The 227,545-nt window shown below is 64.1% G+C and carries 208 protein-coding genes, 2 tRNA genes and 2 pseudogenes (1 of these 212 cut by a window edge); 106 read left to right on the top strand and 106 right to left on the bottom strand.

Annotation, left to right across the window (positions count from 1 at the left end; all coding sequences use genetic code 11):
* A protein-coding gene (locus MRY80_RS01140; protein WP_293287056.1) for an aldehyde dehydrogenase family protein crosses the window boundary here: on the top strand, positions 1-1,412 show its 3' portion. 22 nt of this gene lie to the left of the window's left edge; only the last 1,412 of its 1,434 coding nucleotides appear in the window; its start codon lies off the left edge, out of view; the stop codon is at positions 1,410-1,412.
* A gap of 63 nt (positions 1,413-1,475) precedes the next feature.
* Here MRY80_RS01140 and MRY80_RS01135 read toward each other — a convergent pair whose 3' ends face one another.
* From MRY80_RS01135 to MRY80_RS01120, 4 genes are read right to left on the bottom strand one after another with little or no spacing between them, the layout of a single operon-like run.
* Positions 1,476-2,753: an O-antigen ligase family protein gene (locus MRY80_RS01135; protein ID WP_293287054.1), complete on the bottom strand. Its 1,278-nt coding sequence runs from the start codon at positions 2,751-2,753 to the stop codon at positions 1,476-1,478.
* A gap of 2 nt (positions 2,754-2,755) precedes the next feature.
* Positions 2,756-3,835, bottom strand: coding sequence for a hypothetical protein (locus tag MRY80_RS01130; RefSeq protein ID WP_293287052.1), 1,080 nt, complete (start codon positions 3,833-3,835; stop codon positions 2,756-2,758).
* 43 nt (positions 3,836-3,878) lie between these two features.
* A complete protein-coding gene (locus tag MRY80_RS01125; protein ID WP_293287050.1) occupies positions 3,879-6,221 on the bottom strand; it encodes a polysaccharide biosynthesis tyrosine autokinase in 2,343 nt (780 codons plus the stop codon).
* A 57-nt stretch (positions 6,222-6,278) separates the two neighbouring features.
* A complete protein-coding gene (locus MRY80_RS01120; RefSeq protein WP_293287048.1) occupies positions 6,279-7,010 on the bottom strand; it encodes a polysaccharide biosynthesis/export family protein in 732 nt (243 codons plus the stop codon).
* Between the two features lie 343 nt (positions 7,011-7,353).
* On the opposite strand from MRY80_RS01120, the gene MRY80_RS01115 reads away from it, so the two are divergent.
* Positions 7,354-7,428, top strand: a tRNA-Gln gene (locus MRY80_RS01115).
* A 218-nt stretch (positions 7,429-7,646) separates the two neighbouring features.
* Complete coding sequence (locus tag MRY80_RS01110; protein WP_293287046.1) at positions 7,647-8,750, top strand: nucleotidyltransferase family protein; 1,104 nt, start codon at positions 7,647-7,649, stop codon at positions 8,748-8,750.
* Here MRY80_RS01110 and MRY80_RS01105 read toward each other — a convergent pair.
* The 8 genes from MRY80_RS01105 to MRY80_RS01070 all read right to left on the bottom strand — a co-directional run bounded on the left by MRY80_RS01105 (position 8,737) and on the right by MRY80_RS01070 (position 15,651).
* The gene (locus tag MRY80_RS01105) at positions 8,737-9,825 is read right to left on the bottom strand and encodes a glycosyltransferase (protein ID WP_293287223.1); all 1,089 of its coding nucleotides are present in this window, start codon (positions 9,823-9,825) and stop codon (positions 8,737-8,739) included. The two genes, MRY80_RS01110 and MRY80_RS01105, sit on opposite strands and share 14 nt — an antisense overlap.
* A gap of 52 nt (positions 9,826-9,877) precedes the next feature.
* Complete coding sequence (locus MRY80_RS01100; protein ID WP_293287044.1) at positions 9,878-10,051, bottom strand: hypothetical protein; 174 nt, start codon at positions 10,049-10,051, stop codon at positions 9,878-9,880.
* Positions 10,052-10,095: 44 nt separating this feature from the next.
* Positions 10,096-10,920 (bottom strand): hypothetical protein, encoded by an 825-nt coding sequence (locus MRY80_RS01095; protein ID WP_293287042.1) that lies wholly within the window; start codon positions 10,918-10,920, stop codon positions 10,096-10,098.
* Complete coding sequence (locus MRY80_RS01090) at positions 10,908-11,189, bottom strand: PqqD family protein (RefSeq protein WP_293287040.1); 282 nt, start codon at positions 11,187-11,189, stop codon at positions 10,908-10,910. Before MRY80_RS01090 ends, MRY80_RS01095 begins: the two co-directional genes overlap by 13 nt.
* A gap of 18 nt (positions 11,190-11,207) precedes the next feature.
* A complete protein-coding gene (locus MRY80_RS01085) occupies positions 11,208-12,446 on the bottom strand; it encodes a glycosyltransferase (RefSeq protein WP_293287038.1) in 1,239 nt (412 codons plus the stop codon).
* A gap of 19 nt (positions 12,447-12,465) precedes the next feature.
* The gene (locus MRY80_RS01080; protein WP_293287036.1) at positions 12,466-13,977 is read right to left on the bottom strand and encodes a hypothetical protein; all 1,512 of its coding nucleotides are present in this window, start codon (positions 13,975-13,977) and stop codon (positions 12,466-12,468) included.
* Positions 13,974-14,750 (bottom strand): hypothetical protein, encoded by a 777-nt coding sequence (locus MRY80_RS01075; RefSeq protein WP_293287034.1) that lies wholly within the window; start codon positions 14,748-14,750, stop codon positions 13,974-13,976. Before MRY80_RS01075 ends, MRY80_RS01080 begins: the two co-directional genes overlap by 4 nt.
* Positions 14,751-14,880: 130 nt before the next feature.
* Complete coding sequence (locus MRY80_RS01070; protein WP_293287032.1) at positions 14,881-15,651, bottom strand: glycosyl transferase family 90; 771 nt, start codon at positions 15,649-15,651, stop codon at positions 14,881-14,883.
* Positions 15,652-15,720: 69 nt separating this feature from the next.
* Between MRY80_RS01070 and MRY80_RS01065 the strand changes: the two genes are divergently transcribed.
* The 3 genes from MRY80_RS01065 (at position 15,721) to MRY80_RS01055 (ending at position 17,760) form a co-directional block, all read left to right on the top strand.
* Positions 15,721-15,927 (top strand): hypothetical protein, encoded by a 207-nt coding sequence (locus MRY80_RS01065; RefSeq protein ID WP_293287030.1) that lies wholly within the window; start codon positions 15,721-15,723, stop codon positions 15,925-15,927.
* A gap of 88 nt (positions 15,928-16,015) precedes the next feature.
* The gene (locus MRY80_RS01060; RefSeq protein ID WP_293287028.1) at positions 16,016-16,801 is read left to right on the top strand and encodes a glycosyltransferase; all 786 of its coding nucleotides are present in this window, start codon (positions 16,016-16,018) and stop codon (positions 16,799-16,801) included.
* Positions 16,801-17,760: a glycosyltransferase family 10 fucosyltransferase gene (locus MRY80_RS01055; protein ID WP_293287026.1), complete on the top strand. Its 960-nt coding sequence runs from the start codon at positions 16,801-16,803 to the stop codon at positions 17,758-17,760. The genes MRY80_RS01060 and MRY80_RS01055 overlap by 1 nt, the downstream gene beginning before the upstream one ends.
* A gap of 7 nt (positions 17,761-17,767) precedes the next feature.
* Here the strand turns inward: MRY80_RS01055 and MRY80_RS01050 are convergent, their stop codons facing one another.
* The gene (locus tag MRY80_RS01050) at positions 17,768-18,157 is read right to left on the bottom strand and encodes a hypothetical protein (RefSeq protein WP_293287025.1); all 390 of its coding nucleotides are present in this window, start codon (positions 18,155-18,157) and stop codon (positions 17,768-17,770) included.
* A gap of 63 nt (positions 18,158-18,220) precedes the next feature.
* Entirely contained in the window at positions 18,221-18,742 is a 522-nt protein-coding gene (locus tag MRY80_RS01045) for a glycosyltransferase family A protein (RefSeq protein WP_293287023.1), read from the bottom strand.
* A 6-nt stretch (positions 18,743-18,748) separates the two neighbouring features.
* On the opposite strand from MRY80_RS01045, the gene MRY80_RS01040 reads away from it, so the two are divergent.
* From MRY80_RS01040 to MRY80_RS01030, 3 genes are all read left to right on the top strand, one after another.
* Positions 18,749-19,720, top strand: a complete 972-nt coding sequence (locus tag MRY80_RS01040) for a hypothetical protein (protein WP_293287021.1) — start codon at positions 18,749-18,751, stop codon at positions 19,718-19,720.
* Positions 19,721-19,852: 132 nt separating this feature from the next.
* Positions 19,853-20,689: an ABC transporter permease gene (locus MRY80_RS01035; protein ID WP_293287019.1), complete on the top strand. Its 837-nt coding sequence runs from the start codon at positions 19,853-19,855 to the stop codon at positions 20,687-20,689.
* Positions 20,679-22,103, top strand: coding sequence for an ABC transporter ATP-binding protein (locus tag MRY80_RS01030; RefSeq protein WP_293287017.1), 1,425 nt, complete (start codon positions 20,679-20,681; stop codon positions 22,101-22,103). Before MRY80_RS01035 ends, MRY80_RS01030 begins: the two co-directional genes overlap by 11 nt.
* On the opposite strand, the gene MRY80_RS01025 is transcribed toward MRY80_RS01030, so the two are convergent.
* The 5 genes from MRY80_RS01025 to MRY80_RS01005 form a co-directional block, all read right to left on the bottom strand.
* The gene (locus MRY80_RS01025) at positions 22,060-23,784 is read right to left on the bottom strand and encodes a capsular polysaccharide synthesis protein (protein ID WP_293287015.1); all 1,725 of its coding nucleotides are present in this window, start codon (positions 23,782-23,784) and stop codon (positions 22,060-22,062) included. The two genes, MRY80_RS01030 and MRY80_RS01025, sit on opposite strands and share 44 nt — an antisense overlap.
* Positions 23,785-23,937: 153 nt before the next feature.
* Positions 23,938-25,410, bottom strand: a complete 1,473-nt coding sequence (locus tag MRY80_RS01020; protein WP_293287013.1) for a DUF2793 domain-containing protein — start codon at positions 25,408-25,410, stop codon at positions 23,938-23,940.
* Between the two features lie 205 nt (positions 25,411-25,615).
* The gene (locus tag MRY80_RS01015; RefSeq protein ID WP_293287011.1) at positions 25,616-26,506 is read right to left on the bottom strand and encodes a hypothetical protein; all 891 of its coding nucleotides are present in this window, start codon (positions 26,504-26,506) and stop codon (positions 25,616-25,618) included.
* A gap of 31 nt (positions 26,507-26,537) precedes the next feature.
* Positions 26,538-27,320, bottom strand: a complete 783-nt coding sequence (locus MRY80_RS01010; protein ID WP_293287009.1) for a class I SAM-dependent methyltransferase — start codon at positions 27,318-27,320, stop codon at positions 26,538-26,540.
* Between the two features lie 37 nt (positions 27,321-27,357).
* Positions 27,358-32,310 (bottom strand): glycoside hydrolase family 99-like domain-containing protein, encoded by a 4,953-nt coding sequence (locus MRY80_RS01005; protein WP_293287007.1) that lies wholly within the window; start codon positions 32,308-32,310, stop codon positions 27,358-27,360.
* Positions 32,311-32,971: 661 nt separating this feature from the next.
* Between MRY80_RS01005 and MRY80_RS01000 the strand changes: the two genes are divergently transcribed.
* Together MRY80_RS01000 and MRY80_RS00995 are read left to right on the top strand one after the other, a co-directional pair.
* Positions 32,972-38,053: a calcium-binding protein gene (locus MRY80_RS01000; protein ID WP_293287005.1), complete on the top strand. Its 5,082-nt coding sequence runs from the start codon at positions 32,972-32,974 to the stop codon at positions 38,051-38,053.
* A gap of 240 nt (positions 38,054-38,293) precedes the next feature.
* Positions 38,294-38,932: a class I SAM-dependent methyltransferase gene (locus MRY80_RS00995; protein ID WP_293287003.1), complete on the top strand. Its 639-nt coding sequence runs from the start codon at positions 38,294-38,296 to the stop codon at positions 38,930-38,932.
* 518 nt (positions 38,933-39,450) lie between these two features.
* Here the strand turns inward: MRY80_RS00995 and MRY80_RS00990 are convergent.
* Together MRY80_RS00990 and MRY80_RS00985 are read right to left on the bottom strand one after the other, a co-directional pair.
* On the bottom strand, positions 39,451-42,030 hold the full coding sequence (locus MRY80_RS00990) for a M10 family metallopeptidase (RefSeq protein WP_293287001.1): 2,580 nt from the start codon (positions 42,028-42,030) through the stop codon (positions 39,451-39,453).
* Positions 42,031-42,147: 117 nt separating this feature from the next.
* Positions 42,148-42,597, bottom strand: a complete 450-nt coding sequence (locus MRY80_RS00985) for a hypothetical protein (protein WP_293286999.1) — start codon at positions 42,595-42,597, stop codon at positions 42,148-42,150.
* 154 nt (positions 42,598-42,751) lie between these two features.
* On the opposite strand from MRY80_RS00985, the gene MRY80_RS00980 reads away from it, so the two are divergent.
* Positions 42,752-44,800, top strand: a complete 2,049-nt coding sequence (locus tag MRY80_RS00980) for a nucleoside-diphosphate sugar epimerase/dehydratase (protein ID WP_293286997.1) — start codon at positions 42,752-42,754, stop codon at positions 44,798-44,800.
* 71 nt (positions 44,801-44,871) lie between these two features.
* Here MRY80_RS00980 and MRY80_RS00975 read toward each other — a convergent pair whose 3' ends face one another.
* The 4 genes from MRY80_RS00975 to cysQ all read right to left on the bottom strand — a co-directional run bounded on the left by MRY80_RS00975 (position 44,872) and on the right by cysQ (position 48,913).
* Positions 44,872-45,063, bottom strand: a complete 192-nt coding sequence (locus tag MRY80_RS00975) for a hypothetical protein (RefSeq protein ID WP_293286995.1) — start codon at positions 45,061-45,063, stop codon at positions 44,872-44,874.
* Between the two features lie 208 nt (positions 45,064-45,271).
* On the bottom strand, positions 45,272-47,179 hold the full coding sequence (cysN, locus tag MRY80_RS00970) for a sulfate adenylyltransferase subunit CysN (RefSeq protein ID WP_293286993.1): 1,908 nt from the start codon (positions 47,177-47,179) through the stop codon (positions 45,272-45,274).
* Entirely contained in the window at positions 47,179-48,081 is a 903-nt protein-coding gene (gene cysD, locus MRY80_RS00965; RefSeq protein ID WP_293286991.1) for a sulfate adenylyltransferase subunit CysD, read from the bottom strand. Before cysD ends, cysN begins: the two co-directional genes overlap by 1 nt.
* Before the next feature lie 46 nt (positions 48,082-48,127).
* Positions 48,128-48,913: a 3'(2'),5'-bisphosphate nucleotidase CysQ gene (gene cysQ, locus MRY80_RS00960; protein WP_293286989.1), complete on the bottom strand. Its 786-nt coding sequence runs from the start codon at positions 48,911-48,913 to the stop codon at positions 48,128-48,130.
* A gap of 215 nt (positions 48,914-49,128) precedes the next feature.
* Between cysQ and galU the strand changes: the two genes are divergently transcribed.
* The 3 genes from galU (at position 49,129) to dxs (ending at position 53,472) form a co-directional block, all read left to right on the top strand.
* Positions 49,129-50,001 (top strand): UTP--glucose-1-phosphate uridylyltransferase GalU, encoded by an 873-nt coding sequence (galU, locus tag MRY80_RS00955; protein WP_293286987.1) that lies wholly within the window; start codon positions 49,129-49,131, stop codon positions 49,999-50,001.
* A 105-nt stretch (positions 50,002-50,106) separates the two neighbouring features.
* Positions 50,107-51,429 carry a homoserine dehydrogenase gene (locus tag MRY80_RS00950; RefSeq protein WP_293286985.1) on the top strand — a complete coding sequence of 441 codons (1,323 nt, stop codon included), beginning with the start codon at positions 50,107-50,109 and terminating at the stop codon, positions 51,427-51,429.
* Between the two features lie 108 nt (positions 51,430-51,537).
* Positions 51,538-53,472: a 1-deoxy-D-xylulose-5-phosphate synthase gene (gene dxs, locus MRY80_RS00945; RefSeq protein WP_293287221.1), complete on the top strand. Its 1,935-nt coding sequence runs from the start codon at positions 51,538-51,540 to the stop codon at positions 53,470-53,472.
* A 6-nt stretch (positions 53,473-53,478) separates the two neighbouring features.
* Here the strand turns inward: dxs and MRY80_RS00940 are convergent, their stop codons facing one another.
* The 6 genes from MRY80_RS00940 to MRY80_RS00915 form a co-directional block, all read right to left on the bottom strand.
* Complete coding sequence (locus MRY80_RS00940) at positions 53,479-57,231, bottom strand: translocation/assembly module TamB domain-containing protein (protein ID WP_293286983.1); 3,753 nt, start codon at positions 57,229-57,231, stop codon at positions 53,479-53,481.
* Complete coding sequence (locus MRY80_RS00935; protein ID WP_293286981.1) at positions 57,231-59,174, bottom strand: autotransporter assembly complex family protein; 1,944 nt, start codon at positions 59,172-59,174, stop codon at positions 57,231-57,233. Before MRY80_RS00935 ends, MRY80_RS00940 begins: the two co-directional genes overlap by 1 nt.
* Positions 59,175-59,386: 212 nt before the next feature.
* On the bottom strand, positions 59,387-59,854 hold the full coding sequence (locus MRY80_RS00930) for a PAS domain-containing protein (RefSeq protein ID WP_293286979.1): 468 nt from the start codon (positions 59,852-59,854) through the stop codon (positions 59,387-59,389).
* Positions 59,855-59,859: 5 nt separating this feature from the next.
* Entirely contained in the window at positions 59,860-60,600 is a 741-nt protein-coding gene (locus MRY80_RS00925; RefSeq protein WP_293286978.1) for a LuxR family transcriptional regulator, read from the bottom strand.
* 186 nt (positions 60,601-60,786) lie between these two features.
* On the bottom strand, positions 60,787-61,092 hold the full coding sequence (locus tag MRY80_RS00920) for a PilZ domain-containing protein (protein WP_293286976.1): 306 nt from the start codon (positions 61,090-61,092) through the stop codon (positions 60,787-60,789).
* Positions 61,093-61,490: 398 nt separating this feature from the next.
* Positions 61,491-61,567, bottom strand: a tRNA-Pro gene (locus MRY80_RS00915).
* 186 nt (positions 61,568-61,753) lie between these two features.
* On the opposite strand from MRY80_RS00915, the gene MRY80_RS00910 reads away from it, so the two are divergent.
* Positions 61,754-63,268: a phosphomannomutase/phosphoglucomutase gene (locus MRY80_RS00910; RefSeq protein ID WP_293286974.1), complete on the top strand. Its 1,515-nt coding sequence runs from the start codon at positions 61,754-61,756 to the stop codon at positions 63,266-63,268.
* On the opposite strand, the gene MRY80_RS00905 is transcribed toward MRY80_RS00910, so the two are convergent.
* Positions 63,265-64,008, bottom strand: coding sequence for a DUF3750 domain-containing protein (locus tag MRY80_RS00905; protein WP_293286972.1), 744 nt, complete (start codon positions 64,006-64,008; stop codon positions 63,265-63,267). The two genes, MRY80_RS00910 and MRY80_RS00905, sit on opposite strands and share 4 nt — an antisense overlap.
* A gap of 115 nt (positions 64,009-64,123) precedes the next feature.
* Here MRY80_RS00905 and MRY80_RS00900 point away from each other — a divergent pair, with 115 nt between their 5' ends.
* Positions 64,124-65,134 carry an asparaginase gene (locus MRY80_RS00900; RefSeq protein ID WP_293286971.1) on the top strand — a complete coding sequence of 337 codons (1,011 nt, stop codon included), beginning with the start codon at positions 64,124-64,126 and terminating at the stop codon, positions 65,132-65,134.
* A 21-nt stretch (positions 65,135-65,155) separates the two neighbouring features.
* Here the strand turns inward: MRY80_RS00900 and MRY80_RS00895 are convergent, their stop codons facing one another.
* Both MRY80_RS00895 and MRY80_RS00890 read right to left on the bottom strand, forming a co-directional pair.
* Positions 65,156-66,520, bottom strand: a complete 1,365-nt coding sequence (locus tag MRY80_RS00895; RefSeq protein WP_293286970.1) for a TIGR03808 family TAT-translocated repetitive protein — start codon at positions 66,518-66,520, stop codon at positions 65,156-65,158.
* 98 nt (positions 66,521-66,618) lie between these two features.
* The gene (locus tag MRY80_RS00890; protein WP_293287219.1) at positions 66,619-66,978 is read right to left on the bottom strand and encodes a DUF2267 domain-containing protein; all 360 of its coding nucleotides are present in this window, start codon (positions 66,976-66,978) and stop codon (positions 66,619-66,621) included.
* Positions 66,979-67,100: 122 nt separating this feature from the next.
* Here MRY80_RS00890 and MRY80_RS00885 point away from each other — a divergent pair, with 122 nt between their 5' ends.
* A complete protein-coding gene (locus tag MRY80_RS00885) occupies positions 67,101-68,702 on the top strand; it encodes a helicase HerA-like C-terminal domain-containing protein (protein WP_293286968.1) in 1,602 nt (533 codons plus the stop codon).
* Between the two features lie 39 nt (positions 68,703-68,741).
* On the opposite strand, the gene MRY80_RS00880 is transcribed toward MRY80_RS00885, so the two are convergent.
* Together MRY80_RS00880 and MRY80_RS00875 are read right to left on the bottom strand one after the other, a co-directional pair.
* Entirely contained in the window at positions 68,742-69,449 is a 708-nt protein-coding gene (locus tag MRY80_RS00880; protein ID WP_293286966.1) for a L,D-transpeptidase, read from the bottom strand.
* Positions 69,450-69,629: 180 nt separating this feature from the next.
* Positions 69,630-70,280, bottom strand: a complete 651-nt coding sequence (locus tag MRY80_RS00875; RefSeq protein ID WP_293286965.1) for a haloacid dehalogenase type II — start codon at positions 70,278-70,280, stop codon at positions 69,630-69,632.
* A 141-nt stretch (positions 70,281-70,421) separates the two neighbouring features.
* Between MRY80_RS00875 and MRY80_RS00870 the strand changes: the two genes are divergently transcribed.
* The 4 genes from MRY80_RS00870 to MRY80_RS00855 all read left to right on the top strand — a co-directional run bounded on the left by MRY80_RS00870 (position 70,422) and on the right by MRY80_RS00855 (position 73,561).
* Complete coding sequence (locus tag MRY80_RS00870) at positions 70,422-71,288, top strand: branched-chain amino acid aminotransferase (protein WP_293286963.1); 867 nt, start codon at positions 70,422-70,424, stop codon at positions 71,286-71,288.
* Positions 71,289-71,416: 128 nt separating this feature from the next.
* Positions 71,417-72,019, top strand: coding sequence for a superoxide dismutase (locus MRY80_RS00865; RefSeq protein ID WP_293286961.1), 603 nt, complete (start codon positions 71,417-71,419; stop codon positions 72,017-72,019).
* 172 nt (positions 72,020-72,191) lie between these two features.
* On the top strand, positions 72,192-72,638 hold the full coding sequence (locus MRY80_RS00860; RefSeq protein WP_293286960.1) for a cytochrome c: 447 nt from the start codon (positions 72,192-72,194) through the stop codon (positions 72,636-72,638).
* An 8-nt stretch (positions 72,639-72,646) separates the two neighbouring features.
* A complete protein-coding gene (locus MRY80_RS00855; protein ID WP_293286958.1) occupies positions 72,647-73,561 on the top strand; it encodes a cytochrome c in 915 nt (304 codons plus the stop codon).
* Between the two features lie 34 nt (positions 73,562-73,595).
* Here MRY80_RS00855 and MRY80_RS00850 read toward each other — a convergent pair whose 3' ends face one another.
* Genes MRY80_RS00850 through MRY80_RS00835 form a run of 4 tightly spaced genes read right to left on the bottom strand, consistent with a single transcriptional unit; the run spans position 73,596 to position 77,686 of the window.
* Positions 73,596-75,176, bottom strand: coding sequence for an ABC transporter permease subunit (locus tag MRY80_RS00850; RefSeq protein ID WP_293286957.1), 1,581 nt, complete (start codon positions 75,174-75,176; stop codon positions 73,596-73,598).
* Positions 75,166-75,936, bottom strand: coding sequence for an ABC transporter ATP-binding protein (locus tag MRY80_RS00845; protein ID WP_293286956.1), 771 nt, complete (start codon positions 75,934-75,936; stop codon positions 75,166-75,168). The genes MRY80_RS00850 and MRY80_RS00845 overlap by 11 nt, the downstream gene beginning before the upstream one ends.
* The gene (locus tag MRY80_RS00840; RefSeq protein ID WP_293286954.1) at positions 75,936-76,895 is read right to left on the bottom strand and encodes an ABC transporter substrate-binding protein; all 960 of its coding nucleotides are present in this window, start codon (positions 76,893-76,895) and stop codon (positions 75,936-75,938) included. Before MRY80_RS00840 ends, MRY80_RS00845 begins: the two co-directional genes overlap by 1 nt.
* Before the next feature lie 53 nt (positions 76,896-76,948).
* On the bottom strand, positions 76,949-77,686 hold the full coding sequence (locus MRY80_RS00835) for a 5-formyltetrahydrofolate cyclo-ligase (protein ID WP_293286952.1): 738 nt from the start codon (positions 77,684-77,686) through the stop codon (positions 76,949-76,951).
* 102 nt (positions 77,687-77,788) lie between these two features.
* On the opposite strand from MRY80_RS00835, the gene MRY80_RS00830 reads away from it, so the two are divergent.
* A complete protein-coding gene (locus tag MRY80_RS00830) occupies positions 77,789-78,637 on the top strand; it encodes a MurR/RpiR family transcriptional regulator (RefSeq protein ID WP_293286950.1) in 849 nt (282 codons plus the stop codon).
* A gap of 98 nt (positions 78,638-78,735) precedes the next feature.
* Positions 78,736-79,713 (top strand): aldo/keto reductase, encoded by a 978-nt coding sequence (locus MRY80_RS00825; protein WP_293286948.1) that lies wholly within the window; start codon positions 78,736-78,738, stop codon positions 79,711-79,713.
* Positions 79,714-79,720: 7 nt separating this feature from the next.
* On the opposite strand, the gene MRY80_RS00820 is transcribed toward MRY80_RS00825, so the two are convergent.
* The 8 genes from MRY80_RS00820 to MRY80_RS00785 form a co-directional block, all read right to left on the bottom strand.
* Positions 79,721-80,227 carry a hypothetical protein gene (locus MRY80_RS00820; protein WP_293286946.1) on the bottom strand — a complete coding sequence of 169 codons (507 nt, stop codon included), beginning with the start codon at positions 80,225-80,227 and terminating at the stop codon, positions 79,721-79,723.
* Positions 80,224-80,841, bottom strand: coding sequence for a hypothetical protein (locus tag MRY80_RS00815; RefSeq protein WP_293286944.1), 618 nt, complete (start codon positions 80,839-80,841; stop codon positions 80,224-80,226). The genes MRY80_RS00820 and MRY80_RS00815 overlap by 4 nt, the downstream gene beginning before the upstream one ends.
* The gene (locus tag MRY80_RS00810; RefSeq protein ID WP_293286942.1) at positions 80,838-81,461 is read right to left on the bottom strand and encodes a hypothetical protein; all 624 of its coding nucleotides are present in this window, start codon (positions 81,459-81,461) and stop codon (positions 80,838-80,840) included. The genes MRY80_RS00815 and MRY80_RS00810 overlap by 4 nt, the downstream gene beginning before the upstream one ends.
* Positions 81,458-82,222 (bottom strand): ABC transporter ATP-binding protein, encoded by a 765-nt coding sequence (locus MRY80_RS00805; protein ID WP_293286940.1) that lies wholly within the window; start codon positions 82,220-82,222, stop codon positions 81,458-81,460. The genes MRY80_RS00810 and MRY80_RS00805 overlap by 4 nt, the downstream gene beginning before the upstream one ends.
* On the bottom strand, positions 82,219-83,277 hold the full coding sequence (locus MRY80_RS00800) for an iron ABC transporter permease (protein WP_293286938.1): 1,059 nt from the start codon (positions 83,275-83,277) through the stop codon (positions 82,219-82,221). The genes MRY80_RS00805 and MRY80_RS00800 overlap by 4 nt, the downstream gene beginning before the upstream one ends.
* Positions 83,278-83,283: 6 nt before the next feature.
* Positions 83,284-84,378: an ABC transporter substrate-binding protein gene (locus tag MRY80_RS00795; protein WP_293286936.1), complete on the bottom strand. Its 1,095-nt coding sequence runs from the start codon at positions 84,376-84,378 to the stop codon at positions 83,284-83,286.
* 183 nt (positions 84,379-84,561) lie between these two features.
* Positions 84,562-85,647 (bottom strand): class I SAM-dependent methyltransferase, encoded by a 1,086-nt coding sequence (locus tag MRY80_RS00790; protein ID WP_293286934.1) that lies wholly within the window; start codon positions 85,645-85,647, stop codon positions 84,562-84,564.
* Between the two features lie 36 nt (positions 85,648-85,683).
* On the bottom strand, positions 85,684-86,892 hold the full coding sequence (locus tag MRY80_RS00785) for an NAD(P)/FAD-dependent oxidoreductase (RefSeq protein ID WP_293286932.1): 1,209 nt from the start codon (positions 86,890-86,892) through the stop codon (positions 85,684-85,686).
* Between the two features lie 124 nt (positions 86,893-87,016).
* On the opposite strand from MRY80_RS00785, the gene MRY80_RS00780 reads away from it, so the two are divergent.
* The gene (locus MRY80_RS00780) at positions 87,017-88,075 is read left to right on the top strand and encodes a helix-turn-helix domain-containing protein (protein ID WP_293286930.1); all 1,059 of its coding nucleotides are present in this window, start codon (positions 87,017-87,019) and stop codon (positions 88,073-88,075) included.
* Here the strand turns inward: MRY80_RS00780 and MRY80_RS00775 are convergent.
* The gene (locus MRY80_RS00775) at positions 88,061-90,181 is read right to left on the bottom strand and encodes a S9 family peptidase (RefSeq protein ID WP_293286928.1); all 2,121 of its coding nucleotides are present in this window, start codon (positions 90,179-90,181) and stop codon (positions 88,061-88,063) included. The genes MRY80_RS00780 and MRY80_RS00775 overlap by 15 nt on opposite strands.
* Before the next feature lie 256 nt (positions 90,182-90,437).
* Between MRY80_RS00775 and MRY80_RS00770 the strand changes: the two genes are divergently transcribed.
* The 11 genes from MRY80_RS00770 (at position 90,438) to MRY80_RS00720 (ending at position 99,696) form a co-directional block, all read left to right on the top strand.
* A complete protein-coding gene (locus MRY80_RS00770; RefSeq protein WP_293286926.1) occupies positions 90,438-91,073 on the top strand; it encodes a glutathione S-transferase family protein in 636 nt (211 codons plus the stop codon).
* Between the two features lie 146 nt (positions 91,074-91,219).
* Positions 91,220-91,585 (top strand): SH3 domain-containing protein, encoded by a 366-nt coding sequence (locus MRY80_RS00765; RefSeq protein WP_293286924.1) that lies wholly within the window; start codon positions 91,220-91,222, stop codon positions 91,583-91,585.
* 149 nt (positions 91,586-91,734) lie between these two features.
* The gene (locus MRY80_RS00760; protein WP_293287217.1) at positions 91,735-92,844 is read left to right on the top strand and encodes a cytochrome c peroxidase; all 1,110 of its coding nucleotides are present in this window, start codon (positions 91,735-91,737) and stop codon (positions 92,842-92,844) included.
* Between the two features lie 259 nt (positions 92,845-93,103).
* Positions 93,104-95,461, top strand: coding sequence for a putative monovalent cation/H+ antiporter subunit A (locus tag MRY80_RS00755; protein ID WP_293286922.1), 2,358 nt, complete (start codon positions 93,104-93,106; stop codon positions 95,459-95,461).
* A gap of 1 nt (position 95,462) precedes the next feature.
* Positions 95,463-95,882 carry a Na+/H+ antiporter subunit B gene (locus MRY80_RS00750; RefSeq protein WP_293286920.1) on the top strand — a complete coding sequence of 140 codons (420 nt, stop codon included), beginning with the start codon at positions 95,463-95,465 and terminating at the stop codon, positions 95,880-95,882.
* Positions 95,882-96,259, top strand: a complete 378-nt coding sequence (locus MRY80_RS00745; RefSeq protein ID WP_293286918.1) for a Na+/H+ antiporter subunit C — start codon at positions 95,882-95,884, stop codon at positions 96,257-96,259. The genes MRY80_RS00750 and MRY80_RS00745 overlap by 1 nt, the downstream gene beginning before the upstream one ends.
* A 19-nt stretch (positions 96,260-96,278) precedes the next feature.
* Positions 96,279-97,859: a Na+/H+ antiporter subunit D gene (locus MRY80_RS00740; RefSeq protein WP_293286916.1), complete on the top strand. Its 1,581-nt coding sequence runs from the start codon at positions 96,279-96,281 to the stop codon at positions 97,857-97,859.
* On the top strand, positions 97,856-98,329 hold the full coding sequence (locus MRY80_RS00735) for a Na+/H+ antiporter subunit E (RefSeq protein ID WP_293286914.1): 474 nt from the start codon (positions 97,856-97,858) through the stop codon (positions 98,327-98,329). The genes MRY80_RS00740 and MRY80_RS00735 overlap by 4 nt, the downstream gene beginning before the upstream one ends.
* Positions 98,329-98,730, top strand: coding sequence for a cation:proton antiporter (locus MRY80_RS00730; protein WP_293286912.1), 402 nt, complete (start codon positions 98,329-98,331; stop codon positions 98,728-98,730). Before MRY80_RS00735 ends, MRY80_RS00730 begins: the two co-directional genes overlap by 1 nt.
* 12 nt (positions 98,731-98,742) lie before the next feature.
* The gene (mnhG, locus tag MRY80_RS00725) at positions 98,743-99,084 is read left to right on the top strand and encodes a monovalent cation/H(+) antiporter subunit G (protein WP_293286910.1); all 342 of its coding nucleotides are present in this window, start codon (positions 98,743-98,745) and stop codon (positions 99,082-99,084) included.
* A gap of 198 nt (positions 99,085-99,282) precedes the next feature.
* Entirely contained in the window at positions 99,283-99,696 is a 414-nt protein-coding gene (locus tag MRY80_RS00720; protein ID WP_293286908.1) for a MucR family transcriptional regulator, read from the top strand.
* Between the two features lie 39 nt (positions 99,697-99,735).
* Here MRY80_RS00720 and MRY80_RS00715 read toward each other — a convergent pair whose 3' ends face one another.
* Complete coding sequence (locus MRY80_RS00715; protein WP_293286906.1) at positions 99,736-100,050, bottom strand: hypothetical protein; 315 nt, start codon at positions 100,048-100,050, stop codon at positions 99,736-99,738.
* A 196-nt stretch (positions 100,051-100,246) separates the two neighbouring features.
* Between MRY80_RS00715 and MRY80_RS00710 the strand changes: the two genes are divergently transcribed.
* Both MRY80_RS00710 and MRY80_RS00705 read left to right on the top strand, forming a co-directional pair.
* Positions 100,247-100,708: a helix-turn-helix domain-containing protein gene (locus MRY80_RS00710; protein WP_293286904.1), complete on the top strand. Its 462-nt coding sequence runs from the start codon at positions 100,247-100,249 to the stop codon at positions 100,706-100,708.
* A complete protein-coding gene (locus tag MRY80_RS00705) occupies positions 100,701-101,519 on the top strand; it encodes a DUF6456 domain-containing protein (RefSeq protein ID WP_293286902.1) in 819 nt (272 codons plus the stop codon). The genes MRY80_RS00710 and MRY80_RS00705 overlap by 8 nt, the downstream gene beginning before the upstream one ends.
* A 2-nt stretch (positions 101,520-101,521) precedes the next feature.
* On the opposite strand, the gene MRY80_RS00700 is transcribed toward MRY80_RS00705, so the two are convergent.
* Together MRY80_RS00700 and MRY80_RS00695 are read right to left on the bottom strand one after the other, a co-directional pair.
* Positions 101,522-101,947, bottom strand: coding sequence for a SufE family protein (locus MRY80_RS00700; RefSeq protein ID WP_293286900.1), 426 nt, complete (start codon positions 101,945-101,947; stop codon positions 101,522-101,524).
* Between the two features lie 63 nt (positions 101,948-102,010).
* Positions 102,011-102,382 carry a DUF5330 domain-containing protein gene (locus MRY80_RS00695; protein WP_293286898.1) on the bottom strand — a complete coding sequence of 124 codons (372 nt, stop codon included), beginning with the start codon at positions 102,380-102,382 and terminating at the stop codon, positions 102,011-102,013.
* A gap of 73 nt (positions 102,383-102,455) precedes the next feature.
* Here MRY80_RS00695 and MRY80_RS00690 point away from each other — a divergent pair, with 73 nt between their 5' ends.
* The 3 genes from MRY80_RS00690 to MRY80_RS00680 are packed head-to-tail and all read left to right on the top strand — an operon-like array spanning position 102,456 to position 105,556.
* Positions 102,456-104,312: a HAMP domain-containing sensor histidine kinase gene (locus tag MRY80_RS00690; RefSeq protein WP_293286896.1), complete on the top strand. Its 1,857-nt coding sequence runs from the start codon at positions 102,456-102,458 to the stop codon at positions 104,310-104,312.
* Positions 104,313-104,316: 4 nt separating this feature from the next.
* Entirely contained in the window at positions 104,317-105,180 is an 864-nt protein-coding gene (locus MRY80_RS00685; RefSeq protein WP_293286894.1) for a peptidoglycan-binding protein, read from the top strand.
* A 16-nt stretch (positions 105,181-105,196) separates the two neighbouring features.
* Positions 105,197-105,556 (top strand): DUF1491 family protein, encoded by a 360-nt coding sequence (locus tag MRY80_RS00680; RefSeq protein ID WP_293286892.1) that lies wholly within the window; start codon positions 105,197-105,199, stop codon positions 105,554-105,556.
* A 5-nt stretch (positions 105,557-105,561) separates the two neighbouring features.
* On the opposite strand, the gene MRY80_RS00675 is transcribed toward MRY80_RS00680, so the two are convergent.
* Positions 105,562-106,491, bottom strand: a complete 930-nt coding sequence (locus MRY80_RS00675; RefSeq protein WP_293286890.1) for a DUF2336 domain-containing protein — start codon at positions 106,489-106,491, stop codon at positions 105,562-105,564.
* A 116-nt stretch (positions 106,492-106,607) separates the two neighbouring features.
* Between MRY80_RS00675 and MRY80_RS00670 the strand changes: the two genes are divergently transcribed.
* Positions 106,608-106,793 carry a hypothetical protein gene (locus MRY80_RS00670; protein WP_293286888.1) on the top strand — a complete coding sequence of 62 codons (186 nt, stop codon included), beginning with the start codon at positions 106,608-106,610 and terminating at the stop codon, positions 106,791-106,793.
* A 53-nt stretch (positions 106,794-106,846) separates the two neighbouring features.
* Here MRY80_RS00670 and MRY80_RS00665 read toward each other — a convergent pair whose 3' ends face one another.
* The 6 genes from MRY80_RS00665 to MRY80_RS00640 all read right to left on the bottom strand — a co-directional run bounded on the left by MRY80_RS00665 (position 106,847) and on the right by MRY80_RS00640 (position 112,709).
* Complete coding sequence (locus MRY80_RS00665) at positions 106,847-107,395, bottom strand: hypothetical protein (RefSeq protein ID WP_293286886.1); 549 nt, start codon at positions 107,393-107,395, stop codon at positions 106,847-106,849.
* Positions 107,388-107,975, bottom strand: coding sequence for a DUF1214 domain-containing protein (locus tag MRY80_RS00660; RefSeq protein WP_293286884.1), 588 nt, complete (start codon positions 107,973-107,975; stop codon positions 107,388-107,390). The genes MRY80_RS00665 and MRY80_RS00660 overlap by 8 nt, the downstream gene beginning before the upstream one ends.
* 57 nt (positions 107,976-108,032) lie before the next feature.
* Entirely contained in the window at positions 108,033-110,210 is a 2,178-nt protein-coding gene (locus MRY80_RS00655; RefSeq protein ID WP_293286882.1) for a PBP1A family penicillin-binding protein, read from the bottom strand.
* Between the two features lie 128 nt (positions 110,211-110,338).
* Positions 110,339-110,719: a DUF983 domain-containing protein gene (locus tag MRY80_RS00650; protein WP_293286881.1), complete on the bottom strand. Its 381-nt coding sequence runs from the start codon at positions 110,717-110,719 to the stop codon at positions 110,339-110,341.
* A gap of 90 nt (positions 110,720-110,809) precedes the next feature.
* Positions 110,810-111,508, bottom strand: coding sequence for a cell wall hydrolase (locus MRY80_RS00645; protein ID WP_293286879.1), 699 nt, complete (start codon positions 111,506-111,508; stop codon positions 110,810-110,812).
* Positions 111,509-111,692: 184 nt separating this feature from the next.
* Entirely contained in the window at positions 111,693-112,709 is a 1,017-nt protein-coding gene (locus tag MRY80_RS00640; protein WP_293286877.1) for a DMT family transporter, read from the bottom strand.
* Positions 112,710-112,901: 192 nt separating this feature from the next.
* Here MRY80_RS00640 and MRY80_RS00635 point away from each other — a divergent pair, with 192 nt between their 5' ends.
* Positions 112,902-114,695: a hypothetical protein gene (locus MRY80_RS00635; protein WP_293286875.1), complete on the top strand. Its 1,794-nt coding sequence runs from the start codon at positions 112,902-112,904 to the stop codon at positions 114,693-114,695.
* A gap of 191 nt (positions 114,696-114,886) precedes the next feature.
* On the opposite strand, the pseudogene MRY80_RS00630 reads toward MRY80_RS00635, so the two are convergent.
* A pseudogene (locus MRY80_RS00630) lies at positions 114,887-115,602 on the bottom strand (IS5 family transposase).
* A gap of 428 nt (positions 115,603-116,030) precedes the next feature.
* Between MRY80_RS00630 and MRY80_RS00625 the strand changes: the two are divergent.
* Positions 116,031-116,834, top strand: coding sequence for a hypothetical protein (locus MRY80_RS00625; protein WP_293286873.1), 804 nt, complete (start codon positions 116,031-116,033; stop codon positions 116,832-116,834).
* A 448-nt stretch (positions 116,835-117,282) separates the two neighbouring features.
* Here MRY80_RS00625 and MRY80_RS00620 read toward each other — a convergent pair whose 3' ends face one another.
* Entirely contained in the window at positions 117,283-117,636 is a 354-nt protein-coding gene (locus MRY80_RS00620) for a hypothetical protein (RefSeq protein WP_293286871.1), read from the bottom strand.
* A 338-nt stretch (positions 117,637-117,974) separates the two neighbouring features.
* Between MRY80_RS00620 and MRY80_RS00615 the strand changes: the two genes are divergently transcribed.
* Positions 117,975-118,763: a PCRF domain-containing protein gene (locus tag MRY80_RS00615; RefSeq protein ID WP_293286869.1), complete on the top strand. Its 789-nt coding sequence runs from the start codon at positions 117,975-117,977 to the stop codon at positions 118,761-118,763.
* Positions 118,764-118,975: 212 nt separating this feature from the next.
* Positions 118,976-119,377: a hypothetical protein gene (locus MRY80_RS00610; protein WP_293286867.1), complete on the top strand. Its 402-nt coding sequence runs from the start codon at positions 118,976-118,978 to the stop codon at positions 119,375-119,377.
* A gap of 1 nt (position 119,378) precedes the next feature.
* On the opposite strand, the gene MRY80_RS00605 is transcribed toward MRY80_RS00610, so the two are convergent.
* Entirely contained in the window at positions 119,379-120,500 is a 1,122-nt protein-coding gene (locus MRY80_RS00605) for a TauD/TfdA family dioxygenase (RefSeq protein WP_293286865.1), read from the bottom strand.
* Positions 120,501-120,875: 375 nt separating this feature from the next.
* On the opposite strand from MRY80_RS00605, the gene MRY80_RS00600 reads away from it, so the two are divergent.
* The 3 genes from MRY80_RS00600 (at position 120,876) to MRY80_RS00590 (ending at position 123,928) form a co-directional block, all read left to right on the top strand.
* On the top strand, positions 120,876-121,745 hold the full coding sequence (locus MRY80_RS00600) for a hypothetical protein (protein WP_293286863.1): 870 nt from the start codon (positions 120,876-120,878) through the stop codon (positions 121,743-121,745).
* 469 nt (positions 121,746-122,214) lie between these two features.
* Positions 122,215-122,670, top strand: coding sequence for a hypothetical protein (locus MRY80_RS00595; RefSeq protein WP_293286861.1), 456 nt, complete (start codon positions 122,215-122,217; stop codon positions 122,668-122,670).
* Between the two features lie 16 nt (positions 122,671-122,686).
* Positions 122,687-123,928, top strand: coding sequence for a terminase family protein (locus tag MRY80_RS00590; protein ID WP_293287215.1), 1,242 nt, complete (start codon positions 122,687-122,689; stop codon positions 123,926-123,928).
* Between the two features lie 47 nt (positions 123,929-123,975).
* Here MRY80_RS00590 and MRY80_RS00585 read toward each other — a convergent pair whose 3' ends face one another.
* Both MRY80_RS00585 and MRY80_RS00580 read right to left on the bottom strand, forming a co-directional pair.
* Positions 123,976-124,854 (bottom strand): hypothetical protein, encoded by an 879-nt coding sequence (locus tag MRY80_RS00585; RefSeq protein ID WP_293286859.1) that lies wholly within the window; start codon positions 124,852-124,854, stop codon positions 123,976-123,978.
* Between the two features lie 334 nt (positions 124,855-125,188).
* Positions 125,189-126,076, bottom strand: a complete 888-nt coding sequence (locus tag MRY80_RS00580; protein ID WP_293286857.1) for an SDR family oxidoreductase — start codon at positions 126,074-126,076, stop codon at positions 125,189-125,191.
* Positions 126,077-126,229: 153 nt separating this feature from the next.
* Between MRY80_RS00580 and MRY80_RS00575 the strand changes: the two genes are divergently transcribed.
* The 5 genes from MRY80_RS00575 to MRY80_RS00555 all read left to right on the top strand — a co-directional run bounded on the left by MRY80_RS00575 (position 126,230) and on the right by MRY80_RS00555 (position 130,224).
* Entirely contained in the window at positions 126,230-126,601 is a 372-nt protein-coding gene (locus MRY80_RS00575) for a helix-turn-helix domain-containing protein (protein ID WP_293287213.1), read from the top strand.
* 79 nt (positions 126,602-126,680) lie between these two features.
* Entirely contained in the window at positions 126,681-127,853 is a 1,173-nt protein-coding gene (locus tag MRY80_RS00570; protein ID WP_293286855.1) for a phage portal protein, read from the top strand.
* Between the two features lie 112 nt (positions 127,854-127,965).
* Entirely contained in the window at positions 127,966-128,313 is a 348-nt protein-coding gene (locus MRY80_RS00565) for a DUF6107 family protein (RefSeq protein ID WP_293286853.1), read from the top strand.
* Positions 128,303-128,980, top strand: a complete 678-nt coding sequence (locus MRY80_RS00560) for an HK97 family phage prohead protease (protein WP_293286851.1) — start codon at positions 128,303-128,305, stop codon at positions 128,978-128,980. The genes MRY80_RS00565 and MRY80_RS00560 overlap by 11 nt, the downstream gene beginning before the upstream one ends.
* On the top strand, positions 128,977-130,224 hold the full coding sequence (locus MRY80_RS00555) for a phage major capsid protein (RefSeq protein ID WP_293286849.1): 1,248 nt from the start codon (positions 128,977-128,979) through the stop codon (positions 130,222-130,224). Before MRY80_RS00560 ends, MRY80_RS00555 begins: the two co-directional genes overlap by 4 nt.
* Positions 130,225-130,279: 55 nt before the next feature.
* Here MRY80_RS00555 and MRY80_RS00550 read toward each other — a convergent pair whose 3' ends face one another.
* Together MRY80_RS00550 and MRY80_RS00545 are read right to left on the bottom strand one after the other, a co-directional pair.
* A complete protein-coding gene (locus MRY80_RS00550) occupies positions 130,280-130,588 on the bottom strand; it encodes a BrnA antitoxin family protein (protein WP_293286847.1) in 309 nt (102 codons plus the stop codon).
* Entirely contained in the window at positions 130,588-130,830 is a 243-nt protein-coding gene (locus MRY80_RS00545; RefSeq protein ID WP_293286845.1) for a BrnT family toxin, read from the bottom strand. Before MRY80_RS00545 ends, MRY80_RS00550 begins: the two co-directional genes overlap by 1 nt.
* A 46-nt stretch (positions 130,831-130,876) precedes the next feature.
* On the opposite strand from MRY80_RS00545, the gene MRY80_RS00540 reads away from it, so the two are divergent.
* From MRY80_RS00540 to MRY80_RS00510, 7 genes are read left to right on the top strand one after another with little or no spacing between them, the layout of a single operon-like run.
* Positions 130,877-131,446 (top strand): head-tail connector protein, encoded by a 570-nt coding sequence (locus MRY80_RS00540; RefSeq protein ID WP_293286843.1) that lies wholly within the window; start codon positions 130,877-130,879, stop codon positions 131,444-131,446.
* Between the two features lie 2 nt (positions 131,447-131,448).
* Positions 131,449-131,787, top strand: coding sequence for a phage head closure protein (locus MRY80_RS00535; RefSeq protein WP_293286841.1), 339 nt, complete (start codon positions 131,449-131,451; stop codon positions 131,785-131,787).
* Entirely contained in the window at positions 131,784-131,930 is a 147-nt protein-coding gene (locus tag MRY80_RS00530) for a hypothetical protein (RefSeq protein ID WP_293286839.1), read from the top strand. Before MRY80_RS00535 ends, MRY80_RS00530 begins: the two co-directional genes overlap by 4 nt.
* Positions 131,914-132,327, top strand: coding sequence for a DUF3168 domain-containing protein (locus tag MRY80_RS00525; RefSeq protein WP_293286837.1), 414 nt, complete (start codon positions 131,914-131,916; stop codon positions 132,325-132,327). The genes MRY80_RS00530 and MRY80_RS00525 overlap by 17 nt, the downstream gene beginning before the upstream one ends.
* Positions 132,328-132,361: 34 nt before the next feature.
* Positions 132,362-132,775 carry a phage major tail protein, TP901-1 family gene (locus tag MRY80_RS00520; protein WP_293286835.1) on the top strand — a complete coding sequence of 138 codons (414 nt, stop codon included), beginning with the start codon at positions 132,362-132,364 and terminating at the stop codon, positions 132,773-132,775.
* Entirely contained in the window at positions 132,772-133,092 is a 321-nt protein-coding gene (locus MRY80_RS00515) for a gene transfer agent family protein (protein ID WP_293287210.1), read from the top strand. The genes MRY80_RS00520 and MRY80_RS00515 overlap by 4 nt, the downstream gene beginning before the upstream one ends.
* Positions 133,085-133,324: a rcc01693 family protein gene (locus MRY80_RS00510; protein WP_293286833.1), complete on the top strand. Its 240-nt coding sequence runs from the start codon at positions 133,085-133,087 to the stop codon at positions 133,322-133,324. The genes MRY80_RS00515 and MRY80_RS00510 overlap by 8 nt, the downstream gene beginning before the upstream one ends.
* Here MRY80_RS00510 and MRY80_RS00505 read toward each other — a convergent pair.
* Positions 133,284-133,697: a PACE efflux transporter gene (locus MRY80_RS00505; RefSeq protein WP_293286831.1), complete on the bottom strand. Its 414-nt coding sequence runs from the start codon at positions 133,695-133,697 to the stop codon at positions 133,284-133,286. The genes MRY80_RS00510 and MRY80_RS00505 overlap by 41 nt on opposite strands.
* A gap of 79 nt (positions 133,698-133,776) precedes the next feature.
* The gene (locus tag MRY80_RS00500) at positions 133,777-134,244 is read right to left on the bottom strand and encodes an NUDIX domain-containing protein (protein WP_346433370.1); all 468 of its coding nucleotides are present in this window, start codon (positions 134,242-134,244) and stop codon (positions 133,777-133,779) included.
* A 211-nt stretch (positions 134,245-134,455) separates the two neighbouring features.
* Here MRY80_RS00500 and MRY80_RS00495 point away from each other — a divergent pair, with 211 nt between their 5' ends.
* The 17 genes from MRY80_RS00495 to MRY80_RS00415 all read left to right on the top strand — a co-directional run bounded on the left by MRY80_RS00495 (position 134,456) and on the right by MRY80_RS00415 (position 150,189).
* Positions 134,456-135,031 (top strand): phage tail tape measure protein, encoded by a 576-nt coding sequence (locus MRY80_RS00495; RefSeq protein ID WP_293286829.1) that lies wholly within the window; start codon positions 134,456-134,458, stop codon positions 135,029-135,031.
* A gap of 10 nt (positions 135,032-135,041) precedes the next feature.
* Complete coding sequence (locus MRY80_RS00490; RefSeq protein ID WP_293286827.1) at positions 135,042-135,653, top strand: DUF2460 domain-containing protein; 612 nt, start codon at positions 135,042-135,044, stop codon at positions 135,651-135,653.
* A complete protein-coding gene (locus MRY80_RS00485) occupies positions 135,650-136,543 on the top strand; it encodes a DUF2163 domain-containing protein (RefSeq protein ID WP_293286825.1) in 894 nt (297 codons plus the stop codon). Before MRY80_RS00490 ends, MRY80_RS00485 begins: the two co-directional genes overlap by 4 nt.
* Complete coding sequence (locus MRY80_RS00480) at positions 136,533-136,970, top strand: NlpC/P60 family protein (RefSeq protein ID WP_293286823.1); 438 nt, start codon at positions 136,533-136,535, stop codon at positions 136,968-136,970. Before MRY80_RS00485 ends, MRY80_RS00480 begins: the two co-directional genes overlap by 11 nt.
* 12 nt (positions 136,971-136,982) lie before the next feature.
* The gene (locus MRY80_RS00475) at positions 136,983-140,816 is read left to right on the top strand and encodes a glycoside hydrolase/phage tail family protein (protein WP_293286822.1); all 3,834 of its coding nucleotides are present in this window, start codon (positions 136,983-136,985) and stop codon (positions 140,814-140,816) included.
* A 17-nt stretch (positions 140,817-140,833) separates the two neighbouring features.
* Positions 140,834-141,040 (top strand): hypothetical protein, encoded by a 207-nt coding sequence (locus tag MRY80_RS00470; protein ID WP_293286820.1) that lies wholly within the window; start codon positions 140,834-140,836, stop codon positions 141,038-141,040.
* A 153-nt stretch (positions 141,041-141,193) separates the two neighbouring features.
* A complete protein-coding gene (locus MRY80_RS00465; protein WP_293286818.1) occupies positions 141,194-141,442 on the top strand; it encodes a DUF1902 domain-containing protein in 249 nt (82 codons plus the stop codon).
* Between the two features lie 2 nt (positions 141,443-141,444).
* Complete coding sequence (locus MRY80_RS00460; protein WP_293286816.1) at positions 141,445-141,642, top strand: type II toxin-antitoxin system HicA family toxin; 198 nt, start codon at positions 141,445-141,447, stop codon at positions 141,640-141,642.
* Between the two features lie 139 nt (positions 141,643-141,781).
* Positions 141,782-142,006, top strand: a complete 225-nt coding sequence (locus tag MRY80_RS00455) for a hypothetical protein (protein ID WP_293286814.1) — start codon at positions 141,782-141,784, stop codon at positions 142,004-142,006.
* A gap of 112 nt (positions 142,007-142,118) precedes the next feature.
* Positions 142,119-142,793 carry a response regulator transcription factor gene (locus MRY80_RS00450; RefSeq protein ID WP_293286812.1) on the top strand — a complete coding sequence of 225 codons (675 nt, stop codon included), beginning with the start codon at positions 142,119-142,121 and terminating at the stop codon, positions 142,791-142,793.
* A gap of 4 nt (positions 142,794-142,797) precedes the next feature.
* Positions 142,798-144,174 (top strand): ATP-binding protein, encoded by a 1,377-nt coding sequence (locus MRY80_RS00445; protein ID WP_293286810.1) that lies wholly within the window; start codon positions 142,798-142,800, stop codon positions 144,172-144,174.
* A gap of 105 nt (positions 144,175-144,279) precedes the next feature.
* Complete coding sequence (locus MRY80_RS00440) at positions 144,280-144,729, top strand: hypothetical protein (protein ID WP_293286808.1); 450 nt, start codon at positions 144,280-144,282, stop codon at positions 144,727-144,729.
* A gap of 92 nt (positions 144,730-144,821) precedes the next feature.
* The gene (gene ccmI, locus MRY80_RS00435; RefSeq protein ID WP_293286806.1) at positions 144,822-146,006 is read left to right on the top strand and encodes a c-type cytochrome biogenesis protein CcmI; all 1,185 of its coding nucleotides are present in this window, start codon (positions 144,822-144,824) and stop codon (positions 146,004-146,006) included.
* Positions 146,003-146,455, top strand: a complete 453-nt coding sequence (gene ccmE / locus MRY80_RS00430) for a cytochrome c maturation protein CcmE (RefSeq protein WP_293286804.1) — start codon at positions 146,003-146,005, stop codon at positions 146,453-146,455. The genes ccmI and ccmE overlap by 4 nt, the downstream gene beginning before the upstream one ends.
* The gene (locus tag MRY80_RS00425) at positions 146,452-148,440 is read left to right on the top strand and encodes a heme lyase CcmF/NrfE family subunit (RefSeq protein WP_293286802.1); all 1,989 of its coding nucleotides are present in this window, start codon (positions 146,452-146,454) and stop codon (positions 148,438-148,440) included. Before ccmE ends, MRY80_RS00425 begins: the two co-directional genes overlap by 4 nt.
* Positions 148,441-148,453: 13 nt before the next feature.
* The gene (locus MRY80_RS00420) at positions 148,454-148,924 is read left to right on the top strand and encodes a cytochrome c-type biogenesis protein (protein WP_293286800.1); all 471 of its coding nucleotides are present in this window, start codon (positions 148,454-148,456) and stop codon (positions 148,922-148,924) included.
* 32 nt (positions 148,925-148,956) lie between these two features.
* A complete protein-coding gene (locus MRY80_RS00415; RefSeq protein ID WP_293286798.1) occupies positions 148,957-150,189 on the top strand; it encodes a bifunctional alpha/beta hydrolase/OsmC family protein in 1,233 nt (410 codons plus the stop codon).
* A gap of 6 nt (positions 150,190-150,195) precedes the next feature.
* Here the strand turns inward: MRY80_RS00415 and MRY80_RS00410 are convergent, their stop codons facing one another.
* Positions 150,196-151,767 (bottom strand): hypothetical protein, encoded by a 1,572-nt coding sequence (locus MRY80_RS00410; RefSeq protein WP_293286796.1) that lies wholly within the window; start codon positions 151,765-151,767, stop codon positions 150,196-150,198.
* Between the two features lie 175 nt (positions 151,768-151,942).
* Between MRY80_RS00410 and MRY80_RS00405 the strand changes: the two genes are divergently transcribed.
* The 5 genes from MRY80_RS00405 to MRY80_RS00385 all read left to right on the top strand — a co-directional run bounded on the left by MRY80_RS00405 (position 151,943) and on the right by MRY80_RS00385 (position 159,640).
* Positions 151,943-153,472, top strand: a complete 1,530-nt coding sequence (locus tag MRY80_RS00405; RefSeq protein ID WP_293286794.1) for a Do family serine endopeptidase — start codon at positions 151,943-151,945, stop codon at positions 153,470-153,472.
* Positions 153,473-153,625: 153 nt separating this feature from the next.
* Positions 153,626-154,297, top strand: coding sequence for a response regulator transcription factor (locus MRY80_RS00400; protein ID WP_293286792.1), 672 nt, complete (start codon positions 153,626-153,628; stop codon positions 154,295-154,297).
* A 13-nt stretch (positions 154,298-154,310) separates the two neighbouring features.
* The gene (locus MRY80_RS00395; RefSeq protein WP_293286790.1) at positions 154,311-155,720 is read left to right on the top strand and encodes an ATP-binding protein; all 1,410 of its coding nucleotides are present in this window, start codon (positions 154,311-154,313) and stop codon (positions 155,718-155,720) included.
* Between the two features lie 82 nt (positions 155,721-155,802).
* Complete coding sequence (locus tag MRY80_RS00390; protein WP_293286788.1) at positions 155,803-158,763, top strand: bifunctional [glutamine synthetase] adenylyltransferase/[glutamine synthetase]-adenylyl-L-tyrosine phosphorylase; 2,961 nt, start codon at positions 155,803-155,805, stop codon at positions 158,761-158,763.
* 61 nt (positions 158,764-158,824) lie between these two features.
* Positions 158,825-159,640 carry an EF-hand domain-containing protein gene (locus MRY80_RS00385; protein ID WP_293286786.1) on the top strand — a complete coding sequence of 272 codons (816 nt, stop codon included), beginning with the start codon at positions 158,825-158,827 and terminating at the stop codon, positions 159,638-159,640.
* A 41-nt stretch (positions 159,641-159,681) separates the two neighbouring features.
* Here the strand turns inward: MRY80_RS00385 and MRY80_RS00380 are convergent, their stop codons facing one another.
* The 6 genes from MRY80_RS00380 to pepN all read right to left on the bottom strand — a co-directional run bounded on the left by MRY80_RS00380 (position 159,682) and on the right by pepN (position 167,275).
* Positions 159,682-161,991 carry an ATP-binding protein gene (locus MRY80_RS00380; protein WP_293286784.1) on the bottom strand — a complete coding sequence of 770 codons (2,310 nt, stop codon included), beginning with the start codon at positions 161,989-161,991 and terminating at the stop codon, positions 159,682-159,684.
* Between the two features lie 264 nt (positions 161,992-162,255).
* A complete protein-coding gene (locus MRY80_RS00375) occupies positions 162,256-162,573 on the bottom strand; it encodes a YciI family protein (RefSeq protein WP_293286782.1) in 318 nt (105 codons plus the stop codon).
* A gap of 3 nt (positions 162,574-162,576) precedes the next feature.
* A complete protein-coding gene (locus MRY80_RS00370) occupies positions 162,577-163,419 on the bottom strand; it encodes a class III extradiol dioxygenase family protein (RefSeq protein ID WP_293286780.1) in 843 nt (280 codons plus the stop codon).
* Complete coding sequence (locus MRY80_RS00365; RefSeq protein WP_293286778.1) at positions 163,419-163,763, bottom strand: extradiol ring-cleavage dioxygenase; 345 nt, start codon at positions 163,761-163,763, stop codon at positions 163,419-163,421. The genes MRY80_RS00370 and MRY80_RS00365 overlap by 1 nt, the downstream gene beginning before the upstream one ends.
* Complete coding sequence (locus MRY80_RS00360; RefSeq protein WP_293286777.1) at positions 163,756-164,466, bottom strand: alpha/beta hydrolase; 711 nt, start codon at positions 164,464-164,466, stop codon at positions 163,756-163,758. Before MRY80_RS00360 ends, MRY80_RS00365 begins: the two co-directional genes overlap by 8 nt.
* 163 nt (positions 164,467-164,629) lie before the next feature.
* On the bottom strand, positions 164,630-167,275 hold the full coding sequence (gene pepN, locus MRY80_RS00355) for an aminopeptidase N (protein ID WP_293286776.1): 2,646 nt from the start codon (positions 167,273-167,275) through the stop codon (positions 164,630-164,632).
* A 173-nt stretch (positions 167,276-167,448) separates the two neighbouring features.
* On the opposite strand from pepN, the gene MRY80_RS00350 reads away from it, so the two are divergent.
* Positions 167,449-169,755: a xanthine dehydrogenase family protein molybdopterin-binding subunit gene (locus MRY80_RS00350; RefSeq protein ID WP_293286775.1), complete on the top strand. Its 2,307-nt coding sequence runs from the start codon at positions 167,449-167,451 to the stop codon at positions 169,753-169,755.
* 25 nt (positions 169,756-169,780) lie between these two features.
* Positions 169,781-170,224 (top strand): D-aminoacyl-tRNA deacylase, encoded by a 444-nt coding sequence (gene dtd, locus MRY80_RS00345; protein ID WP_293286774.1) that lies wholly within the window; start codon positions 169,781-169,783, stop codon positions 170,222-170,224.
* Between the two features lie 27 nt (positions 170,225-170,251).
* On the opposite strand, the gene MRY80_RS00340 is transcribed toward dtd, so the two are convergent.
* Positions 170,252-171,046, bottom strand: coding sequence for a TIGR01458 family HAD-type hydrolase (locus tag MRY80_RS00340; protein ID WP_293286773.1), 795 nt, complete (start codon positions 171,044-171,046; stop codon positions 170,252-170,254).
* Between the two features lie 72 nt (positions 171,047-171,118).
* Entirely contained in the window at positions 171,119-171,877 is a 759-nt protein-coding gene (locus MRY80_RS00335; protein ID WP_293286771.1) for an arylmalonate decarboxylase, read from the bottom strand.
* Between the two features lie 158 nt (positions 171,878-172,035).
* Here MRY80_RS00335 and MRY80_RS00330 point away from each other — a divergent pair, with 158 nt between their 5' ends.
* The 3 genes from MRY80_RS00330 (at position 172,036) to MRY80_RS00320 (ending at position 175,577) form a co-directional block, all read left to right on the top strand.
* Positions 172,036-173,142 (top strand): CaiB/BaiF CoA-transferase family protein, encoded by a 1,107-nt coding sequence (locus MRY80_RS00330; RefSeq protein ID WP_293286769.1) that lies wholly within the window; start codon positions 172,036-172,038, stop codon positions 173,140-173,142.
* A 61-nt stretch (positions 173,143-173,203) separates the two neighbouring features.
* Positions 173,204-174,550: a mechanosensitive ion channel family protein gene (locus tag MRY80_RS00325; RefSeq protein ID WP_293286767.1), complete on the top strand. Its 1,347-nt coding sequence runs from the start codon at positions 173,204-173,206 to the stop codon at positions 174,548-174,550.
* 67 nt (positions 174,551-174,617) lie between these two features.
* On the top strand, positions 174,618-175,577 hold the full coding sequence (locus tag MRY80_RS00320; protein ID WP_293286765.1) for a DMT family transporter: 960 nt from the start codon (positions 174,618-174,620) through the stop codon (positions 175,575-175,577).
* A gap of 3 nt (positions 175,578-175,580) precedes the next feature.
* Here the strand turns inward: MRY80_RS00320 and MRY80_RS00315 are convergent, their stop codons facing one another.
* Positions 175,581-176,828 (bottom strand): MFS transporter, encoded by a 1,248-nt coding sequence (locus MRY80_RS00315; protein WP_293286763.1) that lies wholly within the window; start codon positions 176,826-176,828, stop codon positions 175,581-175,583.
* Between the two features lie 94 nt (positions 176,829-176,922).
* On the bottom strand, positions 176,923-177,723 hold the full coding sequence (locus MRY80_RS00310) for a uracil-DNA glycosylase (protein ID WP_293286761.1): 801 nt from the start codon (positions 177,721-177,723) through the stop codon (positions 176,923-176,925).
* Positions 177,724-177,980: 257 nt separating this feature from the next.
* Here MRY80_RS00310 and MRY80_RS00305 point away from each other — a divergent pair, with 257 nt between their 5' ends.
* The gene (locus tag MRY80_RS00305; RefSeq protein WP_293287206.1) at positions 177,981-179,675 is read left to right on the top strand and encodes an electron transfer flavoprotein-ubiquinone oxidoreductase; all 1,695 of its coding nucleotides are present in this window, start codon (positions 177,981-177,983) and stop codon (positions 179,673-179,675) included.
* Between the two features lie 18 nt (positions 179,676-179,693).
* Here MRY80_RS00305 and MRY80_RS00300 read toward each other — a convergent pair whose 3' ends face one another.
* Together MRY80_RS00300 and MRY80_RS00295 are read right to left on the bottom strand one after the other, a co-directional pair.
* A complete protein-coding gene (locus MRY80_RS00300; protein ID WP_293286760.1) occupies positions 179,694-180,635 on the bottom strand; it encodes an endonuclease/exonuclease/phosphatase family protein in 942 nt (313 codons plus the stop codon).
* Positions 180,636-180,708: 73 nt separating this feature from the next.
* Positions 180,709-181,611 carry an NAD(P)-dependent oxidoreductase gene (locus tag MRY80_RS00295; protein ID WP_293286758.1) on the bottom strand — a complete coding sequence of 301 codons (903 nt, stop codon included), beginning with the start codon at positions 181,609-181,611 and terminating at the stop codon, positions 180,709-180,711.
* Positions 181,612-181,735: 124 nt separating this feature from the next.
* Between MRY80_RS00295 and MRY80_RS00290 the strand changes: the two genes are divergently transcribed.
* On the top strand, positions 181,736-182,683 hold the full coding sequence (locus tag MRY80_RS00290; protein WP_293286756.1) for a cation diffusion facilitator family transporter: 948 nt from the start codon (positions 181,736-181,738) through the stop codon (positions 182,681-182,683).
* 18 nt (positions 182,684-182,701) lie between these two features.
* On the opposite strand, the gene MRY80_RS00285 is transcribed toward MRY80_RS00290, so the two are convergent.
* The gene (locus MRY80_RS00285; RefSeq protein WP_293286754.1) at positions 182,702-183,538 is read right to left on the bottom strand and encodes a polyphosphate kinase; all 837 of its coding nucleotides are present in this window, start codon (positions 183,536-183,538) and stop codon (positions 182,702-182,704) included.
* A 155-nt stretch (positions 183,539-183,693) separates the two neighbouring features.
* On the opposite strand from MRY80_RS00285, the gene MRY80_RS00280 reads away from it, so the two are divergent.
* Positions 183,694-184,179, top strand: coding sequence for a CreA family protein (locus MRY80_RS00280; RefSeq protein WP_293286752.1), 486 nt, complete (start codon positions 183,694-183,696; stop codon positions 184,177-184,179).
* A 73-nt stretch (positions 184,180-184,252) separates the two neighbouring features.
* Here the strand turns inward: MRY80_RS00280 and MRY80_RS00275 are convergent, their stop codons facing one another.
* Both MRY80_RS00275 and MRY80_RS00270 read right to left on the bottom strand, forming a co-directional pair.
* Positions 184,253-187,462, bottom strand: a complete 3,210-nt coding sequence (locus MRY80_RS00275) for an efflux RND transporter permease subunit (protein ID WP_293286750.1) — start codon at positions 187,460-187,462, stop codon at positions 184,253-184,255.
* Complete coding sequence (locus tag MRY80_RS00270) at positions 187,455-188,438, bottom strand: efflux RND transporter periplasmic adaptor subunit (RefSeq protein WP_293286748.1); 984 nt, start codon at positions 188,436-188,438, stop codon at positions 187,455-187,457. Before MRY80_RS00270 ends, MRY80_RS00275 begins: the two co-directional genes overlap by 8 nt.
* Positions 188,439-188,831: 393 nt before the next feature.
* On the opposite strand from MRY80_RS00270, the gene MRY80_RS00265 reads away from it, so the two are divergent.
* The gene (locus MRY80_RS00265) at positions 188,832-191,681 is read left to right on the top strand and encodes a hypothetical protein (protein WP_293286747.1); all 2,850 of its coding nucleotides are present in this window, start codon (positions 188,832-188,834) and stop codon (positions 191,679-191,681) included.
* Between the two features lie 64 nt (positions 191,682-191,745).
* Here MRY80_RS00265 and MRY80_RS00260 read toward each other — a convergent pair whose 3' ends face one another.
* Both MRY80_RS00260 and MRY80_RS00255 read right to left on the bottom strand, forming a co-directional pair.
* The gene (locus MRY80_RS00260) at positions 191,746-192,666 is read right to left on the bottom strand and encodes a hypothetical protein (protein WP_293286746.1); all 921 of its coding nucleotides are present in this window, start codon (positions 192,664-192,666) and stop codon (positions 191,746-191,748) included.
* The gene (locus MRY80_RS00255) at positions 192,663-196,283 is read right to left on the bottom strand and encodes a hypothetical protein (RefSeq protein WP_293286744.1); all 3,621 of its coding nucleotides are present in this window, start codon (positions 196,281-196,283) and stop codon (positions 192,663-192,665) included. Before MRY80_RS00255 ends, MRY80_RS00260 begins: the two co-directional genes overlap by 4 nt.
* A 457-nt stretch (positions 196,284-196,740) precedes the next feature.
* Between MRY80_RS00255 and MRY80_RS00250 the strand changes: the two genes are divergently transcribed.
* Complete coding sequence (locus MRY80_RS00250; protein WP_293286742.1) at positions 196,741-197,445, top strand: outer membrane beta-barrel protein; 705 nt, start codon at positions 196,741-196,743, stop codon at positions 197,443-197,445.
* A 118-nt stretch (positions 197,446-197,563) separates the two neighbouring features.
* On the opposite strand, the gene MRY80_RS00245 is transcribed toward MRY80_RS00250, so the two are convergent.
* The 3 genes from MRY80_RS00245 to MRY80_RS00235 form a co-directional block, all read right to left on the bottom strand.
* On the bottom strand, positions 197,564-199,423 hold the full coding sequence (locus MRY80_RS00245; RefSeq protein ID WP_293286740.1) for an alpha/beta fold hydrolase: 1,860 nt from the start codon (positions 199,421-199,423) through the stop codon (positions 197,564-197,566).
* 181 nt (positions 199,424-199,604) lie between these two features.
* Positions 199,605-200,846, bottom strand: a complete 1,242-nt coding sequence (locus MRY80_RS00240; protein ID WP_293286738.1) for a saccharopine dehydrogenase family protein — start codon at positions 200,844-200,846, stop codon at positions 199,605-199,607.
* A gap of 62 nt (positions 200,847-200,908) precedes the next feature.
* Positions 200,909-202,006 (bottom strand): carboxynorspermidine decarboxylase, encoded by a 1,098-nt coding sequence (locus tag MRY80_RS00235; protein ID WP_293286736.1) that lies wholly within the window; start codon positions 202,004-202,006, stop codon positions 200,909-200,911.
* Between the two features lie 318 nt (positions 202,007-202,324).
* Between MRY80_RS00235 and MRY80_RS00230 the strand changes: the two genes are divergently transcribed.
* Complete coding sequence (locus tag MRY80_RS00230; protein WP_293286734.1) at positions 202,325-205,012, top strand: cation-transporting P-type ATPase; 2,688 nt, start codon at positions 202,325-202,327, stop codon at positions 205,010-205,012.
* 33 nt (positions 205,013-205,045) lie between these two features.
* Here MRY80_RS00230 and MRY80_RS00225 read toward each other — a convergent pair whose 3' ends face one another.
* Positions 205,046-206,299 carry an MFS transporter gene (locus tag MRY80_RS00225; protein ID WP_293286732.1) on the bottom strand — a complete coding sequence of 418 codons (1,254 nt, stop codon included), beginning with the start codon at positions 206,297-206,299 and terminating at the stop codon, positions 205,046-205,048.
* 273 nt (positions 206,300-206,572) lie between these two features.
* On the opposite strand from MRY80_RS00225, the gene MRY80_RS00220 reads away from it, so the two are divergent.
* Positions 206,573-206,794, top strand: coding sequence for a hypothetical protein (locus tag MRY80_RS00220; RefSeq protein WP_293286730.1), 222 nt, complete (start codon positions 206,573-206,575; stop codon positions 206,792-206,794).
* Between the two features lie 4 nt (positions 206,795-206,798).
* Here the strand turns inward: MRY80_RS00220 and MRY80_RS00215 are convergent, their stop codons facing one another.
* Together MRY80_RS00215 and MRY80_RS00210 are read right to left on the bottom strand one after the other, a co-directional pair.
* Positions 206,799-208,772 carry a BTAD domain-containing putative transcriptional regulator gene (locus MRY80_RS00215; protein ID WP_293286728.1) on the bottom strand — a complete coding sequence of 658 codons (1,974 nt, stop codon included), beginning with the start codon at positions 208,770-208,772 and terminating at the stop codon, positions 206,799-206,801.
* Positions 208,773-208,863: 91 nt separating this feature from the next.
* Positions 208,864-209,712, bottom strand: coding sequence for a helix-turn-helix transcriptional regulator (locus MRY80_RS00210; RefSeq protein WP_293286726.1), 849 nt, complete (start codon positions 209,710-209,712; stop codon positions 208,864-208,866).
* Positions 209,713-209,783: 71 nt separating this feature from the next.
* On the opposite strand from MRY80_RS00210, the gene MRY80_RS00205 reads away from it, so the two are divergent.
* Positions 209,784-211,175, top strand: coding sequence for an SLC13 family permease (locus MRY80_RS00205; RefSeq protein ID WP_293286724.1), 1,392 nt, complete (start codon positions 209,784-209,786; stop codon positions 211,173-211,175).
* 20 nt (positions 211,176-211,195) lie between these two features.
* Here the strand turns inward: MRY80_RS00205 and MRY80_RS00200 are convergent, their stop codons facing one another.
* Positions 211,196-212,716 (bottom strand): AMP nucleosidase, encoded by a 1,521-nt coding sequence (locus tag MRY80_RS00200; RefSeq protein ID WP_293286722.1) that lies wholly within the window; start codon positions 212,714-212,716, stop codon positions 211,196-211,198.
* Between the two features lie 196 nt (positions 212,717-212,912).
* Positions 212,913-213,080, bottom strand: coding sequence for a hypothetical protein (locus MRY80_RS00195; protein ID WP_293286720.1), 168 nt, complete (start codon positions 213,078-213,080; stop codon positions 212,913-212,915).
* A 256-nt stretch (positions 213,081-213,336) separates the two neighbouring features.
* Here MRY80_RS00195 and MRY80_RS00190 point away from each other — a divergent pair, with 256 nt between their 5' ends.
* Positions 213,337-215,736 carry an autotransporter domain-containing protein gene (locus tag MRY80_RS00190; RefSeq protein ID WP_293286718.1) on the top strand — a complete coding sequence of 800 codons (2,400 nt, stop codon included), beginning with the start codon at positions 213,337-213,339 and terminating at the stop codon, positions 215,734-215,736.
* An 86-nt stretch (positions 215,737-215,822) separates the two neighbouring features.
* On the opposite strand, the gene MRY80_RS00185 is transcribed toward MRY80_RS00190, so the two are convergent.
* On the bottom strand, positions 215,823-216,167 hold the full coding sequence (locus tag MRY80_RS00185; RefSeq protein ID WP_293286716.1) for a DUF2147 domain-containing protein: 345 nt from the start codon (positions 216,165-216,167) through the stop codon (positions 215,823-215,825).
* Positions 216,168-216,563: 396 nt separating this feature from the next.
* On the opposite strand from MRY80_RS00185, the gene MRY80_RS00180 reads away from it, so the two are divergent.
* Complete coding sequence (locus MRY80_RS00180) at positions 216,564-216,830, top strand: sel1 repeat family protein (RefSeq protein ID WP_293286714.1); 267 nt, start codon at positions 216,564-216,566, stop codon at positions 216,828-216,830.
* Between the two features lie 145 nt (positions 216,831-216,975).
* On the opposite strand, the gene MRY80_RS00175 is transcribed toward MRY80_RS00180, so the two are convergent.
* From MRY80_RS00175 to MRY80_RS00125, 11 genes are all read right to left on the bottom strand, one after another.
* Positions 216,976-217,593, bottom strand: a complete 618-nt coding sequence (locus MRY80_RS00175; protein ID WP_293286712.1) for a YitT family protein — start codon at positions 217,591-217,593, stop codon at positions 216,976-216,978.
* Between the two features lie 89 nt (positions 217,594-217,682).
* Positions 217,683-218,783 (bottom strand): pyridoxal phosphate-dependent aminotransferase, encoded by a 1,101-nt coding sequence (locus MRY80_RS00170; RefSeq protein ID WP_293286710.1) that lies wholly within the window; start codon positions 218,781-218,783, stop codon positions 217,683-217,685.
* A 71-nt stretch (positions 218,784-218,854) separates the two neighbouring features.
* Positions 218,855-219,595, bottom strand: coding sequence for a sulfite exporter TauE/SafE family protein (locus MRY80_RS00165; protein WP_293286708.1), 741 nt, complete (start codon positions 219,593-219,595; stop codon positions 218,855-218,857).
* Positions 219,596-220,031: 436 nt separating this feature from the next.
* On the bottom strand, positions 220,032-221,057 hold the full coding sequence (locus tag MRY80_RS00160; protein WP_293286706.1) for a site-specific integrase: 1,026 nt from the start codon (positions 221,055-221,057) through the stop codon (positions 220,032-220,034).
* Between the two features lie 184 nt (positions 221,058-221,241).
* Positions 221,242-221,412, bottom strand: a complete 171-nt coding sequence (locus MRY80_RS00155; protein ID WP_293286704.1) for a hypothetical protein — start codon at positions 221,410-221,412, stop codon at positions 221,242-221,244.
* A complete protein-coding gene (locus tag MRY80_RS00150) occupies positions 221,409-221,588 on the bottom strand; it encodes a hypothetical protein (RefSeq protein WP_293286702.1) in 180 nt (59 codons plus the stop codon). The genes MRY80_RS00155 and MRY80_RS00150 overlap by 4 nt, the downstream gene beginning before the upstream one ends.
* Positions 221,585-221,872 carry a hypothetical protein gene (locus MRY80_RS00145; protein ID WP_293286700.1) on the bottom strand — a complete coding sequence of 96 codons (288 nt, stop codon included), beginning with the start codon at positions 221,870-221,872 and terminating at the stop codon, positions 221,585-221,587. Before MRY80_RS00145 ends, MRY80_RS00150 begins: the two co-directional genes overlap by 4 nt.
* A complete protein-coding gene (locus tag MRY80_RS00140; protein ID WP_293286698.1) occupies positions 221,869-222,240 on the bottom strand; it encodes a hypothetical protein in 372 nt (123 codons plus the stop codon). Before MRY80_RS00140 ends, MRY80_RS00145 begins: the two co-directional genes overlap by 4 nt.
* A gap of 189 nt (positions 222,241-222,429) precedes the next feature.
* A complete protein-coding gene (locus MRY80_RS00135; protein ID WP_293286696.1) occupies positions 222,430-222,792 on the bottom strand; it encodes a hypothetical protein in 363 nt (120 codons plus the stop codon).
* Positions 222,789-223,049 (bottom strand): hypothetical protein, encoded by a 261-nt coding sequence (locus MRY80_RS00130; protein WP_293286694.1) that lies wholly within the window; start codon positions 223,047-223,049, stop codon positions 222,789-222,791. The genes MRY80_RS00135 and MRY80_RS00130 overlap by 4 nt, the downstream gene beginning before the upstream one ends.
* Before the next feature lie 88 nt (positions 223,050-223,137).
* Positions 223,138-223,776 (bottom strand): S24 family peptidase, encoded by a 639-nt coding sequence (locus MRY80_RS00125; protein WP_293286692.1) that lies wholly within the window; start codon positions 223,774-223,776, stop codon positions 223,138-223,140.
* A gap of 84 nt (positions 223,777-223,860) precedes the next feature.
* On the opposite strand from MRY80_RS00125, the gene MRY80_RS00120 reads away from it, so the two are divergent.
* The 8 genes and pseudogenes from MRY80_RS00120 to MRY80_RS00085 form a co-directional block, all read left to right on the top strand.
* Complete coding sequence (locus tag MRY80_RS00120; protein WP_293286690.1) at positions 223,861-224,061, top strand: hypothetical protein; 201 nt, start codon at positions 223,861-223,863, stop codon at positions 224,059-224,061.
* Between the two features lie 156 nt (positions 224,062-224,217).
* On the top strand, positions 224,218-224,562 hold the full coding sequence (locus tag MRY80_RS00115) for a hypothetical protein (protein ID WP_293286688.1): 345 nt from the start codon (positions 224,218-224,220) through the stop codon (positions 224,560-224,562).
* A complete protein-coding gene (locus MRY80_RS00110) occupies positions 224,559-225,092 on the top strand; it encodes a RusA family crossover junction endodeoxyribonuclease (RefSeq protein WP_293286686.1) in 534 nt (177 codons plus the stop codon). Before MRY80_RS00115 ends, MRY80_RS00110 begins: the two co-directional genes overlap by 4 nt.
* On the top strand, positions 225,073-225,885 hold the full coding sequence (locus MRY80_RS00105) for an ATP-binding protein (RefSeq protein ID WP_293286684.1): 813 nt from the start codon (positions 225,073-225,075) through the stop codon (positions 225,883-225,885). Before MRY80_RS00110 ends, MRY80_RS00105 begins: the two co-directional genes overlap by 20 nt.
* Entirely contained in the window at positions 225,885-226,145 is a 261-nt protein-coding gene (locus MRY80_RS00100) for a DUF2312 domain-containing protein (RefSeq protein ID WP_293286682.1), read from the top strand. The genes MRY80_RS00105 and MRY80_RS00100 overlap by 1 nt, the downstream gene beginning before the upstream one ends.
* Positions 226,145-226,657: a DUF669 domain-containing protein gene (locus tag MRY80_RS00095; protein ID WP_293286680.1), complete on the top strand. Its 513-nt coding sequence runs from the start codon at positions 226,145-226,147 to the stop codon at positions 226,655-226,657. Before MRY80_RS00100 ends, MRY80_RS00095 begins: the two co-directional genes overlap by 1 nt.
* A gap of 92 nt (positions 226,658-226,749) precedes the next feature.
* On the top strand, positions 226,750-227,052 hold the full coding sequence (locus MRY80_RS00090) for a hypothetical protein (protein ID WP_293286678.1): 303 nt from the start codon (positions 226,750-226,752) through the stop codon (positions 227,050-227,052).
* Positions 227,053-227,055: 3 nt separating this feature from the next.
* Positions 227,056-227,545, top strand: a pseudogene (locus MRY80_RS00085) (hypothetical protein); the annotation flags it as partial.

The raw sequence follows: 227,545 nt of genomic DNA, 5'->3' as shown, positions 1-227,545 counted from the left end.
ATGTGGATGGCGGCTGGATGCCGGCAGAATCCGGGTTCAGCCATGGCCTGGTCGATCCATCGTCCGAGCAGCCAAGCGGATCGGTCGTTCTCGCGAGCGCCGAAGAGGTAGACGCGGCGGTTGCCGCCGCGCGCAGGGCGTTTCCGGCGTGGGCGATGGGCGACCCGGCTCAGCGCATCGCGCTGATCGAGCGCATCAGGGATCTGTATCAGGAGCGGCTGGAAGACATGGCGCAAGCCATTTCCGCCGAAATGGGCGCGCCGATCGATCTGGCGAGAACGCGCCAGGCTCCCGCAGCCTTGCGGCACATGTCGGTCTTTCTCGACGTCATGGCGCACTTCGATTTCACCCGGCCGCTGGGACCGCACGCGCCGGACGATCGTATCCTGATGGAACCCATCGGCGTTGTCGGCCTGATCACGCCCTGGAACTGGCCGATGAGCCAGGTCGCGCTCAAGGTCATTCCAGCGCTGCTCGCCGGATGCACGATGGTTCTCAAGCCCTCCGAATTCTCGCCGCTCTCGTCGGCGCTGCTGGCGCAGATCATTCACGACGCCGGCGCCCCTCCCGGCGTTTTCAACCTGATCCAGGGGGACGGTCAGACCGCTGGTGCGCGCCTGGTCGAGCATCCGGATGTGGCGATGATCAGCTTCACGGGATCGACTCGCGCCGGCGCCAGCGTGCTGCGGGGAGCGGCCGACACCTTCAAGCGCGTCGCCCTTGAACTTGGTGGCAAAGGAGCGAACGTCGTCTTCGCCGACGCCGATGAAGGCGCGGTCGAGCGCGGCGTGCGCCAGTGCTTCATCAACAGCGGCCAGAATTGCAACGCACCGTCGCGCATGCTGGTGGAGCGTTCCGTCTATGACAAGGCTGTCGAGAAGGCGCGCAGCGTGGCCTCCGCCATCGAAGTCGGCCCCTCGCGCGAGACCGGAGACCATATCGGTCCGGTGATCTCGCAACGCCAGTATGATCATGTGCAGTCGCTGATCGAGGCAGGCATGCGGGAGGGCGCGCGTCTCGTCGCCGGCGGGGCAGGGCGTCCCGCGGGTTTCAATCGTGGCTATTTCGTCCAGCCGACGGTGTTCGCTGATGTCGCCAATGACATGACGATCGCGCGCGATGAGGTGTTCGGGCCGGTCCTGTCCATCATCCCCTTCGATAACGAGGAGCAGGCGATCGCGATCGCGAACGACACGCCTTACGGCCTGACCAATTACGTGCAGAGCACCGATGGCGAGCGGCGCAACCGCATGGCGCGGCGCCTTCAGTCGGGCATGGTGGAGATGAACGGACAGCCGCGCGGCGCGGGATCCCCCTTCGGCGGCGTCGGCCATTCGGGCGGCGCCAGAGAAGGCGGCGCGTGGGGGCTTGAGGAATTCATGGTCGTCAAGTCCGCGTCCGGATGGGGATGACGTCTTCCTGCCGTGGCGTCGAAGGTCATCGTCGGGGCGGCTCGCAATATGAGCCGGCTCGTTTCACCCTGCTTCCGGAACCGGTGTGTGCTCGATGACCGTCGAACGGCTGCGACGACGGCGCGATGACCGCTTCGGCGATCTCTTCTTGGGCTGCGCTTCTGCGCGTGTGAGGATCAGAGCCGAGAAGAACGCGAATGTCGTCGCCATTGCCAGTGTGCGAAGCGGATAGTCCACGAGCGAATGCAGGCCCAGCGCGAGAAGTGCCAGGAACGCAGTCTCCGATTGCTCTGATCGAAACAGACCGCGCGCGACGAGCACGACATAGGCTGCAATGAGAACGATGCCGGCGAGGCCCAGTTCGAGAATGATCTCCAGATAGTCGTTATGCGCGTGGTTGGCATAGGTCCGAATGACGTTCTCCAATGTCTCATAGGTTGGATAGACAAAGGTGAATGTGCCGAGACCTGAGCCGAACAGCCAGTGACCGGCGATCGCCTTGGACGTGGTTGAGAACATGATCCAGCGCGCGTCGCTTTCGATGGAACTGCCCGATCCGAACAGGACGATGGTCGCGATGACCATAAGCACGCCGACGACCGTCGCGAGGAGCCGAGCCAATTTGCGGTTCCTCACCGGCATGAACCAGAGCAGGGAAATGACGGCGATGGCTGTCGATATCCCCATCCCGGCGCGCGAACCGACGGCAAACAGGATGCCGACCAGCAGTATGCTCACACAGAGGAACATCAAGACGCTCTCCCGGCGGACGATCAGGCTGTAGGCGAGAAGCGGGATCATCGCGAAGAAAAGGCTCGAGAAATGGTTCTCATTGGCGAAGAGACCCGTCGTCATCGCAAACGGAAGGATGCCGGCGATGGTTGCGGAACGCCCGTAGGACAGTTGCACGATCGCAATCGTGGCGTTGATGAAGAGGCCAATATAGAAATACGGGATGCAGCGCTCCCGCTCGCGGTCTCCCATCCCGGACACATAGAGAAAGAAGCCCAGTGTCGCGAAAGTGAAGAGACCGGCTTCCAGCGCCTTTTGCGGGGCAGGCGACCAGAATCCCATTGCTCCCTCTCCCAGCAGGGGAATCGACCGCCAGGCCGGCAGGAACTGGAGGAACACGACGCCGATGACGAGCAGCACAAGAAGCTGGGCCGCGCCGTCGAGCCGGGAACCTCTGAGATTGGCCAGGCCGAGGAACAGCGCCGGCATCATCGCCAGTTCGATGAGGTGATCGGTCCACAATCCTTGGGCGGTGCCGCCGCCCAGCACCAGCGCGAGCACGATCATGAGACCGGCATAGCGGGGCGAGGGGGTGATGGCGGCAGACACGCTCAGCTTCTCCGGGAGATCCAAACGGAATCGAGCATCAGCGTTCCGCGATACCGGTTCTGCCAGCTCATCGGAAGCTTCTCGTTGAAAAAAAAGATTTCCTGCAACGGGCAGCCTGTCGGCGGAACATCGAAAGCGAGCGTGTCACGCCTTTCGAACGTTCCGGCGGCCAGGGGGGCGGCGGCGATCGTCGCATTGCCCTGCACGCACCGCAGCGCGATCTGGATCGGCTTCGGCATGACGAGGTCGCGCCCGGAATAGGCAAGCGTCAGTTCATAGGCGCCCGGTATCAGGCGGATCACCTGACGTATGTTGTTGAACTGGATGGGGTTGTCGAGAAACCGGACCGAAAGCGAAGCGACATCGCCCTGGCCTTTTCGCTCGAGACTGACGCCGGACTGCCTGCGCACCTGCCAATCGAATGGCGAGGCAGAGAAGTCTCGCGCGAAATCCCCATTGTAGACAAAGCCGGGGGAAGCCCCCTCGGGACGTGTCATTTGGAACAGCAGGTAGGCTTGCGCATATTGCTTGTCGCGCAGGAACGCCCTCGAGACCTGCCCGATCGCGCCTTCCAATCCTTCCGGATCGCGCGCCTGCCAGTCCACGACGAGTTGATAGGCAAGCGGAACCCACTCGGTCCGTCGAGTCAGGCTGTTTATCAGCAGCGTGCGCGCAGGCGGGTAGTCGCCGAAGCGCTGCATGATCGTCGCATAGGCATCCGCGTCCGAGAGCACATAGGGCAGGACAGGTTCGATCGCGTTCCATTTGTCCGGCCAGCGCCGCGACAGGAGCTCCAGCTTCAGCGCCGCATCTTCGTACCGCGTCTCATTGACGTCGATGGCCAACTGCCGAATGAGCGCCTGGATTTCCGTCGGCAGAAGCGACAGCGAATACCGATAGAAGCGAGACGCTCCTTCGACATCATCGCCGAGCTCGGTTTCGATGCCCATCAAACTGTAGAAACGTGCATCGATCGGCGAAAGGGCGAGGCCGGTCTCGACCAAGGGCCTGACGCCGTCGCCTTCGAGGTCCGCGAGTGCGATCGCAATCCGTTCGTCGGAGCGCAGCGGGTTCAGTCGCAATGACAGTAATGGGTTCGTCGGCGAAAGGAGGTTCGCTGCGCCGTTAATCAAAACGGCGCTTGAAACGACCAACGAGACCAGACCCGCCGCGAGCCAGCTTGCCGGCGATATCGCCCTTGGCGCCTCGTGTTGCATGGTCCTCGATCTCTACCGATGCGTTGTCGTAATTGTAATAGTTGTAATATGTGTAGCGATAAGCATAGCTGTAGTCGAACTTGTCGATAGCGAATTTCGTCAACGCAGCGCCGACAACATTACCCGATGCATTCCGCAGTCGATCCAAGGCGTGCTTGGCGGCCTTGCGGGTCACCTGTTTGGAAGACACGACGAGCAGCGTCGCATCCGCCAATCGGCTCAGCACCGGGGCATCCGCGAGACCGAGCACCGGTGGAGAATCGACGATGACGATGTCATAGGCCTTGGACATGTGTCCCAGCGCCGCCGCCATCTTCTGCGACATCAACAGTTCGACAGGGTTCGGCGGAATGGTACCGGCCGGCAGGAGCGTAATCCGTGGATCGGCGGTCTTGTGCAGGATCGAACTGACGTCGCCCTTACGCAGGACGTTCGACAGAACATTGCTGAGACCGGCCGAATTCTCGGTCTGGAAGAGACGGTGCATGCGGGGGTTGCGCATGTCGGCATCGACCACCAGCACCTTCTTGCCGAGCGCTGAGAAGTCATGCGCAAGCCTGAAGGCGGTCGTGCTCTTGCCCTCCGACTGATCCGGCGAGGTCACCAGCAAGGTATGCATGGAGTCGCCGACGCCGGTGAACTGCAGAGATGTGCGCAGCGACCGGTAGGCTTCGGAAAGACCTGACTTCGGATCCTTCATCTCGACTTGGATCTCGTCCTCCGTCTTGCGTGGAAGAATTCCGAGCACCGGGATCTTCAGTTCGTTTTCAACCTGGTCCGGGACGGTGAACGTGTTGCGCATCAGTTCTAGCAAATAAACGAGCCCGGCGGCCAGAGCGAGGAACAGGGCAAGCGTCAGCGCCACATTCCGCTTCAGGCTCGGCGAGTAAGGAATCCCAGGGACCGTTGCGAGATCGATGATCGAGGCGTTGTTGGTCTTCAGATCGGAACCGACGCCGACTTCGTTCAGTTTGGAAATCAAGCTGTCATATTGCGACCGGTTGGATTCAACCTCCCGGCGCAGGATCGTGTACTGAATGTTCTTGTCCTGAAATTCCGACTGTTCGGCTTCGAGCTTCGTGATCTCGTTGCGAAGCCCGGACACTCGTTCCTCAGCCTGTGCGAGCCGGATTTCCGCCGCACGTGCGATCGCTCCGATTTCCGCGTCGATCTGATTCTGGAGTTCCGTGATCTGGGACTGAATGCGCTGCATTTCCGGAAACCCCGGCTTCAACGTCGTCAGCTTCTCCTGATAACTGGCCCTCAGTTCCGCGATCTTCTGTTTTGTGCTCTGGATCGAGTCGCTCTCGAAAACCTCGGGAAGGGTTGCTGCATTTCCCTCTTTGACCTGGTCAACATACGCCTCTGATTTCAGTCGGTCCTGCAGAGCCTCGGCCAGGGCAGCGTTGAGCTTCGAGATGTTCTCCGAGATCAGCGAGGCGTCATTGCCGGTCAGCGTGATCCCGGCATCCTTGGCATAGGCAACAAGCGCGCGCTCCGATTCCTGCAGCTTCTCTTTTGTCTCACGCACCTGCTGTTCGATGAATTGGCGGGCGAGGTCAGAAGTCTCGCTTGTCTTGTCGACATTCTGGTCGATAAAGCTGCGAACGACCTGACGAGACACCTCCGCTGCATATTTCGGGTCGGCGTGGCTGTAGGTTACCGAGAGGATCGAGGTGTTGCGGAGCAACGAGACGGACAATCCGCCTCGCACCCTTGCCACAGCCATCGCCTCGCGCGTCTCCGCACTCAGATCTTCAAGGTCCGCCGATGGAGACCGGTCAAGAATCCGATTGAAAAGATTGGTCAGCGAGAAGCTCGGTGTCGGCGCCAGAAATTTCTCGTCTTCGGTCAGATTGAGCGCGAAGACGACACGCCGGGCGAGGTCTCGGCTGAGCATCTTCTCGCGGGCGGTCTCGAATGCACGCAGATCCGATGCTTGGGCGACGAGCTCGAGATCCTGAATCACCTTGGCACTTGGGGTGATCACCTCGACCTTCGTCGTTGCCTGATAAAGTGGTGTCTGGAGATAGGTGGCGAAGACGCCGATGGCCAAGCCCGCGAGAGCGAAGGCCGCAATCAGCCACCGATACTGGACGACAAACCAGATCAGCTTGAGCGGATCGAGGCTGTCTTCTTCCTCTTCGGCAAAATGCCCGTATCCGACTGGCGGCTCCTGATAATACGCCACGCCCCGCTGCGTCGGAGCGGGCAGGTCATAGGCGCGCCTGTCTGGTTCGAACTTGTTCACAGCACTCTGTCTTTGTTCTGAGCCGGTCGATGTCGTTACTGGTCAGCGACCGACAAATTAAAGCGGAAGAACAGCGAGTGACGACGCGCTCGTCGCAACTCCCAAGGCCTGACGCAGGTTCTGCATAGCAACTTTCGACCCGGATCGGAACGACACAATCACGTCACCACCGAAAATGCGCGGGTCTCGTGCCTTGCCGCTCCGGATGTTCTTCACGTTGTAGTTGGCCACAAGTTTGCGTCCGCCGACGTCGCGGAAAACATAGAGCTTCTGGTCATCCGCGGTTTCGGTGAAACCGCCAGCCTTTGCGACGACCTCCAAAAGGGTGGACGTGCTGGATGCGGTGTAGACGCCTGGTTTGCGCACGGCCCCGTCGACCGTGATCTGCTGGCCGGCGGACTCCTCGACGAAGACCGAGACCTCTGGGTTCTGTAGATACTTTGCGCCGTAGGCCTGCTCGATCCCTGTTTCCAGCTCCTGAATGGTTTTGCCGCCGGCTTCCACCATTCCGATCAGTGCCAGGTTGATGCGGCCCTGCGGGTCGATTCGGACCTGTCTGTCCAATTCGTCGACCTGAAACACATCGACCTTGATGAGGTCGTTCGCCGCGAGCCGCTGTTCGAGCCCGTTGTTGGTGTTGGCCGGAGCGGGCAGCACCGGGACGAGTCTTAATTCGCCTGATGACCCGTTCCCTGCATATGAATTGGCTGCGTCTTCCAATGACGCACCAGTGCTGCTGCAGGCACACAGGACAAGCGTCGCGAGCCCGGCAATCACCAGCCGCAGCATTTGCCCTCCGTTCGCAGAATCAATGGCCTTCAGCAAACCGTTCCCCAATACAGGTCTGTGCTTTTCGCAGTCTCTACCATCGCACCATAGGCGAGATAAACACCCAAATTTCAGGCAAATACGGCAGGGACGTGGCCGGTCGCCGGTCTTGGAACGGTCAAGAGATGGAGTGCCACGGTCAGCCCGTCGGAAAATTGGCTTGTGCGGTGTGACCGTCGCGAGTTGGTCACGCCGAAGGCGTTCCCAATATGCCAGTGTCACCTGCAAGGACGGTTGACAGCCGGTTCCGCTCGAATATACCGGCGGAACATGTTTGCGGGGCAACGCTGCGCGAACATCACGTTGGGGCGTAGCCAAGCGGTAAGGCAGCGGTTTTTGGTACCGCCATGCGCTGGTTCGAATCCAGCCGCCCCAGCCACGATCACTTTGCGTTCGCGCCTCCGCATGATCCGGTGCCGCCGGCCGAATGGTTCAAATGCCTGACCTCCCCGCTTTGACGATCAATGTAGACCGATATTCGGCCCGACACCCACGGCGGAAGAGTTGTTCGGGCCAAAGCCAACCTTGGTCCGGGGGTGAGACATCAATGCAGCACGACGTGATCGCTTGTGACGTCTCCGCTCGGGCACTCTGTTCATGACGCCTGATCCCGTTCGACCATGGTTGCTGGGCGAATGTCTGTCCCTGGATCTTCGCCCAGATCAGCTCGCGCCTCTGCGCGCGCGGTTGTTTGTTCCTGGTGTGCTGCGGGATCTGACGGCTTTTGCCGGGGAGGACATGCTGCTCTCCGTCCTGGCGGAGCGGCTTCTGGAGAACGTGCTGGTGCCGCCGTCTAGCCCGGGGCGTCCGGGCCCGGCCGACACGCTGCAGCAATATCTTTCTTCGCACCACGCCCGGCGGGAGGAGATGGCGCAACTCCTCCGCGAGATCGTGTCGGTCCTGAACGGGCAGGGGATCGAGCCGATCCTGCTGAAGGGGGCTCAGTCCTTGTGGACGGGCCAACCGGCCTGGCGCTACATGCGTGATATCGATCTGCTGGTGCCCTCCGATGCCGCGCATGCGGCCCAGAAGGCATTGGTTGCGGAGGGGTATCATCCAGACCCGGATTTGCCGCACCGTCCGCACCGTCATCATCTGACGCCGCTTTACAATGCCAGGCTGAGCGGCTGGATGGAAATCCACAGGCGCGGTGGCAACCGCTATGCGGAGCGCCTGCTGCCGACCGAAGAACTGGCCCGCGCCACGACTGTGTCGTCCGATGGGGGGCTGTCGGTTGGCCTGCTCGACCCGGCCACCCATCTGCTCCACGCCCTCATCCATCACCATATCGGCCACAGCGCCTTCGCGCGGGGCACCATCAGTCTCAAGGGACTTCACGAATTCGCCTGGGCCGCCGGCGAACTGACTGAGGAACAGCGGCACAGGCTTGTCGCGCGCGCGTCGGCTCATCCGTGGCTCGCCGCGGTGCTCGATCTCTGGGTCGCGGCAGCGGCGCTGTTCTACTCCATGCCTGTTAATGCGCCGTTCGCGGTCAGGAAGGATGCTGCGGAGCAGGCGCGGACCGTCCTGTCCGTCCGCAGCGAGGCAATCTGGAAATATCCGGGATATGGAGAAGAGATACGCCTGGCCTGGGCAGGCGACCGACTGCGCCGGATCGACGGGGGTGGCAACTTGGTTCGCCGCCAGGTGCTTCGCGCCAGGGTGATCGCTTCGATGCTTCCGAAGATCAGGCGCTTCTGACGGCGCGGGCGGCGGCAAGAGCCGCCTTCACGCGATGCTGGTCGGGGTCGCTGGAGCGTTCCGCAGCCGCCAGATAGGCGTCCCGCGCCTCTGCGAAGCGACCGAGGCGAAACTGGGCGAGGCCGATCAGGTCGTTGGCCCATTCGCCGAAGATGCGCAGGTCATAGGCCGCATCCGGATCATGAAAGGTCTCGGGATCGTCGAGTGGCAGGTCTGCTAGCAGCGGCAGTGCTTCGGCATGGCGTCCGAGATCGATCAGTGACCGAGCCTTGAGAAGACGAAGCGCAGGGTCGCCCGGGCGGATTGCGAGGCCCTCGTCAAGAACGCTCAGCGCCTTGTCGGCCTTGCCGGTCTGTTGGTACACGCGCGCCAGTGCGTGAACGGCGAGGACGGCCTCGATGAGCGCATGATGCGTTTCGGTTCGCCTGGCGGTCTCGACCCCTTCGCGCAGCTTCGCCTCGGCTTGATCCGTGTTTCCGATCGCCGCCAGCGTCTCGCCGAGATGCCACCAGTAATAGACCCGGTCGGGATCGTCCTCGACGGCGCGTGCCAGCAGGGGCAGGTTGCGCTCGTGCTTGTGCGATTGGTCGCCTTCATAGCCCAGATGCTGGAGTTCCGCCTCGGTCTCGCCTATGGAAAGACCGTCGCTTTCGCAAACCCGGATGACGCTGGGCAGGATGCGCTCGTGGATGCGCATTTCGAAGCGAATCCTCGGATCGGCGCGGAACAGGCGCAATTCGCTATAGGGCGAATAGCCGACCCGCGGCCTGAATTTCATCCGGAAGGCGGCATGCCCTGATGCGGAGGCGATATCCTGCAGCGAGGAACCGGGCAGGGGAACGAGCCGTTCGTCGGCGTCGATGTAGAGAACCCAATCGCCACTGACTGCGTCGAGACCGCGATTGCGCGCCTCGGAAAAGTCGCCGGTCCATGCGTGATGCATGAGCCGGGCGCCGTGGGATTGTGCGATCTCGCATGTTGCGTCCGTCGAACCCGTATCGACGATCACAACCTCATCCACCTGCCCTTTCAGCGATTCGAGGCAGCCACCAAGCATGGCGGCCTCGTTTCGCACGATAAGGGCGGCGGAAATCTTCAAATGTCAGGCGTAGAAACCGAAAACGGCGTCAGGACGTCGTGCCGTTGGGAGCAGCCATGGCCTGATCGACAGCCAGACGTCCGTCCATCGGGAACGAGGTCACCATCGGAGCGGCAAATGCGCCGATCAGAAGTCCCTTCACGACCTTACGACGCGAAGCCGGAACCTTGAGAAGGAGTTTGTCAAGGCGCTCATCACTCATTGCATACCGTCCGTTTCTTCAGTGTTGATACTGGTTGGGGTAACTCAATTGGCCACAGCTCGCAAGTGTTTGAGGGCCTGATCCAGATTTCCCGACTGCAGATTCCAGTTTTTCGCGTCGATACAGAGTTTTCGCAGTCGGGCGACGGCCTTGCCTCGGCCTTCGGATGGCAGGAATGCGGTTTCCATCAGGCGCGCAAAGGCTTCATCCCTTGATAGAGGAGAGAGAATCGATGAGCCGCCGAAATTCGGCGTAACGAAGACGACATGGTCGATCGGGGCTTCCGCGATCTCCCAGGATGCGCCGTGCATCGACGGCGGGCAGGCGAACACTCGATTGCCCGTCCATTCGGCCATGGAGGGAGAGGCGAGGATCGCGTCGCGCAACGCGGGAACAAGGTCGACCGAGGTCTCCTTGACGTGAAGCCGGCGCGGTCTCGTGATAGCGCTGTCAGCCGTCAGCACGATGTGCTCGTCGCCCTCCACCGTGATTCCCCGTTCGATCAGGCTGAGAATCAACGTGGTCTTGCCGAACCCCTTGTCGCCGAGGAAGACGAATCGCCGGCCTTCGATCACGGCCAGACCCGCATGCATGAGGGGCAAACCTCGCGTGTCATCCAGAAGCCAGGCGGCCAGCAGGCGGAACACGCCGCCCACAACCTCTTCGATCGATCCTTCGATGAGCTTGAAACCGGGTAGGTCGACCCGGAAGAAGGGGCCTGTCGCCTCGACCGTCAGATCGATTGGTTGCAAGTCGCGCCCGGGCATCACCGGGTCCGCGCCGACATAAGCGAGGTCGACTGCGGCTTCCTCGCTATTTGTATGCAGTCTGAGTTCGCGCGTCAGCGTGCGGACGATTATCCTGTGCACGGCTGGATGAGGCCCTCGGCGATCAAGTTCGAGGCCGAGGCAGAGAGTTCCTCCATCGGCGCGGCGTCGAGTTCATACGCGGATTGGAGTATGTCGGCGATGTCCTGCAACGAATGCTCGCCATTGCAGAGTTCGAGCATGACGGCAGCCGTCGTGTTGAGGAAATGGACGCGATCCGGATCGGACTGATAGATCACGTAGCCGTCGGGGGCCTCGTTGATCTCCAGATTGGGGGTCTGCACGTAGCGCGCCGACATATCAAGATTCAAGACGCGTCTCCTCGATGCTCAAACCGGAACGCCAAGCTGACTAGCAAAATAGCTTTTGAGTGTCGATATCATCGCCTGGCGCGAATGCGTGGCCTCAACGCGGCGTCTCGCGGCGGCCGCCATCTGCGCGGTCTGGCCGGGATTGTTCCAGATCGCTTGGCATGCCTCGGCGATCGCCTCGGCGGTGTCGGCGATGCGGATGTCCTCGCCGTCGACGAAACCCGAATTCTCGGCGCCCGCAGAGGTGGCGACGATCGGTACCAGATGCGCGGCGGCCTCCAGCAGCTTGATTCTTGATCCGCCGCCCGCGCGAAGCGGAACCAAGGCAATGCTGGCGCGGGCATAGAGGTGAGCGAGATCGCCCTCTGGAGCGAGCAATTCGACGCCCGACTGTTCTGCCAGCGTGCGGAGCCGCTTCGGCGGGTTCCGCCCGACGATCGTCATGGACACCGTGTCTCCGCAGAGATCACGGGTCCGTGACAGCACCGCCTCAAGCAGCCAAAACGCGGCGTCCAGATTGGGAAAATACCCGAAGCCGCCGACGAAGAGCAGGGTGCGTTCTACAGGATCGCGCCTAACTTCGGGCGGCACCGACACGGTGTTGACAGCGACTGTCGGTCGAATGCCGTGGCGGTTGGCAGTCGTGCCGCTTTCGCCTTCGGATGCGATCTGGGCGATGTCCGCCGCGGGTAGCCACTGGGCGGTCACCCGCTCGTAAGCCTGCGCTTCGGCTTCAAGCCATCGCGCGGTGTAGGCGTCGCCGCGAAGCGAGTGCAGGCTGGCGATCCGGCGATGCGTCTCGGCGTCGTCTTCGTCCAGATCGACAGAGATTGTCGGCCTCTCTCCTTTCGGCCATGCATCGATGACGGGAAGGAGATAGGAGCGCGCTACGTGGATCAGGTCGTAGCTTCGCTCGGCAGCGAACTGACGGATGTCCTGCATGACGGGAACCGACAGGCCGGCCGTGGTCGACGGTTTGCCGTAATCCCGGAACGCCGCAAGGCGTGCCTCCGGATCGGGCAGGTTTCGAAGCAGGGCGAAATGCGTTTCGAGGCGCCCCGCGACGTCGATGATTCGCGGTTCGATGCCGAGACGGCGGCAAAGCGTGCTCTCGCCGGTTCCTGACCCGAATACCGGCACCGCCAGCAAGTCGGTTTCGCCGAGTTCGCTCAGCGCTTCGAGGAACGTCCCCATACGCATGGCAAGGCCGTTGCCCGCGTCATCCGGCAGCATGGGGGCTATGAAGAGCGTCTTCATCCGACAGTTGCCATCCGGCTCAGGGCCGGACGTAGTGCCGACGGTCGAACAGGATCTCGGCATGCCTGTCCAGCGGCGTGCGGCGCGGCCGCTCGTCGACGACGCGCTTCAACTCGACCGCAAGCCTCTGCAGCCCCTGCTGGGTGGGTTCACTGAGATCAGTCGCACGCTCGGCGTAGGCCGCCAGATCCTCGATGACGATCGGGTCGGCCTTGCAGAGGACCGTGAGGGTAACGCGCAACTCCTCTTCCGCTTCCGGCGTCAATTCATCACCGACAACCACCGCCGCCACGACCGCCCGCAAGAAACCCGTCGTGTGGCGTCGAATCTCGCCGCCGGCGTCAGGAGTCATCGGTGAAAAGCACAAAGCCGACGCCGCGTCGTCTGTCTCCACCCACTGGCCGTCCTCCCGAAGGCGCAATTCGTGCCTGACGCGGTGGCGATCCATGATCCGCAACATGGGATCGCCTGCCTCCGTCTCCGCGACGTACCAGTTCTCGTGGTCGTGGTCGCGACCCGTGCCGATCTGCCAGTAGGCGAGCAATTCGATCGTCCGGTCTTCCTCTCCCGAGCGCGAAACAATGAACGACTGCCCTGCGAGGTTCTCTTCAATCCTGATCGCCGACGGCGATCGTGTTGGCGGTTCGAAGTAGCGCCCGTTCCAGATCCGTCGCAACTCGCCGAGGCTCTCGCTGCATTCCGCTTCATACGCGAAGGCCTGCGAGGACGGCTGCTTGTCGTCATATTGAAACTTGCCGTTCGACCGGTGCTGGAAGAGGGCTTCGCCGTCGAAGTCACGCTGGTAGCTGACATACCGGTCGGTGAACGGGCGGTGCGGTATGAGCAGATACGGAGACCTGGTCTTGAGCCACGCCGCGAGAAACGTGTCCTTGTCGCCGTAGACGAGGCGATAGAAGCGCTGTGCATCCTCATTCAATTCAAGTGTGGCTTTGAGAGCAGTACGGTGCCTGCTTTTGTCGATGACGATCTGGCCCGTCTCGAAAGATGTTCGCCGGGCAGCAGGCAGACCGAGTTCCTGCCAGATGGGGTTGTGCTCGGACAGATCGATGACGTCGGGCCAAAAGATTGCCCCGTACTCGGCGAACGCGGGATGATCGAAAAGGAATGTCGGGTCGCGGGCAGGGATGTTGTCGGCATCCAGCATCAGCACCTCGCGGAAGCCGGATGTCATCAGCGCGTACGGCTTCAATTGCCACCCGTCGGAAATCCGCGCCGGAAATCGAGAGAGGAGCGAAAACGCATCGACAACCTGGGCGCATTCGTCCTCAAGCATGCCGCGCATGCCGCTCGACATCTCCTCACGGCCGAGATGCCAGACTTCGATGGGCAGCTCGCATCTGAGAACCTTGCGCAGGTGCCGGACCAGCACCCAGGCATTGGTGAATATCTGCAGTCCGCCCGCGCAGATCACGATTCCGCGTCCCGAGCCTGGAAGGTCTTCCTTGTCCCGCCAGTTGCGATCGGTCCGGCTGCGGTCGTCAGGTCTTTCGGTCATTGCGTCAGTTGTCATTCGTGATGCAGCACTTCGTAGTCGGGCAGACCCCAGCACTGGGCGCCCATGTCGTGCGCCATGATGCCGAAACCCTCCGTCTCGACCTCGCCCTTGCCCCAGACCGGGTGGCTGTCGCGGATCTTCGGGCTCTCGCATCCGTAGCGAAACGGGGGGAAAATCAGGCCATCCCTGTGCAGATCGGCACGCACCAGAAGCACGGTACCGCCGACGGCGTCGAGCCGCACCGGCGTGTCGGCGCCGCGCAGGTCGTTCATGACGAGCTTGCCCTTGTCGCGCCAGGCGTTCAGGTCGAAGGTCGCACCCCCATATTGCTTGACGCAGTGTGCATGGAGAATGTCCCGTTCCGCCGAAAGCAGCGCTTCAATGAGGTCCTTGGGGTATTCGATCACGTCAACGTCCAGCCAAAGCACCCATTCCGCATCGCCGAGCGCATGCATCAGAAGGTGATTGCGGCTGCGCGCGAGCACTGCACGGCGCTGCAATTGATAGGCCGGGGCCCAGCGGACGACGCCATTCGGCATCTTGAAGCCGAAATCCCGTTTGCGAAGCGTGACCCGGTCGAACCGTCGCTCAAGGCGCGGTTTCAGTCTTTCGATCTCCTGAAACGTGTCATCGACGCTGTCGCCCTCCAGCATGCCAAGCGACAGGCGCTCGCGCGGATATGACAGCCCTTCGAGACCGCTCAGGTAGGTCTCCAAAAAGGGCGTGGCGTCCTTCACTGGCGTCAGTATCACCACCGAGGGAAGGCTCGCGTCAGGGCCGGTATTCAATGCGCGGTCTCCAGGCTCTCGTGATGCCATTGGTTGCAGTGAGGTGTTGCCTCCCGGAACGGTGCTTTTTGCCAGATAGCAATGTCAACCGACGCAGTCCGGGGTGCAGACGTCGGGGCGTCTCGCATCTTCACGCTCCAACTCCCTTTCCCGCCGAATGACGCTCGAGCGTTCTGACCGCCCCTTTCATTTCCGAGGCGAACTCCCGCTGCAAGGCGAAGGCCCGCCCGGCCTCCGCAATCTCCTCGCAACGCGAATCATGGGCGCGACACCAGTCGATTTTCTCGTGAAGGTCGGAGAAGTCGGCATTGACGGGAACGAAATGGCGCCAGGGCTCCAGAGCATTGTAGTACCATTGCCGATAGCCGTGGGGTGACGCGATCTTGATGACGCAACATCCGGCGAGCAACCGGGTAAAGAGGTTGGACCAGGCGTTCGTGTTGCCGTCGATGTCGATCGCGAATTTGCGCGCGAGCCAGGTCATGGGATCGATGTGGTTTCCGAGGACGCCTGCGTGATCGAGCCGCGATCGGTCGCCTTCGAGGTCGTCGCTTTGCGCGATGCCGACGATCCTGGCATCGACCCCGGGCGATCCGCGCAGCATCAGGCACATGCGTGTGCGCGGCAGCAGACTGGCATCCGCAGGGTTCATCTCCGCATTCGATATCGTCCCGACCCCCGTCGTGGATCCGCGCCAGACGATCGTTTCCTTGCGTGCCTGCCAGCCGGTGACCCACGACGCGGAAGCGGCACGCAATGAGGCATAGCCCTGAGACGCGTGGAAAATCGCGTCGGGAACGAGGATGGCGTCGGGATTCGACGACGAGAAGCTGATGATGCCGCCGCCGCTTTCCTCGCCGTCGGAAATATCCCCGATCGCTTCGTGGAGGCTCGAACCCATGAAGGGCTCGATAATGGCCCCTGCGCGATGTCGAAGCGTGTCTGCCAGTCCCGGCTTGGAAAACATGGCTTGATAATTGACGCCGATGTCGAGCCGTCCCCCGCTCTTGCCCAAGACCAGTCGGTGGCGCGGCCCGCCCCCGGAATCGGCGATCCGAAGGCTGTCAATCCGAACACCGGCCTTGCGGAGCTGGCGGGTCAGGCGGCGTTGGAGGCGGTGGCGACGGATGAGGGGGTTCAGCATTCAGCGGGGTTCGTGATCTGCGGAGACGAATGAAGGCATGTGCGGCCGTGAATGGATACCGAACTTGCGGTTGCTTGCAACAACCGGCATCAAGTTGGTTCCGTTGAGGGAGTGGATTTTCGTGTTTCGGGATCGAAGGGACATCATAGCGATCCCGACATTCAACCGTGTGCGTCATCTGCTGGCGTTCTCGAAGAGCCTGCGCGAGCTGAGTGGTGTTAATCGCTACCGGATCTTCATTCGCGATGACGCCAGCTGCGAATTCGACGCCCGCGAGATCGCGTCCCTGTTTCCTCAAGCCGACAGCGTCGTGCGGAATGACCGCAACCTCGGCCCCGACGCCAGCCAGGTGCGGCTGTTTCGCGACTGCATTGAAGCCGGTGCGCGACGGATCATCATCCTCGACAGCGACATGCTTCTCTCGCCGTCATTCCTGGAATTCACCGAACGGGTGTTCGATCGCACGGATGGTTTTCTCGGCCTTTACAATTCCACCATGCACGCGGTGAAGCGCGAGATGGACGGTGAATTGGTCGAGAAATCGAGCGCTGGCGGCACCGCGACATGTTGGGATGCGGGCCTGCTGGACCGAGCGCTTGCGCAATCGAGCGATGAAGGCGCGTCGGGTTGGGATGCGCCGGCAGTCGCCGCACTGGTCGCGATGGGGAAGCGCGTGCTCGTCTCGCGGCGCTCCTATGCCCAGCATCTGGGGTTCATGGGCACCAACAACGGCGTCTTCGGCCATATCGACTATGGCCGCGACTTCGTCATCGAAACTGAAGACCAGGCGCGGTTCATGGCGGAGACACTGAACGACATGATGTCGCGCCAGTCGCAATTCCTGTGGCCGGAGCGAGGGCCGCGGATCACGCGCTTGCGCAAGCTCCTGAAATGGGGCGAACAGTGATGCGAGCACTAGGCCCCGGTGCGCGCAGCGGAGACAGCCGAGAGAGGCCGGTCATCCTCTTCTACAACGACTTCTTCGGCCGCCCACCCGACACCCGGTCGCTTGCCCGTTGCGACGGTTGCATCTTCACGACGGATCGGCGGGCCTATTCCAAGGCGGCTGCAGTGGTCTTTCACGTGCCGTCGATGCGCAAGCTGCCCCGCCTCCGCAAGCGCCGCGGCCAGTTATGGGTCGCCTGGTCCATGGAAAGCGATGTCAACTACCCGCTGCTTCGCGACCGGGACTTCATGGGCGCCTTCGATCTGACCATGACTTATCGCCGCTCGTCCGACGTGTGGTGTTCGTATCTGCCGTGGGCCTCGGCGTTCGAGGATGCCGTGTCGGCCCCTCTGCCGGACAAGACCGCGGACGCGCCGGTCGTCATGCTGCAGTCCGCTTCAATCGATCGCAGCGGGCGCATTCCTCTCGCGCGCGAACTGATGAACCGGATACCGGTCCATTCCTATGGCCGGTTCATGAACAACAGGCAGTTTCCCCTCGAAGACCGCGGCAGTGAGACGAAACGCGCGCTGATCGGCAGCTACAAGTTCTGCATCGCCTTCGAGAATTCGATCGCCGTCGATTACGTCACCGAGAAGCTCTTCGACCCGCTTCTGGCAGGGTCCGTGCCCGTCTATCTCGGCGCCCCTAATGCCGACAGTTTCGCACCCGCCAGCGATTCATTCATCAACGCGTCGAAATTCGCCGGCCCGGCCGAACTGGCGGAATATCTCACTTGGCTCGACAGCGACGACGAGGCCTATCGGCAGTATTTCCGATGGCGGGAAAGGGGATTGTCGCCGCAATTCAGGCAGCTCTTGTCCGACGCCGAAAAGGAACCGTTCTGGCACCTTTGCGAAATCGTGGCCGCACGATCCGCTGAGCAGGTGCGGCGCTGGCAATGGCCCTGGCGCTCCTGACCCGACCTCATATTCTCTTGCGAAGCATAGTTCCGAGCTTCCCGGCGGTGTCCGCGAGCAGCAATTGATTGTACCGTCTCAACCGTCGGTTCAATTGCCTAGAGCGCTGCGCGCATTCGGTCGCGATTGCTGGCTCGCCGCGCCGTTTCGCGGTTCCCTCGATCTTGCCGAGCCAGCGCCTCGTGGCCTTGATACGGCCGGCGCTCTCCATGTCGATGTCGGAAGCATAGTCGCAATGAAGTGCCGTCTCCGCCGGTGAGGGCTCCATGCCGAGACGCTGCAGCGCGCGACGGCGAACGCTGTTGGCGACCTCGCGTTGCAGATCGCCGTGCACCGCGCTGACCTGTGCGCCGTGAACGCGGTAGAAGAGGAGGAAATCCGGCACATTCGCGAACACGGTCTTCGTGCAGGCGCGCTCCCAGAGATCGTAGTCTTCCGCATGTGAGGCATCTGGCGAATATCAGAGGCCGGCCGCATCCAGGTGCTGCATGTTGAACATGACCGTGGGGTGCGCAAAGGGGCTGTCGAACAGTGTCTTGGCGCGCAATGGAGCGTGATCCAGCGGCAGCGTGACATTCGTCGGTGGTGAGCCTGCTTGCATGATCCGGTACCAGGAACCGCAAATGCCCACCTCGGGATGATCTTCCATGAACGCCAGTTGTCGCGACAGGCGGTGCGGAGCCGCCATGTCGTCGGCGTCCATGCGGGCGACGAACCTGGTTTCCGCATGGTCGAGACCCCAGTTCAGCCGGGCGCCGAGCCCGAGATGACGCCCGTCCTGAACGATCTTCACGCGTTCGTCGGCCAGTTCTTCGGCGATCGACAGGCTCGCGTCGGATGAACCATCATCGACGACAAGGAAGGTGAAGTCGGCTTCGCTTTGGTTTAGGATGCTGTTGATCGCGCTGGCCAGGAAGGTCTCGGCGTTGCGCATCGGCATGAGGACAGTGACACGTCCGGGACTTCGACGGCTCAACCACACACTCCCATGCTCGACAGTCGATCAGATTGGTCCAACATTTACTTCGACCCCGCGGAGATCGCCAGCCGGGCGCATTTCGCCACCGAGCACGGTCCCGTCGAGACCTGGTTTCGCCAGACACCCGGCCGCGACGGCGTGTTCGGCCGCACCGCCTTTTCTGCCGAGCCCTCGGGGTGGGGCTCTGAATGGCTCGTCGTCTGCGATGAGCCGCCGGCCGGCCTGCGCAGCGTTGTGCCGGTCGAACGGCGTATCCTGTTCCTGGGCGAACCGCCCTCAATCAAGACATATCCGACGAACTATCTCGACCAGTTCGGCACAGTCGTCGGTCCGATCGCGCTTCCGCGATATGCCGGACACCATATCCGCAGCCACTCTTCGCTTCCCTGGCATTACGGCAAGTCGCGGCCCTTCTCATGGCGCGAGCTGGCTGCCGACAAGAAGAAATCGCAACTGATTTCGGTGGTTTGCTCGGCCAAGACCTTCACCATGCAGCAAATGCTGCGCATTCGGTTCGTCGAAGCGCTGAAGACGCGGTTCGGCGCGCAGATCGACCATTTCGGAAACGGGTTCAGCGCGATCGAGGAGAAGGCCGACGGCCTCGCACCTTACCGTTTCACGGTCGTTCTGGAAAACAACACGATCGACGGGTTCTGGACGGAGAAACTCGGCGACGCCTATCTCGGCGACTGCTTTCCGATCTATGCCGGCGGCAAGGTCCCGGCCGAGGATTTCGACGCGCGCGCGCGCCTCGACATCGATCTCTTCAGGGTCGATGAGGCCTTGCAGGCGATCGAGCATCTGATCGAGACCGCGGATTTCGACGATCTGCACGACGGCATTCGCGCGCAGCGCCGACGCGTGATGACGGAGCACAACCTGTTTGCCGTCGCCGACCGCCTGATCAGCGCCAGCGACGCCTCTGGAGGCGCTTTGCCGCGCGCGGTGGAGATTCGAACCAGCGCCATGTTCAGCGGCTGAAGATCACGCGGACCGGGACAGGCGGTTTGCCTCTCCGCGTTCCACGTGACGGCTTGAAACGGCCCCTGCATCGGTCCAGAAGCATTCAAGGCCAGGTTCGCGGCACGTTGGCGCGAGCGGAAATGGGGGGTGATGAGCCAGAAGAGTCCGGCACGTTCGGCGCAAGGCAGGTTTCCGACGGGGCTCGGATCGGGTCGCCTGTGGCTGACCTATTCGCTCGTGCGCCGCGAGATCGCGGGCCGCTATCGCGGCTCGGCGCTTGGCATGCTGTGGTCGATGCTGACGCCCCTCTTCATGCTCGCCGTCTACACCTTCGTCTTCGGCATGGTGTTCCAGTCGCGCTGGGGCGATGAGGGCGAGGATGCCTCTATGGGCGCGTTCGCGATCACGCTGTTTGCGGGCCTGATCGTGTTCCAGTCGTTTTCGGAGGTGATCAATCAGGCGCCCGGCCTCGTCATCGCCAACAAGAACTACGTCAAGAAGGTCGTCTTTCCGCTCGAAATCTTCCCGCCAGTCCTTCTCGGGTCCGCCCTGTTTCACATGCTGGTCAGCCTGCTGGTGCTGTTCGCCTTCATGCTGCCTGTCCAGGGCGGCATTCACTTCACGGCGCTGCTGCTGCCGCTGGTGATCGTGCCTTACGGCTTCGTCTTGCTGGGGATCGCCTGGATCCTGTCGAGCCTCGGTACGTATCTGCGCGATATCAGCCAGGTGACAGGGCCGCTGTCGACGGCCATGCTGTTTCTCTCGCCGGTGTTCTTCCCGGTCGCGGTTCTGCCGGAATGGCTCCGTCCCTTCGTCTATCTGAACCCCATCGCGGTGCCGGTGGAACAACTGCGCAAGGTCGCCTTGTTCGGGGAACTGCCGGATTTTGCGACGCTCGCACTTTACGCGATCGTCGGTTTGCTGGTAGCCGCCCTGGGATATCTGTTTTTCCAGAAGACGCGGAAGGGCTTCGCCGATGTCGTCTGACATCGCAATTCGTGTCAGGGACGTTTCGAAACACTACCTGATGTTCGATCGCCCCGAGGACCGCCTCAAGCAGATGGTGGTGCCGCGTTTCGAACGTCTGATCGGGCGCGCGCCGCGTCGCTACTACAGGGATTTCGCCGCGCTCAACGGCGTCTCGCTCGACATCGCGCGCGGCGAGACGGTCGGGATCATCGGGCGCAACGGCTCCGGCAAGTCGACCCTGCTGCAGATCGTCTGCGGCACGCTGCAGCCGTCCTCCGGCTCGGTCGAGGTGGACGGGCGCGTGGCGGCATTGCTTGAGCTTGGCGCCGGGTTCAACCCGGAATTCACCGGTCGCGAGAATGTCCGTCTCAATGCCGCGATCCTCGGCCTGACGCGTGCGGAGGTCGAGGCCCGCTTCGACGACATCGCCCGTTTCGCCGATATCGGCGAGTTCATCGACCAGCCGGTCAAGACCTACTCCTCCGGCATGTACGTCCGGTTGGCCTTTGCCGTGGCGGTCAATGCCGATCCGGAGATCCTCGTCGTCGATGAAGCGCTGGCGGTCGGCGACGAGGCGTTTCGGCGTAAGTGTTTCGTACGCATTGAGGACATCAAGGACATGGGCGGAACGATCCTCTTCGTCTCTCACGCCGCGGAGATGGTCCTGCAATTGTGCGACCGCGCCGTTCTGTTCGATCGCGGCGAGAAGATCCTGGAGGGCAGGCCGAAAGCGGTGGTCGGTCAGTATCAGCGATTGATCAATGCGAGCGAACATTCAGCTCGCGCCATTCGTGCTCAAATTGCCGCGATGTCGGATAACATGCCGCCTTCGGAAGACACCCATGCCAAGGCCGTGCCGGTGACCTTACAGGCAAGTACCTCAGACGAACTGTTGGATGGCCCGCGGGATGCCGATGATGGTGCAGATCTGTTTGAACCCGGGATGATCTCGAAATCGATGGTGGCGCGTGAAGAACGCGGCGCTCGTATCCGCAATCCGCGCATAGCGACGTTGAACGGAGACCAGGTCAACGTTCTCCGGATGGGAAGACGGTATGCTTTCGAATTCCATGTCGAATTCCAGACAGAGGCATCTCAGATCGATTTCGAGATGCTGTTCAAGAATGTCAGCGGAATCGTCGTTGCCGGGAATTCAACTGAGCGTGCGGCAACCAGAATGATGGAACAAGTTCCGATGGGATCTTCGGTGCTTGTCCGAACCGAATTCGACTGTAGCCTCACTCCGGGCTTTTATCTTGCGAGCTGCGGCGTGTATGGGCGCATTGGCTCCGACAAGGGGTGGCTTCACAAATTGGTGGAGTGCATAGCCTTTCGCGTCGCGCCGGAACCTGGTTCGACTGCAATTGGCCTTTCGAACATTCAAGCGCTCACGTTTTGCGATATTGAGCAAGAAGATCATCGAAAGCGCTGAGCGTCTCATTGGCCTCTGCCTTGATGCTGTCCGCGCACTCCAGGAGAGCGTCGCGCCATGAATCACGCGCTCCAACAATGGTCATGGCTGCATTTGCGATCTTTTCTGCATCCAAAGGCACACTGTAGACATGTGGCCAGTCGCGGTCGCCCAGCAGCGAAATCAACTTCGCGCCACCATATATCTGATCAAGTGCGATGAACGGTACGGCGTTGCGCATCGCCATCATGGCGCCATGAAATCTGGAGGTCAGAACAAGATCACAGTCCGCATAGATGCTGTCATATTGGGCTGGGCATAGGTCGCTCTCCGAAAGCCGATGCTCGATTTCGACGACATCGACCCCGTATGCCATGCGCAGTTTGGCGAGAGCCGTATCGATGCATTTGCGAACCTGATCTGTGTCGCAGAGTTCAGCGCCGAATTCCGATTGAGGCCGGCTGAGCGAAACGCCCACGCGCAATGTGCCGCGATCCCCTGATGGCCCGTCGACGGGTTCACTCGGCGCGATGACCGCAACATCTTCGTAACGTGTGGAACGCCCTTCTCGCGCAAGAACGACATCGAACGGATCCACGAAGCTCTCGTGATCCGGTGGGAAGAGTGACACGCCAACCCCGACCTTGAGGGCATTTGGAAAGCGGCGAATGACCTCTGTGACGATCGGGTGGCCATCTATTATCGGTCCGCAGACAAACAGGAGGATATCCACGGACGATGGATCGATTTCGTGCCAGCCGACATGTTCGCCGAGGATGCCGGCGGGGCTGGTCGCGCTTGAATGTTTGAACTTGACTCCTTGAGCGCGAAGCCGGGCCGCAACACTTTGGACCGCGAGAAGATCGCCGATTGTCCCGTGTTTCTCCAAGGTTCCGAACCAAGTGAGCAATATGTTCGGCGGGGTCGTCGCGGGTCCTTCTTCGTCCTTTTTCGTCAGGCCTTTCATCGTTTCGAGCCTGTCGATCTCATCGCACAAATATCGGTAGATGGAATTCCCCGGTACGCCCTGATGATTCATTTTGTGCGTCAGTTTCAGGAGCGGGGTCTGAGCGGTTTCGACGATCAGCCTTGCAGTTGAATTCACCGGCGCTCGCAGGGCTTCGTTGGACTGAGGAACGGCATGCGGGCCGCGAGCGGACAATGTTGGCACCTTGTCCCATATCGCTTTGAAATGCGTATCGGCCTGGTACGTCTCTGCGAAAAGCCGATGAAACCAAAAATAGTGATCCGGTTCCTTTCGATCTGCCCAATATATGCGGGTCGCATCGCGCCATTTCCTTGTGATGTAGGAGCCGGTGTTTGCTGCAAGGAACCAACTTGACAGCATTCGATCGGGGACTGGCCTGTCAAAGGCAAAAAAGCCCTCGCACGAGGCTTCGTCTATCCAGCCTTCCAACGGTCGAACGCAGTATGTGGTGCTATCGACCCACACGCCGCCATAGCGTGCCAGCAGTTCGATTCGGATGATGTCGCTGACCGCTTCCAACGGCGCGTTGCTGTCCAGCAGGTTCTCCAACGGCTGGGCCTGGTTTGGCAGCAATTCCGGCAAATCGTCACGCGTGAGCCGACGAACGCACCACCCGGGATTCTTGATCTCCCACGAGCGAGCACATTGCTTGACCAGCTCAGGCGCGTTCTCCCACCCTTGAAACCAGAGGGTCCAGATAATCCGGGGTGTCACTTGCTACGGCCCTCTCAAGTCATGACGATCGATCGCCTCCGGAACCAACGGAGATATCGGCAATACATACGCCGGGAAGTCAAACCAAGGCCATTGTTGAATGTCCACCTTGTGAGGATATCCGACACTGTTCGCCGCGGAAGGCCGTTCGTTTCATTCGCTATCAAGATACTCCTGCAAGGCCGCGACCTCCGCGCGCGTTTTCTTCAGAGCGGCCCAAAGCACCGCGATCAGCTGGTCGGGCCGAGTCCATTGGCGGCTGTCGGGATCGCCTTTGTCTTCCAGCCCCCAGGCGCCGAAATCGACGCCGGCGGCGTCCATGGCCGCCTTCAGGTCCTGCGCGATGAAGCCCGCGTGAACGCGCGTGCCGGGCTGCGCGACGACCTCCGTCTGCGGGACGACTTCCCCGCCCTCGACCTCCTGCGTCTCTTCGGCACTCGGCACCACGACATTGCCGCCGACGATCCAGGTGAAGAGCTTCGGATCGACGGCATCGACCATGGCGCCGGCGAAGTCCAGTCCGCCGGTGACGGTCTTGTCGCGGGCGTCTGACGTCTGGATGGTGCCGTTCGCCGCCCAGACGGCCGAGACGCGGTGCGACGCGTCGCCGATCGTGTAGCTGTTGTCCGTTTCCGGCCGGTAATGCCCGCCGGCTTCCCACCGCCATCGTGCCACCCGACCTGTGGAGCCGCTCTGCGTGGTGAGCACGTTGACATAGGCCGGATAGGAGGTGTCGGCGATCCAAGCGGCATCGGCCAGGCCCTGGATGCCGCAGGGGTGAAGGCCGACGCCGCCGCCGCCGCGCGACCCGAACAGCAGATAGCCCAGTCGCGCATCGGCCAGCGTCGGCGTTTCCTTGATGTAACCCACCATGCCCGCCCCGCCGAGATTGGCGATGGACGCGTTGTCCGAGACGAAGGCCGCCAGCAGTCCGGTTGTGCGCTCGACCGAAACGCCCGCGATCGGGCTCGCGGTGCCGAACCCGGCAAAGCCGTTCGCAGGGTCGATGACCATGGCTTCGCGCCAGCTCGCACCGTCGGTGGAGACCTTGGCATGCAGCTTGTCGTCACCCGCGAGCCCGAATTCCGCCCGTCCGCTCCATCCGGTCTGAAACACGATCGAGGCGGTATCGGCTTCGGCGTTCTTGTTGATCACATGCTGCGCCGACCCGCTGCCGGGCGTCACGTCGTCATGGCTGTGGAGCACGGCGTCGGCCTTGACGGCGAGCCGGTTGGTCTCGTCGGCAACGGTGTTGACCCCCAGCAGCGCCACGGGATTGACGAGCCCTGCCACCAGATTGCTCCATTCCGTTCCCGTCCAGACCAGCAGCGCGGCGTCGGAGATGCTCCATGCGCACCAGCCGCTCTGCGGGACATGAAAGGTCCAGGCACCGTCCTGGAACGCGGCAATCTCGGTCTCGTGCCCCGCCCAATCGCCAGTCGCAGCGGCGCCGACGATGTGGCGCTCGCCTTCTGCCGGCTCCGCGGGCGGCACACCGCTATCGCTGCCGACGACCGCAAGCTGAACCAGGGCGTCGATCCTCAGGAGGGCTTCATTGTGCGTCACATGCTTCTGCGCCTGCGACGGCAGGATGAAGGGCATGTCGAGATTGCTGCTGCGTTCCATGGACGTCTCCGCGTTTGTCGCGAAAGCATTCCATGGGGTTCAAGTTGGTGGATTGAACGCTTTCCCGAAAGCGCCCGAGGCGTTTCAACTTCTCACGATAAGGACCTGAAAAATCGCCTGTTCTAACCGCGGCGGAAGCGCGGTTCTCACGCGAGTGCGCCATTGTTGCCCACCATATTCAGGGCGAGCGGTTGTCGCTGCGGAATCAGCCTTGCTCGGCGCGGGAGAGAAACGCCTCGATGAAGGTCGCCTGATCGGACTGGGACAGATACTTCGCCGCAAACCGCTGGTTGGCCTCGAGATAAGCGGCGAGGACTTCACCCCTCAATGAGGCATCAAGCAGCGTTTCCTGCGCAATTGGCCGAAATTTGCTCGACAGCGAAACCAGTTCCGCGATCAGTTTGCGGCGGGTGTCGGCCTCGATGCCTGTTTCGTCCATGAGCTCAATCAGGCCGTGAAACTCGGGGATGAGCGACTCGTTCTTCCGCGCGCCGGCGACCACGTCCAGATCGCTGGCGCCGATGACGGAAAACAGGTCCCGTGTGATGTCCTTCTTCACCGCCGGGCTGTCATAGACCCTCACGATAATGCTGCCCTTGCCGAACGCCTCCTCCCAGGGATTGAGGCGATCCTGAAAGCTGAACGCGGCATGCCCCTTGCGGATGAGATCCGTGATCGAGCCCTTGAAACCGCCGAAGTCGCGCGGCCATTTCAGCATTTCCAGATAGGTGCTTTCGATCAGGTCGAACTGGTTCCTGATATAGAAGACCACCTTGATCTCGTGATGCGAGAGCAGCTCCCGCAGCTTGTGGACATAGGGCTTTCGAAGAAAGCAGAATTGCTCTGAACTGAAGATGGCGGTCTCGCAGTCACTTCCGTCGAGTTCCGCGATGAGTTTGCGATAGAGGCCCTGAAGCGCCTCCGACATTTCCGGCAATTGATAGGTGGCCAGGCGGTGGTGGTCGCCATGCTCGCTGCGCCCCGACCGGGGAACTAGAATCGACCGGCGCGCCAAGTCGGCCTCATACGTCAGCAACTGATGCTGGATCGTCGTCGTGCCGGTCTTGCCGATGCCGATATGGAAGAAGAGTTTCATGGACGAGGCTGCGGTTGAAGGTGTGAAACGGCTATTCGGTTCGGCGCACGATCCACGTATCCTGGTGCTTCCACCAGAATTTTGGTCTGATCGCGCTCAGTTCGGCGCCGGGCAGTTGCTCGATGTGGAACCGCACGAATGTCTCTGAAACCACGGTCTGCCCGTATTCCGCGGTATCCAGGTCCTTCTGCTCGCTGTCGGCCCTGAACCAGAAGCCGTCATCAGGAATGGCCGGATTTCCCAGGAACACGCGTGCGCTCTCCAGGCCCTGCGTGGTGAAAACGAGAATGCCCCCCGGCTTGACCCGGGCGAGCAGGGCGCGAAGCCAGCGCAACCAGGTCGTCCTCGGCATGTGCGAGAAGAAGGAGAGGGCGAAGACGACCTCGAATTGCTCGTCGATCTCAAGCGTTTCGGGACTGTGGCTCGACAGGATGGATCGACACCCAAGCTCGTTGCCAAGAAACTCGATTGCCTCGTCGTGGATGTCGCAGCACGCCAGGTTCACCTGCGGAAAGATGTTTGCCATGTGCCGGGAGACGCATCCGTAGCCGCATGCGAATTCCAGAAGAGAGAACTCCTGATCGGGGTCGAGACCTTCGCCCGCGATGATGTTCCTCAGGCTCGTGGCTGACTCCCGGCCATTGTAGAAATAATACCGGTAGGCGAGAGCGGGCGAAGAGAACGCGGCGTTTTCCAGCAGGAACGTCAGAATGAAATCCTGCTGATGCAGTGCCGGGGAGACGTCCAGTTGACCGGCGAATTTCCTGGCCGCCTCGTCGTCGCGATTCGATGAAGGATCCTGATCGTCGTTCATGGATGGCGGCCTCGTCAGGTTTCTTCAGGAATTGATATCAGGGATTTGCCGCTTCGCGCGACGTCTCTTTCAGGCCGAACTGCGCCCGCAACTGGTCAAGATAGGACAGTGCCGGCTCGCGATAGAAGCAGGCATCGACATAGAGGTCCAAGACCAGTTGCTGCATTCGTTCAATTTCTCGCAGGTCGTCGTTCCCGAACCTCGACAGGGTCACGCTTTCGCTGTGGCGCCGGTGCAGGTTCAGCGGCTTGGGTGAGTAAGCGCAGCTTCCGCGCTGCAGCAGGCGGACATAGGTGCACCAGTCTCCCGCCACGCGATAGCGCATGATGTCTCCCAGATGCGCTCGCATGGTCTCGACAAGGTCCCGCCGCCGGAACACGACGGCGCTGACATTGGGGATCGTGTTCTTCACGCTCAGGCCATGGACGATCTCCTCGACGCCGCCGCGCCGATAGGCTGATAGCCACTGCGTCGGGGAAACGTCGCTCACATAGTCGAGGTAGTCGTCGCAGAGAATCTTGCCGTCGGGCGCCATCTGTTTCGATTGACAATAGCTTAGCACGACATCTTCATCGTCTCTTCCGAAGCCCTGCATGACCTCCTGGAGGAAGCCGGGCTCGGCGATGTCGTCGGCCTCCGCGATCCAGACGAAATCGCCGGTCGCCAGTTCGGCTCCCTTCAGCCACTGCCGAAACACCGAGCCGGAATTCGTCACGTTCCTGACGATGCGAACGGGGATGTCGATCCGGGCCAATTGCGCCTCGATCACCTCCGAACTGGCATCGGTGGAGGCGTCGTCCAGGATGATGAGCTCGTGGAGCGGGAAGGACTGGTTCAGGATCGAATTTATCCGCTCGGGCAGGAACTGCGCGTAGTTGAAGTTGGGCAGCACCACCGAGATCGATTTCGGCGCCATCCCGCCAAGAGCCAGTAGGTCGGCTGCATAGGCCTGGAACGACGTCTCCGGCCGCAGCCAGAAGTCGCGCGCCCGCTGACGGCGACGTTCCGGCGTCTCGCCCTGCAGGGCGGTCTCGACGGTGGCTGTCAATGCATCCAGATCGAACGGGGCGACCAGATATCCGTCGGACTTGGCGATCAGATCGCTGGTGCCGGTGACGCCCTCGAAGCCGACGACGGGAAGGCCGACATCGAGCGCCTCCAGGACGGTGGACGGGTAGGGGTCTTCCCGGGAGGTCAGGACGAAGACGTTCGCGGCTGCGTAATAGGCGTCGGTGTCTTCGATGATGCCCGGCAGGAGCAGCGCGCCGCGTTCTTCCAGCGCGCCAATCTTCTCCGCGTGCTCGCTGATGAGGGTCGTGTCGTGATGACCCAACCAGACGCATGTGCTGTCGCTGCGCGCCGCGAGCCTTTCGGCGAGCGCGATGAAGATGTCGAACCCCTTCCTGTGGTCCGCATACCCGACGCCAAGGACGAGCTTCTTGTTCGAAGGAAGGTCGAGTTCGCTTCTCAGGGCTTCCCGCGCCGCCGCGTCACCGGGCAGGTTTCTGAACCTGTTCCTCTTGTAGGACCCTTGGGGCCGTATGATCGTCCGCTCGCTGTCCAGCTCCGCAAATTGCGAGAACCCCTCGACCACGACCTCGGCGGGAAAGACGACATGGTTGGACGATTCCGCAGACTTGCGCGCGGCGTCCTCAATGCCGAAATTCCTGATCAGGTCTGGCAGTTCGTGGATCAGGCTGACGATCCGAAGGCCGTCGCGCGCCAGCGTCTCCGCGAAGGGGCCGGAAACCGTCGTGTTGCAGATCGCAAGGCCTGCGCCTTTCTCCCGAAGGCTCCGGCACAGGCTTCTCGCTGCATCGCCGGCGGGGTCTCGGCCAGCCAGGCTGTGTACCGTCGCATATTCGGAAAAGCGCGGCGCCAAGGGGCCGTCACCCAGCAGGACGAGATCGACGCTCAGGTCGAATGTCTGCGAGAAGACGCGGCAGAGATTGAGCGCGAGCATCTGTGCGCCATGCGGATGGGCGTCGTGCGAGACGACGATCACCCGGCCGCGACGGTCGGGCTTCGACGCGTTCTCCAGCGCTTCGCGCGTCGCCTGGAGATAGGCATAGCCATGCCGGGCGTCCGGTTCCAGATAGGCGCCCTCGGCCCATTCGTTCCAGGCGTTGACGAAGACGAGCCGGTCGCTCGGATCGTTCGAGTGGCCGACCGTGTCGTTGATCGCGTTTTCGAGCCAGTGGCGATACGCGTCCGGCGTGTTGTTGACGAAGGCGGTGCCGCCATGCTTGCGCCGCGCGGTGTTGTCCCATCCCGGGCACACGGACCGAAACAGCGGATAATCGCGATCCACGTAGCGCTCACTGCGCATGGGGAAGATGTTCCAGTCGTAGACGACCGTCTTGAAGTCGCCGTCAAGTGGCGTAACGTCTTTCGTGACGTCCGGCGGGCTGGAGTTGTTCGGCGGAAACTCGATTGCCGCATCGAACCCGTACTCTGCCGGATGCTGACGTTCGAAGGACTGCGTGTAGGCGAGAAAGATCTCGCCGACGCCGTTCTCCCGGCACCACTCCCGCCACCGCCGCGCCGTGTCCTTCACGGAGGGCAACTCGCTCGGCCTGTAGACGAGAAGCAACGGCTTGCCGTCGATACGGATGTAGCGAGGATCTTTCAGGTAGGGCGCGACCTCCCGAATGAAGGCCAGGTCGTCCTCATCCGAATGGTCTTGCGCGATCAGGATTTCGCGGTCGAGTCCGTCCCAGCGCCGTGTCCAGTTCTCGTTCGCCCAGCACAGGCAGAACGGGAGATCGAGGCTCGTGTCGGCGAGCCAGTTCTCAAGCGGCTTTTCCAGGAGGCGCTTGCCGCCGAACCAGTAGAAATAGAAGCAGAACCCCTCGATGCCGTAGAGCTGGGCCAGTTCGATCTGGCGTCGCTGAACCTCGGTATCCCGCAAGTCATAATAGCCGAGTTCACCCGGCACTTTCGGCTGTTCATGACCCTCGAAGGTGGGCTCGGCCGACCTGACATTCGTCCACTCGGTGAAGCCTTCGCCCCACCACTCGTCGTTCTCCGGGATCGGATGGAACTGTGGGAGATAGAAGGCGATGACCTTGGCCGGTTTGGAGGCGAGCGGCGCTGCCTCCAGCAATGGCACGTATGCAGGCTTCTCGGCGGTCACGCCGGCATCCGACTGAAGCACGACAGCGGACGAGGCGCCCGATTGTCCCTTGCGTTGATACCATGCGCGCAACTCTTCGCGGTTTCTCTCTGCCGCCGTGAAACGCGTTCGGATGCCCTTCAATCCTTCGCGCCGCAGCAGGCCGATCACCTTTTTCGTGGTGGGAAAGACACCGCCGCCGAAAGTGACGATGGCGGGAAAGGCGGAGACCAGGCTGGTCGCCCCTTTTGTCCCGGTCTTGACCGCCCTCAGCGGCGCGGAAAGTTTCCATGACGTCGAGGAGCGATACTCCTCGTGCGTATGCGCGAGTTCGGCTTGCAGCCGGGCGGCCGCGGATTGCGCCGTATCCAGCTTCGACTTCAGCCCGTTCGCATCGTCCTGCAGGCGCTGCACCTGCCCTGTCAGTTCCTCGCGAAGCCGACGCGTTTGCGCCAGGAGGTCGGCGCGCAGCTGCCGTTCCTGCGCGAGCGTCTCGTGGTCCAGTCGTCGCGCCTCATCGAAACGCGCCTGGTCCTCCGCGCGCTCTCGCTGCAGCTGCTCAAGATCGAGTTGTCGCTGCTCCTCCAGTCGAACGAGGTCCTGTTGCCTCTGCTCGAGCGCCTCCGAGAGGCTTGCGATCTCGCTCAGCCTTGCTTCCAACGTCGCGGACATTTCGATGGCGCGTCTTTGCGTCGCGTCGCGGACGGAGCGCAGTTCCACGATTTCGGTTCGATGGCCGTCGAGCGTTTGCCGCATGGCCCGGATCTGGTCGATGACGCCTTCACCTGGACCGACCGCCTCAAGGAGCGACTGCCGTGCATCCGACAAAATGGCCGCGTTGTCCCTGGCATCCGTCAAGAGCGTGGCATGCTCGGCGCGCTCTTTCGCGATCAGCTTGTAAAGGTCGCGCTCTCGTTTCTTGAAGTGGCCCAGATCGCGTTCGACGCTCTTCAATGCGGCGTCGCGGCGTTCGAGGTTTTCCTCGCCCTTGGCCATGAGGCGGTTGAACACCGGCAGCGACCGGCGCAATTCGGAGCGGACCCGTTCGAGCACCACGGGCGCGGTATTCGAACTCGGATTGGCGGCCAGCGTGGTCAGGGCGTCATGGGCATCGGTCACCCAGCCGTTCAGAAGCGCGTCGGCCGCGATCTCGTCTCGGTTGTGGGCATGGTGGCGCAGGCGTTGCGAGAGGAACGCATCGATGGTCTCTGCGGCTTCGTCGACTGGCACGGGAAAGTCGATCCCGGTCCGCTCCACGATCGTCGCAATCGTCTTGCGCCAGTCGTTCATCAGTTCCTCGTAACTGACGATCGGGCGGTCGCGTCCGGCGGTGTCGAAATAGGCCCCGAGGACATGGGTCAGCCACATCAGCGCGGCGTCGGCATCCGACAAGTCCGGCGACCATGCGCCGGTGCGTATCTGCAGCGATGCGGACACGTCCAGCGGGTTTCGAAACGGAATGACCGGAACGACCCTGATGCCGGCATCCTCGACAGCGCGGATGAAAAAGTCGGCGAAGCGGCAGATGCGGGGGTCCTTGACCACGAAGAGCGGCTTGTCGGCGTAGTCGGCCTCGATGGTCGTGCGAATTTCGGCGGCGATTTCCGCGCGTCGCGCCTCCGGCAGGTCCGACATGTCGATCGGCCGCCAGTCGTGCCAGCTCGATCCCAATTCGGCGAGCAGGCGATCATTGAGGGCGACCAGCCTCTCAGGCTCCCAATGGCCCGCCTCGTTGGTCTGGTTGGCCGGCAGGATTTCCTGCGGCAACGCTGCGCCGAGCAAAGCCAGGACGCGGGTGAGCGCGCTGGTGCCCGACCGGTGCATGCCAAGCACCAGGATGCATGTGCGGGTCGCTTGCTCTGTTTGGTCGGGCATCTCGGACGTCGGCCTCTACAGTCCCGAGCCCGCCGGAAAATGGATCACGATTGCGGAACTCTGAAGAGCGACATGCCGGACCGTGCGGCGGCTGCCGGCTTCGTCCGCCGCAACGGGCAGCGCGCCGTATCGACAAGTGCCGAAAGTGCCGATTGGCGTCATTCGTTTCAAATCCCCAGTCAACTTTGAGCGGATGAGCAGCCCGGAGCCCTTTTGGCATATCGGCCTTCGGGGACGCCAGTCGAAATTCCTGCGCGGTCTCGGCGAGGAAGGCTCCTCAATTTGAGCGCCCGTGCTGCAAAAGGGAAGTTGCGTTCCGTGTTCTAATATACATCATGGGGGTCAGAGTTTGATGTCGCAATATGGAATAATAGTATCATCATGATAAACACATTATCGGAAATTGACTCGAATAAACATTTTAATATGAATATTGCTTCAATATTGAGAGTAGTCATTTTAGCGTGATGCTATTTTTTGATTTAGAAAAATTAGAAAGAAAACTCTTATCTGAATTAATAATTCATGGCGCACCAAGGGAAAGACATCCGTAGACCAAATGGGTCATGCGCTCTGATTCACTGTTTCTTAACCTCGCGTCGATCCGTCGGGCTGGTCCAAGCGGGCCCGAAAACATCTGCACATGAAGGATGGGGCAACCATGACGACTTACACTTTCGAAGGTTTCAAGCTCGGTCGTGACATCAACGACAACTTCACGTCGTTCGATTCCGCGACCCTCGTGCTCAGCGTCAGTGACGACGTGACGGGCTTCACCTACAGCATTGCCGAGCTCGTTCCGGATGATCTTCCCGAGGTCGATCTCGACGTGGACGTGAACGACGCAACCCTGAACGGGAGCGTGTTCGACACGAATGATCCGGATCTGATCAGCTATCTCGGCGTCATCAACTGGGGCAGCGGAAACGTTTCCTACATTCTCACGGTCGAGGACGTCACGACGAACGATCTCTACGTCCTTGAACTCGGTGGCGATGACATTCCCAACCCGTCGAGCCTTTCCGATGTGAATTCGTTCTTTTCGACCGTCACCGGGCTCGGTCCGGCGAATACCGGAACGGGATTTGGCCCTGGAGAGTTCATCGCCTTTGCGAGCTTGCCGAACGGGTCGGCCAGCAATGTGGACGTCGTCGAGGACACGGATGACGGCAACGACATCAGCGTCGGTGACGGTGACGACACCGTCAACGGAAATGGCGGCGATGATTCGATCGACGGCGGGAGCGGCAACGACACGCTCAACGGCGGTGATGGCTATGACTACATCGTCGGCGGCCCTGGCGACGATACGATCGATGGCGGCGCCGACAACGACACCGCTTCCTATGCGAATGCCGCAAGTGGAGTGAACGTCAATCTGTCCACCGGTACCGCCAGCGACGGTGACGGTGGAACGGATACGCTCACCTCGATCGAGCACGTGCGGGGTTCGGCCTTCGCCGACACGATCACGGGCGATTCAGGCAACAATCGTATCGCCGGCCTGGAAGGCGATGACACGCTGGTCGGAGGCGACGGGCGCGACACGCTTCGCTACAGCCGCGACGCCAATTACGGCGGGACGGCCGGCGTCGTCGTCAACCTTGCCACGGGCACTGCAACGGATGGCTTCGGTGACACGGACACGATCTCCGGCTTTGAGGAGGTGATCGGAACCGACAGTGCCGACACGTTGACCGGTGACGGCCAGGACAACGTCCTGGAGGGCCTGGACGGCGACGACACGATCAATGGCGGCGGAGGCTATGACGAGATCGCCGGCGGGGCAGGCAACGACACGATCGACGGCGGCGACGACGACGACTTCATCAGGGGCGGAACCGGCGATGACAGCATCGACGGCGGCGCCGGGTACGACGTCGTTGTCTACACGGAGGCGGGCAGCGGGGTGACCGTCAACCTCTCCACGGGGACTGCCGACGATGGCGATGGCGGAACGGACACGCTGAGCAATGTCGAGCATGTCCGCGGTTCGGCCTTCTCTGACACGATCACCGGCGACGCCGCCGACAATCACATCAATGGCCTTGAGGGCGACGACACGCTTGCCGGCGGCGACGGCTGGGACACGCTGCGCTATGACCGCGACGAACGCTATGGCGGCGGCAGTGGCGTCACGGTCAACCTGTCGACCGGGACGGCGACCGACGGTTTCGGTGACACCGATACCCTGTCCGGTTTCGAGGCGGTGATCGGGACCGACTTCGCCGATGCGCTGACTGGCGACGGCCACGACAACTACTTCGAGGGCCGCGACGGCGACGACACGATCATCGGCGGTGGCGGCCGCGACAACATCAATGCCGGCTCTGGCAACGACGTCATCGATTCCTCTGGCGGTTCGTCGGAGTCTCAGGGCTTCGGCGACGTCATTCAGGCGGGTCTGGGCAGTGACACGATCACCGGCCATGCGGCGGCTTTCGCCGACCGTTCCGGCGGCGGCATCGACCTGATCTACGAGGAGCTGTCCGGCATTGGCGGTATCACGCTCACCGTTTCTGGGACCACGGGCAGCGGCACGGTCACCGGAACGGGTGTCAACGACACCTTCACCTACGCCGATCATTTCGAGGGCACGCAGGACGCCGATACGCTCATCGGCTCGGATTATGGCAGCGGCCCCAACAATGCGAATGAAAGCTGGGTGGGTGAAGCCGGCGACGACCTGATCGACGGCAATGGCGGCTGGGACACGGTTGATTACAACCTCGAGGACGGCGGTGCGGGCGTGATCGTCAACCTCGCGACCGGTACGGCCACCGACACCTTCGGCGACACGGACACGCTCCAGGACATCGAGGCCGTCAATGGCACTGGCCAGTCCGACACTCTGACTGGCGACGCGGAAAACAACTACCTCAACGGGCACGGCGACAACGACACCATCAGCGGCGGCGATGGCGATGACGAGATTATCGGGGGTGACGGCGACGACACGATCGACGGCGGAAACGGTCGGGACAAGATCTTTGCCGGTGCGGGCGACGATATCATCGATGCTTCGGGCGGTACGTCGGAATCGCAAGGATTCGGCGACATCATCCAGGCGGGCCTGGGCAGCGACACGATCACGGGCCATGCCGCCGCTTTCGCCGATCGAGCCGGTGGCGGCCTCGATCTGATCTACGAGGAACTCAGCGGCATCGGTGGCATCACGCTGACTGTTTCCGGCAGCTCAGGCAGCGGCACCGTCACCGGGACGGGCATCAACGACACCTTCACCTACGCCGACCACTTCGAAGGCACGCAGGATGCCGACACGCTGATCGGTTCCGATTTTGGCAGCGGTCCGAACAACGCGTCGGAAAGCTGGGTCGGTGAGGGCGGCGATGATCTGATCGACGGCAATGGCGGCTGGGATTCTGTCGCCTATTACCTGGAAAATGGCGGCGCTGGCGTCTCGGTTGATCTGTCGACGGGCACGGCGACGGACACGTTCGGCGATACCGACACGCTCGTGGACATCGAAGCCGTGCACGGGACTGATCTGTCCGACACGCTGATTGGTGACGATCAGGACAACTACCTCGACGGCCGCGGCGGCGACGACACCCTCGAAGGTGGTGATGGCAATGACGAAATGTATGGCGGCGACGGCAGCGACGAATTGCACGGTGATGACGGCCAGGACACGCTGGAGGGCAATGACGGGAACGATTTCCTCTATGGCGGGGCTGAAGTCGACATTCTCGGCGGCGGTTCGGGTGCCGACCGGCTCGAGGGTGGCGCAGGCAACGACACCCTGAATGGTGGCGCCGACAATGATTGGCTCATCGGCGGCGAGGGGGATGACACGCTGAATGGCGGTGACGGTTGGGACCGGGTCGATTACGGCACGAGTACCGCCGCGGTGACGGTCAATCTCGCAACGGGAACAGCCGATGACGGGATGTCGGGGACGGACACTCTCACCAGCATCGAGCGTGTCATCGGATCCGATTTCAACGATGTTCTGACCGGTGACAGCGGCGACAATTCCTTCAGCGGCGAACTGGGAGACGACACGATCGACGGCGGGGACGGCGAGGATTTCGTCTGGTACGGGCGCGCCGCTTCAGCGGTGTCGGTCGATCTGAGCACCGGCGTCGTAACCGGCGGCGAAGGCAATGACACGCTTTCGAACATCGAGTCGATCGGCGGTTCGAACTTCTCTGACACGCTCTCGGGCGATGACGGGGACAACTGGTTCATTCCCGATCAGGAAGGCGATGAATTCACGCCGAACTACACCGTCGGCGGGAGCGACGTCATCGACGGACGCGGCGGCAATGATGGCGTGTCCTATTGGAACGCCGTCGCCGCCGTCTCCGTCAATCTCGGAACCGGAACGGCGACGGATGGGCACGGGAACACCGACACGCTCACTTCGATCGAGAATATTGAGGGCTCTTCGTTTGGTGACGTCCTGACCGGCAATTCGGATGCCAACGAGGTCTGGGGACTGGGCGGCGATGACACCATCGATACCGGCGCCGGCGACGACGAGATCTATGGCGCCGAGGGCAACGACACGATCGACGGCGGTGCCGACACGGACACGCTCAACTACGAAAGCACGACGCTCGGCGTGACGGTGACGCTCTATGCCGGAACGGCGTCCGGGTCGGAGATCGGCAGCGACACGGTCTCCAACATTGAGAACGTGAAGGGCGGTTCGGGGGCCGATGTCATCACCGGCAACGGGTCCGCCAACCTGATCGAAGGGTTCGGAGGTGACGATACGCTCAATGCCAATGGCGGCAGCGGCAATGTGCTGCGGGGCGGGCTCGGCAACGACACGCTCATCGGAGGCTTCGGCAATGACCAGCTTCAGGGCAACAGCGGGGCGGACAGCTTCGTCGGCGGTACCGGTGCGGACGATTTCTACATCGACGCCCTGGATGTCTCGTTCGATGGCGGCGGTGGCTACGACCGCATCATCGTCGCCGACACCAATGGCGTGAACGTGGCGCTTGCCGGCACCAATATCGAGCGCGTCATCGGCGGCAGCGGCAACGACACCTTTGATGGCACCGGGGTCACCACCTCGCTGGTCATCAGCGGCCTCGGCGGCGATGACATTCTCACCGGGGGATCTGTCACGGATCAGATTTCCGGTGGCGACGATGACGACACGCTGGATGGCGGCGACGGCGACGACTTCCTGTTCGGCGACGCCGGATCGGACACGTTCATCGGCGGCAAGGGCGACGACCAGTTTTTCGCCGACTCCGGCGACGCCTCCTTCGATGGCGGCGAAGGTTATGACCGTGTGTTCATTCTGGACACGGGCAATTTCACCTTCTCGCTGGCCGGCACGGATGTCGAGCGGGTCAACGGCAATGACGGCAATGACGTTCTCGACGCGACCGGCGTGACCTCCAATGTCACGCTGGCCGGCGGCGGGGGGGCGGACACGCTGACTGGCGGCGACGGCAATGACGTCGTTGCGGGCCAGGACGGCGCCGACATCATCGAGGGTGGGGCCGGCACGGACTCGCTCTTCGGCGGTGCCGGTGCGGACACCTTCGTGTTCAACGCCGGCAGCGGCTTCGACTATCTGGTCGGCTGGGAAGATGGCACGGACATGATCGACTTCTCCGGCTATGCGGAAGTCGACGAGTTCTCCGACCTGACGATCATCGACAATGGCGGAATGACCCGCATCGAATTCGACGGCAACACGGTCCTGGTGCTCGGATCAACAGGCGAGATCGAGGCGTCCGACTTCATCTTTGTCTGATGACGCTCCAAGCAGCTGCCTTCTCCTGCCCCGGATCAAAAAGTCTCGGGGCAGGCCTGCCTATTGATTCCCTTGTTGGCAATATTTTTACGTCATGGCGAACAATATTTCGCACTCTAATGGTGCGTCCGGCAATAGATTTTCCGAGATTGAAACAATTCATCTTGTTCGATACATATTTAGAAATCGAAGTAGATTCGCCTCAAATTGTCATGTGAGGCATCCTAGGGGAAGTTTTTGGTGCCGGATTTGAAGCAGATTGCCGCAGACGCGGCGAAGCCATGGATCGACAGCACCTACTATGACTTTGCCGAGACTCACACGGATATGTTTTGGGGAGAGGGTAGGGTATTCAGGCGAATGTTCGGGGAAATGGACCTCTCAAGAACCCTTGAGCTGGCCTGTGGCCATGGTCGGCACGCAGAAATCGTTCAACCGATGGCAGAACAATTGATCCTGATGGATATTCTTCCCGCCAACATCGCATTTTGCAGGAGGCGTTTGGGGCGCTTCTCGAATGTTGCTTTCCGCGTAAATGACGGGTTCACCTTCCAGCCCGTCGAGGACGGGCATCTGACGGCCATCTTCTGCTACGACGCCATGGTGCATTTCCCGCCAGAGCTTGTCCGCAGTTATTTGGAGGATGCAGCGCGGGTCCTCGCACCCGGCGGGCAGGCGCTTTTTCACCATTCGAATTACGATCCCCCCGTCGATCAACAGGACGGCCTGGGGCCGCATGCCCGCCACAGGATGACGCGGACGATATTCAACGGCTTCGCGCGTGACGCCGGCCTTGAGGTTGTTGCTTCGAAGGAGATTTTCTGGGGCGGCCATGAGCAGCTCGACGGGGTTTCTTTGCTACGGCGGCCAGCAGCCTAGCCCCGGCTCGGTTGGAATCCCGTGATCTCAAGCTATTGTTGTGCGAAACTGCCATGGACACAACGGCTCGAAGCTTTGCGTGCGGGGTCGACCTGAACAGGAGCTTGTCGCGGACATTCACTGGGCAGGTCGCAATGCAAATCGATGGGACATCGTTCACTTCCCCGACTGACTCTCTGGCCGGCTATCTCGACAGCGATCGGTTCGTCGCGGAAATACATCCGAACGACAACATGGTCGCGATGGGGCGAACAGATCTCTAATATTGGATGGGAAAGACCGCTCTCGACTGTATCAAGGCGGTCGCGCCCCGCGAGGAGTTCAGCCGCATCCTGGATTTTCCGAGCGGGTACGGGCGCGCCTTCATAAGGCGTGATTGGCTTGATGAGATGCGCATAGCCGTTGGAGGGCTCTCAAACGTCAACTACATCTGGAGAGGATATGCTCGCCGGCAGGATGTCGTGGCGTGGCGGTGTTGCTCCACATGATCCAGAGACATTCCGAACTGACGTCGTCAATCAAACGAACACGAAATCTGACTGTTCGATCTCCCCCGTCGAGCCGAGAACGAGGATCGCGTTGCCGTCGAACTCGATGCGGGTCATCCCGCCATTGTCGATGATCGTCAGGTCCGAGAACTCGTCGACAGCCGCATAGCCGGAGAAGTCGATCTTGTCGGAGCCGTCTTCCCAGTCGGCGATGTAGTCGACGCCACTGCCGGCATTGAACACGAAGGTGTCCGCATCCGCACCGCCGAACAGCGAATCCGTTCCGGCCCCGCCTTCGATGATGTCGGCGCCGGCCTGGCCCGCAATCACGTCATTGCCGTCGCCGCCGGTGAGCGTGTCGGACCCGCCACCGCCCGCCAGCGTGACACTGGTCGTCACGCCGGTCGCGTCGAGAACGTCATTGCCGTCATTGCCGTTGACCCGCTCGACATCCGTGCCGGCCAACGAAAAGACGAAGCTTCCGGTGTCCTGGATGTAGATCCGGTCATAGCCCTCGCCGCCGTCGAAGGAGGCGTCGCCGGAATCGGCGAAGAAGCGATCGTCGCCCTTGCCGCCGATGAAGTTGTCCGACCCGCCATCGCCGAAAAGGAAGTCGTTGCCATCGCCACCGTCCAGCGTGTCGTCATCGTCGCCACCCGAGATCTGGTCTACCGCCGAACCGCCGGTGAGCGTGTCGTTGCCGCCGAGCCCGCTGATGACAAGCGACGTCGTGACCCCGGTGCCATCGAAGGTGTCGTCACCGCTGCCGCCGATGACGCGTTCGATGTTGGTGCCCGAGAGCGCGACATTCACGCCGTTGGTATCGAAGACAATGATGCGGTCATAGCCGCTGCCGCCATCGAAGGAGACGTCCTGGGCGTCGATGTAGAAATCATCCGCACCGATGCCGCCGACATAGCTGTCCGCGCCGGACCGGCCGGCCAATTGGTCATTTCCCCAATTGCCAACAAGTATGTTGTCGCCGGAGTCGCCGTACAGAATGTCATTGTAGGCGCTGCCTTCAAGGGCCTCGATCGAGACGAATGTGTCGCCGGCGGCGACCCCGGTATTGTCACCCGGATTGACCAGGTCGACCTTCACGCCGGCCGGGGCGTCGGCGTAACTTGCCCAGTCAATACCGATGCCGCCGTCGAGCGCGTCCGCGCCGGCCTCTCCGTGGAGCACATCGTCCCCGTCCTTGCCATAGAGCGTGTCGTCGCCATCGCCGCCTGCAAGAACATTGTTGGCGTCATTGCCGGTGATGGTGTCGTTGCCCGTTCCGCCATAAGCGTTCTCAATGACGGTGTTCGGGCCTATCGAAAGATTGCCGATCAGCCCGCCTGTATCTGAAATAGAACCAGGCGTGAGATCGATACGGTTGTTCTTGCTCGACCCCGAAAGGTCGAGCGTGTCCGTTCCACCGTCGTCAACGATCGTCAGCGAGAACGCGCTGCTGCCCAGAAAGTCGATCACACTTTCGCCGAAACTGCTGTTGCCCGTGTTGTTGCTGTAACCGTAGACCGTGTCTCCCGTCCGCGTCGTTGCAGCGGTGCCATAGAGGTCACGGATCGCGACGATGTCGGCGAGCATCGGGGTGAGCAGATACGCGAAGGAGGCGTTGATTGAGGTGTTCTCGCTCTGGCTGAAATACGACATGATCGTCGCTTGCCAGGAATCGTTAGCGTAGAGATTGTCGGTCCCGTAATTCGCGCTGCCGTTGTAATTTCCTGCATGTCCCAGCCCGAGCGCGTGACCGATTTCATGGATAAACGTCTGATAGGTGTATTGACTGCCTTGGCTGGTAAGCCAGTCCGTGGAAACGTTCACCTTTGAACTGGTGATGGTCGTGCCGCTTGTGCGTGAACTTGACCAGGCTTCGCGTTCGCCCGTCTCGGTGAAGGTGATTTCCGCAGTCCCCGTCGTTTCGACGAAGGTCACGCCAATGACGTCGGTCCAGGTCTGCAGGGCATCCCGTGCGATATCGGCATATGTCGAACTGAGCGCCGTCAGATTGACGGTGATCGAGTTGTCCGTACCGACGTTGAAGGAACGCTGCTGTGCTGATTGATTCGTCCAGTAACCGGTAGTCAGCTGGTCGGCGATCTGCTGAAGTGTCCAGACCTGAGCATTGGGCGGCGGCTCGGATGTGACGATCTCGATGATGTAATCACCGGCATAGTTGTCGCTGAAAGACCCGGCGTCGATATAATAGGTGCCGCTCGACGTGGCTGTGTAGTAGAGCGCGGAATCAAGGTCGGATGGCCAGTCCACGTCATCGTTGGATGCTGCAAGTGTTCCGGTTGCGCGATCAGTCGAACCCGGTTCGAACAGCCGAAGATAAGGGTCGCTCACCTCCGAACTGCCGTAGCCCTCAAGCGTGATCAGGTAGGTTTCACCAGCAACGAGGTTGACTGCGATCCAGTCGTTGTCGCCAACGGTTTCCAACTCGCCGACATATGTGCCGCCGACGGTGATGGTGGCGCCTGTGGCGCTGGTGCCGGGAATGTCGGCAAGGCTCACTTCCGCATTCGCGCCGCTCTGCGTGTTGACCTCGCCGGTCAGGACGCACTCGCTCGAAAATGTCTTTAGCGCGCTACAAAGCTGGCACATGATGTCTATTCCAAAAGGCTTCCAGAAGAAGGCGTCTTCACGCCCGGTTCTAGCGTTTCACTGTCGTAGAATGCGTTAACGCGGCAACACGATTCGCCCTATGTCGGAAGTGCTTTGTTAACGGTTCATCTCGGCGTCTTCAGCCAGTTCGACGACGGTCTCGACAACCATCGAGACAAGCGCCTCATTGACGGATGCATCCATGATGTCGAAGCGCTGCTCGTCGTAGACGCGCTCGCTGTCTCGGCCCCATGCTTCGACTGTGCCGACGGCGTAACGCATCGTGATAGCGTGCGGGGACACGGCGGTCGCCTCGACCTTGTGCAATCGGCTGGCCGGTTCAAACGACGTCTTGCCGGCAACGACGGAGCCAAGATCTGCGGGGTCAATGAGACGTGCGTCGATCGCGTCCGCAATGCGGTCGCAGAATTCATCCGATCCGATGGCCAGGCCGCCAGTCTTGTCGACAAAACGGCAGAAAACGAAATCCATCGACTGCGCTCCACTTTCTTCCGCTGCAAACAGCATCAAAGCTGCTGCGAGACTGCAAGTTCTCTTCATCGTCATGCGCCCGTCCGAACTTGAATCTCCATGATCCAGATCGACCACGATACTCGTGCCCGGTTAAGGCAACTTTGTCGCAGAATTGTGTTGGCTTGTCCGAACGGCAATCACAGCACCGACGTGCGTGTGAAGCCTTCGCCGCGCGAGATCTAACCGTTTGTCGAAAAACGTGAACTCGATCCCGACGCCGGAAAGCCGCCCGGAAGGGGCCGAAGAGAGTCGACCCGCTGGCCTTGCTCTGATAGACCTGTTCTTCGGGGCGGAAACGATTGTCATGATTGGCGTATCTCTACAAACGAGACTGATAGAGTACACGCAAAGACTATCGCGTCGCGAAAAGCAGATCATCCAGATTGTGGTGGATGCCGGCATCCTTTGGATCGCCGCATACGGTGCTTTTGTTCTTCGTTTAGGTCTTCAAAGTCCGCTCAATAGCGCGCAATTGGCGATGATCGTGGTCGCTCCATGCGTCGCTGTCCCGGTTTTCATTCGGTCTGGCCTGTACCGGATGGTTCTGCGCTTCCTGCCCGAAAAGGCGTTTCTAACGATCTTCAGGGCGGTGGTGATTTCCGCGCTCATCTGGACCGCCCTGGCGTTCTTCTCCGGCAGCTATGGCGGGTCCGGCGTGCCGCGCACGGTACCCTTCATCTTCGGAATCCTGGCACTGTTTGGAATTGGAATCTCGCGCTTTGCGGCCAAGTGGATCCTTCTCAATTCGGCCAGGAACGCCGGTACGCGCCGGATACTGATCTATGGCGCCGGGCGCAGCGGCAACGCTCTTGCACACGCCATGCAGGAGGCCGGGGTGGCCGAGGTGTTGGGCTTTCTCGACGACGACGCGAAACTCCACGCCAGAAACCTCGGCGGAATCCGCGTTTACGATCCGACGAACCTGAAACAGTTGGTCGACATTCTGGGCATCGACGAGATCGTCCTGAGCATCCCTTCCGCATCCACGGAGGAGAAACTTCGTGTCGGCGCCTTGGTCGCGGATCTGCCGGTTTCCGTTCGTATCCTGCCGGCGTCTTCGGGATTGTCCAGCGGCCGCTTCGATGTCCAGATGCTGGAGAAGCTCGACATCGCCCAGTTGATCGGGCGTTCGGCCGTTCCGCCAGACCGTGAGCTGCTCGACAAGGTGGTGCGCGGCAAGCGCATTCTGATCACGGGCGCGGGCGGGTCGATCGGCGCCCATCTCGCTCGGCTGATCGATCAGCACGCTCCCAGCGAACTCATCCTCTTGGACAACAGCGAATATGCGCTCTACCGCGTCTGGAATTCGCTCCACAACGCGCGCCAGTTCTATCCGGCCCACACGATCCTCGGCTCGGTCGCCGAGAAAGGGTTCATGATGCGGCTGATGGCGACGCATACGATCGACGTCATCTTCCATGCCGCGGCCTTCAAGCATGTCGATCTGGTCGAACAGAACACACGCGAAGCGGTCCGCAACAATGTCTACGGAACGCGCAACGTGTTGGACGCCGCCTTTGAGACGGGGGTGAAATCGGTCGTGCTCATCTCGACGGACAAGGCCGTCAACCCGACTAGCGTGATGGGAGCGACGAAGCGTCTGAGCGAGTTGTCGTTGCGATCCTACGCCGATCGGGCGGAGCTCGAGCGGACCGGCCAGAAGTTCCTCACGGTGCGCTTCGGCAACGTGATCGGATCGAGCGGGTCGGTCGTGCCCCTGTTTCGCGAGCAGATCGCGCGCGGTGGGCCGGTAACCGTCACCCACAGGGACGTCAGTCGCTACTTCATGGCCGCCTCGGAGGCAGTGGAGTTGATCGTCCAGTCAGCGGCCCTCTCGCAAGGGGGCGAAACCTTCGTACTGGACATGGGGGAGCCGGTGAAGATCCACCAACTGGCTCGTGACATGGTCAGGCTGGCAGGATTGGCGGTCAGGGACGAGAAGCATCCCGATGGCGACATCGAGATCAAGTTCACCGATCTGCGGCCGGGCGAGAAGCTCAGCGAGCAACTTTGGTACGATATCAACGCGATCGAGAAGACCGGACATCCGAAGATCATGATGGTGAAGCGTCGCACCGACGCCGGCCGGCACATCAGCGAAGCCTTGGACACGCTGGAAACGGCATTGGACGAACTGGACGAGGGCGCGCTGCGCGACCTCGTCTTCGACCTGATATCAGGGCTCAATGGCGACCGCAGTGAACCGCGAGTGGTCGCCTTTCCCCATCGCCAGTAGTGATTCTCACTGACAATAGTCTTCAGCCCATTCGACGTAGAAAACGCGCAAGCGGGGATGTCGCCTGCAGGTCAGTCGCGTCGGAACACGAAATACAGCCCGCCGAGTTTCCACATGGGAACGTGGCCTTCACGCTCCCGGCTGCGGAGATAGCGATACGATTTGATCTTCAGCTTCCCAACGACCAGCGGAATGGTCAGGTGCATCGCAGTCCCCTTCGTCGAGAATGGAGAAGGCTGGTTGCCGTGGCAGGTCTGGCTCATCTTCAACACATGGTTGCAGTGTTGGGTATTGTAAGTTCTTGCCGAAATCGCGCTCGGCGAACGCAAATGAACGACTTTCGATCGATGACGTAGAGTCAGGGGTGAGGCTGCGTAACTTCATGTCGCGCGAATCGCGGCGACACGATTCGATGACATGCCTCGACCAGTCGCGCTGAGCGCCGCCGACCGCGGGGGTCGGCGGTCCCGGTCAGCCCGGGATCTTGCCCCATTCAACGAGCTTCTTGAGGACGGCTTCCGCAGACTCTTCGGGTGAAGTGCTCGTTGTGTCGATCGTCATGGCGGCGTTTTCAGGAAGTTCGTAGGGCGAATCGATACCGGTGAAGTTCTTGATCTGGCCGGCGCGGGCCTTCTTGTAGAGGCCTTTGACGTCGCGTGCTTCGGCCACTTCGAGCGGCGTGTCGACGTGGATCACCTTGTACTCGTCCTCGCCGATGAGTTCGCGCGCCAGGCGGCGTTCGGCGCGGAAGGGCGAGATGAACGAGACCAGCGTGATCAGGCCGGCATCCGTCATCAGTTTGGACACTTCGGCGACGCGGCGGATGTTCTCGACCCGGTCGGCATCGGTGAAGCCGAGGTCCTTGTTCAACCCGTGGCGCACATTGTCGCCGTCGAGCAGCATGGTGTGCGCGCCCAAGGCTGTCAGTTTGCGGTCGACGATGTTGGCGATTGTCGACTTGCCGGAACCGGACAGGCCGGTGAACCACAGGACGACGGGCTTCTGACCCTTGATCGCGGCGCGTGTGTTACGATCGACGTCGAGCGCCTGCCAGTGCACGTTGGCCGAGCGGCGCAGCGCGAAATGGATCATGCCCATGCCGACGGTGGCGTTGGTGATCTTGTCGATCAGGATGAAGCCGCCGGTTTCGCGGTTGTCGTCGTAGGCGTCGAACGCGATCGTGCGGTCGAGCGAGATGTTGCAGACGCCGACCTCGTTGAGATGCAACTCGTGGGCCGCCTCGTGGGCGAGCGTGTTGACGTCGACGCGGTATTTCGGCCGGGTGATGGTGGCGTTGACCGTCGCCGCGCCGATCTTCAGGAGATAGGGCCGGCCCGGATACATCGGCTCGTCGGCCATCCACAGGATCGTGGTTTCGAACTGGTTGGCGACTTCGGCCGGATCGCCGGCTGCGCAGATCATGTCGCCGCGCGAGATGTCGATCTCGTCTTCGAGCGTCAGGGTCACCGACTGGCCGGCGACCGCTTCGTCGAGATCGCCATCCATGGTGACGATGCGCTTGACCGTGCTTTCCTTGGCCGAGGGCAGGACCTTGATCCGGTCGCCCGGCTTCACCGCGCCCGACGGAATGAAGCCGGCGAAGCCGCGAAAGTCGAGATCCGGCCGGTTGACCCATTGCACCGGCAGGCGGAAGGCCTTGGTCTGCGCCGTGTCGCGCAAGCCCACGGTCTCCAGATGGTCGAGCAGCACGGGGCCGGTGTACCAGTCCATGTTGGCGCTGCGCTCGACGATGTTGTCGCCCTCCAGCGCCGACATCGGAATGGCGGTGATGTGCTCGATGCCGCCCAGTTCCTGCGCAAAGGCGCGATAGGCGATCTCGATATCGGAAAACACCTGCTGCGAGTAGTCGACCAGGTCCATCTTGTTGATCGCCAGAACCACATTGGCGATGCCGAGCCGCGACACGATGAAGGAGTGCCGTCTCGTCTGCGTCAGGATGCCCTTACGCGCGTCGATCAGGATAATCGCCAGATCGGCGGTCGAGGCGCCGGTCGCCATGTTGCGCGTGTATTGCTCGTGGCCGGGCGTGTCCGCGACGATGAACTTGCGCTTTTCCGTCGAGAAGAAGCGATAGGCGACATCGATGGTGATGCCCTGTTCGCGCTCCGAGGCGAGACCGTCGACGAGCAAAGCGAAATCGAGCTTGTCGCCCTGGGTGCCCATCTTCCTGGAATCGGCTTCCAGAGCGGAAAGCTGGTCCTCGAAGATAAGCTTGGACTCATACAGCAGCCGGCCGATCAGCGTCGATTTGCCGTCGTCCACGCTGCCGCAGGTGATGAAGCGCAGAAGCGATTTTTCTTCCTGCTGCTTCAGGTAGCCCTCGATGTCGGAGGCGATGAGATCTGATTTGTGCGCCATCAGAAGTACCCCTCCTGCTTCTTCTTCTCCATCGATGCGGACTGGTCGTGATCGATCACGCGGCCCTGCCGTTCGGAGGTGGTGGTCAGGAGCATTTCCTGGATGATTTCGGTGAGTGTTGCGGCCTCGCTCTCTATGGCCCCGGTCAGCGGGTAGCAGCCGAGCGTGCGGAAGCGCACCATCTTCTCCTGCGGCGTCTCGCCCGGCTGAAGCGGCATGCGCTCGTCATCGACCATGATCAACGTGCCGTCGCGCTCCACGACGGGCCGCCTGGCGGCGTAATAGAGCGGCACGATGTCGATCTTCTGCAGATGGATGTATTGCCAGATGTCGAGCTCGGTCCAGTTGGAGAGCGGGAAGACGCGGATGGATTCGCCCTTCGCCTTGCGGGCATTGTAGAGCCGCCAGAGTTCGGGGCGCTGGTTCTTGGGATCCCAGCGATGATCGGCGGTGCGGAAGGAGAAGATGCGCTCCTTGGCGCGCGATTTTTCCTCGTCGCGCCGGGCGCCTCCGAAGGCGGCGTCGAACTTGTAGATCTCCAGCGCCTGTTTCAGCGCCTGGGTTTTCATGATGTCGGTGTGCAGCGCCGAACCGTGGGAGAACGGCCCGATCCCCTGGCGCACGCCGTCTTCGTTGATATGCACGATCAGGTCGAGCCCGTATTTCGCCGCCACCTCGTCGCGGAAAGTGATCATCTCGCGAAACTTCCAGGTCGTATCGACATGCAGCAGGGGGAAGGGCGGTCTGGCTGGATAGAAGGCCTTGAGCGCCAGATGCAGCATCACGGCCGAATCCTTGCCGACCGAATACAGCATCACCGGGTTCTCGGCCTCGGCCACCACCTCGCGCATGATGTGAATGCTCTCGGCTTCGAGGCGCTCAAGATGGGTCAGGGTGGGCATGCGGGAAGGGCTCCGTGGTCTCGCGCGGCTCTTGAAGGGGTCCGGTTCAGGCGACCAGCGCTGGGACTGTGTAGTGCGCGGTGGGTGACGCGGCGATGAAATAGGGGTTCCTGAACTGCGGTTTGCCGTAGCTAAGCGGCGCGCCATCGCATGTCAAAACCCGACCGCCCGCAGCGGCCAGAACCGCGTGACCGGCTGCGGTATCCCATTCCATTGTCGGTCCGAACCGTGGATAGATGTCCGCTTCGCCGGCGGCGACAAGGCAAAATTTCAGCGACGATCCCGCATTGACGCAATGGCCGATTTTATTTTCCGAAATGAAGGTTTCGGTCTCTTTCGTCATGTGCGAGCGGCTGGCGACCGCTGTCGGCGTCGCATCGCAGCCGCGAACCGCGATTCTGCGCGATGCACCGTCGGCGTCGATCTCGCGGGCTCCGGTCGCGAGTTCGCCGACGAACATGCGGCCGATCGCCGGGGCATGGACGATGCCCGCAATCGGCTGGCCGTTCTCGATCAGCGCGACATTGATCGTGAACTCGCCGGTGCGCTTGATGAATTCCTTCGTTCCGTCGATCGGATCGACAAGGAAGAAGCGCCCGTCGGCCGGCAATGAGACATGCGTGGACGCGCGTTCCTCCGTCACCACCGGCGTGTCCGGGAAGTGCTCGGTGAGGAAAGGGAAGAGAAGGTTGTCGACCGCGAGATCGGCTTCGGTCACCGGGCTCTTGTCGTCCTTGAAGGCGACGTCGTGGTCGCGTCCGTAGATCGCCATCGCCACGTCTCCGGCCTGACGCGTGACCTCGATGAGATCGTCGATGCGGAATTCGGCCATGGTCTGTCATTTCCTTGTATTTCGGCGTCGTTGTGCCGGTGATGGAGGAAAGAATTTAGCCTTTCAAGATACGTTTGGCGCGGATGACATACCCTTTCGAAACGTCCTTACCTCGACAGAGAGGTTCCGTTCGGCTGAAATGTCAGTATGTTGCGGCGCACATGCAGTCACCCGCCAAGCAACCCTGAAATAGATTTGGGAGACAAGAAACCATCATGACCAAACCCGTTCGCAAAGCCGTTGTACCCGTCGCTGGTCTGGGAACCCGATTCCTGCCCGCCACCAAGGCGCTGCCGAAGGAGATGCTGACGGTGGTCGATCGCCCGGTCGTGCAATACTGCGTCGATGAAGCCTTCGAGGCCGGCATCGAGCACATCATCTTCGTCACCGGGCGCGGAAAAGGCCTGATCGAGGATCACTTCGACTACCAGTTCGAACTGGACGCGACGCTGCGCCAGCGCGGCAAGGTGCCGGTGGCCGATCAACTCGACGCCCAGACGCCCGGCGCCGGACAGATCAGCTTCACTCGCCAGCAGCGGCCGCTCGGCCTCGGTCACGCCGTCTGGTGCGCGCGCGACATCGTCGGCGACGAGCCGTTCGCGGTCCTGCTGCCCGACATGGTCATGGACGGAAAGCCGGGCTGCTTGAAGCAGATGATCGACGCCTATGACGAGGTCGGCGGCAACATCATCGCGGTGCAGGAGACCCTGCCGGAACTGACCCACAAATACGGCATCGTGGAAACGGGCGCCGAGAAGGGCAAGGCGTTCGAGATCACCGGCATGGTCGAAAAACCGGCCCAGGGGACGGCGCCGTCGAACCTCTACATCAACGGCCGCTACATCCTGCAGCCGAAGATCATGGACCTCCTGTCCAGCCAGTCGACGGGTGCCGGCGGCGAGATCCAATTGACCGATTCCATGCTGGCCATGATGGAGACGGACCCCTTCTACGGCGTTTCGTTCGACGGCCGGACCTACGATTGCGGGTCGAAATTCGGCTTCCTGGAAGCCAACATCATGCTGGCGTTGAAGAACGACGACGTGCGTGACGAGGTTTCGGAACTGATCAAGTCGCTCGACCTCTGACGGCATGCGACATTTGCGCCTTCGCGGTTGCTTTCGCTATCGCGATGGTGAACAAGGCTCCGATTGCACGCCGCTGGATTGCGGCCTCATTGTGCCAGAGACTTGATGCCGATACCGCCGCCAAATGTCGCCCTGACCGGGCTTGCCGCCGAATTGCGTGAACGCGCCCGGACGGGCGCGCCGATCCGGATCGGCCTTGTCGGAACCGGAGAAATGGGCACCGACATCTTCACCCAGGTCGCCCAGATGCAGGGCATCCGGGTGGGGGCGGTCGTGGAACGCACGCCGGGGCGGGCTGCGCTCGGGGCGGAACTCGCCTATGGCGAAGCCGGACACACGCAGGATGTCTCCACGCACGACCAGATGTCGGCGGCCATGGAAGCCGGCCGCATCGCCGTGACCCAGGATCTGGATCTGGCGCTTTCGCACGGCCTGATCGATGTCGTGATCGACGCCACCGGCGTGCCCGAGGCCGGTGCGGACATCGGCATGCGCGCCATCGGGCACGGCAAGCACCTGATCATGATGAATGTCGAGTGCGACGTGTGCATCGGCCCCTATCTGAAGCACGAGGCGGACAAGGCCGGGGTAATCTACACGCTCGGCGCGGGCGACGAACCGTCGTCATGCATGGAGATCATCGAGTTCGTCACCGCCATGGGCCATTCGGTCGTGTGCGCGGGCAAGGGCAAGAACAATCCGCTCAAATTCGACGCCGTGCCGGACGACTATCAGGAAGAAGCCGACCGCCGGAACATGAATGTGCGCATGCTCGTCGAGTTCGTCGACGGGTCGAAGACCATGGTCGAGATGGCGGCGATCGCCAATGCGACCGGCCTTGTGCCCGACATTCCCGGCATGCACGGCCCGCGCGCCACGGTTGGCGAGCTCGCCGAGGTGCTGATCCCGCAATCCGATGGCGGCGTGCTGTCGAAACCGGGCTGCGTGGACTATTCGATCGGCAAGGGCGTTTCGCCCGGGGTGTTCGTCATCGTCAAGGCGGAACACCCGCGCATCCATGAGCGCATGGCCGACCTGAAGATGGGCGACGGACCCTATTTCACGTTCCACCGGCCCTATCACCTGACGTCGCTGGAAGTGCCGTTGACGGCGGCGCGCGTCGTTCTGCACGGAAAGCGCGACATGGTTCCGCTGCCGCGGCGCGTCGCCGAGGTCTGCGCGGTTGCTAAGCGCGACATCGCCGCCGGCGAGACGCTCGACGCGGTCGGCCAGTATTGCTACCGGTCGTGGACGATGACTGCCGAGGAAGCCAAGCGCACCAACGCCATTCCCTGCGGACTGCTCGAGCGCGCAACGGCGCTGAAGCCCGTCGCCAAGGGCGAACTGCTCACCTGGGACAATGCGCGGCCCTTCGAGAATTCGCTGATCGCCGAACTGCGCGCGCGCCAGGACCGGCTTCTCGCCTGAGCCGACGCCGCATTGAATTCCTCCTTCCTTCCGCCATGTTTGACTGCAACTCAGCTCTCCCGCTTGTGACGGACCGGCATTTTCGGCTATGCCTGTGCGGATATACGGATCGGACAATTGACGACCAACGGCCCCGACACGCCGCTTCTTGACGGCATAACCGACATTTCGCGTCTGCGTGAGATCGACGAGAAACTGCTGCCGCAGCTCGCCGGCGAATTGCGCGCGGAGATGATCGACGCGGTGTCGAAGACCGGCGGGCATCTGGGCGCCGGGCTGGGCGTGGTCGAACTGACGATCGCCATCCACCACGTGTTCAACACGCCCGACGACCGCCTGATCTGGGATGTCGGCCACCAGTGCTATCCGCACAAGATCCTGACCGGGCGCCGCGACCGCATCCGCACGCTGCGCCAGGAAGGCGGCCTGTCCGGCTTCACCAAGCGCTCGGAAAGCGAATTCGACGCGTTCGGCGCGGGACATTCCTCGACATCCATCTCGGCCGGCCTCGGCATGGCCGAGGCGGCACGGCTTCAGGGCAAGGACCGGCATGTCATTTCGGTGATCGGCGACGGCGCGCTGTCGGCGGGCATGGCCTATGAGGCGCTGAACAATGCAGGGGCGCTGGACGCGCGCCAGATCGTCATCCTGAACGACAACGACATGTCGATCGCGCCGCCGACCGGTGCGATGAGCGCCTATCTGGCGCGGCTCGCCTCCGGCGCGACCTATCTGAACTTCCGCGATTTCGGCAAGAAGCTGACCGCCTATCTCGGCCACCGCATCGATCGCGCCATCACGCGCGCTGTCGAGCATGCCCGGGGCTACGTCACTGGCGGCACGCTGTTCGAGGAACTGGGCTTCTATCATATCGGCCCGATCGACGGTCACGATCTGCCGACGCTGCTCGCCGTGCTGCGCAACGTGCGCGACAACATCTCCGGGCCCGTGCTGATCCACTGCGTCACGCAGAAGGGCAAGGGCTACGCGCCGGCCGAACAGGCCGCCGACAAGTATCACGGCGTTGCCAAGTTCGACGTGATCACCGGCGCGCAGGCGAAGCCCAAGCCCAACGCGCCCGCCTACACCAAGGTGTTCGGCCAGTCGCTGGTGCAGGAAGCGCGCGAGGACGACCGTATCGTCGCGATCACGGCTGCCATGCCGTCGGGCACTGGCGTCGATATCTTCGAGAAGGAATTCCCGGCCCGCACCTATGATGTCGGCATCGCCGAGCAGCATGCGGTGACGTTTGCCGCGGGTCTCGCCGCGGACGGCATGAAGCCCTATGCGGCGATCTATTCGACGTTCCTGCAGCGCGCCTATGACCAGGTCGTCCACGACGTGGCGATCCAGAAGCTCCCGGTGCGGTTTCCGATCGACAGGGCGGGCTTCGTCGGCGCCGACGGGGCGACCCATGCCGGCGCCTTCGACATAGCCTATCTCGCATGCCTTCCGGGCATGGTGGTCATGGCGGCCGCCGACGAGGCGGAACTCAAGCACATGGTGCGCACCTCGGCCGCCTATGACGAGGGGCCGGTCGCCTTTCGTTATCCGCGCGGCGAAGGTGTCGGCGTGGAAATGCCGGAGCGCGGAGAACTGTTGCAGATCGGCAAGGGCCGGATCGTCCGCGAGGGCACGAAGATCGCCATCCTGTCGCTCGGCACGCGGCTGAAAGAGGCGTTGCTGGCCGCCGAGGACCTGGAGAGCTTCGGCCTCTCGACCACGGTAGCCGACGCGCGCTTCGTCAAGCCGCTCGACCATGAGCTGGTCGGCCGCCTTGCCCGCGAGCACGAGGTGCTGATCACCGTTGAGGAAGGGTCCGTCGGCGGCTTCGGCAGCCATGTGCTGCAGTTCATCGCCGAGAACGGTCTGCTCGACGGCGGCCTGAAGGTTCGCTCGCTGATCCTGCCGGACGTGTTCCTCGATCACGCCAGCCCCGAGCGGATGTACCAGCGGGTCGGCCTCGACCGCGCCGGCATCGCCAACACCGCCCTGGCGGCGCTCGGCCTCGATCAGGCCAAGCCGCTCAACCTGCGCGCCTGACCGGCCTCAATAGTCCTTTTCGAAGAAGATGCCGAGGCGCGAATCGCCTTCCGACGTGACCGTGCCCTTGGCGGTCAGCGCGTCGGTGATGTCGAGATTGATGGACGCTTCGCCGCCCGACTGGCCCGCCTGCACGTCCAGATAGACATTGTCCTGGATGTATTTTCCGGCGCGCACCGCGACATTGCCCTCGGTGTCGCGGGTGAGGTCCAGATCGTCCACGCCGATCCCGCCGCGGATCTGCTCGGACAGGCCGCCGCCTCCGCCGCCGCTGGCAAGCGAAGCCGCGGCGGTCGCAAGGCTCGCGATCTGCAGCGGCGACAGGTTGGAAATGCTCTTGCCGAACAGGATGCTGGCGAGGATCTCGTCCTGCGGCAGTTCCGGCGAGGAGGACAGCGTCAGCGACAGGTCGGAGGCGCGGCCGCTCAGCCGCATGCTGGCGACGATGTCGTTGGCCTCGACCTGCGCCGTGAGGTCGATCGTCGGATCGAGCGATCCGGTCAGCGTGATCCGCCCCTCGGTGAATTCCAGCCGCTTGTTGAGGATCGAAAGGCGCCCGCGGATGAGGTTGAACGCGCCGATCGGCTCCAGGTCGTCGAGCGGACCGACGACGCGCAGCCGCCCGCCAAGTTCGGCGTCGATGCCGCGGCCGCGCAGGAAGATCTGGTTGGGAGAATTGATCGTCAGGTCGAGCCGGATCGGCGCTTGCGGAGCGCCGCCGGACTCTTTCGGCAGGACGGCCTGCATGCGGCTCAAGGTGCGCAGCGTGTCGCTGTCCGCGGCCACATGCTTCACATCCAGCAGATCGACTTCGCCGGTCAGCGTTTCCGGCACGGTGATTTCGGTCCCGAGCAGGTTGATCTGGCCGGAGAGCAGCGGCCCGGCCATCAGGCCGCCAGTGACCGAGAGATCGCCGGAGAGTTTCGTCCGCACGGTCGCCCCGTCGGAATAGACCGCGTTGGAGAGCCGGATCGAGATGTTGGCGGGCAGGGGGGCGGCGAGGCCGACCGTGCCGCTGACGGCGATGGATCCGCCATCCGCGAGCTGGCCGCTCATCTGGCTGATCGACAGCGTGTCGCCGCGCAGGCCCGCTACAAGGCCGATCCCATTCAAGCGAAGGTTCGACTGGGGATCGACCACGGACGCGTTGGAGATGGAGAACAGACCGTCGGCCTGCGGCGCGGAGAGCGAACCGCTCATGCTCGCATCGACGCGAAGCGTGCCGGAAACCCGCGTGCCGCGCTCGAGGAGATAGCGCTCTGCAAGCCCGAGCGGCACGGCGCCGTTGACCTTCACGGACAGGCCGCTGCCCGAAAGCGGTATCGTGCCGGAGCCGGTGAAGTTCAGGTCCTGCGCGTTCTGCACCGACAGTTGCGACAGCCGGACGGCGTTGCCGCCGAAGCGGCCGTCGGCACTCAGCGTGACCGGCGAGATCGATGCCTCGCGCAATTGCGGCGCGGTCAGATTGGCGCCACGCAGGCTGAACGCCAGTTGCGGGTCGGAAGTCGTGCCGGAGACGTCGACCGTGCCGTTGACGGCGCCGGACGCTTCGACGAGGGCGAGCGCGGTCAGCGGGGCGATTTCGTCGGCTGCGATGTCGAGACGCCCGCCAAGTCTGGTGTTGTCGACCGACAGGTCGCCGGCAAGCTGGGCGGATCCGATGCGCGCGGCAAGGCCGGACAGCGAGAACCGCTCGCCCGCCCGCGCCAGAGCGCCGGACAGTTCCAGCGTCTCGCCGTCGACAAGACCGTTCCCGGAAATCGTGCCGGAGAGGTCGTCGCCGGCGATCCTGCCGTCAAAGGCGAATGTGGCGTTCGGCACGGCACGGCCCGCCAGTCGTCCGGAAGACAGGGCCAGGCGTGCGGCGACGTCGAACGGCGTCTCGCGTTCGGAGCCTTCCGGCTTGTCGATGGACGCTTCCAGCGACAGCCGTCCGGACCCGTTGTCGACGATCCGAGCGATCTCAGCGATTTCGGCCGTTACGCGCAGATCGGCGCTGCGGGTGGCGTAGGTACCGTTGACGCGGGTTTGAGCCTGCGGGTTGGCAAGGACGAGATCAGTGAAGCGCAGGCCGTCGGGCGTGCGTGCCGCGCCGCCGGTCAGCCGCGTCTGGCCATTGAGCAGCTTGTCGGCGACCGGGCTTCCAACGCGCGCATCGGTGAGTGTGCCGTCCAGAACAAGGTCGAAGCCGCCGCCGGCAAGGGCGATGTCGCCATCGATGGCAAGCGCCGCGCGACCGGCAAGGTCACGGTCGGCGACGAGCGAGAACGCCTGGAGGTTCGTGGCGTCCACGCGCGCCTGGCCCTTGAATGTCAGTTCCTCGATCAGGCCTTGCGCCGCGACGCGCAGCGTGTCGCCCGACAGGGCGGTTCTGGCGATGCGCACCGGCTCGCCGGCGTTCCAGCCGCCCTCCGCCGTGAAGGTGATCTCGTCGCCGACGGCGGCTGCGATCCCGGCGTCGTCAGGCGCGATGCCGCGCGCGGTGCCGTTGATCGTGTAGTCGATCGACCGGCTTGCGGCTGTGTTCATGTCGCGAATCTGGCCTCCGCCTTCGATTTCCACCGCGTCGATGCGGGCGTCGGGCAGGGCCATGCCGTTGAGCGAGCCCGAGAGCGACCAGCTGTCGGCCCCGTTGACGCCGTAGCGCAGAGCCAGCGCGCCGTTGTCGATAGTGATCGCGTCGCCGGAGACGGGCAACCGTACGGGGCGGGCGTCGATGGAGCGCAAGGTCAGGTCGACGGTCAGATCGCGCAGGAACCCGTCGGCGAGTGTCGAGCCGGCGGCCGAGATGTCGAGCGCGCCGCTGTCCACGGCAAGGCTGCGAATGTCCATGCCGCCATCGGCGCGCAGAATCGTTTCGGCCGTGAGCGCCGTCTCGTCGCCGAAGAACGCCCGATGCTCCGCCGGGAGAATCCGCGCGATCGGGCCGGAGATGTCGAGCGCGATCGCACGATCCCCCGATCGGTCGTCCGCGATGCGCAGCGTGCCTGTCGCAGTGCGTTCACCCTCGACATCGAAGGCGAGTTCCGCGTTGAAATCGTCGAGTTGGCCTGAGCCTGTGATCGCCAGCGCGACGGGTGGCCGATCCGGAATGTTCGCCAAGTTGGCGACCACGCCGTTGGCTGGCTCCCGGAGCGAGAAGTCGAGGTCGAGCTGCGTCGTGTCGTTGGAATACGCGGTCGCGAGCGTCAGTTGTCCGCCCGGTCCGTCGAGCCGCTCGATGTCGAGATTGGCGTTCAGGGCTCCGTCCTCGAGCGACACGGCGCCATTCAGCGACAGGCTGGAGGCGAGGCCGAACACCGGCGCGCCGAACTGCGCTTCGGTGATCGCGATCTGGTCGATCGCGACCGACACCGGAAGCTCGGGCAGGGCGAAGCCGGAGGCTTCGGGCGCGGGCAGGGTTTCGTCGGGAACGGGATTGCGCGGCCAGTCGATGCGTTCGGCGGTCAGGCTCTCGATGTCGAGCTTGCCCGTCAGGAGCGCCGTGCGCCGCCATTGCAGGCTCGGCTGCTCGATCGTCAGCCAGACGCCGTTCTCGTCCGAGATCGTGATGCTGTCGAACCGCACATTCGACGACAGCGTACCCTCGATCCCGTTCAGTCGGATCTGGCGGTTCGGTGTCGAGAGTTGCTCTTCGACGTAGCGAATCAGGCTGGATTTCTCCTGCGCGTCGTCGCTCTGCGCCAGCACGAAGCCGGCCGGGACGGCACAGAGCGCGGCCGAGGCGGAGAGCCAGAGTGCGATTTGCTTCCTGGTCATCAGAACGCCTGTCCAATTCCGGCATAGATGGCGAAACTCGGGTCGCCCGACTGGTGATTGACCGGCACCGCCACGTCGAGGCGGATCGGTCCGAGACCGGTGTCGTAGCGCAATCCGGCGCCCGCGCCGATCTTGAGGTCGTCCGAGAAGTCGGGGAACGATCCGGAACTGACGTGACCCAGATCGACGAAGCCGACCACGCCGATCGAATCGGTGATGTCGCGACGCACTTCGGCCGACGCCTCGAAGAGGGCGCGGCCGCCGGATGTGCCACCGGGAACGTCGACGCCGATGCTGCGATAGGGGTAGCCGCGCACCGACGCGCCGCCGCCCGCCAGGAACAACTCGTCGTGTGGAATCTCGGAAATCGGCGCGCCGACGATCGCCCCGACCTTCAGACGGGCGGCCAGGATCGTGCGCTCGTCTGCGTCGAGGGCACGGAAGACGCGCGCCTCGGCTTCCGCCTTGCCGACCACGTTGCCGTATTCCCATTCGTAGAAGGGTTCGACGGCGGCGCGCGCGTAGACGCCGCTCTTCGCGTCGAGTTCGTTGTCGCGCGTGTCGTATTCCACGCTCGCCTCGGCCCCGATCACGCCGAAGCGGCGCTGGCCGAACACGTCGTCATATTCGCCATAGGTGACATAGGTGCCACCCTTCAGCGTGATCTCGTCGCTGTAGAAATGCGTCGCGTAGACCGACGCCGAGCCGAGATCCTTCGTGTAGAGGTCCAGCACCTCGCGCTCGAAATATCCGCCGATGACGATGTCCGTGTCCGGCGTGAAACGCCCGGGCAGCGTCAATTCGGCGCCGAGGAAGTAGTCGAGTTTCTGGAAGTCCATCGTCGTGCCGATACCCGACACCCTCCCGTCCACGCGCAGCCTCTCGGCACGCCCGAACAGATTGCGGTGCAGCCAGTAACCTTCGACACCAACACCGTCGACAGACGAGACACTGGCCCCGACCCCGATCCGCCGCAATTTGCGTTCCTGCACGGTCAGCATCATCGGCAGCGCGCCGTCGCGCCCGATCGGGCCGGCCTCCTTCAGGGAGACGGCTTGAAAGACGCCGAGGCGTTGCAGGCGCTGTTCAGCGCGTTTGAGATCGTCGGGATCATACTCCGCGCCGGGAATGAGCCCGGTCTGGCGGGCGACGAATTGCGCACGCATGCGATCCGTGCCGGTGACCTCGACCGGCCCATAGACGGCGCGCGGCCCGGGCTCGACCGTCAGACGGACGTTCAGTTCCTGCGTCTGGTGATTGGCGGTCACCCGTCGGTCGGATATCTCGGCATGCGCGTAGCCCTGCTGGCGCCAGGCCTCCAGCGCCAGGGCTTCGGCGCGTTTCACCGCCGTCGCATAGGCCGGAGCGCCGCTCACGAAACCTTCATCTTTCGGGAGATCGACGCGATCGTGTCGGTCGGTCGGCGGCGGTGCGCTGTTCTCGATTTCCGCGGTGCCGAATTGGAAGCGGCGCTGCGCATCGACGGTGACCGCGAGTTCGATGCCGTCGGGCAGTTCCGTGCCCGCAGGGATGTTCGACACCTCGCGGCCATTCCAACTGATCGAAATCTCGACGGCATAGCGCCCGTCATTGTAGAGCGAGGCGAGAATGCGCTTGTAATCCGCCTTGGCACGCGTCAGCAGTCCGGCGGATCCGGCTGCGGCCTCGCCGCGCTGTTGCCAGAGCAGCGACGCACTCGCCACCGCCTTTCGAAGGTCGCGATCCGGTTCGCCCTCGGAAAGGACCGTAAGAGCGACCTGATAGTTCTTCGGGTCGATCGGGCCGTCTTCGTCATCCGCTTTGCATGTGCCGAACAGGCATTTGCCGAAGAGTTCGAAGGCTTGCGCCGCGGGGGGCGGCGCCGAAAGGGCCGCTGCGAGAACGACAGGCAAAGCGAGCTTCGCGACAGCGCCGCGCAAAGGCGGCGTCGCGTGCAGTCTCACGGTCGATTTGCCTGGAATCTTCACATCGCTGCCTTGACGCTCAAAACGCTTACACCACACGGACATATAGCCCGGACTTCGCCAGGCCCAATGCGGCAATTTTGCGAAACCGCCAAGCCTTTGCCGCAACCCGGACGGCGCCGAGTCTGACAGCAAATGGTTAAAGCACGATTCAAATTCGTGACAAAGACGCAGGGCAAACGTGATCGCGGTCAGGAGTTGACGGCGACTGTGCGGATGCGTTCCTGAAACTGCGAGAAGGTGCCGTAGATCTCTTCACCGCCCTGCTTGTTGACGCGGTAGCGGCCGCTGGACTTGACCAGCTTGCTGCGGCCGTCCGGCGTGGTCAGCCGCAGGACGAAGCGGAAGCCCGACTTGCGCGTCGCGGCTTCCTCGATGCAGTTCGCGACCATTTCACGGTCTTCGGGATGGTAGCGCGCGATGGCCTGACCGAGATCGACCGGTCCTTCGCGGTAGGGGAGACCGTGGATTTCGAAAACGTCGGGCGTCCAGAAGACCATGCCGGTCTCCAGATCGAGCCGCCATGCTCCGTAGAGGTCGAACTGGGCGAGCGCGTCGAGAAGCGAGGCGTCGTCAAGGCCGATCGCCGCCAGCGACTGGGCAGGACGCGTGTGTTCGCGGATTTCCAGGTAGAGCTGCGAGTCGGCCGATTTCCTCATGACGCCTAATCCAGCAAGCCGGCGCGGAAGGCCTTGGCGACCGCGTGGGCGCGGTTGGCAGCGCCGAGCTTCTGGCTGGCGGCGCTCAGATAATGGTTCACGGTGTGCTCGGACAGATTGAGGATGACCGCGATTTCGTTGCTCGTCTTTCCGCTCGCCGTCCAGTGCAGACATTCGCGTTCGCGCGCGCTCAGGCGCTGGTCTTCGGTCGGCCGGGACTTCTTGATCTCGCAGACCTTCTCGTAGATCAGGTTGGAGATGTAGCTGAGCTCCATCAGTTCCGCCTCCGACGGCGTGTCGCGAGAGCCGCTGAAGGAGACGGCGCCGCGGTCTCCGGACGGGTCCTGCGTGGCCACATAGATGCCGCGATGAAACCCGTGGGCGGCGAAGAGCGTCGTCACCTCGTCGTCTCGCCCGTCCGGACGTCCGCGATTGACGTCCTCCAGCCGCCAGAGAAATGGCTTGGTGCTCTGCCTGAGCGCCTTCATCACTGGGCTGTTTTCCAGGAGGCCGAGCTGGTCGTAGGCGCTGACGAGTTCCGGCGGCCAGTTGCTGATGATCGAGAGGGACGAGAGTGTGGTTTCGCCGCTATGCGGCAGGCGAATGATCGAGAAATAGTCAAATCCGTGGGACTTCGCGATTTCGCGGGTCAGGCGAAGGATGTCGTAGCTCGTATTGCAGGCCGATATGCGCTCTGCAAATCCTGATTCGGTGTCCGCGGGCAGCGGAACGACGTTCTGCGACATAATAGATTATTCCATTGTCTCATTGACGATGCGGCAATCCCGCGTCGAAAATTGGCTTCGTTTGGCAAAGGGTTGTCGTATGCGGCAAAGGATACGGGCCAACGGGGACTGAAGGCAAGTTCAGCCTGTCGACGGAAGCGACAATGTCTGCTGGATGGCCGCGCTGCAACCTGTAAGCGGGCGGCGTTATCTCTCCATTGTGTCGAATTCAAGGCCGGCGAAGTCGCCGCGTCTCCAGCGGCAGGTCGCCGGTTGCCGCAGGTCCAGCGCCGGGATCGCGAGTTCGAACGACCGGGGAAGCCATGAATCGCGCAGAACCTGAAGCTTGGCACCGTGCGGCGAAAGATCTTTGACGATGGCCTGAAGGACGACGCTCGACCCGAGTCTGATTTCGGCGAGATGCGCGCATCGGTTGCGTTGCGCCGCTCGCCTTTCGACCGGCAATCGGAAGGATTCCATCGAACGCGTCTCTCTCCTGTTCGTCTTGCCCAAGGTCAGGCGACCGTCTCCTCACCGGACATGCGTAGCGGCCGCACACCTTCCGCGACCGTAGGCTTCTTATCCACCGGCCGATGTTTAGATTGCCGTATGTGACGATGAAGCGATCTTGGTAGAGAGATTTGGCCTGGCCGCTGGAAACACGTCGTTAACCCAACGATGTTTCGTCGCCGGTTTCCAAGGAACTGACGGACGCGGCTCTCACTCCGATGCCATCAGGCTGGTCTGATGATGAAGCGATCCTGGTAGAGAGATTTCGCCTGCATGCGGGAAAGAAGTCGTTAAGAAAACGACGCTTCGCTTCCGGCTTTGAGAAATCCGAAGGTCGCGGTCCAACTCCAGGGCACTGAAGCCCGCATCTGCCGCATGATCGCCATGGGCAGAAGGGATGTTGGTCGGAGTGGCAGGATTTGAACCTGCGACCCCCTCGTCCCGAACGAGGTGCGCTACCAAGCTGCGCTACACTCCGCGACCGAACGGATGCGGTCTATAGCGCCCGATCCTCGTTCCCGCAAGACCGTGATTTCGAATTCCTTGAGGTTTCGTCCACCTTGCCCTGCGCGATGGTGTCCAAGCCTGTACAGCGGCGGTCGCGGGCCGTAGTGCTGTCGGCCAAGTGGAACCGATTCTTCGACACGACCGAGGGTAGTTTGCGATGAAGCCTCTTGCGGAACTCCAGCCGAACAGCTTTGCCTTCGAAACCCGGCCGCTGGTCAAGCCGACCGGGTTTCGCGAATACGACGCGCGCTGGTGGTTCGGTCACCCCGCCTCGACGAAGCCCCCGGAACTCAACCTTCTCGGCGTGCAGGCCCTCGGCATGGGGCTGGCGACATTGATCCGCCGGCGCGGCGTCGGTCCGAAGATCGTGGTCGGCCACGATTTTCGCGGCTATTCGCTGTCGATCAAGCTTGCGCTGGCCCAGGGCCTCATGGCGGCCGGCGCAGACGTCAAGGATATCGGCCTGGCACTGTCGCCCATGGCCTATTTCGCGCAATTCGCGCTGGACGCCCCCTCCGTGGCGATGGTGACCGCATCGCACAACGAAAACGGATGGACGGGCGTGAAGATGGGCTGCCAGCGCCCGCTCACCTTCGGGCCGGACGAGATGGCGCAGTTGCGCGACATCGTGCTGAACGGCGATTTCGATCTCGCCGGCGGCGGATCCTACGAGATCGTCGAGGATTTCCGTGACCGCTATGTCAGCGACCTGATCGACGGTGTGCAAATCAAGCGCAAGCTGAAGGTGGTGGCGGCCTGCGGCAACGGCACTGCGGGTGCGTTCGCGCCAGAGGTTCTGGAGCGGATCGGATGCGAGGTGATCCCGCTCGACACCGATCTCGATTTCACCTTTCCGCGCTACAATCCCAACCCGGAAGACATGGAGATGCTGCACGCGATCCGGGACAAGGTCCTGGAGACGGGGGCCGATGTCGGCCTCGGCTTCGACGGGGACGGAGACCGTTGCGGCGTCGTCGATAACGAGGGCAGCGAAATCTTCGCCGACAAGGTCGGCGTCATGCTGGCGCGTGACATTTCCGCATTGCACGAAGACGCGAAATTCGTCGTGGATGTGAAGTCCACCGGCCTGTTCGCGACAGACCCCGTGCTGCAGGCCAATAGCGCGACGACCGATTACTGGAAGACGGGGCATTCCTATATCAAGCGCCGCGTGGCCGAACTCGGCGCGATTGCCGGCTTTGAGAAGTCGGGCCACTTCTTCTTCAACCCGCCGATCGGCCGCGGCTACGATGACGGGCTCGTCACGGCGATCGCGGTGTGCCAGATGCTCGACCGCAATCCGAACAAGTCGATGGCGGACCTCTATCGTGCCCTGCCGCTGACATTCGGTTCGCCGACCATGTCGCCGCATTGCGACGACGAGGTGAAATACGGCGTCATCGAGCGCGTCGTGAACCGGTTCACGACGATGCGCGACGCGGGCGAACCGGTTGCCGGCCACGCGATCACCGATCTGGTGACGGTCAACGGAATACGTGTCGTGACCGATGACGGCACCTGGGGCCTCGTGCGTGCCTCGTCCAACAAGCCGGAGCTCGTCGTCGTGGTGGAGAGCCCGGTGTCGGAGGAGCGCAAGCTCGCCATGTTCCGCGCCGTTGACGCGATCCTGCGGGAAAATGAGGAAGTCGGCGCCTACAACCAGTCGATCTAGAGATCGACGCCGACGCGGCCGACGGCCGGGATCTTCAGGGCAGGGCGGCGGATGTCGAAGCCGGCGGTCTGTCCGAGCAGGTGGAATTCCAGCCCGCTGCGCAGCCCGGCCGACAGGCCGATCAGTCCGGCGAGCGAGACATGCAGGTCCCGTCCGTCCGGATCGACCGAGAACCAGTCGCCTGAAGCCAGATAGTCCCGCCCGACGGCATTCGGAGGAAGCACGGCGTCAAGTGCCGGTGCTTCGCGCAGCACATGGGCGATGAAGCTGTTGGAGTTCGGTCCGGGCCAGATGCGGTAGTCGCCGCGATGGTTGAAGGGGTAGGTCGCGATGGCTTTGCGCACCTGCGACAACGCAGCTTCCGCGCTTTGGCCATTCAGCTTGGCGACGATCCAAGGGCGGTTGGAGTACCACGCGGCGTCGGCAGCATAGGCATCCTGCCGGATCGGGCTGCCCCAGCCGACCTTTTCGTAGCGCTCATAGTGGCTTGCGCCGCTATCCTTGACCACGATCCAGGAGTGTACGGAGAAGGCGCCCTTGAAGCCGCCCGTTCGCGCCGAGAGGACATAGATTGCGGCATCAGTGTTTTCGGCAGGTGCGGGCAGAAGCCCGGTCGCGGACCAGTTGGCCGATCGCCACGAACCGGGCCGGTCCACCGTCGCCCACCATCCGGCTGCAGCGGCCATCGGCGCAACGAAGGCGAGCGCCACGAAAAGCAGGAAGAACTTCACGAAACGCATCCGATTCTCCTCGCTTTTCGTGTAATGGCCGTCACGGAAGCAGGCGCGCCATGTTCGGCACCGAGACTGACGGCCCAATATGGCGATTGCGCGACTGCCATGAATGGAGACGAAATTGAGCAATCCGGTCCTGGTGGAAACCCTTCGCGGCAGCGCGGTCGATCTGCGGCACCGCGGCGCGATCGCGGTGTCGGATGCAAGAGGCCGGCTTGTCTGGTCCACGGGCGATGTGGAGCGGCCGGTTTATCCGCGCTCGGCGGCGAAACTGTTCCAGGCATTGCCGCTGGTCGAAAGCGGCGCGGCGGATCATTACGGCTTGTCGGACCGGCAACTGGCACTGGCCTGCTCCTCCCACTCGGGCGAAGACGGCCATGTCGCAACGGCGCGTGCGATGCTGGAGACCGTCGGCCTCGGCGAAGCCGATCTTGCCTGCGGCGCGCATTGGCCGATCTTCGGCCAGGAGCAGCTGATCGAGTTCGCGGGCCGGGGCAAGACGCCCACACAACTGCACAACAACTGCTCCGGCAAACATGCCGGATTCCTCTGCGCCGCGTGCCATCAGGACATCGATCTGGTCGGCTATGTCGATGCGGCACATGAAATACAGAGCCAGGTGAAGGCTGCCCAGGAAGCGATGACGGGCTTTCGGTTGTGGGGGGAGGTCGGGGCCGTCGACGGATGTTCGATCCCGACCCACGCGTTTCCCCTGCGGGCGCTGGCGCTCGGCTTTGCCCGCGTCGCGACGGGCGAGGGGCTGGAAAGCGGGCGCGCTGCAGCGACAAGGCGGCTGATGTCGGCTTGCATTGCCCATCCCTGGTTCACGGCGGGGACGAACCGCTTCTGCACGCGCATCATTGAGGCGGGCGAGGGGGCGATCTACGCCAAGACAGGCGCCGATGGCGTCTACGTGGCCGCGCTTCCCACGATCGGGCTCGGCGTGGCGCTCAAATGCGACGACGGTTCGACGGCCGCGTCGGAACTCATGCTTGCAGCCGTCCTTCTGCGGTTGCTCGGGGGCGATGATGACAATCTACGCGCCCGGCTCGAGCCACTCGTACACAGGGTGATCACCAACTGGAACGGAATCGAGGTCGGAGCGATGCGCTCCGTCGCCCTTCAGGGCTGAAGGCGAGGCTGCCCGCCCGGATCAGGTTGGGACGTTGCCGGACACCAGGACATGGTCCGGCGCCGCTTGCGGGTCGGCGAGGAGGTCGGGGCCGGTCGCCTTGCCCCAGGCGTGGGGCTGTATGCCGGCCTCGTGCGCATCGATCAAATTACCCCGGATCAGCGCGCGCCCCGCGCCTTGGACATCGGATACCCCGATGCCGATGCGCGCATTGCGAACCGTGTTGGCCGAAACCACCACTTCGCGCAGATAGGGGCCCCATCCCGCGTTGATGCCGTAGAGCGGCGCGCCGTCGATCAGGTTGCCGGTCACGACCGCATCGGCCTCCACGGCGATGCCGGTTCCAAATCCCGGAAACTCCGGCACATAGGGGCCGGCCGTGCGCAGATTGCGAATGATGTTGCCGGAAATCGTCGCCCCATGTCCGCCATGGTCGAGATTGGGCGCCGAGATCCCGTTGGCGGCGCCGTCGATGATATTGTTGGCGATCACGGCGTCCCCGAAGGCGAACTCTGCGTAGATTGCCGTCTCGCCATTGTCTCGACAGACATTGCCGATCACCTGCATGCGACGCACGGTGTTGCCGCGGATGGCCGAAAAGGCGCTGCCGGAGATGACGTTGTTGGCGACAATCGCGTCATCGGCGCGAAACAGGTTGATGGCGTTGCCCCATTGCCCGGTGCCGCCCTTCGACGCGCCGGTATTCGCGATGTGGTTTTCGGTGATGATGGCGCCGTCGTGCCCCGGTTCGCTGCGGTGGACGATCACGCCGCCGTTCAGGCAGCCGTCGATCCGGTTCCCCGTGACGGTGACGCCGGCGCAGTCCATGGCGAAGACCGCGAACTGACCAGCACTCGAGATCGTGGTGCCTCTGACCTCGCCTGTTGAGCCCTGCAGGTAGACGGCGTTGGCGCCGGCGCGGTCGAGAGCGCAATCCTCGATCGAAAAGCCCGCGACGTCGCGCAGATCGATCAGGCCTTGCCGTTCATCGGCGGGACGCAGCACGCCGTCCAGAGCGAGCCCTCGAATCGTGATGCCGTTCGCGCCGGCGGCGCGAAGCAGGGGGCCGTCGCCGGTGTGGACCAGCCGCGTGGCGCCCGGAACGCCTTCGATGACGATGCCTGAAGGCAGGAGCACACCTGACAAGACGTACATGCCGCCGGGCACGAAAATGGCGGTTCCTTCTGTTGCAGCGGTGTCGACCATGGCCTGGAACAGGGCGGACTGATCGGTCGCTACGTCCGGCGCGATGCCGAAATCGAGCGCGTTTCGCGTTCCGCGAAGGCCGGTTCCGAGAAGGGGGCGTGTCTGCGTGAGCGCTGCGAACGGTGTCGCTGCCGCAACGACGGTGGCGCTTGCGCGGGTGATGAACTGGCGTCGCTTCATTGATTCGCTCCAGCCGCAGGATGAAGCAATTCGGCTTGAGCGCATAGAAAAGCCCGGCGGGCGGACCGGCCGGGCGCTTCAATCACATGCGGAAGGCGTCAGACGAACTGGCTGAGGCCCGGAATGGACGCGATGACATCATCGACAGGGCCTTCGCCGGCTTTTTCCTTGGCGAAGGCGATGGTCTCTTTCGACACACCGGAGATTTCGCCCATCCCGAGACCCATTCCCATGAGTGCCGAGCCGAGACCCATCACGCCGCCGCCGAACATGCCGCCGCCGACTTCAGGCGCGTCGTCGATAAGGGACTGCATGTCCGGCATCGCCGACAGCATTTCGTTGATCTTGTCGGCCGGGCCTTCCTTCTGCAGGAAGCCCAGGATCATGCCGACGGCCTTTTTCGCGACGTCGGCATCGATGCCGACCGAGGCGCTGATGCGGGAGATGAGTTCGTCCATGTCGTCCTCCGGATTTTGACGTTTACGTAATATGCAGAATGCCGGGCGCCGTAAAGCCGATTGTTGATGTCCGGCGAAGTTTCCCGCGGCATTGCCGTTGCCGGCCGCCACGACTATACGCGATGACACCGATCCAGAGGAACGAGGCGATCATGTGGGACGTGACTGACCGGATCTTTCTCGGCGCCAGCCGCACGCCGGACGACAGTTTCCAGAAGCAGGAATTCATGGCGCTGCGCTATGCCAACCGGCATGGCCTGATCACCGGCGCCACCGGCACGGGCAAGACCGTCTCCCTTCAGATCCTCGCCGAAGCCTTCTCCAATGCCGGAGTTCCCGTCTTTTGCGCCGACGTGAAGGGTGACCTGTCCGGCATCGCTACGAAGGGCGAGGCGAAGGACTTCCTCCTGAAGCGAGCCGAGGCCGTTCAGCTCGATCCCTACGAGTTTCAGGATTTCCCCGTCATCTTCTGGGACCTGTTCGGCGAGAAGGGCCACCCGATCCGTGCGACGATCTCCGAAATGGGGCCTCTGCTTCTGTCGCGGCTGATGGATCTCTCCGACGCTCAGGAGGGCATTCTCAACATCGCCTTCGAGATCGCCGACAGGGAAGGCCTGCTGCTGCTCGACCTGGAAGACCTGCGGTCGCTGCTCGTGCATATCGGCGAGAACCGCAAGGAAATCTCGCTGGAATACGGCAATGTCCATGTCTCTTCGCTCGGCGCGATCCAGCGTTCGCTGCTGGTGCTGGAGAGGGAAGGGGCCGAGCATTTCTTCGGGGAGCCCGCGCTGCGCATCAAGGACCTGATGCGCACCACGCGCGACGGTCTCGGCGCCATCAACGTGCTGGCCGCCGACAAGCTGATGATGAACCCGCGCCTCTACGCCACCTTCCTGCTGTGGCTCCTGTCGGAACTGTTCGAGGAACTGCCCGAGGTCGGCGATCCGGAAAAGCCCCGTCTGGTCTTCTTCTTCGACGAGGCCCATCTGCTGTTCGACGAGGCGCCGAAGGTGCTTCTGGAGCGTGTCGAGCAGGTCGTCCGGCTCATCCGTTCCAAGGGCGTCGGCGTGTTCTTCGTGACGCAGAACCCGCTCGACGTGCCCGATTCCGTCCTGTCGCAGCTCGGCAACCGAGTCCAGCATGCGCTGCGCGCCTATACGCCGCGCGAGCAGAAGGCGGTGAAGGTCGCCGCCGAAACCTTCCGGCCCAATCCCGATTTCGACTCTTACGAAGCGATCACGCAACTCGGCGTCGGCGAGGCGCTGGTGTCCACGCTGGAAGCGAAAGGCATTCCGGGCGTGGTGCAGCGGACATTGATGCGTCCGCCGTCCTCCCGGCTCGGGCCGCTGGAAGACGACGAGCGCCGCGACCTGATGAAGCTCAGCCCGGTCGCAGGCCAGTATGACGAGACGATCGACCGCGAATCGGCCGCCGAGATGCTGAAGGCGCGCGCCGAAAAGGCAGCGGAAGCCGCCGAGCGCGAGAAGCAGAGTGCCGAGACCCGCGACGAGCGCGATTCGCGCTGGACGCTGCCTGATTTCGACGGGTCGGACGATCGGCGCAAGACATCCACATCGCGCAGCCGCACGACGACGAAGCGTTCGTCCAGTCGCCAGACGGTCACGGAAGCGGCGATGAAGTCTCTCGCGCGGTCGGTGTCCACGCAACTCGGCCGCGCTCTGGTGCGCGGCATCCTGGGAAGCCTGAAGAAGAACCTGCGATAGAAGGACGCCGGCGCATGGCCGGCGTCGAACTGGCAGCGGTCAGCGCACCAGGACGGGCGTGCCCTTGGGAACCCGGCTGTACAGATCGATGATGTCCTGGTTCATCAGGCGCACGCAGCCCGACGAGACTGACTTGCCGATCGAATTCCATTCCGGCGAGCCGTGCAGGCGGTAAAGCGTGTCCTTGCCGTTCTGGTAGAGATACAGCGCGCGTGCGCCGAGCGGGTTGCGGATGCCGGGCTCCATGCCGCCGAGATACTCGTCGTTCGCGCGGTCGTAGCTCATCCGGTATTTCTCGAGCTTCGGATCACGGTCGATCATCTCGTCTGGCGGGAACCATTTCGGCCACACCCGCCGCGCACCGACCTCGGCCCGGCCGGACCAGGCGAAACCGGCGCGGCCCAGGCCGACGCCATAGCGAATGGCGCGGCCGCCGCCGAGCACGAGATAGAGGAAGTGGGCGCTCGTATCCACGACGATCGTCCCGCGCGCCTCACCGGCCGGCGACGGCACGACCTGGCGCAGGAACTTCGACGGGATCTTCGTGTAGGGCACCGCCGGAATGGTGAAACCGCCATCGGTCACCGAGGCGTACATGGTGGCGAAATCCGGGAACACCGGCGCGCGTCCGGTGAACCGGGGCTCCGTGTTCTCGTCGCTCGGCGTCGTCGTGCAGGCGGTGACGGCAAGGCCGGCGGTCAGCGAGGCGGAAACAGAAAGAAAGCTGCGGCGTGAAATGTCGTTCATCATCGTTCCGTGGCGATAACGCTGCGTGGGCGCGGTGCGCAGCTCTTTTGATTGGCACAAAGCACATAGCCGGTTTCGAAAAAAAGATAGAGCGGAATTTCATGACGGCACCGTCCAACGCGACGACAGGCGTCAGAAGCCGCCTCACCGTTGCAGTGCCGCAACACACGCGCAACACGGTTAGAGTGCCGTTAGGTCACTTACTTCGCTTGCCGGGCCGTAGTTCAGATACTCGTTCGGCAGGCCGGCGCGGTTGATCCAGACCGTGTGAAAACCGAATCTGTGCGCGCCTGCGATGTCCCACCGGTTCGACGACTGGAAGGAAACTTCGGCCGGCTGGATGTCGAACGTGTCGGTGACCATCTGGTAGACCTCCGGCGCCGTCTTGAAGATCTTCACCGCGTCGACGGAGAGCACGGCGTCGAACAGGTCGCCGATGCCCGCCGAATCGACTGCCGCCGCGATCATGTCGGACGAGCCGTTGGACAGGATGGCGGTCCGCGCGCCGCGATCCCGCAGGCGCGCCAGAACCTCCGGCACTTCGGGATAGCAGTCGAGCCGCCAATACGCTTCCAGCAGCGTGTCGCGGCACGAGGGGTCGATCTGCGGCATGACGGCGAGTGCGAAATCCAGCGCTTCCTCGGTCAGCCGCCAGAAGTCCGTGTAGGAACCCATCATCGTGCGCACCCAGGAATATTCCAGCTGCTTGGTGCGCCACAATTCCGACAGGCGCTGACCGTCCGGCCCCAGGGTGTCGGCATGCCTGCGAACGGCCGCATGTACGTCGAACAATGTGCCGTAGGCGTCGAAAACGAAGGTCTTGAACTGCATCCGATATCTCGCTCGCGCAGACTTTGATGAAAGAAGGCGGGACGGTCAATAGCTGTATGTCGCGGCTGCGGCAGCCCGACTCATTGACGTTTTGACGGAAATCCGGTTTGCCTTTCGCTGGTCACGCAACCGGAGGAAAAGATGGCGGTCGATACCAAGGCGCAAACCGCGACATGGACCTATGTCGATGGCGACTGGTTCGAGGGCAATGTCCCGATCGTCGGCCCGCGCACCCACGCGATGTGGCTCGGCTCGTCGGTCTTTGACGGCGCGCGCTGGTTCGAGGGTGTCGCTCCCGATCTCGACCGCCACGCAGAGCGTGTGAACGCCTCGGCGGTCGCACTTGGCCTGAAGCCGACCATGACGGTCGAGGAGATCGTCGCATTGAGCCTGGAGGGCTTCAAGAAATTCGACGGCAAGACGGCCGTCTATGTGCGGCCGATGTACTGGGCCGAGCATGGCGGCTACATGTCGGTGCCGGCCGATCCGGATTCGACGCGGTTCTGCCTGTGCCTCTACGAGGCGCCCATGCTGGCGCCGCAGGGTTTCTCGGTGACGGTGTCGCCGTTCCGCCGTCCGACGCTGGAGACGATGCCGACCAACGCCAAGGCCGGCTGCCTCTATCCCAACAACGGTCGTGCGATCCTGGAGGCCAAGAGCCGCGGCTTCGACAACTGCCTCGTCCTCGACATGCTGGGCAACGTCGCCGAGACCGGCGCGTCCAACGTCTTCATGGTCAAGGATTCGCAGGTCTTCACGCCCGCGCCCAACGGCACGTTCCTGTCCGGCATCACCCGGTCGCGGACGATCGACCTGCTGGCGCAATATGGCTTCTCGACCGTGGAAAAGACGCTGAGCATCCGTGATTTCATGGAGGCGGACGAGATCTTCTCGACCGGCAATCACTCGAAGGTCGTGCCGATCGTCAGGATCGAGGATCGCGATCTGCAGCCGGGACCGGTCGCGGCCAAGGCGCGCGAACTCTATTGGGAGTGGGCGCACGCCTGAGGCGTGGAGAAAAAGTCTGCGGCCTTTGTTGCCGTACCGGGGCGGGACTTCTATGTGTCTCTCGCACGGGCGGAACCAATTGCCGCCGCATCTGTTTTTGACAGGATACGTTTCAAAGGAGATCCCCAATGGCCTTTACGCTCCCCGAACTTCCCTACGACTACGAGGCGCTCGCGCCGTACATGTCGAAGGAGACGCTGGAATTCCACCACGACAAGCACCACAAGGCCTATGTCGACAACGGCAGCAAGCTTGCTGCTGAAGCCGGCATGGACGGCCTGTCGCTCGAAGAGATCGTGACGCAGTCCTATGGAAAGAACCCGGGCCTCTTCAACAATGCCGGCCAGCACTACAACCACATTCATTTCTGGAAATGGATGAAGAAGGACGGCGGCGGCCGCTCGCTTCCCGGCAAGCTTGCCTCGGCGGTCGACAGCGACCTCGGCGGCTACGACCAGTTCCGCGCCGACTTCATCAATGCCGGCGTGACGCAGTTCGGTTCCGGCTGGGCCTGGATCGCGGTCAAGGACGGCAAGCTGGAGATCATGAAGACGCCGAACGGTGAAAACCCGCTGGTGCATGGCGCGAAGCCGATCCTCGGCGTCGACGTGTGGGAGCATTCCTACTACATCGACTACCGCAACGCGCGTCCGAAGTATCTCGAGGCCTTCGTCGACAACATGGTCAACTGGGACTATGTGCTCGAAATGTACGAGGCGGCGACCGCCTGATCCGTCTCGCGGCTCTTCTTTCGACGCGGCCTCGCAGCGATGCGGGGCCGCGTTTCCTATTTGTTGACAAACTGTCGCGGGTACTCACGCAAGCGTGATCCCCTGTGATCGAACATTTGTCGCAGATTGCGGTTCTCGTAGGAGTGCAACGAGTTCCAGGAGGTAATCCCCCGTGAAGAAAACAGTTCTGACCCTTTCTCTGGTCGCGGCGGCCACAATGAGCGCCTTTGCGGCAGATGACCCGGTCGCAACGCGCAAGGCGCTGATGCAGGCCAATGGCGGCGCTGCGGGCGTCGCCGCAGGCCTGATGAAGGGCGACATCGAGTACAATCCGGCGGTCGGCAAGAACGCGATCACCGCGCTCTATGCCGTTTCGCAGACCTTCGGAGACTATTTCCCCGACGGCAGCGACATGGCCGCCGACACGAAGGCGTCGTCGAAGATCTGGGAAGACGCTGCCGGCTGGCAGGCCGAACTCGACAAGTTCGCCTCCGCCTCCGCTGCCGCTGTTGAGGCTTCGGGCCGGTCCGGCCCGGCCGACCTTGACGCCTTCAAGGCCGCGGTCGGCCCCGTTCTCGGCAGCTGCAGAAGCTGCCATGAAGGCTACCAGACACGCTGACGGTACCCATGATTCGCAAGCTCGCCCTGATTGTCATTCTGGCCGCGATTGCGGGCGGGCTTGCCTTCTATCTGCTGACGTCGCCGAAGACCCTGTCGCCTGAAACGCTGGCGGCATTGCCCGACGGCGACGCGAAGCGCGGTGAACTTGTCTTCTGGGCCGGAGGATGCGCCTCCTGCCACGCGGCAGACGATGCGCAGGGCGACGACAAGCTGAAACTCGGCGGCGGCCATGTGCTGGCCAGCGATTTCGGCGATTTCGTCGTGCCGAACATCTCGATGGATGCCGACAACGGCATCGGAGGATGGAGCCGGGAGGACTTCGCCAACGCCATGCAGCGTGGTGTCGCCCCGGACGGCTCCCATCTTTACCCGTCCTTCCCCTACGCCTCCTACGCGCGCATGGCGCCGCAGGATGTTTCCGATCTTTGGGCCTTCATGCAGACGCTGCCCGCGGTGGACAACGACCCGGGCCCGCATCGGCTCGGTTTCCCGTTCTCGGTTCGCCGCGGCGTGGGCCTTTGGAAGTTGCTCTATGCCGGTGACGACGGTCCGGTGGTCGATCTCGGCGCCGATGACGCGGTGCTCGCGCGCGGACAGTATCTGGTCGAAGGGCTCGGCCATTGCGGCGAGTGCCACACGCCGCGCGATTTCGCCGGCGGCCTCAAGAAAGGCTCCTGGCTGGCTGGAGCGCCGAACCCGGACGGTCGCGGCCGGATTCCCAACATCACGCCCGGCGGCACGATCGCCGACTGGAGCGAGTCCGACATCGCCTACTACCTGGAAAGCGGCTTCACGCCGGACTTCAATTCGGTTGGTGGTTCGATGGCCGATGTCCAGGAGAACATGGCGAAGCTTCCGGCATCCGACCGCGACGCCATCGCCGCTTATCTGAAGGCGATCCCCGCGCATCAGGGACAGTGAGCATCGAGCGGCACCGGATGACCGGTGGCCCCGATCACTGTTCGGACTTCATACCCATTCTGGCCAATGTTCGCCGCTCGATCAGGGCGACGATTTCATGGAATACGACCGACAGGATCACCGAGATTGCGGCGACCGTCCAGATCATGCCGTAGTCGAGATAACCGCGTGACTGGTTGAGCAGGTTGCCGAGACCGGTGCCTGTGGCGAGCCATTCGGCGATCATCACGCCCAGCAGCGCGCGCGGCACGGTCAACCGAGTGGCCGCGAAGACGAACGGCATCGAGGCGGGAATGGACACCAGCCGCATCTCCCGCCACGCCGAGGCGCCATAGGCGCGCGGCACGTCGAGGGCGGTGCGCGGCACCAGCGCCAGCCCCTGCGCGATCGTCACGAAGGCCGGAAAGAACGTCACCGAGACGGTGATCCAGAGCGTCACGGAAATGCCGCGTCCGAACACCAGCACGAGCAGGGGAGTGAGCGCGACCAGCGGCATCGTCTGGGTCACGAGCGCGACCGGCATGAACGCCCGTACGAAATTCGGGAAGAGCCGCGACGAGATCGCGAGCAGGAAAGCTCCGCCGATACCCGCCGCCATGCCCACGAAGGTGATCGGCAGTGTTTCTGCGAGGGCGGCCAGCAGGCGCGCCTGCGCCTTGCCGGAGGCGGGCGAGAAGAACAGGTAGTCGATGACGCCGACCGGTGTCTTGGCGATGAGGGAGGGAACGCCAGTCAGCTTGATGAAGGCCCACCAGGCGAGAAGCGGAAGGGCGACGGCGCTCGCCCCGACCAGGAGCGTCTCGCCGAAAGCGAGCGATGCCGGGGTCTCGGACGGAACGGCCGTGTTCAGGCTGACGGCGCGCGTCGCGCCCAGGACGCGGGCCGACAGGGCGGCGAAGACGAGGTAGCCGAGGCCGGCGATGATGGTTGCGACGAGGCCGATGCCCCAAAGGCGCGCGGGTTCGCCACGCCCGAGAGAGCCCAGCAGATAGGCGCCGAGCCCCCAGCGGCCTCCGCCGCCGAATTCGGCGAGGATGGCGCCGAGGACCGCATTTGGCGCGGCGACGCGCAATCCGCTCATGATCACCGGCAGCGCGCCCCGAACCTGCACGAAGCGCAAGATGTCCCAGCGGCCGCCACCATAGGCGCGGATGACATCGGCGGAACGCGCATCGTGCTGTGTCAGGCCGATCACGGTTGCCGTCATCGTGACGAAATAGCAGCCGAGCGCTGCGAGCACGATCCGTGGCGCCATCCCGGACAGGGTCAGCGTCAGGATCGGAGCGATGGCGATGGGCGGCAGGGCGAAGATGGCTATGTTGACGCCGCGCGCCAACCGCGCCGCCAGCGGCGACAGGACGAACAGCGCGCCGGCCGCGACCGCGATCAGATTGCCGATCAGAAAGCCTGCGCCTGCGCCGTAGAGCGTCGCCGCGATATGCGGCGGGTAGTCGGCGCGATCCTGCCAGAAGCGCACCAGGATCTCGGTGAAGCCGGGAAGGGCGCCGCCGGCCACCAGATCGAGCCGTCCGACCAGTTCCCAGGCCACCAGGATCAGGAGCGCGTTGCGCAGACCGGTGTGGCGGTGCAGGAAACCGGCGCCCTCACTTGCCATGCAGGATGCCCTCGATGCGGTCTGTCAGCGCATGGAAATCCGGTGAGGTGAAGAGATCCGGTGAGCGGGGGCGTTCGAATGGAATATCGACAACCTCGACGATGCGGCCGGGCCCGGCATGCATGACCGCGACCCGGTCGGCCAGGAACACGGCTTCATCGATACCGTGCGTCACGAGCAGCGCGGTCGATCCCGTTTCGCGCCAGATGCGCTGCAGCTCGATGTTCATCTGGCGCCGCAGGATCTGGTCGAGGGCGCCGAAGGGTTCATCCAGAAACAGGACCTTGGGATGCGTGACGAGTGCACGCGCGATGGCGACGCGCTGCCGCATGCCGCCGGAGAGTTCTCCCGGCAGGGATTCCTCGTAGCCGCCGAGGCCGACCATCGAGATGAGCGCTTCGATGCTGTCTTGCGCAGCCTTCACGTCTCGGCCCAGCACCTCCAGCGGCAGGGCGACGTTGCGCCGGACGGTTCGCCACGGCATCAGCGCCGCGTCCTGGAAGGCGACGCCGGTCACGCCGCCTTTCGTGGCCTTCTCCGGCGTCAGGCCGTCGATGGCGATCGTGCCCGTGTCGGCGCTGTCGAGCCCGAGGGCAAGCCGCAATATGGTCGACTTGCCGCAGCCTGACGGTCCGATCAGGGCGGTGAAGGACCCCGGCGGGCAGGACAGCGAGGCGTCTTTCAGCGCCTCGACAGTCCGGCCGCGCCCGACGAAGGTCTTGGAGACCCCCGTCAGTGCGATGCCCGCCGTGTCGTTCATCAGACTTCTTCGAGCAGCGTGGTGTCGAACATCTCGCGCGTTGCGGTGATGCCGACCGCGCCCAGCGCGTCGATGTTCTTCTGGATGTCCTCTTCGGTCATGGAGAAGATGCCGCCCGGCGCTTCCATGAGGGGCTGTTGCGCCTTGTTGAAGAAGATCTCGTTGTCGATGGTGCGCCCCGTGCCCTTGAACCAGCTGTCGGCGAACTTCGGCGGCCAGGCTTCCGGATCCGTGAAGTTCGCTTCCCAGCCCTTGCGGCTCGCCCGCAGCCAGGACACGAGTTCGGCGCGCTTGGAGGCGAGGACGTCTTCGGTCACGACGACAGTGTCGTTGTAGATCGTGTAGCCGAAATCATAGAGCAGGAACGACGTCGCCTCCACGCCCTGCAGGCTGATCGTGTAGGGCACGTTGGTGGTGAAATCGAGCGAGGCGTCGATCTCGCCCTTGATCAGCGGCGTCGGATCGTAGGCGTAGGGCACGATCTTCACGTCGGCGGGATCGATGTTGTTCATCTTCAACATCGCCTCCACCGAAATCACATTCACCGGCGGAACGGCGAGCGTCTTGCCGACGAGGTCCTGCGGCGTCGCGATCGGGTTCGACGTCAGCGAGACGATGCCGATCGGGTTCTTCTGATACTGCGCGCCGATGATCTTGAAAGGAGCGCCCTGTTCGACGATCGCCTTGATGGTGGTGTCCGGCGTCGTCAGCGCAAGATCGGCCTTTCCGGCGATGATCGAGCTTTCCGGGATGACATCCGGGCCGCCGGACAAATAGGTCAGGTCTAGCCCTTCTTCTCCGTAGAAACCGCTGTCGATCGCGGCGAAATAGCCGGAGAATTCGGCGTCATTGATCCAGGCGGCCTGCATGGTGAGCGGTGTTGCTGCCGAAGCGGCGCGTGGCAGGAAAGGCAAGGTTGCGGTTCCGGCCATCAGGCCCATGAAGTGGCGTCTGTCCATGGAAAGTCTCATTGCGGTCTCCATTTGGTTGCGGTGGCGGTCTGGGAAGGAAATCAGGCGAGGCCCCTGATGCGTTGCAGTTCCTGAAGCGGCGGCGTGACGCTGATCTGTTCGGGGTCGAGCAGTTCCCAGCGCACACCCTTTGGGCGCCTGGCGCGCCGTTCCACTGTGTGGAGGCGCGTCGGTGTCGCGATCGTGTCGACCAGGATGTCGGTTTCGCTCGGCTGCAGCTTCTCTTCGACGACCTGACAGTCATGGACGACGGCGACCACCGGCGTGGCCTCGTCGACGATGCCGAGATCGGTGAACATGCCCCATTCGAGGTCGAAGAAGCCGTGTCCCTTGCCGAAGCGCACACCATCGACGGAGACGGCGGACGCGCCTGTGACCATCAGGTCGAAGCGGCCGCGCCCGGCGATTTCCTCAAGCGAGATCGGCCGGCCGAAATGCTCCATGCCGTCGAGCCATGCGGCGTAGAGTTCCGCGCCTTTCGGCACCATGCCGGGCTCCATCAAGAGGAAGCCGCGATAGATGCCGTAGGTCGACATGACGAAGGGAATTTCGGCTTCGATCATCCTGCGACGCAGATCGACGAGGCAATTGTCCGGCGTGATGAAGGCGTTTGTGCAGGATCCGTAGGCGTCCATCTCGACGAGACGATCGGTGGCGAGCTCCGAGCCTTCGAAGTCCGGGATGACCTCGGCGAAGTTGAGGTGAAAGCGCGTATCGGGTTTCGCGACGTCCTTCAGCCCGGCCCAGATCTGCTGGCGCACCAGTTTCGATTTCGACACTGCGATCCCCTTTGGTGTTTCAGTGTTTCATAAGATTGAAACAAGTGTTTCAGAAATGCAAGAGTTGGCATTCGGTATTTTTTCGGGCATCGAAACCGCATCATGTCGCAACGTCTAGCTCTGAGAATTCAGGAACGCATGTCTCGCCTCACCGCGAGTGAGCAGAAGCTCGGCCAGGAAATCCTGAAGCGCCAAGGCGTGGTGGAAACCCATTCGGCCACCGAGTTGGCGCGTATGGCAGGGGTCTCCAAGGCGACCGCGGCGCGCTTCTTCCGGTCGCTTGGCTATGCCGATTTCGAGGAGGTGAAGGCCCAGGCGCGCGAGGAGCGCAATCGCACGCAGCCCTATTCCTATTCGGTGGCGGCGTCCGAGAAGGTGGTGCTGGGGCGCGCCATCGGCGACCACCTCGCGCTCGAAATCTCCAACCTGACCCGCACCTTCGAGGAGATGCGCTCCGACCGCCTGACGGCTGCAGCCGAGCTGATCGCCAATGCGCCGAGGCTGTGGTTTTGCGGGGCTGGCGCCGAGGACAGTCTTGCCCGCCACGGCCAGCATCAGTTCTCGCGCCTGCGGCCGAACGTGTCGTTGCTCAACCTCTCGGACGGCGCGCTGTCGGTGGATCTCGCCATGATGGGCCCGCGCGACGCGGTGGTGGTGCTCACGCTCGAGCCGCTGGCGCGCACAGTGCGCTCGGTGCTGTCCTATGCCAAGACGACGCGGGCCAATGTCATTACGGTTACCGACCATGGTTCGCTTGCCACGGTGCAGCGCTTCTCAAGCGTCGTCCTGCCCTGTCATGTCGCCGGCTTCGGGCTCGCGCCCTCCCATACCGGCCTGTTCAGTGCGCTGCGGCTGCTGGCCGTCGCATTTCTCGCGCGCGCCGGCGACACGGCGCTTCAACGCACCGACATCATCGCCTCGATCCAGGAAGAACTCGACGATACGCCGTGAGGGCAGGGCGTCGTCGGCACTCCAATATGTATACATGACTTCAACGATGGCGCGAAATCATCTATGGGATGATTGAGCGTTGATCGGGGGAGGATGCCATGGACTACGTGAAATTCGGAAAGACCGGACTGGACGTCAGTCGCCTGTGTTTCGGCTCCATGTCCTTCGGCGCGCCGACGGAACTCAGACCCTGGACGCTCGATCTCGACGCGGCCCGCACCATGTTCCGTGCCGCCTGGGAGGGCGGTATCAACTTCTACGACACGGCGAACGCCTATTCCGGCGGAACCTCAGAGGAGATCACGGGCAAGGCACTCTGGGAGATTGCGCCGCGCGACGAGATCGTTCTTGCCACGAAGGTCTGGGCGCCCATGCGGCCGGGGCCGAACGGACGCGGGCTGTCCCGCAAGGCAATCCTGCACGAAATCGACGCAAGCCTGACGCGGCTCGGGACCGACCATGTCGATCTCTACCAGATCCACCGCGCCGACCCGACAACGCCCTTCGAGGAGACGATGGAGGCGCTGCACGATGTCGTCAAAGCCGGAAAGGTCCGCTACATCGGCGCGTCCTCCATGCATACATGGCAGTTCCTGAAATATCAGCATGCAGCAGAGCGAATCGGCGGCACGAAATTCGTTTCCATGCAGAACCAGGTGAACCTGATCTACCGCGAGGAGGAGCGCGAGATGCTGCCGCTCTGCCGCCACGACGGCATCGCTGTCATGCCCTGGTCGCCGCTGGCGTCGGGCCGCCTCGCACGGCCGTGGGGCGAAGAGACCGGGCGTTCGACCACCGATCAGCGTCTCACGGACGCCTATGCCGACGCGAACACCGTCGATCGTGCGGTGGTCGAAGCCGTGCAGCGCGTTGCCGAGCGGCGCGGCGTGCCGATGGCGCGCGTCGCCATGGCTTGGGTTCTCCAACTGAAGGGCGTGACGTCGCCCATCGTCGGCGTGTCGAAGGAAAGCCACGTCACCGACGCCTTCGCGGCGCTCGAATTCTCTCTCGACGACGAAGATGTCGCCGAGATCGAGGCACCCTACCGGCCGCGGGCGATAAGCGGCTTCGCCTGACCGACGGTCAATACTGCTCGTAGATCTGGTGGGCGGGCAGGGCGAACAGCCGCTCGGCCATGTCGCGCTTCAGGTCGACAAGGCGTTCCTCCTCCTGCGCGGTGCGATCCGGCTTGCGGCCTAGCGCGATGAAGTCGTCGCGCACGATGCCGTCGCGGATATGCAGGCGAACAGTCTCGTCGCCACAGGAAACATGGAAGACATAGCGCATGAGCGTCTCGCCGCGCTCGGGTTCCGCCAGCGCGTCATCGATCACGTAGCGCTCCTCGCTCGTCGAGCGCGTAACCATCTCGAATGCGTCGCGCGCGCCGGGGCCACGAAAGGCCGTGCGCACTGAGATCGACCGTCGTTCGGGAGGATTGTCCGAGCTCAGCAGGGCGAAGGCGCGCTGCATCACGCGGAAGCCATGCGCCACGCCGCCGGGAAAGCCGTAGCCGTGATAGAGCGTCAGCGCGTCGATGTCGTAGGTGAGGGGCTTTTCGTTCTCGAGAACGGTGATCGTGTCCCGCGTCATGCGGCCGCCTTTCGTTTGATGTCTTCTTGAAGCCACGGCAGAAACCCGTCCAGAAAACGGGTCGTGGCCGGCATGAAATGGTGTCCGTGATGGAAGAAGGGATCGAGGCTGGTGACGATCATCCGCCCGCGCGTCGTCACCTCGTCGACATAGAGGATCGCGCGCCCTTCCTTGTTCGTCGCAAGTACCTCGGCGCCCTCGGGCGCGTCGAAGGAGCCGTGCAGGTGCCAGCGAATGTCGTTCTCGCCGATGTGTGAGAACAGGGCGTGCTGCGGCTTGACGACCTGCGTGCCGAGGTCGGCGCCCGGTGTGAGCCACCACCAGAAATTCGTCTCGCACGGCTCGAACGAGATGCCGGGCAGCCAGCGCTCGCTGTGGCATTCGCCCATGGCAACCATCGTGCCGCCGCGATCCAGATAGGCGAGCAATCGGTCTGCAACGGGCTCCATGCGCCAGGCCGGCGTGCGACACAGGACGATGACGCAGTCGAAGGCGGCAAGGGCGGTCCGGGCGATTTCCTCCGGCCTGATCGCGGCGTCGAAGAAGCCGGCATGACGCCCTTCGACCGCCTCGATCTGGTAGGCAGAGCCGCCATTGATTGCCAGGATGCTCATGCGAACGCCTCCGTGCGCGATGCGGCGCGGCACCAGCCAACCAGCCGTTCCGCAATCTTCTTCTTGATCTGTGCATCGTCGCCGACGCCCCACAGATCATTGCCTGAATGGACGAACAGCGACCCGCCGGCCGGGCGCTGCCAGACCCAGTCGACCGGCAATTGATCCGGGCCGATCCCGGTGATCGCGATCGCGCCCGGCGGCGGCGGGTTGTAGCCGCGTCCGTAGAAACCGGCGACGCCGCGATTGGTCTCGAGCGTCTTGGCGGGAATGTCGTCGAACACCGGATGCGCGGCAAGCCGGGTCAACGTGTAGCTCGCCCGGCCCGGATGTTGCAGCGGCACGAATGTCTCCAATCCGTCGATGAACGGGCGCATGACGTGGCCGTTGACGACCATCCGGCCACCCGTGTCGAGCAGCTTCATGATGGCGTCGCGTTTGGACAGCAGGTCGATCTGGTCGACGCTGGCCGTCGCGATCAGCCCCGCCGCGCTGGCGATGATTTCGGGCGTCAGCCTGTCCTGGCGCACCGGGAGGACGAGACCTTGGCTCTGCAACTCGACGAACTGCGCCGGCATGGGGGCGTCGGTCGAGACGATGAAAATGGCGTGTCTGCTCATGCCTGGCTCCCGGCTTGACCGAATAGGGGAATGACGCCACGGGCCGGGCGCGCGCCGCCCGGCAGGTCGCAATCGACGATCCGAACAGGGATGCCGTAGAGCCGGGCGATGGCGTCCTCGGTTACCGTGTCCTCCACCGGGCCGAGAAGGCGGTCTTCCGGCCCGTAGAGCAGCAGCGCGTCGTCTGCGACCGCGGCAGCATGCTGGGGCAGGTGGGTGGTGAACAGGATCGCGTGGTCCCCGTCCTCCCGAAGCGAATCGACGACCGCGAGAAAGCGGTCCTGGTTGCGCAGGTCGAGCGCCGAGGCCGGTTCGTCGAGGACGAGGGTCGTGGCGCCCGTGGCAATAGCCCGGGCCAGCAGCACCAACTGGCGCTCGCCGCCGGAAAGCCAGTCGAAACGGTTTTCCGCGAAACCGACCATGCCGACACGCGCGAGCGCGTCATCGGCAGCCTCCATGTCGCCCGCGGTCGGCTGGGCGAAGAGGCCGCGCTGGGCGACGCGGCCGGTGGCGACAACCTGGCGAACGGAATAGCCGACCTCGTGGCTCGCATATTGCGGCACATAGCCGATCACGGACGGCGCGTCGCGCTGGCCCTCGGTCAGCGGTTGGAAGCCGAGAAGCGAGCGCAGGAGCGTGGTCTTGCCGCGCCCGTTCGGGCCGAGGATGGCGAGGCTGCGGCCCACCGGCGCGTGAAGGTCGAGATTGCGGAAGATCCACCGCGATCCGAAGCGCACGCCGGCGCCGGTCAGTGTGGTCATCGTGCATGCTCCTTTCGCCAGGAGTGGCGCAACAGGATCGCGAAGACCGGCGCGCCGATGATCGCCGTCAGAACGCTGAGCGGGATTTCGGCTGCGGTAGCGGTGCGCGAAATCGTGTCGACGGTCACGAGATAGGCGCCGCCGAGCAGCCCGGAGGCCGGGACGAGAATGCGATGGTCTTCACCGACCAGCAGGCGCGCGGCATGCGGCACAACGAGGCCGACCCAGCCGATCACCCCGGCAACCGAAACGACGGCGCCAGTGGTCAGCGCCACCAGTATGAAGAAGATCCAGCGGTCGCGTTCCACGGAAACGCCGAACGAGCGGGCCTCGTCATCGCCCAGCGACAGAACGTTGACGCGAAACCGCAGGAAGAAGAGGCCGATCACGCCGATCAGGATGGCCGGGGCGGCGAGCGCAAGACGGGGCCAAGTGGCGGAGGCGAAAGACCCCATCAGCCAGCCCACGATCGCCGGCAGCGACGAATCGGGATCGGCGACGAATTGAAGAAGCGAGACGAGCGCCGAGAAAAGCGCGCCGACGATGATGCCGGCCAGAACGATGGTCGCCGTCTCGGTGCGCCCGTCGATACGCGCGATCAGACCGACGGTCACCAGCGCCGCGACACCAAAGACGAAGGACGAGCCGATCAGCACGACGCCGGCATGGCCGAGCAGGATGGCGAGCGCCCCGCCGAAGGCCGCACCCGGCGAAATGCCGAGGATCTGCGGCGAGACGAGGGGGTTGCGGAAAATGCCTTGAAGAGCCGCACCGCACATCGCCAGCCCCGCACCTGAGAGGGCCGCCAGCAGCACGCGCGGCTCGCGGACCAGGAGGACGACCCGTTCTTCCAGCACCGTCCAGCTCTCTGGAACCGGCAGCGCGAGGTGGCCGACGATCGCGGCGACCGTGGGCAGGGGGATCGACAGCCGTCCCAGCCCGAGGCTGACCAGCATGGCGACAATCAGAAGGCCGCCGAAGGCCGCAAGCCAGACAGCGCCGCTGCCGCGCGCGGGCAGCGACTGCCCGCGCGCATGGATGGCCGTATCGGACATCGTGCCTCAGTCCGCCAGGAAGCGGTCGTAATTGGCGCCGCCGCCATTCATCGAAACACGCAGGATTCCGTCGATCTGCTCCGCCGTCGGCGTCTGGCCGTAAAGCTTGGCGTACCAGCCGGTGATTTCGCCGCGAATGTCGAAGTCGAAGAGGTCGGGGTGCAGCAGCGTTGCCAGCCACTGCCAAGTGAGCGGCGATTCCTGGCTCGGGGGATCCCACCGATAGCCGCCGATCGGCATCTTGTAGACGCGCTTGCTGATCGCGGCGTTGGTCGCGCCGAGAATCGGGTCGTCATAGATGCGGCTGACATCGAGTTCCGATTCGAAACCGTTGAGCAGGATCACGTCCGGGTTCCAGGCCGCGACCTGCTCCGCATTGACCGGCTTCAGCCCCTGGAGTTCCGCCGCCGCGTTCTTCCCGCCGGCGAGATTGATGTAAAAGTCGTTGTAGGAGCCGGTGCCGGAGGCACGCAGTTCAGTCTGTGCGCGCAGCAGATAGAGCACGCTCGGCTTGTCCTCGTCGGACAGGCCTTCGAGGCCGGCTTCGATCTTGGCCGTGGTGTCGTCGCGCCAGGCGATGATCTCGTCGAGCTTCTCCGGCTTGCCGATCAGCGTGCCGAGCAGCTTGATGATGTCGCGCGCCTTCTCCTCGGTGCCATACTGGATCAGGGCGGTCGTCAGCCCCGCATTGGTCAGCGGCGCGACGATGTCTTCGCCCTGATGGCCCCATTGCACCACGAGATCCGGCCGAAGCGCGGCGATGGCCTCCACATTCGGCGAAAAGCCGGAACTGCCGCCCGACGCGATGATGTCGGAAGCGATGTCCTTCGCATCCGGGAAGAACTCGCCGAGGATCGCTTCCTCGATCGCCGACTTCGACAACGGGTGCATGCCGACAAGATGGTCTGTGGTGCCGTCGAGGGCGATGACCGTCGATGATGACGGGATCGGGATCATGACGATGCGTTCGGCGGGTTTGTCCAGTGTCACGGTTCGGCCGTTGAGGTCGGTCGTGGTGACGGGGTCGGCCTGGACGGCTGACGCGCCGGCGAAAACCGCGCCGGCAGCGAGCAGCGCTGCCCGGAGGGTTGAGAGGGACATTTGAAAGGCTCCGTTGTCCTATGGATGCGAGCCTATCAAGAAAACATGAGTTAGATTGTCAAGTTCGAACATGATATTTTTTGTCATGTTATTTTGACGCAGCTTCTCCTGTCCTCTCCAAGGGGACCACTCTGGAGAGGCAGACGGCCGGAAGCGTTGCCTCCGGCCATCGCGCATCTGTCGTCAGGGCGATTTCCGGCAAACGTACCAGACATTGAGCGGGTCGTGTTCGAAGCGATGCATCGCCGCGTCCTTGAAGCCGGACTGGGCGAGCATCCGCTTCGCCGTCTCCCATCCCCACATCGTGCCGAGACCTTCACCGCCCTGGCCGAGCGAGACGGGCGTGCAGTGCAGGCATGAGGCCGTGTAGAGGAAGGCTGCGAACGGAAAGTCCAGATTGTTCTCCAGACTGGCCGATCCGCCGATATCCTGGACGAGATAGGTGCCGCCGGCGCGCAACGCGCCATGGATGCCGTTCAGCAGCCCCTGCGGATCCTTCTGGTCATGGATCGCGTCGAACGAAGTGATGAAATCGTAGCTTTCCGGTTCGTCGAATCCTGTCAGGTCGCGAACCTCGAAGCGGACGTTGTCCAGCCCGGCTGCGGCCTTGCGACCGGTCGCAAGCGCGTCCTCGCACAAATCGTAGCCAGTAAAGCGGCTGGCCGGAAAGCGCTTCGCCATTTCGACCAGGGCGATCCCGGAGCCGCAACCGGCGTCGAGCACGTCGATACCCGCCTCGAGACGTTCGGTCAGACCCGGCACCAGCGGCAGGATCGCGTCGAAGAGACCGGCGATCACGGTCATCTCGCTGTCTTCCGACATGATGCGGTGAAAACACGGATAGTCGTGATAGCAAAGCCCGTCGCCGGTCTCGAAGCACTCGAGGATCTTCTCCTGAACCGAGCCGGCCATCGAGACGAACTGCGCATAGACGGCAAGATTGCCGAGCGGGGCAGCGCGGGTGAGGCAGGCGGCATGTTCGGCGGGTAGCTGATAGGTCCGCCGCGCCGGGTCATAAACGACAATGCCGCCTGTCACCATGACGGCGAGCCATTCACGCACATAGCGCTCGGCCAGCGCGGCATGATCGGCGATGTCCTGTGACGTGGCCGGGGGCATGTCGGCCAGCAGGTCGAACAAGCCAGTGCGATGACCGATCGACACCATGATCGAGATGGCCCCGGAATTGATGATGCTTCCGACGGTTTCGGCGAACGCCGCCGCCTCGGTCATGTCGGGTGTGGATTGCGTTTCAAGCGGGAGTGACATGGGTTTGATCCTTTCCATGGTCGGGTTGGTCGCCGATCATTCGGCGGGGTTGAGAACGGGCGCCGGCCCGCGAAGGTTGAGGAGTTCGTGCCGCGGGGACGCGGCCAGGCATTGCGAGATCGCCTCCGCCATCACAGGGCTGTTCTTGCTGGCGGCGCGGAAATAGCCGCTCATGCGAGGCGCCATGCCGGCGAACCAGAGCCCGGGCTGGCCGATCGCCGCGCCGTCGGTACCGGCCTGCGGATAGCCGTGGTCCGACAGGACGCCGAGGTGGTCGAGCAGGCCGTGCAGCCCTGTTCGGTATCCGGTCGCCGCGATCAAGATGTCGGGTTTCAGTCTCCGCCCGTCGGAGAGGATGACGGCGTCCTCCTCGAAGCGGTCGATCGCAGGCACGATGGACGCCTTGCCCGCCTTGAGCGAGGCTATGAAACCGTTGTCGATCGCCGGCGAGACACCTTCGGCGAGCAAACGGCTGGCGCCACCTTTGCGGACCGGGAAGCCGAAACGCTCCAACCTGCCGAAGGCGAGCCGCTCGGTGTCGAATAGCAGCCGGTCCACGAGCCAATTCGGCAGCGCGTCCATGATCGGCGCGGCAAGCTGCATCGGGAAACCGAGCAGGCGCGAGGGCACGACCACCGATCCTTGCCTGACTGCAACCGAGAGCGAGCGGGTGTCGACGCCGGCGAGGTGATTGAGGACGTCGGAGCCCGAATTGCCCGCGCCGACGACGAGCACGTCCAAGCCGGCGTAGCGCGACACGTCACCGAGTGCGGCCGAGTGAATCAGTTCGCCGCGCCAGCGTGCCCTGCCGGGCCAGTCGGGAATACGAGGGGTGTTTTCCTTGCCGGTGGCGAAGATCACATTGCGCGCCCGCACCGGGCCCGCGTCGGTGGTCAGTTCCCAATCGTCCCCGCATCGGTCCAGCCGTTTCACGGCGGTGCCGAACCGGATGTCCGCGTCTGTCTGCGCCGCGTAGCGTTCCAGATAGGCAATGATCTCATCGCGAGAGGGAAAGGCCGGCCCGTGCCTGGGCAGGGCGTAACCGGGCAGGCTCGACAGCCTGCGGTGCGTGTTCAGGCGCAGTTGCGGATGCCGGCGTTGCCACGGTGCGGCGATTTCGGTTTCCTTCTCCAGGATGACTGCGCGGATGCCCTTGCGCTTCAGTTCCCAGGCGAGACTGAGGCCGGACAGTCCGGCGCCCACGATGACGGCATCATGAGTGCCGATGGTTGGCGGTGTGTTCATTCGAGTTCTCCAACAGGGGTGGTTGCTGCCGCCTAGGCGGTGTGCGCTCTGTTTGGAGAAGGACGGCTCGGGGCGTGAGATCGAATCTGGACAGAAACGGTCCGTTTGTGACAACGATGGCCCCATGGCCGACGAAAACACGAAGGCACGGATCCGCACCGCGATCCTCGCACTGCCGGAAACGACCCCCACGGCGATGTACGGGATGTTCGAAATCCTGTCCTCGGTCGGAGTCGTCTGGCAGCAGGTGATGGGCGACGGGCAGGTGTTCCCGCGTTTCGAGGTCGAACTCGTGGCGGTCGACGATCAGCCCTTCTGCACGCTGGTGGGCGTGCCGGTAACGCCGGGGCGATCGGTCGTGTCGGATGACGTGTTCGATCTCGTCATCGTCACCGACATAGACATCCGCCCGGACTGCGATCCGCGCGAGGCCTGGCCGGAGGTCGCCGAATGGCTGTCCCGCCAATACGCGGCGGGAGCGACGATCTGCTCCGTCTGCACGGGCGCGGTGCTCTTGGCGAGAGCGGGATTGCTCGACGGCATCGAGGCGACGACGCACTGGATGGCGGTCGGCATCATGACTCAGTGTTTCCCGGGCGTGCTGCTGAGGCCGGAGAGGATACTGCAGCCGGCGGGCAAGGAGCACCGGATCATCACGGCCGGCGGCATGTCGGCTTGGCAGGACCTTCTCCTCTACTTGATCGCCCGCTATGCCGGCGAGGAGGAGGCGCGCCGCGCGGCGAAGGTCTATCTGCTCGGCGACCGCAGCGAGGGGCAACTGCCCTTTGCTGCGATGTTGCCGCGCCAGCACGAGGACGCGGTGATCGGCAAGTGCCAGGAATGGGTCGGTGCCCACTACGACGATCCTGCCCCAGTCGCCCGGATGGCGGCGCTGTCCGGCCTGAACGAGCGGACCTTCAAGCGGCGCTTCAAGGCGGCGACGGGCTTCGCGCCGATCGATTACGTGCAGTCACTGCGTGTCGAGGAGGCCAAGCATCTCCTGGAGACGAGCGACATGCCGACGGACCAGATCGGCCGTGAGGTCGGCTACGAGGAACCGGCCTTCTTCCGCCGATTGTTCAAGCGGAAGACCGGCACCACGCTCGCGCGCTACCGTCAACGCTTTCGCCGCACCGCCACGACCGGTACCGGACGTGAGCCGGACAGGTCATTGCCCGGCTGATCCGGTCACCTTCAGCGCGAATGCATAGCCGAACGCGATCTCCTCGAGCCGCGAGAAGCGGCCCGACGCGCCGCCATGGCCTGAATCCATGTGCGTCTGGAGCAGGAACGGCCCCGCCTCGGGGTTCAGCGCACGCAGCTTGGCGATCCACTTCGCCGGCTCCCAATAGGTGACGCGCGGATCGGTCAGGCCGGCAACGGCGAGGATGGACGGATAGGCGGCCTTGGTGACGTTGTCATAGGGCGAATAGGCCGCGATGGTCCTGTAATCGTCCGGCGAGGCGATCGGGTTGCCCCATTCGGGCCATTCCGGTGGAGTCAGCGGCAGCGTGTCGTCGAGCATCGTGTTCAGCACGTCGACGAAAGCCACCTCGGCGATGATCCCGCCGAAGGCGTCCGGCGCCATGTTGGCGACCGCGCCCATCAGCATTCCGCCGGCCGAACCGCCCTGCGCGACGATGCGGTCCGCAGATGTGTATTTTTCCGCGGCCAGATGGCGGGCCACGGCGACGAAATCCTTGAAGGTGTTCTGCTTGGCGGCGCGCTTGCCGTCTTCGTACCAGGCGAACCCCTTGTCCTTGCCGCCGCGAATATGCGCGATCGCGTAGACGAAGCCGCGATCGGCAAGCGACAGGCAGTTCGTGTTGAACGAGGCGGGGATCGAAATGCCGTAGGAACCGTAACCATAGAGCAGGCATGGCGCCGATCCGTCGAGCGGTGTGTCCTTGCGATGCAGCAGCGTGACGGGCACTTGGGCGCCGTCGTGCGACGGTGCGAGGATGCGCCGCGTGACATAGTCGTCGGGATCGTGGCCCGACGGCACTTCCTGCGTCTTCAACAGCGCGCGCTCGCGCGTCCGCATGTCGTAGTCAAAGACCTGAGAGGGCGTCGTCATGGAGGAGTAGGAGAAGCGGATGACGTCGGTGTCGTATTCGTAGGACCCTGCCAGCCCGAGCGAATAGGCTTCCTCCTCGAAGGCGATGGCATGTTCCTCGCCGCTTGCCCGATCCTTCACGACGATGCGCGGCAATCCGTTCTCGCGCTCCAGCCAGACGACGAAATTCGCGTAGGCCTGCACCGAGAGGATCAGCCGGCCCGGCTTGTGGGCGACGAGTTCGGTCCAGTTCTCCTTCTGCGGCGCGTCGACCGGCGCGGTCATGATCTTGAAGTCCTTGGCGCCGTCGGCATTGGTCAGGATGAAGAAGACGTCGCCGCCCGAGTCCATCTCATATTCCACGCCGGTCTCGCGTTTCGCGACCAGGACCGGCGCGGCCAGCGGATCGTCGGCGCGCAGCAGCAGATATTCGCTGGTCTCGTGGTCGTGGATGTTGATGTAGACGAAGTCGTTCAGCCGGCTGCCGCCCGCGCCCATGAAGAAACCGGCATCGGGCTCCTCGAAGATCAGGCGGTCCTCGGACTGCTGCGTGCCGAGCTTGTGGTAATAGAGCTTCGACGGGCGGTGATTGGCGTCGAGCTTGGCGTAGAACACGCCTTCGCAGGCCGCGTCCCAGACACCGCCGCCGACCGTGTCCGCGATGTCGTCGTCGCTGTCGGCCAGCGTCTCGAGGTCGCGCACACGCAGGCGGAAGAACTCCGAGCCCTTGTCGTCATAGCCCCATAGCAGCTTGGAATGGTCCGGCGAATGATCCGCCGCCGAGATGCGGAAATAGGCCTTGCCCTCGGCTTCCTCGTCGCCGTCGAGGATGATCGTCCGCTGGTCGCGTAGCGCCTCTGCGGTCTTGTCCCGCGGCATGCGCTCGAAGCGCGGCTGCTGGCCGCCCTTCTTGTAGGACGATCCGTAGGCCCATGGCCCGTCGGGCGAGGGGACGGCGGAATCGTCTTCCTTGATGCGGCCCTTCATCTCCTCGAACAGGACCTTCTGCAGGTCCTTCGTATCCGCCATCAGGGCGTCCTGATAGGCGTTCTCGGCCTCCAGATGCGCGCGGATGTCCGCGTCGAGAACGCTCGTGTCCTTGAAGACCTCCTGCCAGTTGTCGGCACGCAGCCAAGCGTAATCGTCCGTGCGGGTGATGCCGTGGCGGGTGTCGGACACGGGACGTTTGTCGGCGAGGGGCGCCGTTTGCTGGGTCTTGAACGGGCTGGGCATCGGGCCTCCGGTATGCGGCTTTGCGGATTGATCGGGAGCCGAGGGCCGGGCAAGGCGGTGGTCGGCGCAAAAGGCTTTCCGCAGATGTATCGATTGACGGGCCGACTTCAACCCCGCCGCGCGACCGGGTGCGAAATGACGATGACGGGCGCGCTCCTGACAGTCGTGTCAGGAGGGGTTCCAGCGGCACGAAATCGCCGTTGCGCGCTGGCGCCCGCTTCGGTTGTATGCGGCGAACCGTTCCAGGAGATCCTGCATGACCGAGAAGATCCAGTTCTACACCAATCCGATGAGTCGCGGGCAGATCGCGCGCTGGGCGCTGCACGAGGCTGGCGCCGATTACGACGAGCACATTCTCGGTTACGGACCCGACATGAAACAGGCGTATCGCGACATCAATCCGATGGGCAAGGTGCCGGCGATCGTCCATGACGGCCGCACGGTCACCGAGGCCGCCGCGATCTGCCTCTATCTGGCGGAAGCGTTCCCGGATGCAGGGCTGCTGCCCCAAGGCCTGTCTGAAAAGGCGGACTATCTGCGCTGGAGCTTCTTTGCGGCCGGACCTGTCGAACAGGCAGTCACCACCCACGCCTTCAAATGGGACGAGGGGCTCGATCCGCAGTCATACGGTCGGCTGGGCTTCGGCAATTACGACCTCACGGTCGAGGTGCTGTCGGGCTTTCTGAGGGACCGGGCCTATGTCTGCGGCGACCGGTTCACGGCCGCCGACATCTATGTCGGCTCACAGGTCGTCTGGGGGCTGGCCTTCGGGCTGCTGCCGAAGCGCGATGAACTGGCCGCCTATGCCGAGCGATTGCGGGGCCGCGACGCCTACAAGGCGGCGAGAGCGATCGATGACGCCCATGCCGCCAGGATGTACGCGGCGAAATAGGCGCGCCGACGCCGTGGCGTCGCCCGGCATGTGCGCGGCGTCACGGCATGAACGCGGACTGAACGGCATGATCGGGGCCGGTTCAGCAAGGGGCTGATAGATCGAAGGCAACGATAGAAGCCCCTCGTCCAAGTCCGGAGGAAACCATGAAACTGAAATCCATCCCGATCGCGCTGGCCGTCACGGTTGCAGCCCTTGCCACCAGCCTTCCGTCGAAGGCATCCGTCTTTCACGCTTGGGAAGTCACCAACGTGCCGTGGGGCGATGTCCTCAACGTCCGCCGCTGGCCTGCCTCCTATTCGCAGATCGAAAGCGCTTATCCCAACGGCACCGTCCTGTCGCTGACCGGCCGCTGCAAGGGCGGCCTGATGCTCGATGACATCGCCCATCTGACCGACTGGCAGAAGCGCCAGGTGGTTCGCTACAAATGGTGCGAAGTCTGGCACGATCCGGCCAATAGCGGCCAGTGGCAGACCGGCTGGGTCTATATGCGCTACATGCGTCCGCATTGACCCGATCGCACACGCTGCCCTCCCGGCGTCGGCAGGATTGACTTGGATCAATTCTGCCGGACAATGCCCGGCGTAAACATGACAAATCCAGTCATAAAAGGGGGCGTGCCGTGAGGCGCATCGCGATCGCAACTGCTCTTGCGCCGGCCATGGCCTGCTTTCTCGCCATTGCGGCGGCGAGCCAGACGGAAAACGTGCCGCCGGCGACGCTTGAGGCGCTTGGCGAGGCCCTTTTCTTCGACACCAACCTCTCGGCCAACCGCACCCAGGCTTGTGCCAGTTGCCACGACCCGGAATTCGCGTTCACCGATCCGCGCGGCATGGCGTCTCCGGGCGACGACGGCGTCTCGCTGGGCGACCGGAACGCGCCGACGGCGGCCTATGCGGCCTTCTCCCCCGAATTCCACCGCAACGACGATGGCGACTGGGTCGGCGGCCAGTTTCTCGACGGCCGTGCCGCGACCCTGGAGGAGCAGGCCGGCGGTCCGCCCCTGAACCCGATCGAGATGGGAATGCCGGACAAGGCGGCAGTGGTTGACCGGCTGCGCGAGAACCCCCTCTATCCGGCCGCCTTCGACGCGTTCTTCGACAATGGCGTTCTCGACGACCCGGAGGCGGGCTATGACGCGATGACCCGCGCGATCGCGGCATTCGAGCGTACGGAAAGCTTCGCGCCGTTCGATTCCAAATACGACCGCTTCCTGCGCGGGGAGGCGAAACTGACGGATCAGGAGGAACTAGGGCGGGTCCTGTTCTTCTCGCAACAGTTCACGAACTGCAACCTGTGCCATCAGCTCGCAACAAGCGCGATTGACCGACAGGAAACCTTCTCGGATTACCGCTTTCACAACATCGGCACGCCGGAAAACCTGGCGTTGCGTGAGACGAACGGCGTCGAACCGGGAACGGTGGACGACGGTCTCCTGGCCAATCCGGCGATCGACGACCCGGGCGAACGCGGCAAGTTCCGCACGCCGACGCTGCGCAATGTCGCGGTGACAGGGCCTTACATGCACAATGGCGTGTTCGAAGACCTGCGCACGGTGATCCTGTTCTACAATCAGTACAACACCAAGTCCGAGACGCGTCGGATCAACCCGGAGACAGGCGAAACATTTGCGCCGCCGCCTGTACCTGACACGCTCGCGGTGAAGGAACTGACCCACGGTCCCGCCCTTGACGACAAGCGCGTCGATGCCCTTGTCGCGTTTTTGAAGACCCTGACCGACGCGCGATACGAGCACCTGCTCGACGAGTAGCGGCGACCGGCGGTCAGGCGATGTTGCCGAAGCGGGGCGAGGGAGCGGTTTGCGAATCGCCGGGTGCCGTGTGGCGAATTGACGCTTCTGTCATGCATCTTTTCGGGCCGACCGGCTTGAAAGGCGAGAAAAGTGCTTGAAAACCGGTTTGTTTCACCTGCCGACCTCTTGTGCTTCGCAACAATCCGACCTAGGTCCGCATCTCATGAGCTCAGCGCTGCCTGTTTTCTTTCCAGACTGAGAGGGTGCGTCCCTTGTTATGACGTTTTACGCGCTCTTTCTTCCCTTCATCGCCGCGTTGTTCGCGCCGATCCTGACCCGTTATCTGAAACACAACGCAGCATGGGTGCTGGCCGCCGCTCCGGCGCTGCTCTTCGTGCATTTCCTCGGCTTCGCCGACGGCGTGGCCCACGGTGAGCGCTTCACCGGCGGCTATCCGTGGATCCCGTCGTTCAATGTCAATTTCTCCTGGCTGATTGACGGGCTGTCTCTGACATTCGTGCTGCTGATAACCGGCATCGGCACGTTGATCGTGCTTTATGCCGGCGGCTATCTGAAAGGCCATCGCCATCAGGGCCGGTTCTTCTCCTTCATCCTGATGTTCATGGGCGCGATGCAGGGGCTTGTCCTGTCGGACAGCTTCCTGATGCTGTTCGTCTTTTGGGAACTGACCTCCATCACCTCTTTCCTGCTAATCGGCTTCAACCATGCCGAGGAGCGCTCGCGCCGCTCCGCGATCCAGGCGCTGGTGGTGACAGGGCTGGGCGGTTTGTCCCTGCTGGCAGGCTTGCTGATCATCTGGAACATCACCGGCGTCAGCGAGATGTCGCTTCTGCTGTCGACCGGCGATCTGCTGCGCGACAGCCCGTTCTTCATCGCCGCATTCGTTCTCGTGCTTGGCGGCGCGTTCACGAAGTCGGCGCAGTTTCCGTTCCATTTCTGGTTGCCGAACGCCATGGAGGCGCCGACGCCGGTTTCCGCCTACCTTCATTCCGCCACCATGGTGAAGGCCGGCGTGTTCCTGCTGATGCGGCTCAACCCGGTGATGGGCGAGACCGCGGCATGGGAGACCGTGCTGCCGATCTTCGGCGGTTTCACGCTGATCGCCGGCACGCTGCTGGCCGCGCGCCAGACCGACCTGAAGCTGATGCTCGCTTACACCACCATGGCTTCGCTTGGTCTGCTGGTGATGCTGACCGGCTTCGGCTCGGAAAAGGCCGCCGAAGGCGCGGTGCTCTATCTGATCGCTCATTCCATGTTCAAGGGCGGCCTGTTCATGGTCGCCGGCAATGTCGATCACGAGGCCGGAACGCGCGACGTCACCAAGCTCGGCGGGCTCGCCCGCGCCATGCCGGTCACCTTCCTCGCCGCATTGTTTGCCGCGATCTCCATGGGCGGTCTGCCGCCCTTCGTCGGCTTCCTCGCCAAGGAAGAGATCTATGCCGGCCTCGCCCATGGCGACACCTGGTCGATCATGATCACGATCGTCGCGATCGCCGGCAACGCCCTGATGTTCGTCATCGGGTTTGCCGTTGCGCTGAAACCGTTCCTGGGACCGAAGGTGGAAACGCCGAAACACGCCCATGAAGGGCCGGTCCTGCTCCTGGCCGGGCCCGCGATCCTGGCGCTTTGCAGCCTGTTCGCCGCGCTGTTTTCCGGATGGTTCCACGAGTATTTCTCAGGCCCGATGGCAAGCGCGGTCATGGGACATGAGGCGCACATCACGATCACGATCGTTCCGCATCTGGGCCTCGCCTTCTACCTGTCACTGCTGACGATCGTGCTTGGCGTCCTGCTCTATCTCTCGCTTGCGCGCCTTCGCGCGGCCATGGCCGGGTTGCTGGAGGCGATCGGCTGGGGTCCGGACCGGGGCTTTGACCAGGCGATTGTCGGCATCGTGAAGTTCTCCGTCGCCGTGACGAAGACGATCCAGAACGGCCGGCTCGAGTTCTACATCACCGCCACCTTCGTGATGCTCGCCGCCGCCATCCTCATTCCGATGGGTATCGCTGGCGACTGGCCGGACGCCCTCGCGTTCCCGAAGCTCTATTTCTACGAATGGCTGCTCGTCCTCATCGCCGTGCTTGGCCAATTTGCGGTGATCTGGGCGAAGAACCGCCTGACTGCGATCGTCTCGCTCGGCATCCAGGGCTTCGCCGTGGCGGTCTTCTTCATGCTGATGGGCGCGCCGGACCTGTCCTTCACTCAATTCATGGTCGAAACACTGTCGGTGGTCATCCTCGCCCTGGCGATGACGCGACTGCGCCTGTCGCCGCAAGACCATCGTTCGCCGTTCCAGATGGTGCTCGACGGAACGATCGCCACCGCGACGGGCGGGGCGCTGACGCTTCTGCTGCTGCGCGTTCTTGAGACCGATTTCGATGCGTCGCTGACGGAGTTCTTCAACACCTATTCCTACCAGATCGCGCATGGCCGAAACATCGTCAACGTGATCCTGGTCGACTTCCGCGGGATCGACACGTTCGGCGAGATCGCCGTGGTGATGACGTCGGGTCTCGCCATTCTGGCCCTGATCCGCGTCCTGCCGCGGCGCTCGCGCTCGTCGTCGAGCGAGCCGCCGGCGCCGGCCGGCGAAGCAGCGGGAAAGATGGCCTGACATGCGCACGCTGATTTTCCGCACCATCGCGCCGTTCCTGTCGAGCCTGATGATCCTGTTTTCGGTCTTCGTTCTGTTGCGCGGCCACAACCAGCCTGGCGGAGGTTTCATCGGCGGCCTGATCGCCGCCTCCGCGCTGGCGATCTACGGTATCGCGTTCGGCGTCTCGCCGGTGCGGCGTGCCATCCGGTTTCACCCGATGGCGCTGTCGGGTTTTGGCCTGTTGTTGGCCGCCATCGCGGGCATGCTGTCGATCTTCTCCGGCGTGCCGTTCCTGACCGGTCTGTGGGTGACCCCGACATTCTTCGGCGTCCCGATCGCCCTTTCGACACCGATGTTGTTCGACATCGGCGTCTACTTCGTCGTGTTCGGATCGATCACCTCGACCGCGCTGGCGCTTGAGGAAAGGGAGCGCGACTGATGGAGACAGCGATCGCCATCATGACGGGCGTCTTCTTCGCCACGGCATTCTACCTGATGCTGTCACGCCACATCATCCGCATTCTGCTCGGCGTGGCGATCCTCGGAAACGCGGTCAACCTGACCATTTTCACGACGGGTCGGATCACGCGCGAAGTGCCGCCGATCATTCCCGATCATGCGGCCATGCCGGAGGTGGCCATCGCCAATCCTCTGCCGCAGGCGCTGGTCCTGACGGCCATCGTGATTTCCTTTTCCTTCTTCGCTTTCCTGCTGGTGCTCGTTTTCCGCAGCTACCAGGAGCTTGGAACCGACGACACCGACGAGATGCGCGATGCCGAACCGCGCGACGAGCCGGCGCCGCCGCTTGGCTACTGAGACGCAAGACTGAGACCCCATGGCCGGACAAACCCAAATCAATGTCGATCTTGCCGAAGCGATGGTGACGACTGCGCCGCCGCTCGCCGATTGGCTTGTGGTCGCGCCGCTGGTGATCGGCTTCGTCTTCGGCGCTTTGTGCCTGATGATGCGCAAGGACACGGGCCGCCAGCCGGCCATCGCCATCACCGGACTGGCCCTGATGCTCGCCGCCGATATCGGCCTGTTCTGGCATGTCTGGCAGAATGGCACCGTGGCGATGACCATGGGACGCTGGCTGCCGCCATTCGGCATCACCTTCGCCGCCGACATGCTCGGAGCAACCTTCGCCCTCGTCGCGGGGATCGTCGGCCTGGCGGGTGGCGTCTATGCGCTGGAGGACGTGAACCAGACCGGGAGGCGCTACGGTTTCTATCCCTTCCTGCTCTTGATGATGGCGGGCGTTACCGCGGCGTTTCTGACCGGCGACATCTTCAACCTCTATGTCTGGTTCGAGGTGCTGTTGATCGGCTCCTTCGGGCTTTTGGTTCTCGGCTCGGAGCGTGAGCAGCTCGACGGAGCGACGAAATATGCGCTTCTGAACCTCGTCGCCACCACGCTGTTTCTGCTCGCCGTCGCCTATCTCTACGGTACGCTCGGCACGCTTAACATGGCGGACATTGCCCGAAAGGTGGCGGAGCGACGTGACGCCGGGCCGCTTTTCACGATCGCAGCGATGTTCCTCTTCGCATTCGCCATGAAGGCGGCGGCTTTCCCGGTCAATTTCTGGTTGCCGGCCTCCTATCACACCCCGCGGATCGTCGTGTCCGGCCTGTTCGCCGGCCTCCTGACCAAGGTGGGCATCTACGCGTTGCTTCGCATCTTCCTGATGCTGTTCGAAGTCGAGCGCGACCTGCTCGCCGGCACGATCGCGGTGGTGGCGGCCGCGACCATGGTGCTTGGCGCGATGGGTGCACTGGCCCAAAACGACATTCGGCGCATGCTCGGCTATCTGGTCATTTCGGGCATTGGCATGATGCTGGCCGGTCTCGCACTGGGCAGTCGCACGGGTCTCTCGGGCGCGGTGTTCTACGCAGCCCATTCGATGGTCGTGATGACAGCGCTCTATTTCCTCGCCGGGATCATGGGGGAGCGGATGAGGGGCTTCTCACTAAGGGAAGCGGGCGGGCTTTATTCACAGGCGCCGTGGCTGGCGGGCGTTGGCCTGGTCCTTTTCCTGGCGGTCTCGGGCCTGCCGCCCTTCTCTGGCCTCTGGCCGAAGGCGTTTCTCGTCAAGGCATCGCTCGACGTCGGGGCCTGGTGGCTCGCCCTGGCCATCCTTGTGACAGGATTGCTGACCACGATCGCTGTGGGCCGGACTTTCGCCTTCGCCTTCTGGCGCGAACGCCAGGTCCCGGATGACGAGACGCCAGCACCTGCAAGCAGCAAGGCTGTGGTTGGCTCGCTGCTTGGCCTGACCTTCCTCACGATCGCCGTGGGTTTCTACCCCGAGCCTTTCGTTCAGGTCACGGACCGCATCGCGGGTGAACTCCTGTCGCCGCAGGCCTATGTCGACTCGGTCTTCCCGACGGGCGCAATCGAGAGCGAGGTGCAGCCATGAACCTCTACCTTGTCAATGTCCTGATGGCCTTGGTTTGGGCCGCAGTGACTGGCTCCTTCAGCCTGATCAACGTGATCTTCGGTTTTGCGCTCGGCGCGCTGGCGCTTTCGCTCATACGCGAACAGGTTGGCTCGATGGGCTATTTCTCGCGTGCCTGGCGCGTGGGATCGCTGATTGCTCTGTTCATCTACGAACTGGTCCTGTCCGCCTGGCGCGTCGCGAAGCTTGTGCTCAAGCCGAACATGAACCTCAAGCCCGGCATCTTCGCCTACCCGCTCAAGGTGGATCGCGATTTCGAGATCACGCTTCTGGCGAACCTGATCACGCTGACGCCCGGTACGCTGTCGGTCGATGTGTCCGACGACCGCCGTTATCTCTACGTCCACGCGCTGGACTGTTCTGACCCCGATCAGGCCCGTGAGGACATCGCCGACGGCTTCGAACGCAAGATATTGGAGGCATTTCGCTGATGTCGTCTGCGGACTTTCTCTATATCGCCGTTCACGTCGCGCTGGCCTTTCTGTCGGTCACCTTCCTCGTCACCGTCGTCAAGGTGATATACGGGCCGACGCTGCCCGACCGGATCCTGGCGCTCGACATGCTGGTGGCCGTCGCGATCGGCTTTATTGCCGTTCTGGGCATCAAGACGGGCTACACGCTCTACCTCGACATCGCCATCGCGCTCGGCCTCGTCGGCTTCCTCGCCACTGTCGCTTTCGCGCGCTTCATCCTGGCGCGTGGCCGCATCGAGGAGGCGGAAGAGGGGCGTCCGAGGCTGGTGTCCAACCCGCGTGCGGGAATCTCGCTGTCGCCGGAAGGTGGCGCCCGCAGCGACGCTTCTGAGAAGACAACTGACGCAGGGCGCACATAGGAGGCGCAGGGCATGGAAACCGCAATCAATGTGATCGCAGGCCTGTTAATACTGGCCGGAACTTTCTTTGCATTTGTCGCCGCGGTCGGTTTATGGCGTTTTCCTGACATTTATTCGAGGATGCATGCAGCTTCCAAGGCCGGTACACTTGGCTCGGGACTCGTTTTGCTTGCGCTCGCTGTTCACGCCGGTGACACCGCCACAGTGAGCCGTGCACTGGCCGGGATCACCTTTTTTCTTTTGACCGCCCCGATTTCGGCGCATCTGCTTGCCAAGGCAGCTTACGTCGTAGGTTATGAGCTGGCGAAGTCTTCTGTATTGGATGAAATGAACGAATCAAAACGCAATGTATGAGTGCGTTTATACATCCTAAGCGTTAGTTCATTAGAAATTCCTAGCAATTGCAACCTTTGGTTGCTGAAAAGGGTGATGTTTTTTATTGTTTGTTTCCAACTTGTTGTGATAGATGTCACATATGGTTTGGGTTGAATAACCAGATTCGGCGCGACTAAGTAGGCGCCGTCAAAAACAACAAAAAAAGGACTATACCATATGACAGAGAATGCAGGGCAAAATGATCTTTTGGCCGAGCTGACAGCGGATGTTGTCTCTGCTTATGTGAGCAACAATCCGGTTCAGGCGGCGGATTTGCCCGGGCTCATCTCCGAAATCCATGTGGCTCTCGGCAAGACGCTTGGCGGCGTCGTCGAGGAAGTGCAGGAGAAACCGCGCCCGGCGGTCAATCCGAAGCGTTCGGTCACTGACGACTATATCATCTGTCTGGAAGACGGGCAGAAGTTCAAGTCGCTGAAGCGTCACCTCATGAGCCATTATGGCATGACGCCGGAAGAATATCGCGAGAAGTGGGGCCTGCCGGCCGACTATCCGATGGTCGCTCCGTCCTACGCGGCGCAGCGGTCGAAACTCGCTCGTGAAATGGGCCTCGGCCGCAAGCGCGGCAAGTGATCGTCTTTCTCTCGCGGAAAGATTCCAAAAGCCGCGGCCTCAATCGCGGCTTTTTCTTTGCCCTTTTGTCTTGTTCGCGCGTGACGAGAGTTCAGTGACGAGGCAGTCGCGAGCCACTTTCAGGGCGATGTGCCGGTTCAGGTCGTAGGACCAGTGGCGTAATAGGCTCTTGCTGTGTTCGCGGCGTAACGCAATGTCAAATCCGTCGATCCATGTGCCGAGATCCTGGGGTGTTGCGTGTGCGAGCTGAGCGCGCGTAGCGCGGGCCAGCACCAACAAGTCTGCAGGCCGGCTCGCCAGCCGGCAGGCTGCAACCTTGCGGTTCGACGGGACGTTTGATGACGCACTGTCCATGACGCTTTCTCTCCTGTGCGGCTCTTGCGTCTGAGCCTAGGGGCGGTCGCGACCTGTTGGATAAGCGCTCGGCCACATCGCACCTCTTGCATCCAAAGAGGCCCGGAATTCCGGGGATGCTGGCCCCGAATTGAGAAAATCTATTCAACAACGTCTTTTCCGTTGTAGGAATAAAATCCTATTACGGAGAAGATGAATGCCAGATGCACTCGCTGATATTCCACTGGGCGTCGATTGCGCGGTCATGCGCGAGTCGACGTGCCGAGACTTCGACGAGACCGGCAGGACGCGGAGGGCCGCGCCTGTCGCCACCGTCAGCGATCCGGCGACAGCCAGCGCCATGTGCGACGGCATCATCGATCTGATTGCGATCTTCTTCAATGTGAGCGGCCGCCAGCTGCGTTCGCCTCACAGGACGTCCAGGCCGGTCTCTCGGGTTCGCCAGATTGGCATGTATGTCGCTCACGTCACGCTCGGAATGAAGATGACGGCCGTCGGAACGGGTTTCGGGCGTGACAAGAGCACGGTGGTGCATGCCTGTCACACGATCGAAGACATGCGTGACGACGAGGATTTCGATGTGATTGTCTCGCGCGTCGAGAGGCTCATCAGCGTGGCGTTCTCGCTGGACCACCACGCGGTGCGCGCCGATGACTGACCGAAAGGCAGAAAAGCGCGTCTTTCGTTTCCTACGGTTGTTGGCGAAGGCGCCCGCCAGGTTGCGTGAAACGGGCGATCCGGTAGTCAAGTTGCTCGAATTCCCGGGCGAGCGGTCCGTGCGGTGCCGAAGCGCCGATATCGAAGCCATGGCGCGGATGGATAGCGTTGCAATCTCGACTCGGGGCGATGATCGATGGATCTGGCTGACCGCGTCCGGACGTTCGGCCGCTCGGCGGGCCGGCGCCGTAGATCTTGCTGATCAGCACCGCGTTCTACGGCAAGCGCATCTGGAGATTGAAGGTCACAGCGAAAGCGTCGTGATCAACATCGCTGAATCACCGCTCGCAGCACTTGCGCGACTGCGGCATGCGAAGGGCCAATCCTGGCTCGACCGCGCGGAATTGGCGGCGGGGGAGAGGCTGCGGGTGGATTTCGAGCAGGCCATGCTTCAGCCGCGCGTCACGGCTTCGTGGGATATGTCGCGGGTCGCCCGGTCCGGCTCGAGTTCGGGAGGCGCTGCAAACGATCTAACGGATCGGGCGCTCGCAGCGCGGCAACGGGTGAACGCGGCGATCGAGGCGGTCGGTCCTGACCTGGGCGGGGCCCTTGTTGACATCTGCTGCTTTCTCAAGGGCTTGGAACAGGTCGAGCGGGAGCGAGCATGGCCGCGTCGTTCGGCGAAACTGATGCTGAAGACGGCGCTCGGCATGCTCGACAGGCACTATCACCCGCAAGCGACGCATCGGCGTCGTTCAGGCAGGATCCTGCATTGGGGAGGCGAGGGCTATCGGCCGAACATCGTGAGCTGAGGTCAGGCGGCCTCGGCAGCAGCGCGGGCTTCATCCTTCATCCGGGCGACCATCGCACGCAGTCCGTTGGAGCGCTGTGGCGTGAGATTGTCCTCAAGTCCCAGCGTCTTCAAGAGGGCCGCGGCGTCGAACCCGGCGATTTCCGAGGCTTTGCGACCCGACATCGCCGCGATCATGATGGCGACGAGGCCGCGAACGATATGGGCGTCGGAATCCCCGCGAAACGACACGACCGGATCGTCGGCGCCTTCCACGGTGGAGGCGAGCCACACCTGGCTGACGCAGCCATGCACCTTGTTCTCTGCCGTCTTCTCTGCATCCGGCATGTCAGGCAGGCTGCGCCCGAGTTCGATCACGTAACGATACTTGTCCTCCCAATCGTCCAGAAAGGCGAAATCGTCTTGGATCGTTTCCAGGTTCGGGAGCATGGCTGGCGCCTGATGGCTAGCGTTGGCAACACCGGCGACGAGAGCCGGAACATGGCACGCTACTTAGTTGGAGCCTTCATTCGGGACAAGGGCCGCCGGCCGGGGTGTGAGTTCGTCGGTCGCCGTTTCCTGCTTCATCGATGGATGACCATGGCGGAACATGGAATAGGCGATGACGAGACCCTCGCGTGCCCTTGAGCCGGCGTATGAGAAGAGCTCTCCGCCGGTCTCGCACACATCCGGGCGTCGATCGCAAATGCCCCTTATGTCGGAGACCGCTTCGCCAACGACCGCAGCGACCTTGAACGGGGAGGGGGCGGGCGCGGCGTCGGGCGACCTGTCGGCGGCCGCATCCCGGTAGGCAGCCGGAACGAAGGCGGGCAAAACCGCCAGGCCGATGAAGCCGAGTATGAACATCCTGAAGAGAAAACGCATTGTTTTCCACCAAACCCTGTCTTTGGACAGCAATCCCTGTGCATCGATACGATAGTGGTGATTGGGAGTTTGAGTGGCAATTGCGGGGGATTTGAGCCGGATTTTGCTCAAATTGCACACAAGTGCGAAAAGTGACGTTGGATCAAGCGGTTGGTGGCTGAACCGTCCGTTAACCATAACGTCAAATCTGGGCCTCCTGCAGCCTCCTTCGGGCGATTGTGAAGGCAATCCTGCGTCGCCGGGCGGTTCGCTTATCCATTCATTAAAGGTGAGGTGCGATTCTGGATCTGCGGCGTCGTATGCCGTTCAGACCGCTTCGCGAGTGTATGAGTTGGCGTTTCTGCGTAACATCCAAGACCGATATGAAAAGGCGCTCCAGGATCTGGCGCGACGGTCGGTTGCTGCCGTCCGAAATCCGGCCATCGACGGTGACGCCATGTCCGTAGTCATCGCTGAGAAGCTGATCGCCCTTGCCGCCGGCGCGGCGCTGGTTCTCGCACCCGCGACCATCGCGCTCAGCGGTCTCGGTCTGCCGGGCAGCTATGGCGCCGCGACTGCGATCGCACTGACGCATGTCGCTATCCCGTTCCTCGCCCTCGGCTGGCTCAGCATCAGTCAGACCCCGTGGAAAGCCGGATTGTTTGCCGTCGCCAGTTGGAGCGCACTTGCCGGCGCCTTGGTCGCCGTTTCGCCCTCGCTCGCGCTGTTGAGCGGACTCATCCTCTTCCTGGTCGTTGCGCGAGGCGATACCACGACTCGTATCCGTATGCTGTTGGCGAACGAGCCGACCGGTGAGGTGGATTCGGAGACCGTCGAAACAGACACGCGTATTGAATTGACGCGCGATGGCACGGTCGCGCGTGCGATTGGGGAAATGGCGAGCCAGATACGGTCGCGCCGTCCCTTCATCGATCATGTTCATCTGGCCGACCGGATCGCCTTTCTCGAGACGCTCGCCGACGTGTCGAAGACGCGCAGGACGTGCGCGGATCTCGAATTGCGCCTCGATCTGGCGGCACCGGGCGAACCGCAATCCTTCCAGTCGCTCGCCGTCGATATCGCACCGAGCGGCGAGGGCGTCACCCTGACCCTGAAGAAGGCCGCGCCACAGCAGGAGCAGGTGGAGGTCGGCCCGTCCGACATGCAGAAACGGTTTCTCGCCACGGTCAGCCATGAATTGCGTACACCGCTCAATTCGATCATCGGCTTTTCGGACATTCTGCGCCGTGACATCTTCGGATCGCTCGCCAATGACCGCCAGCGCGAATATGTGAACCTGATCCACAGTTCCGGCGTGCACCTCCTGAACGTGGTGAACACGATCCTCGACGTGTCGAAGATCAATGCCGGCACCTATGCGATCCATCGCGAGCCCTTCGACCTGGACACTGTGGCGCAGGAATGCGTCTCGATGCTGCAGCCGCAGGCCGGTGCGAAGGGTGTCAGGCTGGAATTGGTCTCCACCGCGCCGATCGAGCAGGCCGATGCGGATCGACGCGCGATCAAGCAGATCGCGATCAACCTCTTGTCGAACGCCATCAAATTTACGGATTCAGGTGGCCTCGTCTCGCTGACGACCGAGCGGTGCGACGATGGCTTTGTGCTTTCCGTCTGCGATACGGGCATCGGAATGTCCGACGCGGAACTGGGGATTATCGGCGCGCCATTCGCCCAGGTCGACAACGCCTATACGCGCCGTTGCGAAGGCACCGGGCTTGGTCTTACGGTTGTCAGCGGTTTGGTTCAGTTGCATGGCGGGTCGCTTGATGTGAAAAGCAAGCCCGGCGAGGGCACCGAAGTGCGAGCGTTCATCCCCAAGGGCGAGGATGGTGACACCACCGCTCTCGAAACCGGGGCCAGCACCGCTTCGGTGGCGCGCGTCGGGAAGCAGAACGGGACGAACGGAAGCATCGTCCGACTGGCAGGATAGGGAAATGACGGTTCTTTTGGTGTTGCGCGAAACGGCAGAAAACCTTGGCGGTGTCATCGCGGCCAACCCGACGGTTGCGGGCGGTGCTACGGCGCTCTGCGTTGCCATGACGTTCTTCACGGCCAACGCCGTCTATTTCCAGGAACAGCAGCATCCCTCGGCCTTCTTCGCGACCAGGCCCGCTCTGGTGGCACAGGCTCCTGCACCGAGGGCCGCGGCACCGGCCCCTCAGCCTTCGGTGACGCGTTTCGCAACGAGCGAGCCGGCGCCGTCGGCTGATACGCGTCCGATCATCCCCGCCGTTGCCCCCGTGCCGGAAATCCGACCGGAGCGCGAAGTGGCTGCCAACCTTGCCGCTCCCGAGACCGACACGACAGTCGCGGGGATTCAGGAGCTCCTGGCGAAGCTCGGATATTATCAGGGCACGATCGACGGATTGCGCGGACCGGTGACGGATTCGGCGATCGAGACTTACAAGCAGAAGGTCGGGCTGCGGGGCATCGAACTGAGCGAAGCCGACCTGATGACGTCGCTACGCAACAATCTCGGCGTGACGGCGGCCATCCCCGAGAAGCGATCAACTGCCGAGGAGGCGGACGTGTCGCAGCTCGTGGCGGAACTGATCGAGAGCGCTGCCAGCGGAGACGGTGCGGTTCCGCTTCCGGACCGCATCCCGTCTGCCGACGTCGTCAAGGTGCAGGCAGCGTTGCGCGCCTTCGGAAACACGGACATCGTCGTGGACGGTATCGCCGGCGAGCAAACCGAACTCGCCATCCGCGAGTTCCAGGCGCTTTTCCAACTGCCGGTGAACGGCGAAATCGACGGCACGCTGCTCGACAAGATGCGCACCGTTGGCCTGATCCAGTAGCGGACGGCAAGTTATCGTGACCAGCCGATTGACATCGGCCGTGTTCGTCTCGGCCCTGATCCGCAGGGTCAATGGCGAGGGCGGCTTTTCCGCGATTCTGCGCCGCGGCGCGGAGGCGGCGGGCGCGATCTTCATCTGCGTGCCGGCGGGCGCTGCAGGCGGCACTACGCTCTACGCGCAGGCGCCGCAGAGCATCGCGGCCGAGCGTGACCACCCGGCCATCGGAGGCCGCCTCTTCGAGCGCATCGGTGAAGCATTGACCGAAGAGCAGTTGAGCGAACGCTTCGCGCGCGAGGCACGATTTGATCCGGATTTCTGGGTTGTCGAACTGGAACTCTTCGGCCGGCAGCCGACGGAATACTTCGATGTGGCGTGATCGCCTCAGGCGACCTTCGCCATCGGCCCCGGTTTCTCGCCTCCAGCGACGCCTCGGTCGTTGGCGGGCAGGGCCTCCCTTGCGAGCGCCAGCAAATCGTCGCTGCGCCAGTCCCAGACCTTGTGAACGCATTGCTCGATGGTGACCTCATCGAACACAGTCTTGAAACGAGCGATCACGGCGGGGTCTTCCGCCAGTTTTGGGGCGAGCGCGGAGAACAACTTCACGCCCTGTTCAGCCGTCGCGCCCAGGAATTTCAGCATGTAGATCAGGTTGCGCGAGGTCGGGTTGTCGCAGAGCCCCTTCGCGCTCACGAGCGTGATGGCAATCGCGTCGGCGACCGCCGTGCGCAGCACGCCAGGGTTCGGATCTTGGGCCGCGATGACGAGGTCATCCACGGAGATGTCGTTGAAGCCGCGGGCGTGGGCGGCGATCTCGCCGTGAAGCTCGTGTCGAAAACGATCGAAGGCCTCGGCCTCCTCGGGCGGCAATGCCTTGTCGAGGCGCTGGCGAAGGTCCAGCGCGCGGTCCACGCCTTCGTTCGCGATCATGCGAAGGGCGTTGACGATCGGAGTGGCGAGGTCGCTGCGCCGTGCGATGGCGCGGGCGTGTTCGGCGCCATGCTGGGAGAGAATGGCCATGAGCTCGGCGTCGGAGAGACGCTTGCTGCGCGTCAGGATCGGCGAACAGATGGCGACCGGGAAATCACATAGCGCGAGCAGGAGCGGCTTCGGAGCGCTCTCATTGGTGGCAAGCAGCGCGGCAATCTCGCGCCGGCTCTTGTCCGCGATCGCCTGAAGGAGCGGGAGCACCAGATCGGAGAGCCGTGTCGCGTCCGTCTTGGAGGGGCGCGGCGCCGCGCAGAACTCGCGGCAGGCGGTGACCGCGATGGCGTCACCAGCGGACGGTTCGGAAGTTCGGGTCATCTGCGTCATGGCCAATCGTCGCTCCGTTTCGACACAGCCACGACCGTAACGACGAAAACGTTAGCAAGTTGTTAACCATGAGCTGTCACGTCTTTTGATGTCGCAAAATGAGCGAGGAAAAGAACATGGCACAGGTTGTCGCGTTCCCGGCCTTCGTTCCGCGTACCGATCCGGCGGCCCGAAAGGCAAGCCGGAAGGATGGAGACGGCCGATTCGGCAAGGTGATTGTTTTCACCGGCGTTTGGCATGAACAGACCGGGCGCAAGGATGCGGCCGAAGGGCAGGACGAGGCCGGCGAGCCGAGACAGTAGTCAGGCTGCGTTTGAACCGACTGGAACAGCTTCCGGTTCGCGCCGTGAGCGTTTCAGAGCTCGGTGGAACTGCAGTCGATACGCTCGATGAAGTCGGCCACGACAGGATCATAGGTCTCGTCCGGACGGAAGATCCGAAGGACGGCGAAGCCCTGGTCGCGCTTTGCTTCTACCATCACTGAATCGGCGAAGACCTCGCGCGGCGCTTCCTGCATGACGCGTATCTGCAGAGGTGCGGCCACGACGAGGCTGAGATTTTCCGAAGCCACGATGCGGTCGTTGGCGGAAAACACGATATGGCCGAGATCGTCGAACACCGCGACTGACCAGAAGTCCCCGCTCGCGGGCGCGGTCATCGAGAAGACCCCGTTGTCGAGATCGTAACGGCAGGCGATCACGCCGAACATCGGGTCGAGGGTCCTTGCCGCGACGAGGTCCACACCATAGCGGTCGAGACGCACGGGGTCGTTGAGTGCGGAATTCGCCTCGATTTGGCGCCAGACGTCATTCTCTGACAATTGCGGCAGCAGCAGCACGATGGCGACATGCACCAGCGCTGCACCGACCAGGCCGACGAAGCTCGTGTAGACGAATCTAATCATTGACGCATCCGAGCTTTCTCACGGCGGGCATGCGCAGATCAGCGAGGCCCGTGTCGCTGCCGATCGCGGTGTCGTACAGTGAAAGCGCCAATGCGAATGGCCCGCTCGCGCCGGCGAAGAGCCAATTGCGCGGCTGCGGCAGCGGCGCGATGCGAATGTCGAAATCCCCGTCGCGAAACCGGAGTATGGAGCCGGAATGCAGCGCGACCGGAACCCCTTCGCGCGGAGAGGCCAAGGGCGCGTCGTCACGCAAGACGTAAAGTGTCCATAGCCTTGCCCCCGGCGTGTCACCCTCTATCACATAGGTGCAACGGGCGTTCAGGGTCTCTCCGTCGTCATCGATGCGGCGTACGAAGGCCAGCCCTTCGGCAGCTGCGAGCGGAAGGCCGCCCGATCGTGAGAAATAGGCCTGGGAATAGGGGTCCGGATTGTTGGTGCCGATCGCCGGATTGGCGTGCCAGTCATTGATCGCGAGCGTGCCCAGGAAGGGCAGGTTCCCGGTCGCCCACGTGGCCGAACCGATCCCGAGCACGAGGGCCAGGGCAACGCCGTAAAGAAAGGTGGACAGATCGCGAATCATGCCTGCGCCGTGCGGAACCCTGCCTGCAACTCAACCGGTTTGGCCGTGTAGCACGGATTATTCAACCCGTGTGCTTGCAACGGTCATGTCGTCGGCATTGAGTGGCGTCGCGTCTTCGAATCGATCGCCCAATTGGCGCAGGAAGTCGGCCAGCGACTGCGACAGGACCCGCGGCCGCTCCGCATTCGCGTCTGCGATCTGCTCGTCGTCGGGCTTCGGTTGCGGCTCGGCTTTGGGCGGATCGACGCCGGGAATGGGCAGCAATTCGATGCCGGTATGGGCGAAGGTCATGATGCGCTGCCAGGTCATCGCAGGGAGGCTGCCGCCCGTCAGCCGGTTTGTCGGCTTGTAATTGTCGTTGCCGTACCAGACCGCAGCGGTGAAATTGCCGGTGTATCCGACGAACCAGGCATCGCGATAGGACTGGGTCGTCCCCGTCTTGCCGGCAGCGGTGGTCATCTCCAAGGCGGCGCGCCGACCTGTTCCCCAGACCGGCACGTTGGCGAGCATCTGGTTCATCTCGATCGCCGTCTTCTCCGATAGCACGCGGTCTCCCACGAATTCGGCATCGTCGTGCTGGTAGAGCACGTCGCCGGCAGAATTCACGATCTTGGTGAAGGCATGGCGGCGATGCGCATAGCCGCCGCTTGCAAAGGTGAGGTAGCCCGTCGCCTGATCGAGCACCGTCATGCCTGACGTGCCGAGCACCATCGTGTGGTGCTTGATGATTGGCGAGACGATGCCCATGCGACGCGTCAGATCGACGATCTGGTCCGTGCCCTTCAGATAGTCGCGGGCCAGCAGTACGGGCACGGTGTTGATCGACTTGGCCAGCGCCGTGGCAAGCGTGACGCGTCCGGAGAAGGAGCGCCCGTAGTTCTTCGGCGACCATCCGCGCCATGTCACGGGTCCGTCGCGCACCACGCTGTTCGGCGTCAGGTCGCTGTTTTCCAGCGCCGCAGCATAGACATAGGGTTTGAAGGAGGAGCCAGCTTGGCGTTCAGCGACAGTCGCACGGTTGAACTGGCTCTCGCCGTAGTCCCGGCCGCCTACCATGGCGCGAACCGCGCCGTTGTTCTCGATCAAGACGACGGCCGATTCCGAAACATTGTAGCGTGCGCCCTGTTGGCGCAGGAAGAATTCGGTGGCTTCTTCAGACGCGCGCTGCAGGTCGCGGTCGAGCGTCGTGCGCACCGTGATCGAACGGCTCGGCAGGTGCTCGGTGATCATGTACTCCTTCACTTCCGCGAAGGCCCAGTCGAGGAAGTGGTCGGGGCTGTCGATGGCCGCGCGCAGCACGACATCGGCAGGATGGCGGCGCGCGCCGGTCACCTGACCTTCGGTCATGAACCCGCTTTGCACGAGGTTTGTCAGGACCTCGTTCGCGCGTGCGCGGGCGGCCGGCAAATTGATGTGCGGCGCGTATTTCGCCGGTGCCTTGAACAGCCCGGCGAGCATCGCTGCTTCGGCCAGGTTGATGTCGCGCACGTCCTTGCCGAAATAGAACTCTGCAGCGGCCGCGACACCGAAGGTGCCGCCACCCATATAGGCGCGGTCGAGATAGAGCTTGAGGATCTCCTCTTTCGACAGATTGGCTTCGAGCCAGATCGAGAGGAAGGCCTCCTTGATCTTGCGGTCCAGCGTTCGTTCGTTGGACAGGAAGAGGTTCTTGGCGAGCTGCTGGGTGATCGTCGATCCGCCCTGGACCACAGAGTTGGCGCGCACGTTTTCCGTCATCGCGCGGGCGAGGCCGATGAAATCGAGCCCGATATGGTCGAAGAAGCGGCGGTCTTCCGTGGCGAGTACGGATTTGACAAGGTGGTCGGGCAGTTCCTCGATCGGAACGGCGTCGGAGTGCAAGATACCGCGCCGGCCGATTTCCGCTCCATAGCGGTCGAGGAAGACGACGGCGAATTCGTCCTGCTCGCGCCAGTTGCCGGCGACTTCTTCGGAGGCGGGCAGGGCGAGCGCCAGCATGACCACGGCGCCACCGGCGCCAAGGGTCATGCCCTCGCTCATGAGTTCGAAGAAAACGCGCTTGACGCCGCGCACGCGGAAGCGCCGGAAGAAGAGGAATATCTCCTCCCAGGTCTCGCCGGCCGCGAAGCGGGACTCATACAGGCTGGAATCGATCCAGGCGTCGATCTCAAGCAGGAAGGAGCGCTTCTTCAGGCGCGGTTCGTCACCTTCCTGCGTCCTTTCGGATCGGGTCCTGAACTTGAAAGGATTCCACATCTGGCTGCCGGCGACCCCGTACTACCTTCGGGCCGGTCGGTTCGAATCAGACGCAAACCGGCTCGCAACGCAATGCATGCCCCATGACGTCTCATGCCGCATTTGCGCGTTGATCTCAAGAACAGAAGTCAGTGCTCGTGGTCGAGTCGGCCCTGTTCGGCCTTGTGAAAGTATTGGCTCGAGACCAGCCAGCCCTTGATCGGGCGCAGAGGAAGGACGCAGAAAAGAACGAGAAGCGGCAGCGTCAGGAGCGCGGTCAGCCAATAGGCAGCGCCGACCGACAAGGTCATCCACAAGGCAAAACCCAGAACCGGGACCGAGGCGATCAGCATCACGAAAAAAGCGGGGCCGTCAGCCGCATCGGCGAAAGACAGGTCGAGCCCGCACACGTCGCAACGTTCCTTCAACGTGATGAACCCGTTGAAGATCGAGCCTTCGCCGCAATGCGGGCATTTTCCGGCGGGGCCGGTCGTCATGGGCGGCAGCGGCGGATACTGGTCATCGGTCATTCGTCATCTCCATTGTCCCGACCACATACTCCAAATTCTCGAGCCGGGGGAGTGGCGGATGGTCGCGAGGAGACGGTGTCTGGCGCCTCGTCAGCCCTGATAGAAGACATGCCGGCCGATCTTTGACAGCCGTTTCAATTTGCGTGCCCAGCGCGGTTGTACGGAATCGGCATGATAATGGGTGGCGCTGGCGACAGCCCCGACATCCCCACGTCCGGACAGGACATCAGCGGCGATAGTTTGCGCCCGCTTCCATGCGCTCTTCTCGCGGGTCACGTCGGGGTGCCCGTCGCACGTGAAGGAGAACTGGCAGGCATTGCGGCGATTGCTGTTCTGATAGACCACGCCGCAGATCGTGTCCGGATAGCGTCGGCTTTCCATCCTGTTCAAGATGACCTGCGCCACAGCCATCTGGCCCCGTGCCGACTCGCCCCGTGCCTCGAAATAGATCGCGGTTGCGAGGCAGGCTTTCTCTGCCTTTGAGACGACCGGCATGATAGGAACCGCAGGAGGTTGTTCGAGTAGCGGTTTGTGGACGGCGAATGTCAGAAGCGGATCGGGTAGGGGAATCTCGATCTTAGACTCCAAGGTCGCCTGCTCGATCGCGGTCAGTGGTGGATTGAGGAAGACGGCGCTTTCGATCACGAACCGGACATACGGCAAGGCAATGACGGGCTGTGGCGTCCGCAAGGGCGTAGCGACAGATGCGATGGCAGTCGTGCAGAATGTGAGAGCGAGAATAGAGCGCAGGTTTGAAGGTCCCGCGAAGGCGAGCCAGTTGATCGACATGTTTTCTTCTTTTTTGTTGAGCGGAGGCGCCGCATAACGGCGTCATGCAAGTCGTATCGCAGACGTGCTGCAGTGCTGAGCTTCATCTCGCTGCTGAAAAATGCAGAAAGATGGCTCGAATAGGGCGGTTTCTCGGCGATTTCTTGAAGAATTCGCCCCGTGTATTCGACTTTGGTGGCGACCGTCAGCCGATGTCGCGATCGCGCCAGTCCGTCGGCCGCGGCGAGGGACCCGCGTCGAAACGCGGATTGGGCGTCTTGAGCACCGGATTGCGCTCCGAGACGTCCGGCCGGCTTTCCCGCCATACGATGAAGATACCTGAAGCTATAACAATACTCGCCCCGAGCGCCACCATCGCGTCGGGCCGCTCAGAGAAGAAGGCCATGCCGAACACCGTTGCCCATAAGATTTGGCTATACTGAGTCGGGGCGATAACGGCGGCGGGGGCGTGTCGGTAGGCGGTGATGGTGCACAACTGGGCGGTGACCGACATCAGGCCGACGGCGGCCATCAGGGCGAGCGAGGTGAGGTCGACGGGCTTGTAGACCCAGGGCAGCGTCGCGCCCATCAGCACGATCGACGACAGCATCGGGTAGAGGATCAGCACGGCGGAGCGCTCCTGCGCGCCGATCTTGCGCACGATGATCGCGGCCGAGGCGGCGGCGAAGGCGGAGCACAGCGCCGCCAGATGCCCGACCGACAGGCTGGTGACGCCCGGCCGCAGCACGATCATCACGCCGACGAGCCCGACGACGACGGCCGCCCAGCGCCGCGCCCGCACGGTCTCGCCGAGGAGCGGCACGGACAGGACCGTGATCAGCAGCGGCGTCGCGAACAGCAGCGCGTAGACCTCCGCCAGCGGCAGCCGCACGAAGGCGAAGAACCCCGCGCTCATCGCGATCAGCGCCAGGATCGCGCGCAGCATCACGAGCCAGGGATGGCGCGGCCGGAAATTCGCCGGCTTCTGGTCGGCCAGCATGGCGATCGACATCGGCACGAAGGCGAACAACATGGCGAAGAAGATGATCTGGAAGATCGAATAATGCTGCCCCACGGCCTTGATGATGGCGTCGTGGGTGGCAAACAGCGCAAAGCCCAGAAAGGCGAGCCCGAGGCCGCGCACAAGCGCGTTGCTTTCGCCGTGCATGCCGATCTCCCTGTCCGGTCCGAAGCGTATGCCGCGCCTATAGGCCAGTTTCACCGGCCGGTCATCCCGTATTCGCGACGACCCGCGGGCCAAATCCGACGCGGCGCCCGCGCGGCCCGCGAACGGTCCGGGAGCGCGCCAGAACAGCCGCGCCCGCCGCATGGTCTTTCTCCAGACAAAACGGCCGGCTGCACTTTCCTCAACGGAAATCCGCCCCTAGGATGCCGGGATAAAATGGGGGATTTCATGAGCAAGGCCGAGTTCATGCGGGCGCCGGGCGCCGCGCTCATCCGTCTATACGCGCTGATGGCGCTCATGGCGGCAGTATTGGCGACGCCGACACTGGCGCGGGCCGCCGAACCGGGCGTCTATGTGCAGCTCAAGACCGGCGAACTGATCCGGCTGCGCGAAGAGTTCCTGCCCGGCAGTGCCTACGACGTGAAGTTCAGGCGGCGCGACGGCCGCCCTGGCGAATTCTCCGCCTACGCGTTCAGGCCGGACGAGGCCGCGCAACTGCCGGTGTTCGCGATGTCGGACATCGCCTCGTTCATCGTCCGGAGCAGCCCCGACGGCCCGCGCCTGAGGATCGGGCATGTGAGCTACCTGACGCGGGTCAAGGAGTATGCGACCGACATCTACACGGCCTCCAAGGACATGTTCTCGTCCTTCAGCGACGCGGACTTCGCCCATGCCATCATGGCAGAGTCGCGCGAGGACGAGATCGACCGTCTGCGCGAAACGGAGATCGACTCCCTGACCTACGGCTACGTGCCGCGGCAGACCGTGTTCATGTCGAACAACTGGATACGCGATCACGAAAGCAAGCAGAAAATCCAGATCGTCGGCCAGATCCTCATGATCTCGGAGTACCGCCGCTTCAACGGCAAATGGCAGGAATCGCCGCTTCCCCGCTATTACCCCTTCGTGGCGACCGAATCGGCCAACAACCTTCTGTGGACCGCGCACAAGAACCGGTTCTATCCCGGACCGGACCGCGTCTACGAGACGCTGGCCCGCAAGCTCGCGGACGCGAGCGACTATGTGGGCAATCTGGACACCGTCGCGCAGCTCTACGCCGACGGGGGCGACGCGCAGGCCGCGCTCGGGCTCTACGAGACGCGCATCCTGCCGCGGCTCCCGGATTACAACGAGAAGACCCGCAAATCCTATCGCGGCCTCTACAACGCGCTGAGGAAGCGCCTGGGCCGGTCGCCCGTCAGCACGCCGGCCTCGTCGACATACTGGCCGCGCGTCTATGCCTACAAGGAGAAGGGCGGGACCGTGCGGCTGCAGAGCATCGACCGGGCCCTGTCCGGCCCGGTGCTGAAGGTCAGGCCGACGAGCATGAACGGCAAGGCCCATTCGGTCGCCTATCTGCCGCTCGACACGATCGCCGACCACCCGGTGCTCGATGACAAGACCCTTGCGGGCCTCTTCGTGCGCAAGGACGGCAGCACGAGAAGCGTGAAGCTGGTGGAAGCGCGCAGCCTGGCGACCGTCGGTCCGTATCTCGGCCGGGATTACAAGGGCGAGCGGCAGGGCGGCTACCACACGCACGACCTCGTGACGACACGCGGCACGGCCAAGCTCGACAAGATGCAGGTGACGACGATCCCCGAGGGGCATGTCGAGATCACCGGCGTCGGCCTGGGGCGCGGCGTCACGCCCAGCGCCAACGCGCAGCACTTCATTTCCCGCGCCGGCTTCGTCATGACGGTGCGCACCGACGGAAATTCGGGGCCGGTGACGCGCCGCTACATGCTTCTGACCCTGTCCTCGCTGAACGCGCAGGTCTGGGAGATGCATGAGAGCCGGACCTATGGCCAGGATCGCCGGACCTACGAAAAGCTCACCCGCAAGCTCGCCGCCGCCACCGACGAGATCGGCTACCTCGACACCGCCGCCCAGGCGCTGGCCGACCTGTCGCTGCGCGACGAGGCGCTGGCGATCTACGAGGCGCGCATCCTGCCGATCAGCGACAAGAGCGCGAAGGACCGCGACAAGTTCCGCCGCTACTACGAGAAGCTGAAGGCGCGGTAACGGGCGGAGGGCGTTGGGGGAAAGGGTCTCCGGGGAGGTGCGTCGCGTGCCGCCGTTGCCAACCGGATTGGATGCGATGGCTGGACAAGACGACATGCCGGATCGTGCCTCGGTCGAGGCGTTGCTTCAGGGCGAGGCGGACGCAGCGGGGTTTTGCTTCACCCGTGGACTGACAGGACTAGGCTCAGGACTCATTGATTGATCCAGAAGATGACGGTCGCTGCGATACAGATCGACGACATGAATGTATGTGCGCAACGGTCGTATCTGGTTGCGATGCGCCGCCAGTCCTTCAACTTGGCGAACATGTTTTCGATTTTGTGACGTTTCTTGTACAGGGTCTTTGAGTAGACGCTCGGCGCGCTCCGGTTTGATCGGGGCGGGATACAGACTCTAACATTACGGGCTTTCAATGCATCGCGGAACTCATCGCTGTCATAGCCCGTATCGCCGATCAGCACGTTGGCATTCGGCATTGCCGGATAGATCAATTTAGCTCCCACATGATCTGACAGCTGGCCTTCGCTCAAGCAGAGTACAATCGGTCTGCCCTTTGTTCGCCCGATACGGCGAGCAACAGCCTTTTTTCCAGGCTACAGGCAGTCCGGTGCGCTTTCAGATGCGTGGCGTCAATCATGAAAATATCTGGTTCTGGGGAGCCAGTTACCAAGCCGCTGAATATGCGGTCAAAGACGCCCTTTCGTGATCATCGAACGAAGCGGTTGTAGAGTGTCTTGTGGGGTCCATCGACCTCAGGCGCGTCCCGCCATCTCAGACCGTTGAGAATGACGTGGATAATCCCGCTAACGGCACGACGGTCATCGACACGCGGCCCTCCACGAGATCGTGGGAAGTATTGTCGGATACGCTCAAGTTGGGTTTCGGTGAGCCAATATTGATCAGACATGGGGCAATTCCTCCTGCCCATTTGAATCATACAGTTCACAAGGTTTGAATCCCGGTAGATGCGAATGACCGAGTCGCGGACGAAGCGGCCGTTTGACGAACGTCGGCTTCCGCGACGATGGGACAAATACTGTGTAGGCGACGGCAAGCAGTTCATCCGTACGAACGGGCCGCACCTCTACCTCGCGGATCGCTGCTCTCTGGTACGAAGTGTCACGGCCGACAGGTGCGCTCAATGACGTGCGCGAGCTGGTGAAGACGCCGCGACCGGCAACTGAGCAAGTTGCTGACCAAATACGGATTTCCTCCACATCATCACACCGACTTCCAGCACCATAGCCATAGGATGAACAATGTTCCCAAACACTATCGCTCCATTCCATCACTAACTACACTCAAGCCACCGTCGAATAGCTGAAGATTGTTAACATGCGACCATACCGAGCCTTTTATTGGAAGCTTACGCAAACATTGGTGCGCGATGTCATGTCAATGCTATCCAACTTCATTTTCGCTATCTCGCTCGCAACGCTTATTTTTAATGTATTCACTATAGATATTCATGAATATATGATGAAGATAATAGCGAGCTATCAGTATATATTTTACAGCGCTATTAATTTTGTTTTGACTGTCCTAAGATGGATAATTGGAATAGAAATTTCAATGCCAGACTACGCAAAAGACATAGTAATACTCTGGACAGGGTTGTGTGGAATTTATCTTCGTGCTGAAATGATATTTGTCAGGTCCATCGCTAACGGAGATGTCGATGTGTATAAAGACATGAAAGATGTTGATTTAATTCTATACAGACTTTGGATCAATCACAAAAATGATCCTCTCGCCGCAAAAGCCCGAATCCTAGCGCTGTTCGAGGACTACGAAATGTATGAGGAAATGTATCCCTCACTTGATGAGCGTCAAAAGAATTTAGATAGTGTTGCGAGTAGCATTGTACATGGCACAAAAATTATTGAGCATAAGAGGCGGTCTCCAGACTTCCTTATGGCGGTCTGTCTTCCAAGCCTTATATTCTTCATTCCATTTGTGTATTTGCGTGGCTGTCTATCTCCAAACTTGGCGCATAGCTTCAGGATCGAAGGCAATGGTGAAAGACTGCGGATGGTTGTCCGCTTTCGAAGCTACCTCCTGACATCGACTGTAATTTCAATCATCACTGCGCTCTTCTTGGTTGTACTTGGTGCGGCATCATCGTTTTACGCTTCGTAGCGGACATTCTGTCTTCGATTAAACCATTTCACAAATTCCTCCTTCTTTCCAAGAGGCTGTTTTGAAAATCGCTTGGTGGGGGTTTCGCAGGGTGCTGGCGGTGAACGACTGATTGGAGGGGCGAAGCTGCCGACCGCATTGCCGAGGTGAATGACTACTAAGGGCTCGAACCGGTCATTCGGCATCGTTGAAATCAATGGGTCCTGACCCTAGGCCGTAGACTCATAAACGCGGAGCCACAGGCGCATTGAGGCGAGTTGGATCATGGCCAGGAAATCCTCTCAACACGCGGCGGTCATCAACGCGGGGCACGCCTCGCGGCTTGTCGGGCAGCAGCTGTTCGATCACGCGCCATTCGAAGTCAGTCAGATCATATGGCCCATGGTGAGCTTGAATCAAAGTTCGGCGCGATACGAAAGTGCCAGCCAACATTCATTCAACCGCGACTTCACGCTTGGCCGTAATATCCAGGGCCAAACGTGATCACCGACATGACTGGCTCATCAGGCTCTCCCGTCGATGACCAAACGCCAACGCCTAACTTGATCGATGTCGCTCCGTCGGGTTCGAGACGAAGTTCGGGATCAAGCGCACGCAACCAATCGATGGCTTCGCCCATCGTCACGGTCGTGAGGGAAATTCCCTGCAAGGTAGCCTCGCAGAGACTTGAAATCTCTAAAGCTTCGAGCATTTGCCCACTATCATAGTAAGCAAATACGCCATCGTTGGGCCAAAAGTCTGCCTCGTCACTATCCAACGTGCGCTTGAACGGCTGATGGCCATTTCCGAAGAAGATGCGCACCCTACTCCTGGATGAGCCGAGTGGGAGGCCCCTCAATCCACCGCCGGGTTCGATAATCAGATTGCTCATACCGCAGTGATTGCAGGATCGATGGTGTGGCGCAATGACGCCTGAGCTGACGATCGCAAGCGTTCAATTTATGGGTTCACGGCCTGGCACAAAGGATCGCGTGAGACTTCGCGGCCACAACGAGAAGCTGAAGGCGCGGCAGCCGCAGCCGGCGTTGGGATGGACCCTCAGGCGGCCATGCCCTAGCCTTCGACAGGGCGAAACCGACCGGAGCCGGTGCAGTCGAGGCGTTGCGTCGCGTGCCTCCGTTGCCAACCGGATTGGATGCGATGGCTGGACAAGACGACATGCCGGATCGTGCCTCGGTCGAGGCGTTGCTTCAGGGCGAGGCGGACATCAACGATGCCTATGTGGACATTCGCCCCGCCCATTCCGGCGTGGAATCGACCAATCTCGCTGCCATGGTGCAGCGCATGTATGGCCGGTGGGCCGAACAGCGCGGCTTTGATGTCGACATTGTCGAGCGCCGGACGGCGCAAACAGCGGGAATCGAGCACGCGGTGCTGCTGATCAAGGGGCACAATGCCTATGGCTGGCTGAAGACGGACAGCGGCTGGCACGGTATGCTGCGCGTCTCGCCATTCGACACGCGCGGAATGCGGGAGACGTCGGGCGCCCTCGTGCATGTCTATCCGCAACTCGCCGATGACGGCGCGGTCGCGCTCGCCGAAGCCGATTGCCGCGTCGAGGACTGTCCGGCCACGGAGGCAGGCAGGCGTCGGGGCGCGGCCGACGAAGCAGGAATCCGCATTATCCACGGTCCGACGGGGCTGGCGGGGACGTGCAATGTCGGCGCGACGCGGGACGAAAAGATCGCGCACGCGCGGACCATGCTGCGCTCGCGCCTCTACGAACTCGACCTGAAGGCGCGCGAACCCGAACGCGCGCCCGCTCATGCCGGCGGCTTCGGCGTCGTCCGCCGCTACGTGCCCGACAAGGACATCGTGCGCGACACCCGCACCGGCCACCTGTCGCGGGCGCCTCTCGACGTCCTGGACGGGAACATCGACGCGTTCCTGGAGGCCGCGACGCGATTCTATTCGGGCGGCAGGCCGTAAGGCGCGCATGCCGGGAAACAAGCCGCGCAGTGTGTGCCCGATGGCATAGAGGCGATCCGACATTCCACAGATGAGCCGTCCACGACGGGACATCGTCGCCGGTCGAACGGAAACGCAGCGAAAACGAGCAATGAGGGCGGCTGGAAAAGCTGATCGGCGCCCTGGCCGAAGCACATGAGCGGGCGCTTTCCGCCCACGACCATGTCACCCTCGTGTCGGGAGACCTGAGCGCGCGGGCGTATTACGAGTTTCTCTCCGGGCTCGACATCGTGGTGCTGCCCTACGGACAGCGCTACGCGGTGCACGGCTCGGGCATCTTCATCGAGGCGCTGATGCTCGGCAAGGTGCTGGTCATGCCGTCGAGCGGCTGGATGGTGGAGCTGGCGCGCTCGCTCGGCGCGCGGCCCGCCGTGTTCGACACGCTGGAGCCGGCGGATGTCGGCGCGGCGATCCGTTTCGCCGTCTCGCATTTCGACGATCTGCGGCAGGCGGCGGTGGAGGCGGCCCGGGCCTGGAACGCGACCGAGAGTTCGGCCCGGACGCTGGAACGCTGGATCGGCCAGACCGTGCCGGGCGCGACCGGCACGCTGGTCCCGGCCGAGGCGGACGGGTGAGCTAGGCGCCCGGCGGGCGCGCGAGCACCCGCAGCCGGCTGTCGAACTCGCCGCGATCGACATAGAAGCCGCGCAGGTGGCGGCGGCCCGTGGTCGGGTTGAAGGCGGCGCGGCCATGCAGCACGCGGCGATTGTCGAACACCACCATCTGGCCGGGCTTCAGCGCGAATTCCACCGCCCATTTCGGATGGCGCAGCGTCGCCATGAAGGCGCGATAGGCCTCGTAATAGGCGGCCATCTCGCCGGCCGGCATGTCGAAGGTCTCGGCCAGGTGCGCGTTCCAGCAGATCTCGGTCACCGCGCCGGCCTCGTCGAGCGTGATCACCTTCTGCCGGCGGCGGATGTCGTATTCGCCGTCATGGAAGCGGAAGGGGATCGAGCGGGTCGACAGGAGGTCGAACAGCGCCGGTTCCTGCGCGCGCAGGCTGTCGGCGATCGCGAAGCCGTCGGCGAAGACCGAGCCGCCGCCCAGCGCCTCGTTGGCGAGGCAGTGCAGGAACTGGTAGCCGGGCGGCAATTCCTGGTTCGGCAGGTCGGTGTGCAGCGGCAGCGCCACGGCGGTGTAGGCGAGATTGTTCGGATTGGGCTTCGACTTCACCTCGAAGACCGTGCCGAAATTCGTCTCGCGCAGGAAGCTGATCCGCCGCGCGACCTTCATGCCGGCCTTCTGGTCGGCGGGCAGCCCCTCGACCAGCGCCAGCCCGTGGGCGCGCGTCTCGCGCATCCAGTGCGACAGCGCCACGTCGTCGGCGAGGAGCGCGGCCGCGTCGCCGCGCGGCATGCCGGCCAGGCCGGTTTTGGCGCGCCAGAGTCGCGGCGCGATGTCGGCCGGATCGTCGAGCGGCGTGCCGGGCCTGTGCCGGGCGAGCCAGTCGAGCGGGAAGCGGCTGCGGTGGACGCTCGCCTCCCAGGCGACGGCGAGCGCGCCGTCCTCGATCGCGGCGCTGTCGACGCCGATCCCGGCCGGCAGCGCCAGCAGGTCCTGCATGCGTTCCTGGGTCTGCGGGTGAAAGCCGCTCGGGCAATTGTCCCGGAGCCAGAGGAAGGGGTAATCGGCCTGCGCGCCGTTTTCGAAGGTCACGCGCAGAACGCGCGCATCGCGCAGATGTTCGACCGCGGTCATGGTGTCGTCCTTTTGAAGAGGTGTCGGAGGGTCGGCTCGCGCCAGCGGGCGCGCCGCTCACCGGGGCGGCGGCCACCATTTGTGGGCCTTGGCATGCGGGGCGTTCTGCTGACGCCCGAGGACAACAGGCATGGCGAATTTCCACTGCGACAGGCGGAGACTACGCGCGAAACGCGGGCGGGGCAATTGGGGGGATACGCCGGCAAGGACGTTCGTGGATGAGGTCGGCAGCAAGAATGCGCAACGAATGCTTAAGAGCATACGACTTGTGCCACCCAACCGAAGGAATGTTAGTGATCCAGTGAGTATGTGGGATTTGTACAAGGATTCGATGTTTCGGCAGCGTTAGCGCCGAAAGCAAGGGGAGACGTTTCCGTGTTGCGTGCCGGTATTGATGCTGGGAGATCTTCAAAAGGCGTGTTTGCTGTAGCCGGAGTTGCGTTCGGCTATGACAACGCGCTGAAGGCGAACCGCAAATGGGAGCGCCTAATGGATGGTCGCGTATTTCACATGACCGACCTAAACGCGAGAAAACGGGACTTTTCTGGAATTTCTGACGATGAAGTAAGTGTCGTCATGAAGGGTATGGTGGAGATCATTAGAAGCTATGCTTCTTATATCGTCACGGTTTCATGCGCTGATGATTTGATAACCGAGCCAATGCCCAAAGAAGCGAACCGGGGAAGAGTGAGCGAAGAAATGCTAAACCTGCTTCGCTCCCCTTACGGTTTCATGTGTCATATGTGCATGTATGGTTTGGGGCGCTTCGCCTCGCAGCGGCGGTCCGCGAAGGACTCAATCTCTTTCATATTGGAATCTGGTGATGAGGGGCAGAAGGGGCTGATACGCTTCATGCGATATATTGAGGGCACCCAAGAGGCGGATGTCTTGCGAGACCGATATTCGTATGGTCGTCTTTTCACAGTACAAAAACACGAAATGGAAGGAATTTTCCACGCCGCTGATTTTATCGCTTGGGAGTGGGGAAGGCATGTTGAAAGACACTCGGAAGGCAAGGCGATGCGTAGATCACTTTCGACGCTTGTCGGCAATAATCGTACGATCAAAGGTGATCTTGGACTGACGTTAGAGGGTGAGAATAGGTTCTTTTTCCGCCATTATGACGAGCGGAACATGGATCGCTACGTCGCAGCAATGCGGAGAGTGATTGAGGCCAGATCAACTGTGGACGTGGACCATGCGCTTGCGCAATGGGATGCTTCTAGGTTGAAGAGTTCTGATTAGTTGCGGAAGATTGAGAATGAACGAAAGTGCAATTGGAGCGTGATTTATAATTTAAATCATGAAGATGAATTTGATTATCTTATAATTATCAAATTTCCATGTATACATTGTGATATCAATTAATGTTATTTTGTTTTGAAGCAATAGTTCATGCTTCATAGCGTGAGGCGATTAGATTTTTCGAATTGCGGATTTTTCAAAGGAAATCGCATTTCTGGAATTCAATTCGCGCCGAAATGCTCAGATTCTAAGATGCCGCGGAGGAAGTGCCGTTACCTGTAGGTGACGTCGCAGGAAGCTAACGCCAGCGAATGGCGAACAGCATCGTCAAAAGAATAGGAAAAAAATCCTTGACGCCGTCACGGTGGTCGGGTAGGGTGCAGGCACAATCGCAGAAATGGGCCGGTGAGAGGCTCGAAGGCCGGACGGGGGACCGTTGCGGCCTTTTTGTTTGCGGGAAGGGTGAGCCATGCAAGCGGACATGCCGAGACGGGCCGGGTCGTCGCGACGGGGCGGTGCGCCGCCGATCCTGGTCGAGGACGAGGAGACGGTCGCGCGGTTTCGCGAGTTCGGGCGGCAGGGGCTGGGCAAGACGGGCATCGCCCGGGTGCTCGGCGTGCACCGCCACACGCCGGCGAGTTTCCTCGACCGGGCGCACCGCGCCGGCACGGCTTACGAGGAGGGGCTGCAGGAATGGCGGGCGGCCGACCGCCTGGCGCGCCAGGCCGCGCCGCGCGCCGCGCGAAACGCGAGCGCCGCCCTGAAGACCGGCGGCACCTGCCCGACCTGCGGCGGCCTGATCGGCGAGGGCGACGCCCACGTCACCCTGACGCCGGCGGACATCGCCGAGGCGCAAAGGACCCTCGATGAGCTCATTGATCGACATCTTGCCGCCGGCGGCGCTGGCGGGGATCCGCGACGGTGACGACGTCGCGCTGCGGATGCTGTTGCGCCGGACCTGGCGCGTCTTCGCCCGCGACGCGCAATTGCCGCCGCCGGGCGACTGGCGCACCTGGCTGATCCTGGCCGGGCGCGGCTTCGGCAAGACGCGCAGCGGCGCCGAATGGGTGCGCGCCCGCATCAAGCGCGGCGCCGGCCGCGTGGCGCTGATCGCGCCGACGCTGGGCGACGCGCGCGACATCATGGTGCGCGGCGAGAGCGGGCTTCTGTCGGTGTGCTGGCAGGGCGACGTGACCGCGCAGGGGCGGCTGCTGGGCCGGCCGGTCTTCCAGCCGACGCTGCGCCGCGTGACCTGGGCGAACGGCGCTTACGCCGTGCTGTTTTCGGCCGAGGAGCCGGAGCGCCTGCGCGGGCCGCAGCACGACCTGCTGTGGGCCGACGAACTGGCCGCCTGGCGCTATGCCCGCCAGACCTGGGACATGGCGATGCTCGGCCTGCGGCTCGGCCGCGATCCGCGCGCCTGCGTGACGACGACGCCGAAGCCGGTGGACCTGCTGCGCGAGCTGGCGGCCGACCGGGCGACGGCGGTGACGCGCGGCTCCACCTATGACAACGCCGCCAATCTCGCACCGGGCTTCCTGGAGACGGTGCGCGCGAAATACGAGGGCACCAGCCTCGGCCGGCAGGAACTGCATGCCGAGATCCTGGAGGAGACCGACGGCGCGCTGTGGTCGCGCCGCCAGCTCGACGCGGTGCGCGGCCCGACGCCGGGCGACTTCCTGCGCATCGTCGTCGCGGTCGATCCGCCGGCCGGTTCCAAGGCGACCTCGGACGCCTGCGGCATCGTCGCGGCGGGACTGTGGAGTGACGGCCGCGCCCATGTGATCGCCGACGCGAGCCTGCGTGCCGCCAAGCCGACGCGCTGGGCGGCGGAGGCGGTGGCGCTCTACGAGAAGCTCGGCGCGGACGTGATCATCGCCGAGGTGAACCAGGGCGGCGACATGGTGGAAGCCGTGATCCGCCAGGTCGATCCGCGCGTGGCGCTGCGCAAGGTGCATGCCCGGCGCGCCAAGTGGCTGCGCGCCGAACCGGTCGCCGCGCTCTACGAACAGGGGCGCGTGACGCACGCGGCGGGCCTCGGCGCGCTGGAAGACGAGATGTGCGCCTTCAGCCCCGAAGGCCTCGCCTCCGGCCGCTCGCCCGACCGCCTCGACGCGCTGGTCTGGGCGCTGAGCGAATTGCTGCTCGCGCGCCGCGGCGAACCGCGGGTGAGGGGGCTTTGAGGGTCTTGGCGGGAAGGCGGCGACGGGGCGTCGTTGGTGTCCGGGGATCAGATCGGCGCGGTCGGAACGCGCCGGGCGGCTGTGCCGCGGCCTTGGAGGTGTCCACGGTGGCGAAGCACCGTCTTCAGGGCCGCGAAGCCGGTGAGGTAGGTCGCGCGGGCGGCGCCGAGCGCGCCGATGCGCACCAGCGCCGTGGTCGGCAGGATGGTGGTCGCGTAGAAGGCGAGGAGCGCAAGCCGGAAACCGAGCGTGCGCGGCCGGGCGAGCAGGGCGCGGCTGGTTGTCACATAATCGGCGAGCACGTCCGTCTGATGGCCGAAATGCGCGCGCAGGCGCCGCATCGCGGTCAGTTCGAAGCCGTCGTCGGGTCGGCCGAGCATGTCGACCGTGGCGGTCGTCATCACGCATTGCATCGAATCGGCGTCGGCGTCGCGGCATCCGCCGGCGACCTTCGCGGCCTGAAGGCGTTCGCGGGTGTCGGTCCACAGCTGCCCGATATGCGAACGCAGATAGGTGATGTCGAATTCCATGCCGCCGAAATCCTCGCCGTGATTGGTGATGATGTCGACGCGCATCTTCCTGGCATTGAAGATCCTGTCGATGAACCAGTCGGGGATGTGGCTGATCTGGTGATAGTTGATCTTGTTGAAGCGCTTGATGTTGGCCGGTTTCCCGAGGTCGAAACTCAGGCGGGCATGCGCAAACGAATAATGGTCGAAATAGAAGCCGTCGGTGCTGGGCTGCGCATTCGGATGGTTTCTCGGCCTGGGGAAGTGGAACGTGATTGTCGACGGGGACTGGCCGGTTCCCTCGAAGCTCAGGCGGCCGTCGTCATAGTGGATCAGGTTGGTCGTCTTGCGCGGGTAGTCCCGCCCCTGGATCCACTGCCGGGAGGCGACGACGACGCAGTTCCAGCTGCCGGTCATCGCGCCCTCGCGCTGGCGAACGTAACTCCGGGTGAAACGGGTGGAGGACAGTATTCGTTTTGCTTCGCAGTCGGGCTGGCCGGCTGCCAGAACACGTGTGGACGAAGTCGAAAACGTTGCCCCGGCACCGCCGAGAAGACCAAGCACCTGCCTGCGTTGCATCCGAATTGCTCCCCCAAGCCCGTCAAGACTTGTCAGGAAAGCCCAATCTTCTCGTCGGATCAAGCATCTCCCGGACCTGCCGCTGCGAAAACGGACGCCCAGGGCCTCCCCTTTTTGGGGAGGCGGTCGGCAGCCAGCGCCGCGGCGAAGCGCGGGCGGGAGACGTGGGGCCCTACGCGGCCTTTTGCTGGGTGACGGCTTCGCCGAGGGTGCGGGTCCACGGGGTGGTGGCGCGGCCGATGAGGCGCTGCAGCGTGTGGCTGTTGTCCTCCAGCGCGCCCTTGGCCGTGCCGGCGTCGCTGTCGGCGAGCATGGCGGCGAGGGGGGCGGGCAGGCCGACGGTTTCCAGCGTGGAGGCGTATTCGGCCTCGCTCATGTCGGCATAGATGACCGGCTTGCCAGACGCGCGGGCGATCTCGGCGGTGAATTCGGCCATGGAATAGCTCTCGTCGCCGGCGAGCTCGTAGACGACATTCTCCGACACCTCGTCGGCCGACAGGACGGCGGCCGCGGCCTCGGCGAAATCCTGCCGGCTGGCGCTGGAGATGCGGCCGTCGCCGGCAGCGCCCGGATAGGCGCCGTGCTCGATCGCCGGGGCGACGGAGCCGGTCTTGTTCTCGGTGTACCAGCCGTTGCGCAGAAGCGCGTAGGCGGTGCCCGAGGCCTTGATATCGGCTTCGGTCTCGCGATGTTCGGTGGCGAGCCCGAGCGGCGACGTGTCGGCCTTGAGGATCGAGGTGTAGGCGATGAAGCCGACGCCGGCCGCCTTGGCCGCGTCGATGGCGTTCTTGTGCTGCACGGCGCGCTGGCCGACCTCGGAGGACGAGATCAGCAGCAGGCGGTCGACGCCCTTGAAGGCTTCCGTCAGCGCGGCCGGATCGGTGTAGTCGCCGATGCGGGTCTCGACGCCCTTGGCCGCGAGCGCGGCCGCGGCTTCCGGCCGGCGCACGAGCGCGACGATGTTGGCGGCCGGAACGCGTTTCAGGAGATCGGCGACGACAAGTGCGCCGAGCTGGCCGGATGCGCCGGTGACGAGAAGTTTGGCGGTCTGGTTTGACATGGGATTTCCTTTTCTTTGGTCTCGATTGGAGGTATGGTCTCTTTTCGATACCACCAACGAAAAGGCTCCGGAAGGAGGCAGTTTTTGATGACCAGGGAACAGGAAGGTAACCTGCCCGACACCGCGGCGGAGGTGCTCCGCGAGTTCGCGCGCATGTCGGGCGAGGGCGTGGACACGGCCAATTGCCCGGTGCGCGACGTGCTCGACCGGGTGGGCGAGAAGTGGACGCTTCTGATCCTCGTCGCCATGTCGGACGAGCCGCGCCGCTTCAGCGCCCTGCAGCGCGAGGTCGGCGACATTTCCAAGCGCATGCTCACCCAGACGCTGCGCACGCTGGAGCGCGACGGGCTGGTGACGCGCACCGTCTATCCGACCAAGCCGCCTTCGGTGGATTACCGCCTGACCGGCCTCGGCCGCTCGGTGCTGACGCCGCTCGCCGGCCTGATCGGCTGGGCCGGCCAGAAGCACGACGAGATCCGCGCCGCGCGCGAAGCCTATGACGAGCGCGAGGGCGTGGCGGCCTGACACGGCGCGACGCACCGCGATGAACGAGGGGCCTTCGGGCCCCTTTTTGATTCGACAATCAACGAGTTGGACCCATTCCATGAATCAATCCTCCAACCGCCTCATCCGCTGGCTGAAGCGCGGCCGCGCGGCCGGTCCCGCGGAATCGAAAGCCGCGTCCTACGGCTTCGTCGCCATGCATGGCGCCGGCCCGGCCGCCTGGACGTCGGCCTCCTACGCGGCGCTGTCGCGCGAAGGGTTCATGCGCAATCCGGTCGTTCATCGCTGCGTCACGCTGACCGCCGAGGCGGCCGCCGCGGTGCCGTGGCTCGCCCATGAGGGCGCCCGGGAAGTGCCCGAGCACGAGTTGCTGGCGCTGATCGACAGGCCCAACCAGCGCGACAGCCGCGCGGCGTTTCTCGAAGCGCTCTACGGCCAGTTGCTGCTGTCGGGCGACGCCTTCGTGGAACGGGCGGGCGAGGGCGGCGGCGCGGCGCTCTATCTGCTGCGGCCCGACCGGGTGTCGGTCGTCACCGACGATCAGGGATGGCCTGCGGCGGTCGAGCATCGCGCCGGGACGGCGAAGCGGCGCATTCCCTTCGAGGGCGAGGACGGGGTGACGCGGCTGCTGCAATTGAGCCGGTTCCACCCGCTCGACGACCTGCGCGGCCTCGCCCCGCTGGAAGCGGCGCTGATGGCGCTCGACATCCACAACGCCGCCGGCGCCTGGAACAAGGCGCTGCTCGACAATGCGGCACGGCCCTCCGGCGCGCTGGTCTATGCGCCCGCCGAGGGCGGCAACATGGCGCCGGAACAGTTCGAGCGGCTGAAGCGCGACCTGGAGGCCGACTATGCCGGCGCCGCCAATGCCGGCCGGCCGCTGGTGCTGGAGGGCGGGCTCGACTGGCGGGCGATCGGGATGACCCCGAAGGACATGGATTTCGTCGAGGCCAAGCACGCCGCCAGCCGCGACATCGCGCTCGCCTTCGGCGTGCCGCCGATGCTGCTCGGCATTCCGGGCGACGCCACCTATGCCAATTACGCGGAGGCCAACCGCGCCTTCTACCGCCTGACCGTGCTGCCGATGGTGACGCGCACGGCCGACGCCTTCGCCCGGGCCTTCGGCGCCGGACGCGTGCGGCTCACCCCCGACATCGACGCCATTCCCGGCCTGTCGAGCGAACGCGACGCCTTTTGGGCGCGGCTGGAGGGGGCAAGCTTCATCACCGAGGACGAGAAGCGGGAAGCGGTGGGCTACGGGGCGAAGCGATAGGCTTCGCACGGCTCCCTCTCCGACCGCGCTGCGCGCGCCCACCTCTCCCCCTGAAGGGGGCGAGGAAGCGGTGCTCGCAACCGCGCGCCAGAAACCTGACCAGGAGATGTTCATGACCATGACGGACTTGTCGCCGGCCGCTTCGCTGTGGCTGGCGAAATGCGCGGGCGCGCTGGCCGGGGCGGCGATTTCGCTGGCCTGGCTGTTGCCCAAGAGCCGGCGCGAGGCGGGTTTGCGCTTTCTGTCCTCCATGTCGGCCGGCTTCGCCTTCGGCGGCGCGGCGGGCCTGGCGGTCGCCAAGAAACTCGGCATCGCCGCAGCGTTGTCGCCGCACGAGATCGCGCTGACCGGCGCGGCGCTGGCGAGCCTGTCGATCTGGTGGGCGATCGGCTTTGCCGTGCGCTTCGGCGAGCGGATGACCGGCGGCAGGACCACGGGGAGGACGGACGATGGACGCTGACACGGCACGGCTCGAACACAAGCTAAACCGGGTGGACCTGGCGGCCGACGCCGCCGACGGCGCGATCGCCGGCTATGCCTCCGTCTTCGGCGCGGTCGATCTCGGCAAGGATGCCGTCGAGCGCGGCGCTTTCGCCAAGTCGCTGGCCGCGCGCGGCGTGACCGGTATCCGCATGCTGTTCCAGCATGATCCGGCCCAGCCGATCGGCACCTGGACCGCGATCCGCGAGGACGCGCGCGGGCTCTATGTGGAGGGACGCATTTCCACCGAGGTGGCCAAGGGCCGCGAGGTGCTGGCGCTTCTGAAGAATGGCGGCCTCGACGGGCTGTCGATTGGCTTTCGCACGGTGAGGGCGCGCAAGGAGGCGCGGACGGGCGTGCGCCGCATCCTCGAGGCGGATCTCTGGGAGATCTCCGTCGTGACCTTTCCGATGCTGCCCGAGGCGCGCGTCACCGCCGTGAAGGCCGGGCGGCTGCCGACGGAACGCGAATTCGAACGCTGGCTCGTGCGGGATGCCGGGCTGACCAGAAGCGAGGCCAAGGCGGTGATCGCCGGCGGCTTCGCATCGCTTCGACGCCGCCGGGACGGCGCGTCGGCCGACACGGGCCTGGCTGAGACGATCCGCGACGCGGCCCGCACACTCCAATCGACACGAGGGAGACAATGACACACGCAAAGCTGGCCGCGCCGGAAGCGAAGTCCGCCGCATCGGGCGACGTCGCCGCGGCCTTCGACGACTTCATGCACGCCTTCGACGAGTTCAAGCAGGCCAATGACGAGCGCCTGGCGCAGCTCGAAAGCCGCTTCGGCGCGGACGGCGTGACCAATGACAAGGTCGAGCGCATCTCCACCGCGCTCGACGAACAGAAACGGGCGCTCGACGCGCTGCAGCGCAAGCAGGCGCGCCCGCCGCTGGGCGGCGGCGAAACCGCCGAGCCGAGCGAGCACAGGAGCGCCTTCGACACCTATGTGCGGCGCGGCGACGAAAGGCGGCTGCAGGCGCTGGAAGGCAAGGCGATGTCGATCGGCTCCGGCCCGGACGGCGGCTATCTCGTGCCGCCGGAAACGGAGGCGGCGATCGGCGCGCGCCTGCGCGACATCTCGCCAATCCGCTCCATCGCCTCCGTGCGCCAGGTCTCCGGCTCTGTCCTGAAGAAGCCCTTCGCCATCGGCGGGCCTGCGGTCGGCTGGGTCGGCGAGACCGACGCGCGGCCGCAGACGGACGCCTCGACGCTGTCGGAATTGCAGTTCCCGACGATGGAGCTCTACGCCATGCCGGCGGCGACCGCCGCGCTCCTGGAGGATTCGGTGGTCGACATCGACCAGTGGATCGCCTCGGAGGTGGAGGCTGCCTTCGCCGAACAGGAAGGCGCCGCCTTCGTGACCGGCACGGGCGGGACCAAGCCGCGCGGCTTCCTCGACTACACCACCATCGCCGAGGCGAGCTGGGCCTGGGAGAAGATCGGCTATGTGGCGACCGGCGTCGACGGCGCCTGGGCCGCGTCCGATCCCTCCGACACGCTGATCGACACGGTCTACGCGCTGAAGGCCGGCTATCGCCAGAACGCCAACTGGGTGATGAACCGCAAGACGCAGGCAGCGATCCGCAAGTTCAAGGACGCCGACGGCAACTACATCTGGCAGCCGCCCGCGGGCGCCGGCCAGCGCGCCATGCTGATGGGCTTCCCGCTGGTGGAGGCCGAAGACATGCCGGACATCGCCTCCGACGAGTTCGCCATCGCCTTCGGCGACTTCCGCCGCGGCTATCTGGTCGTCGACCGCACCGGCGTCTCGGTGCTGCGCGACCCGTATTCCGCCAAGCCCTACGTGCTGTTCTACACGACCAAACGCGTCGGCGGCGGGGTGCAGGATTTCGACGCGATCAAGCTGTTGAAGTTCGGGGTTTCGTAAGAAGCCCCGAAACGGCGGCCCCGGAGATCTCCTCCCGACCGGGGCCGCCGGCCGGTCAGACCCTCGCCTTGCGCAGGACCTCGTTGATGCGGGACTGCCAGCCGGGTCCGGTCGCCTTGAACTTCTCGACGACCTCCCTGTCGAGGCGGATGCTGATGGCCTGTTTCGGGTTGTCGCTTCGGGGCCGGCCGGCGACCTTCTTGCGCATCTTCTCGGCCAGTTCGGGGTGCGCCTCCGCGAAGGGAACGGCGCTGGCCATTTCGTCCGCAGTGATCTCGGGACTGTCCGACACCGCATCCCAATCCTCGCGGGAGTAGCCGTGTCCCGGCGTGAAGTCCGTCTGCGTCTTGCGCTTGGTGGGCATCACAAAAACTCCCGTTCCCTTGTGCTGGCGGGGCGCATCGAGACGAGCGAAACGGCCTCCGTGCCGAGCGTGAAATAGATCACCACGATCGTCCCGTCCTCGAACCGGCCGATCGCCTTCATCCGGCGGTCGCGGGCGGGCAGGACAACGGCCGACAGGAAGAAGTCCTCGGTCAGCTCCGCGAAGTCGTAGCCATGTTTCGCGAGGTTGGCGAGCCGCTTGCGTTCGTCCCAGACGATCATGAATTTTGTATATACATTTATTCACTCTTCCAAACAAGGAAACGCCATGACCTATGCCCAGATTGCCGCGCCTGCGGCGATGCCGGTGACGCTTGCCGAGGCGAAGGCGCATCTGCGCGTCACCTCCGACACCGAGGACGACACGATCGCGGCGCTGATCGCCGCCGCGACGCAATATCTGGAGCGCGATACCGGACAGGCACTGATCAACCAGCGATGGCGCGCCTTTTTCGATGGCCTGCCGGCCGACGGCGTTCTCGAACTGATGCGCTCGCCGGTGCGCGGCATCGTCCAGGTGACGGTCTATGACGCCGACGGCGCGGCGACCGTGCTCGACGGGGGCGACTACCGCGTCAACCTCGTCGCCCGGCCGGCGCGGCTTCGCCTGAGGGACGCTGTCGCGGCGGCGATGCGGGCCAATGGCGTCGAGGTCGATTTCGACGTCGGATATGGCGAGACCGGCATCGACGTGCCCGACATGCTGAAACGCGCGGTGCTGGTGCTGGTGGCGCATTGGTACGAATTTCGCGGCGTGTTCGACGCGGCCGACCAGCCGGTGTCGGTGCCGGCGCTCTATGGCCGGCTGACGCGTCATTTCCGGTTCCTGTCGCTGTGACCATGCGCGGACGCTTCTTCGATCCCGGCCGGCTGCGCCACGCGATGGCGCTGCAGGCGGCGACCCGCACGCCCGACGCGCTCGGCGGCCGCGACGAGGCCTGGGAGACGGTGGCGACGGTGTGGGCGCATCTGGAGCCGGCCAGGGCCGATCCCGTACGCCGCGCCGATGCCGACGACGCCGACATCACCCACCGCGTGACGCTGCGCGCGGACGCCCGCGTCGTGCGCGGCATGCGCCTGGTGACCGGCACGCGGGCCTTCGCCATCCGGGCGGTGCGCGATCTCGACGAGACCGGCCGGTATCTTCTCTGCCTGACGCGCGAGGAGGCGCTGCCGTGAGACTGACGATGAAACTGACGCTGGCCGGGCTGATCCGGGCGCTCAGGACGCGCGCCGCGATCGCCGCCGAAGACGGTGTCGAGGCGGCGCGCCAGGCCCCACCGAAACCCGACGAGGAGGACCGCGATGAGCGTCGCCCATGATGTGCAGGAGGCGATCGTCGCCGCCTTGCGCGCCGATGCGGCGCTTCAGGCGCTCACCGGCGGCGAGGACCGGATCTTCGATCGCGTGCCGCCGGACCGGTCCTTTCCGTATGTCGTCCTCGGCCGCACGAGCGCGCAGGACTGGAGCACGGACGACCGCGCCGGCGAGGAACAGCTCGTCACGATCCGCTGCTGGTCGGCGCAGACGGGCCGTGCGCAGGTTTTGGCGATGGCGGACCGCGTCACGGCGGCGCTGGCCGGCCTTGCCGGCAGCGTCCGGGGCGCGACCCGCATCGTGTCGCTGGAACCGGTCTCCGCCGACCATGGCTACGAGCCGGCGGACCGCGCCTGGCGCGCGGTGCAGCGCTTCCGGGCGCTGAGCGAGCCGGCGGACTGACCCCACACCCATTTCACGAAAGGAGACTGCGGCGATGGCATCGCAACGCGGCAAGGACATGTTGTTGAAATTCTGGGACGGCGGCGGCGCCGCCTATGTGACCGTCGCCGGCCTGCGCACCAAGCGCATCGGCTTCAACGCGCAGACCGTCGACATCACGGATTCGCAATCGGCGGGTCGGTGGCGCGAACTGCTCGCCGGGGCGGGCATCCAGCGCGCCTCGGTGTCGGCCTCTGGCATCTTCAAGGATGCCGCCTCGGACGAACTGGTGCGCGCCGCCTTCTTCGCCGGGGCGGTGACCGACTGCCAACTGGTGATCCCGGATTTCGGCACGATCGAGGGCGGCTTCCAGATCGCCTCGCTCGACTATGCCGGCAACCATGACGGCGAGGTGACCTTCGACATCGCGCTGGAATCCGGCTCCGCGCTCACCTTCGGAGCGGCCTGATGCTGATCAATCGCAAACGCGGCGAGATCGCCGCCGATCTCGGCGGCAAGGAGCGCGCGCTCTGCCTGACGCTGGGCGCGCTCGCCGAACTGGAAGCCCATTTCGGGGCCGACGACCTGACGGCGCTGACCCAGCGCTTTTCCACCGGGCGGCTGTCGGCGGACGACCTTCTGACCATCATCCATGCGGGGCTGAAGGGCGCCGGCCACACCTTCACCCGCGACGAGGTGGCCGAAATGCAGGCGCAGGGCGGCGCGGCCGGCTACGCGCGCATCGTCTCCGACCTGCTGCAGGCGACCTTCGGCGGCGATGGCTGAGAAGTTTCCCTGGGAGGCGGCGATGGCGTTCGGCTTCGCGGTGATGCGGCTGTCGCCGGCCGAGTTCTGGGCGATGACGCCGAGGGAACTGGCAGCCGCGATGCGCGCGTTCGGCATCGGCGACCATGCGCCGCCGGGCAGGGGCGACATGGAGCGGCTGATGGGCGCCTTTCCGGACAGCCCGCCTCGGATCACTCCGGGACCGGGAACAGGCGGTCGTAAGCGAGGTTGAAGGCGAAGGTGTAGACCAGGAAGAAGGCCATCAGCGAGACGTCCATCAGGAACGCCTCCAGCAGGGTCACGCCCAGCATCGCCGCGATGAGCGGCAGGAGCAGAAGCGACAGCGTGATCTCGAACAGGACCGCGTGCAGGACGCGCACCCGCCAGCCTTTCACCGGGCTTCCGTTCAGGCGCAGGAGCGCGTGGTCGAAGCCGAGATTGTAGAGATAGGTCCATGTCGTCGCGACCACCGAACTGGCGATGCCCACCGCCCCCATGCTGGCGGGCGGCAGGCCGAAGAGGTGGCTGCCGAGAAACGTGACCATCGTGATGGCGATGATCTCGAAACTGACGGCATGGCGAATTCGGTCGGGCGTCGAGCGCATGGGTGTCGGGCCGGATTGAGGGAAACGAACGGAACGCGCCGACCGATAGCCGGTTCGGCGATGCAAGGAAAGCGCCGCTTCAGGCCGGCTTGGCGACGAGCCTGATCAGGTGGTCGCGCGTCAGCGGCGCGTAATGCAGGTCGGCGGGGCTTGCCGGGTCGATCCAGACTGCCTCGTCGATCTCCGCCCGGGGCTCGATGGACGCGTCTGTGCGCAGGCTGAAGACCTCGGCGTCGACGACATGGCCCGGTTCGTTGGCGGCCGGCGCGTCGAACCGGCCGACATGGAACAATTCGTCCGGCGTGACCGTGAGGCCAAGCTCCTCGGCCAGTTCCCGGCAGAGCGCGACGGCGGGCTCTTCACCCGGCTCGATCTTGCCGCCCGGCTGCATGAAGGCGTGCGTGCCGCGCTTGCGGACGACGAGCATTGTGGTGTCGCGCCGCGTGAGGATGGCGGCCGCGATGCGAATCGGTGCGGGCTTGGTCATGGCGCGAAAATAGCACGAGCGGCGGCGTTCGGCTTGGCCGCGATGAAGCGGTTTCGGCATCGGCGCCGGCCCCTCTCCGACCTCGCTGCGCGAGGCCACCTCTCCCCGCAGGCGGGGCGAGGAACCCCTGCATCGGAGTCTGCGCCTCGTCGCCGGCGCCGACTGGATCGGGTTCGATATCGCCTCCGCTTCCTCGCCCCGCCTGCGGGGAGAGGTGTCGAGCGCAGCGAGACGGAGAGGGGCCCTCACGAAGAGATGAAAGGCAATCACCTTGGACGAACAACTCACCATTGCCATCGAGGCCGACACGACCGGTTTCGAGACCGCGCTGAAGGCGCTGGAGCGGCAGGCGTCGTCCTTCGGGTCGACGCTGACCGGCGCGCTGAAGGGCGCGGTGGTGTCCGGCAAGTCGCTGGAGGACACGCTGCGCGCGATCGGCCAGAGCCTGGCGACGACGGCGCTGCAGGCGGGGCTCGCGCCGCTGCAGGGCCTGCTGAACGGGGTCGCGGGGCAGGCGTTTTCCGGCTTCGCGAGCGCTCTGCCCTTCGCCCGTGGCGGGGTGGTCGGCGCGGACGCGATGTTCGCCGGCGGCAGCGTGCTGGCCGCGCCGACCTATTTCCCGATGGGCGGCGGCCGGACGGGGCTGGCGGGCGAGGCCGGGCCGGAGGCGATCCTGCCGCTCAGACGCGGCGCGGACGGTCGCCTCGGCGTCGCCTCGGAGGGCGGCGGGGCGACCACCGTCCACGTCACCATCCAGGCGCAGGACGCCAACTCGTTCCGTAAATCCGAAGCGCAGATCTCGGCGGCGTTGGCGCGCGCCGTTGCGCGCGGCCGCCGGGCCAATTGAGGACAATCCCATGAGCTTTGACGACGTCATTTTCCAGTCGCGCCTCGCCTTCGGCGCGAGCGGCGGGCCGGAGCGGCAGGTGGAGATCGTGCGGCTGGCATCCGGGCTCGAGCAGCGCAATGCGCGCTGGTCGCGGGCGCGCAGGACCTACGCGATCTCGACCGGAATCAAATCCTTCGCCGATCTGCGCAAGCTCTTGCAATTCTTCGAGGATCGCGGCGGGCCGCTGCATGCGTTCCGCTTCCTCGATCCGGTCGATCACCGCTCCTGCGCACCCGGCGAAACGATCGCGCCGACCGACAGGGCGATCGGCACGGGCGACGGCGCGACGGTCGATTTCCAACTGGCGTTGGGCACGGACCGGCCGGTCACCAAGCCGGTGGAAGAGACGGTGCGCGTCGCCGTTGACGGGGGCGAACTGGCCCAGCCGGACGATTTCACCGTCGATCTCCTGACCGGCATCGTGACGCTGGCGGTCGCGCCGGCCGAAGGCGCGGCGGTGACCGCGGGGTTCCAGTTTCACGTGCCGGTGCGCTTCGACAATGCGCAACTCGCCGTGACGCAGACGGCGCATGAAGCGGGCGAGATCCCCGACATCCGGCTGGTGGAGGTGTTCGAATGACGGCCCTGCCGCAGGCCCTGCGCGATCATCTGGCGCAGGCGGTCACCACGGTCTGCTTCTGCTGGATCCTGCGCAGGACCGACGGCGTCGTGCTTGGCTTCACCGATCACGACCGCGCCCTGACCGTCGACGGCGTCGCCTGCGAGCCGGCGACGGGGTTCGTCGCGGGCGCGATCGAATCCGGCCTCGGCCTTGCCGGCGACACGGCGGAAGTCGCGGGCGCCCTGTCTTCGGAGGCGATCACCGACGCCGACATCGAGGCCGGCCGCTATGACGGCGCGGCGGTCGAGCAATATCTGGTCAACTGGAGCGCGCCGGATCAGGCCGGGCTCCTGAAGCGCCATGTGATCGGCGAGATAAGGCGGACCGACGGCGCGTTCCGCGTCGAGCTGCGCAGCCTGTCGGCGCGCTTCGACGAGCGGCGCGGGCGGCTGTTCCTGCGGCGCTGCGACGCCGATCTGGGCGACGGCCGCTGCGGCTTCGACACGGGCGCGCCGGGCTTTTCGGCGTCGGGCAGCGTCGTGGCGGTCGCCGGCGGCGAACTGACCGTGACCGGTCTCGCCGGGTTCGACGACGGCTGGTTCCTGCACGGGCAGCTGACCTGGACGTCCGGCGCGCGGCAGGGGCGTGCGGCCACGGTCGCGGCCATGCGGGCGGACGCGGTGGACGGCCGGCACGTGCTGTCGCTGTTCGAGCCGGGCATGGCCGGGATCGGGGCCGGCGACGCCTTCACGCTGGCCGCCGGCTGCGACAAGCGTTTCGAGACCTGCCGGGCGAAGTTTTCCAACGGGATCAATTTCCGCGGCTTCCCGCATGTTCCGGGCAACGACGTGGCGCTGAACTATGCCGATGACGAGACCGAATTCGACGGCGGCCCGCTTGTCCCGTGAGGCGACGCGGGCACGGGCGCTCGCCATCGCCGAGGACTGGATCGGTACGCCCTATCGCCACCAGGCGAGCCGCCGGCAGGTGGGCTGCGACTGCCTCGGCCTCGTGATCGGGATCTGGCGCGCGCTCTATGGAGAGCGGATCGCGGTGCGTTGCGCCTATGCGCCGGACTGGGCGGAGACCGCGCCGGGCGAGCCGCTCCTCGACGCGCTGCGCGACCGGTGCGACCCCGTCGTGCCCGGAGAGATGCGCCCGGGCGACATCCTCGCCTTTCGCTGGCAGGCGGGCGCGGCGGCGAAGCATCTGGCGATCCTCGCCGCGCCTGACCGCATCATCCACGCCTATGAAGGCCACGCCGTCATGGCGTCCGCCTTCGTGCCCGGCTGGCGAAGGCGGCTGGCGGGCGTCTTCGCCTTTCCTCATCACTGACGGAGACTTTCCATGGCGACCCTGTTGCTGCAGGCCGCGGGCGGGCTGCTCGGCGGCGTTTTCGGCGCGACCGGTGCTGCGATCGGCACGGCTGCCGGCGCGCTGGCCGGCTATGCGCTCGACACCGCGCTGATCAATTCCACCCGCCGCATCGAGGGCGCGCGGCTGTCCGGCGGCCGGCCGCTGACGGCGGAGGAAGGCGCGCCCATGGCGCGCGTCTGCGGCCAGGCGCGCATCGCCGGCACGGTCATCTGGGCGACGCGGTTCGAGGAAACGGCGACGACGGAGCGCCGGGGCGGCAAGGGCGGGCCGAAGGTCACCACCTATTCCTATTTCGCCAACCTGGCGATCGGCCTCTGCGAGGGACCGGTGGCGGCGGTGCGGCGCGTCTGGGCCGACGGGAAGGAACTCGATCTCTCCGACATCGAGATGCGGGTCTATCCCGGCGACGAGACGCAGGCGCCCGATCCGCTGATCGAGGCGAAGCAGGGCGCGGGGTTCGCGCCGGCCTTTCGCGGCACGGCCTGCATCGTCTTCGAGCGGCTGCCGCTGGAGCGCTTCGGCAATCGCATTCCGCAATTCCAGGTCGAGGTCGTGCGCCCGGTCGGGGCGCTGGAAGGGCAGGTCCGCGCGGTCTGCGTCATCCCCGGCTCGACCGAGCACGGCTATGCGCCGCAGCTGGTGACGGCGAGGCCGCGCCGGGGCGAGACGGAGGAACTGAACCGGCATGTGCTGCATGCCGGGTCCGACTGGGAGGCCTCCATCGACGAGCTGCAGGCGATCTGCCCGAACCTCGAGCACGTCTCGCTGATCGTCGCCTGGTTCGGGGACGATCTGCGCGCCGCGACATGCCGGCTGAGGCCGGGCGTGGTGTCGGCGGCGGGCGGCGGCGAGAGCGAGGCCTGGAGCGTCGCCGGCATGGCGCGCGACGATGCCGGCGTGCATGTTGTGTCGCTGTCGGACGGAAGCCCGGCCTTCGGCGGCACGCCGTCCGACGCGAGCGTCACGGCGGCGATCGCCGACCTGAAGGCGCGCGGGCTGAAGGTGACGCTCTGCCCCTTCATCCTGATGGACGTGCCGGCGGACACCGCGCTCCCGGACCCGTGGTCGGACGGCACGCAGCCGGCCTATCCGTGGCGCGGACGCATTGGCTGCGACCCCGCCATCGGCCGGCCCGGAACGGCCGACCGGACGGCGGCGGCCGCAAGCCAGATCGCGGATTTCGCCGATAATCCGGAAGGTTACCGCCGCATGGTGAATCACTATGCGAGCCTCGCGGTGGCGGCCGGCGGGGTGGACGCGATCGTGATCGGATCGGAAATGCGCGGGCTGACGCAGGTGCGCGACGACACCGGCGCCTTCGTCTTCGTCGATGCCCTGAAGGCGCTTGCGGCAGAGGTGCGCGCGACGGTAGGCGGCGGGTGCGCCATCACCTATGCGGCCGATTGGTCGGAATATTTCGGCTACCATCCGCAGGACGGTTCGGGCGCCGTGCTGTTCCATCTCGACCCGCTCTGGGCGGACGCCGACATCGACGCGGTCGGCATCGACAATTACATGCCGCTCTCCGACTGGCGCGACGGCGACGTCGCCGATCCGGGCGACAATCCGGACGGGCAGATGCAGGCTTCCGACCGGGACGCGTTTCGCGCGGCGATCGCCGGCGGCGAGGGCTTCGACTGGTACTATGCGTCGGCCGAGGATCGCGCGGCGCGGCTGCGCACGGCGATCACCGACGGGCTGGCGGGAAAGCCCTGGGTGTTCCGTTACAAGGACCTCGTCTCCTGGTGGTCGAACGCGCATCACGACCGTATCGGCGGTGCCGAACTGCCGGGACCGACCGGCTGGGTGCCGGGCTCCAAGCCGATCTGGTTCATGGAACTGGGCTGCCCGGCGATCGACAAGGGCGCGACGCAGCCCAATGTCTTCACCGACGCAAAATCCTCCGAAAGCGCGGTGCCGTGGTTTTCCAATGGCGGGCGCGACGACGCCGAGCAGCGCGCCTTCCTGGAAGCGCATCTCGACCACTGGACGAGCGGCGTCGCGGCCAATCCGCTGTCGCCGGTGACCGGCGAGCCGATGGTGGACGTATCGCGCCTGTTCCTGTGGGCGTGGGACGCGCGGCCGTTTCCGGCGTTTCCCATGGCGACGGATGTCTGGGGCGACGGCGAGAACTGGCTGCGCGGCCACTGGCTGAACGGACGGCTCGGCACCGCGCCGCTGCGCGAGACGGTCGAGAGCCTGCTGGCCGGGCAGGGCATCGGCGAGACGATCGACGCGGCGGTGGCCGATTGCGTGCAGGGGGTGGTCGTGTCGCAGCCCGCGTCCATGCGCGACGTGCTGGAACCGCTGGCCGACGCCTTCGGCTGGGTTGCCTCCGACAGCGGCGGTGTCGCGCTCTCTTCCGAAGGGGCGGCGCTGACGCGGCTGATCGACGACGGCGACGTGGTCGATATCGAGGGCGAGGCACTGCGGGATCTGACCGAGACGCAGAAGAGCGAATTGCCGGTCGAGATCGTCGCCGGCTATCGCGACGGGCTCGGCGACTACCGCGCGGCGACGAGCTATTCGCGCCGGCTGGAAACCGGAGGGCGGCGGCAGGAGACCGTAGACCTGCCGGTGATCGGCGACGCGAGCACCATCGACGCGCTCGCCGACCGGATGCTGGCCCGCGCCTGGGCGCATGGCCGCCTGTTGCGCTTCGCCCTGCCGTGGCGCCATGCCGAGCTGGCGCCGGGCACCGTCTTCGCCTTCGCCTCCAAGCCGAAGGAACGCTGGCTGGTGACCCGCGCCGATCTTGGCGACAGCGTCAGGCTGGAGGCGGTGCCGGTCGCGGGCCGGCCCGCCAATGCGCGCAGGCCGCACCTGCCGGCGCAGCGGCCGCAGGCGCTGGGCGACACGGCCGGCGCGCCGGACATCGTGCTCATGGACCTGCCGATGCGGCCGGGCCGCGATCCGCAGGACCAGTTCATGCTGGCGACATGGTCGTCGCCGCCGTGCGTTCAGGCGGTCCATGTTTCGCCGGAAAGCTCGGGGTTCGAATACCGGACGCAGGCGCTATCGAATGCGGTGATCGGCGAACTCGTCACGCCGCTGGCCGGCGCGTTCTCGGGACGGTTCGACCGCGCCAACGCGATCGACGTCGCCGTGCCGTCCGGCGCGTTTGCAAGCGTCGGCGAGACGGCGCTGCTCGCGGGGCGCAACCTGCTGGCGGTGGAGGCGGCGAACGGGGCGTGGGAAGTCGCCCAGTTTCTCGACGCCGAGGAGACCGAGGCGAACCGCTGGCGCCTGACCGGACTGTTGCGCGGGCAGGGCGGTACGGAAGCCGCGATGCTCGCCGGCGCGCTCGTCGGCGCCCGCGTCGTGCTGCTGAACGAAGCCGTCGTGCCCGCGGGGCTGCGCGCCGAGGAGATCGGCCTTGCCATGCAATGGCGCATCGGCGTCGCCGGCCGTGCCTTCACCGACCGTTACTTCGAGACGGTCGAGGCGATTGGCGGCCTGAAAGCGCTGACGCCGCTGTCGCCGGTGCATCTGAAAGCGGTGCGGACGGACGAGGGCGGCGTCGCGCTCTCCTGGATCCGGCGCACCCGCATCGACGGCGATTCCTGGCTCGGTCTGGAGGTGCCGCTCGGCGAAGACGAGGAGCGCTACGCGGTCCGCCTCTTCGACGGCGGGAGCGTCGTCCTGTCGAATGAAACGACCGAGCCGGCCCTGGCGCTCGACGCCGTGACGGCGGCGACGCTCGGCCTCGACCTGCCCGGCGCGCTTCTCGATCTCGAGGTCGCGCAGATCAGTCTCGCCGTCGGCGAGGGCGCGCCCGCGCGCACATCCATCACTCTCCCCTGAAACGAAAGGAAGAACGCATGAGTGACGAAAAACCCTGGTATTTGTCGAAAACCATCTGGGGGGCGCTGGTCAGCGTCGCCGCGACGCTCGGTGCGATGTTCGGCCTCGGCGTGGACGCCGCGGGACAGGCCGCGCTGACGGAAGCGATCCTGCAGACGGTCTCCGCCGTGGCCGGGATCATCGCGATTCTCGGGCGCGTCGGGGCGACCAGCCGGATCGCTTGAAACCTGCGGATGCCTTCGCCGCGCGCCTTGCGGGGTGCGCGGCCAGCAACTCCCTTGAGCGCTCCCTGTAAATTGCCGGAATTTGGTGCCATATAATGCGCAGCGGGAACGTTGAAGGCGTTCCGCACCTCGCATCGCACGGATGACCCGAGAATGAAGCGCACATTTTCCGTTACGGCTCGCTGGGACGAGGAGGCCAAGGTCTTCTACTCCGAGAGTGACATTGTCGGTCTGCACATCGAAGCGAAGACGATCGCGGAATTCGAAGAGATCATGCGTGACACGGCCGCCGAACTCGTCATCGCCAATCACATGACCGTGCCGGAACTGGCGTCCCTTCCGATCAAGGATCTCGTTCCGACGATCGTCTGGCAGCCTCCGCAAGAGTTCGCCCGGACCTGATCGTGGTCGACGGCTACTACACCGCGATTCGTCAGGCGCTGGTGAAGGCCGGCTTCGAATATGTCGGCAACGCCAAGGGCTCGCATGAAAAATGGCAGCATGCGGAGACCGGCAAACTCCTCCTCGTTCCGCGCAATCTGAAGAGCCGGCACACCGCGAATGCGATCGCGAAGGACGCGGGGCTGGGCAAGCTTTTCTGACCTTTTCCGGCGTTCTCAAGGCTGGCGCCCGCATCGCTTGAAATCCGTCCGCCGTTCGGGGCATGTAACTCTACGACAGCATTCATGTCCCGTTCAGCCTCGTGCGATTAGGGTGCGGCCAAGTTGGAGAACAAGAACAATGTTTCGCTTGATCATCACAGGGCTGGTTGCATGGAGCGTCGCGGGCGTGACGCCTGCAGCCGCCGACAATTGCTACGCCGTCGGCCAGCAGGTCGCCGCGCAGAACGGCGCACAGCTCGCCAGCGCCGAATCCGTCGGTGGCGGGAAGTGCAAGGTCGTGCTTCTCGTCCCCGGTTCGAACGGACAACGCCCGAAGCGCAAGGAAATCGTCGTCAATGAATAGGCCGGCCTGGAGCGGGCCGGCACTTGCCTGACTTTCCGCCGAAGGCTGCGTTGGCGTTCACGCGCCCCTGATGTAGCCTTCGGCACGATTTCGCCGCGGGAGGGACGATTCCATGCGAATTCTCGTCGTTGAAGATGACGCCGCGCTGAACGCGCAACTGAAGTCCGCGTTGGAAGACGCCGGCTATGTGGTCGACGCCGCGACGGACGGCGAGGAAGGGCACTTTCTCGGCGACACCGAGCCCTATGACTGCATCATCCTGGATATCGGCCTTCCGGTGATGGACGGCATATCCGTGCTGCAGCGCTGGCGCGAGGACGGCCGCAAGATGCCGGTGCTGATTCTCACCGCGCGCGACCGCTGGAGCGACAAGGTCTCCGGCATCGACGCGGGCGCCGACGACTACGTGACCAAGCCCTTCCATGTGGAGGAAGTGCTGGCGCGCGTGCGTGCGCTGATTCGCCGGGCGGCCGGCCACGCGACCTCCGAGATCCGCTGCGGCCCGCTGACGATCGACACCAAGGCCTCGAAGGCCGTGGTCGACGGCATCACGCTGAAGCTGACGTCGCACGAATTCCGCCTTCTCTCCTATCTCGGCCACCACCTCGGCGAGGTGATTTCGCGCACCGAACTGGTCGAGCACCTCTACGACCAGGATTTCGACCGCGATTCCAACACCATCGAGGTTTTCGTCGGCCGCCTGCGCCGCAAGATCGGGCACGATGTCATCGAGACGGTGCGCGGCCTCGGCTACCGCATGACGGCGCCCGACGAGAAGGCCGGCTGACGTCTTGCGGCTGAGACTCGATTCCCTCGCGGTCCGCGTCATCCTCATATCCAGCCTCTGGTCCGTCGCCGCGATCGCGCTTCTGGGCTCGCTGCTGATCGGGCTCTACCGCATCGACGCGCTGCGCTCCCGGGCGAGCCTGCAGGAAGCGCAACTGTTCATCCTGGTCGGCGCCGCTTCGGTGAACGACGCGGGCGTGCTGCAGGGCAGCCCCAATCTCGGCGACGCCAGGTTCCTGCAACCGGAATCCGGCTGGTACTGGCGCATCGCCCCCGTCGACGGCGTGCAGGGCGAGGCACTGGCCTCGCCGTCACTCGGGGAGGGCGAATTCGGCCGGCCGACCCTGTCCGAGGTGCCGTTCGACAGCCAGTTCCGGCGGCGCTGGACCGGCGACGGCCCGCAAGGCGGCCGCATCCGCGTGCTGGAATCGGAGATCGACGTCGGCGGCGGACGCATCGCCCGGCTGCAGGTCGCCAGCAACGAGGACGAGTTCGAGGCGACCGTCGGCAGTTTCGCGCGGCGCGTGGGCCTGCTGCTGGCCGCCTTCGGCCTCGGCGTCGTGCTGATCAATGTCGCCATCCTGCTCGTCGGCCTGCGGCCGCTCGACCGCGCGCGCCGGGCGCTGTCGGCGATCCGCAGCGGTGACGCGAGCGCGCTGGAGGGAAGGTTTCCGAGCGAGATCCAGCCGCTGGTCGACGAGATGAACGCGCTGATCGACAACAACAAGCGCATCGTCGAGCGCGCGCGCACCCAGGTCGGCAACCTGGCGCATTCGCTGAAGACGCCGCTGTCGGTGATCGTCAACGAGGCGGGCGCCAGGACCGGCCCCTCGGCCAAGGTGGTCGAGGAACAGGCGCGCGCCATGGACTACCAGATCCAGCACTATCTGAAGCGCGCGCGAATCGCCGCGCAGCGCGAAAGCGTGGTCTTCCGCACCGACATCCGCCCGGTGGCCGAGAAGCTCGTCTCGGTGATGCGCAAGCTCAACCCAGACAAGACGATAACTTTGAACATGTCGCCCGAACCGCTTGTTTTCATGGGCGAAAAGGAAGACGTGGAAGAGATCCTCGGCAACCTCCTGGAAAACGCCGGCAAATGGGCGCAAAGCGCATTCGAGCTCACGATCGCGCCCGTATCGGGCGACGACGGCAAGCGCTGGATCGAACTGGTCGTCGACGATGACGGGCCGGGCATTCCGGCCGGCCAGCGCGAGGAGGCGCTGAAGCGCGGCAAGCGGCTGGACGAGGCGGTGCCGGGCACCGGGCTGGGTCTCGCCATCGTGGCGGAGACCGCGTCGGCCTATGGCGGCAACATCGAATTGGGGCAAAGCGACGCGTCCGGACTGCGTGTTTGCGTTACTCTGCCCGCCGTCGGGGCTTGAACCTGACGAAACTGTCAATATTTCCAATTGAAACAAATTGCGGTCATAGTTTTATTCATCTTTTGTCCGCATGATCGTATGGACTTCGACCTGAACGGAACGGCGATGCGAATTGTAACGAAGATCCTGGCGCTGGCCCTGGCCGGTGCGGCCGCTGGCTGCACGACGGCAGGTTCGTCGGTTCCGAGCCTGTCCTTCAGGCCGATTTCGGGCGTTCTCGATTCCGACAACAAGCTGGCCGGCGCCGCGCTCGTCTCGGCGCTCAATGGTGGTCTGCTCTCCGACGACCTTGCGGCCAGGATGGGCCCGACGACCCGCACCGCGGCCCTTCAGGCGGAATACCAGGCGCTGGAATACACCCCGGCAGGCGAATCGGTCGCCTGGGGCGAGGCGGGCGCGAGCTTCACCGGCGAGGTCGTGGCGTCGCAGCCCTACCGCGTCGGCTCGCAGAATTGCCGCCAATATTCGCACACGGTCCTCACCGGCGGGGCTCCCGTCACCGGCCGTGGCACGGCGTGCCGCAATTCGGACGGCAGCTGGACGCCGCTGACCTGATCAGGATCAAGGCGCCTTCGGCGTGAGCGTGAAAATGTCGCGTCACGCCGAAATCCATTGGCAAGTCTGGCCTGCATCTTTATTTCACCGCCATGTTGTTTGTCCTTGCCGCCGCCTCGCTCACCATCCTGTTGATGGGCTTCGTGTTTCTGCCCGCGCTGCGCGGCAGGAAGGCCGAGGCCGTCGCCGATGAGCACGCCTTCGACCTGACGGTCTACAAGCAGCAGCTCCGCGAACTGGAAGCCGACATCGAGCGCGGCGCGATCCCCGCGGCCGAAGCCGACTATGCGCGCGCCGAGATGGGTCGCCGCCTGCTGGCCGCGCAGGACGCCGTCGACGCGTCGCAAAATGCCGCCGGCAAGGCGCGCCAGGCGGGCGCTCCGGTGCTGGCCGCCGCCGCGGTCTTCGCGCCGCTTGCCACGATCCTCGTCTACACGATGACCGGCTCGCCCGGCATGGATTCGCAGCCCCTGGCCACGCGCGTCGCCGAGATGCGCGAGCAGGTCGCGGCGCGGGACCTGCAGGACATGCAGATCACCGAACTCGTCGCGCGCGCCGAGGCGCATCTGAACCAGAACCCCGATGACGGGCGCGGCTGGGACGTGCTTGCGCCGATGTATCTGCGGCTGGGCCGCGCGGCCGACGCGCGCAACGCGTTTGAGCGCTCCATCGCCATCCAGGGCGAAAGCGCCGCGCGCCGCTCCGGCCTCGGCCAGGCCTATTACATGCTGGCCGGCGGCCTCGTGGACGCCAATGCGCGGGTCGAATTCGTCCGGGCGCTGGAAATCGACGCCGGCGAGAGCCGGGCACGCTTCTTCATGGCGCTCGCCGCCGCACAGTCCGGCGACGAGGCCGGCGCGCTGCGGGCCTGGCAAGCGCTGGTCGGCGATCCGAACGCCGCGCCGGAATGGCAGGCCGCCGCGGCCGAGGGCCTGCGCCGTTTCGGCGCGCCGGCGACGGCCGCCACGCCGGGTTCGCCGGCGCCGCAGCTCGATGCCGAGACCATGCGCGACGCCGAGGAAATGAGCGCGGAGGACCGGTCGGAGATGATCGCCGGCATGGTCGCCCAGCTCGACGCGAAGCTTCGCGACAATCCGGACGACCTGGCCGGTTGGCAAAGGCTGATCCGCTCTTATCTTGTGCTTGGTCGCGAAACGGACGCAAGGGAAGCCCTCGAGCGCGCCCTGGCGGCCTTCGCGCAGGACGAGGCCAAGCGTGACGCGGTCGCGCAATTCGCCGCCACGCTCGGTCTGGCCTCCGGAGGAGAAGGACAATGACCCGCAAACAGAAACGCACCACCGTGATCTTCGGCGCGCTCGCCATGCTCGGCCTGGCGGTCGCGCTGGTGCTGACGGCGCTCAGCGACCAGGTCACCTTTTTCCGCACGCCGACCGAGCTTCTGGCCGCGCCGCAGGAAAACAGCGGCCGCATCCGCTTGGGCGGCCTTGTCGAGACCGGCTCGGTGAAGAACGCCGAGACCTCCGGCGTCGAATTCGCCATCGAGGATGCAAACGAGCGCGTGCTGGTGCGCTATGCCGGCATCCTGCCGGACCTGTTCCGCGAAGGGCAGGGCGTGATCGCCGAAGGCACCCTGCAGACGGACGGCAGCTTTCTCGCCGACACCGTGCTCGCCAAGCATGACGAGACCTACATGCCCAAGGAAGTCGCCGACAGGCTGAAAGAGCAGGGCTACTGGCAGGGCGAGGAAGTGAGCGCGACCCAATGATCGTCGAACTCGGACACTATTCCCTCGTACTCGCGCTGATCCTGGCGATCCTGCAGACGGTGGTGCCGTTCGTCGGCGTGAAGACCGGCGACGACCGCCAGGTGGCCATGGCGCCCAATCTCGCCTTCGCCGTGTTCGCGGCGCTCGCGTTCTCCTTCACCGTCCTGACCTGGGCCTATGTGACGTCCGATTTCTCGCTGCTCAACGTCGTCGAGAATTCGCACTCGCAAAAGCCGATGCTCTACAAGATCACCGGCGTGTGGGGGAACCACGAAGGCTCCATGATGCTGTGGGTGCTGATCCTGGCGCTGTTCGGCGCGCTGGTGGCGCTGTTCGGCTCCAACCTGCCGCCGAGCCTGCGGGCCATGGTGATTTCCGTGCAGGGTCTGATCGCGACCGCCTTCACCGGCTTCATCCTGTTCACCTCCAACCCTTTCGAACGCCTGTCGCCGGCGCCGTTCGAGGGCAATGACCTGAACCCGATCCTCCAGGATGTCGGCCTCGCGATCCATCCGCCGCTCCTCTATCTCGGCTATGTCGGCTTCTCGATCTGCTTCTCCTTCGCCATTGCCGCCCTGATCGAAGGGCGCATCGACGCGGCCTGGGCGCGCTGGGTGCGGCCGTGGACGCTCGCGGCCTGGATCTTCCTGACCGCCGGCATCGCGATGGGCTCCTACTGGGCCTATTACGAACTCGGCTGGGGCGGCTGGTGGTTCTGGGACCCGGTGGAAAACGCCTCCTTCATGCCGTGGCTGGCCGGCACCGCGCTGCTGCATTCGGCCCTCGTGATGGAAAAGCGCGAGGCGCTGAAGGTCTGGACCGTGCTGCTCGCCATTCTGGCCTTCTCGCTGTCGCTGCTCGGCACCTTCCTGGTGCGGTCCGGCGTGCTGACCTCGGTGCATGCCTTCGCGACCGACCCGACGCGCGGCGTCGTCATCCTGGGCATCCTGGTGTTCTTCATCGGCGGCGCGCTGATCCTGTTCGCGCTGCGGTCGTCGTCGCTCTCGAACGGCGGCATGTTCCACCCGATCTCGCGCGAGGGCGGCCTCGTCCTCAACAACCTCGTGCTGACGACCGCCACGGCGACCGTCTTCGTCGGGACGCTCTATCCGCTGGCCGTCGAGGCGGTGACCGGCGAGAAGATTTCCGTCGGCGCGCCCTATTTCGACGCGACCTTCGTGCCGCTGATGGTCCCGCTTCTGCTGGCGGTGCCGTTCGGTCCGCTTCTGGCCTGGAAGCGCGGCGACATCTACGGCGCGGCGCAGCGGCTCTATGTCTTCGCCGGCATAGCGCTGGTGGCGGGGCTCGTCACGCTATGGTTCGCGACCGGTGCGCCGGTGCTCGCGGCCTTCGGCATCGCCATCGGCTTCTGGCTCCTGTTCGGCTCCTTCGCCGAGGTCTGGCAGAAATCCGGTCTCCCGAAAGCGGGGCTGTCCAAGGCGGCGGCCCGCCTGTCCGGCATGCCGCGCTCGGTCTGGGGCACGGCGTTTGCCCATGCGGGGCTTGGCGTCGCGGTTCTCGGCATCGTCTCTGTCTCCGCCTTCCAGCAGGAGCGCGTGCTGCGCATGTCTCCGGGCGACAGCACGGAACTGGCCGGCTACGTCATCTCCTTCGACAACGTGGAAGCGCGCGAGGGGCCGAACTTCACCGAGGACGTGGCGACCTTCGTCGTCTACCGCGACAGCGATCCGATCGCGACGATCGCCCCGGCCAAGCGGCTCTACACGGCGCGCGGCATGCCGACCACCGAGGCCGGCATCCACACGACCGGTTTCTCGCAGGTCTATGTCGCGCTGGGGGATCCGGTCGAAGGCACCGACCAGATCGTGGTGCGGCTGTGGTGGAAGCCGCAGGTGACTCTGATCTGGCTCGGGCCGGTGCTGATGATGATCGGCGGCCTGTTCTCGCTGTCCGACCGCCGGCTGCGCATCGGCGCGCCGACCCCGTCGGCCAAGCGCCGCGAAACGCTGGCGGCGGCGGAGTAGGGGGATGGATGTGATGCGACGTCTCCTGCTTGCGCTGACGCTGGTCTTCGCCACGGTCGGCGGCGCCCATGCCGTCACGCCGGACGAGATCCTTCAGGATCCGGCGCTGGAGCAGCGCGCGCGCGACATCTCGGCGAAGCTGCGCTGCCTCGTCTGCCAGAACCAGTCGATCGACGATTCCGACGCCGAGCTGGCCCATGACCTGCGCGTCATCGTGCGCGAGCGCATCGTGCAGGGCGACACCAACGAGCAGGTGATGGACTACGTCGTCTCGCGCTACGGCGAATTCGTGCTGCTGCAGCCGCGTTTTTCGGCCCGCAACCTGCTCCTCTGGGCGACGCCGGCGATCGGCCTCCTCCTGGGCGGTATCACGATGATCTTTCTCTTCCGGTCGCGCCGCAACCTCGCGCCGGCCAGGCTCACGTCGGACGAGCAGGAACGCCTCGCCAAGATCATGTCGGACAGCGACACCGGCGACCGGTAGTCGCCGGGCGCCCGATTGAACCGGAGACTGTGATGGCCACGGAAAAGCGGGAATTTGCCTCCGCATCGGGCGAAACGCTGGCCGCGAGGCTGGACCTGCCGGACGGCCCGCTGCGCGGTTGCGCGCTGTTTGCCCACTGCTTCACCTGCACCAAGGACATCCTCGCCGCGCGCCGCATCGCCTCCAACCTGTCGCGGCTGGGAATCGCGGTGCTGCGCTTCGATTTCACCGGGCTGGGATCGTCCGAGGGCGAGTTCGCCAACACCTCGTTTCGCTCCAATGTCGCCGATCTGGTGGCCGCCGCCGACCACATGCGCGAGACGCTTGAAGCGCCGGTCATGCTGATCGGCCATTCGCTCGGCGGCGCGGCGGTGCTGGCCGCCGCCCACGAAATCCCCGAGGTCAAGGGCGTCGTCACCATCGGCGCGCCGGCCGACACCGAGCACGTGCTGCGCATGTTCGGCGACGAGCTGGTGGATATCGAGCGCGACGGCGAGGCGGAGGTGACGCTTGGCGGCCGGCATTTCCGCGTTGGCAGGCAGTTCCTCGAAGCCGCCCGCAAGACCAATCTCCTCGACCGGCTGCCGAAGCTGAAGGCCTCGCTGCTGATCATGCATTCGCCGCTCGACGAGGTCGTCGGCATCGACAATGCGGAACGCATCTTCCTGGCGGCGCGGCATCCGAAGAGCTACGTCTCGCTCGACCATGCAGACCACCTGCTGACCAAGCCGGAAGACGCCGATTTCGCCGCCCATGTGATTTCCGGCTGGGCGACGCGCTTCCTTCCCGCCGACGAGCCGCAGGGCGAGAAGCCGATCGAGAATGTCCGCGTCTCCGAGACCCGGCAGTCGAAATTCCAGAACACCGTGCAGGCCGGACTGCATCGCTTCTTCGCCGACGAGCCGGTGTCGGCCGGCGGCACGGACAGCGGGCCGTCGCCCTATGACCTGCTGGGTGCGGCGCTGGGCGCCTGCACGGCGATGACGTTGCGCATGTATGCCGACTTCAAGAAGCTGAGCCTCGGCGCGGTCACGGTCGATGTCAGCCACGCGAAGGTGCATGCCGCCGACTGCGCCGAATGCACCGACGAGGAACGCGCCCATGGCGGCAAGATCGACCGTTTCGAGCGACACATCTCGGTGAAGGGCGACGTCGCGCCGGAACTGGCCGACAAGCTGGAGGAAATCGCCAACAAGTGCCCGGTGCACCGCACGCTCGAAGGCAATGCCAAGGTGGTCACCGTGGTCGAGGCCGGGAGCAAGTAGGCGAGCCTATTCCGGCTCGATCGCCAGCCTGTAGCGCGGGGCCTGCAACACGTCGAAGCCGACCGCGACAAGACGGCCGTTTTCGCGCAGCAGCTGATCGAGCCCGCCGGCCTCGATCACCGGCGCCGGATCGACCGTCACCGCCGAGAGCCGCTCGCCGATACCGTCCTTCGATCCCCAATTGCCCATCATCTGGTCCGTCGTGTCGAGCCAGTGTTCCATTGCCGGCACCAGTTCGACCATGTCGAGGACGGGCGTCGGTCGCGGATAATGGATTGCCGCGACCTTGCCGAGGTAGTCGCTCTGCGGATCGGCCGCGTAGAAGCGGATCGCGTTGATGTCGGCCTTGCCGGCAAGCGGCTCGATCGCCGTGGCATTTAGAGCGGCGACACGGACGGTGCCGAGATCGGCCGGATCGCCCCAGAGCGCTGACTGCCGGTCCGCCGAGAGCGCGCCGATATAGTCGAGCATGCCGGCGGCCTCGCTGGTGCCGTCGAGATTGGCTCCACCTGAATCCGGATAGAGGCTGAACGCGCCGTCGGCCGGAACGAAGAAACGCTCGAAGCGCAGCGTGACGAAATCCCGCAGCAGCGCCCGCACCGTTTCGTGGTCGTCTTCGCGCCCGTGGCTCCAGACATATTTGGTCAGGAAGCGGAAGCCGCGGTCGCGGTCGATGATCCAGCGATGCATCTCGTCGAGGCGCGAGGGCAGAGGCGCCGACAGCCGCTCGATCGCCGAGGCGAAGATCCGGTCGGCGTAGCGAAGCGGGAATTCCGGGCGCAGGTCGTCGCCGTTGCCGTCCACGAAGAGCTTGATGACCTTGCCGCTGTCGCCGATGTCGCCCCCGTCGATCATCGCGCCGGTCGATCGGTCGCGCGGACCCCAGAGCCCGGTCTCCGCGTCCTGATTGTCGTAGAACCAGCGCAGGAAGGCCGTGCGCGCGTCGGCGGGAAACGGATAGATCGCGAGTTGCTCGCACTGTTCGAGCAGGTCGTTCAATTCGATCGCGCTGACGAAGAGCGGTTTCAATTTGGTGCCGACGAAACCGACCCGGCCCGCGTCGTCCAGCGTCGCGGTCATCTCCTCGGGCGTGTCGACGCGTTCCAGGAAGCGCAGCGGATGCTTCAGCCGGAAGGGTTCGCCCGCCTGGCGCGACAGGTCCTCGATCAGGTTGATCATGTTCGCCGTCACGCCGGCATAGGCCAGGACCGGGTCGTCGCCATTGGGATAGAAGGCCCCGGTCTCCGGGTTCTGCCGGTCGAGATAGAACTCCAGCCGCGCCCTGGCGTCCGCGAATTCGGGCACCTTGATGAGCCCCTCGCGCCGGACGAGCTTCCTGTGCATCTCGTTCAGCCGGCGCAGCCCGTCGCGATATCGGCCCTTGTCGAGATAGTAGGAGACGCTCAGCATCTCGAACTCGAACTCCGACAGGTAGTAGCCCTCGCTCTTCAGCGCGTCATTGGCCGCGAAGATCGCGCCGACCTTCGCGGCCTGCACGGCGAAGAACGAACCCGCGACCACGACGAACGCGAGAAGGACGCCGATCACGGCGAGGATGGTCTTTTTCTTTATCGACATTGCCTGTTTCCGGAGAAGCCTCGCCATCTGCTGGCCCGCCCCATGCGGCTTCCCGCCCCAACATTACGAAATTTTCATCTTCCGGAAAGCCGCATGTAATTTTCGCTTTCCTATATCTGTCCTCAAGACCGGGAGGTCCCCCGGCCTGCCAATTCAAACGTGAGGACGTGAATTGATGAAGACCCCCAATACCTCTTCCCGCAAAACCGTCGTTAACAAGATCGCCGCCGCACTCGTGGCCTCGACCGTGCTTGGCGTCGGGATCGCCGGCTTCTCCAGCGCGACCACCGGCATTGCCAATGCCGAGGCCGTCCGCGTCGAGACGCCTGCGGCCGCGCCGGGATTTGCAGACATCATCGAAAAGGTTTCGCCCGCCGTCGTGTCGGTGCGCGTTAAATCCAACATCCAGCCGGCCTCCGATTTCGGTGGCGGCGGCTTTGGCGGCGGGTTCGACGACCTGCCGGACAATCATCCGCTGAAGAAGTTCTTCAAGGAATTCGGCCCGCAGTTCCGCGGCCCCGACGGCAACAACCAGCGCCGTTCCGACCGTCCGCGCCGCGCCCGCCCGGTTTCCCAGGGCTCCGGCTTCTTCATCTCCGAAGACGGCTTCCTGGTGACCAACAACCACGTGGTCGAGGGCGGCACCGAGTTCACGGTCGTCATGGATGACGGCACCGAACTCGACGCCGAGCTGATCGGCGCCGACCCGCGCACCGACCTCGCGCTCCTGAAGGTCGAGGAAGAACGCACCTTCACCTATGTCGCCTTCGCGGACGACACGAAGGTGCGCGTCGGCGACTGGGTGGTGGCCGTCGGCAACCCGTTCGGCCTCGGCGGCACCGTGACCGCCGGCATCGTCTCGGCCCGCGGCCGTGACATCGGCGCCGGCCCCTATGACGACTTCATCCAGATCGACGCGGCGGTGAACCGCGGCAACTCCGGTGGCCCGACCTTCAACCTCAACGGCGAAGTCGTCGGCATCAACACCGCGATCTATTCGCCGTCGGGCGGCAATGTCGGCATCGCGTTTGCCGTTCCGGCCTCGGTCGCCAAGGGCGTGATCGCCGAACTGATGGACGACGGCACGGTCGAGCGCGGCTGGCTCGGCGTCGCCATCCAGCCGGTGACCGCCGACATCGCGGAATCGCTCGGCCTGGAGCGCACCGAGGGCGCGCTGGTCGCAGATCCGCAGGAAGACGCGCCGGCCGCCAAGGCGGGCATCCGCTCCGGCGACATCATCACCGCGATCAACGGCAACGACGTCAAGGGCCCGCGTGAACTGGCCCGCGAGATTGCCGGCTTCGATCCGGGCACCAAGATCGAGGTGACGGTCATCCGTCGCGGCAAGGAACGCACGATCACGGTCGAGCTGGGCGAACTGCCCTCCGGCGACCAGGCCGCCGCTCCGGCCGCGACCGACGAGGCGCCCGAGACCGCGCTTGCCGATTTCGGCCTGACGGTCGCCCCGGCTGAAGACGGCGTCGGCGTCGTCGTCACCGACGTCGATCCGGACAGCGCTGCAGGCGAGGCCGGCATCCGCGCCGGCGAGAAGATCGTCGAGGTCAACAACGAAGCCGTGGCTTCGGCGGACGACATCGAGAAGGCTCTCGACTCGGTTGCCGAAACCGGCCGCAAGGCAGCGCTGATGCTGCTGGAACGCGGCGACACGAGCCGCTTCGTGGCGTTGCCGATCGGCCGCGGCTGATCCTGATCTGTTTGGCTGTCCGGACCGAACCATGTCATCCCCCCGGACAGGCAACACAGGCGGCGGCAGGCCTTCCCCCTCAGCCTGCCGTCGCCGCTTCCCTTTCTTCGCGGCGACTTTCCTTTCCCGCCGCGCCGCGCGATAACCGGTCCGATGAAAGTCCTGATCATAGAAGACGATGTGGAGGCCGCCGCCTATCTGCGCAAAGCGATGGACGAGGCCGGCCACACGGCGGATGTCGCCCACAATGGCGATGACGGTTTCGCCATGGCCGACACCGGCGTCTATGACGCGCTCGTCGTCGACCGCATGCTGCCGAAACGCGACGGTCTCTCTGTCATCTCGGCGCTGCGCGCCAAGGGCGACATGACGCCCGCCCTGGTGCTGTCCGCCCTGGGCGAGGTCGACGACCGGGTCACGGGTCTGCGCGCCGGCGGCGACGATTACCTCACCAAGCCCTACGCCTTTTCCGAATTGCTGGCGCGCCTCGAAGTGCTCTTGCGCCGGCAGAACGGCGGCGAGCAGGAGACGCGCTACCAGGTCGGCGACCTGGTGCTCAACCGCCTGTCCCACGAGGTCAAGCGCGCCGACCAGGCGATCGTGCTGCAGCCGCGCGAATACCGGCTGCTGGAATATCTGATGCGCCATTCCGGGCAGGTGGTGACCCGCACCATGCTGCTGGAGAATGTCTGGGACTATCACTTCGATCCGCAGACCAATGTCATCGACGTGCACATCTCGCGGCTGCGCTCGAAGATCGAGAAGGGCTTCGACCGGCCGCTGCTGCACACGATCCGCGGCGCCGGCTACATGATGCGCGACTAGGCGGTCCCGTGTCATGAAACGCTTCCTCGCAGTCTTCAACACCACGGCGGCGCGCCTGTCGTCGCTCTACCTGATCCTGTTCACCGCCTGCGCGGTGTTTCTCGTCTTCTACATGACGGGCTCGGCCGAGCGCCTGCTGGTGCGCGAGACGCGCAACGCGGTGGCCGAGGAAGTGCTCGATCTCGGCCAGGTCTATCGCCGCAACGGGCTGCGCGTGCTGGTGCGCGAGATCGACCGTCGCTCGCGCCGGCCGGGCGCCAATCTCTACATGATCGCCGACAACACCGGCCGCATCCTGTCCGGCAACGTCATCGCCTTGCAGCCCGGCGTTCTCGACAATGAAGGCTGGACGACGACGCCCTTCGTCTATGCCCGTTTCGGCGACGAGGTGGACGTCATCGACGATCCCGAAAAGGCGCCGCACGCGCTGGCGCAGGTGATCGTCGTCAACAACGGCATGCGCATCCTCGTCGGCCGCGACCTGGGCGAGCCGCAGCGGTTCCGCGAGATCGTGCGGCAGGCGCTGATCACGGCGCTGGGCGTCATGGCGGCCGGCGGCTTCCTGATCTGGTTCTTCGTCGGACGGCGCGCGCTGCAGCGCATCGACCGCGTGTCGGCGGCGAGCGCCCGCATCGTCGCAGGCGATCTCTCGGGCCGCCTGCCGGTCACCGACGCCAATGACGAATTCGACCGCTTGTCGGCCAGCCTCAACACGATGATCGAGCGCATTTCCAAGCTCAATGACGGGTTGCGCGACGTGTCCGATTCCATTGCCCACGACCTGAAGACGCCGCTGACCCGGCTGCGCAACCGCGCCGAGGCGGCGTTGAGCGGCAGCGCGGAGGGCACCGACTACCGCGCCGTGCTGGAAGACATGATCGGCGAGGCCGACCAGCTCATCAAGGTGTTCAACGCGCTGCTGCTGATCAGCCGCGTCGAGGCGGGCTTCTCCAAGCAGACTCTGGACCAGGTCGACCTGGCCGCGATCGCCGGCGAAGTCTCCGAACTCTACGAGCCGCTGGTGGAAGACGCCGGCATGACGCTCGTCAACGCGGTGGAGGGGCCGCTGCCGATCGCCGGCAATCGCGAGCTGATCGGCCAGGCCGTCACCAATCTGATCGACAACGCGATCAAATATGGCGCCAAGCCGGAGGGCCGCATCGTGCTGTCCGCCGAGCGCGACGCAGCCCGCAGGACCGTGCGCCTCGCCGTCGCCGATGACGGGCCGGGCGTGCCGGACGCCGACAAGGAGCGCGTCAAGGGTCGCTTCGTGCGCCTCGACGAAAGTCGCTCCAAGCCCGGCTCCGGCCTCGGCCTCAGCCTCGTCTCCGCGATCATGGGCCTGCATGGCGGCGAACTGACGCTGGAAGACGGCGATCCCGGACTGAAAGTCGTGCTGTCCTTTCCGCTTTCGACGGCTTAGACCACACTCCAGACAGTTGAATCGGTTTCGCGGCTGTTTCGGACAAGCCACGGAAACGATTCCGAAAAATGCGGAGGGGAGTGTGGCTGAAGACGGTACGGCCTGGTTCGGCACGGCGGCAAACGAACTGCATGCGGGCGACGCGGAGGCGCAGGACAAGGCGCGCGCAACGCTCGTCGCGGCGGCGGCAAAGGCGCAGGCGCCCCGCCTTGAGGCCATCGCGCAGGAGGGTGGGCCGCTCGCCGATTTCCTCGTCGCGGTGATGGTGCTGTCGCCCTTCCTCGGCCACCAGATCGAGCGCCAGGCGGCGGTTCTGGAACAGCTCTTCGACGCCCCGCTTGCCGATCAGCTCGACGCGATCCTCGCCCGCACGGAGGCGATGCGCCACGGCGAGGGCATTGCCGAGACCGAGGCGGCGGTGATGACGGCGCTTCGCCGGGAAAAGGCGGCGCTGCACCTGTTCGTCGCGCTGGGCGACCTGTCGGGCGCGCTCAGCGTGCACGAGACGACGGCCTGGCTGTCGCGCTTCGCCGAAGCCGCGCTCGGCGCTTCCGCCGCCTTCCTGCTGCGCGACACCCACGCCCATGGCAAGCTCACGCTGGCCGACCCGGCGGAGCCGGAAAGGGGCTCCGGCTGGATCCTCCTGTCCATGGGCAAGCTTGGCGCTCATGAGCTCAACTATTCCTCCGACATCGACCTGATCGTCCTGTTCGATCCCGACGCGCCGGGCGTCACCTGGCCGGAGCGCTCGGTGATCGGCGAGACCATGGCGCGGCTGACGCGCCGCCTGGTGCGCATCATGCAGGAACGCACCGGCGACGGTTACGTGTTCCGCACCGATCTGCGGCTGCGGCCCGATCCGGGCTCGACGCCGCTGGCGGTCGCGGTGGAGGGGGCGCTTGTCTATTACGAGGCGCGCGGCCAGAACTGGGAACGCGCCGCGATGATCAAGGCGAAGCCGGCGGCGGGCGACATCGAGGCCGGCGAGCGCTTCCGCTACGAGTTGCGGCCCTTCATCTGGCGCAAGCATCTCGATTACGCGGCGATCGCCGACGTGCATTCCATCAAGCGTCAGATCCACGCCCACAAGGGCCATGGCGTCGTCGCCATCGAGGGTCACAACGTCAAGCTCGGGCGGGGCGGCATTCGCGAGATCGAGTTCTTCGTCCAGACCCAGCAGCTCATCTTCGGCGGCCGAACGCCGGAACTGCGCGGTCGCGGCACGATCCCCATGCTGCACGCCCTGGCCGAACACGGCTCGATCGAACCGGACGCCGCCGACACGCTGGAGCGATGCTACGGCTTCCTGCGCCGCGTCGAGCATGCCATCCAGATGATCGGCGACGAGCAGACGCACAAGCTGCCCGACGACGCCGCCGGCGTCGAACGGGTCGCAAGGATGCTTGGCTATGACGGCGACGCGGGCTTTCGCGCCGATCTGCTCGACACGCTGCACACGGTGGAGACCCACTATGCCGCGCTGTTCGAACACGAGGAGGGACTGGGCTCGGACGGAAACCTGGTCTTCACCGGTGGCGAGCCGGATCCGGAAACGGTCGAGACCCTGTCGCGCATGGGCTATGCGCGCCCGGCCGACATCTGGCGCGTGGTCAGCCACTGGCACATGGGCCGCTATCGCGCCCTGCAGTCCGAGCGTGCCCGGGCGCGCCTGACCGAGCTTACGCCGGTCCTGCTCAGGAGCTTCGCGGAGAGCGGCCATGCCGACGAGGGCGTGATCGGCTTCGACCGCTTCCTCTCCGGCCTGCCTGCCGGCATCCAGCTTTTCTCCATGCTGCATTCCAATCCGCGCCTGATCCACCTGCTGGCGCTGATCCTGTCGGTCGCGCCGCGGCTCGGCGCGATCATCACCGCCAAACCGCTGGTCTTCGACGGCATGCTGGATCCCGCCTTCTTCACCGGCGTGCCGACCAAGGAGGAACTGCGGGTGCGTCTCGACGCGTTCCTCGGCGAGGCGCGGGCCTATGAGGAGACGCTCGACAGGCTGCGCATCTTCGCCTCGGAGCAGCGCTTCCTGATCGGTGTGCGCCTGCTCACCGGCAATCTGGAACCGATCCGCGCCGGCCACGCCTATTCCGACCTCGCCGACCTGATCCTCGAAAACGCCCTGATGGAGGCGCGGCTCGAGCTCGCCGACAAGCACGGCGTGGTCGACGGGGCGCAGGTCTGCCTGATCGGGCTCGGGCGGCTCGGCTCGCGCGAGATGACGGCGGGCAGCGATCTCGACCTGATCCTGCTCTATGACGCGCCGGACGACGCGGAAAGCAACGGCCCCAAGCCGATTGCCGCCTCGCTCTATTTCATGCGCCTGACGCAACGCCTGACGGCGGCGCTCTCCGCGCCGACCGCCGAAGGGGTGCTCTACGAGGTGGATTTCCGCCTGCGCCCCTCCGGCAACAAGGGGCCGCTCGCCACCTCCTATCGCTCGTTCTCCAAGTATCAGCGCAACGACGCCTGGACCTGGGAACACCAGGCGCTGTGCCGCGCGCGCACGGTGGCGGGCGATGCCGGATTGCGCGAGAAGACCGAGACCGAACTCCGCGACATCCTGCAACTTCCCCGCGATGTCTCCAAGCTGAAGGACGACATCGTCTCGATGCGCCGCCGCCTTCTTCGAGACAAGCCGGCGGCTTCCGCCTGGGATCTGAAATTGGTTGAAGGAGGTCTTACTGACATTGATTTCATTGCACAATTTCTGGTCCTGTCGGAATTACCAAATGGTAATTTGAACGCCCGCGACGCCGCTCATATCTTGCAGTCATCGGAAACGTTCGGATCTGACGAAACCGCCAGAGACACGCTGGTCCGCGCGTTTTCCGATTATACGGCGATCATGCAGATGGTCCGCTTGTGCACGGAGAAGGGCTTCGACCCGGACACCGCGCCGAAGGGATTGATCGATCGTCTGTGTGCGGCTGCGGGGTTCCCGACACTGGAAACCCTGCAGGCGCATCTGGAGGAAACCGAAGGCCAGGTCGCGGAGATCTTCCGCACCGTTCTTGGGGATCCGCACTCCGAACCGTGAGGGAAGCGCGGCGAGGACAACCCGCATCGGGGGTGACACAACGATGCAAAGGATGAGTGTGATGAAGACCAAGTCGAAATTCGTTCTGCTTCTGGCAGGCGCCGCCATTTCCGCAACCGCCGTCGCTTCCGCATATGCGCAGAACCAGGGCGGCAACCAGCCCGCGCCGCGCAACATGCAGCAGGATTGCCAGGTCCAGCAGGACGGCACGCCGTGCCCGCCGGGCATGGGCCAGCCGGGCATGATGGGTCAGCAGGGCATGACGGGCCAGCCGGGTCCGCAGGGCCAGCAGGCCATGGGGCAGCAGGGCATGGGCGAGCCGGGCATGGGTCCCCGCGGCATGGGCAAGCGCGGCATGGGTCATGAAGGCATGGGCCGCCAGGGCATGGAAGGCCAGGGCCACCACGGCAAGTGGGGCCGCCAGATGGCTTCCAACGACGAGGGCCGTCGCGGCCATGACGGTTTCGGACCGCGCGGTGAGCGCCGTGGCGGAGAGCGCGGCGAAGGCCCGAACTTCGAACTGCTCTTCCAGAAGGCCGACGTCGATAATTCCGGCACCGTCACGGTCGAGGAATTCGCCGCCGCGATGCCGAATTCCATCACCGACGCCGACGCCAATGGCGACGGCACCATCACCGTGGAAGAGCTGACGGATCAGCTGGCCCGCGAAGCGCTGCGCCGCCGCGCGGAGCGCATGATCGAGCGCTTCGACACGGACAATGACGGCCAGGTGTCGGCCGCCGAGATCGAGAAGCACCAGCAGGACGCGTTCGCTCGCCTCGATGTCGACGGCTCCGGCGCGATCGAGCAGGACGAGCTCAAGCTGCGTGGCGGCAAGCACGGCGAAGGCCGGGGCGAATTCCGCCGCTTCCACTAGGGCCGCAATTGATCAGATCACTGATCTCCAGTCAGTAGCAGTCAGACAGGGGTCGCTTCCGGCGGCCCCTGTTTTTCGTCGTCCTGCGATGCGTGCTGTTCGCACGGGACAGGCTCGGCATTGCAGGGAATGCGCACCGCGACGATCGTGCCGACGTTCGGCTTGGAGCGGATCTTCAGCGATCCGCCATGCAGTTCCGTCAATGACTTGGCGATCGCCAGCCCGAGCCCGGAACCGGAATGGTTCTTCGTCAGCTGGTTTTGAACCTGCTCGAAGGGCCGCCCGAGCCGCTTCAGCGCCGCCGGCGGGATGCCGCAGCCGGAATCGCCGATGGTGACCTGGATCGCGCCGCCCACCGCCTTGGCGCGGATGCGGATGCGCCCGCCCTTGTCGGTGAATTTCACGGCGTTCGACAAGAGGTTGATGACGATCTGCTTCATGGCGCGCTTGTCGGCGTGCAGGCGCATGGTCGCATCGACGCTCTGCTCGACGGCGATGTTCTTGGCCTGCGCCTGGATCGCCACCATGTGCAGCGTCTCGTCGACCAGCGGAGCGAGGTCGATGACCGTCGGCTCCAGTTGCAGCCGGCCGGCCTCGATCTTCGACATGTCCAGTATGTCGTTGATCACGCCGAGCAGGAACGTGCCGGAGGCGTGGATGTCGTTGACATATTCCTGGTAGCGTTCCGAGCCGAGCGGACCGAACATGCCCGACTGCAGGATCTCGGAGAACCCGATCACGGCGTTCAGCGGCGTGCGCAATTCGTGCGACATGTTTGCGAGGAAGCCGGATTTCGCCCGGTTGGCGGCCTCGGCCTTGTCGCGCGCCTCGAGATATTTGGCGTTCAGGTCTTCCAGTTCGCCGGCCTTCTGCTGCGACGCCTTGCGGGCGACCGACAGGTCGTCGATCGTCGCCATCAGCCGGCGCTCGCTCTCCATCAGCCGTTCCTGGTGCAGCTTCAGCTGCGTGATATCTGTTCCGACGGAAATCGTGCCGCCGCTCGAGGTGCGCCGTTCGTTGACCTGCAGCCACCGCCCGTCGGCGATCTGGCGCTCGTAGGTCTGGGCTTCCTGCTTCGTCTTCGGATTGGGGATGCGGCGCTCGCTGACCGGCCGGCGCATCATCGCGTTGATGTCGTGGCGCGGCGTGCCGGCGGTGACCGCGTTGGCGGGCAGGCCGTTATATTCCTGGAACTTGGTGTTGCACATGACCAGCCGGTCGTCGGCGTCCCAGAGCGCGAAGGATTCCGACGTGCTCTCGATCGCCGCGCGCAGGTTCTCGCTGGCGATGGCGTTCTCGTCGGCGAGGCGCTGTTGCTCGGTCACGTCGACGGCGATGCCGATCAGGTGGATGCCACTGCCGCCCTTTTCCACCAGTTCGGTGCGAATGCGCATCCAGCGGTAGTAGCCGCCGGCGTGCCGCATCCGGAAGAGCTGGTCGACGCGGCGGATTTCCTGGGCCGCGGCGCGCTGGGCGAGGTCGAACAGGTCGATGTCGTCGGGATGGATCAGGTCCTTGACCTCGCCGAAGGACAGGATCTCCTCGCTCGCCGCATAGCCGAGCAGGTCGAACATGGAGCGCGACCAGTAGATGCGCCCGCGCGCCAGATCCCAATCCCACAAGCCGCAATGGCCGCGGGTCAGCGCCAGATCGACGCGCTTCTGCGTCTCGCCATAGGCCTCGTCGGCCTCGGCGGCCCGCGCGGCCTGTCCGAAATAGGCGTAAAGCAGGATGATCAGGATCGACGAACTGGCGACGAACAGCGTGACGTTCAGCGAAACCCGCTTGCGCCAGCGCGCGAACAGGTCGCGCTCCTTCTGCATCACGGCGATCACCGCGTTGCCGTCGCCGATCTTGGAGAAGGCGGCGAGGAAGGCTTCGCCGTCGAGCGTCACGGGCTGCACGCCCGCGTCGGCGCCGAACATGAACAGCGCCTGCTCGCCGTTGAGCCGCTGCTGGAGATTTTCGCCGACAAGTTCGCCATGCTGGCCGCGCGCCGCGATGACCGCGCCGTCGGCGTCGGTGACGAGCAGGAAGCGGCCGTCGAAAGTGGTTTCCTCGGGCAGGGCGCGTGCCAGCACCTGCTCGAACTGCGCGCCGTTGCGCGGCGCGAAACCCGTGTCGCGGACAGTCTCGACAGCCGATTGGGCGACGCCGGCGATCAGCGACAGGTAGAGCTGCCCGTCATGGGCGGTCTGCGAGCGTTCGGTGGCAAGCGACATCGCGCGGGCGAGGAAGACGACGGCGAGGAAGATCGTGATCAGGATGGGGATGGAGCGCTTGAGGACGGGCTCGATCGCCTCCAGCCGTGCATAGGCCGGCCCGGCCAGAAACCGCGCGTGACCCGTCATCGCGGTTTGTGTTGAGCCGTTTGTCCCTGCAATTGGCAAGTTCTGTCCCCTCGGCGCCAGAAGCGACCGTTCCGCCTCTTTCTGTGAGGCGTTCCAAAAAACACTTGTCTTGAAACCGGATTCGGCTACCGCACTTCCGAATCGTCCTTAATGAATCACTTGTGATTCTGGCTGTCCAGACGGTCTGTTAACTTTTAGGAAAGTTTTTCGGAATGCGGGGCTGACGCTAGGTCATGGCGCCGGCGCAGAGCCGGCGCGGCGCCGTCAGCGCGGCGTCATGGGATCGCTGATGCGATGTGCCTGGAAGGTGTCGGGCAGGCGGGTCAGTTCGATCGTTTTCACGATGCCGGAGCGCGCGAACGGGTCGCCTTCGGCGAAGCCGCGCGCCTTGTCCTCGCTCTCGGCTTCCAGGATGCCGAAATGGCCGTTCGCCTCGCCGTCCGTGTCAGTCAGCGCGGAGCCGATCAGTACCGTGGCGAGGCCGTCGCCGCCCGATTGCACCCAGATTCGGTGTTCCGCTCGGTGGGTGTCGCGCTTCGCGCCCATCTGCGAATGGTGAAGGCATCGCATGAGGAAAAACATTGGTCATGCCGCGTTTTCGAGAACAACCATGCCGGCGCCCGTCAGCGAGGCCGGCGCGTAGTAATGACGGTGCTTCAGCTCGACCTTCGGGTCCATCGCAGCGCGCATGACCAGCCACATGATCAGTTCCGCGCCTTCGGAGCCGAACTGCTCGACATAGTCCTCGCGGCTCATGCCACGGTACTTCTCGTAGTCATTGGCGATGCCGTCGAGCCAGGCTTCGTCGGCCTCGCGGTTGATGAAGCCGGCGCGGCTGCCCTGCAGCTGGTGCGACAGGCCGCCGGTGCCCATGATCACGACGCGGTCGTCGCCCGGGAAGCTCTCGATCGCCTCGCGCAGCACCTTGCCCATTTCCCAGCAGCGCTGCGGCGTGGGGATCGGGTACTGGATCGTGTTCACCCAGATCGGCACGATCTTGACCGGCCAGTGCTCGGGACGGCCGAAGAACAGCTCCATCGGCACCTGCAGCCCGTGATCGACTTCGATCTCGCGGCAGACGAGGGGGTCGAAATGCTTCTCCACCAGTCTGTCGACGAAATGCCAGGACAGTTCGGCGGCACCCTCGAAGGTCGGGATCTGGCGCGCGCCCCAGCCCTCGTCGACCGGGGTGTAGCTTTCGGCCACGCCGACGGCGAAGGTCGGCACCCTGTCCAGGAAGAAGGTGTTGCCGTGGTCGTTGAAGATCACGACGGCGATGTCGGGCTTCGCCTCGCGCATCCATTCCTTGCCGGGAATGTAGCCGTCGAAGAAGGGTTTCCAGTCCGGCGTGCCGTCAAGCCCCTTGTCGAGCGCGACGCCGATGGAAGGAACGTGGCTCGTTCCGATGCCGCCGATGATCTTGGCCATCAGTGTTTTCCCAGGCGCTGTTTCAGGAAGTCGTCGTGATCCATGCCCGCCTGCGCCGCGCCGATGCGCGTCATCGGGGTGGGGTCGATCGCCGAGATCTTCAGGATGAAGAAGAGATTGCCGCCGAGCCGCACCATTTCGTGCCAGTCGCGCGCATTGACCGCCGCCTTTTCCTCGTCGCTCAGGCCGTAGCGGTCGAGATAGGCGTTCTCGTCGGCCTTGAAGGCCTCGCGGTTTTCCGGACGGCCGAGATCCATGGCCATCTTGTTGAGCTTGTAGCCCTTGATCGAACGTGCGCGGTCGAAAAGCGGCGTTTCGGGAATCTGCATTGCGGCGTCAGACATTGTCGTCTCCGAATCTGCGTGTCAGCCAGTCCATGATTGCGGCGGTCGTTTCTTCCGGCCGCTCCGCCGGGGCGAAGTGCCCGGCATTCTCGATGATCGCCAGTTCCGAGTCGCCGACAGCGGCGCCGATCTCCTCGTGCTGGGCGATGGGGCTCCAGCCGTCCTGGCGGGCCGCGACCAGAAGCACGGGGCAGGCGATCTCGCCCAAATAGGCGCTCGCATTCGGGCGCCCGACGAGGGCGCGGATCTGGCGTTCATGCACGTCGGCTCCGGCGCGAAGCACCATGGCGCGCAATTCGGCGATCAGCTCGGCGTCCGTGACGCGCGCCGGATCGAGCATCGGCGGCAGCCACTGGTCGGCGAGCGTCTCCATGCTCTCATGGCCGAGATCGATCATTGCCTGGCGCTTGATTTCCTCGCCGTCGCGCTTCGGGTGGTGCCCGGTATTGGCAAGCACCAGCCCCTTCACGCGCTCCGGCGCGATACGCGCCATCTCCATCGCAACGCGACCGCCCATCGAGTGGCCGACCGCGATGAGCGGGCCGTCGACGGCGTCCAGAAGGCTCTCGGCCATTTCGGTGATCGAGGCCTGGGTCGTGACATCGGCGCGATGCAGCGCGAACCGTCCTTCCGCCGCCCTGGCGAGCGGTTCCCAGACGATGGCGTCGGAGATGAGGCCCGGAATGAGGACGAGCGTGGTCATGACGCGCTCTTCACGATGTTGTTCGAGTTTGATGTATACATGATATCCCTATAATCCGCACGGAAATCGGTTTCAAGTCTTATATAATGAGAATCCGGCTCACAAATCGCGAAAAACGCGATCTGAGTGTATACTCGTGTGGTGTCGGCGGCCGAATTGGCCGTCAGGCGAGCATCCGGTCGACGATGTCGCGCACGTCGCGCGACAAATGCTGCCGCGACGCCAGCATCGCCAGCGCGGCGCGGGCCTCTTCGCGGCGGCGCGGCTCCAGGTTCTTCCAGGAACGCATCGCCGTCAGCAGCCGGGCGGCCACCTGCGGATTGACCCCGTCGAGCCGGCCGATCGCCTGGCACAGGAAGCGGTAGCCTTCGCCGTCGGTCCGGTTGAAGGCGGTCGGGTTGCCTGTGGAGACTGCGCCGATGAGAGAGCGCACCCGGTTCGGATTGTCCCAGGAGAAGGCGGGATTGCTGGTGAGCGTCTTCACCGTGTCCAGCGTCCTTGCGCCGGGGGCGGTCGCCTGGATCATGAACCACTTGTCGAGAACGATCGGCTCGGAACGGAATTCCAGCTGGAACGCCTTCAGCGCGTCGAGCGTCTCGTCGGCGAGCGGTTTGAGATGCGCCATCAGCGTCAGCGCATGCGCCCGGTCGGTCATGTTGTCGGCTTCGCCATAGACCTGCGCCGCCAGCGTGATGTCGCCCTTGGCGTGGCACAGATAGGACAGGGCGAGATTGCGCAGCGACCGCTTGCCGGCGCTCGTCGCGTCGGGCGAGTAGGGGCCGTTCGGCGCCAGCCCGTGGAACAGCCGGGCGAAAACGCGTTCGCCGGCCCGTCCCACCTGCCGCGAGGCCGCGACATGGACGCGATGGATCGCGTCGGGATCGATGTCGGAGCCGATCTCGCGGGCGATGTCGTTCTCGCCGGGCAGCGTCAGGCAGAGCGCCCGGAAGGCGTGCTCGTAATCCGGGTCGCCCGCGATGTCGGTCAGGATCATGCAGGTGGCCGGATCGAACACGTCCGTGAGCTCTTCGGCGGGCTTCGCGACCGCCTGCTTCATCTGCCGCATGATCAGCGTCGACAGCGCCTGCCAGCGGCCGTGCTCGTCGCTGTCATTGCGCGCCAGGAAGGCGAGGTCGTCGTCTTCCGGCTCGGGATAGAGCGTCACCGGCGCGGAAAAGCCGCGCAGGAGGGATGCGACCGGGCGCTCGCCGATGCCTTCGAACACGATCTCGTGGCGCGGCTTCGTCACATGGATGACGTCGCCGGTGACTTCCGCGCCCGTCACGTCGCTCCAGCCCATGTCGCCGGAGCCGGCCGACACCAGGCCGAACTGCACGGGAATGTGCATGGGCTGATGCGGCGCGCCATCGACCGGCGGCCTCAGCCTCTGCTCGATCTTCAGCGTGAAGCGCTTCTGATCGGCGTCGTAGCGCGTGTCTGCGGTCAGGTTCGGCGTGCCCGGCTGTTCGTACCACAGCGCGAATTGCGACAGGTCGCGGCCGCTCGCATCCTCGAATGCCTTGAGGAACTGCTCGATCGTCGCGGCCTCGCCGTCGTGGCGGTCGAAATAGAGGTCGAGCCCGGCGCGGAATTGCTCCGGCCCGAGGATGGTCCGGATCATCCGCACGACTTCAGACCCCTTCTCGTAGACGGTCGCCGTGTAGAAATTGTTGATCTCCGAATAGCGCCGCGGCCGCACAGGATGGGCGAGGGGGCCGGCGTCCTCGGGAAACTGATGCGCCTTCAGGAGCTTCACTTCCGAGATGCGCTTGACCGTGCGCGACCGCATGTCGGCGGAGAATTCGTGGTCGCGGAAGACCGTCAGCCCTTCCTTCAGGCAAAGCTGGAACCAGTCGCGGCAGGTGATGCGGTTGCCGGTCCAGTTGTGGAAATACTCATGCGCGATGATCGCCTCGATATTGGCGTAGTCGGCATCGGTCGCGGTGCGCTCGTCGGCGAGGACATACTTGTCGTTGAAGACGTTCAGGCCCTTGTTCTCCATCGCGCCCATGTTGAAGTCGGAGACGGCGACGATCATGAAGATGTCGAGGTCGTATTCGCGCCCGAACGCCTCTTCGTCCCACTTCATCGAGCGCTTCAGCGCGTCCATCGCGTAAGCCGCGCGCGGTTCCTTGCCGTGCTCGACAAAGATTTCGAGCGCCACCTCGCGGCCCGACATCGTCGTGAAGCTGTCGCGCACGACGCCCAGATTGCCGGCGACCAGCGCGAACAGATAGGACGGCTTGGGGAAGGGATCGTGCCAGACCGCGTAATGCCAGCCATTGTCCAGCATCCCGTCCTCGACCCGGTTGCCGTTGGACAGCAGGAGCGGCGCGTCTTCGGCGCGCGCCTCCATGCGCACCGTGTACACGGACAGGACGTCCGGCCGGTCGAGGAAATAGGTGATGCGGCGAAAGCCTTCAGCCTCGCACTGGGTGCAATAGGTGCCCGACGAGCGGTAAAGCCCCATCAACTGCTTGTTGGCGGACGGGTTCAGCCGGGTTTCGATCTCGACGGTGAACGTGTCGTCCGCCGGCAGTTCGCCGATCACGAGCTTCTCGGGCGTGGCGGTGTATCCGTTTTCCGCCGGCGTCTCGCCATTGATGCGCAGGCCTTCAAGCGCCAGTTCGTCGCCGTCCAGGGTCAGCGGGGTGTCCGCCGGCACGCCCTCGCGGCGGCGCATGGCGAGCGTCGCGCGCACGATCGTCGCCTCCGGCTCGAGCGTGAAATGCAGCTCGGTCGTCTCGATCTGGTAGTCGCTCGGCCTGTAGTCTTCGAGGCGGATGACGGTTCCGGTTTCGGTGCGCATGGCAAGATCCTGTTGGCGCGAGCCCGGTGTCGCCCGCATTCAAGGGAAAAATGTATACATGACGGCCGCGGCGCTCGACATTCGGGCAACATCGCATATGTTCGCAGTCGTCGTTTCGCCCGCCACGCATGTGCGTGACGTTGGACATGGCGGATGGAGGAGATGAAATCAAGATGAATGTCGCACCGCCCAAATTCGGTTCCAAATCCCTGATCGGAGCATCCGTCCGCCGCACCGAGGATGAGGCCTTCATCCGCGGCAAGGGGCGCTACACCTCCGATATTCGCATGGACGGGATGCTGCAGGGCTATGTCGTGCGCTCGCCCGTCGCGAACGCGTCCTTCACCATCACCTCGGTCGACGAGGCCCGCGCCGCGCCCGGCGTGCAGCTGGTCCTGACGCCGGACGACGTCGCCCATCTCGGCACGCTGGCTGCCGTCGGCATGCGCCCCGGCCCGGATGGCGAAACCGCGCCCTACCGGCCGATCCCCGTTCTGGCGAAGGATCGCGTGCGCCATGTCGGCGACGCCGTCGCCTTCATCGTCGCCGACACGCTGGAGCGCGCCAAGGACGCCGCCGAGCTGATCGAGATCGACTACGACATGGAAGACGCGGTCACCTCCATGACCGCCGCGCTGGAAGACGGCGCGCCGCTGGTCTGGCCGGAAGCCGGATCCAACAAGGCCTATGTCAACGTCCATGGCGACGCCGACAAGGCGGCCGAGGTGTTCGCGGGCGCCGCCCATGTGACGACGATCGACTTCGTCCAGAACCGCCTCGTCTCCAATTACATGGAGACGCGCGCGGCGATCGGCGAATATGACGCCGAGAAGAACCGGTTCACGCTGACCTGCGGCTCGCAGGGCGTGCACGGCCAGCGCAACATCATCCGCGACAAGGTGTTCGGCGGCGACATCGACCTGCATGTGATCACGCCGGATGTCGGCGGCGGCTTCGGGCCGAAGGGCTTCGTCTACCGCGAATACCCGCTGGTTCTCGAAGCCGCGAAGCGCCTTGGCCAGCCGGTTCGCTGGGTCGGCGAGCGCACGGAACACTTCCTGGTCGACAATCACGGCCGCGCCAACACCGCCCATGCCGAGATGGCGATGGACGAGAACGGCCGGTTCCTGGCGATGCGCATCAAGCTGATCGCCGACATGGGCGCCTATACGCACCAGTTCGGCGTCGCCATTCCCTTCTTTGGCGCGCAGATGGCGACCGGCGTCTACGACATTCCGGTGCTCGACTTCCACCTGACGGGCGTCTTCACCAACACCACGCCGGTGGACGCCTATCGCGGTGCCGGCCGTCCCGAGGCGGCCTTCCTCGTGGAGAAGCTGGTCGACCAGTGCGCCCGCGACATGAAGCTCGGCCCGGACGAGATTCGCCGCCGCAATTTCATCAAGCCCGAACAGATGCCCTACAAGACGCAGGGCGGCCGCCTCTACGATGTCGGCGAGTTCGAGAACTGCATGGAAAAGGCGCTCGCAAACGCCGACTGGGCCGGTTTCGACGCGCGGCTTGAAGCCTCGAAGGCCGAAGGCAAGGTCCGCGGCATCGGCATGTCCTATTACATCGAGGCCTGCGCCTTCGCCGGTTCCGAGCCGGCTTATGTGCAGTTGCTCGACGACGGCACGGTGACGATGGACATCGGCACCCAATCCAACGGGCAGGGCCATGCGACCGCCTACGCCCAGTTCGTAGCCGGCACGCTCGGCCTCGACGTCGACAAGATCAAGGTCATCCAGGGCGATTCCGACCGCATCCCGACGGGCGGCGGCACGGGCGGCTCCCGCTCGATCCCGCTGGGCGGCGTCTCGGCCTATTACGCCGGCGAGGCGCTGGCGCAGAAGATCAGGAAGCTGGCCGCCGACGAACTGGAAGCGGCCGCCGACGACATCGAACTGGTCGACGGCCAGGCCGTCGTTGCCGGCACCGACCGCTCGGTCTCGCTGATCGAGATCGCGAAGAACGCGCAGGACCCGGCCGACCTGAAGGCCGACGCCGAGTTCAAGCAGGCGGAAGCGACCTATCCGAACGGCTGCCACATCTGCGAGGTCGAGATCGACCCCACGACCGGCGTCGGCAGGGTCGAGCGCTACACCATGGTCGACGACTACGGCCTGACGGTGAACCCGATGCTGCTGCTCGGCCAGGTGCATGGCGGGGTGGTGCAGGGCATCGGCCAGGCGCTCTACGAGGACGCCGTCTATGACGAGAGCGGCCAGCTGTTGACCGCGAGCTTCATGGATTACGCCATGCCGCGCGCCGACTATTTCCCGAACTTCGCCTTCGACACGCACAACGTGCCGTCCACCACCAACGCGCTCGGCATCAAGGGCGCGGGCGAGGCGGCGACGATCGGCGCGACGCCGGCGGTGATGAACGCGGTCTGCGACGCGCTGTGGCGCGCCAAGGGCGTCCCGCATATCGACATGCCGGCGACGCCGCTCAAGCTCTGGGCGGCGCTGAACGACTGACGCTGGCCAGTCGAAGGGCAGTCACATGCGGGCACTGGTCCAACGCGTCTCGGAAGCGAGCGTCACCGTCGATGGCGCGGTGACCGGGCAGATAGGCGAGGGTCTCCTGATCCTCGTCTGCGCCATGCGCGAGGACGCCGAGGCGCAGTCGGAATGGCTGGCGCGCAAGCTCGTCAATCTGCGCATCTTCCGTGACGACGCGGACCGGATGAATCGCTCACTGCTGGATGTCGGCGGAAAGGCGCTGGTCGTCAGCCAGTTCACGCTCGCCGCCGAGACGAAGGGCAACCGCCCGGGCTTTTCCACGGCCGCCCCGCCCGACGAGGGCAGGCGGCTCTACGAGCATTTCTCCGACCAGATCCGCAGCTACGGCGTCACCGTCGAAAACGGCATCTTCGGCGCCGACATGAAGGTCGCGCTGGTCAATGACGGACCGGTGACGATCTGGGTGGACAGCGAAACCCGGTGACGCGCCGCTTCGACAATCACTGTTAGATCAATTAGTTGAACCGCCTTCCTGACTCAAAGTCAAAGCGAGGCGGTCCACCGCCGCCCGCAGATCCTTGACCTCCATGCTCGGCGCGGGCGTCAGCCCGTCCGCCGCGCCGGGCGCCCATTTGCCGGTGTGCACCAGCACGCCGGTCAGGCCGCAGGCGACGGCCGCCGAAGCGTCGAACTCCGCGTCGTCGCCGATCATCGCGGTCTCGGCGGCGTCGAGTCCCATATCGGCGCAGGCGGCATGGAAGAAATCGGGCGCGGGCTTGCCGATCACCTCCGCCTCGCGGCCGCTTGCATATTCGAGTGCTGCCACGAAGGCTCCCGTGTCGAGGCAGGGCTTCCCGTCGGGACCCGCGAATTTGCGGTTCTTCGCCAGCGCGATGAAATCCGCACCGTCCTCCAAGAGCCGGAAGGCCGCGTTGAGAGCGGCATAGGTGAAGTCGTCGCCGGCGTCGCCCAGCACGACGGCCGGCCGGTCGCCGGCGGGCAGATCGGCGAAATCCTCCATCAGCGCCGGCGCGACGAGGAAATGGGGCTTCAGTCCGCGGGCCGTGATCAGGTGCCGCGCGGCCATGGCCGGCGTGAACACATGCTGCGGCTCGATGTCCATGCCCATCGCGGCCAATTTCGCCACGATCGACCGTCTCGGCGCGCTGGTCGTGTTGGTCAGAAACCGGAACCGGATACCTCCGGCGCGCAGCGCCTCGATCGCCTGCGCCGACCCCTCGATCAGGTGGTCGCCCTGATAGACCACGCCCCCGAGATCGATCAGGAAGCCCGATATCCGTGTCATGAAAATCCGCCCGGCTGGTGACTGCGACGGTTCTTCAGTCTGCGCGCGCTTCGCGCCGCCGTCAAATTCCGCTCAGTGCTCGGCAACGAGGCGGCCATGGCCTTCGAACCGGTCCTCGATGCCGGCCAGGCGCAGCGTGTCCCAGATCATCGCCTGGTTGCTCGTGATCACCGGCTTGCCGGCCTTGGCCTCGATCCGCGCCACCACGTCCAGCGCGCGCAGGGCTCCGCAGGAGATGAAGATTGCGTCGGCTCGCGCATGCTCGAGGGAAAGGGCGAAGTCCTCAATGAAATCAGGCGCTACGCGCACCATGTCGCTGTCCTTCTCGAGGTTCAGCCCCTGGATGTCCAAGACTTCGAACCCGGCGCGTTCCAGATAGGTCTTCTCCAGCGCGTTGACCTCGTCGAGATAGGGCGTGGCGACGGCGATGCGGGTCGCGCCGACCGCGCGCAGGCCGCGGATCACGCCGGTGATCAGCGTCGTGGCGTGGGCCTTGGGCGCGCCCCTGTTCAATTCCGCGATCACGCGTTCCTCGCCTATGACCAGCGAACCGGAGGTGCAGGCATAGCAGACGACGTCGAGCGAGCCGTCCGGCAGCAGGGTCGCGGCGCTGTCGGCGAGCAGGCCGGCCTGGCGCGCCAGCGTTTCGCGGGTGATCGAGTCGGGAATGGCGGCGCGCGCGAAATGGACGCCGACGCCGTCCGGCCGAAGGGCGAACACGTCGTCCTGGATCGTCTGTTCGGTCGCCAGCAGCACATAGCCGATCTTGGCGCGGGGATGCCGGCCGGCGTCGAAGCGGATCGCTCGCGGTGTCGATGAAACGGTCTCCATGCGCGGTCGCTCTCGGGTGCTTGCGGCAGACAGGCGTCACATGTCCCACGCCCCGCCCGGGGCATCAACCGCCGCCGCTGCGGCATATTCCCGGCCGGCCATGACGCTGTGGCGGAAACGTCCTATACCGAATGAGTGTTGATGGCAGGGAGGGCCGGATGCTGGAGGGGATACGGATCGTCGAGATCGAGGGGCTGGGGCCGGCGCCCTTCGCGGCCATGATGCTCGCCGACCTCGGCGCGGATGTCGTCACCATCCATCGCAGGGAGCCGGCGGGCGCGCCGGTTCATGCCGAGCGCAACCTGCTGGACCGCGGCAAGCGGTCCATCGCGCTGGACCTGAAGCAGCCGGAGGACATCGAGACGGCCCGCCAGTTGATCGCGACCGCTGACGGGCTGATCGAAGGCTTCCGGCCGGGCGTGATGGAACGGCTCGGCCTCGGACCGCGGGAATGCCGCGCCGCCAATCCGCGCCTCGTCTACGGCCGCATGACCGGCTGGGGGCAGGAGGGGCCGAGGGCGCAGGTCGCCGGACACGACCTCAACTACATCGCCACCTCCGGCGCGCTCTGGTACGCCTCGCCGCCCGGCGAACCGCCCGTCACGCCGCCGACCCTCGTCGGCGACATCGGCGGCGGCGCGCTCTATCTGGTCGTCGGCATGCTGGCCGGTCTGCTGCGCGCCCGGGCGACGGGCGAGGGGACCGTGGTCGATGCGGCGATCGTCGACGGGTCGGCGCACATGATGAACCTCCTGATGTCGCTGCCGGACAGCGGCCTCGCCTCCATGCGCCGCGGCCAGAGCCTGCTCGACGGCCCGCATTGGAGCCGGACCTACCGCACGTCGGACGACGGGTTCGTCTCGGTGCAGTGCCTGGAACCGAAATTCTACCGCCTCTTCATCGAGATCATGGGGCTGGCCGAGGACGGAGATTTCGCCCGCCAGTTCGATCCCGCGCTGTGGCCCGGATTGGGCGAGAGGCTGGCCGCGCTCTTTGCCGCGAAGCCGCGCGACCATTGGGCGGCGCTGTTCGACGGCACGGATTGCTGCGTCGCTCCCGTGCTCGATCCGCAGGAAGCCGCGCAGGACGGACACATGGCCGCCCGCGCCGTCTGGCATGCTGATGACGGCCGTCTGCAGGCCGCGCCGGCGCCGCGCTTCTCGGACGCGCCCGCATGGACGCCGCCGCCCAGCCCGGCGCGCGGCGAGCACGACGCGCAGATCCGCGCCGAACTCGCGGCCACCGGCAAGGCGTCTGATGGCTGACAAGCGGCGAGGTTGCGAATAGTCTGACGGGAATCGACCCGCCCAATGACGAGATTCCGACTTGAAAAGACTGCTCGCGCCTCTCTTCGCCGTTCTTCTCCTCTCCTTCGGCGTGATCGCCCATGCCCAGGAAAACGGAACGATCGACGCCAATGACGTGATCGACGATCGCGAGATCGACGCCCGCATCGAGGCGATCTTCGACGAGATGGACGGATTGCAGGCGGTCTTCGTCACCGTGCGCGCCGGCGTCGTCACTTTGCGCGGCAAGGTGCGCGAGGCGACGCTGGCCGAACAGGCCGAAGAGATCGCCGGCCGGGTCAAGGGCGTCGTCGCGGTGAAGAACGAGATCGGAGAGGTGACGTCGCTGTCGCTGCGCCTCGAGCCGGTCTATGACCGCCTCCTGCGCCGGGGGGCGCAGGCGATCGGCTACATCCCGCTGCTCGCGGTTGCCGTGACGGTCTGGGCGCTGATCTACGCCATCGGCTGGATGATCGCCGGTCGCGAATGGCCCTGGAACCGCATCGCACCGAACGGCTTCATCGCCAGCCTGCTGCGGCAGTTGCTGCGCCTGTCCTTCTTCATCGCCGGCGCGGTGATGGCGCTCGACATCCTCGGCGCGACGGCGCTGCTCGGAACCATTCTCGGCGCGGCCGGTATCGTCGGCCTGGCGATCGGCTTTGCAGTGCGCGACACGGTGGAAAACTACATCGCCAGTATCCTGCTGTCGGTCCGCCAGCCCTTCAGCCCGCGCGACTATGTCAGCATCGAGAATTTCGAGGGCTTCGTCATCAGCCTGACCTCGCGCGCCACGATCCTCATGGACGCCGACGGTAACCACATTCGCATCCCCAACGCGACCGTCTTCAAGAGCAACATCACCAATTACAGCCGCAATCCGCAGCGTCGCTTCCTGTTTCGGATCGGCGTGGCGCCGGAGAGCAATCTCGACATGGCGCTGGAACACGCCCTGAGGAAGATCCGCACGCTGGATTTCGTGCTTCCTGATCCGGGCGTCGATGGCTGGATCGAGGAGATCGGCGATTCCACCGTCACCCTGACCCTGACCGCCTGGATCGACCAGAACAAGACGAGCTTCCTGAAGGCGCGCTCCGAGGCAATGCGCCTCGTCAAGGTCGAACTCGAGCGTCACGGCATCACGCTGCCCGAACCGACCTACCGGCTGCGCTTTGCCGAAGGCAGTGCTCTGCCGATCCCGGCCAAGGCCGGCGCGCCGGCTCCGGGACCTGCCGCGCCGGTGGGCGAGCCGCCCGTGCCGGAGGAATCGACCGTCGTCAACGACACCCGTCCGGACCTGGCGGTGACGCGCAAGATCGAGGAAGAGCGCACCCACGCCGCCAAGGACGACCTCCTGAGCGAGAAGCATCCTGACGAGCTGAACGGCTGACCCGGAGAGACGAGTGGACGTGTCGGCGCTTTCCCTGCCGCGCCGATGGCGCTACGGGTAGTCCGTGATGTCTCCTTCCGAAGCCTCCCCCTCAAGCCAGTCCCGTCCGTTGCTCGCCATTGGCCTGAAGGTCGGATCGGTCGTCGCCTTCATGGGCATGGCGACCGCGATCAAATATGCCGGCCAGCTGCCGGCGGGCCAGATCGTCTTCTTCCGGTCCTTCTTCGCGATCCTGCCGATCTGCGCCTATCTGCTCGTCGTCGGCGAACTGTCGGGCGCGTGGCGCACCAGCCACCCGGTCGGCCACGTGATGCGCGGCATCGTCGGCGTCGCGGCCATGGCGCTCGGCTTCTTCGGCCTGACGCGCCTGCCGCTGCCCGACGCGACCGCCATCGGCTACGCCCGGCCGCTCGTCACCGTCATCTTCGGCGCGGTGCTGCTCGGGGAAACCGTGAGGCGTTATCGCTGGAGCGCGGTGACGGTCGGCCTGCTCGGCGTCATCATCATCTCCTGGCCGAAGCTGCAGCTGTTTCGCGGCGGCGGCGGTTTCGGCGGCGACGAGGCGCTTGGCGTGATCACGACATTCGTCGGCGCATGCATCGCCGGCCTTGCGATGGTGCTCGTGCGGCGGCTGCTGGTCACAGAACGAACCTCGACGATCGTCCTTTATTTCTCCGTCACGGCGACGGTCTTCTCTCTGGTCACGATCCCGTTCGGCTGGGAGGCGCTGAGCGTCACCCAGGCCGTGTCGCTGATCCTGTCGGGTTTCTTCGGCGGGCTGGGGCAGATCCTCCTGACCGAGAGCTACCGCCATGGCGAGGTCTCGGTGGTCGCCCCGTTCGAATACACCTCCGTGGTGCTCTCCATCGCCATCGGCTTCTTCGTCTTCGCGGAGGTGCCGGGCGTCGCGACGATCATCGGCTCGGCGATCGTCACCGTGTCGGGCATCTACATCATCTATCGCGAACGCCAGCTCGGGCTGGAGCGGCGCGGCGCCGCACGGCGCAGCGTGACGCCGCAGGGCTGACCGTCAGCTTGCGTTTTCGTCGGCGCGCGGGTCGAGCTGGATGGCCTCCGGCGTCTGGGCGGGCGCGACCGGCGGCGCATAGGTGAAGTCCGTCATCTCCTCCTGCGGCACCGCTTCGCGGCGGGTCAGGCGCCAGACGGCGTAGAAGCCGAATGCGAGATACATGGCGGCCATCATGGAGAAGATGCCGCTCGGCCCGAGCAACGCCATGAAGCCGCCGGCGACCACCGGACCGGCCATCGAGCCGGCGCCGTAGATGATCAGCAGGCCCGACGACACCTCGACGAAATCATCCGGATCGGCATGGTCGTTGGCATGCGCGACGATGATCGAATAGAGCGGCATCAGCACGCCGCCGAACAGGAACATCAGCGCAAACAGCATGTTGAGCGAGACGCCGGCCATCGTGGCGAGCAGGATCGTCAGCACCACGCCCGCAAAGGCCGACGCGATGATGACGAAGCGACGGTCGGTGCGGTCCGAATAGCGCCCGATCGGGAACTGGAAGACCATTCCGCCGACCATGACGAGCGCCATGGTGGTCGCGATCTGGACTTCCGACAGACCGGTGAACTGGAGGTAGACCGGTGTCTGGAAGCTGTAGGCGCCGAAGGCGAAGCCGGTCACCGCCACGCCGACGAAGGCGAGTGGGGAGTTGGCGTAGAGCTTGCGCAGATTGAGCGAGACCTGCGTCAGCGGCCGCGGCGACGACGCGTTGGAGAGCCCGGTCGGGATCACGGCCGCGGCGAACAGCAGCGCGGCGATCATGAACAGCGTCGTCAGCGCGGGGTCGGCCGCCACCAGCAGGAACTGGCCGCTCATCAGGCCGATCATCGAGACGACCATGTAGATGGAGAAGATCTTGCCGCGGTCCTCGTTGGCCGCCCGCTCGTTGAGCCAGCTCTCCACGACCATGTATGTGCCGGCGAGAGCGAACCCGCCAAGCCCGCGCGTGGCGATCCACGCGACCGGATGGATGATCAGCGCCTGCAGCAGCACCGACATGGCCAGTGCCGCCGCCAGCACCGCATAGACGCGGACATGGCCGACGCGCAGCACCATGCGCGGAATGACGACGCAGCCAGCCGTGAAGGCAAGCGCGTAGCCGAAGCCGATCCAGCCGATGGTGATCGGGCTCCAGCCTTCCATCGAGGCGCGAATCGGCAGGAGCACGCCGGTCAGTCCGTTGCCGACCAGCAGCAGAAATGTGGATGCGAGCAGCCCCGCGACGGGAAGGATCAGTTGTAACATCGCGGAGGACTCCTGTGCGCTTGAGCGCAGGGGTAGCGCGAAGACTTTGCGAACGCATGAAAGAGAGGCGACCAATCCTGCCTTGATTACGCCGTCAGCCTTGCGTTTGAGGCGTGCCGAGCCTGTCGCGAATCTGCAAGAGATCGGCCCATGCGAAGCGCTTCTGCGCCGGCTGCTCCAGCAGGAAACGGGGTTGCAGCGTGGCGATTGCCGGAACCTCGAAGCCGCTCTTCGTGCGCACCGTCTTCCAGTGTCCACGCAGCTGCAGGATGTTGTCGGACGTGTCGAGCAGGATGCGCGCCGCGCCATTGCCGAGCAGCACCAGGAACTGCGGCCGCGCCAGTTCGATCTGGCGTTCGATGAAGGGCTTGCAGATCGCCGCCTGGAGTTTCGACGGCCCCGCATTGCCGGGCACCCGCCAGGGAACGGTGAAGCCGAGATAGCAATCGTCGCGCGATCGGCCGATCGCGGCGAGCATCCGGTCGAACAGCTGGCCTTCCGGTCCGGTCAGCGCCTCGCCGGAAGCGTCGTCGTCGCGGCCCGGCGCGTCGGACACCATCATCATCGCCGCGCCGCGCAATCCGCCTTCGAAGACGGTGTGGCGGGCCGTCAGTTTTAGGTTGCAGGCGTCGAAGGTCTCCACCGCCCGGCGCAGGTCGTCGAGCGTTTCGACCTGGGCTGCGCATTTGGTGGCGAGCGCGATGGCCTCGGAATCCGGCATCGCCGGCGCGCGGGCCGGGGCGACCGGCGGCGGAGCCTGTTTCGGGCTTTCGGCGGGCTTGGCCTGCGCGGGCGCCGCCGTCTCGAAGCGGTCCGGCGCTTCGTCGGCAAGCGGATAGTCCAGCCCGCTCTCCGCATAGAAGCGCAGCAGGCTTTCCAGTTCGCCTCTCGTCATGTCCGCGGCATTCACCATCGGTCACATTTCGCAGACGCCGCCGCCGGCTTCAAGCGGAACCGTCGGCCGCGGCTTGCCTTGCATCGACGTGCACTTCAATAAGGCGATGGGAATGTCGCGCATTCGACCCTTGCGAAGCGCAAATTGCTGGATACATTCGGCGCCGAGCCGGAACAGATGCAAAACGAGCCCTTGTCGCGACGAAGGGCGGCCGATGGAGACAGATGATGAGTGACGGAAACGGGGATGGCAATCCGATGAACGAACCGCGCGAAAGCATGGAATTCGACGTGGTGATCGTCGGCGCCGGCCCGGCAGGCCTGGCGGCGGCCATCCGGCTGAAACAGGCCGATCCCGAGATGTCGGTCGTCGTTCTGGAAAAAGGCGCCGAAGTCGGCGCGCACATCCTTTCCGGCGCCGTGGTCGATCCGGTCGGCATCGACAAGCTGATCCCCGACTGGCGCGACGACCCCGACCATCCCTTCAAGACCGAGGTGAAGGACGACCAGTTCCTGTTCCTCGGCCCCGCCGGGTCGATCCGCCTGCCGAATTTCGCCATGCCGCCGCTGATGAGCAATCACGGCAACTACATCGTCTCGCTCGGCAATGTCTGTCGCTGGCTGGCCGGGCGCGCCGAGGCGCTGGGCGTCGAGATCTATCCGGGCTTCGCCGCCGCCGAGGTGCTCTACAACGAGGACGGCTCGGTCAAGGGCGTGGCGACCGGCGACATGGGCGTGCAGCGCGACGGAACGCCGGGCCCGATGTTCGCGCGCGGCATGGAACTGCACGGCAAATTCACGCTGATCGGCGAGGGCGTGCGCGGTTCTCTCGCCAAGCAGCTGATCGCGAAATTCGGCCTCGACGCCGAGAGCGACTTCTCCAAGTTCGGCATCGGCATCAAGGAACTCTGGGAGGTCAAGCCGGAGAAACATCGCCCGGGTCTCGTGCAGCACTCCTTCGGCTGGCCGCTCGACATGAAGACCGGCGGCGGTTCCTTCCTCTACCACCTCGAGGACAATCTGGTTGCCGTCGGCTTCGTCGTCCATCTCAATTACAAGAACCCCTATCTCTACCCGTTCGAGGAATTCCAGCGCTTCAAGACGCATCCGGCGATCCGCGACACCTTCGAAGGTGCCAAGCGCATCGCCTATGGCGCGCGCGCCATCACCGAGGGCGGCTGGCAGTCGGTGCCCAAGGTCTCCTTCAAGGGCGGCGCGCTGATCGGCTGTTCCGCCGGGTTCCTCAACGTGCCGCGCATCAAGGGTTCCCACAACGCGGTGCTGTCCGGCATTCTCGCCGCTGACCACGTGGCCGAGGCGCTTTCCGCCGGCAGGGCGAATGACGACGCGCTCGACGCCTACGAGGCGGCATGGCGCGGCAGCGAGATCGGCAAGGACCTGAAGCGCGTGCGCAACGTCAAGCCGCTCTGGTCGCGCTTCGGCACGGCGCTGGGCGTCGGCATCGGCGGCATCGACATGTGGATCAACCAGATCACCGGCGGCTGGTCGCCGCTCGGCACGCTGAAGCACGGCAAGCCGGACTATCTGGCCACCGAAAAGGCCTCCAGGCACAAGCCGATCGCCTATCCGAAGCCCGACGGCGTGCTCACCTTCGACCGCCTGTCGTCGGTGTTCCTGTCGAACACGAACCACGAGGAAGACCAGCCGGTCCATCTGAAGCTGAAGGACGAGTCTCTTCAGAAAACCTCGGAATATGCTGAATTCGCGGGGCTTTCCGCCCGCTATTGCCCGGCCGGCGTGTATGAGTGGATCGACGCCGACGGCAATTCGGTGCCGGCCGACGCCGACCGCAAGCCGGGCGATCAGGTGCGCTTCCAGATCAACGCGCAGAACTGCGTGCACTGCAAGACTTGCGACATCAAGGACCCGAACCAGAACATCAACTGGACGGTGCCGCAGGGCGGCGAGGGGCCGGTCTACCCGAACATGTGATCGGGCACGACGCGCGGTCTAGAGAGCGATGTCGGCGACCATCGGCAGGTGGTCGCTGCCCGCGAAGGGCAGGCGCCGCACGCTGATGATGCGCAATTCGTCGGACACCATCACGTGGTCGATCGGAAGGCCGAACCACGGACGCAGCGTGTCTGAGACGCGCTGGCTCAGCCATGTGGGACGGTAGCCGCTTTCCGGCTGCGTTCCGGTGAGCCGGGCGACACGCTGCACGCCCTCGCTCCAAGGGGCGGCGTTGAAATCACCGGCGAAGACGAGCGGGTGGGGCAGGGCCTCGAGGCTCTTCGACATGCGGTCGATGACCCAGGACTGTTCATAGGGCCAGGGCCAGCGGCCGTGATAGGCGGCGAAGGTGACGGCCTTGCCGCCGACATCGAGCTGGATCGCCGACAGCGCCGAGCTTCTCACGCATTTGATCGTGTTGTCGGGACTGACCGGAAGCCGCGATATCACCGTCGCGCCGCCGATGCGCGCGTTGCCGCAGCGCCTTTGCACCGGGTAGGCGTCCCGCAACAGGTTCACGAGCGATCTCGGACCGTCGGTCACCTCCTGCAGCAGGATGACATCGGCATCGGCGTCGCGGATCACCTGCGCGGCGCGCTCCGTCTGGCTGTTGTCGTAGCGCGTGTTGAACTGGACGACACGCAGCACGGGACCGCCGTCTTGCGCGAACGCGGCTCCGCTCGCAAAGCCCGGAATGAACGGGTAAGTGGCCACCATCGCCACCAACAGACATGCCGCCTCAACAATCGCCGCGCGTCTGGCGCCGACAAGGAGGGCGATCGCGAATAGAGCGGCCAATAGGACGGCGAAATGCATCCGAAACTGCGACAGGGAATCGAAGAACGGATGCAGGCGGTTGAACAGCGTCGCGAGAAGCGCCAGTGCGCATGCGATCACGAGCATCGATACGCCGCGTCTCAGGAGCGATCGTAGTGGCATGTGGAGTTCGCCGGATAATTTCGTTTCGAAGGCCTTTGAGCGACCATATTCGGCGGAATGATGGCGCGTCGGCCTAACCGCCGACGTATTTGCGCCAATCGTGCTCTTCGGAGAAACCCAGCACCTCGCGGATCTTGCGGTTCGAGAACAGCGCTTCGTTCTCGCCCATCGCGCGCGTGACCAGCACGCCCGGGAAGAAGCGCTCGATCAGCTCCGCCGTCGGAATGTTCATGCCGTTGGTGTCGTTGCCGGCATTGAAGACCTGGAAGCCGAGCCCGTCGGTGGCAAGGCAGCGGTCGACGATCTGGCCGAGATCGCGCGCGTCGATATAGCAGAAGGCGTTGCGGCGGCGCATGTCTGGATTGGCGAAATAGGTCGGGAAATCGCGCTCATACTCATGCGGCTCCACCACGTTGCCGATGCGCAGCGCATAGATGTCGAAACCCGAGCGCAACGCGAAGGCCCGTGCCGTCTTCTCGTTGACCACCTTCGACAGGCCGTAGGAATCCATCGGATCGATGTCGTAATCCTCGTCCAGCGGCAGGCATTTCGGATCCGCGCGCCCGTCGGCGAAGCAGATGCCGTATGTCGTCTCCGACGACGCGATCACGATCTTGCGGATGCCGAGTTTCACGGCCGCCTCGATGACGTTGTAGGTGCCGATCGCATTGACCCGGAAGGTCTCGTTGTCGGGATGGATGAGGATGCGCGGAACAGCGGCGAAATGCACGACCGCGTCGAAGGCGGGGACGCCGGTGCCGGGTTCCAACTCGTCGAAATTGGCATAGGAACTCATGACGTTGAACATCTGGCCGGAATCGGTGATGTCCGCGGTTAGATTGTCGACGTCCGGATGGTCGAGCGGCTTCAGGTCGACATTGACCACCCTGTGGCCCCGGTCGAGAAGATAGGGCACGACATGCTTGCCCGCCTTGCCGGAGCCGCCGGTAAACAGGATGCGTTTTTTGCTCGTCATCGAAACCTCCGTCTTTCCGCACGGTTCCGCAGCGCCGAAGCGCATGCGACCCATGCGTGATTTGCGCTTGAATCCCGGATGGTTATAGACACTATCTCCACGGCACGCACGCCAGGGAGCCCGCATGGCGCACAATCATAATCACACCCACCATGGCCATCATCACCACCACCATGTCGACCCGGATGCGGGGGACGCGCGGGTGGCGATGGCGGTGTTGGTGAACTTGCTGCTGACGGTGGCGCAGGTCATCGGCGGGATCTTTTCCGGAAGCCTGGCGCTGATCGCCGACGCGCTTCACAATTTCTCCGACGCGATCTCGCTGATCATCGCCTTTGCGGCGCGAAAGATCGCACGGCGCCCGTCCGACGCCTCGATGACCTTCGGCTACGGCCGCGTGGAGATCGTCGCTGCGCTGGTCAACTACACGACCCTGATCGTGATCGGCTTCTATCTGATCTACGAAGCGGTGATGCGTTTCATCGAACCGCAGGGCGTCGATGGCTGGATCGTGGTGATCATCGCGGCGATCGCGCTCGTGATCGACGTGATCACGGCGGGGCTGACCTTCGCCCTGTCGAAGGAAAGCGTGAACATCCGCGCCGCCTTCCTGCACAATGTCGCCGATGCCCTCGGGTCGGTCGCCGTGATCATCGCCGGATCGCTGATCCTGCTCTATGACTGGCGCCTGATCGACCCGCTGGTGACGCTGCTGATCGCCGGCTACATCCTCTGGCAGGCCTGGGCCGAGATCGGCGGCGTGATCCGCATTCTGATGCTCGGCAGCCCGCCCGGACTGCAGACCGATACGGTGATTGCGCGCATGGAAGCGATCGACGGCGTCGCCGACATCCATCTCGCCCATCTCTGGCAGATGAACGAGCACGACAACGCGCTCGACGCGCATCTCGTGATCGATCGCGGCGCGTGGGACCATGCCGACGCCATCAAGGCGCGGGTGAAGAAGGTCCTGTCGGAAGAATTCGGGATCGGCCAATCCACGCTGGAGATGGAATGCAGCCTGCACGCCTGCAACGGCGCGGCCCGCATCGGCAGCGCCGGTCACGGCTGACCGGCGCGGCGACGAGCGTCACTCCGTCCGGCCGGCGAGGCTGTCGATCAGCGACGGCGTCATCTCGATATGCTCCTTCGCGGCGTCGAGCACGGTGTCGTCGAGCACCGGCGGCGAAAGGTCCACGTCGCGCTTCAGGCAGTCGGTGATGGTCTTCATCGCGGTGATGCGCGCGTGTTTCTTGTCGTTGGCGGGAATGACGTGCCACGGCGCGTAGTCGGTGGAGGTGCGCTCGAACATCTCGTCGATCGCGGTGGCGTAGTCCTCCCAGCGCGACCGGTTGCGGAAATCCTCGTAGGAGAGCTTCCAGCGCTTCAGCGGATTGCGCAGCCTTTCCTCGAAGCGGGCGAGCTGCTCGTCGGGCGAGATGTGAAAGAACAATTTGACCAGACGCGTGCCGTCATCCGTGATCATGCGCTCGAAATCGTTGATCTCCTGATAGGCCTTGCGCCAGCGCTTCTCCGGGGTGAGTTCCTCGACCCGCTCGACGAGAACGCGTCCGTACCATGAGCGGTCGAAGACGGTGATCGCGCCGCGTGGCGGCATGCGCTCCATGAACCGCAGCAGGAAGTGGCGCTCCAGGTAGTAGCGGCGCGGCGCGCCGATCGGCCAGACCTTGAAGCTGCGCGGATCGAGGGCCGCCGAAATGCGCCGGATCGTGCCTCCCTTGCCGGCCGCGTCCCAGCCCTCGAAGAGCAGCACGGCCGACTCGCCGGAAAACAGATAGGCCTGCTGGATTTGCGTGAGCAGGCGCTGCTGCTTGGCGAGCTTGGCTTCGTAAGGCGTCCGACCCAGGCTCATGGAGAGGTCCGCATCGTCCAGCCGGGGTGTCTTTGCCTGCTTCTTCTTGCTCATCGTCGGACCGCTCCCTCATCGTCACGACATGAGATTAAGCCGATCATGTGCGATGCAACAAGTTCGGCCTTCGGCGGGGAAGGGGCGGGCGGGGCTTGCGATGGCGGCCGGGCGTACAAACATAGAGCCCAACGCCAATTCTCCGGAGACCGCCCATGCCGAAATCATTGCGCAACACAATAATCGCTCTTGCCGCCGGCGCGTGCCTCGCCCCGGCCGCCGCCCAGTCCGAGGAAGTCGGCAAGGTCGGCGTCGACTGGCTCGGAAACGACATCGTCATCGAGGCGGTCGCCGATCCCGAGGTGAAGGGCGTCACCTGCCACGTGTCCTATTTCGAACGCGGTCTGATCGACCGCCTGCAGAAAGGCAACTGGTTCGAGGATCCCTCCAACTCGTCCATCGCCTGCCGCCAGACCGGCCCGATCGAGATCGGCGACATCGACCTCGACAAGGACGGCGAGGAGATCTTCAAGAGTTCGCGGTCGCTGATCTGGAAGAAGCTGGTCGTCAAGCGGATCTACGACCGCGAGAACAACACGCTGATCTACCTGTCGCATTCGCGCCAGGTGCAGGACGGCTCGGCCAAGATGGCGATCTCCACTGTGCCGCTTTACGGGCAGGTCGAGCCGCTGCAGCGCTGACCGTTCGTCAATTCGGCACGAAAAAAGCCGCCCGCGTGAAAACGGGCGGCTTTTTGATTCGAGCGGCGTGCGGTCAGGTGCGCAGCACGCGGTAGATCGCCGGGATCACCAGCACGGTCAGCAGCGTCGACGACAACAGGCCGAAGAGCAGCGACAGCGCCAGGCCCTGGAAGATCGGGTCGGCCAGGATCACCACCGCGCCGATCATCGCCGCGATCGCAGTCAGCAGGATCGGCTTGAAGCGGATCGCGCCGGCTTCCAGCAGGATGTCGAGCTTCGTCTTGCCCTCGGTGTCGGCGTTGCGGATGAAGTCGACCAGCAGGATCGAGTTGCGCACGATGATGCCGGCAAGCGCGATGAAGCCGATCATCGACGTTGCCGAGAACGGCGCGCCCCACAGCCAGTGACCGCCCATGATGCCGAGGAAGGTCAGCGGGATCGGCGTCAGGATGACCAGCGGCAGCTTGAACGAACCGAACTGTGCGACGACGAGGATGTAGATGCCGAGCAGGGCGACCATGAAGGCTGCGCCCATGTCGCGGAACGTGACCCAGGTCACCTCCCATTCGCCGTCCCACAGAAGGGTGACGGCGCTCTCGTCATCCGGCTGGCCGTGCAGCTTGATCGTCGGCTTGGTGCCTTCCGGCCAGTCGATCTTCTCAAGCTCGTCGGCGACCGACATCATGCCGTAGAGCGGCGCCTCGTAATCGCCGGCGAGTTCCGCGGTCACCATCTCCGCGTCGCGCCCGTTGTGGCGGAAGATCGGATAGGAGGCGTGCTCCTCCTCGATGTCGATGACATCGCCGAGTTCGACCACGCCGCGCGCGCCCGGCAGAAGGTTGGCCGGGATCGGCGTCGACAGGAAGCGCTCGTCCAGCACCTTGTCGCCCTTGGCGCGTTCGACGACGATCGGGATCGGATGGCGGCCTTCGCCGCGATGCGAATAGCCGACCGTCGAGCCGCCATTCAGCATGGCAAGCGTGTCGAAGACGTCGCTTTCGGACACCTGGAAGAACTCCAGGTCGTCGGTGTTGATCGTGGCGCGCAGGCGACGCGCCTGGGTGCCGAAGCTGTCGTCGACATCGACCACGAAGGGCACCGCCTCGAAGGCCTGGCGGATGCCGGCGGCCGCGGCGCGGCGCGTTTCCGCATCCGGACCGTAGACCTCGGCCAGGAGCGTCGAGATGACGGGCGGTCCGGGCGGCGGCTCGACGGTCTTCAGGCTGGTGCCTTCGGGCACGTCAAGCTGGTTGATGCGCTCGCGGATCTCCAGCGCGATCTCATGGCTTTCGCGATCACGCTCGGTCTTCGGCGTCAGGTTGATCTGCACGTCGCCCATATGCGGATAGGCGCGGACATAATAGTGGCGCACCAGGCCGTTGAAGTTGAACGGCGCGGCGGTGCCGGCATGGGTCTGCGCCGAGATCACCTCGGGCATTTCCGTGACGGTGCGCGCGACGGCCTGCGCCACGGCATCCGTCGCCTCGACCGACGAGCCTTCGGGCATGTCGATGACCACGGCCAGTTCCGATTTGTTGTCGAAGGGCAGCAGTTTGACGGTGACGTCCTTGGTGTAGAGCAGGCCGAGCGACCCGAAGGACAGGACGGCGGTGATCAGGAGGAACGCGAGCGCGCCGCCCTTCGTCGCCAGGATCGGCCGGGCGAAGCTCATATAGAGAGAGCCAAGCCTGCCGCCATGCGCATGAGCGCCGCTCTCGTGGTCATGCACCGGCGCGCCGCCGGCGATCTTCGCCATCAGCCACGGCGTGACGATCACGGCCACGAAGAAGGAGAAGATCATCGCGGCGGAGGCGTTCGCCGGGATCGGGCTCATATAGGGGCCCATCAGGCCGGACACGAACAGCATCGGCAACAGCGCGGCCACCACGGTCAGCGTCGCGACGATGGTCGGGTTGCCGACCTCCGCCACCGCCTCGATCGCGCGCGCCACGCGATGCTTGCCGCCACTCATCCCCCAGTGGCGGGCGATGTTCTCGATCACGACGATCGCGTCGTCCACCAGGATGCCGATGGAGAAGATCAGCGCGAACAGCGACACGCGGTTGAGCGTGTAGCCCATGATCCAGGCGGCAAACAGCGTCAGCAGGATGGTCACCGGGATGACGATGGCGACCACGATCGCCTCGCGCCAGCCGATGGCGAACAGGACAAGCGCGATGATGGACACCGTGGCGAGGCCGAGGTGGAACAGCAGTTCGTTGGCCTTCTCGTTCGCGGTCTCGCCATAGTCGCGCGTGACCTCGACCTTGACGCCCTCGGGGATCAGGTGGCCTTCGAGTTCCTCGACCTTGTGCAGGATCTCCTCGGCCACGACCACGGCATTGGCGCCGGCACGCTTGGCGACAGCGAGTGTCACCGCAGGTGTGCGCTCGATCTCGCCGTCTTCGCCGCGCACGACATTGGCGACGATCTGATCGGACGTGTCGGAGACATATTCCACCGTTGCGACGTCGCGCACATAGACGGGGCGTTCGTCACGCGAGGTCAGAAGCAGATTGGCGATCTCGGCGGGTGCGGTCAGCGTCTCGCCAGCGACGAGGTCGATCTGCTGGCCGTTGTCGCGCAGCTTGCCGGTGGAGAAGGTCTGGTTCGCCGCCTGCACCTTGCCGGAAAGCTGCTGCAGGGTGACGCCGTAGAGCGCCAGGCGCTCCGGGTCGGGTGCGATTCGGATCGCCTCCGGCGCTTCGCCGACGAGATAGGTCAGGCCGACATTCTCGATCTTGGCGACCTCGGTGCGCAATTCGCGCGCGACGCGGGTCAGGTCGTTGGCGCCGATGCCCGAATCGGGCTCTGCGGCCAGCGTCAGGGACACGATCGCGACGTCGTCGATGCCGCGCCCGATGATCAGCGGTTCGCCGATGCCGACGGGGATGCGGTCCATGTTGGCGCGCAGTTTCTCATGCACGCGCAGGATCGCGGCGTCCGAGGAGGTGCCGACCAGGAAGCGGGCGGTGACCATCGCATAGTCGTCGCTCGTCTGGCTGTAGACGTGTTCGACCCCGTTGATGCCCTTGACGATGGTTTCCATCGGCTCGGTGACGAGCTTGACGGCGTCCTCCGCCTTGAGGCCCGGCGCTTGCAGGTGAATGTCCACCAGCGGCACGGAAATCTGCGGTTCCTCCTCGCGCGGAAGCGAGATCAGCGCCACCAGGCCGACTGCCAGCGCGGCGATGATGAAGAGCGGCGTCAGCGGCGAAACGATGAAGGAGCGTGTGAGGTGGCCGGCAATGCCGAGCCGGCCGTCGAATTGTCCGTCACTCATGATCGGTCACCACCTCTTCGCCGCCTTCGAGACCGGTGACGATCTCGATCATGTCCTCGCCGTCGATGACGTGATGTCCGCCGGTCACGACCGTGCGTTTGATGGTCTCGCCGCCATGGGCGAGCGTCACGAAATCGAGGCCCGAGACGGTTTCGACCGCCGCGCTCGGCACCAGCAGGGCGGTGCGCTCGCCGATCGGAAGCCGTACGAGGACGCGCGCGTCGACGAAGGCGTCATCGAGGCCCTTGACCTCGACATCGGCGATCACGCGGCCGTTCTCGATCTGCGGATAGACACGCGCCAGCGTGCCTTCGGCGGCTTGATCGGTTTCAATCTGGATCGCGTCGCCTTCCTTGAAGGAGCCTGCGTGCCGTTCCGGCACGGCCAGGCGCAGGAAGAACCCGCCGCCGCCGATCGTGGCGATCGTTTCGCCCGCGGCGACGACAGCGCCCGCCGCGACCGGAACGTCAAGCGCGCGGCCGGCCAAAGGCGCCAGCACGTTGCCCTCGGCGATCTGCTGCACGAGCACGCTGCGCTCGGCCTTGGTCGCCTCGATCTGGTTGAGATAGACCTCGACCTGGGTGCGCAGGCTGTCGAGACGCTGCGCCGTGGTGACGCCGCGCTGCAGGAGCTCTTCGCCACGGGCCAGTTCCGACTCGGCGTTGGCGAGCTGCGAATTCAGCGCCTGCAATTGCGCGTCGAGCGCGTTCATCTGGAAGTCGAGCTTCTCGTCGACGATGCGCGCCAGGGGCTGGCCGGCTTCGACGCCGTCGCCCTCGGTCACGTTGAGTTCGACGAGCGTGCCGCCGAGCCGCGCGCGCGCCGGGATCGTGTCGCGCGCCTCGATGCGGGCATAGACCGCCTTCCACTCGGTGATGCGCTGCGGTTCAAGGGTGATTGTTTCGGCGACCGCCGGACGGGCGAGCGCCGTGGCCAGAGCCAATGCGGAAGCGATGGCGGCAAGGGAAGCGCGCATGATCAGATCCTGTATCCTGTGTTTCGGCCACGAAACCGGCAGTAAGACATTCCGGACTTCGTATATTTGCGATCTTCAATATACACCGTCGCCGCGGTTTTCAAGAGGGGGCGGGGGCTGCAGGCGCTGTTTGTGGAAAGGAAACGAGAAACTGTGAAATCTTGTTGTGGCCACAGAAACGTTCTAGTGTCCCGACGGTTGGAGTCGGGTCTCGGGTAGATTCCGGGCGCGATTTCTTGTGGTTTGATGTCATGAGCTTTTCTTGATCAACACATCAAGATCGCCTAGGCAGGTTCATGACGGGTATGCCGGGGCGTCATTGGGTCTGCAGGATTCGGAAAGTATCCGGATAAGCCATTGTTTGTTCAGGCATGAAACGGGGATCGGGTTTCCGTGTCGGATTTCGCAAATTATCTCCGCGTAGCTATCCAGGGGCTTTCTCACAACACGCCGCTTTCGCGCGCGACCGCTTACGCGAAGGTGAGAAAGGTCATCAGGCGTCAGCTTGAGGCTGGAACGGCGAGCGAGAAAGAAGTCAGCAAGAAACTGGAGGACCTGGAGAACGCCATCCTCGACATGGAGGCGGAACAGCTGATGCACCCGACGCAGCCGGGCGGCAAGCCGGTGCCGCTGCCGGAGGGGCTGCCCGGGGAACCCGTCATCGTGGTGAAGGACGCTGCGGTCGAAGAGGCGGCCCCCGCCGTCGTCGTCGTTACACCGCAAGAGGCCGAATCGGTCGCCCCCGCGGCGAAGGCGGAAACGGCCGACGTTCCGGCGTCAGGCGGAGGCACTGTCTCCGAACTGGCGGCTCGTTCGCCCGAACCGTCGGCGACGGCGATGCCGCAATTCGTCCAGAACCCGGCCGTTTCGGTTCGCGGATCGGCCAGCCAGGCGTTGAAGCTGGAGACCGTTCAGCCCGACGAACTGACCGAATTCCAGTCGGCGCTGACCGCGCAGCTCGAACGACCCGTCGAGACGGCGAAGAAGGCGTCTCCGGAACCGGTCGTGCAGGTTACGCCCGCGCCCGTCCAGACCCCGGCGCCGGCAGCAGAACCGGCGCCCGCGAACTTGGCACCCGCCGCAACGCCGCGTCCCCAGGAACCGATCGTCGCACAGCCGGCCCCGCAGCCTGTTCGAAGCGAGCCGGCCGTCGCCCCGCAGCCGGAGCCCCGGCCGGAGCCGGTCAAGGCCGGCTTCGACGTCAGGCAGATCCTCAATCGCGCCATCGAAGAAGAAGACATGCGCGATCCCGCCACCCGCGAGATCGTCTATCGGCGCGCGCGCACGGCGCTGATCAAGCATCTCAAGAACCTCTCGCCGCAGCCCGATTTCGACACCGTTCACTCCCATATCGAGGAGCTGAACGCCGTGATCCGCGAATCGGAGACAGAGCAATCCGAGCTCTATGCCTCCGAGGAGGTGATGGACGTCGCCGTCGACGCCAATGATTTCATGGTCGAGCTGGAGGACATCTGGTCGACCGATCTCCAGGCGGACCTCGAGGACGTCACGGTGATCGACATGCAGCCGGAGCCCGCTCCAGTTCGCGAAGTGACGCCTCCGCGCGAAGAGCCCGTGGCGCCGCCGCGTGACATCGCAGACGAGGTGGAGGCCGCGGTTCAGGGGCTCTCCGACAACGAGTCGGGTGACGCGGCGTTCATGGCATCGCTCGAAGCGGACCTGCCGGACGGTCGTTCCATCGACGACGAGGTCGAGGATGCGGTGCAGGAGCTGATCGCCGCCGACGTGTCGCGCCAGCAGCCCGCGAGAAAACCCGAGCCGAAACCGCAGCCGCAGCCTCAGCCGAAAGCGATGCCGGCTGCGAGTGTTGCGCCGGATTTCGGCGCCGAATTGGACGACGATTTCTTCGGCGAGGAATTCGCATCGATCGGGGATGACGACCTGCCGGCCGAAGCTGCCGAGAGCGGCCGCTGGGACGACGAGGGCGCGTTCGACCTGTCGGACGAGCTGTTCGACCAGGACTTCGACGATCGCGGCCCGCCCGAACAATTGCCCCCACGTCCTTCGCGTGCCGTCACGGCTCGTCCCCCGCGCCGTCGCCGCAGAGGCATGGGCGCGATGATTACCGTGATCCTTCTGATCCTGATCGCAGGAGGCGGTGCGCTCGCGTTTCCGGACACGACGTCGAATTATGTCGGCAAGATCCGCGTGCTTGGCGGTGAAGTCGTCGACCTGGTCGCCGGTCTTGGCGGCTCGACGCCCGTGCCGGACGTGGAAGGCGGTGGTGCCGCAACCGCGGCGATAGACGAGGCAGCGACCCGGAACCCGGTCCCCGAGACGACGCAGAACGACGCCGGGTCGGCCGGTGTCAATCCCGAGCCCGCCGGAGGCGCGAACACGAACGAGGCCGAGAGCGCCGGCGAGGTCGAGACCGCCGCCGTGCAGCCGTCAGGCGGAGAACAGCCGGGCAAACTGCCGGCGCTGACCGCGATCCCGGGTGAAAAGGCGTTCTTGTATGCGACGACCGGCGGACAGCAGCCGATCGTCGCGGGCAATGTCGCCTGGAACGAGATCGAATCCTCGCCCCAGCCCGGCGCTCCCGCCGAGCCGGCCATTCGCGGCGACGTGGTGATCCCGACGGAACGATTCCGCGCGACCGTGACGTTGAGGCGCAACCTCGACAAGACGCTGCCGGCGACGCATCTCCTGGAGCTGCTTTTCGTTCCTGACGAGGCCGGCGGCAGCTCGGCCGTGGCGTCGGTCGAACGAGTCACCTTCCTGCAGAGCACGGAGAGCCGCGGCGACGCGCTCGTCGGCACGATTGTCAAGATCGCCGACAACATCTTCGTGGTCGCCCTGGCCGACATTCCCGAAGCCCGGCGCCTGCATGAGACCCTGTTCCGCAATCCCGATCTGATCGAGATCCAGTTCACCTATTTCAGCGGCCGCCGCTCCGCCTTGCGTCTCGTCACGGGCAAGACAGGCGGCGAGGTCTTCGCAGACGCGATCGATGTCTGGGAGAACGGCGTCCGCGAGGCCGCAGCACCTCAGTCGGAGGCTTCCGTCCCGGCCGAAACGCCGCCTGCACCGCAGGTGCCGCCGCCCGCCGCTCGTGAGCAAGCGCCCGCACCGACGCCGGCACCGACCGTGCGCCCGGCAGAGGAGCCCGCTCAGCAGGCGCCGGCATCGACGGCTCGCACCGAGACGCAGGACGCGCCAACCGTCGCGCCCGGCAGGCCCGTGGTGCCGGACACCGTGCCCATTCCGCCGGACCGGCCGTAAACTCTCTTCGGGATTGATTTCAGAGGCGATGTGACGCGCGGCGCGGTGATCCGCCGCCGCTCCGCTATTCCTGCTGCAGCAGGCCGCTGTCGAGCCAACGTTCCATGACCGCGATGCAGACATCGCGCTTCAGGCGGCCGGTATCCTCGCGCAGTTTCGGCCAGTTGGTCGATCGCGGATCGCCGAAATGGCCGAGCAGGAAACGCGCGATCGTGCGCTTCACGTCCGGGGAGGGGTCTTTCGCGACGAAGCGGGCGAGCAGGATCTCGTAATAGGCGCTCTCAAGGAACGCCCTCTTCTTGTCGCCCAGTTCGATCCAGCCGAGGATCGTCTTCAGCGGCATCGGGTCCAGGTCCACATGCGTGAGGGTGCGTTCGATCAGGGCGCATTTGATGACGACGCCGTAGAGGGAATCCTGCACTTCCTCCTTCATGCCGAGACGCGCCAGCGAGCGGACGGGGTTCAGCAGGTCGACGCTGTCGATGATCGTGTCGAGCCCGTAATCGCCTTGGAAGAACTTCGACTTGTGGGCGAACTCGCGCGAACTGATCCGCAACAACGGCTCGTTCCTGCGCAGATGCTCGTAGATCCGATCGGTCTCCGGGCTGCCCTTCTCGAAACTGTGAAAGAACGCGCTGAAGAGGATGTTGACGGGCGTCTTGCCCGGCCGCTCGATGGCCTCGCTGATCAGCCTGTGGCGGGCGATGGTGCTCGTCCTGAAAGCGTCGTCCTCGCGCATGTTGAGGAGGGCCTTGCGGATGTCGCTCAGCGGCAGCTCTGCGCCGAGCCCGTCCTTCAGAAGCTGCGCGATTTCGCGCATGCGGCGGCGGCTGATCTCGGAGGGCTCTGCGGCGCGCCGCGCTTGCCAGCGTTCGGCTGCCTGCTGGACCTGGTCCAGTTTCAAGGTAGGCTGCGTGCCGCGGGTGTTCGCGGAGAGGCGCTGCTCTATGCGGCCGGCAAGGCTCGTCCGGTTGGTGGCGCTCAACCGTAAGCCTCCACCTTACGCACACCCGCCCGCGATTCATTCAGTTCTTCGACCAGTTCGCCCAGATGGTTGACCGCCGTTGCCAGCGCCGCGTCCATTTCGGCCACCTGGTCGCGCATCAGTCGGGTCTGGGTGTCGATCTGGCTGGACATTTCCGCGAACACGTCGCCGAGTTTGCGATCGACGTCGTCGAAGCGCTCCACGTGGCGCTGCCAAAGCTCGGCCTGCATGCCGACCGAATCCTTCAGCGTGCGCTGCGAATTGCCGACCGTCGCGATCGTCTCCTGCGAAATCTGCTGGAAGGCCCCGAGCGATTGCTGGATGGCGAGCAAATTGTTCGCGAAGCTGTCGGCGGAGTTCTTGATGTTGCTGGTCGCGCCATGCAGCATTTCCGACAGCTGCACGAATTCGCTGCCGACCCGGCCGTTCTCCACCGAGATTCGCTCCATAATCTCCGCCAGCCCGCGGCTGGTCTGGTCGATCTGCGGGAGCAGCGAGGAAAGCCCCTCGACACGCGAGGCGAAATATTCGTCGGTTTCCTTGAGGCGCGAAATGATGTCGACGGCGTTCTGCTTGATTTCCTCGGCCACGGCCTGCGTCGTCTGGACGATCACGTCGCGGCTGCCCGTCTGGATCTCCCCGATGAAGCGCGTATGCGTCTCGGCGATGCGGTCGCTTGCCTTCTGCAGCGTGGCGAAGAGCCCGCCCAGCGCGCCTGCGCGCTCCTCGAAGGCCGCGTTCGACTCGTTCAGCTTCTCGATGAAAAGGGCGGTGTGCTCGTTGAAGCTTTCCGCCAGGCTCTCGGCCGTCGAGGCGGTCAGCTCGCGCGTCCTGTCCTCCATCTGGTCGATGAACTGGGTATGGGTTTCGGCGATGCGATCGCTGGCTTTCTGCAGCGTGGAAAAGAGCCCGCCCAGCGCCGCGGCGCGTTCCTCGAAGCCGGTATTGGCGTCGCCCAGCTTGTCCAGGAAGGTCGTAGTGTGTTCGTTGACCGCCTGTGCGATGGACTGCACCGTCGTCGCGGTGAGGTCGCGGGTGTTCTGCTGCACGCGCGTCATGAAATGCGTGTGCGATTCGGAAATGCGGTCGCCGGTCTCTTCCAGCGTGCCGAGAAGCCGGGAGAGCGCCTCGGTCCGTTCCTGGAACGCCGCGTTGGCCTGATTCAACTGGTCCATGAAGCTGACGGCGTTTTCGTTCACCTTCTCGGTGATGGCCTCGGAGGTCGCCTTCGCCAGATCCCGGGCTCCGATCTTCAGGTCGGCCAGCACGCCGATATGCGTCTCCGCCATCCGGTCGCCGGTCTGTTCGATGGAGGCAAGCAACGTCGCGAGTGCCCGCGTGCGCCCGTCGAGGGCCTCGTTGGATTCCTCCAGCTTCGTCATGAAGGTCGTTGTGTTTTCGTTGATCCGCTCGGCCACCGCATCGGCTGTCGCGGTCGTCATGTCGCGCGCGCTTTGCTGCAGCTCGGCCATGAAATGCGTGTGCGTCTGCGCGATCCGCTCGCCGGTCTGTTCGAAGGCGGTGAGAACGCCGGCCATGGACTGCGCGCGCTGTTCGAGCGCGTCGTTCGATTCCGTCAGCTTGGCGATGAAGCCGATCGAATTCTCGTCGACCTTGGCGGCGATCGCCTCCGCCGTGTTGGCCGTCAGTTCGCGGACGCCCTGCTGCATCTCGGCCATGAAATGCGCGTGGTTCTGCGACAGGTGCTGGCTGGTCTGTTCGAAGGACTGGAGCACGGCGGCCATCGACTGCGCCCGTGTTTCCAGCGCGTCGTTGGATTCGTGCAGCTTGGCAACGAAGCTGGCGGTGGTCTCGTTCACACGCGTGGCGATCGCGTCCGCGGTCGCGGTGGTCATCTCCTCGGCGCTCTGGCGCATCCGCTCGGTGAAGCGGGCATGGGTGTCGGCGATGCGGTCGCTGGTCTGGCCAAAGGTCTCCAGGAGGTTGGTGAGCGACCGGGTCCGGGCTTCCAGCACCTCGTTTGAATCCTGCAGCCGGGAAAGGAAGCTCGACGTGTTCTCGTTGACGCGTTCGGCGATGGTCGCTGCGGTCGTCACGGTCATTTCGCGCGTGCTGGCCTTCAGCTCCGCCAGTGCCTGAATGTTGGCCTCCGTGAGGCCCGCGCCGGCCTGCTCCAAAGAGCCGGCGATGCTGGCGAGGCGGTCGGGCAACTGCGCCATCTCGGTGCTGACGGACTGCAGCGTCTGGGTCGTCTGCAGGAGCGAAACGGAGATCGTCTCGTCCACGGACCGCGCCATCTTGCCGACAGCCTGCGTGATGAGGCCGGAAACCTCCGTGACGGCGTGCTGGGTGCGTGCCTGGGTCTCCTCGGCGACAACGGTCTGCACCGTGATCATCTGGTTCAGCGCCGTGTCGAAGGTGCGTGCGGCCTCCTCGACACGATTGGGCAGTTGCGCAAGGCGATCGGAGACGGCCGCCGAGACTTCGCGCGATTCGTCCATGATGCCGCGGATGGACCTTTCCAGATCCTGCACCAGCGTTTGGGTGCTGGTGGCAATGGCCTGGGTGGCGGCCGTCTGCATTTCCGTTGCGAAGCGATGCTGCTCGCCGGCGATCGTCGCGCCGGCGCTTTCCAGCGCCTTCGACGTGCGCTCGATATGCTCGGGCAGCGATCCCAGCTGGACCGCGGCGGCTTCCATGCGCTGGACGATCGTGTCGGCGCTGGTCTGCACCGTGTCGGTGAAGGCTTCGGACACCGCTTCGCGTGCGCCCTGCTGGGCGTTGGCGACGAGGTCGTCGTAACGCGTCGTCAGCGTCTCCATGCGCGTAACGATGTCGGAATAGCCGTCCAGGATCGCGTCGCGGGTCGCGCCGCCGATCGAATTGGCGAGCTTCTCGCCGAGGCGCTGCAGGCTCTTGGCCTGGAAATGCATCGCGTCCTGGCGGCGGACCCCGGCCGATTCGACATTCTCGAAATAGACGCGGTCGACCAGCACGTCGTTGAAGCGCCGCACCGCGTCCGCCGCCAGGCGGCGGGACCAGAGCGTCGTCGTGCGCAGGGCAAGGAACAGGCCGATCGTCACGGCGAGCACGATCAGCTTTCCGCCGGTGCTCGCGATGGCCGTGCTGGCAGCGGCACCGTCCGTCACCGTGGGGCCGTAGGCCGCCGCGAGGCCGCCGATGGAGGCCGCAAGGCCGATACCCGCGAGGAACGAGAACACCGCGAGAAAGGCAGGCGGGACGATCGCCGCCATGGGCGATTCAAGGTCGAGATTTTCCGGCGTGAAGTACTGCGTCGGCGTCACCGAGCGCGAAACGAGGGTGGTCTCCGCCTCGACGCCGTCCTTCGCCTCCAGCGGCACGATTGTCGAGGAGAAGCGGCGCCAGGCGCGTCCGACGACGCGATGGGCGCTCAGTGTTTCGCTGATCCCGTCGAAGCGGGCCGCAAAAGCCTCGCGCGGGGAAACGCCTTCCTCGGCGGCAGTCTGTATGACGGCGGCGGCTTCATCGACGCCATAGGTGGCGCGGCGCGTTTGCATGACGATCCAGGCGATCAGGCCGATGCCTGCGATGAGAGCAAGGAGGAGCAGCACGACATCGAACCCTGTGCTCATCATCCAGTTCAGTGCTCCGCCAGCCGCACCAGTCATACCCATCAAATGCCTCCCGACCGCCGGCCCGGTCTTCAACCGCCAATTCGCCCGCGTCAAACCCACTCTTGGAAAATATCGCGCATATATCCCAGTATAGGTACGAAAGACAGGGCTTGCGGCGGTTTTGTGGCCGGTCTGTGCAGTTGCTCACACGCCTGTCGGGGCGGCTGCGCCGCTCGGTTGCCCGACCTCGATCGCCTGAATCTCTTGGCGAGTGGCGCACCGCCGCGCTGCCGGAATACAATTGGAGCGCCGATGCGTTCGAAATCGCACCGCGCGAGGCGCTGAAAGCATGCTCAGAGCGACGGTCTGCCTTCCGAAGTCGTCCACCCTTTCATGCGGCCTGTGAACGAACGCGAGATTTCGGCAAACCTGCGCTTGATTCGGATCCCCTATCGGCAATAGTCCGGAAGGCGGTGTTACTCGGCATATTGTTTGACATTTTACTTTCGGTCGGATGATGCGCCGATCCGCCAAGACTCAAACTGTTTTTAATGGGGAAGTGATTTTGAGACTTTCGAAACTACTGATCGGAACCGCATCGCTTGCGCTCATCGCCGGATCTCCGGCGTTGGCTGTTGCCGGCGACGCGAATTGGTATGTGAGTGTTTTCGGCGGGGGTGTTTCTGACGCTTTTGCGTATGCCGACGACGATCCGTACGACAGCAACACGGACGACGTGGAAGTGGATACCGAATTCGGCTGGACACTCGGTCTCGCCGCGGGCTTTCGCATGTCCGACACCATGCGTGGCGAGGTCGAGCTCTCGACGACGCGGACCGGCCTTGAACACGCCAGCGAGGGCAGCCTCGGCACTGACGTCGGCGGCAACCTGACGACAGGCTACCTGCTCGGCAACATGTGGTTCGACCTCGATACCGGCGCAGGCTTTACGCCCTATCTCGGTGGCGGTCTTGGCGCGGGCTATCTTCACATCGAAGCCAACCCGACGCCGTCTTCGACGTTGCTGGACGCCGACGGCATCGGTCTCGGCTATCAGGTGGGCGCGGGCGTCAATTTCGATGTGTCCGAAAACGTCGGCGTCGATCTGGGATACCGGTTCAAGGGTATCTCGGGTGCGGACATCACCGGCGAAGGCACCATCGGCGTGCCCGCCCATGTGGGCTCGCATGTCATTCAGGCCGGATTGACGTTCGGTTTCTAGGGACAACGGTTCGGTCGCCGGGTATCCGGACGTCCGAACATGCAATCAGATGGGCGGCGAGAGCGATTCTCGCCGCCCTTTTTCTCGCCGGACTGTCTGGGTGGGCAATCGGAGCCTTCTAGCGCTCGTAGACATACGTCCCAGGGGCGGGACAAAGGGGCGGCAAGCCCTCCTTCGTCGCACCGGTTGCCGGCGGCGGCACAAGGTCGGCCGCGCTCTGCCGGCCCAGCCATTCGCGCCATTCGACCCACCAGGATCCCTCCATCGGATTGTGGCTCTCGAACCAGGTGGCCGGATCGAGATATTTCTTCTCGGGCGTGCGGTGGCCGATGCGGTAGTGGCGGTGCCGGTGCCCGGGCTCGCTGACGATGCCGCCATTGTGGCCGCCGCTGGTCAGCACGAAGGTCAGGTCGTTCTCGGTGAAGAGATTGATCTTGTAGACCGACCGCCAGGGAGCGATGTGATCCTTCTCCGTGCCGATGACGAACATCGGCGCGTCGATGTCCTTCAGGGCGATGACGCGTCCATTGACGGCGAAGCGTCCGGCCGTCAGCCGGTTCTCCAGGAACAGGCCGCGCAGATAGTCCGAATGCATCCGGTAGGGCATGCGCGTGGAATCCGCGTTCCAGGCAGAGATGTCGAACTGCTCTTCCTCTTCGCCCAGGAAATAGCGGTTGATGGCGCGCGACCAGATCAGGTCGCGGGCGCGCAGCGCCCGGAACGCGCCGTCCATCTGGCGCTGGTCCAGATAGCCCTGGTCCCACATCATGTCTTCCAGATAGGCGATCTCGCTCTCGTCGAGGAACATCATGAGTTCGCCGGCTTCGGTGAAGTCGGTCTGCGCCGCGAGCAATGTGACCGTAGCAAGCCTCTGGTCACCTTCACCGGCCATCGTGGCAGCCGCAATCGAGAGGATCGTGCCGCCGAGGCAGTATCCGCAGGCGTGGATCTTCGTCTCCGGCACGATATTCGTGATGCCGTCAAGCGCTGCCATCACGCCGAGGCGGCGATAGTCGTCCAGCGACATGTCGCGCTGCTCCGGCCCGGGATTGCGCCAGGAAATGGCGAACACCGTGAAGCCCTGGCCGACAAGGTAGTTGATCAGCGAATTGTGCGGCGACAGGTCGAGAATGTAGTATCTCATGATCCAGGCCGGCACGATGAGGACCGGCTCGGCATGCACGGTTTCCGTCTGCGGCGCATACTGGATCAGCTCGAAGAGTTCGTTGCGATAGACGACAGTTCCGGGCGTGCAGGCGATGGTCTCCCCAACCCGGAACTCGGGCGAGGGTGGGCGCGGCGCGTTGGTGATTTCACGGGCGACGTCCTCCATCAGGTTCTGTGCGCCCTCGACAAGGTTCATCCCGCCTGTGCGGACGGTACGCTCGATGATCTTCGGATTGAGGAAGGGCGAGTTCGAGGGCGACGCCATGTCGAGCATCTGCCGCGCCATGAAGGACACGCGATCGGCATTGGCGTGATGCATGCCGCGCACTTCACTGGTTGCCTCCTGCCACCAGTCCTCGATCGCGAGGAATGATTGCTTCCAGGCGCGGAACGGCGCGTGATCCCATGCGGGGTGGTCGAAGCGATGATCGTCGGCGTCGGCCTTGAAACCGCCGTCAGGACCAAGCGGGCCGTAGGGGCCCATGACGTCGAAGGCGAATTTCCAGGCGTCTGCGACCGCCTTTTCCCGCAATTCGGCCTGTCGGCCGGGTGCGCGTGCCAGATGCGTCATCCAGTCCATCCAGGCCGAGCCGGCGGAATGGATCGAGACACCCGCCGTCAGCCGCGCCATGGAGGCACGCAGGGCCCGGTCGATCGTGTCATATTTGCCGTGACCGCCCGATTGTCCGTCGGCCATCATGCTGGCGAGAGACGCCGCCCATGCGATGGCGGAGGCCGGCACGGGAAGGGCAGGTGCGTCGGAGATCTTCGCAACCGATGATTCCGGCGCGGTGGTTTCTTTGGTCGCCATGGGCACGATCGTCTCGCTTGTCGCGTTGACACAAACGGCCCTGTATCAGCGCAGGGCCGGCGTATGCTGCGCCGCAACATCGCGCTGAAAAGCTGCTTTTTTGTGAAGCATGCCCATCAAATACCGAAAAAGGCGCGAACCATTTTGTCGCGCCTTTTTCTGGATTGCCTGTCGGTGTGGCTCAGACCGCCTCGGTCCAGGGCCGGTCACCATTCTCGTCATTGACGCGTGTCGGCAGGCCGATGCGATCGAGGATCGTGAAGAACGGCTTCGGGTCGAGTTCTTCGACATTGACCATCGTGCCGGTGTCCCAGGTTCCGTCGGCGATCAGCATCGCGGCGGCGACCGGCGGCACGCCGGCGGTGTAGGAAATGCCCTGGCTGCCGACTTCGTTGTAGGCGTCCTTGTGGTCGGCGACGTTGTAGACGAAGACTTCCACGTCCTTGCCGTCCTTCACGCCTTTGACGAGGTCGCCGATGCAGGTCTTGCCCGTGTAGTTCGGTGCGAGCGACGCCGGGTCCGGCAGGACGGCCTTGACGACCTTCAGCGGAACGACTTCCTGGCCCTCGGCGGTTGTGACCGGCTGCTCGGAGAGCAGGCCGAGATTTTGCAGAACGGTGAAGACGTTGATGTAGTGGTCGCCGAATCCCATCCAGAAGCGCACATCGGCATGCGGATAGTTGACCGCGAGCGACTGCACCTCGTCATGCCCCGACATGTAGGCCTTCTGCTTGCCGACGACGGGCAGATCCCATTCGTGGCCGACCTCGAACATCTTGTTCGACTTCCACTCGCCTTCCTGCCAGCTGTAGACCGTGCCGGTGAATTCGCGGAAATTGATCTCCGGATCGAAATTCGTCGCGAACCATTTGCCGTGGGAGCCGGCGTTGATGTCGACGATGTCGATGGATTTGACCTCGTCCATGCCGTCGATGGCGAAGCGGGCGAATGCGTTGACGACACCGGGATCGAAGCCGGCGCCGAGGATGGCGGTCACACCCTTTTCGGCGCAGCGGTCACGGCGCTTCCACTCGTAGTTCGCGTACCACGGCGGCGTTTCGCAGATCTTGTCCGGCTCCTCGTGGATGGCCGTGTCGATATAGGCGACGCCCGTCTCCAAGCTTGCTTCCAGGACATACATGTTGACGAAGGCGCTGCCGACATTGATCACGATCTGAACGCCGGTCTCGCGGATCAGGGCGGCCACGGCAGCCGTGTCCATCGCGTCGACCTGATGGGCCTTCAGTACGCCGTCGGTCTTCATCGCGCCCTTGTCGCGCACGCTCTCGATGATGCCTTCGCACTTCGCGAGCGTGCGGCTGGCGATATGGATGTCGCCGAGAACGTCATTGTTCTGCGCGCATTTGTGCGCGACGACCTGGGCGACGCCACCGGCGCCGATGATCAATACGTTGCGTTTCATGAGCCTGTAAGGCCTCCTTGTTTCTCCGCCCTGATGGATAATCGGTGTGTCCGGTTATGGTTTCACGACAATGCGGCGGCGAAATCCTCGTAGCCGAAGTCGCGCACCAGCCGCTCGGAGCCGTCGAGCTCCCTGACGGCGATGGCCGGCATCTTGACGCCGTTGAACCAGTTCTTCTTGACCATGGTGTAACCCGCCGCGTCCTGGAAGCTCAACCGGTCGCCCGGCTTGAGCGGCTCGCCGAAGCGGAACTCGCCGAAAATGTCGCCCGCCAGGCAGGATTTCCCGCACACCATCCATTCGTGCGGACCTTCGTTCGGCGCGATCTTCGCGGTCTCGCGGTAGACCAGCAGGTCGAGCATGTGCGCCTCGATGGAGGAGTCGACGATCGCCAGATGCTTGCCGTTGAACATCGTGTCGAGCACCGTGACCTCCAGTGTCGCTGCCTTGGTGATCGCCGCTTCGCCGGGCTCCAGATAGACCTGGACGCCGTTCTCGCCGGCAAAACGCTTCAGCCGCTCGGCGAAACGGTCGAGCGGATAGTTCTCGCCGGTGAAATGGATGCCGCCGCCCAGGCTGATCCACTCCATGGTCCGGATCAGGTAGCCGAAGCGCTGCTCGATATGGCCGAGCATGGCGTCGAAACGGTCGAAATCATCGTTCTCGCAATTGCAGTGGAACATGAAGCCCGAGATCTGATCGACGACGGTTTCGATCTCCTTCGGATCATGCTCGCCCAGCCGCGAGAAGGGCCGGGCCGGATCGGCAAGGTCGAATTCCGAGGTCGAAACGCCCGGATTGACGCGCAGACCGCGTGTCTTGTCGCGGCTGACCTCTTCGAACCGGCTCAACTGGCCGATCGTGTTGAAGAGGATCTTGTCGCAATTGGCGAGCACCTCGCCGATCTCGTGATCGGCATAGGCGACCGAATAGGCATGCGTCTCGCCGCCGAATTTCTCGTAGCCGAGCTTGACCTCGTAGAGGGAGGACGAGGTCGTGCCGTCCATGTATTGCGCCATGAAATCGAACACCGACCATGTGGCGAAGCATTTGAGCGCCAGGAGCGATTTGGCGCCGCTGGCCTCTCGCAGCCAGGCGATCTTCTCCATGTTGGGAAGGAGGCGCGTCTTGTCGATCAGGTAGTAGGGGGTCTGCAGCATGGCCGTGTCGTTCTCCAGACGGTCTGCCGTGTTCACTTGGCGCAGGGGGCGGACGATGTCCAGCCCGTCGCCACGGGCGGACCTGATGTCAGGACCGTCCTGCCGCGTCAAGGTTGCAGGCCGCAAGAACGTCGATGTGCGACGATTGCGCTGCAGCACGGTTCTTGTGCGCACGCGAATGGGCCGGTTAGGATGCCGTCCCGACAGACATGCTCGTGGCGAGACCTTGTCCGCAGGGCGCCTGTTTCGGGTGCTGTTCCCGGATGAGATCCGTCGCGTGTCATGACAACGCCCTCGAACCGGGAAACCGCCAGGACCATGCGCGACTTTCATTCATGCGAAATCGATGACTGCCTGGAAACGCTCGAGGCGACGGCCGGCGGACTCTCTTCGGACAACGCGACGCATCGCTTGGAAATCCACGGGTTCAACCGGCTGCCGCAACCGCCGAGGCCGAACGTGATCCTGCGATTCCTGTCGCACTTCCACAACATCCTGATCTACGTCCTGCTGGTTTCCGGCGTCATTACGCTGGCGATGCAGCATCTCATCGATTCAGCCGTCATCTTCACGGTGGTGATCGTCAACGCGATCGTCGGATTCATCCAGGAGGGCAGGGCCGAGAAGGCGATGGACTCCATTCGTAAGATGCTGGCGCCGCAAGCCGCCGTCCTGCGCGATGGCGAGCGCCACACGGTCGAAGGCGAAACCCTCGTTCCAGGCGACATCGTGCTGCTGGAGGCCGGCGACAAGGTTCCGGCCGATCTGCGGCTCATCCGCTCGCACGGGCTGCAGATCCAGGAGGCGATTCTCACCGGGGAATCCGTCCCCAGCGACAAGGCGACCGCCACTGTGGACGAGGATGCCGCGCTCGGCGACCGCTCCTGCATGGCCTATAGCGGCACGCTGGTCACGAGCGGGCAGGGCAGGGGCCTCGTGGTGGCGACCGGAAAGGACACGCAGATCGGGCAGATCAGCGGCCTTCTGGCAAATGTCGACGTTCTGTCGACCCCGCTTGTCCGGCAGATGAACATCTTCGCGAAATGGCTGACGGTGATGATCCTTCTGATCGCCGTCATCCTGCTGGCATTCGGCTATTTCGTGCAGCACCAGCCGTTCGACGAGCTGTTTCTGGCCGTCGTCGGCCTGTCCGTGGCGGCGATCCCGGAGGGCCTGCCGGCCGTGCTGACGATCACGTTGGCCGTCGGCGTACAGGCGATGGCGCGGCGCAACGCGATCGTGCGCCGTTTGCCGGCGATCGAGACCCTTGGCTCGGTATCGGTGATCTGCACCGACAAGACGGGAACGCTGACGCGAAACGAAATGATGGTCGCCTCGGTCGGGCTCACGGGTCACCGCTTCTCGTTCGAAGGCAATGGCTATGAACCCGACGGCGCGGTCTATCTCGCCGACAACAGGGTCAACGCGCTCGATCATCTGCATCTGGCCGAACTGGCGAAGGCGGCGGCATCCTGCAACGACGCGTCGCTGCATCATCGCGACGGGTTCTGGGCCGTCGAGGGCGATCCGATGGAGGGCGCGCTCCTGGCGCTGGCGGGCAAGGTCGGCGTCGATGTCAGCCAGGAACTGTCGGCGCGCACGCGTACCGACGAGATCCCCTTCGATTCCCGCCACAAATTCATGGCGACGCTGCATCACGATCACCCCGACCATGCCGACATCTTCGTCAAGGGCGCTCCGGAACATGTCCTGGCGATGTGCGCCGAGCAGCGCGCGCCGTCAGGCGAAAGCGAGGCGCTCGACGAGACCTATTGGGTCGATTGCGCCGAGGACATGGCCGCGCAGGGACAGCGCGTGCTCGCCATTGCGACCCGCGAAGTGGACCGCACGCAGTCCGTCGTCAATTTCGCCGACGTCGAGGGTGGCCTTGTCCTGGTGGGGCTCGTCGGGCTGATCGATCCGCCGCGCTCTGAGGCGATCGAGGCCGTGGCGGAGTGCCGGGACGCGGGCATCCGCGTCAAGATGATCACCGGCGACCACGCCCGCACGGCAGCCGAGATCGGCCGGCTGATCGGTCTCGAAAATCCGGACCGCGTGCTGACAGGGCGGGATCTGGACGGCATGGATGACGCGCAACTGGCCGCGGAGATTGCCGTGACCGACATCTTCGCGCGCACGACGCCCGAGCACAAATTGCGGCTGGTCATGGCCCTGCAGTCGCAAGGCATCGTCGCTGCGATGACCGGAGACGGCGTCAATGACGCGCCGGCGCTGAAACGCGCCGATGCCGGCATCGCGATGGGGCGCAAGGGCAGCGAGGCCGCCAAGGAGGCGGCGGAATTCGTGCTGGCCGACGACAATTTCGCTTCGATCGTCGCGGCGGTGCGCGAGGGGCGGACCGTCTATGACAACATCAAGAAGGTGATCAGCTGGACGCTGCCGACCAATGCCGGCGAGGCCATGACGGTGATCGTCGCGCTTCTCTTCGGCATGACCCTTCCGATCACACCGGTGCAGATCCTGTGGGTCAATCTCATCACGGCGGTCACGCTCGGCATCGCGCTGGCCTTCGAGCCGACCGAGGAGAACACGATGCGGCGGCCGCCGCGAAGGCGCGACGAACCGATCCTGTCCAGCCATCTGGTCTGGCAGATCGCTCTCGTCTCCGGCCTGTTCTTCGGCGGCGTGTTCGGCGTCTACTCCTACGCTGTCGATCGCGGCTATTCGCTCGAACTCGCGCGCACCATGGCGATGAACACGCTGGTGGTCATGGAGATCGCCTATCTCTTCTTCATCCGAAACATCTACGGAACGTCGCTGAACTGGGTGGCGGTGCGGGCGACGCCGATCGTCTGGGCGACGATCCTGATCGTCACGGCGGCGCAGTTCGCCATCACCTATCTGCCGCCGCTTCAGCGCGTCTTCGCCACCGAGGCGGTGCCGCTGCTGGATGGCATGCTGGTCATTGGCATCGGCGTCCTGCTCTTCGCGATCATCGAGGTCGAGAAGCAGTTGAGGCTCAGCTTCCGGCCGCAGCGCAAATAGGGCGCCGACTTTCAGCAATCCGCGGGAACGGGATCAGCCGCCGGGCTCTTCCTGGGGTTCTTCGACGCGCTCCTGCTCGATCTCTTCTTCTTCTGCGCGGGGATCGAGCGTCGCGGTCTCGATGGTCGAGAAGCGCGCCGGGCTGACGGGCACGAAGTCGGTCTTTTCTGCCTGCGTCGGGGCGGCACGCTGGCGAATGCGCCACAACGCATAGCCAATCAGCGACAGGTGGGTCAGCGCCGTCGTCATGAACAGGCCGGACGGCCCGCTGGCCGACATGATGACACCGGCGATCAGCGGCCCGGCGATGGAGCCGACGCCGAAAAGCAGCAGCAGGCCGCCGGAGGTGCGAAGGAAGTAGTTCTCCGGCGCATGGTCGTTCGCATGCGCAACGATCACCGGATACATCGAGAAGATACACGCGCCGAACAGGGCGGAGGCGAAGAGCGCCACCGGGACCGGCAGCGGCTGCACGAGAATCAGGAACAGGTCGACGAGGAACGCCATGCCCGCGATGCCGACCAGCACGAGGCGGCGGTCCATGCGGTCGGAGAAATAGCCGATCGGCACCTGCGCTCCGGCCCCGGCAAGAATCGCGATGCTCATGAAGAGCGCGATCGCCGCGACGTTCAGGTCGATCTGGTCGGCATAGACCGCGCCGAGCGTGCCGAAGGCGGAGTTGGAGATGCCGATCAGGATCACGGAGACGACCGCGACGGGCGAATTGCGCCACAGCGTCTTCAGGTCGAGCGAGGCGCCGACCAGCGGATTGGGCTGGTGTGAGGCATAGAGCCCGCTTGGCAGGAGCGCCAGCGCATAGAAGATCGCCGCCAGAACGAAGAAGAGATGGGTCGCCGTGTCGCCGAGCGTCAGCGACATCTGGCCGAGCGTCGTGGCGGCGAGATTGACCATGGTGTAGAGCCCGAACACCCGGCCGCGCGAAGCCGCCTCGGCGCGTTCGTTCAGCCAACTCTCCACGATCATCGCCGCGCCGGCGAAGGCAAAGCCGGTGAGGCCGCGCAAGGGAATCCAGGCCCAGGGCTGGACGATCAGCAGGGTGGCCAGGACCGACACGACCGCGAGCGCCGTCATTGCGCCGAAGGCACGGATGTGGCCGACGCGCGCGACCGTTCGCGGCATGACGAGGCAGCCGAGAATGTAACCCGCCGCCCAGCCGGTGCCGAGCAGGCCCAGAGAGAACGATGAAAAGCCTTCCTGGCTGCCGCGCACGGGCAGGATGAGGCCATTGACGCCGCCTGCGAACATCAACAGGGCGGAGCCAATCATCAAGGGATAAACGGCGCGAGGCAGAAACGGCATGGCAGTCAGGGGCTGAATCGGTTTTCGGGTGGAACCCTATTGCGGAATGGCGCGACGATCCAGACCCAAGGCACAACCCGGGATCCGGGCCGCCTGAAAGCGTGAATCGGCAACGTCAAACCAATCGCAGCGTTTTTTTGCGCTTTTTTGACGGCGCCGGCGGTTTGGCGACCAGGAGTTTTTGCGCGGCTTTTGCGGGCAGCGGCGAGACTGGGTCCAGTTCAAACGAGGAGAAAGACCATGCAGACCCAGATCATCAACACCACCGGCACCGCACCCCGCACCACCACCTTCCCGACGATCCCGTCGCCCTTTTCATGGCTGCGCGATCTGAACGCCACCTTCATCGCCTATTTCCGGTTCAAGGACCTGGACGAGGACCGGCTTCGCGACATGGGCATCACCAAGCGCCAGCAGGATGACGCGTTCCTGAGCCAGTTCGCGCCGCGCAACGACCGCTGAACCGTCAGTCCAGACACCCCGCCTTGCGGAGGCCCTCGATGAGGAAATCGAGGTCCTCCGCGCGCCTGAAAGGATAGGTGGCGCGAACGTAGTCCTCCGAGAAATCCGGCTGCAGCCCTTGCAGCCGCGAAGCGGCTTCCGCTGCCAGATCGGCGCGGCCCGCATGGCCGAAGGAGGCGGCTGAGCGCTGCAGACCGCGCGCATAGCCGGGCGCGGACGCCATCAGGCGCCGCCCGATCTCCACCGCTTCGTCGAACTCCTTCAAAAGCATGTGACAGGTCGACATGTCGGCCATGATCGCCGCCTTGGGACCCGGATCGGGATCGAGGCGGAAGATCACCCGGAAATGGTCGAGCGCTTCTCCCGGACGGCCGAGCAATTCGGTAGTGCAGCCGGCCACCTGGCGCGCGAGCACGGCCGAGGGGTTGAGGCGGACGGCCTCCATGCTGTGGTATTCTGCCGCTTCGTAGTCGCGATCGGCGAAGACCCGGATGAGTGCCTGATAGGCATGCGCCTGCCAGTCGTCGGGATCGACCGCAAGAGCCTTGCGCGACGCTTCCGAAGATTTGCGTGTGTGGGTATCGGGATCCCTGTCCCAGCCCATGATGAAGAAGCGCCAGTGAATGCGGGCGATGCGCGTCCATGCCCTCGCATTGCCCGGATCGAGCCTTGCCGCTTCCTCAAGCAGGGGAAATTGTGCGGTGTTGCTCTCCGGCGTGCCGTAGCCGGCGCCGCCGAGGCGGTCGATCTCGTCCGCCTTGGCGACGAGGTGCCATGCGGCAAGCCTGGTCGGCTGCGCCCGCGTGATGCGTTCGGCCTCGGCATGGGCGATTTGCGGTTCGACCTGCGCGACGATCGACCGGCAGACATCCTCCTGAAAGGTGAACACGTCCTCAAGATTTCCGTCGAAATTCTGCGACCAGATCGACTGGCCGGTGGTGGTGTTGACGAGGCTGACCGTGATCCGGGCGCGATCGCCGTGGCGACGCAGGCTGCCGGTGACCGCATAGGAGGCGGCGACCGTGCGCGCGGCCTCGCGGATGTCGATGTCGCGGGCCGTTTTCCAGCCGACGCTCTCCGGGCCGATCACCGGAAACCACCGCCAATAGCTGAGCGTGGTGCGCAATTCCTCGGCAAGGCCGTCGGCGAGCATCCGGTCGTCTTCGCTCGTGGACAGGCTGTCCACGGCCATGACCAGCACTGCGGGCCTGTCGACGAAAGGGACCGGGCTCGCCGGTGCATCGTGGCGGCGGGGCGAAACGGGCGCAGCTCCGCCGGCGATCTCGGCACGCAACGCTTCAAGGGTCACGCCGGGTTTCGCCTGCAATTCGGCGTCCAGACGTGCTGCGAATGCGTCGAAAAGGGAGATCGCCTGCGCCCGCCGGCCATTGGCCGCTGCGGCGCGCATCAGCGCTTCGATGGCGGTCTCGTTGAAAGCGTCGAGGTCCTGCAGCCGCGCGGCGCAGCTGTCGACCGCCGGCCAATCCTGCTTCTCCGTCGCCGTCCGCAAATGCCTTTCGGCAAGCGTGACAAGACGGGCGCGCAGCACCCTGCGCTGGGCGGCGAGCCATTCCTCGAAGCTTTCGAGCGCGAGATCGACATCGTCGAGGAGATCGCCCCGGTAAAGTGCCATCGCTTCTTCTGGGATGGCGTCGTCCTTCAGGATCGACCAGAGATCGCAATTAAGCGATGCGTCCGGCGCGATCGAGATCGCGTCCGTGTCGGAGGCGAGGAGACCGTCGGCGGCGGGACCGAGCGCCTTCTTCAGGGCGGACAGTTCCTGGCGCAGCGAGGCCCTCGCCTGGGTCTCGTCGCGGTCCGGCCAGAGAAGGGCTGCTGCCGCCTGGCGCGACAGCCGCATGTCCGGCGCCAGCATGAGCGCCGCGAGCAGGGCACGTCCGCGTTTCGACGGGACATGCAAAGCCTCGCCGCGGGCCTCGGCCTTGAAGCTTCCGAGAAACTGCATGCTCAGCGTCATCCGTCCCGGCTCCCTTGTGGCGGCGGAGAGTGTTGCATTGCCCTGCGCATTTAAACAGCGATTCTGCCCCAACGGAAGGGATGGAAACGGGTCAATCGGCCTGCCGGCCGTGCATGGCCTGGTCGCGTCGCTGACCTGCGCGATGGGCGAGGAAGCTCTGGGGCGGGCATCCGAAATGCTGGTGAAACGCGGCGACGAAGGCGCTCGGGCTGCGATAGCCGAGCGCATAGCCGATCGCGGTCGAGCTCTCGCCGCGATGCAGCATCTCCACGGCGGTCAGCAGCCGCAGCCGGCTGCGCCACTGGCGGAAGGTGAAGCCGGTCTCGCGGCTGAACAGGCGCTCCAGCGTTCGCGGGCTGGCGCCGGCAACCGCGGCAAGCTCGGCCAGTGACCGCCGGTCACCGGGATAGCGGCCCAGATGGGCGATCAGGCGCTGCAGCCTGGGATCGTGCCCGCCGGGCAGGCTGAGCGGGGCCTCCCGCAAGGTCTCGATCTCGTCCAGCGCGACGTCACCAAGCCTCTGAGCGCGCGGATCGGTGGCGATTGCATCGGCGTACGCCGACAGCCTCAGAATGATCTCGCGCATGAGCGGCGTGAGCAGGAGCACGGTGCAGCCGGCGGTTCCGGTGCGGATCGGTCGAGACGGATCGACATAGAGATTGCGGGTCTGCGCCGCGGTTTCGGTCACGACGTTGTGCCACGTTCCACCCGGAATCCACACTGCGTGGCTCGGGGGCACTATCCAGACCGAATTTCCGGAGACCACGCGCATCACGCCCTTCATCGCCCAGAGCAGTTGCCCGCGGGGATGGCTGTGCGGCGCGTTGGCGGCGCCGGCTGCAAGGTCGCGTCCGAAGGCGAGAACGGGCCGGTCCGGATCCTCGATATAGGCCGTCTCGCCCGGTTCGAAGAATGGCGGGTTTTCGACATCCATTGTCATGATAGCGATCTAGCGCAACTCCGCAAAACGGTCCACCTATGCGGCGATCCTAATTTCGGAGTATTTTAGTCATGAATTCTGCCCGGTCCGTCCGCAATCTCGTGATCCTGATTGCCTTTCCCGTGTCGGTTTGGCTTGCGATCGCGCCGCCCGCCGGATTGGACGCCATGCAGGGCCAGACCGCCGGCGTCGTGCTGGTGACGCTGGTGCTGTGGAGCACCGGCATCGTGCCGCCCTTTCTGGTCAGCCTGATTTTCTTCGCCCTCGTTCTGATCGCGGGCATCGCCACGCCGGACCTCGTCTTCGGCGGGTTCAGTTCGGCGGCTGTGTGGCTGATCGTCTCCGGCGCGGTGATCGGGTCGGCCATCGGCACGTCGGGGCTGGGCAAGCGTCTTGCCGCGAACTTGGCCCCACTGCTTGCCGGAAGTTACGCCCGGCTGCTGATCGGGTTGACGTTGGCGGGCATGGCGCTTGCTTTCGTCATGCCCTCGTCGATCGGCCGCGCGGTGGTGCTGTTTCCCGTCGGTCTGGCGCTCGCCGACCGCGCTGGCTTCGCGAAGGGATCGAAAGGCCGCATCGGTGTCGCCGTCACTCTGGCAGCGGCCTGCAACATGCCTGGCTTCGCCATCCTGCCGTCGAACATACCCAACATGATCCTGTCGGGCGCCGCCGAGACGATCCACGATGTCAGCTTCGGCTACACGCAGTATCTGGCCTTGCATTTCCCGGTTTTGGGCATTCTCAAATCGGCAGTTGCGGTGGCTCTGGCGCTGGTTCTGTTTCCCGACCGGGTGCGCGAGGCGTCCGCGCCGGCAACGGCGGGGGAAGAGGTCCTGGCCGACCGCGCAACGCAGGGCCGTGTCGCAGCGATCCTTCTGGCGACGCTGGCATTGTGGATGACCGACAGCCTGCACGGTATCAATCCGGCCTGGATCGGCATGGCGGCGGCGGTGGTGCTGATGCTGCCTCGGATCGGCGCGGTCGATCCGAAGAGTTTCAATGGGTCGGTCGATTTCGGCTCGGTCCTGTTCGTCGCAGCCGCGCTCGCGCTCGGCGCGCTGGTCAACGTCACGGGACTCGGCACGATCCTCGGCGAGGAATTGACGCGCGTCCTGCCGCTCGCGCCGGGCCACGACTTCATCAACTTCGTTTCACTGTCCGTGATGTCGGCCGCGACGGGACTGGTCACGACCGTCGCCGGTGTGCCGACCGTTCTTACTCCGCTTGCGTCGGGCCTGGCTGAGAGTTCCGGCTTCAGCGTGCCGGCGGTGCTGATGATCCAGGTGATCGGCTTTTCGACAGCCGTCTTTCCCTACCAGGTTGCGCCGCTCATCGTTGCGATGCAGCTCTCCGGCGAGAAGCTCGGCAGCGTCCTCCGGCTGACCCTTCCGCTCGCGCTGGTGACGCTGTTCGCGCTCGTGCCCGTCGACTTCCTGTGGTGGAAGCTGCTTGGCTGGATCTGACCGGCCGGGCAGGGTGGCTGCTACTGGAACGCCGTCTCGTTGAAGCTGCGCAGCTTTCTTGAATGCAGCCGTTCAGGCGGCATCTGGGCCAGTTTCTCCATCGCCTTGATGCCGATGATCAGATGCTGCGCGACCTGGCGCTTGTAGAAGTCGGTCGCCATGCCGGGCAGCTTCAATTCGCCATGCAGAGGCTTGTCGGAGACGCAGAGCAGCGTGCCGTAGGGGACACGGAAGCGGAAGCCGTTGGCGGCGATCGTCGCCGATTCCATGTCGAGCGCGATCGCCCGCGACTGGGAGAGGCGACGCACCGGGCCACGCTGGTCGCGCAGTTCCCAGTTGCGGTTGTCGATCGTGGCGACCGTGCCGGTGCGCATGATCCGCTTCAGGTCGTAGCCGGTGTAGCCGGTGACTTCCTCGACAGCGTCCTCGAGCGCGACCTGAACCTCCGCAAGCGGCGGGATCGGCACGGAAAGCGGGATGTCCTCGTTCAGCACATTGTCCTCGCGCACATAGGCATGGGCGAGGACATAGTCGCCGAGCGCCTGCGAATTGCGTAGCCCGGCGCAGTGGCCGAGCATCAGCCAGGCATGCGGGCGCAGCACGGCGATGTGGTCCGTGATCGTCTTGGCGTTGGACGGGCCGACACCGATATTGACCATGGTGATGCCGGTGCGGTCGCCGCGCTTCAGGTGATAGGCGGGCATCTGCGGCAGGCGTGCCGGATGAATGCCGGAAATCGGCTCCTTTTCGCCTGCGCGCGTCACGAGATTGCCGGGCTCGACGAATTCCGTGTAGCCGCCCTCGCGTCGCGCCACGATGTCGCGCGCATATTGGCAGAACTCGTCCATGTAGAACTGGTAGTTGGTGAACAGCACGAAATTCTGGAAATGCCCTGGGCTCGTCGCGGTGTAATGCGCCAGCCTGTGCAGCGAATAATCGACGCGCTGCGCCGTGAACGGGGCGAGCGGCAGCGGCTGGCCCACGACCGGCTCGAAATCGCCATTGACGATTTCGTCGTTGGTGGTGTTGAGGTCCGGCACGTCGAACATGTCGCGCAGCGGACGTTCCATGCTCGCCGCGTCGCTCTGTTCGACATAGGTGCCTTCCAGGAAGGCGAAATGCAGCGGAATCGGCGTGTCGGACTCGGTCACCGTCACCGGCACGTCGTGATTGCGCATGATCAGGCCGATCTGCGTCTTGAGGTAATCCTCGAAAAGATCCGGCCGCGTGACGGTGCCGACATAGCGGCCCGGCGCGACGACATGGCCATAGGCCAGCCGCGAATCCACATTGGCATAGCTTTCAGTCGTGAATTCGAGCTGCGGATAAAAGGCGCGCACCCGGTTGCCCGGCGCGTCGCCGCGATGGATCGCCTCGAAGCGCGAACGCAGAAACTGCGTGTTGCGCATGTAGAGCGCCTTCAGCGCTGCAACGGCGGCGCCGGCATCGGTGAAGGATTGCGGCTCGTAGGCGGGCGGCAGGTCGCAGCCGGCATTGGAGGCGGGGTTTTGCGGAAGAGTTTCAAGCGTCTGTATCGTCATGGCACCTTATAAAGGCGAAATGACTACAGGAAAATGGCGATCTCATCATTTCCTGCAAACACGCTGGAGACCCGTCGGCGCGAGTTTGAAGAATTGCATCTTCTGCGTCATCTCGCTTCTGTGTCGAGGTCGAGGGGCAGCGATGATCGACCAGAACGAGGCCGCCGGTGTCGCAGTTGGATAGCCCGCTCGTCCGTCAGTTGAGGAGGCGCAGGCAGTCGCGCGTCAGGCCGAACGGGCAGGCGCGGGCGGTTTCCGTCTTCCAGGAATAAGGTGCGCGGCTGGTCTCCTGGATCAGCATGGCGAGACTGCCGCCTGCGAAAGCGGCGGCAAGGCAGACGAGTGTGAAACGGCGTGCGAGCATGAATGTGTCCCCATTGGTATTCCCCGCGCCATGATCGCTCGTGACTGCTGAATGCTGCCTGATGTCGCCGTTCATCTGGCGTTCAAAATGGTTGACGACGCGGCCGGCCATGCGTCGTGGGCGCCTGTTGCATCACGGCCACATGCCCGGCTGCAATCCCGCTGGTCATCCTCCTGTCACATAACCTGCATGCGCCGGATGCTAGGCGGTCTCCATTGTTTTGGGATTTTCAATGGGGACGATGATGGGGCTCAAAATGGCATCGAAGCGCAACCGCACGAGCGCGTTTCAACTTCTGTGCGGCGTCTCGGCGGTAGCGCTCGTGGGTCTGACCGCAGGCAGCGCACAGGCGGATTGCGTACAGAACGGCAATGCCGTGGTCTGTGACGTGTCGGGTGGCGGGTTCAACGATTCCGATTTCGACAATGGCTCCGTCACCGTCGAGGACGGCGTCGAAATCGTCGAGGACGACGAAGGGATCCGCGTCGGCGAGAACGTCACGGTGCTCAATGACGGATCGGTCACGTCCGAGGACAATGACGGCATTCGCGTCAAGGACGGTTCCACCGTCACCAACAACGGGTCCGTCGACGCGCACGACCACGGCATCGAGGCCTTCGAGGAAGCCGATGTGACGGTTGTCAACAACGGTTCGATCGAGGCCGGCAAGGACGGCATCCGCATCGGCGAGGGTGGAACGGTCACCATCGGCGAGGGCGGTTCCATCGTCGCCGGAAAGACCGGCATCGACGCGGAGGATGATGACGAGGATCTGCTGGAAGACATCACGGTGGACAACGCCGGCTCGATCACCGCGCAGGACGGTCACGGCGTTCGCGTTGGCGACGGCAGCGTGGTGACGAACATGGCGACCGGCGTCATCGAGGCGACGAAGGTCGGCATCAATGTCGATGACGATGCGACGGTGATCAATGACGGCACGGTTACGTCCACCGGAGATCATGCCATCCAGGGCGACAATGGCGTCACGGTCACCAACAACGGTTCGCTTTACGGGGAGCAGGACGGCGTCAATGTCGATGATGAAGGCTTCGTCGTCAACAACGGTCATATCGAGGCCGGAGACGACGGCATTCAGGTCGAGATCGATTCCATCGTCGTGAACAACGGCTCCATCGAAGCAGACGCCGAGGGCGTCAATGCCAATGCAGACGGGGCGACGGTGACCAATAACGGGTCCATCCTGTCGGTCGATGACGGCATCAACGCCGCCAGAAACGCCTATATCGTCAACAACGGAACGATCACGGTCACCGGCGATCAGGACGGCATCGATCTCGACGACGGCACGGTGATCAACACCGGCACGATCATGGCCCTGGGGTCGGAAGACGGCATCGACTTCGATTTCGACGGTGCGGCCTCCTCGACCGTGACGAATACCGGCCACATCGAAGGCTATCATGGCATCTATGTCGACAATGATCCCGATGACGGCGACGGCATCGACGGGCAGGGCCAGGCCATCACTAATTACGGCACCATCATCGGCCGCAGCGGCACGGCGATCTTCCTCGGCTCGGGCGACGACACGCTGCAGGTTGGCACAGGCTCTCTGATCGACGGCGACATCGACCTCGGCGAGGGCGAGGCCGACACCTTCGAAATCATCGGCCCTGTCGCCGGCGTCTACTCTTTCGTCACTGCGCCGGACAAGGTGCAACTGAACGGGTTCAACGCCATCGTCATCGAGGGTGTTCCTGCGGTGAATCCACAGGGGCCGGTCGTCTACGCTCCCTCCAATGCGCTCACGATCATCGCGGTCGATTCATCGCCCTTCGTGGCGATCGACGCATCGGTCTCGGAATTCGGCATGGACCTCTCTCAGACGATCGCGACCGTTCCGTCGGCGGGCGACATGCTCTGGGCGCGTGCGTTTGGCGGCTGGTCTGATTTCGAGTCCACCGCGATGAACCAGGGCTTTGATCTGACGGGCGGCGGCCTCGTGGCGGGACGCGACTGGGACCACGGCGGCCAGACGTTTGGCTTGTTTGGCGGCGTTGCCGTCTATGGCGCATCGCTGGATGACGGCATTCACGACACGCAGTTCGTCGCCGGCTTCGCGGGCCTGCGTGCCGGTCGCGCGATCTCGCCGGAACTTTCCCTCAACGCCGATATCTGGCTCGGTGGTGCCGAAGCGCGGGTCGACAGTTCGCAATTGGCGAGCGGCGACGGATCGGCCACGGGATTGATCGCCGGAATCGATGGCGGCTTCGTCTTCGCGCCGACCGGCATTCCCTTCTTGCTGGAAGGAACGGCCGGCTACAACGGCTTCTTCGGTGACACGATGGATCTGAACGGCCTGGGTGTCGCGGTCTCGGGCGTTGCCTCGCATCATTTCCATGCGAGCCTTGAGGCGGGTGCACCATTTGCTTTTGGCCGCGCGACGGTGACGCCATTCCTGCGTCTGGAGGCCGACGCTTCCACCGACAGTGGCCTGACGGCTTCCTACATGGCCCAGAGCGTCGATCTGGCCGCCGACGATCTGACAACGGGTGCAGGCATCTTCGCCGGCCTGAAGATCAACCAGGTTTCGGAGGGCGGCTCGACCTTCGACGCCCGCGTCGCGGTCGGAACGGACAGCAACGGCACGCTGACCGCGGACGGTCGGCTGGGCCTCAAGATCCCGTTCTGATCGCTGCCGGTCTTCGGCAATGCCACGAAAAAGGGCGGTTCTCCGGTTCGGAAAGCCGCCCATTTCACGAACGATGGATTTTGGCGCTATTTGCGGTTCCAGGTCTCGCCCTTGCAGAAGGCAAGCACGCAACCCTTCAGGTCCATGGAGTTGCCGTCGACCTTGGCCTTGCCGGTATAGGTCTTGCCCGCGGCCAGGTCGGTGATCTTGCCCTTGTAGTTGGCGCCTGAGCCGGCGAGCTTGCCGATGGACTTCCCCTTGTAGCTGCCATTGAGCACGGTGCCGCAGAAATTGCCGCCGCCGCAGGGGGCGAACTTGACGAGCGTCCCGGTGCTGGGGCGCAGCCAAGTGCCAACGATCGGCTCTGCCGAAAGCGCAGGCGTGGCGATCATGCCGGCCACCGCGCCGGCGAGTACGAACTGTCGGATCATCTTTTCCTCCCGATGACTGGTCGGCCTGATGCCGCGCCAGTACATTTTGACCATTACGTAAAAGTAATCACAAATTCAAGCGAGCGCGCCGATCCTGCCGTCGCGAGCGGGCCGTGAAGCGTCCGGGTTTTCCTTTCGGTTTGTGGGCCAAGGTGAACAAAGCCTTTAGCGCGAGCCTTCAAATTGAACGCAAATTCGGCTCAAAAGCTATGAAAATCAGTTAGTTGTTCGGTTAACGCGATGTGAAATTTACGAAGCATTTGAGTTTTGTTTGCCCGAAATTAAGCACGCTTCTTAGCGAGGGATTCAGTGGGCGGGGCCATCCTGATCCCAACGCAGCAAGCAAGCTGCGGGCCGGAAAAGACCGGCTCCAGGATTGAAACAGGGATTAAGACGATGGCACGCATCGAAATGGAAAATGCCGAAATGGCCGCCCTGGGCGCGGCCAACAATGCCGACATCCTGTTTGAGATGGGCATGATGTATGCGACCGGTCGCGAATGCGACGTCGACATGGTCGCGGCGCACAAATGGTTCAACATCGCCGCCATCAAGGGATGCGGTCGCGCGGCGACACTGCGCGCCGAAGTGGCCGAGACGATGTCCAAGGTGGAACTCGCCCAGGCGCTGCGCGAAGCGCGCGAATGGATGACCTGCCACTGATCGGATTTCGGGGATACCGCTTCCCTTCGGGGATGCGCCCGGGCGGAGCGGTGGCGAGGCGGGGATGGATCGCCGCCGCTCCGTCTCAAGACTGCGATCTGCGCGCGCTGATTGATGCACGTATGTCACACGGCCTGCGCCAAACCTAGCTGAAGGCCATGTAGCGGCCCGGCTTGTGATTGACGCCGAGGATCAGGTTGAAAACGACCGCTCCGGCCACCGACCATGCCAGTTGCTCCAGCGAGACGACGAGCGCGCCGGCACACAAGATCACCAGATCGACACCGAGTTGCACATAGCCTGCGCGCAGCTTGAAGCGCTCCTGCAGGAAGGCGACAAGGATGTTCACGCCGCCGAGACCGGCGCCGTGGCGGAAAAGTGCGAGCAGACCGAAGCCGATCATCGCGCCGCCCATCATCGAGGCGACCAGCGGATGCACGAATGACACGTCCACGCCATAGGGAAGCACTCGCACCATCAGCGACATTGCCGTGACGGCCGCGAAGGTACGCAGGATGTAGCCCCAGCCGAGACTGCCGACGCCGAAGAGGTAAAAGGGCAGGTTGATCGCGAAAAAGAGCGCGCCGAAGCCGAACGGGGTCAGATAGTCGAGGATCAGCGCGACTCCGGCAAGCCCGCCCAGCACGAGCGATGCCTGCTGGTAGAGGAACACGCCGAAGGAGACGAGGGCGGTGCCGATGGCGATCGCGAACACGTCCTCCGCCAGGCTGTGGCGGGTTCGGGTCGGGTCGAGCCCCGTCACCTCTTTGCGATCCGTCTCTTCTGTCAGCTCTTTTTGCATTGCAGCAAAATAGACCGGAGCCGCCGGCCGCGCAATGCGGCCAGTGCCCGTTATCCGGCGGCTTTCAGTGCCTCCGGCAGGGCGGCCGCGAAGCAGTCCAACTCGTGCGGCAGGCCGCAACTGACCCGGATGCAGCGGTCGAGCCCGGGCGCCATCGGTTTGCGGATGAAGACCTCGCGGGCGTTCAGTTCGCGCAGGACACGCATCGCGTAGTCGCCGTCGCGGCCGCAGTCGAGCGTGACGAAATTGGTCGCCGAGGGCAGGGGCGCGAGGCCGTTGGCCGTGCCGATCGCGGCGATATGTTTTCGTGCCGCTTCGATCTGCATCGTCACCTGACCGAGCCAGGCCTGATCCGCCAGCGCGGCGAGGGCGGCGTTTTGCGCCATGATGTTGACGCCGAAATGGTCGCGCACCTTGTGGAACTGGGCGCAAAGTTCCGCCGGTCCGAACAGGTAACCGACACGCAGCCCGGCAAGCCCGTAGACCTTGGAGAATGTGCGCATGCGCAGCACGTTGGGCCGCATCGGCAGCACCGGCGGGAGCGCGTCCGGCGGAGCGAGTTCGCCATAGGCTTCGTCGAGGATCAGAAGCGTGTCTTCAGGCAGGGTGTCGATGAAGGCTTCCACGGCGGCAGCACTCCACCATGTGCCCATGGGGTTATCCGGATTGGACAGATAGACGATCCGGGCCTCTTCGCGCGCGGCAGCGACGGCCAGCGCGTCGAGATCCTCCTTGTCATCACGATAGGGCACGGTCACGAGGCGGCGGCCATAGCCGGCGACGTGGTAGTTGAAGGTCGGGTAGGCGCCGGCCGAGGTAACGATCGGATCGCCGGCATCTGCAAAGATTCGCACGGTCAACCCGAGCAGATTGTCGATGCCCGATCCCACGACGACCTCGTCCATCGCGACGCCGAGATGGGCCGCCAGGGCCAGGCGCAGCGCCCGGATCTCCGAATCGCAGTATTTCCAGACCTCTTCACGCGCCGACGCTTCCATCGCGGCGATCGCGGCAGGCGAACAACCGAAATTGCCCTCGTTGGCGCCGAGCCTGGCCTTGAAGCGACGCCCGTTCTCCCGTTCGAGCTGTTCCGGCCCGACGAACGGGATCGTTGCGGGCAGCGAGGCGACAAGCGGGTTGGGCTTGGGCATGGGCGTCTCCAACAGTGGGGCTGACAGCAAGCGCCAATGAGACGCGCTGTCAAGCGCTCTCGGCTCGCGCGCTAGAACAGGAATTCGAAAATCATCTTGACCGACAAGGTGAAGAGGATGAACAGAATGATCCGGTCGAAAGTCTTCGCGGAGAACCGTCGCCCGATCGCGCTGCCGATCGGCATTCCGACCCCCATCGGCACGAGCGCAAGCACGCTCAATTGAGCCCGTTCCCACGTCATGATCCCGAAATGGACCTGCATCGGAAGCTGCACGAGCGCGATGGCGATGAAGGACAGCGATATGATCAGGACGAATTTCGGCCGTTCCAGGCGCAGCGCATTGAGAAACGAGATGCTCACTGGACCGGAAATGCCCACCGCTCCCTGCAGTCCGCCGGCAAGGCAGCCGATCGGGAGGACAAGTCGGTTCGCCGCCTTGGGCGACAGGCGCCAAGTGGGCCTGAGCAGCCGGAAGGCGACGAAGAACAGGACGACGATCGCGACATAGAGCAATAGCGCGTCTCCGCTGATCTTCGCGAGCGCGACGGTTCCGATCGCCGCTCCGAGCGCCGACGCCCCTGCGAACGTGTAGAGAAAGTAGCGATTCACGGGCTCGCTCCGGTTCTGCCAGAGCTGGACCGCATTCGATGCGATGTTCGGAAAGATGAGAAGGGCGACGGCGGTCGGCACATCGTAGAGCAGCGCGACGATCGGAACCGCCAGAAGCGGCGTTCCCGCTCCGGTCGCCCCTTTGAGTATGCCGCCCAATGCGAAGGCGAAACCGACGAGGATCATGTTCTCGATATTCATCGCTCCCTCGTCTTGAGATCCCGCGCCAGACATCATCGCACGTATGGGGTGACCTGTGCGCACAAGCGCGCTGCTGCGCAAGCCCTCAGGTCAGAAGTCGTCGACGAACGCGGGAGGGGGGCGCTGGCTGCCGCATCGGGAGGTCGAGCCATGGTCGGTTGTCACTGAAGGGAACTCCGCCGCCGACCCCGCGTGATCGTGGCTGCCGAGGCGGGCGCGCGCCGAAGAACACCTGCACACATCGAAAGGACACAGAGGTGTTGCAGGAAGCCCTCGGACATGGCAAAGAGCGCTCATTCGAGACGGTTACGACAGCTGCGACCACCAGACTGCGACTGACCGTCCTCGACGCCGAAAAGGCCGACAGGCCGCAACGGCTTGGAGAGGTGGCCGAGTGGTCGAAGGCGCTCCCCTGCTAAGGGATGGAAACTGCCATCTAAGCCGTTGAAATATCTCGAAACGGCTCCGCAGTCCCCCAATTTTCCCCCAATTCCCATCCAAAACGTCTCACCGCATCCGCTAGACCGGACGGCGCAGACTTCACATATCGCTGGTATTCGTTCGACTTCCATCCGCCTTCGGCTTTGAGCGAAAGCGGGTCTTTGTTGACCGCATAGTGCCACGTCGCCCACGTGTGACGCAGGACGTGCGGTGTGACCTTCACATCGAGCCCGGCCGTCTCGACGGCATAGGCGAAAGGATTGCGCACTTGGCCGCCCCGGCCGATTTTCTCCTTGAATGGCTTTCCGTCAACACGGCGGAAGACCGGACCTGGCCTGCCTATGGTTGGAATGCGAGAGAGGGCGGCAACAACGCGCGGGATCAGTGTAATGGTTCGATCCTCGCTGTTCTTCGTGTCGCGCAGTACGGCATACCTGGCGGACAGGTTCACGTCAGCCCCGTCGAGGCGGATTGTCTCGCCCATGCGGCAGCCTTGACCAAGCAGGAACGTCATGAGCGGCGCAAGATACGGGCTTGGCTGGCCTGTGGCGACGCGTATGAGAGATTCCGCCTGCTCCGGGGTTAGAAAAACCGTCCGCTGTCCGCCTCCCTTGGGAGCGCGGAGCTTGTCGTCCTTCACGAAATTGATGATCGCGGAGACCGGAACGTAGAGCTGCCGACGAACGGTGGCTGGCGCAGCTCCGGGATAGAGAGCGTTGGCGGCGCGCGCCATGGCTGCGTTGTCGATCTGTCCAAGCTGCGTTTCGGCGAAGCGGTCGAGAAGCCGCGGCAGGAACCGTCCATCCTTGCCGCTGCTGAGATAAGCGTTGACGGCAACCGCAAAATTCATCTCGCGCCAATCTGCCGGCGCAGGATCGGAGTACTCCGCTATGATCGCCGGGAGCGCGTCCCGTGCCCTTGCCTTGCCAGTTTCTCCCGTGCTTCGCTCAACGCGGTGACCGTTGATTGTGCCGCGCGCGATCCAGTACGGGCTTTTCGGGCGCTTGACGAGTTTGAGCATGCCGGCGGCTCCATGATGCGTTCCAGATCTTCGGGAAGGAAGAACATCGCCCTCCCGATCTGACGATAAGCCCCGATCTCCCGCGCCCGCCGCCGCAATTCGCGCTCGCTGATTTCCACACCCTTCGCTAACAGGATATCCACAACGTCAGCGGGGGAAATCGCCTTGTCCAGAACCGGCGCACTCAACGCGCATTCTCCGCTGCGACAAGCTGCTCGTGGTCGTATCCGTCGCTCGCCACTTTGAGTGCGGCGAGGCCCATGCCGAGAACGCCAACGAGAGCTAGAACGATCAGGACGGAAAACAGGCGCCGGTCTTCTTGCTGGCGAATGATGAAGCGATCGGTCGGGGTCATGTTGCGTCCTCGATCAGAGATCGAAGGATGTCTTTCACGTCATCAATCGTCTTTGCCTCGTCCACGGCGCGAAGGATGCTCTCGCGGCGCAGGATGGCTTTCGCTTCGATCATGCCGATACATTGCGACTGCATCAGCGTCCGAATGGTTGCGGCGTCTGGCGTGAACCTGCTCATGCCGCATCATCCCGGCTCGCGAATGCTTCGCCATAGAACTGGCCAAGCTCGCCGACGACGATGAACTGTTCTGTCGGATGTTCCTTCGCCAGCTTCGCGGCCTGCTCGGCTGCGGCACCCTGGCTGTCATATTCGAACGGCCACATAGACGGCCTGATCCGGCCGGTGTCGTCGCCGCGACGGAATACCCAATAGCCTCCGCCAATCGTCTCGTTGTTGCGTGCCATCTTCGGGTTTTTCAGCCACCCGCCACGATGTTTCTTTGGCTTGGTCTGGACGGTCATGACGATGTCCTCGTCGCTCTGATTTCAGTGAGATATCCGGCCCTGAATTGCTGCCAGTCGGCCCACTCGCTATCGACATCCGCGCGGCCTTCGCGCCAGCAATCAAGAAAGGTGAAAGCGTCCTCGCACTCGGCAGAAGTTGCGAACTTGATGGCGGCCATGAATTCTATTCGCTGACTGTCCAGCTTTTCGCGCGACTCTTCCAAATCGAAGGCCAATGCCAATTCGAGATTGGACAGCATCTTGCCTTCATAAGCGGCCCATGGCTCGCCGTAACGCAGCACTATTGCCCGTCCCTCCACGAGCTGCTGGACGGTGTATTTTCCGTCGCTCGTGGTGATGTTGAGACTGTATGGCTGGTCGGTCATGATTGGTCTCCGGTCAAACGGGGTCGTATGTCGCGTCGCATGTGCGGCAACGAAAAGCGGCTACGTACTCTGAGTCGTACTGCCAGTCGGGGCGCTTGCACCCTCTGTCGCGACAGATTCGACGCATAGCGGCCTTGTCCTCCATGGCCTGCTGTTCGGCCTCGTAGAGGTCATCTGCGGCATCGCCCATCACGCCGCCTCCCGATGCCGTCCCGCCTCGATCCGCGCGCCGTAGCGACGAATGAACCGGGCGATGACCAGAAGATCGCGATTGGCGATCAGCCGGTTCGCATCGAACGTCCAGTGGTTCTCGCGCTTGCGGTTGATCTGCGAAATGACGGCCCGCTTGTGCAGAGCAATGGCGTCATCAACCGTGGCAACGCTCGGCCGACGCAGGGCGCATGCCGACTTCATCAGGAACAGATCCGGCCGGTTGACGTATTCCGCGACGATGCGGCGGAAGCGTGCGCGATCCTGCTGGCGAAGCTCGGCGTTCAAGGCCTGCATCTTCGTCAAGATCGAGTCGGTTGCGCGGGTGAGGGCGTCCGTCATGCCGCCACCTGCGCGATCTTAGCGGCTTCAATCGCCTTGGTGAGATTGTCTCTAAGTGCGGTAGCTTCCTCAATCGACATAGTCAGGTAGTTGAGGTGCGTCGTATCGCGTTTGTTGCCGTAGCGATGACGGTAATTCTCAACGTGCATTTCGATGCGCCAAGTCGCTTCACCAGACCGGCCACGGCAAGCGCGTGTGGAGAATTCCGTCCACTCGTCATCAACCCCTGATTTCTGGGTGATCTTCACCTTGTCCATCTCGTGTTCCTCTCGTTTGATGAGAGGAAAATAGGAATAGTCCTATCTTATGTCAATAGGAATTAGCCTATCGTACCGGCAAAATTTTTTAGAGGCGGCGAGCGGCCCAGATCACGCGGCCAATGACCTGCAAATCGGTGTCGTCAACTTCGTACCGAGAATGGAGATGGTTGTCGCTGATCAGCACAATCCTGTTTTGGCCGGGGATCTTCTCCACGCGCTTGATGACCGTACCGCCACCGTCATAGATGACGAATATGCCGGGCTGCGAAACCTGCACGTCGCCCATATCGACCATGACGCGATCGCCGCTGGACAGCGTCGGTTCCATGCTGTCGCCGCGCACCTCGACGATTGCCAGGTTATTACCGGACAGACCGAGATAGTTGCGGAGGTACTCTGGATTGAAGGGCCAGTCGCCCTTTCTCGCCTCTGCAACCGCGAGGGCTCCGGCGCCAGCCGAAACGCGAACATCGTATTCAGGCACGACTTTGTAAGCGGATCTAGCTGTGCCAGAACTTGCACGCGTCGCGCCCAATTCCGTTTCATCGATATCGAGGATTTCAGCGAGCCTCGCGCGATCGCGCTCCTTAAGTTGCTGGGGGATGTTCCGATGAATGAACTGCTGCATGTAGGCAGGGTTTCTGCCTAGAATTTCGGAGACCTTTTTTAGGTCCAGTCCACGCGCCTCGATCTCGCGCAGAATTCTTTTTCGAACGGCGTCCATGATTTTTTATCAGCACGCCCGTTGACAGGCGTCCAATAGGAATATACCTATCACGATAGGAAAAGGACTATCAGGCCAATCGAGATGAGTGAAATCGAAGCATTCAAGGCAGAAGTCGAGCGGTTCATTGAGACCCACAATCTCAATCCGACGCAGTTCGGCAAGACCTTTGCCGGCGATCCTCTTTTTGTCTTTCAGCTTCGTGATGGCCGAGAGCCGCGTACCGCGACCCGGCAGAAGATTTCGGCGGCCATGTCCGAGTTCGAGAAGGGAGCAGCCGCATGATTATCCTTCTCCCATCTCGCCTTGGTGGCCCACGTGCGCTGTCCATTTTCGTTTTCTCTCCGCTGTTCCTTGATCGCGTTGGTCTCGCTGATCGGAACGTAAGCGAAGGGACTGAGCAGCATGTGCAGAATTTCTCAGCAAACGGAGCAGAAAGTTATGAGTAGCGCCGATGTGGCATCCGACTATGTGCGGCGGATGGTCGAGGCCGAGACGCGGGGATGGGGTGATCAATCGAATGCCTTGAACCGGATCGAGCAGCGATACGGCATTCCGTTCTGGACATTAAACCATCTTCGTTCGGGGCGGGCGAAGACAGTCGAGGCGACGGTTTTCGGGCGCATCCGTGCCGCTTACCTCGACTTGTGCGAACGGCAGATCGCAAAACTTCAACACGAAATCTCTGTCGAGAAAGCGCTCCACAACGATGACATTGATGCAGATATTGAGCGCGAGGCTGAGGCTCTGCTGGCGCGCGTTCTGGCGAAGCGGGGGCAGAAATGACCGCCGCGACCGCGATCAAAACGGAGACCTTGGCGGGTACTCCGATTAGCGACGGGGCCGGGGCCTCCCACTCGGTGCCCGTCGCAACATTCACGCTGCCCGAACCGCCATCGACGAACAACCTGTTCAAGAACGTCAAGGGCGTCGGTCGGGTCCGGTCATCGCATTATCAGGACTGGCTGATGTGCGCGATCACGGCCATGCGGATGCAGAACATCAAGAACGTTGATTGCCGCTGCATCGTCGTTGTCGGCGTCGAGCGCAACTCGCTGCAGTCTGACATCGACAACCGCCTGAAAGCCACGCTGGACGCCATCGTCAAGGCAGGCGTCCTTTCTGACGACAGCCTCGTCACCGCCGCGCTGCCCGTGTGGCTGCCGAAGGCGAACGCAATGGCTCATGTCCAGATTTTCGAGTGTCGGCATCCGCTGACGCTGACAATTCACCCGGCACAAGACGGCGCGAGTGCCGCGGTGATCGTTTCCGCGCCCCAACACGAAGGAGATGACGATGGCTATCAGCCTCTCTGATCTCAAGCAGGTGAGGGCGGACAAGCCGCCGCGTCTGCTTATCTATGGCCCGCCCGGCATCGGCAAAACGACGCTGGCAAGCGAATTCCCTAACGCGGTCTTCCTGCAGGTCGAGGACGGAACGCCCGGCGACGTCGAGCTGACCAGCTTCGGCAAGCTCAACGCGTTCGACGACGTGATCAGTGCGCTCGCCGCGCTCTACCAGGAGGATCACGATTACAAGACCGTGGTCATCGACTCGATCACCGAGCTCGAGAAGCTCGTCTTTGCCGAGACGTGCCGTCGCGGTGACGACAAGGGCAATGCCAAGGCCAATATCGAGGACTTCGGTTACGGTAAGGGCTACGTCTATGCCACGCGCGTCTGGGCCGACTTCCTCGAGGCGGTCAACGCCATCCGCACCGACAAAGGCATGGGTGTCATCCTGATCGCACATTCCGAGGTCCAGCGCTTCGACGATCCGGAGACGGTCTCCTATGACCGGTACGAGATCGACCTGCACAAGAAGACGGTCGGCATGATCGAGCGCGAGATGGACGCCATTCTCCTGCTCAAGCAGCCGGTGACCGTGAAGTCGGAAGAGCAGGGGTTCAACAAGACCCGGGCCCGTGCCGACGGCGGCGGCGTCACGCTGATCCATGCGATCGGCAAGCCGGCCTACACGGCCAAGAACCGCTACGGCATTCCGAACGCTATTCGGTTTGACCGGGGCAACGGCTTCGCGGCCCTCGCGCCGTATCTGCCCGGATATGACGCGCCGGCGCATGCAGAAGAGAAGAAGGAGGCCGCGTGATGTCCGAAGAACCGGTAGCGCGCGCCGAACTGCGCCAACTCATCGAGCGCATCGAGCGCTTGGAAGAGGAAAAGAAAAACATCTCCGATGACATCAAGGAGGTCTACGCCGAGGCCAAGGGGCGCGGCTACGATACCAAGGTCATCCGCGAAATCATCCGTCTGCGCAAGATGGACCCGAACGAGCGGCAGGAGCTTGAAGCCATTCTCGACCTCTATCTCGAGGCGCTTGGCATGACGAACATGAAGGAGGCCGCATAGTGGCTAATCTCGGTGGAACATTCGATGCAACCCAGGTCGAGCCGAACGGCGACTTCGATCCCGTCCCGGCCGGCGAATATCGCGCCATGATCGTCGACAGCGAGATCAAGCCGTCGAAGGCCGGCGACAACATGCTCAAGCTGACGTGGAAGATCGACGGCGGCGAGTATGATGGGCGCCTGGTCTGGCAGAACCTCAACCTGTGGAACTCCAGCCCTAAGGCGGCTGAGATCGCGCAGCGCGAGCTGTCCTCGATCTGCCATGCGGTTGGAAAGCTCAACGTGCAGGACAGCGAAGAACTGCATCACCTGCCTTGCCTCGTTCGCATCTCGCTGCGCACGCCGGAGGGATACAATCCGCAGAACGAGGTCAAGGGCATCAAGGCCGCAGACGGCTCCAAGCCCGCGACGGGCGGCTTTGGTGGCAATTCGCCGACCGTACAGCAGTCGAATGTCGCGCCAGCCAATTCGAGCGCTTCGAACGGTTCGCTGCCGTGGAAGAAAACCGCGTGATGTAGCCGCCGGACGGGCAAAGGCCTCGTAAACCGACCCGCCCGGCATCTCACAACCAACGTCTTTCGACATTGAACGCGAGGAGCGTGACAATGAACGCTATCGATTTGCCTAGCAACAGGCACCCGGTCGACCAGCTTGGCCAGATCCGCGAAACCATCAAGCATCTGCAAGGCCGCGAGAAGGAACTCCGCGACGAAATCAGCGAGGCTATGGGCGACGCTGACAGCCTCGGCGGCGACGAGTTCATCGCCAGCCAGTCCGTATCGAGCCGCAAGGGCGCGATCGACGCCAAGGCGATGGAAGCCGCCGGCCTCGATCCCGACCGGTTCCGCAAGCCCGACACGACCGTCTTCACGATCCGCACCGAGCGGCGCGTGGTCGAGGAGGTGTGAGCGATGGCTGCGAAAACCAAAAAATCGAAAGCTGCTGAGACGCCGAAGATCGTCGCCTACAAGGGCTTCAACGCCGATCTGACGTGTCGCGATTTTCAATACGAGATCGGTAAGACATACACGCATGACGGCAAGGTCGAAGCATGTGCATCGGGCTTCCATGCCTGCGAGCATCCTCTGGACCTCTTCCAGTATTATCCGCCTGCGTTGAGCCGATTCGCCATTGTTGAGATGGCCGGCAGTACTGCCAAGCATGGTAGCGACACGAAGATCGCGGCCGCCGAGATCACAATCAAGGCAGAGTTAAAGCTGCCCGAATTGATCCAGGCGGCTGTAAAATATGTCTTCGATCGCGCGAAGTGGATCGACGGGCCGGTGGCGACTGGTGACAACGAAGCTGCCACGGCCTCGGGCGATCAGGGCGCTGCCACGGCCTCGGGCTATCAGGGCGCTGCCACGGCCTCGGGCACTCGGGGCGCTGCCACGGCCTCGG

The organism is Oricola sp. (genome assembly GCF_022763245.1).
Classification (GTDB): domain Bacteria; phylum Pseudomonadota; class Alphaproteobacteria; order Rhizobiales; family Rhizobiaceae; genus Oricola.
The sequence above is the reverse complement of the archived record's forward strand: the minus strand, read 5'-3'. Positions and strand labels throughout refer to the sequence as shown.

What these genes read in the sequence shown, in the direction of transcription:
- MRY80_RS00615 (WP_293286869.1), top strand. Translation starts at nt 117,975, where the DNA reads ATGGCTGGACAAGACGACATGCCGGATCGTGCCTCGGTCGAGGCGTTG.
- MRY80_RS00130 (WP_293286694.1), bottom strand. Translation starts at nt 223,049, where the DNA reads ATGGACAAGGTGAAGATCACCCAGAAATCAGGGGTTGATGACGAGTGG.
- MRY80_RS00305 (WP_293287206.1), top strand. Translation starts at nt 177,981, where the DNA reads ATGAACGAACCGCGCGAAAGCATGGAATTCGACGTGGTGATCGTCGGC.
- MRY80_RS00760 (WP_293287217.1), top strand. Translation starts at nt 91,735, where the DNA reads ATGGCCTGCTTTCTCGCCATTGCGGCGGCGAGCCAGACGGAAAACGTG.
- MRY80_RS00170 (WP_293286710.1), bottom strand. Translation starts at nt 218,783, where the DNA reads ATGCCCAAGCCCAACCCGCTTGTCGCCTCGCTGCCCGCAACGATCCCG.
- MRY80_RS00595 (WP_293286861.1), top strand. Translation starts at nt 122,215, where the DNA reads ATGCAAGCGGACATGCCGAGACGGGCCGGGTCGTCGCGACGGGGCGGT.
- MRY80_RS00810 (WP_293286942.1), bottom strand. Translation starts at nt 81,461, where the DNA reads ATGAGCAGACACGCCATTTTCATCGTCTCGACCGACGCCCCCATGCCG.
- MRY80_RS00815 (WP_293286944.1), bottom strand. Translation starts at nt 80,841, where the DNA reads ATGAGCATCCTGGCAATCAATGGCGGCTCTGCCTACCAGATCGAGGCG.
- MRY80_RS00720 (WP_293286908.1), top strand. Translation starts at nt 99,283, where the DNA reads ATGACAGAGAATGCAGGGCAAAATGATCTTTTGGCCGAGCTGACAGCG.
- MRY80_RS00295 (WP_293286758.1), bottom strand. Translation starts at nt 181,611, where the DNA reads ATGACGAGCAAAAAACGCATCCTGTTTACCGGCGGCTCCGGCAAGGCG.
- MRY80_RS00520 (WP_293286835.1), top strand. Translation starts at nt 132,362, where the DNA reads ATGGCATCGCAACGCGGCAAGGACATGTTGTTGAAATTCTGGGACGGC.
- MRY80_RS00800 (WP_293286938.1), bottom strand. Translation starts at nt 83,277, where the DNA reads ATGTCCGATACGGCCATCCATGCGCGCGGGCAGTCGCTGCCCGCGCGC.
- MRY80_RS00910 (WP_293286974.1), top strand. Translation starts at nt 61,754, where the DNA reads ATGAAGCCTCTTGCGGAACTCCAGCCGAACAGCTTTGCCTTCGAAACC.
- MRY80_RS00700 (WP_293286900.1), bottom strand. Translation starts at nt 101,947, where the DNA reads ATGCTCCCGAACCTGGAAACGATCCAAGACGATTTCGCCTTTCTGGAC.
- MRY80_RS01100 (WP_293287044.1), bottom strand. Translation starts at nt 10,051, where the DNA reads ATGAGTGATGAGCGCCTTGACAAACTCCTTCTCAAGGTTCCGGCTTCG.
- MRY80_RS00770 (WP_293286926.1), top strand. Translation starts at nt 90,438, where the DNA reads ATGACCGAGAAGATCCAGTTCTACACCAATCCGATGAGTCGCGGGCAG.
- MRY80_RS00845 (WP_293286956.1), bottom strand. Translation starts at nt 75,936, where the DNA reads ATGAACGACACGGCGGGCATCGCACTGACGGGGGTCTCCAAGACCTTC.
- MRY80_RS00315 (WP_293286763.1), bottom strand. Translation starts at nt 176,828, where the DNA reads ATGTTACAACTGATCCTTCCCGTCGCGGGGCTGCTCGCATCCACATTT.
- MRY80_RS00855 (WP_293286958.1), top strand. Translation starts at nt 72,647, where the DNA reads ATGATTCGCAAGCTCGCCCTGATTGTCATTCTGGCCGCGATTGCGGGC.
- MRY80_RS00655 (WP_293286882.1), bottom strand. Translation starts at nt 110,210, where the DNA reads ATGTGGAATCCTTTCAAGTTCAGGACCCGATCCGAAAGGACGCAGGAA.
- MRY80_RS00225 (WP_293286732.1), bottom strand. Translation starts at nt 206,299, where the DNA reads ATGATTGGCTCCGCCCTGTTGATGTTCGCAGGCGGCGTCAATGGCCTC.
- MRY80_RS00285 (WP_293286754.1), bottom strand. Translation starts at nt 183,538, where the DNA reads ATGAGCAAGAAGAAGCAGGCAAAGACACCCCGGCTGGACGATGCGGAC.
- MRY80_RS01030 (WP_293287017.1), top strand. Translation starts at nt 20,679, where the DNA reads ATGTCGTCTGACATCGCAATTCGTGTCAGGGACGTTTCGAAACACTAC.
- MRY80_RS00650 (WP_293286881.1), bottom strand. Translation starts at nt 110,719, where the DNA reads ATGACCGATGACCAGTATCCGCCGCTGCCGCCCATGACGACCGGCCCC.
- MRY80_RS00420 (WP_293286800.1), top strand. Translation starts at nt 148,454, where the DNA reads ATGCGACGTCTCCTGCTTGCGCTGACGCTGGTCTTCGCCACGGTCGGC.
- MRY80_RS00750 (WP_293286920.1), top strand. Translation starts at nt 95,463, where the DNA reads ATGCGCACGCTGATTTTCCGCACCATCGCGCCGTTCCTGTCGAGCCTG.
- MRY80_RS00765 (WP_293286924.1), top strand. Translation starts at nt 91,220, where the DNA reads ATGAAACTGAAATCCATCCCGATCGCGCTGGCCGTCACGGTTGCAGCC.
- MRY80_RS00585 (WP_293286859.1), bottom strand. Translation starts at nt 124,854, where the DNA reads ATGACCGGCAGCTGGAACTGCGTCGTCGTCGCCTCCCGGCAGTGGATC.
- MRY80_RS00220 (WP_293286730.1), top strand. Translation starts at nt 206,573, where the DNA reads ATGCAGACCCAGATCATCAACACCACCGGCACCGCACCCCGCACCACC.
- MRY80_RS00985 (WP_293286999.1), bottom strand. Translation starts at nt 42,597, where the DNA reads ATGACGATGAAGAGAACTTGCAGTCTCGCAGCAGCTTTGATGCTGTTT.
- MRY80_RS00510 (WP_293286833.1), top strand. Translation starts at nt 133,085, where the DNA reads ATGGCTGAGAAGTTTCCCTGGGAGGCGGCGATGGCGTTCGGCTTCGCG.
- MRY80_RS00485 (WP_293286825.1), top strand. Translation starts at nt 135,650, where the DNA reads ATGACGGCCCTGCCGCAGGCCCTGCGCGATCATCTGGCGCAGGCGGTC.
- MRY80_RS00710 (WP_293286904.1), top strand. Translation starts at nt 100,247, where the DNA reads ATGCCAGATGCACTCGCTGATATTCCACTGGGCGTCGATTGCGCGGTC.
- MRY80_RS00705 (WP_293286902.1), top strand. Translation starts at nt 100,701, where the DNA reads ATGACTGACCGAAAGGCAGAAAAGCGCGTCTTTCGTTTCCTACGGTTG.
- MRY80_RS00580 (WP_293286857.1), bottom strand. Translation starts at nt 126,076, where the DNA reads ATGTCAAACCAGACCGCCAAACTTCTCGTCACCGGCGCATCCGGCCAG.
- MRY80_RS00775 (WP_293286928.1), bottom strand. Translation starts at nt 90,181, where the DNA reads ATGCCCAGCCCGTTCAAGACCCAGCAAACGGCGCCCCTCGCCGACAAA.
- MRY80_RS00975 (WP_293286995.1), bottom strand. Translation starts at nt 45,063, where the DNA reads ATGAGCCAGACCTGCCACGGCAACCAGCCTTCTCCATTCTCGACGAAG.
- MRY80_RS00695 (WP_293286898.1), bottom strand. Translation starts at nt 102,382, where the DNA reads ATGCGTTTTCTCTTCAGGATGTTCATACTCGGCTTCATCGGCCTGGCG.
- MRY80_RS00540 (WP_293286843.1), top strand. Translation starts at nt 130,877, where the DNA reads ATGACCTATGCCCAGATTGCCGCGCCTGCGGCGATGCCGGTGACGCTT.
- MRY80_RS00930 (WP_293286979.1), bottom strand. Translation starts at nt 59,854, where the DNA reads ATGAGGAAATCGGCCGACTCGCAGCTCTACCTGGAAATCCGCGAACAC.
- MRY80_RS00685 (WP_293286894.1), top strand. Translation starts at nt 104,317, where the DNA reads ATGACGGTTCTTTTGGTGTTGCGCGAAACGGCAGAAAACCTTGGCGGT.
- MRY80_RS00575 (WP_293287213.1), top strand. Translation starts at nt 126,230, where the DNA reads ATGTCGGGCGAGGGCGTGGACACGGCCAATTGCCCGGTGCGCGACGTG.
- MRY80_RS00200 (WP_293286722.1), bottom strand. Translation starts at nt 212,716, where the DNA reads ATGACGATACAGACGCTTGAAACTCTTCCGCAAAACCCCGCCTCCAAT.
- dtd (WP_293286774.1), top strand. Translation starts at nt 169,781, where the DNA reads ATGCGGGCACTGGTCCAACGCGTCTCGGAAGCGAGCGTCACCGTCGAT.
- MRY80_RS00425 (WP_293286802.1), top strand. Translation starts at nt 146,452, where the DNA reads ATGATCGTCGAACTCGGACACTATTCCCTCGTACTCGCGCTGATCCTG.
- MRY80_RS01055 (WP_293287026.1), top strand. Translation starts at nt 16,801, where the DNA reads ATGCGAGCACTAGGCCCCGGTGCGCGCAGCGGAGACAGCCGAGAGAGG.
- MRY80_RS01010 (WP_293287009.1), bottom strand. Translation starts at nt 27,320, where the DNA reads ATGAACGACGATCAGGATCCTTCATCGAATCGCGACGACGAGGCGGCC.
- MRY80_RS00375 (WP_293286782.1), bottom strand. Translation starts at nt 162,573, where the DNA reads ATGTTTTTCCTCATGCGATGCCTTCACCATTCGCAGATGGGCGCGAAG.
- MRY80_RS00400 (WP_293286792.1), top strand. Translation starts at nt 153,626, where the DNA reads ATGAAAGTCCTGATCATAGAAGACGATGTGGAGGCCGCCGCCTATCTG.
- MRY80_RS00145 (WP_293286700.1), bottom strand. Translation starts at nt 221,872, where the DNA reads ATGACCGTCCAGACCAAGCCAAAGAAACATCGTGGCGGGTGGCTGAAA.
- MRY80_RS00300 (WP_293286760.1), bottom strand. Translation starts at nt 180,635, where the DNA reads ATGCCACTACGATCGCTCCTGAGACGCGGCGTATCGATGCTCGTGATC.
- MRY80_RS00740 (WP_293286916.1), top strand. Translation starts at nt 96,279, where the DNA reads ATGGCCGGACAAACCCAAATCAATGTCGATCTTGCCGAAGCGATGGTG.
- MRY80_RS00500 (WP_346433370.1), bottom strand. Translation starts at nt 134,244, where the DNA reads ATGCCGAAACCGCTTCATCGCGGCCAAGCCGAACGCCGCCGCTCGTGC.
- MRY80_RS00570 (WP_293286855.1), top strand. Translation starts at nt 126,681, where the DNA reads ATGAATCAATCCTCCAACCGCCTCATCCGCTGGCTGAAGCGCGGCCGC.
- MRY80_RS00180 (WP_293286714.1), top strand. Translation starts at nt 216,564, where the DNA reads ATGGCACGCATCGAAATGGAAAATGCCGAAATGGCCGCCCTGGGCGCG.
- MRY80_RS01005 (WP_293287007.1), bottom strand. Translation starts at nt 32,310, where the DNA reads ATGCCCGACCAAACAGAGCAAGCGACCCGCACATGCATCCTGGTGCTT.
- MRY80_RS00450 (WP_293286812.1), top strand. Translation starts at nt 142,119, where the DNA reads ATGCGAATTCTCGTCGTTGAAGATGACGCCGCGCTGAACGCGCAACTG.
- MRY80_RS00550 (WP_293286847.1), bottom strand. Translation starts at nt 130,588, where the DNA reads ATGCCCACCAAGCGCAAGACGCAGACGGACTTCACGCCGGGACACGGC.
- MRY80_RS00905 (WP_293286972.1), bottom strand. Translation starts at nt 64,008, where the DNA reads ATGCGTTTCGTGAAGTTCTTCCTGCTTTTCGTGGCGCTCGCCTTCGTT.
- mnhG (WP_293286910.1), top strand. Translation starts at nt 98,743, where the DNA reads ATGGAAACCGCAATCAATGTGATCGCAGGCCTGTTAATACTGGCCGGA.
- MRY80_RS00140 (WP_293286698.1), bottom strand. Translation starts at nt 222,240, where the DNA reads ATGACCGACCAGCCATACAGTCTCAACATCACCACGAGCGACGGAAAA.
- MRY80_RS01040 (WP_293287021.1), top strand. Translation starts at nt 18,749, where the DNA reads ATGCTCGACAGTCGATCAGATTGGTCCAACATTTACTTCGACCCCGCG.
- MRY80_RS00310 (WP_293286761.1), bottom strand. Translation starts at nt 177,723, where the DNA reads ATGACGAGAGGCGAACTGGAAAGCCTGCTGCGCTTCTATGCGGAGAGC.
- MRY80_RS00415 (WP_293286798.1), top strand. Translation starts at nt 148,957, where the DNA reads ATGGCCACGGAAAAGCGGGAATTTGCCTCCGCATCGGGCGAAACGCTG.
- MRY80_RS00115 (WP_293286688.1), top strand. Translation starts at nt 224,218, where the DNA reads ATGAGTAGCGCCGATGTGGCATCCGACTATGTGCGGCGGATGGTCGAG.
- MRY80_RS00715 (WP_293286906.1), bottom strand. Translation starts at nt 100,050, where the DNA reads ATGGACAGTGCGTCATCAAACGTCCCGTCGAACCGCAAGGTTGCAGCC.
- galU (WP_293286987.1), top strand. Translation starts at nt 49,129, where the DNA reads ATGACCAAACCCGTTCGCAAAGCCGTTGTACCCGTCGCTGGTCTGGGA.
- MRY80_RS00625 (WP_293286873.1), top strand. Translation starts at nt 116,031, where the DNA reads ATGCGACCATACCGAGCCTTTTATTGGAAGCTTACGCAAACATTGGTG.
- MRY80_RS00865 (WP_293286961.1), top strand. Translation starts at nt 71,417, where the DNA reads ATGGCCTTTACGCTCCCCGAACTTCCCTACGACTACGAGGCGCTCGCG.
- MRY80_RS00185 (WP_293286716.1), bottom strand. Translation starts at nt 216,167, where the DNA reads ATGATCCGACAGTTCGTACTCGCCGGCGCGGTGGCCGGCATGATCGCC.
- MRY80_RS01035 (WP_293287019.1), top strand. Translation starts at nt 19,853, where the DNA reads ATGAGCCAGAAGAGTCCGGCACGTTCGGCGCAAGGCAGGTTTCCGACG.
- MRY80_RS00475 (WP_293286822.1), top strand. Translation starts at nt 136,983, where the DNA reads ATGGCGACCCTGTTGCTGCAGGCCGCGGGCGGGCTGCTCGGCGGCGTT.
- MRY80_RS00205 (WP_293286724.1), top strand. Translation starts at nt 209,784, where the DNA reads ATGAATTCTGCCCGGTCCGTCCGCAATCTCGTGATCCTGATTGCCTTT.
- MRY80_RS00885 (WP_293286968.1), top strand. Translation starts at nt 67,101, where the DNA reads ATGACACCGATCCAGAGGAACGAGGCGATCATGTGGGACGTGACTGAC.
- MRY80_RS00250 (WP_293286742.1), top strand. Translation starts at nt 196,741, where the DNA reads ATGCGCCGATCCGCCAAGACTCAAACTGTTTTTAATGGGGAAGTGATT.
- MRY80_RS00755 (WP_293286922.1), top strand. Translation starts at nt 93,104, where the DNA reads ATGACGTTTTACGCGCTCTTTCTTCCCTTCATCGCCGCGTTGTTCGCG.
- cysQ (WP_293286989.1), bottom strand. Translation starts at nt 48,913, where the DNA reads ATGGCCGAATTCCGCATCGACGATCTCATCGAGGTCACGCGTCAGGCC.
- MRY80_RS00490 (WP_293286827.1), top strand. Translation starts at nt 135,042, where the DNA reads ATGAGCTTTGACGACGTCATTTTCCAGTCGCGCCTCGCCTTCGGCGCG.
- MRY80_RS01080 (WP_293287036.1), bottom strand. Translation starts at nt 13,977, where the DNA reads ATGACAACTGACGCAATGACCGAAAGACCTGACGACCGCAGCCGGACC.
- MRY80_RS00330 (WP_293286769.1), top strand. Translation starts at nt 172,036, where the DNA reads ATGCTGGAGGGGATACGGATCGTCGAGATCGAGGGGCTGGGGCCGGCG.
- MRY80_RS00875 (WP_293286965.1), bottom strand. Translation starts at nt 70,280, where the DNA reads ATGCAGTTCAAGACCTTCGTTTTCGACGCCTACGGCACATTGTTCGAC.
- MRY80_RS00785 (WP_293286932.1), bottom strand. Translation starts at nt 86,892, where the DNA reads ATGAACACACCGCCAACCATCGGCACTCATGATGCCGTCATCGTGGGC.
- MRY80_RS00275 (WP_293286750.1), bottom strand. Translation starts at nt 187,462, where the DNA reads ATGAGTGACGGACAATTCGACGGCCGGCTCGGCATTGCCGGCCACCTC.
- MRY80_RS01015 (WP_293287011.1), bottom strand. Translation starts at nt 26,506, where the DNA reads ATGAAACTCTTCTTCCATATCGGCATCGGCAAGACCGGCACGACGACG.
- MRY80_RS00990 (WP_293287001.1), bottom strand. Translation starts at nt 42,030, where the DNA reads ATGTGCCAGCTTTGTAGCGCGCTAAAGACATTTTCGAGCGAGTGCGTC.
- MRY80_RS00320 (WP_293286765.1), top strand. Translation starts at nt 174,618, where the DNA reads ATGTCTCCTTCCGAAGCCTCCCCCTCAAGCCAGTCCCGTCCGTTGCTC.
- MRY80_RS00730 (WP_293286912.1), top strand. Translation starts at nt 98,329, where the DNA reads ATGTCGTCTGCGGACTTTCTCTATATCGCCGTTCACGTCGCGCTGGCC.
- MRY80_RS00565 (WP_293286853.1), top strand. Translation starts at nt 127,966, where the DNA reads ATGACCATGACGGACTTGTCGCCGGCCGCTTCGCTGTGGCTGGCGAAA.
- MRY80_RS00370 (WP_293286780.1), bottom strand. Translation starts at nt 163,419, where the DNA reads ATGGCCAAGATCATCGGCGGCATCGGAACGAGCCACGTTCCTTCCATC.
- MRY80_RS00545 (WP_293286845.1), bottom strand. Translation starts at nt 130,830, where the DNA reads ATGATCGTCTGGGACGAACGCAAGCGGCTCGCCAACCTCGCGAAACAT.
- MRY80_RS00670 (WP_293286888.1), top strand. Translation starts at nt 106,608, where the DNA reads ATGGCACAGGTTGTCGCGTTCCCGGCCTTCGTTCCGCGTACCGATCCG.
- MRY80_RS00555 (WP_293286849.1), top strand. Translation starts at nt 128,977, where the DNA reads ATGACACACGCAAAGCTGGCCGCGCCGGAAGCGAAGTCCGCCGCATCG.
- MRY80_RS00230 (WP_293286734.1), top strand. Translation starts at nt 202,325, where the DNA reads ATGCGCGACTTTCATTCATGCGAAATCGATGACTGCCTGGAAACGCTC.
- MRY80_RS00780 (WP_293286930.1), top strand. Translation starts at nt 87,017, where the DNA reads ATGGCCGACGAAAACACGAAGGCACGGATCCGCACCGCGATCCTCGCA.
- MRY80_RS00505 (WP_293286831.1), bottom strand. Translation starts at nt 133,697, where the DNA reads ATGCGCTCGACGCCCGACCGAATTCGCCATGCCGTCAGTTTCGAGATC.
- MRY80_RS00675 (WP_293286890.1), bottom strand. Translation starts at nt 106,491, where the DNA reads ATGACGCAGATGACCCGAACTTCCGAACCGTCCGCTGGTGACGCCATC.
- MRY80_RS00825 (WP_293286948.1), top strand. Translation starts at nt 78,736, where the DNA reads ATGGACTACGTGAAATTCGGAAAGACCGGACTGGACGTCAGTCGCCTG.
- MRY80_RS00105 (WP_293286684.1), top strand. Translation starts at nt 225,073, where the DNA reads ATGGCTATCAGCCTCTCTGATCTCAAGCAGGTGAGGGCGGACAAGCCG.
- MRY80_RS00385 (WP_293286786.1), top strand. Translation starts at nt 158,825, where the DNA reads ATGAAGACCAAGTCGAAATTCGTTCTGCTTCTGGCAGGCGCCGCCATT.
- MRY80_RS00165 (WP_293286708.1), bottom strand. Translation starts at nt 219,595, where the DNA reads ATGAATATCGAGAACATGATCCTCGTCGGTTTCGCCTTCGCATTGGGC.
- MRY80_RS00210 (WP_293286726.1), bottom strand. Translation starts at nt 209,712, where the DNA reads ATGACAATGGATGTCGAAAACCCGCCATTCTTCGAACCGGGCGAGACG.
- MRY80_RS00665 (WP_293286886.1), bottom strand. Translation starts at nt 107,395, where the DNA reads ATGATTAGATTCGTCTACACGAGCTTCGTCGGCCTGGTCGGTGCAGCG.
- MRY80_RS01085 (WP_293287038.1), bottom strand. Translation starts at nt 12,446, where the DNA reads ATGAAGACGCTCTTCATAGCCCCCATGCTGCCGGATGACGCGGGCAAC.
- MRY80_RS00895 (WP_293286970.1), bottom strand. Translation starts at nt 66,520, where the DNA reads ATGAAGCGACGCCAGTTCATCACCCGCGCAAGCGCCACCGTCGTTGCG.
- MRY80_RS00455 (WP_293286814.1), top strand. Translation starts at nt 141,782, where the DNA reads ATGTTTCGCTTGATCATCACAGGGCTGGTTGCATGGAGCGTCGCGGGC.
- MRY80_RS00135 (WP_293286696.1), bottom strand. Translation starts at nt 222,792, where the DNA reads ATGACGGACGCCCTCACCCGCGCAACCGACTCGATCTTGACGAAGATG.
- MRY80_RS00440 (WP_293286808.1), top strand. Translation starts at nt 144,280, where the DNA reads ATGCGAATTGTAACGAAGATCCTGGCGCTGGCCCTGGCCGGTGCGGCC.
- MRY80_RS00090 (WP_293286678.1), top strand. Translation starts at nt 226,750, where the DNA reads ATGAACGCTATCGATTTGCCTAGCAACAGGCACCCGGTCGACCAGCTT.
- MRY80_RS00525 (WP_293286837.1), top strand. Translation starts at nt 131,914, where the DNA reads ATGAGCGTCGCCCATGATGTGCAGGAGGCGATCGTCGCCGCCTTGCGC.
- MRY80_RS00100 (WP_293286682.1), top strand. Translation starts at nt 225,885, where the DNA reads ATGTCCGAAGAACCGGTAGCGCGCGCCGAACTGCGCCAACTCATCGAG.
- MRY80_RS00925 (WP_293286978.1), bottom strand. Translation starts at nt 60,600, where the DNA reads ATGTCGCAGAACGTCGTTCCGCTGCCCGCGGACACCGAATCAGGATTT.
- MRY80_RS00645 (WP_293286879.1), bottom strand. Translation starts at nt 111,508, where the DNA reads ATGTCGATCAACTGGCTCGCCTTCGCGGGACCTTCAAACCTGCGCTCT.
- MRY80_RS00790 (WP_293286934.1), bottom strand. Translation starts at nt 85,647, where the DNA reads ATGTCACTCCCGCTTGAAACGCAATCCACACCCGACATGACCGAGGCG.
- MRY80_RS00820 (WP_293286946.1), bottom strand. Translation starts at nt 80,227, where the DNA reads ATGACGCGGGACACGATCACCGTTCTCGAGAACGAAAAGCCCCTCACC.
- MRY80_RS00340 (WP_293286773.1), bottom strand. Translation starts at nt 171,046, where the DNA reads ATGACACGGATATCGGGCTTCCTGATCGATCTCGGGGGCGTGGTCTAT.
- ccmI (WP_293286806.1), top strand. Translation starts at nt 144,822, where the DNA reads ATGTTGTTTGTCCTTGCCGCCGCCTCGCTCACCATCCTGTTGATGGGC.
- MRY80_RS00350 (WP_293286775.1), top strand. Translation starts at nt 167,449, where the DNA reads ATGAATGTCGCACCGCCCAAATTCGGTTCCAAATCCCTGATCGGAGCA.
- MRY80_RS00405 (WP_293286794.1), top strand. Translation starts at nt 151,943, where the DNA reads ATGAAGACCCCCAATACCTCTTCCCGCAAAACCGTCGTTAACAAGATC.
- cysN (WP_293286993.1), bottom strand. Translation starts at nt 47,179, where the DNA reads ATGGCGCACAAATCAGATCTCATCGCCTCCGACATCGAGGGCTACCTG.
- MRY80_RS00125 (WP_293286692.1), bottom strand. Translation starts at nt 223,776, where the DNA reads ATGGACGCCGTTCGAAAAAGAATTCTGCGCGAGATCGAGGCGCGTGGA.
- MRY80_RS00155 (WP_293286704.1), bottom strand. Translation starts at nt 221,412, where the DNA reads ATGACCCCGACCGATCGCTTCATCATTCGCCAGCAAGAAGACCGGCGC.
- MRY80_RS00470 (WP_293286820.1), top strand. Translation starts at nt 140,834, where the DNA reads ATGAGTGACGAAAAACCCTGGTATTTGTCGAAAACCATCTGGGGGGCG.
- MRY80_RS01020 (WP_293287013.1), bottom strand. Translation starts at nt 25,410, where the DNA reads ATGGAACGCAGCAGCAATCTCGACATGCCCTTCATCCTGCCGTCGCAG.
- MRY80_RS00380 (WP_293286784.1), bottom strand. Translation starts at nt 161,991, where the DNA reads ATGACGGGTCACGCGCGGTTTCTGGCCGGGCCGGCCTATGCACGGCTG.
- MRY80_RS00465 (WP_293286818.1), top strand. Translation starts at nt 141,194, where the DNA reads ATGAAGCGCACATTTTCCGTTACGGCTCGCTGGGACGAGGAGGCCAAG.
- MRY80_RS00255 (WP_293286744.1), bottom strand. Translation starts at nt 196,283, where the DNA reads ATGGGTATGACTGGTGCGGCTGGCGGAGCACTGAACTGGATGATGAGC.
- MRY80_RS00795 (WP_293286936.1), bottom strand. Translation starts at nt 84,378, where the DNA reads ATGTCCCTCTCAACCCTCCGGGCAGCGCTGCTCGCTGCCGGCGCGGTT.
- MRY80_RS00410 (WP_293286796.1), bottom strand. Translation starts at nt 151,767, where the DNA reads ATGTCGATAAAGAAAAAGACCATCCTCGCCGTGATCGGCGTCCTTCTC.
- MRY80_RS00950 (WP_293286985.1), top strand. Translation starts at nt 50,107, where the DNA reads ATGCCGATACCGCCGCCAAATGTCGCCCTGACCGGGCTTGCCGCCGAA.
- MRY80_RS00240 (WP_293286738.1), bottom strand. Translation starts at nt 200,846, where the DNA reads ATGAAACGCAACGTATTGATCATCGGCGCCGGTGGCGTCGCCCAGGTC.
- MRY80_RS00195 (WP_293286720.1), bottom strand. Translation starts at nt 213,080, where the DNA reads ATGCTCGCACGCCGTTTCACACTCGTCTGCCTTGCCGCCGCTTTCGCA.
- MRY80_RS01070 (WP_293287032.1), bottom strand. Translation starts at nt 15,651, where the DNA reads ATGGGTTCGAGCCTCCACGAAGCGATCGGGGATATTTCCGACGGCGAG.
- MRY80_RS00560 (WP_293286851.1), top strand. Translation starts at nt 128,303, where the DNA reads ATGGACGCTGACACGGCACGGCTCGAACACAAGCTAAACCGGGTGGAC.
- MRY80_RS01110 (WP_293287046.1), top strand. Translation starts at nt 7,647, where the DNA reads ATGACGCCTGATCCCGTTCGACCATGGTTGCTGGGCGAATGTCTGTCC.
- MRY80_RS00660 (WP_293286884.1), bottom strand. Translation starts at nt 107,975, where the DNA reads ATGATTCGCGATCTGTCCACCTTTCTTTACGGCGTTGCCCTGGCCCTC.
- MRY80_RS00190 (WP_293286718.1), top strand. Translation starts at nt 213,337, where the DNA reads ATGGCATCGAAGCGCAACCGCACGAGCGCGTTTCAACTTCTGTGCGGC.
- MRY80_RS00235 (WP_293286736.1), bottom strand. Translation starts at nt 202,006, where the DNA reads ATGCTGCAGACCCCCTACTACCTGATCGACAAGACGCGCCTCCTTCCC.
- MRY80_RS00590 (WP_293287215.1), top strand. Translation starts at nt 122,687, where the DNA reads ATGCTGTTGCGCCGGACCTGGCGCGTCTTCGCCCGCGACGCGCAATTG.
- MRY80_RS00245 (WP_293286740.1), bottom strand. Translation starts at nt 199,423, where the DNA reads ATGGCGACCAAAGAAACCACCGCGCCGGAATCATCGGTTGCGAAGATC.
- MRY80_RS00880 (WP_293286966.1), bottom strand. Translation starts at nt 69,449, where the DNA reads ATGAACGACATTTCACGCCGCAGCTTTCTTTCTGTTTCCGCCTCGCTG.
- MRY80_RS00160 (WP_293286706.1), bottom strand. Translation starts at nt 221,057, where the DNA reads ATGCTCAAACTCGTCAAGCGCCCGAAAAGCCCGTACTGGATCGCGCGC.
- MRY80_RS00870 (WP_293286963.1), top strand. Translation starts at nt 70,422, where the DNA reads ATGGCGGTCGATACCAAGGCGCAAACCGCGACATGGACCTATGTCGAT.
- MRY80_RS00890 (WP_293287219.1), bottom strand. Translation starts at nt 66,978, where the DNA reads ATGGACGAACTCATCTCCCGCATCAGCGCCTCGGTCGGCATCGATGCC.
- MRY80_RS01120 (WP_293287048.1), bottom strand. Translation starts at nt 7,010, where the DNA reads ATGCTGCGGCTGGTGATTGCCGGGCTCGCGACGCTTGTCCTGTGTGCC.
- MRY80_RS01000 (WP_293287005.1), top strand. Translation starts at nt 32,972, where the DNA reads ATGACGACTTACACTTTCGAAGGTTTCAAGCTCGGTCGTGACATCAAC.
- MRY80_RS00280 (WP_293286752.1), top strand. Translation starts at nt 183,694, where the DNA reads ATGCCGAAATCATTGCGCAACACAATAATCGCTCTTGCCGCCGGCGCG.
- MRY80_RS00110 (WP_293286686.1), top strand. Translation starts at nt 224,559, where the DNA reads ATGACCGCCGCGACCGCGATCAAAACGGAGACCTTGGCGGGTACTCCG.
- MRY80_RS00150 (WP_293286702.1), bottom strand. Translation starts at nt 221,588, where the DNA reads ATGAGCAGGTTCACGCCAGACGCCGCAACCATTCGGACGCTGATGCAG.
- MRY80_RS00365 (WP_293286778.1), bottom strand. Translation starts at nt 163,763, where the DNA reads ATGTCTGACGCCGCAATGCAGATTCCCGAAACGCCGCTTTTCGACCGC.
- MRY80_RS00805 (WP_293286940.1), bottom strand. Translation starts at nt 82,222, where the DNA reads ATGACCACACTGACCGGCGCCGGCGTGCGCTTCGGATCGCGGTGGATC.
- ccmE (WP_293286804.1), top strand. Translation starts at nt 146,003, where the DNA reads ATGACCCGCAAACAGAAACGCACCACCGTGATCTTCGGCGCGCTCGCC.
- MRY80_RS00940 (WP_293286983.1), bottom strand. Translation starts at nt 57,231, where the DNA reads ATGACCAGGAAGCAAATCGCACTCTGGCTCTCCGCCTCGGCCGCGCTC.
- MRY80_RS00745 (WP_293286918.1), top strand. Translation starts at nt 95,882, where the DNA reads ATGGAGACAGCGATCGCCATCATGACGGGCGTCTTCTTCGCCACGGCA.
- MRY80_RS00215 (WP_293286728.1), bottom strand. Translation starts at nt 208,772, where the DNA reads ATGACGCTGAGCATGCAGTTTCTCGGAAGCTTCAAGGCCGAGGCCCGC.
- MRY80_RS00290 (WP_293286756.1), top strand. Translation starts at nt 181,736, where the DNA reads ATGGCGCACAATCATAATCACACCCACCATGGCCATCATCACCACCAC.
- MRY80_RS00535 (WP_293286841.1), top strand. Translation starts at nt 131,449, where the DNA reads ATGCGCGGACGCTTCTTCGATCCCGGCCGGCTGCGCCACGCGATGGCG.
- MRY80_RS00395 (WP_293286790.1), top strand. Translation starts at nt 154,311, where the DNA reads ATGAAACGCTTCCTCGCAGTCTTCAACACCACGGCGGCGCGCCTGTCG.
- MRY80_RS00605 (WP_293286865.1), bottom strand. Translation starts at nt 120,500, where the DNA reads ATGACCGCGGTCGAACATCTGCGCGATGCGCGCGTTCTGCGCGTGACC.
- MRY80_RS00840 (WP_293286954.1), bottom strand. Translation starts at nt 76,895, where the DNA reads ATGGACAGACGCCACTTCATGGGCCTGATGGCCGGAACCGCAACCTTG.
- pepN (WP_293286776.1), bottom strand. Translation starts at nt 167,275, where the DNA reads ATGCGCACCGAAACCGGAACCGTCATCCGCCTCGAAGACTACAGGCCG.
- MRY80_RS00850 (WP_293286957.1), bottom strand. Translation starts at nt 75,176, where the DNA reads ATGGCAAGTGAGGGCGCCGGTTTCCTGCACCGCCACACCGGTCTGCGC.
- MRY80_RS00830 (WP_293286950.1), top strand. Translation starts at nt 77,789, where the DNA reads ATGTCGCAACGTCTAGCTCTGAGAATTCAGGAACGCATGTCTCGCCTC.
- MRY80_RS00120 (WP_293286690.1), top strand. Translation starts at nt 223,861, where the DNA reads ATGAGTGAAATCGAAGCATTCAAGGCAGAAGTCGAGCGGTTCATTGAG.
- MRY80_RS00270 (WP_293286748.1), bottom strand. Translation starts at nt 188,438, where the DNA reads ATGCGCGCTTCCCTTGCCGCCATCGCTTCCGCATTGGCTCTGGCCACG.
- MRY80_RS00335 (WP_293286771.1), bottom strand. Translation starts at nt 171,877, where the DNA reads ATGGAGACCGTTTCATCGACACCGCGAGCGATCCGCTTCGACGCCGGC.
- MRY80_RS00360 (WP_293286777.1), bottom strand. Translation starts at nt 164,466, where the DNA reads ATGACCACGCTCGTCCTCATTCCGGGCCTCATCTCCGACGCCATCGTC.
- cysD (WP_293286991.1), bottom strand. Translation starts at nt 48,081, where the DNA reads ATGCCCACCCTGACCCATCTTGAGCGCCTCGAAGCCGAGAGCATTCAC.
- MRY80_RS00635 (WP_293286875.1), top strand. Translation starts at nt 112,902, where the DNA reads ATGAGCAAGGCCGAGTTCATGCGGGCGCCGGGCGCCGCGCTCATCCGT.
- MRY80_RS00735 (WP_293286914.1), top strand. Translation starts at nt 97,856, where the DNA reads ATGAACCTCTACCTTGTCAATGTCCTGATGGCCTTGGTTTGGGCCGCA.